At 62.3% G+C, this 224742-nt stretch carries 205 protein-coding genes, 1 tRNA gene and 6 pseudogenes (1 of these 212 only partly in view); 96 read left to right on the top strand and 116 right to left on the bottom strand.

Going from position 1 to position 224742, the window contains the following annotated elements; all coding sequences use genetic code 11:
• The 3 genes from FHW75_RS16570 to FHW75_RS16560 all read left to right on the top strand — a co-directional run.
• Positions 1 to 629 carry the 3' portion of a LysR family transcriptional regulator ArgP gene (locus tag FHW75_RS16570; protein WP_025753946.1) on the top strand. It extends 262 nt beyond the left edge of the window, so 629 of the gene's 891 nt are visible here — the last part of the coding sequence; its start codon lies beyond the left edge, outside the window; it ends in the stop codon at positions 627 to 629.
• Between the two features lie 49 nt (positions 630 to 678).
• Positions 679 to 1674, top strand: coding sequence for an NAD(P)-dependent oxidoreductase (locus tag FHW75_RS16565; protein WP_027609139.1), 996 nt, complete (start codon positions 679 to 681; stop codon positions 1672 to 1674).
• An 87-nt stretch (positions 1675 to 1761) separates the two neighbouring features.
• Positions 1762 to 2631: a hypothetical protein gene (locus FHW75_RS16560; RefSeq protein ID WP_025753944.1), complete on the top strand. Its 870-nt coding sequence runs from the start codon at positions 1762 to 1764 to the stop codon at positions 2629 to 2631.
• Between the two features lie 67 nt (positions 2632 to 2698).
• Here the strand turns inward: FHW75_RS16560 and FHW75_RS16555 are convergent, their stop codons facing one another.
• Both FHW75_RS16555 and FHW75_RS16550 read right to left on the bottom strand, forming a co-directional pair.
• Positions 2699 to 3748, bottom strand: a complete 1050-nt coding sequence (locus FHW75_RS16555; RefSeq protein ID WP_025753943.1) for an alkene reductase — start codon at positions 3746 to 3748, stop codon at positions 2699 to 2701.
• A gap of 17 nt (positions 3749 to 3765) precedes the next feature.
• Complete coding sequence (locus tag FHW75_RS16550) at positions 3766 to 4068, bottom strand: helix-turn-helix transcriptional regulator (RefSeq protein WP_019099623.1); 303 nt, start codon at positions 4066 to 4068, stop codon at positions 3766 to 3768.
• Positions 4069 to 4218: 150 nt separating this feature from the next.
• Between FHW75_RS16550 and FHW75_RS16545 the strand changes: the two genes are divergently transcribed.
• Positions 4219 to 4803, top strand: coding sequence for an ACP phosphodiesterase (locus FHW75_RS16545; protein WP_019099622.1), 585 nt, complete (start codon positions 4219 to 4221; stop codon positions 4801 to 4803).
• A 124-nt stretch (positions 4804 to 4927) separates the two neighbouring features.
• Here the strand turns inward: FHW75_RS16545 and FHW75_RS16540 are convergent, their stop codons facing one another.
• The gene (locus tag FHW75_RS16540; protein WP_019099621.1) at positions 4928 to 5716 is read right to left on the bottom strand and encodes a lysophospholipid acyltransferase family protein; all 789 of its coding nucleotides are present in this window, start codon (positions 5714 to 5716) and stop codon (positions 4928 to 4930) included.
• The gene (gene olsB, locus FHW75_RS16535) at positions 5716 to 6471 is read right to left on the bottom strand and encodes an L-ornithine N(alpha)-acyltransferase (RefSeq protein WP_016713610.1); all 756 of its coding nucleotides are present in this window, start codon (positions 6469 to 6471) and stop codon (positions 5716 to 5718) included. The genes FHW75_RS16540 and olsB overlap by 1 nt, the downstream gene beginning before the upstream one ends.
• Positions 6472 to 6630: 159 nt before the next feature.
• Here olsB and FHW75_RS16530 point away from each other — a divergent pair, with 159 nt between their 5' ends.
• From FHW75_RS16530 to FHW75_RS16505, 6 genes are all read left to right on the top strand, one after another.
• A complete protein-coding gene (locus FHW75_RS16530; RefSeq protein ID WP_025753940.1) occupies positions 6631 to 7518 on the top strand; it encodes an acyl-CoA dehydrogenase in 888 nt (295 codons plus the stop codon).
• Between the two features lie 75 nt (positions 7519 to 7593).
• Positions 7594 to 8673, top strand: a complete 1080-nt coding sequence (locus tag FHW75_RS16525; RefSeq protein ID WP_019099620.1) for a serine hydrolase — start codon at positions 7594 to 7596, stop codon at positions 8671 to 8673.
• The gene (locus FHW75_RS16520; RefSeq protein WP_019099619.1) at positions 8670 to 8966 is read left to right on the top strand and encodes a hypothetical protein; all 297 of its coding nucleotides are present in this window, start codon (positions 8670 to 8672) and stop codon (positions 8964 to 8966) included. Before FHW75_RS16525 ends, FHW75_RS16520 begins: the two co-directional genes overlap by 4 nt.
• 44 nt (positions 8967 to 9010) lie before the next feature.
• The gene (locus tag FHW75_RS16515) at positions 9011 to 9592 is read left to right on the top strand and encodes a YceI family protein (RefSeq protein WP_027609142.1); all 582 of its coding nucleotides are present in this window, start codon (positions 9011 to 9013) and stop codon (positions 9590 to 9592) included.
• 1 nt (position 9593) lies between these two features.
• A complete protein-coding gene (locus FHW75_RS16510; RefSeq protein ID WP_025753936.1) occupies positions 9594 to 10751 on the top strand; it encodes a phosphatidylserine/phosphatidylglycerophosphate/cardiolipin synthase family protein in 1158 nt (385 codons plus the stop codon).
• A gap of 44 nt (positions 10752 to 10795) precedes the next feature.
• Complete coding sequence (locus FHW75_RS16505) at positions 10796 to 11374, top strand: DJ-1/PfpI family protein (protein ID WP_016713616.1); 579 nt, start codon at positions 10796 to 10798, stop codon at positions 11372 to 11374.
• Between the two features lie 44 nt (positions 11375 to 11418).
• Here the strand turns inward: FHW75_RS16505 and FHW75_RS16500 are convergent, their stop codons facing one another.
• The gene (locus tag FHW75_RS16500) at positions 11419 to 11817 is read right to left on the bottom strand and encodes a nuclear transport factor 2 family protein (RefSeq protein WP_025753935.1); all 399 of its coding nucleotides are present in this window, start codon (positions 11815 to 11817) and stop codon (positions 11419 to 11421) included.
• A 115-nt stretch (positions 11818 to 11932) separates the two neighbouring features.
• On the opposite strand from FHW75_RS16500, the gene FHW75_RS16495 reads away from it, so the two are divergent.
• Positions 11933 to 12523 carry a GNAT family N-acetyltransferase gene (locus FHW75_RS16495; protein ID WP_019099616.1) on the top strand — a complete coding sequence of 197 codons (591 nt, stop codon included), beginning with the start codon at positions 11933 to 11935 and terminating at the stop codon, positions 12521 to 12523.
• Positions 12524 to 12677: 154 nt separating this feature from the next.
• Here the strand turns inward: FHW75_RS16495 and FHW75_RS16490 are convergent, their stop codons facing one another.
• Positions 12678 to 14201: a fumarate hydratase gene (locus FHW75_RS16490; protein ID WP_012274004.1), complete on the bottom strand. Its 1524-nt coding sequence runs from the start codon at positions 14199 to 14201 to the stop codon at positions 12678 to 12680.
• A gap of 248 nt (positions 14202 to 14449) precedes the next feature.
• Here FHW75_RS16490 and FHW75_RS16485 point away from each other — a divergent pair, with 248 nt between their 5' ends.
• On the top strand, positions 14450 to 15370 hold the full coding sequence (locus tag FHW75_RS16485) for an iron-sulfur-binding ferredoxin reductase (RefSeq protein WP_016713619.1): 921 nt from the start codon (positions 14450 to 14452) through the stop codon (positions 15368 to 15370).
• Between the two features lie 119 nt (positions 15371 to 15489).
• On the opposite strand, the gene pyk is transcribed toward FHW75_RS16485, so the two are convergent.
• Positions 15490 to 16944 (bottom strand): pyruvate kinase, encoded by a 1455-nt coding sequence (gene pyk / locus FHW75_RS16480; protein WP_016713620.1) that lies wholly within the window; start codon positions 16942 to 16944, stop codon positions 15490 to 15492.
• 179 nt (positions 16945 to 17123) lie between these two features.
• On the opposite strand from pyk, the gene FHW75_RS16475 reads away from it, so the two are divergent.
• The 3 genes from FHW75_RS16475 to sbcB all read left to right on the top strand — a co-directional run bounded on the left by FHW75_RS16475 (position 17124) and on the right by sbcB (position 19469).
• Positions 17124 to 17510, top strand: coding sequence for a hypothetical protein (locus FHW75_RS16475; RefSeq protein ID WP_019099615.1), 387 nt, complete (start codon positions 17124 to 17126; stop codon positions 17508 to 17510).
• 123 nt (positions 17511 to 17633) lie between these two features.
• Positions 17634 to 17993 carry a PilZ domain-containing protein gene (locus FHW75_RS16470; RefSeq protein ID WP_025753934.1) on the top strand — a complete coding sequence of 120 codons (360 nt, stop codon included), beginning with the start codon at positions 17634 to 17636 and terminating at the stop codon, positions 17991 to 17993.
• A 42-nt stretch (positions 17994 to 18035) separates the two neighbouring features.
• Positions 18036 to 19469 (top strand): exodeoxyribonuclease I, encoded by a 1434-nt coding sequence (gene sbcB, locus FHW75_RS16465; protein WP_019099613.1) that lies wholly within the window; start codon positions 18036 to 18038, stop codon positions 19467 to 19469.
• Between the two features lie 73 nt (positions 19470 to 19542).
• Here sbcB and mvaT read toward each other — a convergent pair whose 3' ends face one another.
• The gene (gene mvaT, locus FHW75_RS16460; RefSeq protein WP_019099612.1) at positions 19543 to 19920 is read right to left on the bottom strand and encodes a histone-like nucleoid-structuring protein MvaT; all 378 of its coding nucleotides are present in this window, start codon (positions 19918 to 19920) and stop codon (positions 19543 to 19545) included.
• A 285-nt stretch (positions 19921 to 20205) separates the two neighbouring features.
• On the opposite strand from mvaT, the gene purU reads away from it, so the two are divergent.
• Positions 20206 to 21057, top strand: coding sequence for a formyltetrahydrofolate deformylase (purU, locus tag FHW75_RS16455; protein ID WP_016713625.1), 852 nt, complete (start codon positions 20206 to 20208; stop codon positions 21055 to 21057).
• 205 nt (positions 21058 to 21262) lie between these two features.
• Here the strand turns inward: purU and FHW75_RS16450 are convergent, their stop codons facing one another.
• The 5 genes and pseudogenes from FHW75_RS16450 to FHW75_RS27205 all read right to left on the bottom strand — a co-directional run.
• The gene (locus FHW75_RS16450; RefSeq protein WP_019099611.1) at positions 21263 to 22255 is read right to left on the bottom strand and encodes a lysylphosphatidylglycerol synthase transmembrane domain-containing protein; all 993 of its coding nucleotides are present in this window, start codon (positions 22253 to 22255) and stop codon (positions 21263 to 21265) included.
• Positions 22252 to 23016 (bottom strand): DUF2334 domain-containing protein, encoded by a 765-nt coding sequence (locus FHW75_RS16445; RefSeq protein WP_025753931.1) that lies wholly within the window; start codon positions 23014 to 23016, stop codon positions 22252 to 22254. Before FHW75_RS16445 ends, FHW75_RS16450 begins: the two co-directional genes overlap by 4 nt.
• Positions 23009 to 24130: a glycosyltransferase family 1 protein gene (locus FHW75_RS16440; protein WP_019099609.1), complete on the bottom strand. Its 1122-nt coding sequence runs from the start codon at positions 24128 to 24130 to the stop codon at positions 23009 to 23011. The genes FHW75_RS16445 and FHW75_RS16440 overlap by 8 nt, the downstream gene beginning before the upstream one ends.
• A 237-nt stretch (positions 24131 to 24367) precedes the next feature.
• Positions 24368 to 24964, bottom strand: a pseudogene (locus FHW75_RS27210) (methyl-accepting chemotaxis protein); the annotation flags it as partial.
• Between the two features lie 261 nt (positions 24965 to 25225).
• Positions 25226 to 26185 (bottom strand): annotated as a pseudogene (locus FHW75_RS27205) (cache domain-containing protein); the annotation flags it as partial.
• A 224-nt stretch (positions 26186 to 26409) separates the two neighbouring features.
• Here FHW75_RS27205 and FHW75_RS16430 point away from each other — a divergent pair.
• Positions 26410 to 27885, top strand: coding sequence for a helicase HerA-like domain-containing protein (locus FHW75_RS16430; RefSeq protein WP_019099607.1), 1476 nt, complete (start codon positions 26410 to 26412; stop codon positions 27883 to 27885).
• A gap of 108 nt (positions 27886 to 27993) precedes the next feature.
• Here FHW75_RS16430 and FHW75_RS16425 read toward each other — a convergent pair whose 3' ends face one another.
• Positions 27994 to 29466 carry an inorganic phosphate transporter gene (locus tag FHW75_RS16425; protein ID WP_025753929.1) on the bottom strand — a complete coding sequence of 491 codons (1473 nt, stop codon included), beginning with the start codon at positions 29464 to 29466 and terminating at the stop codon, positions 27994 to 27996.
• 308 nt (positions 29467 to 29774) lie between these two features.
• Positions 29775 to 29975, bottom strand: coding sequence for a hypothetical protein (locus FHW75_RS16420; protein ID WP_025753928.1), 201 nt, complete (start codon positions 29973 to 29975; stop codon positions 29775 to 29777).
• Positions 29976 to 30450: 475 nt separating this feature from the next.
• Between FHW75_RS16420 and pcaR the strand changes: the two genes are divergently transcribed.
• From pcaR to pcaC, 7 genes are all read left to right on the top strand, one after another.
• Positions 30451 to 31326: a pca regulon transcriptional regulator PcaR gene (pcaR, locus tag FHW75_RS16415; protein ID WP_019099604.1), complete on the top strand. Its 876-nt coding sequence runs from the start codon at positions 30451 to 30453 to the stop codon at positions 31324 to 31326.
• A gap of 321 nt (positions 31327 to 31647) precedes the next feature.
• Positions 31648 to 32994 carry an MFS transporter gene (locus tag FHW75_RS16410; RefSeq protein ID WP_019099603.1) on the top strand — a complete coding sequence of 449 codons (1347 nt, stop codon included), beginning with the start codon at positions 31648 to 31650 and terminating at the stop codon, positions 32992 to 32994.
• A gap of 219 nt (positions 32995 to 33213) precedes the next feature.
• The gene (gene pcaF / locus FHW75_RS16405) at positions 33214 to 34416 is read left to right on the top strand and encodes a 3-oxoadipyl-CoA thiolase (RefSeq protein ID WP_016713635.1); all 1203 of its coding nucleotides are present in this window, start codon (positions 33214 to 33216) and stop codon (positions 34414 to 34416) included.
• A 201-nt stretch (positions 34417 to 34617) separates the two neighbouring features.
• The gene (locus FHW75_RS16400) at positions 34618 to 35907 is read left to right on the top strand and encodes an MFS family transporter (RefSeq protein WP_183674087.1); all 1290 of its coding nucleotides are present in this window, start codon (positions 34618 to 34620) and stop codon (positions 35905 to 35907) included.
• Positions 35908 to 35916: 9 nt separating this feature from the next.
• The gene (locus tag FHW75_RS16395) at positions 35917 to 37269 is read left to right on the top strand and encodes a 3-carboxy-cis,cis-muconate cycloisomerase (protein WP_183674085.1); all 1353 of its coding nucleotides are present in this window, start codon (positions 35917 to 35919) and stop codon (positions 37267 to 37269) included.
• Positions 37270 to 37280: 11 nt separating this feature from the next.
• Positions 37281 to 38072, top strand: a complete 792-nt coding sequence (gene pcaD / locus FHW75_RS16390) for a 3-oxoadipate enol-lactonase (protein WP_084297064.1) — start codon at positions 37281 to 37283, stop codon at positions 38070 to 38072.
• A gap of 10 nt (positions 38073 to 38082) precedes the next feature.
• Entirely contained in the window at positions 38083 to 38475 is a 393-nt protein-coding gene (gene pcaC, locus FHW75_RS16385; protein WP_003251949.1) for a 4-carboxymuconolactone decarboxylase, read from the top strand.
• Positions 38476 to 38478: 3 nt separating this feature from the next.
• Here the strand turns inward: pcaC and FHW75_RS16380 are convergent, their stop codons facing one another.
• The 6 genes from FHW75_RS16380 to ttgA form a co-directional block, all read right to left on the bottom strand.
• Positions 38479 to 38988, bottom strand: coding sequence for a DUF962 domain-containing protein (locus FHW75_RS16380; protein ID WP_183674083.1), 510 nt, complete (start codon positions 38986 to 38988; stop codon positions 38479 to 38481).
• A 74-nt stretch (positions 38989 to 39062) separates the two neighbouring features.
• Entirely contained in the window at positions 39063 to 39986 is a 924-nt protein-coding gene (locus FHW75_RS16375; protein ID WP_019099598.1) for a LysR family transcriptional regulator, read from the bottom strand.
• A gap of 200 nt (positions 39987 to 40186) precedes the next feature.
• A complete protein-coding gene (locus FHW75_RS16370) occupies positions 40187 to 41440 on the bottom strand; it encodes an OprD family porin (RefSeq protein ID WP_025753923.1) in 1254 nt (417 codons plus the stop codon).
• A gap of 250 nt (positions 41441 to 41690) precedes the next feature.
• A complete protein-coding gene (locus FHW75_RS16365) occupies positions 41691 to 43145 on the bottom strand; it encodes an AdeC/AdeK/OprM family multidrug efflux complex outer membrane factor (protein ID WP_016713642.1) in 1455 nt (484 codons plus the stop codon).
• Complete coding sequence (gene ttgB, locus FHW75_RS16360; RefSeq protein WP_025753922.1) at positions 43142 to 46294, bottom strand: multidrug efflux RND transporter permease subunit TtgB; 3153 nt, start codon at positions 46292 to 46294, stop codon at positions 43142 to 43144. Before ttgB ends, FHW75_RS16365 begins: the two co-directional genes overlap by 4 nt.
• A gap of 3 nt (positions 46295 to 46297) precedes the next feature.
• Positions 46298 to 47452 carry a toluene efflux RND transporter periplasmic adaptor subunit TtgA gene (gene ttgA / locus FHW75_RS16355; protein WP_019097259.1) on the bottom strand — a complete coding sequence of 385 codons (1155 nt, stop codon included), beginning with the start codon at positions 47450 to 47452 and terminating at the stop codon, positions 46298 to 46300.
• A gap of 257 nt (positions 47453 to 47709) precedes the next feature.
• On the opposite strand from ttgA, the gene ttgR reads away from it, so the two are divergent.
• On the top strand, positions 47710 to 48342 hold the full coding sequence (gene ttgR / locus FHW75_RS16350) for an efflux transport transcriptional regulator TtgR (protein ID WP_019097258.1): 633 nt from the start codon (positions 47710 to 47712) through the stop codon (positions 48340 to 48342).
• Positions 48343 to 48425: 83 nt separating this feature from the next.
• Here the strand turns inward: ttgR and FHW75_RS16345 are convergent, their stop codons facing one another.
• Positions 48426 to 49877, bottom strand: a complete 1452-nt coding sequence (locus FHW75_RS16345; RefSeq protein ID WP_016713646.1) for an MDR family MFS transporter — start codon at positions 49875 to 49877, stop codon at positions 48426 to 48428.
• Between the two features lie 361 nt (positions 49878 to 50238).
• On the opposite strand from FHW75_RS16345, the gene FHW75_RS16340 reads away from it, so the two are divergent.
• Positions 50239 to 51108, top strand: a complete 870-nt coding sequence (locus FHW75_RS16340) for an oxaloacetate decarboxylase (protein WP_016713647.1) — start codon at positions 50239 to 50241, stop codon at positions 51106 to 51108.
• A gap of 257 nt (positions 51109 to 51365) precedes the next feature.
• On the opposite strand, the gene FHW75_RS16335 is transcribed toward FHW75_RS16340, so the two are convergent.
• Positions 51366 to 52271 carry a LysR family transcriptional regulator gene (locus tag FHW75_RS16335; protein WP_019097257.1) on the bottom strand — a complete coding sequence of 302 codons (906 nt, stop codon included), beginning with the start codon at positions 52269 to 52271 and terminating at the stop codon, positions 51366 to 51368.
• 102 nt (positions 52272 to 52373) lie between these two features.
• Between FHW75_RS16335 and FHW75_RS16330 the strand changes: the two genes are divergently transcribed.
• Positions 52374 to 53249 carry an MBL fold metallo-hydrolase gene (locus tag FHW75_RS16330; RefSeq protein ID WP_016713649.1) on the top strand — a complete coding sequence of 292 codons (876 nt, stop codon included), beginning with the start codon at positions 52374 to 52376 and terminating at the stop codon, positions 53247 to 53249.
• 27 nt (positions 53250 to 53276) lie between these two features.
• Positions 53277 to 53891 carry an NAD(P)-dependent oxidoreductase gene (locus FHW75_RS16325; protein WP_016713650.1) on the top strand — a complete coding sequence of 205 codons (615 nt, stop codon included), beginning with the start codon at positions 53277 to 53279 and terminating at the stop codon, positions 53889 to 53891.
• 36 nt (positions 53892 to 53927) lie between these two features.
• Here FHW75_RS16325 and FHW75_RS16320 read toward each other — a convergent pair whose 3' ends face one another.
• Positions 53928 to 54803: a LysR substrate-binding domain-containing protein gene (locus FHW75_RS16320; protein WP_016713651.1), complete on the bottom strand. Its 876-nt coding sequence runs from the start codon at positions 54801 to 54803 to the stop codon at positions 53928 to 53930.
• A 114-nt stretch (positions 54804 to 54917) separates the two neighbouring features.
• On the opposite strand from FHW75_RS16320, the gene FHW75_RS16315 reads away from it, so the two are divergent.
• Positions 54918 to 56555, top strand: coding sequence for a 5-guanidino-2-oxopentanoate decarboxylase (locus FHW75_RS16315; protein ID WP_019097255.1), 1638 nt, complete (start codon positions 54918 to 54920; stop codon positions 56553 to 56555).
• 73 nt (positions 56556 to 56628) lie between these two features.
• On the opposite strand, the gene FHW75_RS16310 is transcribed toward FHW75_RS16315, so the two are convergent.
• On the bottom strand, positions 56629 to 57549 hold the full coding sequence (locus FHW75_RS16310) for an AraC family transcriptional regulator (protein ID WP_025753919.1): 921 nt from the start codon (positions 57547 to 57549) through the stop codon (positions 56629 to 56631).
• A 202-nt stretch (positions 57550 to 57751) separates the two neighbouring features.
• Between FHW75_RS16310 and FHW75_RS16305 the strand changes: the two genes are divergently transcribed.
• Entirely contained in the window at positions 57752 to 58045 is a 294-nt protein-coding gene (locus tag FHW75_RS16305) for a putative quinol monooxygenase (protein ID WP_019097253.1), read from the top strand.
• 16 nt (positions 58046 to 58061) lie between these two features.
• Positions 58062 to 58328: a hypothetical protein gene (locus FHW75_RS16300; protein WP_016713655.1), complete on the top strand. Its 267-nt coding sequence runs from the start codon at positions 58062 to 58064 to the stop codon at positions 58326 to 58328.
• Here FHW75_RS16300 and FHW75_RS16295 read toward each other — a convergent pair whose 3' ends face one another.
• The gene (locus FHW75_RS16295; RefSeq protein ID WP_016713656.1) at positions 58329 to 58934 is read right to left on the bottom strand and encodes a flavin reductase family protein; all 606 of its coding nucleotides are present in this window, start codon (positions 58932 to 58934) and stop codon (positions 58329 to 58331) included.
• A 117-nt stretch (positions 58935 to 59051) separates the two neighbouring features.
• Positions 59052 to 59378 (bottom strand): hypothetical protein, encoded by a 327-nt coding sequence (locus FHW75_RS16290; protein ID WP_019097252.1) that lies wholly within the window; start codon positions 59376 to 59378, stop codon positions 59052 to 59054.
• A 342-nt stretch (positions 59379 to 59720) separates the two neighbouring features.
• Between FHW75_RS16290 and FHW75_RS16285 the strand changes: the two genes are divergently transcribed.
• Positions 59721 to 60473 carry a membrane protein gene (locus FHW75_RS16285; protein WP_019097251.1) on the top strand — a complete coding sequence of 251 codons (753 nt, stop codon included), beginning with the start codon at positions 59721 to 59723 and terminating at the stop codon, positions 60471 to 60473.
• Positions 60474 to 60637: 164 nt separating this feature from the next.
• Here FHW75_RS16285 and FHW75_RS16280 read toward each other — a convergent pair whose 3' ends face one another.
• The 4 genes from FHW75_RS16280 to bglX all read right to left on the bottom strand — a co-directional run bounded on the left by FHW75_RS16280 (position 60638) and on the right by bglX (position 67679).
• Complete coding sequence (locus tag FHW75_RS16280; RefSeq protein ID WP_016713659.1) at positions 60638 to 61957, bottom strand: MFS transporter; 1320 nt, start codon at positions 61955 to 61957, stop codon at positions 60638 to 60640.
• 257 nt (positions 61958 to 62214) lie between these two features.
• The gene (locus tag FHW75_RS16275) at positions 62215 to 63549 is read right to left on the bottom strand and encodes a sigma-54 dependent transcriptional regulator (RefSeq protein WP_183674081.1); all 1335 of its coding nucleotides are present in this window, start codon (positions 63547 to 63549) and stop codon (positions 62215 to 62217) included.
• Positions 63543 to 65300 (bottom strand): ATP-binding protein, encoded by a 1758-nt coding sequence (locus tag FHW75_RS16270; RefSeq protein WP_019097249.1) that lies wholly within the window; start codon positions 65298 to 65300, stop codon positions 63543 to 63545. The genes FHW75_RS16275 and FHW75_RS16270 overlap by 7 nt, the downstream gene beginning before the upstream one ends.
• 87 nt (positions 65301 to 65387) lie before the next feature.
• Entirely contained in the window at positions 65388 to 67679 is a 2292-nt protein-coding gene (bglX, locus tag FHW75_RS16265) for a beta-glucosidase BglX (protein WP_027609151.1), read from the bottom strand.
• A 187-nt stretch (positions 67680 to 67866) separates the two neighbouring features.
• On the opposite strand from bglX, the gene FHW75_RS16260 reads away from it, so the two are divergent.
• Both FHW75_RS16260 and FHW75_RS16255 read left to right on the top strand, forming a co-directional pair.
• Entirely contained in the window at positions 67867 to 68484 is a 618-nt protein-coding gene (locus FHW75_RS16260; RefSeq protein ID WP_019097247.1) for a TPM domain-containing protein, read from the top strand.
• 56 nt (positions 68485 to 68540) lie between these two features.
• On the top strand, positions 68541 to 69755 hold the full coding sequence (locus FHW75_RS16255; protein ID WP_161990121.1) for an SAM-dependent methyltransferase: 1215 nt from the start codon (positions 68541 to 68543) through the stop codon (positions 69753 to 69755).
• Between the two features lie 46 nt (positions 69756 to 69801).
• Here FHW75_RS16255 and FHW75_RS16250 read toward each other — a convergent pair whose 3' ends face one another.
• The 4 genes and pseudogenes from FHW75_RS16250 to FHW75_RS16235 form a co-directional block, all read right to left on the bottom strand.
• A complete protein-coding gene (locus FHW75_RS16250) occupies positions 69802 to 70812 on the bottom strand; it encodes a DUF4917 family protein (RefSeq protein WP_027615400.1) in 1011 nt (336 codons plus the stop codon).
• 79 nt (positions 70813 to 70891) lie between these two features.
• Positions 70892 to 71179 carry a NadS family protein gene (nadS, locus tag FHW75_RS16245; RefSeq protein ID WP_025754594.1) on the bottom strand — a complete coding sequence of 96 codons (288 nt, stop codon included), beginning with the start codon at positions 71177 to 71179 and terminating at the stop codon, positions 70892 to 70894.
• A pseudogene (locus FHW75_RS16240) lies at positions 71176 to 71496 on the bottom strand (type II toxin-antitoxin system RelE/ParE family toxin). Before FHW75_RS16240 ends, nadS begins: the two are co-directional and overlap by 4 nt.
• Positions 71497 to 71682: 186 nt before the next feature.
• Positions 71683 to 73389, bottom strand: coding sequence for a SulP family inorganic anion transporter (locus tag FHW75_RS16235; protein WP_019097243.1), 1707 nt, complete (start codon positions 73387 to 73389; stop codon positions 71683 to 71685).
• Between FHW75_RS16235 and FHW75_RS16230 the strand changes: the two genes are divergently transcribed.
• Complete coding sequence (locus FHW75_RS16230) at positions 73388 to 73588, top strand: hypothetical protein (protein ID WP_080587352.1); 201 nt, start codon at positions 73388 to 73390, stop codon at positions 73586 to 73588. The genes FHW75_RS16235 and FHW75_RS16230 overlap by 2 nt on opposite strands.
• Here the strand turns inward: FHW75_RS16230 and FHW75_RS16225 are convergent.
• The 5 genes from FHW75_RS16225 to FHW75_RS16205 form a co-directional block, all read right to left on the bottom strand.
• Positions 73555 to 73628 (bottom strand) — tRNA-Gly (locus tag FHW75_RS16225). The genes FHW75_RS16230 and FHW75_RS16225 overlap by 34 nt on opposite strands.
• Before the next feature lie 110 nt (positions 73629 to 73738).
• The gene (locus tag FHW75_RS16220) at positions 73739 to 74635 is read right to left on the bottom strand and encodes an alpha/beta fold hydrolase (RefSeq protein ID WP_028614291.1); all 897 of its coding nucleotides are present in this window, start codon (positions 74633 to 74635) and stop codon (positions 73739 to 73741) included.
• 345 nt (positions 74636 to 74980) lie between these two features.
• Positions 74981 to 75673 (bottom strand): pseudouridine synthase, encoded by a 693-nt coding sequence (locus tag FHW75_RS16215; RefSeq protein ID WP_183674079.1) that lies wholly within the window; start codon positions 75671 to 75673, stop codon positions 74981 to 74983.
• A 9-nt stretch (positions 75674 to 75682) separates the two neighbouring features.
• The gene (locus FHW75_RS16210; protein ID WP_080587351.1) at positions 75683 to 75895 is read right to left on the bottom strand and encodes a cysteine-rich CWC family protein; all 213 of its coding nucleotides are present in this window, start codon (positions 75893 to 75895) and stop codon (positions 75683 to 75685) included.
• Entirely contained in the window at positions 75888 to 77369 is a 1482-nt protein-coding gene (locus tag FHW75_RS16205) for a sensor domain-containing diguanylate cyclase (protein WP_019097240.1), read from the bottom strand. Before FHW75_RS16205 ends, FHW75_RS16210 begins: the two co-directional genes overlap by 8 nt.
• Positions 77370 to 77581: 212 nt before the next feature.
• Here FHW75_RS16205 and FHW75_RS16200 point away from each other — a divergent pair, with 212 nt between their 5' ends.
• Complete coding sequence (locus tag FHW75_RS16200; protein ID WP_016713680.1) at positions 77582 to 78031, top strand: hypothetical protein; 450 nt, start codon at positions 77582 to 77584, stop codon at positions 78029 to 78031.
• A 44-nt stretch (positions 78032 to 78075) separates the two neighbouring features.
• Here the strand turns inward: FHW75_RS16200 and FHW75_RS16195 are convergent, their stop codons facing one another.
• On the bottom strand, positions 78076 to 79182 hold the full coding sequence (locus tag FHW75_RS16195; protein ID WP_019097238.1) for an enoyl-CoA hydratase/isomerase family protein: 1107 nt from the start codon (positions 79180 to 79182) through the stop codon (positions 78076 to 78078).
• Between the two features lie 126 nt (positions 79183 to 79308).
• Here FHW75_RS16195 and ung point away from each other — a divergent pair, with 126 nt between their 5' ends.
• Positions 79309 to 80001, top strand: a complete 693-nt coding sequence (ung, locus tag FHW75_RS16190) for a uracil-DNA glycosylase (RefSeq protein WP_016713682.1) — start codon at positions 79309 to 79311, stop codon at positions 79999 to 80001.
• 26 nt (positions 80002 to 80027) lie between these two features.
• On the opposite strand, the gene FHW75_RS16185 is transcribed toward ung, so the two are convergent.
• From FHW75_RS16185 to FHW75_RS16165, 5 genes are all read right to left on the bottom strand, one after another.
• The gene (locus tag FHW75_RS16185; protein WP_019097237.1) at positions 80028 to 81059 is read right to left on the bottom strand and encodes an AbrB family transcriptional regulator; all 1032 of its coding nucleotides are present in this window, start codon (positions 81057 to 81059) and stop codon (positions 80028 to 80030) included.
• Positions 81052 to 82566 carry a tripartite tricarboxylate transporter permease gene (locus FHW75_RS16180; RefSeq protein ID WP_016713684.1) on the bottom strand — a complete coding sequence of 505 codons (1515 nt, stop codon included), beginning with the start codon at positions 82564 to 82566 and terminating at the stop codon, positions 81052 to 81054. The genes FHW75_RS16185 and FHW75_RS16180 overlap by 8 nt, the downstream gene beginning before the upstream one ends.
• 3 nt (positions 82567 to 82569) lie before the next feature.
• On the bottom strand, positions 82570 to 83028 hold the full coding sequence (locus tag FHW75_RS16175; RefSeq protein ID WP_019097236.1) for a tripartite tricarboxylate transporter TctB family protein: 459 nt from the start codon (positions 83026 to 83028) through the stop codon (positions 82570 to 82572).
• Positions 83029 to 83135: 107 nt separating this feature from the next.
• Positions 83136 to 84116 (bottom strand): tripartite tricarboxylate transporter substrate binding protein, encoded by a 981-nt coding sequence (locus FHW75_RS16170; RefSeq protein ID WP_003252023.1) that lies wholly within the window; start codon positions 84114 to 84116, stop codon positions 83136 to 83138.
• Between the two features lie 32 nt (positions 84117 to 84148).
• The gene (locus FHW75_RS16165; RefSeq protein WP_016713687.1) at positions 84149 to 85438 is read right to left on the bottom strand and encodes an OprD family porin; all 1290 of its coding nucleotides are present in this window, start codon (positions 85436 to 85438) and stop codon (positions 84149 to 84151) included.
• Positions 85439 to 85639: 201 nt separating this feature from the next.
• Between FHW75_RS16165 and FHW75_RS16160 the strand changes: the two genes are divergently transcribed.
• On the top strand, positions 85640 to 86311 hold the full coding sequence (locus FHW75_RS16160; RefSeq protein WP_016713688.1) for a response regulator: 672 nt from the start codon (positions 85640 to 85642) through the stop codon (positions 86309 to 86311).
• Positions 86304 to 87683, top strand: coding sequence for a sensor histidine kinase (locus tag FHW75_RS16155; RefSeq protein WP_016713689.1), 1380 nt, complete (start codon positions 86304 to 86306; stop codon positions 87681 to 87683). The genes FHW75_RS16160 and FHW75_RS16155 overlap by 8 nt, the downstream gene beginning before the upstream one ends.
• A 62-nt stretch (positions 87684 to 87745) precedes the next feature.
• Here FHW75_RS16155 and FHW75_RS16150 read toward each other — a convergent pair whose 3' ends face one another.
• A complete protein-coding gene (locus FHW75_RS16150) occupies positions 87746 to 88552 on the bottom strand; it encodes an HDOD domain-containing protein (RefSeq protein WP_025754590.1) in 807 nt (268 codons plus the stop codon).
• Between the two features lie 55 nt (positions 88553 to 88607).
• Entirely contained in the window at positions 88608 to 89549 is a 942-nt protein-coding gene (locus FHW75_RS16145) for a folate-binding protein YgfZ (RefSeq protein ID WP_019097234.1), read from the bottom strand.
• 133 nt (positions 89550 to 89682) lie between these two features.
• Between FHW75_RS16145 and FHW75_RS16140 the strand changes: the two genes are divergently transcribed.
• Together FHW75_RS16140 and FHW75_RS16135 are read left to right on the top strand one after the other, a co-directional pair.
• Positions 89683 to 89937: a succinate dehydrogenase assembly factor 2 gene (locus FHW75_RS16140; protein WP_003252043.1), complete on the top strand. Its 255-nt coding sequence runs from the start codon at positions 89683 to 89685 to the stop codon at positions 89935 to 89937.
• Positions 89921 to 90379, top strand: coding sequence for a protein YgfX (locus FHW75_RS16135; RefSeq protein ID WP_183674077.1), 459 nt, complete (start codon positions 89921 to 89923; stop codon positions 90377 to 90379). The genes FHW75_RS16140 and FHW75_RS16135 overlap by 17 nt, the downstream gene beginning before the upstream one ends.
• 118 nt (positions 90380 to 90497) lie before the next feature.
• Here FHW75_RS16135 and nadB read toward each other — a convergent pair whose 3' ends face one another.
• Positions 90498 to 92102, bottom strand: coding sequence for an L-aspartate oxidase (gene nadB / locus FHW75_RS16130; protein ID WP_019097232.1), 1605 nt, complete (start codon positions 92100 to 92102; stop codon positions 90498 to 90500).
• Positions 92103 to 92536: 434 nt separating this feature from the next.
• On the opposite strand from nadB, the gene rpoE reads away from it, so the two are divergent.
• The 10 genes from rpoE (at position 92537) to pdxJ (ending at position 102506) form a co-directional block, all read left to right on the top strand.
• Complete coding sequence (gene rpoE, locus FHW75_RS16125; RefSeq protein WP_003252049.1) at positions 92537 to 93118, top strand: RNA polymerase sigma factor RpoE; 582 nt, start codon at positions 92537 to 92539, stop codon at positions 93116 to 93118.
• Between the two features lie 31 nt (positions 93119 to 93149).
• A complete protein-coding gene (locus FHW75_RS16120) occupies positions 93150 to 93740 on the top strand; it encodes a sigma-E factor negative regulatory protein (RefSeq protein WP_019097231.1) in 591 nt (196 codons plus the stop codon).
• A gap of 12 nt (positions 93741 to 93752) precedes the next feature.
• Positions 93753 to 94718 carry a MucB/RseB C-terminal domain-containing protein gene (locus tag FHW75_RS16115; protein ID WP_019097230.1) on the top strand — a complete coding sequence of 322 codons (966 nt, stop codon included), beginning with the start codon at positions 93753 to 93755 and terminating at the stop codon, positions 94716 to 94718.
• A 209-nt stretch (positions 94719 to 94927) separates the two neighbouring features.
• Positions 94928 to 96325, top strand: a complete 1398-nt coding sequence (locus tag FHW75_RS16110) for a DegQ family serine endoprotease (protein WP_371105074.1) — start codon at positions 94928 to 94930, stop codon at positions 96323 to 96325.
• Positions 96326 to 96506: 181 nt separating this feature from the next.
• Complete coding sequence (lepA, locus tag FHW75_RS16105; RefSeq protein ID WP_025754588.1) at positions 96507 to 98306, top strand: translation elongation factor 4; 1800 nt, start codon at positions 96507 to 96509, stop codon at positions 98304 to 98306.
• Positions 98307 to 98311: 5 nt separating this feature from the next.
• Positions 98312 to 99166 (top strand): signal peptidase I, encoded by an 855-nt coding sequence (gene lepB, locus FHW75_RS16100; RefSeq protein WP_016713698.1) that lies wholly within the window; start codon positions 98312 to 98314, stop codon positions 99164 to 99166.
• Between the two features lie 163 nt (positions 99167 to 99329).
• Entirely contained in the window at positions 99330 to 100019 is a 690-nt protein-coding gene (gene rnc / locus FHW75_RS16095) for a ribonuclease III (RefSeq protein WP_016713699.1), read from the top strand.
• A complete protein-coding gene (gene era / locus FHW75_RS16090) occupies positions 100012 to 100914 on the top strand; it encodes a GTPase Era (protein ID WP_016498176.1) in 903 nt (300 codons plus the stop codon). Before rnc ends, era begins: the two co-directional genes overlap by 8 nt.
• 124 nt (positions 100915 to 101038) lie before the next feature.
• Positions 101039 to 101722 carry a DNA repair protein RecO gene (gene recO / locus FHW75_RS16085; RefSeq protein ID WP_025754587.1) on the top strand — a complete coding sequence of 228 codons (684 nt, stop codon included), beginning with the start codon at positions 101039 to 101041 and terminating at the stop codon, positions 101720 to 101722.
• Between the two features lie 61 nt (positions 101723 to 101783).
• Positions 101784 to 102506, top strand: coding sequence for a pyridoxine 5'-phosphate synthase (pdxJ, locus tag FHW75_RS16080; protein ID WP_202607098.1), 723 nt, complete (start codon positions 101784 to 101786; stop codon positions 102504 to 102506).
• A gap of 66 nt (positions 102507 to 102572) precedes the next feature.
• Here pdxJ and FHW75_RS16075 read toward each other — a convergent pair whose 3' ends face one another.
• Together FHW75_RS16075 and FHW75_RS16070 are read right to left on the bottom strand one after the other, a co-directional pair.
• The gene (locus FHW75_RS16075) at positions 102573 to 103955 is read right to left on the bottom strand and encodes a heavy metal sensor histidine kinase (RefSeq protein WP_027615408.1); all 1383 of its coding nucleotides are present in this window, start codon (positions 103953 to 103955) and stop codon (positions 102573 to 102575) included.
• Entirely contained in the window at positions 103952 to 104626 is a 675-nt protein-coding gene (locus FHW75_RS16070) for a heavy metal response regulator transcription factor (RefSeq protein WP_003258489.1), read from the bottom strand. The genes FHW75_RS16075 and FHW75_RS16070 overlap by 4 nt, the downstream gene beginning before the upstream one ends.
• A gap of 239 nt (positions 104627 to 104865) precedes the next feature.
• Between FHW75_RS16070 and FHW75_RS16065 the strand changes: the two genes are divergently transcribed.
• Positions 104866 to 105069 (top strand): hypothetical protein, encoded by a 204-nt coding sequence (locus tag FHW75_RS16065; protein ID WP_009684756.1) that lies wholly within the window; start codon positions 104866 to 104868, stop codon positions 105067 to 105069.
• A 68-nt stretch (positions 105070 to 105137) separates the two neighbouring features.
• Here FHW75_RS16065 and cmoB read toward each other — a convergent pair whose 3' ends face one another.
• Together cmoB and cmoA are read right to left on the bottom strand one after the other, a co-directional pair.
• Positions 105138 to 106094, bottom strand: a complete 957-nt coding sequence (gene cmoB / locus FHW75_RS16060; RefSeq protein ID WP_019097225.1) for a tRNA 5-methoxyuridine(34)/uridine 5-oxyacetic acid(34) synthase CmoB — start codon at positions 106092 to 106094, stop codon at positions 105138 to 105140.
• Complete coding sequence (cmoA, locus tag FHW75_RS16055) at positions 106091 to 106834, bottom strand: carboxy-S-adenosyl-L-methionine synthase CmoA (protein ID WP_019097224.1); 744 nt, start codon at positions 106832 to 106834, stop codon at positions 106091 to 106093. The genes cmoB and cmoA overlap by 4 nt, the downstream gene beginning before the upstream one ends.
• A 210-nt stretch (positions 106835 to 107044) precedes the next feature.
• Between cmoA and FHW75_RS16050 the strand changes: the two genes are divergently transcribed.
• Positions 107045 to 108235 carry an alpha-xenorhabdolysin family binary toxin subunit A gene (locus FHW75_RS16050; protein WP_025754585.1) on the top strand — a complete coding sequence of 397 codons (1191 nt, stop codon included), beginning with the start codon at positions 107045 to 107047 and terminating at the stop codon, positions 108233 to 108235.
• Between the two features lies 1 nt (position 108236).
• Positions 108237 to 109172: an alpha-xenorhabdolysin family binary toxin subunit B gene (locus FHW75_RS16045; RefSeq protein WP_025754584.1), complete on the top strand. Its 936-nt coding sequence runs from the start codon at positions 108237 to 108239 to the stop codon at positions 109170 to 109172.
• Between the two features lie 6 nt (positions 109173 to 109178).
• Here the strand turns inward: FHW75_RS16045 and FHW75_RS16040 are convergent, their stop codons facing one another.
• From FHW75_RS16040 to FHW75_RS16020, 5 genes are all read right to left on the bottom strand, one after another.
• Positions 109179 to 109571 (bottom strand): protease inhibitor I42 family protein, encoded by a 393-nt coding sequence (locus FHW75_RS16040; protein WP_019097221.1) that lies wholly within the window; start codon positions 109569 to 109571, stop codon positions 109179 to 109181.
• A gap of 107 nt (positions 109572 to 109678) precedes the next feature.
• Positions 109679 to 112099, bottom strand: a complete 2421-nt coding sequence (gene lon / locus FHW75_RS16035) for an endopeptidase La (RefSeq protein ID WP_019097220.1) — start codon at positions 112097 to 112099, stop codon at positions 109679 to 109681.
• 227 nt (positions 112100 to 112326) lie between these two features.
• The gene (locus FHW75_RS16030; protein ID WP_016713711.1) at positions 112327 to 114738 is read right to left on the bottom strand and encodes a glucose/quinate/shikimate family membrane-bound PQQ-dependent dehydrogenase; all 2412 of its coding nucleotides are present in this window, start codon (positions 114736 to 114738) and stop codon (positions 112327 to 112329) included.
• Positions 114739 to 114767: 29 nt separating this feature from the next.
• Positions 114768 to 116102 (bottom strand): carbohydrate porin, encoded by a 1335-nt coding sequence (locus tag FHW75_RS16025; RefSeq protein ID WP_019097219.1) that lies wholly within the window; start codon positions 116100 to 116102, stop codon positions 114768 to 114770.
• A 217-nt stretch (positions 116103 to 116319) separates the two neighbouring features.
• On the bottom strand, positions 116320 to 118368 hold the full coding sequence (locus FHW75_RS16020) for a TonB-dependent receptor (RefSeq protein WP_019097218.1): 2049 nt from the start codon (positions 118366 to 118368) through the stop codon (positions 116320 to 116322).
• A 164-nt stretch (positions 118369 to 118532) separates the two neighbouring features.
• Here FHW75_RS16020 and FHW75_RS16015 point away from each other — a divergent pair, with 164 nt between their 5' ends.
• Both FHW75_RS16015 and FHW75_RS16010 read left to right on the top strand, forming a co-directional pair.
• Positions 118533 to 118754, top strand: coding sequence for a VF530 family DNA-binding protein (locus FHW75_RS16015; RefSeq protein ID WP_016713714.1), 222 nt, complete (start codon positions 118533 to 118535; stop codon positions 118752 to 118754).
• A gap of 1 nt (position 118755) precedes the next feature.
• Positions 118756 to 119391, top strand: coding sequence for a Pr6Pr family membrane protein (locus FHW75_RS16010; protein WP_025754582.1), 636 nt, complete (start codon positions 118756 to 118758; stop codon positions 119389 to 119391).
• A 58-nt stretch (positions 119392 to 119449) separates the two neighbouring features.
• Here the strand turns inward: FHW75_RS16010 and FHW75_RS16005 are convergent, their stop codons facing one another.
• The 3 genes from FHW75_RS16005 to FHW75_RS15995 form a co-directional block, all read right to left on the bottom strand.
• Positions 119450 to 120211, bottom strand: coding sequence for a siderophore-interacting protein (locus FHW75_RS16005; protein ID WP_027615413.1), 762 nt, complete (start codon positions 120209 to 120211; stop codon positions 119450 to 119452).
• Positions 120204 to 120749, bottom strand: coding sequence for a PadR family transcriptional regulator (locus FHW75_RS16000; protein ID WP_183674075.1), 546 nt, complete (start codon positions 120747 to 120749; stop codon positions 120204 to 120206). The genes FHW75_RS16005 and FHW75_RS16000 overlap by 8 nt, the downstream gene beginning before the upstream one ends.
• Positions 120750 to 120838: 89 nt before the next feature.
• Positions 120839 to 123985, bottom strand: coding sequence for a transglycosylase domain-containing protein (locus FHW75_RS15995; protein ID WP_019097215.1), 3147 nt, complete (start codon positions 123983 to 123985; stop codon positions 120839 to 120841).
• A gap of 392 nt (positions 123986 to 124377) precedes the next feature.
• Here FHW75_RS15995 and FHW75_RS15990 point away from each other — a divergent pair, with 392 nt between their 5' ends.
• On the top strand, positions 124378 to 125796 hold the full coding sequence (locus FHW75_RS15990; protein WP_016713719.1) for an amino acid permease: 1419 nt from the start codon (positions 124378 to 124380) through the stop codon (positions 125794 to 125796).
• Between the two features lie 40 nt (positions 125797 to 125836).
• Here the strand turns inward: FHW75_RS15990 and FHW75_RS15985 are convergent, their stop codons facing one another.
• Positions 125837 to 127456, bottom strand: a complete 1620-nt coding sequence (locus FHW75_RS15985) for an FMN-binding glutamate synthase family protein (protein ID WP_019097214.1) — start codon at positions 127454 to 127456, stop codon at positions 125837 to 125839.
• A 240-nt stretch (positions 127457 to 127696) separates the two neighbouring features.
• Between FHW75_RS15985 and FHW75_RS15980 the strand changes: the two genes are divergently transcribed.
• On the top strand, positions 127697 to 128110 hold the full coding sequence (locus FHW75_RS15980) for an NUDIX domain-containing protein (protein WP_019097213.1): 414 nt from the start codon (positions 127697 to 127699) through the stop codon (positions 128108 to 128110).
• On the opposite strand, the gene metR is transcribed toward FHW75_RS15980, so the two are convergent.
• Positions 128094 to 129011 carry a transcriptional regulator MetR gene (metR, locus tag FHW75_RS15975; protein ID WP_019097212.1) on the bottom strand — a complete coding sequence of 306 codons (918 nt, stop codon included), beginning with the start codon at positions 129009 to 129011 and terminating at the stop codon, positions 128094 to 128096. The two genes, FHW75_RS15980 and metR, sit on opposite strands and share 17 nt — an antisense overlap.
• Positions 129012 to 129207: 196 nt before the next feature.
• Here metR and FHW75_RS15970 point away from each other — a divergent pair, with 196 nt between their 5' ends.
• The gene (locus FHW75_RS15970) at positions 129208 to 130203 is read left to right on the top strand and encodes an alpha/beta fold hydrolase (RefSeq protein ID WP_025754579.1); all 996 of its coding nucleotides are present in this window, start codon (positions 129208 to 129210) and stop codon (positions 130201 to 130203) included.
• 18 nt (positions 130204 to 130221) lie between these two features.
• Here FHW75_RS15970 and FHW75_RS15965 read toward each other — a convergent pair whose 3' ends face one another.
• The 7 genes from FHW75_RS15965 to FHW75_RS15935 all read right to left on the bottom strand — a co-directional run bounded on the left by FHW75_RS15965 (position 130222) and on the right by FHW75_RS15935 (position 137100).
• The gene (locus FHW75_RS15965) at positions 130222 to 130557 is read right to left on the bottom strand and encodes a GlpM family protein (protein ID WP_025754578.1); all 336 of its coding nucleotides are present in this window, start codon (positions 130555 to 130557) and stop codon (positions 130222 to 130224) included.
• A gap of 25 nt (positions 130558 to 130582) precedes the next feature.
• Positions 130583 to 131911, bottom strand: coding sequence for a sigma-54 dependent transcriptional regulator (locus FHW75_RS15960; protein WP_019096547.1), 1329 nt, complete (start codon positions 131909 to 131911; stop codon positions 130583 to 130585).
• Positions 131908 to 133812: an ATP-binding protein gene (locus tag FHW75_RS15955; protein WP_025754577.1), complete on the bottom strand. Its 1905-nt coding sequence runs from the start codon at positions 133810 to 133812 to the stop codon at positions 131908 to 131910. Before FHW75_RS15955 ends, FHW75_RS15960 begins: the two co-directional genes overlap by 4 nt.
• Before the next feature lie 73 nt (positions 133813 to 133885).
• Entirely contained in the window at positions 133886 to 134620 is a 735-nt protein-coding gene (locus FHW75_RS15950; protein ID WP_003258023.1) for an amino acid ABC transporter ATP-binding protein, read from the bottom strand.
• On the bottom strand, positions 134617 to 135288 hold the full coding sequence (locus FHW75_RS15945; protein WP_019096549.1) for an amino acid ABC transporter permease: 672 nt from the start codon (positions 135286 to 135288) through the stop codon (positions 134617 to 134619). The genes FHW75_RS15950 and FHW75_RS15945 overlap by 4 nt, the downstream gene beginning before the upstream one ends.
• Positions 135289 to 136035 (bottom strand): amino acid ABC transporter permease, encoded by a 747-nt coding sequence (locus tag FHW75_RS15940; RefSeq protein ID WP_019096550.1) that lies wholly within the window; start codon positions 136033 to 136035, stop codon positions 135289 to 135291.
• 147 nt (positions 136036 to 136182) lie between these two features.
• Entirely contained in the window at positions 136183 to 137100 is a 918-nt protein-coding gene (locus FHW75_RS15935; RefSeq protein WP_016713730.1) for a glutamate/aspartate ABC transporter substrate-binding protein, read from the bottom strand.
• 328 nt (positions 137101 to 137428) lie between these two features.
• On the opposite strand from FHW75_RS15935, the gene FHW75_RS15930 reads away from it, so the two are divergent.
• Positions 137429 to 141829 (top strand): NEL-type E3 ubiquitin ligase domain-containing protein, encoded by a 4401-nt coding sequence (locus tag FHW75_RS15930; protein ID WP_183674073.1) that lies wholly within the window; start codon positions 137429 to 137431, stop codon positions 141827 to 141829.
• Positions 141830 to 141889: 60 nt separating this feature from the next.
• Here FHW75_RS15930 and glpD read toward each other — a convergent pair whose 3' ends face one another.
• The 4 genes from glpD to FHW75_RS15910 form a co-directional block, all read right to left on the bottom strand.
• Positions 141890 to 143428, bottom strand: a complete 1539-nt coding sequence (gene glpD / locus FHW75_RS15925; RefSeq protein ID WP_025754575.1) for a glycerol-3-phosphate dehydrogenase — start codon at positions 143426 to 143428, stop codon at positions 141890 to 141892.
• Positions 143429 to 143602: 174 nt separating this feature from the next.
• Positions 143603 to 144358 carry a DNA-binding transcriptional repressor GlpR gene (gene glpR, locus FHW75_RS15920; RefSeq protein ID WP_016713733.1) on the bottom strand — a complete coding sequence of 252 codons (756 nt, stop codon included), beginning with the start codon at positions 144356 to 144358 and terminating at the stop codon, positions 143603 to 143605.
• 102 nt (positions 144359 to 144460) lie between these two features.
• Positions 144461 to 145960, bottom strand: coding sequence for a glycerol kinase GlpK (gene glpK, locus FHW75_RS15915; RefSeq protein ID WP_016713734.1), 1500 nt, complete (start codon positions 145958 to 145960; stop codon positions 144461 to 144463).
• A 51-nt stretch (positions 145961 to 146011) separates the two neighbouring features.
• Positions 146012 to 146863, bottom strand: a complete 852-nt coding sequence (locus FHW75_RS15910) for an MIP/aquaporin family protein (RefSeq protein ID WP_027609168.1) — start codon at positions 146861 to 146863, stop codon at positions 146012 to 146014.
• A 303-nt stretch (positions 146864 to 147166) separates the two neighbouring features.
• Between FHW75_RS15910 and ybaK the strand changes: the two genes are divergently transcribed.
• Positions 147167 to 147637, top strand: a complete 471-nt coding sequence (gene ybaK, locus FHW75_RS15905) for a Cys-tRNA(Pro) deacylase (protein ID WP_016488787.1) — start codon at positions 147167 to 147169, stop codon at positions 147635 to 147637.
• Positions 147638 to 147674: 37 nt separating this feature from the next.
• Here the strand turns inward: ybaK and FHW75_RS15900 are convergent, their stop codons facing one another.
• Together FHW75_RS15900 and argF are read right to left on the bottom strand one after the other, a co-directional pair.
• A complete protein-coding gene (locus tag FHW75_RS15900; RefSeq protein ID WP_025754573.1) occupies positions 147675 to 148784 on the bottom strand; it encodes an ABC transporter ATP-binding protein in 1110 nt (369 codons plus the stop codon).
• Positions 148781 to 149701 carry an ornithine carbamoyltransferase gene (gene argF, locus FHW75_RS15895; RefSeq protein WP_016713738.1) on the bottom strand — a complete coding sequence of 307 codons (921 nt, stop codon included), beginning with the start codon at positions 149699 to 149701 and terminating at the stop codon, positions 148781 to 148783. Before argF ends, FHW75_RS15900 begins: the two co-directional genes overlap by 4 nt.
• A gap of 375 nt (positions 149702 to 150076) precedes the next feature.
• On the opposite strand from argF, the gene FHW75_RS15890 reads away from it, so the two are divergent.
• Positions 150077 to 152185, top strand: coding sequence for a molybdopterin oxidoreductase family protein (locus FHW75_RS15890; protein WP_027609169.1), 2109 nt, complete (start codon positions 150077 to 150079; stop codon positions 152183 to 152185).
• Positions 152186 to 152276: 91 nt separating this feature from the next.
• Positions 152277 to 152612 carry a Grx4 family monothiol glutaredoxin gene (gene grxD / locus FHW75_RS15885; protein ID WP_016713741.1) on the top strand — a complete coding sequence of 112 codons (336 nt, stop codon included), beginning with the start codon at positions 152277 to 152279 and terminating at the stop codon, positions 152610 to 152612.
• 56 nt (positions 152613 to 152668) lie between these two features.
• On the opposite strand, the gene bfr is transcribed toward grxD, so the two are convergent.
• A complete protein-coding gene (gene bfr / locus FHW75_RS15880; protein WP_019096555.1) occupies positions 152669 to 153142 on the bottom strand; it encodes a bacterioferritin in 474 nt (157 codons plus the stop codon).
• A 201-nt stretch (positions 153143 to 153343) separates the two neighbouring features.
• Positions 153344 to 153562, bottom strand: a complete 219-nt coding sequence (locus FHW75_RS15875) for a bacterioferritin-associated ferredoxin (protein ID WP_016713743.1) — start codon at positions 153560 to 153562, stop codon at positions 153344 to 153346.
• A 224-nt stretch (positions 153563 to 153786) separates the two neighbouring features.
• Between FHW75_RS15875 and FHW75_RS15870 the strand changes: the two genes are divergently transcribed.
• On the top strand, positions 153787 to 154389 hold the full coding sequence (locus FHW75_RS15870) for a peroxiredoxin (RefSeq protein ID WP_012273884.1): 603 nt from the start codon (positions 153787 to 153789) through the stop codon (positions 154387 to 154389).
• A 133-nt stretch (positions 154390 to 154522) separates the two neighbouring features.
• Here the strand turns inward: FHW75_RS15870 and rnt are convergent, their stop codons facing one another.
• Positions 154523 to 155134, bottom strand: coding sequence for a ribonuclease T (gene rnt, locus FHW75_RS15865; RefSeq protein ID WP_225917480.1), 612 nt, complete (start codon positions 155132 to 155134; stop codon positions 154523 to 154525).
• A 59-nt stretch (positions 155135 to 155193) separates the two neighbouring features.
• On the bottom strand, positions 155194 to 156240 hold the full coding sequence (pyrC, locus tag FHW75_RS15860; RefSeq protein ID WP_183674071.1) for a dihydroorotase: 1047 nt from the start codon (positions 156238 to 156240) through the stop codon (positions 155194 to 155196).
• A gap of 130 nt (positions 156241 to 156370) precedes the next feature.
• Here pyrC and FHW75_RS15855 point away from each other — a divergent pair, with 130 nt between their 5' ends.
• Both FHW75_RS15855 and FHW75_RS15850 read left to right on the top strand, forming a co-directional pair.
• On the top strand, positions 156371 to 157309 hold the full coding sequence (locus FHW75_RS15855; protein ID WP_025754570.1) for an OmpA family protein: 939 nt from the start codon (positions 156371 to 156373) through the stop codon (positions 157307 to 157309).
• Between the two features lie 208 nt (positions 157310 to 157517).
• The gene (locus tag FHW75_RS15850) at positions 157518 to 158735 is read left to right on the top strand and encodes an argininosuccinate synthase (protein ID WP_016713748.1); all 1218 of its coding nucleotides are present in this window, start codon (positions 157518 to 157520) and stop codon (positions 158733 to 158735) included.
• A 71-nt stretch (positions 158736 to 158806) separates the two neighbouring features.
• On the opposite strand, the gene FHW75_RS15845 is transcribed toward FHW75_RS15850, so the two are convergent.
• Positions 158807 to 159274, bottom strand: a complete 468-nt coding sequence (locus FHW75_RS15845) for a hypothetical protein (protein WP_025754568.1) — start codon at positions 159272 to 159274, stop codon at positions 158807 to 158809.
• A 369-nt stretch (positions 159275 to 159643) separates the two neighbouring features.
• On the opposite strand from FHW75_RS15845, the gene FHW75_RS15840 reads away from it, so the two are divergent.
• Positions 159644 to 160267, top strand: a complete 624-nt coding sequence (locus FHW75_RS15840) for a response regulator transcription factor (RefSeq protein ID WP_019096559.1) — start codon at positions 159644 to 159646, stop codon at positions 160265 to 160267.
• A 56-nt stretch (positions 160268 to 160323) separates the two neighbouring features.
• Here FHW75_RS15840 and FHW75_RS15835 read toward each other — a convergent pair whose 3' ends face one another.
• The 7 genes from FHW75_RS15835 to metG all read right to left on the bottom strand — a co-directional run bounded on the left by FHW75_RS15835 (position 160324) and on the right by metG (position 166012).
• The gene (locus tag FHW75_RS15835) at positions 160324 to 160500 is read right to left on the bottom strand and encodes a PA3496 family putative envelope integrity protein (RefSeq protein WP_019096560.1); all 177 of its coding nucleotides are present in this window, start codon (positions 160498 to 160500) and stop codon (positions 160324 to 160326) included.
• A gap of 104 nt (positions 160501 to 160604) precedes the next feature.
• Positions 160605 to 161243 (bottom strand): endonuclease III, encoded by a 639-nt coding sequence (gene nth, locus FHW75_RS15830; protein WP_009684568.1) that lies wholly within the window; start codon positions 161241 to 161243, stop codon positions 160605 to 160607.
• 4 nt (positions 161244 to 161247) lie between these two features.
• The gene (locus FHW75_RS15825) at positions 161248 to 161772 is read right to left on the bottom strand and encodes an Rnf-Nqr domain containing protein (protein ID WP_019096561.1); all 525 of its coding nucleotides are present in this window, start codon (positions 161770 to 161772) and stop codon (positions 161248 to 161250) included.
• Positions 161765 to 162367, bottom strand: a complete 603-nt coding sequence (locus FHW75_RS15820; protein WP_183674069.1) for an RnfABCDGE type electron transport complex subunit G — start codon at positions 162365 to 162367, stop codon at positions 161765 to 161767. The genes FHW75_RS15825 and FHW75_RS15820 overlap by 8 nt, the downstream gene beginning before the upstream one ends.
• A complete protein-coding gene (locus tag FHW75_RS15815) occupies positions 162364 to 163338 on the bottom strand; it encodes an RnfABCDGE type electron transport complex subunit D (RefSeq protein ID WP_019096562.1) in 975 nt (324 codons plus the stop codon). The genes FHW75_RS15820 and FHW75_RS15815 overlap by 4 nt, the downstream gene beginning before the upstream one ends.
• Positions 163335 to 163883 carry an Rnf-Nqr domain containing protein gene (locus tag FHW75_RS15810; protein ID WP_019096563.1) on the bottom strand — a complete coding sequence of 183 codons (549 nt, stop codon included), beginning with the start codon at positions 163881 to 163883 and terminating at the stop codon, positions 163335 to 163337. Before FHW75_RS15810 ends, FHW75_RS15815 begins: the two co-directional genes overlap by 4 nt.
• An 89-nt stretch (positions 163884 to 163972) precedes the next feature.
• Positions 163973 to 166012, bottom strand: a complete 2040-nt coding sequence (gene metG, locus FHW75_RS15805; RefSeq protein WP_019096564.1) for a methionine--tRNA ligase — start codon at positions 166010 to 166012, stop codon at positions 163973 to 163975.
• Positions 166013 to 166171: 159 nt separating this feature from the next.
• Here metG and apbC point away from each other — a divergent pair, with 159 nt between their 5' ends.
• Positions 166172 to 167266, top strand: a complete 1095-nt coding sequence (gene apbC / locus FHW75_RS15800; RefSeq protein ID WP_016713757.1) for an iron-sulfur cluster carrier protein ApbC — start codon at positions 166172 to 166174, stop codon at positions 167264 to 167266.
• Positions 167267 to 167387: 121 nt separating this feature from the next.
• On the opposite strand, the gene FHW75_RS15795 is transcribed toward apbC, so the two are convergent.
• Positions 167388 to 167597: a cold-shock protein gene (locus FHW75_RS15795; RefSeq protein ID WP_003254922.1), complete on the bottom strand. Its 210-nt coding sequence runs from the start codon at positions 167595 to 167597 to the stop codon at positions 167388 to 167390.
• 328 nt (positions 167598 to 167925) lie between these two features.
• Here FHW75_RS15795 and dcd point away from each other — a divergent pair, with 328 nt between their 5' ends.
• Together dcd and FHW75_RS15785 are read left to right on the top strand one after the other, a co-directional pair.
• A complete protein-coding gene (gene dcd, locus FHW75_RS15790; RefSeq protein WP_003258001.1) occupies positions 167926 to 168492 on the top strand; it encodes a dCTP deaminase in 567 nt (188 codons plus the stop codon).
• Positions 168493 to 168586: 94 nt separating this feature from the next.
• Positions 168587 to 168814 (top strand): hypothetical protein, encoded by a 228-nt coding sequence (locus tag FHW75_RS15785; protein WP_016713758.1) that lies wholly within the window; start codon positions 168587 to 168589, stop codon positions 168812 to 168814.
• A gap of 6 nt (positions 168815 to 168820) precedes the next feature.
• On the opposite strand, the gene pdeM is transcribed toward FHW75_RS15785, so the two are convergent.
• The 7 genes from pdeM to FHW75_RS15750 form a co-directional block, all read right to left on the bottom strand.
• On the bottom strand, positions 168821 to 169471 hold the full coding sequence (gene pdeM / locus FHW75_RS15780) for a ligase-associated DNA damage response endonuclease PdeM (RefSeq protein WP_019096565.1): 651 nt from the start codon (positions 169469 to 169471) through the stop codon (positions 168821 to 168823).
• Positions 169468 to 171915 carry a ligase-associated DNA damage response DEXH box helicase gene (locus FHW75_RS15775; protein WP_019096566.1) on the bottom strand — a complete coding sequence of 816 codons (2448 nt, stop codon included), beginning with the start codon at positions 171913 to 171915 and terminating at the stop codon, positions 169468 to 169470. The genes pdeM and FHW75_RS15775 overlap by 4 nt, the downstream gene beginning before the upstream one ends.
• A 67-nt stretch (positions 171916 to 171982) precedes the next feature.
• On the bottom strand, positions 171983 to 173098 hold the full coding sequence (locus tag FHW75_RS15770) for a succinylglutamate desuccinylase/aspartoacylase family protein (protein ID WP_019096567.1): 1116 nt from the start codon (positions 173096 to 173098) through the stop codon (positions 171983 to 171985).
• 99 nt (positions 173099 to 173197) lie between these two features.
• Entirely contained in the window at positions 173198 to 174856 is a 1659-nt protein-coding gene (locus FHW75_RS15765) for an ATP-dependent DNA ligase (protein ID WP_025754563.1), read from the bottom strand.
• Positions 174853 to 175869 carry a ligase-associated DNA damage response exonuclease gene (locus FHW75_RS15760; RefSeq protein ID WP_183674067.1) on the bottom strand — a complete coding sequence of 339 codons (1017 nt, stop codon included), beginning with the start codon at positions 175867 to 175869 and terminating at the stop codon, positions 174853 to 174855. Before FHW75_RS15760 ends, FHW75_RS15765 begins: the two co-directional genes overlap by 4 nt.
• Positions 175870 to 175976: 107 nt before the next feature.
• Positions 175977 to 178418, bottom strand: coding sequence for a penicillin acylase family protein (locus FHW75_RS15755; RefSeq protein WP_183674065.1), 2442 nt, complete (start codon positions 178416 to 178418; stop codon positions 175977 to 175979).
• 103 nt (positions 178419 to 178521) lie between these two features.
• Positions 178522 to 179862, bottom strand: coding sequence for a PLP-dependent aminotransferase family protein (locus FHW75_RS15750; protein WP_025754560.1), 1341 nt, complete (start codon positions 179860 to 179862; stop codon positions 178522 to 178524).
• A 171-nt stretch (positions 179863 to 180033) separates the two neighbouring features.
• Here FHW75_RS15750 and FHW75_RS15745 point away from each other — a divergent pair, with 171 nt between their 5' ends.
• The 4 genes from FHW75_RS15745 to FHW75_RS15730 are packed head-to-tail and all read left to right on the top strand — an operon-like array spanning position 180034 to position 183639.
• Positions 180034 to 180747 (top strand): serine O-acetyltransferase, encoded by a 714-nt coding sequence (locus FHW75_RS15745; RefSeq protein ID WP_025754559.1) that lies wholly within the window; start codon positions 180034 to 180036, stop codon positions 180745 to 180747.
• Complete coding sequence (locus FHW75_RS15740) at positions 180744 to 181532, top strand: alanyl-tRNA editing protein (protein WP_161990075.1); 789 nt, start codon at positions 180744 to 180746, stop codon at positions 181530 to 181532. The genes FHW75_RS15745 and FHW75_RS15740 overlap by 4 nt, the downstream gene beginning before the upstream one ends.
• The gene (locus FHW75_RS15735; RefSeq protein WP_183674063.1) at positions 181529 to 182740 is read left to right on the top strand and encodes an MFS transporter; all 1212 of its coding nucleotides are present in this window, start codon (positions 181529 to 181531) and stop codon (positions 182738 to 182740) included. The genes FHW75_RS15740 and FHW75_RS15735 overlap by 4 nt, the downstream gene beginning before the upstream one ends.
• Positions 182737 to 183639: a pyridoxal-phosphate dependent enzyme gene (locus FHW75_RS15730; RefSeq protein WP_025754558.1), complete on the top strand. Its 903-nt coding sequence runs from the start codon at positions 182737 to 182739 to the stop codon at positions 183637 to 183639. Before FHW75_RS15735 ends, FHW75_RS15730 begins: the two co-directional genes overlap by 4 nt.
• Positions 183640 to 183671: 32 nt before the next feature.
• Here the strand turns inward: FHW75_RS15730 and FHW75_RS15725 are convergent, their stop codons facing one another.
• From FHW75_RS15725 to FHW75_RS15710, 4 genes are read right to left on the bottom strand one after another with little or no spacing between them, the layout of a single operon-like run.
• Positions 183672 to 183869 carry an SEC-C metal-binding domain-containing protein gene (locus FHW75_RS15725; protein ID WP_009684590.1) on the bottom strand — a complete coding sequence of 66 codons (198 nt, stop codon included), beginning with the start codon at positions 183867 to 183869 and terminating at the stop codon, positions 183672 to 183674.
• 7 nt (positions 183870 to 183876) lie between these two features.
• Entirely contained in the window at positions 183877 to 184353 is a 477-nt protein-coding gene (locus FHW75_RS15720; protein ID WP_019096575.1) for an LEA type 2 family protein, read from the bottom strand.
• Between the two features lie 2 nt (positions 184354 to 184355).
• Positions 184356 to 184832 (bottom strand): YchJ family protein, encoded by a 477-nt coding sequence (locus FHW75_RS15715; protein WP_025754557.1) that lies wholly within the window; start codon positions 184830 to 184832, stop codon positions 184356 to 184358.
• A 2-nt stretch (positions 184833 to 184834) separates the two neighbouring features.
• Positions 184835 to 185329 (bottom strand): DUF6231 family protein, encoded by a 495-nt coding sequence (locus FHW75_RS15710; protein ID WP_016713780.1) that lies wholly within the window; start codon positions 185327 to 185329, stop codon positions 184835 to 184837.
• A 159-nt stretch (positions 185330 to 185488) separates the two neighbouring features.
• Here FHW75_RS15710 and FHW75_RS15705 point away from each other — a divergent pair, with 159 nt between their 5' ends.
• From FHW75_RS15705 to FHW75_RS15690, 4 genes are all read left to right on the top strand, one after another.
• On the top strand, positions 185489 to 186181 hold the full coding sequence (locus tag FHW75_RS15705) for an OmpA family protein (protein ID WP_016713781.1): 693 nt from the start codon (positions 185489 to 185491) through the stop codon (positions 186179 to 186181).
• Between the two features lie 89 nt (positions 186182 to 186270).
• A complete protein-coding gene (locus FHW75_RS15700) occupies positions 186271 to 186990 on the top strand; it encodes an OmpA family protein (protein WP_016713782.1) in 720 nt (239 codons plus the stop codon).
• Positions 186991 to 187088: 98 nt separating this feature from the next.
• Positions 187089 to 187364 (top strand): DUF1145 domain-containing protein, encoded by a 276-nt coding sequence (locus FHW75_RS15695; protein WP_016713783.1) that lies wholly within the window; start codon positions 187089 to 187091, stop codon positions 187362 to 187364.
• Positions 187357 to 188115, top strand: a complete 759-nt coding sequence (locus FHW75_RS15690) for a hypothetical protein (RefSeq protein ID WP_019096577.1) — start codon at positions 187357 to 187359, stop codon at positions 188113 to 188115. The genes FHW75_RS15695 and FHW75_RS15690 overlap by 8 nt, the downstream gene beginning before the upstream one ends.
• A gap of 49 nt (positions 188116 to 188164) precedes the next feature.
• On the opposite strand, the gene FHW75_RS15685 is transcribed toward FHW75_RS15690, so the two are convergent.
• On the bottom strand, positions 188165 to 188629 hold the full coding sequence (locus tag FHW75_RS15685) for a CopD family protein (RefSeq protein ID WP_016713785.1): 465 nt from the start codon (positions 188627 to 188629) through the stop codon (positions 188165 to 188167).
• Positions 188630 to 188727: 98 nt separating this feature from the next.
• Here FHW75_RS15685 and dinG point away from each other — a divergent pair, with 98 nt between their 5' ends.
• The 5 genes from dinG (at position 188728) to pdxH (ending at position 196186) form a co-directional block, all read left to right on the top strand.
• On the top strand, positions 188728 to 190872 hold the full coding sequence (gene dinG, locus FHW75_RS15680; RefSeq protein WP_019096578.1) for an ATP-dependent DNA helicase DinG: 2145 nt from the start codon (positions 188728 to 188730) through the stop codon (positions 190870 to 190872).
• 79 nt (positions 190873 to 190951) lie between these two features.
• On the top strand, positions 190952 to 193186 hold the full coding sequence (locus FHW75_RS15675) for a beta-galactosidase (RefSeq protein ID WP_019096579.1): 2235 nt from the start codon (positions 190952 to 190954) through the stop codon (positions 193184 to 193186).
• A gap of 108 nt (positions 193187 to 193294) precedes the next feature.
• Positions 193295 to 194440 carry an EstA family serine hydrolase gene (locus FHW75_RS15670; protein WP_019096580.1) on the top strand — a complete coding sequence of 382 codons (1146 nt, stop codon included), beginning with the start codon at positions 193295 to 193297 and terminating at the stop codon, positions 194438 to 194440.
• Positions 194441 to 194539: 99 nt separating this feature from the next.
• Positions 194540 to 195520, top strand: a complete 981-nt coding sequence (locus FHW75_RS15665) for an OmpA family protein (protein WP_016713789.1) — start codon at positions 194540 to 194542, stop codon at positions 195518 to 195520.
• Between the two features lie 18 nt (positions 195521 to 195538).
• Entirely contained in the window at positions 195539 to 196186 is a 648-nt protein-coding gene (gene pdxH / locus FHW75_RS15660; protein WP_019096581.1) for a pyridoxamine 5'-phosphate oxidase, read from the top strand.
• Between the two features lie 42 nt (positions 196187 to 196228).
• Here pdxH and FHW75_RS15655 read toward each other — a convergent pair whose 3' ends face one another.
• Complete coding sequence (locus FHW75_RS15655; protein WP_019096582.1) at positions 196229 to 196462, bottom strand: hypothetical protein; 234 nt, start codon at positions 196460 to 196462, stop codon at positions 196229 to 196231.
• 147 nt (positions 196463 to 196609) lie between these two features.
• Between FHW75_RS15655 and FHW75_RS15650 the strand changes: the two genes are divergently transcribed.
• On the top strand, positions 196610 to 197074 hold the full coding sequence (locus FHW75_RS15650) for a glycine zipper 2TM domain-containing protein (protein WP_019096583.1): 465 nt from the start codon (positions 196610 to 196612) through the stop codon (positions 197072 to 197074).
• A gap of 69 nt (positions 197075 to 197143) precedes the next feature.
• Here FHW75_RS15650 and nhaA read toward each other — a convergent pair whose 3' ends face one another.
• The 8 genes from nhaA to FHW75_RS15610 all read right to left on the bottom strand — a co-directional run bounded on the left by nhaA (position 197144) and on the right by FHW75_RS15610 (position 206058).
• Positions 197144 to 198319: a Na+/H+ antiporter NhaA gene (gene nhaA / locus FHW75_RS15645; protein WP_019096584.1), complete on the bottom strand. Its 1176-nt coding sequence runs from the start codon at positions 198317 to 198319 to the stop codon at positions 197144 to 197146.
• A gap of 250 nt (positions 198320 to 198569) precedes the next feature.
• Positions 198570 to 200177, bottom strand: coding sequence for an NAD(P)/FAD-dependent oxidoreductase (locus FHW75_RS15640; protein WP_019096585.1), 1608 nt, complete (start codon positions 200175 to 200177; stop codon positions 198570 to 198572).
• 103 nt (positions 200178 to 200280) lie between these two features.
• The gene (locus FHW75_RS15635; protein ID WP_016713794.1) at positions 200281 to 200955 is read right to left on the bottom strand and encodes a COG3650 family protein; all 675 of its coding nucleotides are present in this window, start codon (positions 200953 to 200955) and stop codon (positions 200281 to 200283) included.
• 159 nt (positions 200956 to 201114) lie between these two features.
• Positions 201115 to 201816, bottom strand: coding sequence for an ABC transporter ATP-binding protein (locus FHW75_RS15630; protein ID WP_003254879.1), 702 nt, complete (start codon positions 201814 to 201816; stop codon positions 201115 to 201117).
• Positions 201817 to 202584 (bottom strand): high-affinity branched-chain amino acid ABC transporter ATP-binding protein LivG, encoded by a 768-nt coding sequence (livG, locus tag FHW75_RS15625; protein WP_013973920.1) that lies wholly within the window; start codon positions 202582 to 202584, stop codon positions 201817 to 201819.
• Positions 202581 to 203837 (bottom strand): high-affinity branched-chain amino acid ABC transporter permease LivM, encoded by a 1257-nt coding sequence (locus tag FHW75_RS15620; RefSeq protein WP_183674061.1) that lies wholly within the window; start codon positions 203835 to 203837, stop codon positions 202581 to 202583. Before FHW75_RS15620 ends, livG begins: the two co-directional genes overlap by 4 nt.
• A complete protein-coding gene (gene livH / locus FHW75_RS15615) occupies positions 203834 to 204757 on the bottom strand; it encodes a high-affinity branched-chain amino acid ABC transporter permease LivH (protein WP_016713796.1) in 924 nt (307 codons plus the stop codon). Before livH ends, FHW75_RS15620 begins: the two co-directional genes overlap by 4 nt.
• A 185-nt stretch (positions 204758 to 204942) precedes the next feature.
• The gene (locus FHW75_RS15610; protein ID WP_025754556.1) at positions 204943 to 206058 is read right to left on the bottom strand and encodes a branched-chain amino acid ABC transporter substrate-binding protein; all 1116 of its coding nucleotides are present in this window, start codon (positions 206056 to 206058) and stop codon (positions 204943 to 204945) included.
• Positions 206059 to 206417: 359 nt separating this feature from the next.
• Here FHW75_RS15610 and FHW75_RS15605 point away from each other — a divergent pair, with 359 nt between their 5' ends.
• On the top strand, positions 206418 to 206729 hold the full coding sequence (locus FHW75_RS15605) for a DUF2288 domain-containing protein (protein WP_016713799.1): 312 nt from the start codon (positions 206418 to 206420) through the stop codon (positions 206727 to 206729).
• 169 nt (positions 206730 to 206898) lie between these two features.
• Complete coding sequence (locus FHW75_RS15600) at positions 206899 to 207786, top strand: NAD(P)-dependent oxidoreductase (RefSeq protein WP_161751424.1); 888 nt, start codon at positions 206899 to 206901, stop codon at positions 207784 to 207786.
• On the opposite strand, the gene FHW75_RS15595 is transcribed toward FHW75_RS15600, so the two are convergent.
• Both FHW75_RS15595 and rapA read right to left on the bottom strand, forming a co-directional pair.
• Positions 207686 to 209950 (bottom strand): bifunctional diguanylate cyclase/phosphodiesterase, encoded by a 2265-nt coding sequence (locus tag FHW75_RS15595; RefSeq protein ID WP_019096588.1) that lies wholly within the window; start codon positions 209948 to 209950, stop codon positions 207686 to 207688. The two genes, FHW75_RS15600 and FHW75_RS15595, sit on opposite strands and share 101 nt — an antisense overlap.
• 237 nt (positions 209951 to 210187) lie before the next feature.
• Positions 210188 to 213034 (bottom strand): RNA polymerase-associated protein RapA, encoded by a 2847-nt coding sequence (rapA, locus tag FHW75_RS15590; RefSeq protein WP_161751425.1) that lies wholly within the window; start codon positions 213032 to 213034, stop codon positions 210188 to 210190.
• Positions 213035 to 213196: 162 nt separating this feature from the next.
• Between rapA and FHW75_RS15585 the strand changes: the two genes are divergently transcribed.
• The 8 genes from FHW75_RS15585 (at position 213197) to FHW75_RS15555 (ending at position 218487) form a co-directional block, all read left to right on the top strand.
• Positions 213197 to 213892: a M949_RS01915 family surface polysaccharide biosynthesis protein gene (locus FHW75_RS15585; protein WP_025754553.1), complete on the top strand. Its 696-nt coding sequence runs from the start codon at positions 213197 to 213199 to the stop codon at positions 213890 to 213892.
• 62 nt (positions 213893 to 213954) lie between these two features.
• Positions 213955 to 214284, top strand: coding sequence for a hypothetical protein (locus FHW75_RS15580; RefSeq protein ID WP_016713804.1), 330 nt, complete (start codon positions 213955 to 213957; stop codon positions 214282 to 214284).
• A gap of 66 nt (positions 214285 to 214350) precedes the next feature.
• Entirely contained in the window at positions 214351 to 214512 is a 162-nt protein-coding gene (locus tag FHW75_RS15575) for a hypothetical protein (RefSeq protein ID WP_016713805.1), read from the top strand.
• Between the two features lie 135 nt (positions 214513 to 214647).
• Positions 214648 to 214764 (top strand): cytochrome c oxidase subunit CcoM, encoded by a 117-nt coding sequence (gene ccoM / locus FHW75_RS27010; protein ID WP_012273831.1) that lies wholly within the window; start codon positions 214648 to 214650, stop codon positions 214762 to 214764.
• Positions 214765 to 214946: 182 nt separating this feature from the next.
• Positions 214947 to 216935 carry an FUSC family protein gene (locus FHW75_RS15570; protein WP_161751427.1) on the top strand — a complete coding sequence of 663 codons (1989 nt, stop codon included), beginning with the start codon at positions 214947 to 214949 and terminating at the stop codon, positions 216933 to 216935.
• Positions 216922 to 217128, top strand: a complete 207-nt coding sequence (locus tag FHW75_RS15565; protein ID WP_019098629.1) for a DUF1656 domain-containing protein — start codon at positions 216922 to 216924, stop codon at positions 217126 to 217128. The genes FHW75_RS15570 and FHW75_RS15565 overlap by 14 nt, the downstream gene beginning before the upstream one ends.
• Positions 217129 to 217140: 12 nt before the next feature.
• On the top strand, positions 217141 to 218010 hold the full coding sequence (locus FHW75_RS15560) for an HlyD family secretion protein (protein ID WP_019098628.1): 870 nt from the start codon (positions 217141 to 217143) through the stop codon (positions 218008 to 218010).
• A gap of 150 nt (positions 218011 to 218160) precedes the next feature.
• Positions 218161 to 218487 carry a DUF2025 family protein gene (locus tag FHW75_RS15555; RefSeq protein ID WP_016713809.1) on the top strand — a complete coding sequence of 109 codons (327 nt, stop codon included), beginning with the start codon at positions 218161 to 218163 and terminating at the stop codon, positions 218485 to 218487.
• An 87-nt stretch (positions 218488 to 218574) separates the two neighbouring features.
• Here the strand turns inward: FHW75_RS15555 and FHW75_RS27200 are convergent.
• A pseudogene (locus tag FHW75_RS27200) lies at positions 218575 to 219819 on the bottom strand (putative bifunctional diguanylate cyclase/phosphodiesterase); the annotation flags it as partial.
• Between FHW75_RS27200 and FHW75_RS27195 the strand changes: the two are divergent.
• Positions 219805 to 219903 (top strand): annotated as a pseudogene (locus tag FHW75_RS27195) (hypothetical protein); the annotation flags it as partial. The pseudogenes FHW75_RS27200 and FHW75_RS27195 sit on opposite strands and share 15 nt — an antisense overlap.
• A 15-nt stretch (positions 219904 to 219918) precedes the next feature.
• Here the strand turns inward: FHW75_RS27195 and FHW75_RS27190 are convergent.
• Positions 219919 to 221160 (bottom strand): annotated as a pseudogene (locus tag FHW75_RS27190) (CHASE4 domain-containing protein); the annotation flags it as partial.
• A 51-nt stretch (positions 221161 to 221211) separates the two neighbouring features.
• The gene (locus tag FHW75_RS15545; RefSeq protein ID WP_026020440.1) at positions 221212 to 222285 is read right to left on the bottom strand and encodes a diguanylate cyclase; all 1074 of its coding nucleotides are present in this window, start codon (positions 222283 to 222285) and stop codon (positions 221212 to 221214) included.
• A gap of 128 nt (positions 222286 to 222413) precedes the next feature.
• Here FHW75_RS15545 and FHW75_RS15540 point away from each other — a divergent pair, with 128 nt between their 5' ends.
• Positions 222414 to 223505, top strand: a complete 1092-nt coding sequence (locus tag FHW75_RS15540) for an MBL fold metallo-hydrolase (RefSeq protein WP_161751429.1) — start codon at positions 222414 to 222416, stop codon at positions 223503 to 223505.
• A 3-nt stretch (positions 223506 to 223508) separates the two neighbouring features.
• On the opposite strand, the gene FHW75_RS15535 is transcribed toward FHW75_RS15540, so the two are convergent.
• On the bottom strand, positions 223509 to 224405 hold the full coding sequence (locus tag FHW75_RS15535) for a formate/nitrite transporter family protein (protein WP_019098624.1): 897 nt from the start codon (positions 224403 to 224405) through the stop codon (positions 223509 to 223511).
• Positions 224406 to 224742 lie beyond the last annotated feature (337 nt).

The following is a 224742-nucleotide window of genomic DNA, read 5'->3' as shown; positions in this document are numbered from 1 at the left end:
AGGGTATGCCGGAGCGCCTGCGCATCGCCCTCAACGCCGACAGCCTGGCCACTTGGTGGGCCGGCGCGGTGGGGGATTTCTGCGCACAGCAGAACGTTTTGACCGACTTGGTGGTAGAGGACCAGGAAGTGGGCCTCAAACGTATGCGTGCCGGCGAAGTGGCGGCCTGCCTGTGTGGTAGTGAGCGCCCGGTAGCGGGGGCACGCAGCCAGCCACTGGGCGCCATGCGCTACCGGGCACTGGCTAGCCCCGGGTTCATGGCGCGGCATTTTCCCCAGGGTTTTGTCGCCAGCCGCCTGGCCCGTACCCCGGCGATCGTGTATGGCCCGGACGACTTCCTGCAGCATCGCTACCTGGCATCGCTGGGCATCGAGGACGGTTTTCTGCATCACCTGTGCCCGTCCTCCGAAGGCTTCCTGCGCATGACCGAGGCCGGCCTGGGCTGGGGACTGGTGCCCGAATTGCAGGCCCGGGAGCAACTGGCCAGCGGGCAGTTGGTGGAAATCTGCCGCGATACCCCTATCGATGTGCCGCTGTACTGGCATCATTGGCGCAATGGCGGGCAATTGCTCGCGCAACTGACCGACCACCTGCGGTACACCGCACGGCAATGGCTGGTGCCCTTGTAGCCACGGCTGGCGTCAGTTGCATCTGAAATCTGGCAAGACGGAGTCTTACATGCGAATTCTGGTCACCGGCGCGAGCGGCTTCATCGGCGGGCGCTTTGCGCGCTTTGCCCTGGAGCAGGGCCTGGACGTGCGGGTCAGCGGCCGCCGCGCCGAAGGGGTCGAGCACCTGGTCAAGCGCGGCGCCCAGTTCATCCCTGGCGACCTGGGCGATGCCGAGCTGGCCCGTCGCTTGTGCCAGGGCGTCGAGGCCGTGGTGCACTGCGCTGGCGCGGTGGGCAGCTGGGGGCGCTACCAGGACTTCTACCAAGGCAACGTGGTGGTTACCGAGAACGTGGTCGAGGGCTGCCTGAAGGAGCATGTAAGGCGCCTGGTGCACCTGTCGTCGCCGTCGATCTATTTCAATGGCCGTTCGCGCCTGGATGTCCGTGAAGACCAGGTACCGCGCCGCTTCCACGACCATTACGGGCAAACCAAGCACCTGGCCGAGCAGAAAGTATTCGGCGCGCAGGAGTTTGGCCTGGAAGTGCTGGCGCTGCGCCCGCGCTTCGTGACGGGCGCCGGTGATGCCAGCATTTTCCCGAAGCTGATGCAAATGCAGCGCAAAGGCCGCGTGGCAATCATCGGCAATGGCCTGAACAAAGTTGACTTCACCAGTGTGCACAACCTTAACGAGGCGCTGCTCAGCGCCTTGTTCGCCGACGATAGGGCGCTGGGCCAGGCCTATAACATCAGCAACGGCCAGCCGCTGCCGCTGTGGGATGTGGTCAACTACGTGATGCGCCAGATGCAGCTGCCGCAGGTTACCCGCTACCGTTCCTACGGCCTGGCCTACAGCCTGGCCGCGCTGAACGAGGCGGCCTGCATGCTGTGGCCAGGTCGCCCGCAACCGACCTTGTCGCGCCTGGGGATGCAAGTGATGAGCCGCGATTTCACCCTGGATATCAGCCGCGCCCGGCAGTATCTGGACTACCAGCCCAAGGTCAGCCTGTGGACAGCGCTGGATGAATTCTGTGGCTGGTGGAAGCACCTGCCGCCGGAGCAATGAAGCCGCAGGGCTGACAATGGTCATCAATGCGCCTCGTTGGCGGTTTATACTCGTGCCTCTTTGCGACTAACGCGGTTGAATGTATCCATGCGTAACCATGCTCACGATGACTACGATGACGTGCCTACCTTGCGTGCGGGCACCGTTGATGATGACGAACTGATGCCGGCGCATGTCGTGCGCAGCCGCCAGAAGGCCGCGCGCGGGCCAAGCACGGCGCCGTTGTGGGCGTTGCTCGGTGCTTCGTTCATCGCCTTGGTAGGCCTGGGTTGGTGGAGCTTCCAGCAGATCTCCTTGATGGAGCAGCAACTGGTGGCGACCCAGGAAAGTTTTGCCCGCATCAGTGAAGAAGCGGCAGGGCGCCTGCAGGCGATCAGCGGCAAGGTGGATGCCAGCGAGTCTGGCGCTACCACCAGCAGCGAGGCATTGAAGCTTCAACTGCGCCAGTTGCAGAAAGGTGTGGCCGGGCAGACCGGTGACCTGGGCAAACGCCTGGAACAGGTGCTGGCCGATACCCGTGAACAGCAGAAGGCTGTGACCGAGCTGCAAAGCCAGTTGCAGGCGCAGTTGAAGCTGGTGAATGGCGAACTGGCCGCGCTGCGTTCGGGCCAGGTGGATGGGGGCAAGCTGGATGCCCAGTTCAAGGGGCTGAACGAGCAGGTTGCCGCGCTGAAAGCCGCGCAGGTGGATGGCGGCAAGCTGGATGTGCAGCTCAAGAGCCTGGGCAGCGATATAGCAGCGCTGAAGAAGCAGGGGAACCCGAGCGCTGCCATTCAAGGCCTGGAGCAGGACATGCTGGTGCTCAAGAGCCAGATCGACAACCGCCCGGCTGCGGCGGCGTCCGGTGGTGCTTCGGTGCAGGAGTTCGATGCCTTCCGAGCTCAGATGACCCGGAACCTGAATACCTTGCAGAGTCAGATTCAGAACCTGCAACAGCAGATCAACGCCCGGCAGTGACACCGCAGGGGAGGGCGTTGCCCTCCATTCGCGGCACAGGGCCGCAAAGCGGCCCCGGCAATCTCGATTACAACCGCGGGTAATCGATGTACCCCACCGGGCCCCTGCCATAGAAGGTCTCGGGTCGCGCCTCGTTCAGTGGCGCATCCGCCGCCAGCCGCGCCGGCAAATCAGGGTTGGCGATGAACGGCACGCCAAACGCCACAGCATCGGCCTTGCCGCTGGCCAGCGCCGCATTGGCACTGGCTTTGTCAAACCGCTCATTGACGATGTACGGGCCGCCAAACGCTTCCTTGATCAGTGGACCAATGCTGTCATCGGCTTCCCTTTCCCGCGAGCAGATAAAGGCAATGCCACGCTTGCCCAGTTCACGGGCCACGTAGGTAAAGGTTTCGGCGCGATCGGCATCGCCCATGTCGTGCGCATCGGCACGCGGTGCCAGGTGCACGCCCACGCGGTTCGCGCCCCACACTTCAATGGCTGCATCGGTCACTTCCAGTAGCAGGCGTGCACGGTTTTCCAGCGAGCCGCCATAGCGGTCAGTGCGCTGGTTGGTGCTGCTTTGCAGGAACTGGTCGAGCAGGTAACCGTTGGCGCCGTGGATTTCTACACCATCAAAGCCAGCCGCCTTGGCATTCTCGGCACCGCTGCGGTAAGCCTCGACGATGTCGATGATTTCTTCGGTTTCCAGCGCGCGTGGGGTGGGGTAATCACTCAACGGGCGCACCAGGCTTACATGCCCCTTGGGCTGGATCGCGCTGGGGGCCACCGGCAGCTCGCCGTTCAGGTAGCTGGGGTGGGAGATACGGCCAACGTGCCACAGTTGCAGGAAGATGCGTCCGCCTGCGGCATGCACAGCCTTGGTGACGTTGTTCCAGCCACGTACCTGCTCGTCGTTCCAGATACCGGGGGTATCCGGGTAGCCGACCCCCATGGCACTGACCGACGTCGCTTCGCTGAGGATCAGCCCGGCGCTGGCGCGCTGCACGTAGTATTCGGCCATCAGCGCATTGGGCACGCGGCCTTCGTCGGCACGGCAGCGGGTGAGTGGGGCCATGATGATGCGGTTGGGCAGTTGCAGGTCGCCCAGGGTGATCGGATCGAAAAGCGTGGTCATAGCGGTTACCTGCTTTGTCAAAGTGCTTGGCGCAGTTGTTCGAGGAACGCCTCGATGGTGGCTTCGTCGCGTTTGAAGAAGTGCCATTGGCCGATCTTCTGGCTGCGGATCAGCCCGGCGCGCTGCAAGGTGGCCAGGTGGGCAGAGACGGTCGACTGCGACAGGCCGCAGCGTTGGTCGATCTGCCCGGCACACACACCGTTTTCGGTGCTGTGGTGCTGGTCGGGGAACTGCGTTGCCGGGTCTTTCAGCCAGCTGAGGATTTCTCGCCTGACCGGGTGGGCCAGCGCTTTTATGATTTCGTCGAGATCGAGAGGCATGGGTTGAGGCTCGTTGTAGCGGTATATCGCGATGGAGCGAAATGTAAATCGTCCGTTCCCGATATACAAATATGAAGAGGTTCTGAGCTGAGCACGAATCGCTATATCGCGTTATGACGATATAGGCGCAAGGGGTGCTAGACTGCGCGCATGAACTACCTTGCGCACCTGCACCTGGGCGGCCCGGCGCCGCAACAACTGCTTGGCAGCCTATATGGCGACTTTGTCAAAGGCTCGCTGGAAGGGCGCTTCCCGCCTGCGCTGGAAGCGGCCATACGGTTGCACCGGCATATCGACAGCTACACCGATCAGCACCCGTTGGTGCTGGCTGCACTGGCGCGCTTTGCGCGCGAACGGCGGCGCTTTGCGGGCATTGTGCTGGACGTGTTTTTTGATCATTGCCTGGCGCGGCATTGGCAGGACTATGCCGAGCAGCCGCTGGCGCAGTTCACCGGGGATTTTTATCGGGTGTTGTTGGCGGAGCCCGAGCTGCCGGGGCGGCTGGCACGGATTGCGCCGTTCATGGCGGCGGATGACTGGCTGGGGGCGTATGGCGAGTTTGCCACGCTGGAGCAGGTGTTCAACGGCATTGCCCGGAGACTGTCCCGGCCGGAAGGGATGGCCGGTGTGATGGGGGAGCTGGAACGGCTGTATGAGCCGCTGATGGCGGACTTCCGGGAGTTTTACCCGCAGTTGCAGGCGTTTGCGGCGGCGGGGCGGATGTCTGACAGTTAGTTTTGTATTGGCTTCTTCGCGGGCTCGCCCGCTCCCACAGGTACGGCGCAGTTCTCAATATATGCGCGGGCCCTGTGGGAGCGGGCAAGCCCGCGAAGAGGCCAGCGCCGACAGTGCAAACGTATCAGGCAGCCCGCGCCTGCCGCCGTGGCACTGCTTCGACTTCTTCCACCCCGAACAACGCCAGGTGAATCACCTGTTGCGCCTGCAACGCCAGCACCGCCCGCTCTTTACCTACACTGCCAATTGGCGCCAGCAGGTGAATGCAAACCTCCCCCCGTGGCTGGGCGAACAGGCGCATCAGGTGTGACACCAAATCGTCATCGCCAATGAACGGCGCAATCGGGTCGATCTGGCCATCGCGCAAGTACTGGATAGCCACCGGCTGCACCGCCACACCCCGGTCGATGGCGCCTGCCAGCAGCCGGCCGTGGAAGGTGCGCAAGGTGCGACCGCAGGTGGTGGTGCCTTCGGGGAAGATCAGCAGCGGCCGGGCCAGGCCCAGTTGCCCGGCGATCTGCTCGCGCAGGCGCTGGCTGTCGCCACCGCCACGTCGAATGAACAGCGTTCCGGCTTTTTCCGCCAGCCAGCCGGCCACCGGCCAGTGACGCACTTCGGCTTTGGACAGGAACGAAAGCGGCAGCAGCATGCCCAGCAAGGGGATGTCGGTCCAGGAAACATGGTTACTCACCCATAGCATCGGCCGCTGCGGCAGTTCGCCCACCACCCGCACGTCGAAGGGCAGGGCGGCGACCAGGCGCTTCATGAACAGGCAGGTCCAGCGCTGGCGGCGTGCGATGGTGGCCTTGTAGCCCAAGCGTTCGCCAAGGGCGATCAGGCAGGCCATCAACATGCCCAGCAACAGCACCAGCAGCAGTCGAGCCAGGCGGGCCATTACCCGCAGCTTCGGCATCAGACGGCCGCCTTGAAGTGGCGCGCGTAGCGCGGGCACAGTTCGTCGCGCTTGAGCAGGATGAAGACATCAGCCACCTGGAAGTCTTCGTCCCAGCACGGCTCGCCGCAAATTTTTGCACCCAGGCGCATGTAGGCCTTGAGCAACGGTGGCATTTCGGCGATGACGTTACCCGGAAGGGCCAGGTTCGGCAGCGGGTTCTTCGGCTCGGCGCGCAGGTGCTCGGTGCACAGGTAACGATCACGCAGGCGCTGCATCACGGCATGGGCCTGCACGCCGCCGTCTTGCATGGGGATGCTGGCACAGCCCATCAGGTAGCTGTAGCGGCCCTCGTTGAGCACTTCGGCCAGTTCGCCCCACAACACGGCGATGGTGCCGCCGTTGCGGTAGTCGGGGGCGACGCAGGTACGGCCCAGTTCGAGGATGGGCCCTTGCAGCTGCAAAAGACCGTGCAGACGGAATTCTTCTTCACTGTAGAAGCGGCCCAGGCTGCTGGCGGCCTGGTGGTCGAGCAGACGGGTGGTGGCGACCAGCTCGCCGGTGCTCAGGTCGCGAACACCGATATGGCGGCAATGCACGTCGTAGTCGTCCATGTCCAGACCTTGCTCGGCACCCTTGAGCTTGGCCTTGAATTCTGCGCTGAACACTTTGTAGCGCAGGGCCTGGGCCTCTTGCAGCGCCGTGGCGCCAACCAGGCGTTCGGCTTGCAGACGGCGTTCAGTGCTGTTGTCGCCAGAGAGAGCGATCCGAGTCATTGCGAGTCTCCATAAGCCAGCCATGAAGGGTTGCGGCCGGTCGGCTTTGTTGTGCAAAGTCAGCCTAGGTAGGCGCGGTGTCACCCCTGTGAATCTTTGGTGATGCTTGCGTGACACCCCTAGAACCTTGACCAGAAAGCCCCAGCAAGGAGCCGTCACATGGCCTGGTTGCAACGACTGAACGACCCGCTTCGCCAAGCGCTGGCGGGCACCCTGGGCGAAACCTACGCCGTGCTGCTTGAGCGCCTCGGCCCGGTTGCCCCTTTTGAACTGGCGGTGTTGGGCGGGCGTGCGATGGCCACGCCGGGCCTGGCGTTCCTGGTGGGTTACCAGGCAGCCTTGCGCGTGCTGTGGCCCAGTGCCCCGCCAAGCCTCGGCGCCCTGTGCGCCACCGAGCGGCGCAGCGTGCGGCCAGCGGACATGCATACGCGGCTCGACCACTTGCGGCTCACGGGCAGCAAGGATTTCGTCACGGCCGGGCTGGATGCCGAGTGGCTACTGGTGGCGGCACGTAGCGAGGCGCCTGGCGCGGCGCCACAGTTGAACCTGGCGGTGGTCTATCCCGGGGAGCCGGGAGTAACGCTGGAGCCGCTACCAGTCCTGCCGTTGATGCCGGAAGTGGGCCATGGCCGGCTGGTGCTGGAGCAGGCCGCATGCGAGTTGCTGGCCGGTGACGGTTGGGATGCCTATGTGAAACCGTTCCGCTCGCTGGAAGACTTGTATGTGCTGGCGGCGTTGACGGCCTGGTTATATGGCGTCGGACAGGAGTGCGCCTGGCCGCAGGGTTTGCGGCTGCAATTGATTGGGTTGCTGGCCGGGTGTGCCGAGGGCAGCCGGCAGTGTGCCGACAGTGTGGGGTGCCATTTGCTGCTGGGTGGGTTGTTTGCGCAGTTCCAGGCGTTGCGGGGGGAGGTTGATGCGGCACTGGCAGCGGGGCCGGCGCATTGGGCGCAGATCTGGCAGCGGGACCAAGGGGTGATGGGGCTGGCGGCGGCGGCCCGGGAGAAGCGGCTGAACAAAGCTTGGGCTGCTGCGGGATTGTCATGAATGCCTGATAGTTTTTCATGAACTTCTGACTCCAGGGGCTGCGCAGCAGCCCCAAATTTGCGAGCCTTGAACCGGATGCTGAAAGGTCTGCTGCTGCTTTTTTGCATGGCTATGGCAACCGCCGAGGCCGAGGACTGGCCTGATCCGCAGTGGCAGACCGACCCTGACACCCTCAACTGGCAAGCCGTCGACACTTACGCCTTCCCCGCCCGCACCCCTGATCGCAGCGGCATCCGCACCGACGCCCTGCTGATCATCCGCGACGGCCGCATCCTCCACGAACGCTATGCCGCCCCCACCACTGCCGCCACCGCACACCTGACCTGGTCGGTCAGCAAAAGCGTGCTCGCCACGCTGATGGGCGTGGCCCAAGGAGAGAGACGCTTCCAGCTGCAAGATCCGGTTACACGCTTCTATCCCGCCATGCGCACCCACCCGGGCGTGCGCATGACCGACCTGCTGCACTGGGCCAGTGGCCTGGACTGGCAGGAAGACTACGAATATGCCCCGCTCAAGTCCTCGGTGGTGGCCATGCTGTATACCCGTGGCCACGAAGACATGGCGGCCTACACGGCAGCACGGGGTGCGACGGCCAGCCCCGGCCAGCGGTTCCTCTATTCCAGTGGCGACAGCAACCTGCTGGCCGCCGCACTGCGCGGCATGCTCGATGCCGGGCAGTACGCCGAATACCCCTGGCACGCATTATTCACCCCGCTGGGTATCGACAGCGCGGTGTGGGAACGTGACCAGGCGGGCACCTACGTGGGCTCTTCCTACCTCTACCTCAGTGCCCGTGACCTGGCCCGTATCGGCTTGCTGATGCAACGGGAGGGGCGGTGGCAAGGTCGGCAACTGCTACCCAAGGCCTGGGTGGCCTTCAACCGTACACCGTTTGCCCATGCCGAACCTGTCCCCGCAGAGGCCAACCCAGGCGGCCACTGGTGGCTCAACCAGCCGTTGGCCGGCGCTACGCGGCCCTGGCCAAATGCGCCCGCAGACACCTTCGCCGCCCTGGGCCATTGGGGCCAGGCGCTGTACATCTTGCCCACGCAAAAGCTGGTGATCGTGCGCTATGCCGATGACCGGGACGGCGCTTACCAGCATGACGAACTGCTCAAGCGAGTGCTGGCTGCACTGGCCGGGGAGGGGGCATGAAGCGCGTACTGCTACTGGTGTTGCCAGGGCTGGTGTTCTGGGCCTGGTACGAGCGTCAGGCCCTGGCAGACTTCCCCGGTATCCTCTCGGCCTACTCGGCCAAGGAATACTGCTCGTGCCGCTTCGTCATGGGCTTCGAGCAGGCGTATTGCCAAGGCTATGTAAAACAGTGGCTGCCGCTGAGCCTGCTTGAAGAAAACACCCCGCAGCGGCACATCACTGCCGAGGGCCTGGGGCGGCGCAACCAGGCTGCCTGGCTGGGCCCGCGCGAGGGCTGCCGCTTGCTGCCATGAAGGCGGGCGGGTAAGGTTGGCGGCCTGGTTTCACGAGATCTGTCATGTTCAAGCTGCCCCGTCTTTTGCCCGCCCTGCTGCTGGCTTTGTGCCTGCCCGCCCACGCCAATTGGCACCTCGATGGCGAATCGTCGCGCCTGTCGTTCATTACCGGCAAGAACGGTGACACGGCCGAGGTGCATCGCTTTCTGGTGCTGCATGGCAAGGTCGACCGCAAGGGCGCGGCCGGCCTGAGTATCGAGATGGATTCGGTCAGTAGCGGCATCCCGCTGCGTGACGAGCGTATGCGTGACGACCTGTTCGAGGTCGAGCGTTTTGCCGAAGCCAAGGTGCAGGCGCAACTGGACCTGCGGCCAATCAACGACCTGGCCAACGGTGCCCAGATCGAACTGCGCCTGCCGCTTACCGTTACCCTGCATGGCCAGTCGCACAGCTACAACGCCCTGCTGCTGGCCACGCGTCTGGATGAGCGACGCTTTCAGGTGGTAACCCTCGAACCCCTGGTGCTACGTGCCGAGGATTTCGGCCTGCTGCCTGGGCTGCAAACCCTGCGCAAGCTCGCCGGGCTCAAGTCCATCAACCCGTCGGTGCCGGTTAGCGCGGTGCTGATCTTCACCGCCCGCTGACATGCCGGGGCCGGTCTTCCCCTGGCGGGATGGCAACCAGTTCGAACTGCTGATCGACGGCCCCGAGTTCTTTCCGCGCATGCTCACGGCGATCGTGCGTGCTGAGTTCCAGGTCGATCTGGAGTTGTATCTGGTCGAGGCTGGCGCGTGTGCCGAAGCCGTGGTCGAGGCGTTGGAACAGGCCGCACGGCGCGGTGTACGGGTGCGCTGCCTGTTCGATGACTATGGCTCGCTGGCGTTCAACAGCACCTTGCGCCAGCGCCTGCTGGACGCCGGCGTGTACCTGCGTTGGTATAACCGCCTGCGCTGGAAGCGCGGCCTGCGCAACCTGTACCGCGACCACCGCAAACTGCTGCTGGTGGATGAACGCTGGGCAGTGGTGGGCGGCACGGGTGTTACCGACGAGTTCTGGACGCCGGGCGATGCGACCAGCGAATGGCATGAGGTGATGGTGCAGATCCAGGGGCCGGTGGTTACCGACTGGCAACTGCTGTTTGACCGCCAGTGGTCCGCCAACAACCGCCGCACTGCCTGGCGCCCCGCCGAAGGCTTTGGCCTGCCGCGCCTGCCCAAACTGCCTGCGCAAGGGCAAGGCATGGGGCGAGTGGCCTATGCCGACGCCCGCCAGCACCAGGACATTCTGCATTCGTTGGTGCGGGCGCTGAACAGTGGCAAGCAGCGGGTATGGCTGGCCACACCTTACTTTCTGCCGACCTGGAGCGTGCGCCGTTCGTTACGCCGTGCTGCCAGCAAAGGGCTTGATGTGCGCCTGTTGCTGACCGGCCCACGTACGGACCACCCGTCGGTACGCTACGCCGGGCACCGCTACTACCCACGGCTGCTGCGTGCCGGGGTGCGGATTTTCGAGTACCAACCGTGCTTCCTGCACCTGAAGATGGCCGTGGTCGATGACTGGGTCAGCGTCGGTTCGTGCAACTTCGACCACTGGAACCTGCGCTTCAACCTTGAAGCCAACATCGAGGCGCTGGACCCGCCACTGACGGCGGCGGTAGTGGCCAGCTTCGAGCGTGACTTTGCCTTGAGCGAGGAAGTCGACCTGGATCACTGGCATGCCCGGCCGCTGTGGCGCAGGGTGAAGCAGCGGATCTGGGGATGGATCGACCGGCTGGTGGTCAACCTGCTCGACCGCCGTGACTGACAGCGGCTATCGTGCAGTATCTGTTAACCGAAGGAGTGGGTGCGATGACGGCGAAGAAGATCCTGATGCTGGTGGGCGATTACGTCGAGGACTACGAGGCGATGGTGCCGTTCCAGGCCTTGAGCATGGTCGGCCACACGGTGCATGCGGTGTGCCCGGAAAAACTGGCGGGGCAGACGGTACGCACCGCCATTCATGATTTTGAGGGTGAGCAGACCTACAGCGAAAAGCCGGGGCACAACTTTGCCCTGAATTACGACTTCGTGCGGGTGCGGGCCGAGCGTTATGACGCGCTGTTGATCCCCGGGGGCCGTGCGCCAGAGTACCTGCGCCTGGATGAAAAAGTGCTGGAGCTGGTGCGGGCGTTCGACCAGGCCGGCAAGCCGATTGCGGCGGTGTGCCATGGCGCCCAATTGCTGGCGGCGGCGGGTGTGCTGGAAGGGCGTGAATGCAGCGCGTACCCGGCCTGTGCGCCGGAAGTGCGGTTGGCGGGTGGGACGTTCATTGATATAGCGGTGGACCAGGCCCATGTGGATGGCAATCTGGTGACCGCACCGGCATGGCCAGCGCACCCTGCGTGGCTGGCTGCCTTCCTCAAGGTGTTAGGCACTCGTATTGCCTGACCGGGCCTCTTCGCGGGCTTGCCCGCGAAGAGGCCGGTACAGGCTTAGGCAACCTGCTCAACCCAGTCATTGAGGTTGCAGTAGTTGGTCACCCGGGCAATCTTGCCGCAGTGGATGTAGAAGAAGGCCCCCGCCGACAGCACATAGGTCTGCCCGTTGGCCGCTGGCAGTCCTTCGTCATCGGCCAGGTATTCACCGTGTACCGTGAACTCTGCCGCCGCACGGCTGCCATCGGCGTTCTGCATCACCACGATGTCGGCCAGGCGCTCGCGGTAGCAGCGGTTCATCTTGTCCATGAACGCGGCAAACCGGGCCTTGCCCATCTCCCGCTCACCCTGGTTGATGTCGTGGATCACATCCTCGCTGAGCAGTGCCAGAAAGCCCTGCATGTCACCGGCGTTGAAGGCGGCATAGTAAGCATTTACCAGTTCGGTAGCGGTCATGGAACAGTACCTGTCGTGTAGGGAAAAGGCCGGTCGTCGCCCCGGATGATAGGGTTTCCCCTCAAGCCCGGCTTAGCCGAGCGCGTCATCCACATCGACAAAACGACCGCCAAGCATGGAAATACGCCTGTTGCACGGCGCCGCTATCGCGCCTTACATCGATGACCTTGCTCGCCTGCGCCTTAGCGTGTTTCGCGAGTTCCCCTACCTTTACGACGGCACTCCGGAATACGAGGCCGACCACCTCGCTACCTATGCCCGCTCCGGGCGCAGCCTGGCGGTGCTGGCACTGGACAACGGCAAGGTGGTTGGCGCCTCCACCGGCTTGCCATTGGTGGATGTAGCCCCCGAGTTCCAGCAGCCGTTCCTGGCCCAAGGGCGTGACCCGGCCAGCGTGTACTACTTCGGTGGGTCGCTGGTACTGCCGGAATACCGTGGTCAGGGCCTGGGGGTGCGCTTCTTCATCGAACGTGAATCTTACGCGCACAAGCTGGCCGAATTTGATTACTGCGCATTCTGTGCGGTCGAGCGGCCAGGGGTGCACCCCAGACGGCCAGCAGACTACAAACCATTGCACGGCTTCTGGCGTAACCGTGGTTTTCTGCACGACCCATCGTTGCGCACAAGCTTTGCCTGGCGAGACCTGGATGATACGGAAAGCACCGACAAACTGATGTCCTACTGGCTCAAGGAGCTGCCGATTTGAGCAGCGTGGCGGCCTGTACCTAGAATCCTGTGGAAACAACGACGGCCCCTTCGCGGGCTTGCCCGCTCCCACAGGTATCGCATAGCCCTGAGGCCTGCGCTGTCCCTGTGGGAGTGGGCAAGCCCGCGAAGGGGCCGCCGCAGTTACATCAGGCTTACTTCACTTCGACTGCCAGGCTCTGGGCAATCTTGCTCTGCCACAGGGCAGGGCCAGTGATGTGTACCGACTCACCGTTGCTGTCTACGGCAACGGTCACCGGCATGTCCTTGACCTCGAACTCGTAGATCGCTTCCATGCCCAGCTCGGCGAAGGCCAGGACCTTCGACTTGCGGATGGCCTGGGCCACCAGGTAGGCAGCGCCACCCACGGCCATCAGGTAGACGGCTTTGTTGTCCTTGATCGCTTCGATGGCGGTCGGGCCACGCTCGGACTTGCCGATCATGCCCAGCAGGCCGGTTTGCTCAAGGATCTGGCGGGTGAACTTGTCCATGCGGGTAGCGGTGGTCGGGCCGGCTGGGCCTACCACTTCGTCACCGACCGGGTCGACCGGGCCTACGTAGTAGATGAAGCGGCCTTTCAGGTCTACTGGCAGCTCTTCGCCACGGTTGAGCATCTCGACCATGCGCTTGTGCGCAGCATCGCGGCCGGTCAGCATCTTGCCGTTGAGCAGGATGGTCTCGCCCGGCTTCCAGCTGGCGACTTCTTCCGGGGTGATGTCGTCGAGGTTGACGCGACGGGCGCTCGGGCCGGCTTCCCAGACGATTTCCGGGTAAGCGTCCAGCGACGGTGCTTCCAGCTCGGCCGGGCCGGAGCCATCGAGCACGAAATGGGCGTGGCGGGTAGCGGCGCAGTTGGGGATCATGCACACCGGCAGCGAGGCGGCGTGAGTCGGGTAATCCATGATCTTGACGTCGAGCACGGTGGTCAGGCCACCCAGGCCCTGGGCGCCGATGCCCAGCTGGTTGACCTTCTCGAACAGCTCCAGACGGATTTCTTCCAGGCGGTTCTGCGGGCCACGGGCTTTCAGCTCATGGATGTCGATGGACTCCATCAACACTTCCTTGGCCATGACGGCGGCTTTCTCGGCGGTACCGCCGATGCCGATGCCGAGCATGCCAGGCGGGCACCAGCCAGCGCCCATGGTCGGGACGGTTTTCAGTACCCAGTCGACGATCGAGTCGGACGGGTTGAGCATGGCCATCTTCGACTTGTTCTCGGAACCACCGCCTTTGGCAGCCACGTCCACTTCCACTTTGTCGCCAGGGACGATCGAGTAGTGGATGACCGCTGGGGTGTTGTCCTTGGTGTTCTTGCGGGCACCGGCCGGGTCGGCCAGGATCGAAGCGCGCAGGACGTTTTCCGGCAGGTTGTAGGCGCGACGCACACCTTCGTTGATCATGTCGTCGACGCTCAGGGTAGCGCCGTCCCAGCGCACGTCCATGCCCACGCGCACGAACACGGTGACGATACCGGTGTCCTGGCAGATCGGGCGGTGGCCGGTGGCGCACATGCGCGAGTTGATCAGGATCTGGGCGATGGAATCGCGAGCAGCGGGCGACTCTTCACGCAGGTAGGCCTCGTGCATGGCCTGGATGAAATCGACGGGGTGGTAGTACGAAATGAATTGCAGGGCGTCGGCGACGCTCTGAATCAGGTCGTCTTGCTTGATCACGGTCATGCAGCGCGCTCCTCTTAAAGACGGGAACATTCATTAAGGCGCTCGACGGTGCCGACCAGCGTGTCGAAGCGCCTTGCAAGGCGCCGGCAGGTCAGGCCGACGGAAAAAGGCGCGGCAGTATAGCGCGCATCCGTGCCGGGCACACCTGCGGCCGGTCTGGACCATGGTCGGCAGTGGTTGGGCATCCTTTTTGCTGCCATTGCGCGCTTGGCTTACAGTGGACTGTGATTTGTGGAGAACGACCAACCATGCCCGAACTTTGCGTGGGCGAGCGCCGCTGGGCGGTGCCAACCGGCAGCAACCTGCTCGATGCCTTGAACGATGCCGGGCTCAACGTGCCTTACAGCTGCCGCGCCGGCAGTTGCCATGCCTGCCTGGTGCATTGCCTGGCCGGGCAACCGCTGGATGCCTTGCCCGAGGCCCTGGCGCTGGACAAGCATGCCCTGGGCTGGCGCCTGGCCTGCCAGTGCCGGGTGGTCGAAGACCTGCAAGTAGCGTTGTTCGACCCGCAGCGCGATGGCGTGCCGGCCCATGTCTGTGCGTTGGACTGGTTCGGTGATGTATTGCGCGTGCGGCTGCGGCCTGAGCGGGCGGTGCGTTACCAGGCGGGGCAGCATGTGGTGTTGTGGAATGGTTCGGTGGCGCGGCCGTATTCGCTGGCCAGTCTGCCGGGGGAAGAGGACTTTCTGGAGTTCCACATCGATTGCCAGCGCCCTGGCGCTTTCTGCGACAAGGCCCGTGGCTTGCGGCTGGGTGATGTGCTGCGCCTGGGGGAGTTCAGAGGCGGTGCGTTGCATTACGATCCGGACTGGCAGGATCGGCCTCTATGGCTGCTGGCTGCGGGCACCGGGCTTGCGCCGTTGTGGGGCATCCTGCGCGAGGCGGTGCGACAGGGGCATCGCGGCGAGATTCGGGTGCTGCATGTGGCGGGGGACAGCGCCGGGCATTATCTGGCTGGGCCGTTGAAGGAAATGGCAGGTGTGACTGTCGGGTTGGTATTGGCGGAGCAGATGGAGGAGGCGCTGGCGGGGTTACGGCCGACGTCACGGCAGACGGTGGTACTGGTGTGTGGGGCACCGGGGAGTGTCGAGCGGTTTGCCCGGCGGCTGTTCATTGCCGGGGTGCCGCGGGGGCAGGTGTTTGCCGATGTATTTGTCGAGCATGCTTGAGGCATGTGTTGATTGTACCGGCCTCATCGCGACCTTCGGTCGCTCCTACAGAGAATTGCGATCCCCTGTAGGAGCGACCGAAGGTCGCGATGAGGCCGTCAAGCGGACCCCGAGGGCTATCAGCCGACCAGCGGGTCACCAACGTGCAGGATCTTCATGCCGTTGGTGCCACCGATGGTGTGGTAGCTGTCACCCTTGGTCAGAATCACCCAGTCACCTTGCTCCACCAAGCCACGCTTGAGCAGTTCGTCGACTGCGGCCTGGCTCACCTTGTCGGCCGGCAGCGAAGCCGGGTCGAAGGCGATCGGGTACACGCCACGGAACATGTTGGCGCGTGCCTGGGTGGCGCGGTGCGGCGACAGGGCGAAGATCGGCACGTGCGAACGCAGGCGCGACATGATCAGCGGGGTGTAGCCGCTTTCGGTCAGGGCGATGATCGCCTTCACGCCCGGGAAGTGGTTGGCGGTGTACATGGCCGCCAGGGCGATGCTTTCGTCGCAACGCTCGAAGGTGGTGTGCAGGCGGTGGCTGGACTTCTGGCTCGTCGGGTGCTTTTCAGCGCCCAGGCAGATGCGGGCCATGGCCTGAACGGCTTCGATCGGGTACGAACCTGCAGCACTTTCAGCCGACAGCATCACCGCGTCGGTATTGTCCAGCACGGCGTTGGCCACGTCGGACACTTCGGCACGGGTCGGCATCGGGTTCTGGATCATCGACTCCATCATCTGGGTCGCCACGATCACCGCTTTGTTGTTGCGGCGGGCGTGCTGGATGATCTTCTTCTGGATGGCGATCAGCTCGGCATCGCCGATTTCCACGCCCAGGTCGCCACGGGCAACCATCACCGCGTCGGAGGCGGCGATCAGCTTGTCGAGGGTCTCGTCGTCGGCAACCGCTTCGGCGCGTTCGATCTTGGCCACCAGCCAGGCGCTGCCACCGGCTTCGTCACGCAGCTTGCGCGCGTATTCCATGTCGCTGGCGTCACGCGGGAAGGACACGGCCAGGTAGTCCAGGTCCATTTCCGCCGCCAGCTTGATGTCGGCCTTGTCTTTTTCGGTCAGGGCCGGTGCGGTCAGGCCGCCACCTTTGCGGTTGATGCCTTTGTGGTCCGACAGCGGGCCACCGATGATCACCACGCAGTGCAGGGCATCTGCAGTGGCGGTTTCGACGCGCATGACCACGCGGCCATCGTCCAGCAGCAGTTCGTCACCGACGCCGCAGTCTTTGACCAGGTCGGGGTAGTCGATACCGACGATGTCCTGGTTGCCTTCGGTCAGCGGGTGGGCGGTAGAGAAGGTGAACTTGTCACCGATCTTCAATTCGATGCGCTTGTTGGCGAACTTGGCGATGCGGATCTTCGGACCCTGCAGGTCGCCCAGCAATGCTACATGGCGGCCGTTCTTGGCGGCGATGTCACGGATCAGGCGCGCGCGGGCCTTGTGCTCGTCCGGAGTGCCGTGGGAGAAGTTCAGACGTGCCACGTCCAGGCCGGCGAGGATCAGCTGTTCGATCACTTCCGGCGAGTTGCTGGCGGGGCCAAGGGTGGCGACGATTTTGGTACGGCGGATGCTCATGCACAGACTCCTATAGTGAAGCGCAGCGAAAGGCTACTCCTGAATCTCGCTGTAGTCATTGTTCCGTTGCACTACCTGCGACCAAGGCAGGGTGGCATTTGAACGGGCAGGGTATGCTTGCAAAAGGCTGTGAAGATTTGTTGGCGTTGGCCGATAAACAGGCATTAAAGGAGATCCCCATGCGAGCCCTGATCGTTTTAGCCCTGGCCGCCAGCGTCGTCGGCTGTACCCGCTGGTCCATGGACCACCACCTGAACAATGCCTACCGTGCCTACGACCGTGGCGATTGCGCCCGGGTCATGCTGGAGCTGTCGCAGGTCGACCGCACCAGCCGTGCGCGGCCATTTATCCACCCCGAGGTGTCGCTGCTACGCGGCCAATGCCTGGAGCGCCAGGCGCTTTATGTGGATGCCGCGCAGACCTATCAGTACCTGATCCAGCAGTACCCGGGCAACGAGTATGCCTATCGCGCCCAGGCCCGCCTGCAGACGCTGGAGAAACTGGGCCATTTGCGCGGCGGTGAAACGGCGGTGGCCAAGCCGGCGACGACCGTACCTTGGCGCTAACACCAAGGTGTTGTTTATTTCACGAGATTTGCAGCGCGTGCTGCGCTAATCTGTAACTCAGCTGTTACAACAACCGCCAGTTCCTTGTATTCCTGGCATCAGGTACGGAATACACTTGCGATCATGTTCAACAAGCGCCACATCGAACGCCATCAGCTGCCTTGTGTCCTCAAGGTGTTCAACCGGTTTACCAACCAGGAAATCGGCCAGCTAGGCAATGCCTCCGAAGATGGCTTGATGGTCATCAGCCAGCTGCCCGTGCTGGTCGGGCCGGATTACGAGCTGCAACTGCGCATGCCGTTGGTCGGCGGGGGGCATCAGTTCGTCAATCTCACCGCCAGTTGCCTGTGGTGCCGCGAAGACCTGACGCCTGGGCACTATGATTCGGGCTTCATGCTGCTGCAGGCCCCGCGCGAATACGACGAGTTTGTGCATTCGTTGCGTGATTACTTCAGTTTCCACCCCGCCAACGCTTCTGTCTGAGGCTACGCTAGAATCGGGTCGACCTCGATACAGGACGACCCCGTGACCTCCAGCATTTTCTGGCACGACTACGAAACCACCGGCATCAACCCGCGCTGCGACCGCCCACTGCAGGTGGCCGGTGTGCGCACTGACTTTGACCTCAACGAGATTGACGAGCCGATCAGCCTTTACTGCCGGCCCTCTGACGATATCCTGCCGCATCCGGCCGCTTGCCTGGTGACCGGCATCACGCCACAGCTGTTGGCCGAGCAGGGGCTGTGCGAAGCCGAGTTCATGACCCGGGTGCATGCCCAGCTGGCTCAACCGGGCACCTGTGGTGCCGGCTACAACACCCTGCGCTTTGACGACGAAGTGACCCGCTACAGCCTGTACCGCAACTTTTTCGACCCTTATGCCCGTGAGTGGCAGGGCGGCAACAGCCGCTGGGACCTGATCGATATTGTGCGTACTGCCTATGCCCTGCGCCCGGAGGGTATTGAATGGCCGCAGCAGGACGGCCGCACCAGCCTGCGCCTGGAGCTGCTGAGCAAGGCCAATGGCATCGATCACGGGCATGCCCACGAAGCGCTTTCCGACGTACGGGCAACCATTGCCCTGGCTCGCCTGATTCGGCAGAAGCAGCCAAAATTGTATGACTGGCTGTTCCAGTTACGCAGTAAGCATAAAGTGATGGAGCAAATCCGTTTGTTACAGCCGCTGGTGCATATATCCGGGCGCTTTTCGGCGGCGCGTAATTACCTGGGTGTCGTTTTGCCACTGGCCTGGCACCCGCGTAATCGCAATGCACTGATTGTGTGCGACCTGCATCAGGAAACCCTACCGTTACGACGGGAAAGTGCTGAAGTTTTGCGCCAACGTTTGTACACCCGGCATGATGAATTGGCCGAGGGTGAATTACCGGTACCGCTCAAACTGGTACAGATCAATCGCTGCCCGGTACTGGCGCCGTTGTCGGTACTGCGCCCGGTCGATCAACAGCGATTGGGCCTGGACTTGACGTTGTTACAATTGCGCGGTGAAGAGTTGGCCAATCAACAGGCGCAATGGCAAGACAAGCTGGCGCACATCTATGGCAAGGATGAGTTTGCCCCGAGTGCGGACCCGGAACAGCAATTGTACGAGGGTTTTATTGGCGACCGTGACCGGCGCTTATGCGAGCAAGTTCGTGCGCTGGAACCGGCGCAGTTGAGCCATGGGCACTGGATGTTCGATGACCCGCGCTTGCCCGAACTGCTGTTCCGCTACCGGGCGCGTAATTTCCCCGACACCTTGAACAGCGAAGAACGCCAGCGCTGGCATGGCTTCTGCCAGCAGCGCCTGAGCGACCCGCGATGGGGGGCACCGAATACGCTGGGTGACTTTGAGCAGGCACGCCAGCAAGCCTGGGAGGGCGCTGACGAAGCGGGCCGGCGTGTGCTGGAGGCTTGGCAAGTGCATGCCCGGCAATTGCAGGCACAATTTGCAGTTGGCTGATCACCAGACAAACAAAAACGCCGGCGATGTGCCGGCGTTTTTGTTGCGATAAGCAAAAGGCGTAGATGGACAATCAGTCCAGCAGGGTCGCCCAGCTTTCAACCACATCGCCACCCCAAGTGGCTTTCCACTCTTTCAGGGTTTTGTGGTTGCCGCCTTTGGTTTCGATCACTTCACCGTTGTGCGGGTTTTTGTATTGCTTGACCTTGCGTGCACGCTTGGTGGCAACAGCCTTGATCGCACCACGAGGTGCCTTGCTCAGTTTCGACTCTGGGTCGAGCAGGGCAATCACGTCGCGCAGCGACTTGGAGTACTCGCCCATCAGTGCGCGCAGTTTGCCTTCGAACTCCAGTTCTTTCTTCAGCTTGTCATCCTGCGACAGGTTGGCCAGGCGGGCCTGAAGTTCCTTGATGGCTTCTTCGGTGGCGCGGTACTCGTTGATCAGGGACATGGAGTGTTCCTTAATGCGTGTTCAGAAATGTGTGGGGCAATAATAGACAGCCGATAGTCGCAAGTAAACATGCTATTGGGCAATTAACTGTTAATTAAGCTGTGACAACATTTCTCCACGTGAACAAAAATTTACATAAAGGCCCGCTATTTCTTCATGTCTGTCAGACGAGGCGCGGTGCTGCGTTTGCAGACCTGCATAGACCCACGCGGCTGCGATCAATACTGCGTTTTTTCTGTCGGGCCGCTAGAATAGGCGCCTTTGCGAAGTTCTGGAGTCTCATTCATGCGCACCTATCGTCTGGTGATCGCCTGCCCCGACCGCGTAGGCATCGTGGCGAAAGTCAGTAATTTCCTGGCCTTGTACAATGGCTGGATCAACGAGGCCAGCCACCACTCTGATGAGCACAGCGGCTGGTTCTTCATGCGCCATGAAATCCGCGCCGAATCGCTGCCGTTCGGTATCGAAGCCTTCCGCGAGGCGTTTGCGCCAATTGCCGAAGAGTTCTCCATGACCTGGCGCATTACCGACTCGGCGCAGAAAAAGCGCGTGGTGCTGATGGCCAGCCGCGAGTCGCACTGCCTGGCCGACCTGCTGCATCGCTGGCATACAGACGAACTGGACTGCGAGATCCCCTGCGTGATCTCCAACCACAACGACCTGCGCAGCATGGTCGAGTGGCACGGTATTCCGTTCTTCCATGTACCGGTCGACCCCAAGGACAAGGCCCCGGCCTTTGCCGAAGTGTCGCGCCTGGTCAATGAGCATGCTGCTGATGTGGTGGTGCTGGCCCGCTATATGCAAATCCTGCCGCCGCAACTGTGCCAGGACTATGCCGAGAAGGTGATCAACATTCACCACAGCTTCCTGCCGTCTTTCGTCGGTGCCAAGCCTTACCATCAGGCCGCTCTGCGTGGCGTGAAGCTGATCGGTGCGACCTGCCACTACGTTACCGAAGAGCTGGACGCCGGCCCGATCATCGAGCAGGACGTGGTACGCGTCAGCCATGCCGACAGCATCGAAGACATGGTCCGCTTTGGCCGCGATGTAGAAAAGATGGTGCTGGCCCGTGGCCTGCGTTATCACCTGGAAGACCGGGTGCTGGTGCATGGCAACAAGACCGTGGTGTTTGACTGACACTGGCCGGTTGGCGCTGAGACTCTGGGGCGCAAAGCGCCCCCGGGAATCCTGAAAGGAATACCCATGGCCAAGCAACGTAACACCCCCACTGCTTCACCCCCGCCCACCCTCGGCGAAGGCTGCCTGGCCCGCTACGACCCCGAAGCCCTGGATGACACTGACGGCACCGATTTCCCTGGCGCCGCCGAACTCTGGCAGCAGCTCAACCCGCCTGACGTCGCCAGCGCTCCAGCAACGGACGCGCAAGCAGGCACACGAACACCGGCCCACCCGCCAGCAGATAAAAGTAGTAAGTAACCGCCCGCCATATCAGGATCGCCGCCGCTGCGGTCGAACTGCCCACCAAGGGCGTCAGCAGGCTGGCTGAAGTCAACTCGGCGGCACCCGCCCCTCCAGGCAACAGGCTGAACTGGCCAGCACTGAGTGATAGCATCTGCACCAGAAAGCTGGGGATCCACGCCAGGTCCACACCCAGCCCTCTCAATACCAGGTACAGCACGCTGTAGCGCAGCCCCCAGTGGACGCAGGTCAGGGTGAATACCAGGCTCAGGGTGCGTTTGGGCAGACGCCAGGTCTGCGCCAGTGCATCGATGAAGTGAAGCAGTTTGCGTGCCCAGCGGCGCTGGCGCGGCGGGCTTACGCCCAAGTGCTGCAGCAGCCTGCCGTTCATGCGCATTACCGTGCGTCGGTAGCGCAACAGCCCGATCACCCCGACCAGTGCTGCGCATAGCAGCAGTGCGCTGCCCAGCAGCATGCTTTCCTGGCTGCGGCCCAGGCTGTGGAACAAGGCGTAGCCGGCTATCGCGAGCATTGCGCAGAAGAAGAACGCCAGATCGTTCAGCTGGTCCATGGCGAACACGGCGCCGCTGCGTGCCGGGCCGATGCGGTGACGCGCCAGCAGCGCCATCAGGGTCAATGGCCCGCCACTGCCACCGGGGGTCGTGCAGATGGCAAACTCCGTGGCCATGACCACGCCGAGGCTGCGTGCATGGCTTAACTGTTTTGCCTGCTCACCCAGCAACAAGCGCAAGCGCAGCGTGTTGATGACCCAGCACGACAGAATCATGCCAAGCAATATGACCAGCAGTTGCGGGTCGAACCGGCTTAGTCTGGGAAGCAGTTGGCTACCTCCCAACAGCGCTGGCACCAGTGCTGCGCCCAACAATGCCAGCATCAGCAAGGCCCAGCGGTTCATGCTGCCACCTGGCGCTCCAGCCAGGCCGATTTGGTCAGCGGTTCGCGGCCATCCTTCATCAGGTGTTCCAGTGTTCGCAGCCAATAGTCGCGGGACGAGCGATGGCGCATGTCTACCGGGTGCAGCCCCAGGCGTAATGTGGTCGCGCCTTTCCAGCGACGGCATTGCCAGTCGCACAGCACGCGGGACAACGTGCGACGCCATGCACTGCGGGCGCTCCAGACAAGGCCCGGCGCATCGATAGGGATGAAGTCAGGCAAACGGTACAGGTGCTGTGGTGTGCTGGTGTACTTCAGCGGCAGGCGACGCAACGCTTGCCGAGTGCCCTGGCTCATGAGCCAGGCCGGTGCGACAAACCCTGCCACAGGCCAACCTTGGCCCTCGAACAATGCCAGGCCCTCCTGCAGGCGGGTAAGTGCTTCGGCTTCATCAAGGCTGTAGAACTCGCCTTCATGGGTATAGATACGCCGCATGAAGTAGTCGATGGGGCTGCGCGGTGGTGGCCCTTCGTCCGCATGGGCGTAGCCGTGCAGCGCCAGTTCGTCCCCGTTGGCCAGGCGTTTGTCCAGCAGACGGCAGAACGAGGGCGCCAGGTGCAGCGGATTGCGCCGATGGAAGTCCGGGACCACCAGCCATGTCATGGGGACGTGGCCCAGCGCGTCGACGGCCTCTACGAAGGGCTGGTAGTCCGGCCAGGTTTCCGGGGCTACATCATGCAGTACCAGCATGAGGCTGCGGTGGCTGGAGGAGGGCTCAGGCATGGGCACGCACCTGTGGCTGATAGCCGAGCACGGCCTGGTAGTGCTGGAGCAGGCCCGCGACCACGTTATCCCACGAGTAATGCTGTTCTACATGCCGACGGGCCTGCGCACCCAGCGTGCCTACGCCAGCCTCGAACGCTTCGCGCACAGCGGTTGCCATGGCGCGGCCATCGTTGGCGCGGCACAGGATGCCGCACTGATCATTGATGATTTCACCAAAGGCACCCGCGCGCACGGCCACCACCGGCGTTGCGCTGGCCATGGCTTCGAGAATGACCAGGCCGAACGTTTCCTGGTCGCCAGCGTGCACCAGCAGGTCGGCGCTGGCCATCAGCCGGGCCACCTCTGCAGCCGGGCAGAAGTGGTCGATGACGCTGACGTTGTGTGGCACGTTGGCGGGCATGTTCGAACCTACCAACACCAGGTGGTAGGGGGCGCCGAGTTGCTGTATGCAGTCGAGCAGCACCGGCAGGTTCTTTTCCCGCGAGCCGCGGCCGGCGTAAATCAACAGGCGGCTGGTGTCGGCAATGCCCAACTGCGCGCGCAAGTGTGGGTCGCGCTGGTCGGGGTTGAACGTGGCCAGGTCCACGCCCAGGCGTTGCACATGCACGTTGCGTATGCCCAGGCGGCGCAGTTTGTCCGCCATGACCTGGCTGGGCGCCAGCACCCGGTCAAAATTGCCGTACAGCTTGCTCACGTAGGCCTCGACATTGGGCGTGAACCAGTTGCCCATGCGGTTGCTGACCAGCAACGGCAGGTCGGAATGGTAGAAGCCGATCACTGGCACATCCAGTTGGCGCCTTGCCTCCAGTGCCGCCCAGGCGGTCAGGTAGGGGTCGCCGACTTCGATCAGGTCGGGTTTGAGCGTGCGCAGCGTCTTGCACCAAGGTGCCAGGCGTACCGGAAAGCGGTAGCCCTTGCCAAACGGCAGGGGTGGGGCGGGTACCTGAAAGATGCCATCGGCATGCCGGGCGCTGGCGCCGGGAATCAACAGGCTATGGCGTACGCCTTGGATGGCGTCGAGGCGGCGGTGTTTGGCATCAAGATAAGTACGTACGCCACCGCTGGCCGGGGCGTAGAACATGGTGATGTCGGCGATGTGCACGATCAGCATCCCTCCGGGATCGTCTTCGGGTCTGTCATCCGGCGGTAACGGGCCGGCGATGACGCGCCTAAAGGTTGACCTCTCAGAAGGATAGTTTGTTCGATCGGGGTTGGGCGTGCAGGCCTCGAACGCGGTGTTGGCTTCTTCGCGGGCAAGCCCGCTCCGACAGGTCCACCACAATATTCGAGAGTTGTGGCGATTCTGGGGGAGCGGGCTTGCTCGCGAAGCAGGCGACGCGGTACGTGCTTAGATGCGGAAGCTGCCTACCAGGTGCTTAAGGCGGCCGGCTTGCTGCTCCAGGTCAGAACAGGCGCGCAGGGTGGCCTGCAGGTTCTCCACGCCTTCCTGGTTGAGCATGTTGATCTCGTTGATGTCCATGTTGATGGCCTCGACCACGGCGGTCTGCTCTTCGGTCGCAGTAGCTACGGACTGGTTCATGCCGTCGATCTCGCCAATGCGCACGGTCACGCTGTCCAGCCGCTCACCGGCCTGGTTGGCGATCTGCACGCTGTCCTGGCTGTGGCGCTGGCTCTGGTCCATGGTCTCGACCGACTCACGGGCACCGACCTGCAGCTCTTCGATCATGGTCTGCACTTGTTGCGCCGATTCCTGGGTGCGGTGCGCCAGGTTGCGCACTTCATCGGCGACCACGGCAAAGCCACGCCCGGCTTCACCGGCGCGGGCTGCCTCGATAGCGGCATTCAGCGCCAGCAGGTTGGTCTGCTGGGAAATGCTGGTGATCACTTCGAGTATCTGGCCGATATTCACGGTCTTGCTGTTCAGCGTTTCGATATGCTCGCTGGACGTGACGATCAGGTCGGACAGGCGGTTCATCGCGGCTATGTTGCGCTCGACCACCTGCTGGCCTTCCTCGGCTAGCAGGCGCGCGGAGCTTGCATGCTGTGAAGCCTGGGCAGCGTTGCCGGCAATTTCCTGGGCGGCGGCACCCAGTTCGTTGATGGCGGCTGCCACGCTGTTGGTACGGTTGGACTGCTCGTCAGAGTTGGTCATTGACGAATTCGACGCACTGATCACGCGCAGGGCCACTTCGTTGACCTGCTCGGTGGCTGAGGATACTTCGCGGATGCTGCTGTGAATGCGCTCTACGAACCGGTTGAAGGCGTTACCGAGGATGCCGAACTCGTCGTGGTTGTGAATGCGCAAGCGCTTGGTCAGGTCGCCTTCACCTTCGGCAATGTCTTCCATGGCGCGCGTCATGGTGTGCAGCGGCTGCATCAATACGCGGATCAGCAGGCCCAGCAGGCCGATGATGATCACCACCGCTACCACCGTGGCGATCACCGCCGAGGTGCGGAAGGTGCTGAGCATCGAGAAAGCCTTGTCCTTGTCCACCGACAGGCCGATGTACCAGTTGGCCGACGGCAGGCCGGTGATCGGGGTGAAGGTCAGCAGGCGGGCCTGGCCATCGCTCTGCACTTCAGTCAGTTCACCGGTCAGTTTCGGCGTGTGCTGCGGGAACAGGTCCGACAGCGACTTCATCACCAGGTCTTTGTCCGGGTGCACCAGGATCTTGCCCTGATCGTTGACCAGGAAGGCGTAGCCCATGCCGCCAAAGTTCAGCGAGTTGATGATCTGCACCAGGCCGTCCAGGGCCAGGTCGCCACCCACCACGCCGACACTGCTGGACACCTTGCTGAGGATGCCAATGACCATCTTGTTGGTGGTCATGTCGATGTACGGCTCGGTCAGGGTCGCGCCCGCCGCATTCATGCCGTCCTTGTACCAGGGGCGGGTGCGCGGGTCGTAGCCATCGGGCATCTTTGCGTCCGGGCGTACGCTGAAGCCGCCGTCGGTTTTGCCCAGGTAAACGGTAAGGAAGCTGGAAATCAGGGCATTCTGGCCCATCAGTGTTTCGGCGTTGGTCGGGTCCTGGGCAATGTTCTGCGCCAGGTTCTCTACCAGTTTGATACGGCCTTCGAACAGGTTGCGAATGTTGGTCGACGTGGAGGCGCCCATTTCAGCCAGATAGTTTTCCAGGTCCTCGCGGATCGCATTACGCTGGAGGTAATCGTTGTAGAGGGTGAAAAGGCTGAAGGCGAGCATCACGATCAGTGATGCGGCCAAAAGAATCTTGTGGCTGAAACGAAGGCTTTTGTTCATGGCGTAATCGGTTCCGCTAAGGTGTTATATCAGGCGTTCGCTCCGGGGAGCGCAAGGCAGTGCAACATCCCGAAATATCCCTTTTCGGTTGTTCCTCTCTATTAAGGCGAATATCACCCAAAGGTATCGGCCGAATTAAGGTAAAGCTTGAGCAGAGGATTAATGAGATGTCGGAATCTTCGACCATCGTTGTAGGTGCTGGCCCGGATGGCCAGCCAGTAGGGCAAGCGATGCGGCTGGCTAACCGTCACGGTCTGGTGGCAGGTGCAACGGGGACGGGCAAGACCGTCACCTTGCAGCACCTGGCGGAAGTGTTCAGCGACGCAGGGGTGGCGGTGTTCGCGGCCGACGTCAAAGGTGACCTCTGTGGCTTGGGGGCCGCCGGTGCACCACAGGGCAAGGTGGCCGAGCGCATCGCCGGCATGCCCTGGCTGGGGCATACGCCTCGGGCCTATCCCGTGAGCTTGTGGGATATAGCGGGGCAGTCCGGGCACCCCTTGCGCACCACCCTCAGTGAGATGGGGCCGCTGCTGCTGGGCAACCTGCTGGAGCTGACCGATAGCCAGCAAGCCGCGCTGTACGCTGCCTTCAAGGTTGCCGACCGGGAGGGCCTGTTGCTGCTGGACCTGAAAGACCTCAAGGCGCTGCTCGCGCACCTGAAGGACAACCCGCAACTGCTGGGTGAAGACAGCGCGCTGATGACCACTGCCTCTACCCAGGCGTTGTTGCGGCGGCTGGCGACTCTGGAGCAGCAGGGCGCCGAGGCACTGTTCGGTGAGCCGGCATTACAGCTTGAAGACCTGCTACGGCCGGGCCCGGATGGCCGTGGGCGTATCCACCTGCTCGATGCCAGCCGGTTGGTGCACGAAGCGCCCAAGGTTTACGCCACCTTCCTGCTGTGGCTGTTGGCGGAGTTGTTCGAGCAGTTGCCCGAACGCGGGGATGCCGACAAACCGGTGCTGGCATTGTTCTTCGATGAAGCGCACTTGCTGTTCAATGGCACGCCCAAGGCGTTGCAGGACCGGCTGGAGCAGGTGGTGCGGCTCATTCGATCCAAGGGTGTGGGGGTGTACTTCGTTACCCAGTCGCCCGGCGACCTGCCGGATGCGGTGTTGGCCCAGCTGGGCTTGCGTATTCAGCATGGCTTGCGGGCCTTTACCGCCAAGGAGCAGAAGTCGTTGCGAGCGGTGGCCGATGGCTTTCGCCCCAACCCGGCGTTCGACACCCTGGCAGTGTTGACCGAGCTGGGGATTGGCGAGGCGCTGGTGGGTACGCTGGAAGAGAAGGGCACGCCGGCCATGGTGCAGCGGGTGCTGGTTGCGCCGCCGCAGTCGCGTATCGGGCCATTGTCTGCGGCTGAACGCAGTGCGCTGATTGCCGCTTCGCCGCTGGCGGGGCGTTATGACAAACCGGTGGACCGCGAATCGGCGTATGAAATGCTGACCCAGCGCAAGGGCGAGGCCGTGGAACCGGCGCCGCAGCCGAAGGCGGATGAAGAGAGCTTTGCCGACAAGGCGGGGGACTTCTTGCAGAGTGCGGCGGGGCAGGCGATCAAATCGGCGGTGCGCCAGGCGGCCAATCAGCTGGGGCGGCAACTGGTGCGGGGGTTGATGGGGTCGTTGCTGGGGGGCAAGAAGAGGTGATCTGCCTGTGCCGGCCTCTTCGCGCCGAACCACTGTCAACAGGCCGGCACAGGAATAACGCTCATGAAAAAGGCGCCACGGGGGCGCCTTCATTCATTGCGGTATCACTCAGCCAATGGCTTTGGACGCCAGCCAGAACAGGCCGGCCGCCAGGCCCATCGAGGCCGGCAGGGTGAGGACCCAGGCCAACAGGATGGTCTTCACGGTGCCGCCTTGCAGGCCGCTTTTGTTGGCGACCATGGTGCCGGCCACGCCGGACGACAGCACATGGGTGGTCGATACCGGCAGGGCGAACACGTTGGCCATGCCGATGGCGCAGGCCGCGGTGATCTGTGCCGACATGCCCTGTGCATAGGTCATGCCCTGCTTGCCGATCTTCTCGCCGACGGTCAGTACCACGCGCTTCCAGCCAACCATGGTGCCCAGGCCCAGGGCCAGGGCGACGGCCACGATCACCCAGAACGGGGCGTATTCGGTCGTGGCAGTAAGGTCTTTGCGCAGTTTTTCCAGGTCGGCCTTTTCACGGGCCTCCAGGCCTGGCAGCTTGCCAACCTTCTTCGCCGTGTCATCCAGGCACAGCAGGTAGCGGCGCACTTCGACACGCTTGTCGGCACTCAGGCTGTGGTAGTCGGTCACGCCTTGCAGCGAGGCCTGCAGCGCGGCAATGGTCGGCTCGGTCTGCTGCGGGTTGCAGCTGAACTGCTCCGGCAGGTCGCTGGCCTTGGCTTTGCCCAGCGCCAGGAACTCGCCCAGGGTGGCGGCGTTGCGCTGATAGAACTGGCTCATGTGCAGGGTGGCGTCGCGGGTACGTTCGATCTGGTAGGTGGTGCTGTTCAGGTCGAGGACGAACTTGGCCGGGACGATACCGATGAGCACCAGCATGATCAGGCCGATGCCTTTCTGGCCGTCGTTCGAACCGTGCACGAAGCTGACGCCCATGGCGGAAACCACCAGCACCATGCGGTTCCAGAATGGCGGGTGCTTCTTGTCGTCGAGTTTGCGGCGCTGGTCGGGGGTTTTGTGCATCTTCGACAGCGGGCGCCACCACTTCAGGCCGATCAGCACCAGGGCGGCAACGGCGAAGCCGGCCATTGGCGAGACCACCAGCGACATGGCGATGTCGATCGCCTTCTGCCAGTTGACGCCGTCGCCCAGCGGAATGTCGTTGATCAGGGCGTTGGCCAGACCGACGCCGAGAATGGAGCCGATCAGCGTGTGCGAGCTGGAAGCGGGGATGCCAAAGTACCAGGTGCCGAGGTTCCAGGTGATGGCCGCAGCCAGCAGCGAGAAGACCATGGCCAGGCCGTGTCCGGTGTTCACGTTGATCAGCAGCTCTACCGGCAGCAGGTGCACGATGGCATAGGCCACCCCGACACCGCCGAGCAGAACGCCAAGGAAGTTGAACACGCCGGAGAAGAACACGGCGAGGTGCGGCGGCATGGCTTTGGTATAGATGACGGTAGCTACCGCGTTGGCGGTGTCATGAAAGCCATTGATGAACTCGAAGGCGAGTACGAAGGTCAAGGCGAGCAGCAGGCTCACCAACACCCAGGCATCCAGTCCGCTGAATAAATCGATCATGAAGGTTGTCTGGCGGTCATAGGGGGGCGGGATTATGCCAGAAAACCTTGGCAATCGATGCACCTGCTACAGACCGATGGCGATTTTCATGGCGAGCACGTGCTATGCACATCAGCGCTTGCAGGTAGGAAAATGTCCTTTAAATGACGCTAAAACTGGCGAAAAACCGAAAAAATATCGCGAAATGGATCTTCTTCCGAAATTCAAACGGATGTATGAAATTTGTGTAATTCCATTTCACCTTCGGCCTGACGGTAAAGATAGACCGCGCTCGGGGCCGGGCGACGACGCGCTGGCGTGGCCTGGGTTCAGGGATTGTCGCTGCGCAGTTCCTTCTCCATACGTTGCAGTTCCTGGTTGAAGGACTGGTCACGGATGCTGGCACGTTTGCGCCAAGGTTTGCGTTCTGGATCCGGTTGTGCGGCGTAAGTGGTGACTTCGCCACCGTAGACATCTTTGAAGCGCTCAGCCTGGCGCTCGAGTTCTGCGCGCAGTTCGTCTTTTGTCACATGTAGTACCTGAATAAGTGGGATGACTGTTGTTATGCGTTGTGCAGCGTGCACATGCCTTGCAGCCTGCAACGGCTTCAAACAGCGGAAGGTTGCACTGTCACGGACGCATCGGGCCTGCGTTATCGATTATAGCAACCGATAATTCACCGAACATCGTTATTTACCCAACACTGACATCATCTGACATAAGTAATGGGCAGTGTCGGGAAACAGTTTGGACCTTTCGTACAAGTTTGAAAGGCAAGGCGGATAAAAGTTCGCTGCAACGCCGGGATGAGGCCCGAATGAAAAACGGCCTCGCCAAAAGGCGAGGCCGTTGCCTGGGGACTTCTACGGTGGGTACCTGACCAGTCTCTCCAAAGAAGCCACAAGTGGCATGAGCAAGGTATAAGCAAACGTGTCGGCGGTCAATTGCGATTATCGGCCGTTTGTTCGATAATCGCACGAACCGGCGTTTTTTTTGAGGTGTGCGATGAGTGACGAAACCCTGGCCAACGAATCCGGCAATTCGGAAGTGGCACGGCCTGCTTCGGCTGCCATGGCGCCGCCGATCGTGGCTTCTCCGGCCAAGCGCATCCAGGCCTTTACCGGCGACCCGGACTTCATGACCTCCCTGGCACGTGGCCTGGCCGTGATCCAGGCGTTCCAGGAGCGCAAGCGCCACCTGACCATCGCCCAGATCAGCCACCGTACGGAAATCCCTCGTGCAGCGGTGCGCCGTTGTCTGCATACGTTGATAAAGCTGGGTTACGCCACCACCGACGGGCGTACCTATTCGCTGCTGCCCAAAGTGCTGACCCTGGGGCATGCCTACCTGTCGTCGACACCGCTGGCGATTTCTGCCCAGCCATACCTGGACCGTATCAGCGATCAGTTGCACGAGGCGGCCAACATGGCCACGCTCGAAGGTGACGACATCCTTTATATAGCCCGCTCGGCCACGGTGGAGCGGCTGATTTCGGTCGACCTGTCGGTGGGCGGGCGCCTGCCGGCCTACTGCACGTCGATGGGGCGCATTCTGCTGGCGGCCCTGGACGACACCAGCCTGCGCGAGTACCTGGAGCGTGCCGACCTTAAAGCGCGCACCAGCCGTACCCTGCATGACCCTGAATCGTTGTTCGCCTGCATCCAGCAGGTGCGCGCTCAGGGATGGTGCGTGGTGGACCAGGAACTGGAGCAGGGGCTGCGATCGATTGCGGTGCCGGTGTATGACGCTTCGGGGCAGGTGTTGGCGGCGTTGAACGTGAGTACCCACGTAGGGCGAGTGACGCGCAGTGAACTGGAGCAGCGTTTCTTGCCGATTTTGCTCGCTGCCAGCCGCGACCTTTGTCATCAGTTGTTTGGTTGAATTTGCCGGGGCCGCAAGGCGGCCCCCAAATAGAACAGGCAAAACCGTTTCCTGTGCGATAAACGCACAGTGTCGTTCCGGGTGAATTGCTTCACTTGCGCCCGCTGATTAATGTTTCTCGCAACGGTCGGCCCTGCCTACCGAACAAGAAAAACATAAGAGGCACATAACATGAATACTGTCCCCTCGCTGCCGCGGCCGCACCCGCGCGCAGTACCGTTGTATCCAGGCTGACGCAGGCCATATTCCCCACTCATCGCCCTCTGTGCCGGTTGCCCGTGTGCAGTGGTCTGGCTGTGCCCTACATTCTGGATAACAACAATGAACCAAGCGCAAAACAACGTCGGCAAAAGCCTCGACGTTCAGTCGTTCATCAATCAGCAGCCGCTGTCCCGCTATCAGTGGCGGGTCGTGCTGTTGTGCTTCCTGATCGTCTTCCTCGATGGCCTGGACACTGCCGCCATGGGCTTCATCGCCCCGGCCCTGTCGCAGGAGTGGGGGATCGACCGTGCCAGCCTCGGCCCGGTTATGAGTGCCGCATTGATCGGCATGGTGTTCGGCGCCTTGGGCTCCGGGCCGCTGGCTGACCGCTTCGGCCGTAAAGGTGTCCTGGTGGGCGCGGTGCTGGTGTTCGGCGGTTTCAGCCTGGCTTCGGCCTATGCCACCAACGTCGACCAGTTGCTGATACTGCGCTTTCTGACGGGCCTGGGCCTTGGTGCCGGTATGCCCAACGCGACCACGCTGCTGTCCGAATACACCCCTGAGCGCCTCAAGTCGTTGCTGGTCACCAGCATGTTCTGTGGTTTCAACCTGGGCATGGCGGGTGGTGGCTTCATTTCCGCCAAGATGATCCCGGCTTACGGCTGGCACAGCCTGCTGGTTATCGGTGGGGTGCTGCCGCTGCTGCTGGCGTTGGTGCTGATGGTCTGGCTGCCGGAGTCGGCGCGGTTCCTGGTGGTACGCAACCGAGGCACCGACAAGGTGCGCAAGACCCTGTCGCCCATCGCGCCACAGGTGGTGGCCGAGGCCGGCAGCTTCAACGTACCGGAACAAAAGGCCGTGGCCGCACGCAACGTGTTTGCGGTGATCTTCTCCGGCACTTATGGCTTGGGCACCCTGCTGCTGTGGCTGACCTACTTCATGGGCCTGGTCATCGTCTACCTGCTGACCAGCTGGCTGCCAACCCTGATGCGGGACAGCGGCGCGAGCATGGAGCAGGCCGCATTCATCGGTGCGCTGTTCCAGTTTGGCGGCGTGCTCAGTGCGGTCGGTGTGGGTTGGGCCATGGACCGTTTCAACCCGCACAAGGTCATCGGCATTTTCTACCTGCTGGCCGGGGTGTTCGCTTACGCCGTGGGGCAGAGCCTGGGCAACATTACCGTGTTGGCCACGCTGGTACTGATTGCGGGTATGTGCGTGAACGGCGCGCAGTCAGCAATGCCTTCGCTGGCTGCACGCTTCTACCCGACCCAGGGCCGGGCCACGGGTGTATCGTGGATGCTGGGCATTGGCCGCTTTGGCGCGATTCTCGGGGCCTGGAGTGGCGCAACGCTGCTGGGCCTGGGCTGGAACTTCGAGCAGGTGCTGACGGCATTGCTGGTGCCGGCGGCGCTGGCGACCGTGGGCGTGATCGTGAAAGGGCTGGTGAGCCACGCAGACGCGACCTGAGGCCGGTAAAGCGCAAGAAGGGGATCGGTAGGTTTGCAACAAATGGTTCGTTAATCGCACAAATAGTCGATTATCGGATTGTAAGCGACCTGCCAGTCTCCTTAATCTGAGCTCACTGAAGCACCCTGACCAGTAGCCTCCAGCAGACCACCCCCGAACCACTGAAGTCGAGCCGTCCGCCCTGCGTGACCTCGAAGCCCGTACCGCAGGAGAAGCTTAATGCGCGACGTATTTATCTGTGACGCTATCCGCACCCCGATCGGCCGCTTCGGCGGCGCCCTGGCCGGCGTGCGTGCCGACGACCTGGCTGCCGTGCCGCTGAAGGCGCTGATCGAGCGCAACCCGAGCGTACAGTGGGATCAAGTCGACGAAGTGTTCTTCGGCTGCGCCAACCAGGCCGGTGAAGACAACCGTAACGTGGCGCGCATGGCGCTGCTGCTGGCCGGCCTGCCCGATAGCATCCCGGGTGTTACCCTGAACCGCCTGTGCGCGTCAGGCATGGATGCCATCGGCACTGCCTTCCGCGCCATCGCCAGCGGCGAAATGGAGCTGGCGATTGCCGGTGGCGTCGAGTCGATGTCGCGTGCCCCGTTCGTCATGGGCAAGGCCGAAAGCGGCTATTCGCGCAACATGAAGCTGGAAGACACCACCATCGGCTGGCGTTTCATCAACCCGCTGATGAAGAGCCAGTACGGCGTGGACTCCATGCCGGAAACCGCCGACAACGTGGCCGACGATTATCAGGTTTCGCGTGCTGACCAGGACGCCTTTGCCCTGCGCAGCCAGCAGAAAGCGGCAGCCGCCCAGGCCGCCGGCTTCTTCGCCGAAGAAATCGTGCCGGTGCGCATTGCGCACAAGAAAGGCGAAACCATCGTCGAGCGTGACGAACACCTGCGCCCGGACACCACGCTGGAAGCCCTGACCAAGCTCAAGCCGGTCAACGGCCCGGACAAGACAGTGACCGCCGGCAATGCCTCGGGCGTGAACGATGGTGCTGCGGCGCTGATCCTGGCGTCGGCTGAAGCGGTGAAGAAGCACGGCCTGACGCCACGCGCCCGCGTTCTGGGCATGGCCAGTGGCGGTGTTGCCCCACGGGTAATGGGCATTGGCCCGGTGCCGGCGGTGCGCAAGCTGACCGAGCGCTTGGGTGTGGCAGTCAATGATTTCGATGTGATCGAGCTGAACGAAGCTTTTGCCAGCCAAGGCCTGGCGGTGCTGCGTGAGCTGGGTGTGGCCGATGATGCGCCGCAGGTGAACCCTAATGGCGGTGCGATCGCCCTGGGCCACCCGCTGGGTATGAGCGGTGCGCGCCTGGTGCTGACGGCACTGCACCAGCTGGAGAAGAGTGGTGGGCGCAAGGGCCTGGCAACCATGTGTGTAGGGGTTGGGCAGGGTCTGGCTTTGGCCATCGAGCGGGTGTGACCTGTACCGGCCTTTTCGCGGGCAAGCCCGCTCCCACAGGATAATTGTTGCCCACTGCACAACAAAAACCTGTGGCAGCGGGCTTGCCCGCGAAGAGGCCGGTCTTGTTAGACACAAGGCCAATTGCCAGCCAGAAAGCGGAACGAGTGTGTTACCAGGTATGTCTAGACTTACCTGGGACCCTCTTGGAGTAAAACCGTCATGACCTCAACCTATTACACCGGCGAAGAACGCAGCAAGCGCATCTTCGCTATTGTTGGTGCCTCATCAGGCAACCTGGTGGAATGGTTCGACTTCTACGTCTACGCGTTCTGCGCGATCTACTTTGCCCCGGCCTTCTTCCCTTCCGACGACCCTACCGTGCAATTGTTGAACACGGCAGGTGTGTTCGCCGCAGGCTTTTTGATGCGCCCCATCGGTGGCTGGATCTTCGGCCGCCTCGCTGACCGCCATGGTCGCAAGAATTCCCTGATGATCTCGGTGCTGATGATGTGCTTCGGCTCCCTGATGATCGCCTGCCTGCCCACCTATGCCAGCATCGGCACCTGGGCGCCAGCGCTGCTGTTGCTGGCCCGCCTGATCCAGGGCCTGTCGGTAGGCGGCGAATACGGCACCACTGCCACCTACATGAGTGAAGTGGCGTTGCGCGGTCAGCGCGGCTTTTTTGCTTCGTTCCAGTACGTCACCCTGATCGGCGGCCAGTTGCTGGCGGTGCTGGTGGTGGTGATCCTGCAACAGTTGCTCACAGAAGATGAGCTGCGTGCCTGGGGCTGGCGCATTCCATTCGTGGTTGGCGCCATTGCCGCGCTGATCTCGATGATGCTGCGCCGTTCGCTGCACGAAACCAGCAGCGCCGAGACCCGCCAGGACAAGGACGCCGGCACCATCAAGGGCCTGTTCCGCAATCACGCAGCGGCCTTTGTGACCGTGCTCGGCTATACCGCGGGTGGCTCGCTGATCTTCTACACCTTCACCACTTACATGCAGAAATACCTGGTGAACACGGCCGGCATGACGGCAAAAAACGCCAGCTACGTGATGACCGGTGCGTTGTTCCTGTTCATGGTGCTGCAGCCGTTCTTCGGCATGCTGTCCGATCGCATCGGCCGGCGTAACTCGATGCTGCTGTTCGGGGCGCTCGGTACCCTGTGCACCGTGCCGCTGCTGATGGCGCTGAAAACGGTGACCAGCCCGTTCATGGCCTTTGTACTGATCAGCCTGGCGTTGTGTATCGTCAGTTTCTACACCTCGATCAGCGGCCTGGTGAAGGCCGAGATGTTCCCGCCGCAGGTGCGTGCGCTGGGTGTGGGCCTGGCCTATGCAGTGGCGAACGCGGCATTCGGCGGCTCTGCCGAGTACGTGGCCCTGGGCCTGAAGACCCTGGGTATGGAAAACACTTTCTACTGGTACGTGACGGCCATGATGGCGATTGCCTTCCTGTTCAGCCTGCGCCTGCCGAAGCAGGCGGCGTACCTGCACCACGATGATTAAGGACGTGGCATGACCAACCAACTGTTCGACGCCTATTTCACCGCGCCGGCCATGCGCGAGATCTTCTCCGACCATGGCCGCTTGCAGGGCATGCTCGATTTCGAAGCTGCGCTGGCCCGTGCCGAAGCCGCTGCCGGGCTGGTGCCGCATAGCGCCGTGGCCGCCATCGAGGCAGCTTGCCAGGCCGATCGCTATGACGTTGGCGCGCTGGCCAATGCCATCGCCACTGCGGGTAATTCGGCAATCCCGCTGGTGAAGGCGTTGGGCAAGGTGATTACCAGCGGCGTGCCTGAGGCCGAGCGCTATGTGCACCTGGGCGCCACCAGCCAGGATGCGATGGACACCGGGCTGATCTTGCAACTGCGCAATGCCCTCGACCTGATCGAAGCCGACCTTGGCACGCTGGCCGATACCCTGTCGCAGCAAGCCTTGAAGCATGCTGATACCCCACTGGTTGGCCGCACTTGGTTGCAGCATGCCACCCCGGTGACCCTAGGCATGAAACTGGCTGGCGTGTTGGGCGCCTTGACCCGCCACCGCCAGCGCCTGCAGGAACTGCGCCCGCGCTTGCTGGTGCTGCAGTTCGGCGGTGCCTCGGGCAGCCTGGCAGCCTTGGGTAGCAAGGCGATGCCGGTTGCCGAGGCGCTGGCGGAACAGCTGAAGCTGACGCTGCCGGAGCAACCCTGGCACACCCAGCGCGACCGCCTGGTGGAGTTTGCCTCGGTGCTGGGCCTGGTGGCCGGCAGCCTGGGCAAGTTCGGCCGCGATGTCAGCTTGCTGATGCAGACCGAGGCGGGGGAGGTGTTCGAGCCTTCCGCGCCGGGCAAGGGGGGGTCTTCCACCATGCCGCACAAGCGCAACCCAGTGGGCGCTGCCGTGCTGATCGGCGCCGCCACCCGCGTCCCTGGTCTGGTATCTACCCTGTTCGCCGCCATGCCGCAGGAACACGAGCGCAGCCTGGGCCTGTGGCATGCCGAGTGGGAAACCCTGCCGGATATCTGCTGCCTGGTTTCCGGCGCTCTGCGCCAGGCCCAGGTCATCGCCGAGGGCATGGAAGTGGATGCAGCGCGCATGCGCCGTAACCTCGACCTTACCCAAGGCCTGGTGCTGGCCGAAGCGGTGAGCATCGTGCTGGCCCAGCGCCTGGGCCGCGACCGTGCCCACCACCTGCTGGAGCAATGCTGCCAGCGCGCCGTGGCCGAACAGCGTCATTTGCGTGCCGTGCTGGGGGACGAACCGCAGGTCAGTGCCGAACTGTCTGCCGAAGAACTTGATCGCCTGCTCGACCCTGCCCACTACCTGGGCCAGGCGCGCGTCTGGGTGGCGCGCGCCGTGACCGAACATCAACATTTTACTGCCTGAAGGAGACCGCTGTGGCGCACTTGCAACTGGCCGATGGCGTTTTGAACTACCAGATCGATGGCCCGGAAAACGCCCCGGTACTCGTCCTGTCCAACTCGCTGGGCACTGACCTGGGCATGTGGGACACCCAGATTCCACTGTGGAGCCAGCACTTCCGGGTGCTGCGCTACGACACCCGTGGCCACGGTGCCTCGATGGTCACTGAAGGCCCCTACAGCATCGAACAACTGGGGCGGGACGTGCTGGCCCTGCTCGATGGCCTGGACATCCAGAAAGCGCACTTCGTCGGTCTGTCGATGGGCGGCTTGATCGGCCAGTGGCTGGGCATCAACGCCGGTGATCGCCTGCGTAGCCTGACCCTGTGCAACACTGCCGCCAAGATCGCCAATGACGAGGTGTGGAACACCCGTATCGATACCGTGCTCAAAGGCGGCCAGCAGGCCATGGTCGACCTGCGCGATGCGTCCATCGCCCGTTGGTTCACTCCAGGCTTCGCCCAGGCCCAGGCAGACGAGGCCCAGCGCATCTGCCAGATGCTGGCGCAAACCAACCCGCAAGGCTATGCCGGCAATTGCGCAGCCGTGCGTGATGCCGATTACCGTGAGCAACTGGGCCGCATCCAGGTGCCGGCGCTGATCGTTGCCGGTACCGAGGACGTGGTGACCACCCCTGAACATGGCCGCTTCATGCAGGCCGGTATCAACGGTGCCGAGTACGTCGACTTCCCGGCTGCACACCTGTCGAACGTCGAAATCGGTGAGGCCTTCAGCCGCCGCGTGCTCGACTTCCTGCTCGCTCACTGAGGACAACGCCATGGACGAGAAACAACGTTACGACGCCGGCATGCAAGTGCGCCGCGCGGTGCTGGGCGATGCCCATGTGGACCGCAGCCTGGAAAAGCTCAACGACTTCAACGGCGAGTTCCAGGAGATGATCACCCGCCATGCCTGGGGTGATATCTGGACCCGCCCGGGCCTGCCGCGCCATACCCGCAGCCTGATCACCATCGCCATGCTGATCGGCATGAACCGCAACGACGAGCTGAAACTGCACCTGCGCGCGGCGGCCAACAACGGTGTGACCCGCGACGAGATCAAGGAAGTGCTGATGCAAAGCGCGATCTACTGCGGCATCCCGGCGGCCAACGCCACCTTCCACATGGCCGAGTCGGTGTGGGACGAGCTGGGCGTAGAATCGCGCCAGTAAGCGTTATTGCTGAAGCCTGACCGGCCCTGCAGAGGTTTCCACGGCCGACTTCAGGGCCGGGCACAGGCCCAGCATGAACGCGGCTTCTGCCACCACGAACAGCGGCCCGATGATCAGGCCGCTGACATCGTCGACAAAGGCCGGTTTACGGCGTTCGTAGTAATGGCCGACGAACTGGATGACCCAGCCCAGCACGAATGCCCCCAGCCCGGCGCTTAGCCACAGCACTGTGGTCTGCATTGCCAGCACCTGGCCTACCCACAGGCACAACCCCAACAGCAGCCCCATCACCAGCCCGAAGCGCAGGTCCAGGCGCAGGTAGAACCATACCGACGCCGCTGCTGCCAGCAGGGCAGGGGATAGCCACATGCCGGCCACCTCCCAGCCTGGGCGCGATAGCAAGATGGTGACGGCCAGCACGATCATGGGGATGCCGACGAAGTGGGTGGCGATGTTGCGTGGGTCGCGGTGGTAGCTGGCGTACTGGCTCAGGTGGTCGACGAGGTTCTTCATTGTTGTGCCTCCCTGTTCAGCGTTGTTTTGCCTGATAGTGAACAGGATAGCCCGCAGCCACCAGCATCATCAGCTCAGCGAATGGCAGCAGCCCGTACTGGCGTATCCAGCCCCACCAGCGTCTCGATCATCGCCCGCGCAGCCGGCGACAATCGATAACCACTGCGGCTGACCACCCCACAGCGCACGCTCAACACTTCCAAAGCAGGCGGTAAGTTGCGCCAGTGCAGGCGCACCAGTGTGCCGGCGGCCAGGTCTTCGGCCACGGCCTCTTCGCTGGCGGTACCGATGGCATCACTGGCCTGTACCACGCTGCGCAGCACCGCCAGATGCTCGGTTTGCAGGTGCGGAGTGAAGTCGTTGCGCCCGCTCAGGTTGGCCAGGCGCTTGCGCACACCGGGGGCGAGCAGGGCGCTGGCCAGTGGGTAGCTGAACAGGTCGTTGGTCGACAGGCTGTCCTTGGCCAGCAGCGGATGGCCCGGGCGGCAGAAGAACAGCCCTGGGCGTGGCGACAAGGGCTCGGTGTGGAAATTGGGGTCGGCTTCGAACGGGCGGATATCATCGACGAAAAACTCGATCTGTTCGCGGCGCAAGGCCTGACCGAGGCGTTCGCTGTTGTCCACGAGCAGGGAAGTGCGGATACCGGGATGGCGCTCGATGAAGTGGCGCAGGGCGTCGGGCACCAGGCGCACGGCCAGGGCCGGGCCGCTGCCGAAGTGCAACTCGCCGGCGTCGAGCTTGGTCATCTGCAGCACTTCGTTGCTCAGCTGCGCGGCGCCTTGAACCAACCGGCGGGCATGTTGCAGCACCACCAGACCTTCGGGGGTAGGCGGCAGGGCTTTGCTGGCGCGGTCTACCAGCGGGCAGCCGAAGGTGTGTTCCAGGCCTTGGATGGCACGGCTGAAGGCGGGCTGGGTGATGCCCATGGCCTCGGCGGCACGGACGAAACTGCGGTATTCGGTAAGGGCGATGAAGTAGCGCAGCTGGCGGAGGTCCATGTCACGGCTCTGGGGCGGGGATCAGGGGCCTATTCAAGCGGTTACAGCTTATGTCGTCAAAGAAGGTTTTAGGATTTGTTTATAGCTTAAAGTTATTTTATTGGGCATCTGGCCTCTTCGCGGGCACGCCCGCTCCCCAGGGTCACCACAGTTTTCAAAAGCTGTGGTGACCCTGGGGAGCGGGCGTGCCCGCGAAGAATTTAAAGGAGGTTCAGCGGGTAACTCACAATCAACCGGTTCTCATCGAACGCATTGGTGCTGAAGTCCCGGCGCATGGTGGAGTTGCGCCATTTCACCGACAGGTCCTTGAAGCTGCCCGACTGCACCACGTACGCCAGTTCGGTCTCGCGTGCCCACTCCTTGCCATCATCCACGCTGCCCACGGTGACGTTGTCACCCTTGATGTAGCGGTTCATCAACGTCAACCCAGGCACGCCAACGGTGGCGAAGTTGAAGTCATGGCGCACCTGCCAGGAGCGTTCTTTGGCATTGTCGAAGCTGGAGTTGTAGCTGTCGTTAGCCAAGGTGCCACCACTGGTGCCGTTGACCCGCATCCAGGCATCGTCGCCGCTGACCTTTTGCAGGCCGACGTAGAAGGTGTGGCCTTGGTAGCGTGCCGAGAGCATGGCAGAGGCGGTGCGGTTGTCCAGCTTGCCGGCGCGTTCGGCACCGTCTTCCTTGCCGATGAAGTAGCCCAGGTTGGCACCCAGGGTCCAGTCGCCCAGCGGTTGGCTGTGCGTCAGGTTGAGGTATTGCTGGCGGTAGATGTCCTTGAGCTGGGCATTCCACAGGCCAATCATGGTGCGCTTGTCGTTGAAGGTGTACTCACCGCCGCCGAAGTTGAAACGGTCGGAGGTGAACGCGCCTTTGCCGTTCATCGACATGTCTTCCATGCTGGCGTCGTTACGCGGGCTGTTGCCGCGGAACTGGCCGGCGTACAAGGTCAGGCCGGCGATTTCCTTCGAGGTCAGCTGGCCGCCGCGGAAGGTCTGTGGCAGCGAGCGGCCGTCGTCCGAGCGCAGGATGGGCAGTACCGGCATCCATTCACCGACTTTCAGCTCGGTTTCGGACAGTTTGGCTTTCAGTGCGACACCCAGTCGGCCGAAGTCATCGGCCGGGCGGCCGTCATCATGCACGGGCAGCAGGTGCGTGTTGGTGGTGCCTTTGCCGCCGTCGAGCTTGACCGAGTACATGCCAAGTACGTCCACGCCGAAACCGACGGTGCCTTGGGTGAAGCCGGAGCGGGCGTCGAGAATGAAGCTTTGTGTCCATTCTTCGGCCTTGGCCTGCGGGTGGGCGGGGTCGACGAAGTTGCGGTTGATGTAGAAGTTGCGCAGGTTGAGGGTGGCCTTGGCGTCCTCCATGAAACCGCCTTCGGCGGCGAACAGCGGGAAGGCGCAGGACATGGCCAACAGGCCGGGCAGCAGCTGGCGTGCGGGTTGCAAAGTGCTCATCTGTCGTGGATCTCTTGTTTTTATGGGTCGAGCCGGTGCACTGCTGGATCGAGCCTGCAGGTGCGGGTCTTTTGGATGAACTTGGGCAACGTTGCGTGAGGGGATGGTGCGGGGTAGTGCGGGGCTGAGGCAATTCGCCGCAAGCGGAATGGGGCGATAATCGAACGGAATGTTCCGGTTGGTTAATTAATTTCCTCCGGCAAATAAAAAGCCCACCGCAAGGGTGGGCCTGATGCTGTTACATCACCAGTCAGCTTTTCGGTACGTCCACCGATGCCTGCTGATTGGCCTGCCCGGTCTGCTCATACCAGCCACCACCGAGCGCCTTGTACAGGTTGACCTCGCTGGTCAACTGCGACAGGCGGTCGGTGATCAGCGATTGTTGGGCACTGAACAGGTTGCGCTGGGCATCGAGGAAGGTCAGGTTGCTGTCGATCCCGATGCGGTAGCGGCGTTCGGCCAGGCGGTAGTAGTCCTGGTTCGCCTGCACCAGGTCACGCTGGGCCTGCAGTTGCTCTTCGAAGGTTTTTCGTGCCGCCAGGCCATCGGAGACTTCCTGGAAGGCGGTCTGGATGGTTTTTTCGTACTTGGCGACGTTGATGTCCTTCTGGATCTTCGAGTAGTCCAGGCTGGCCTTCAGGCTGCCGGCGTTGAAGATCGGCAGGTTGATCTGCGGCTGGAACAGCCAGGTGCCCTGGCCGCCCGAGAACAGGTGGCCCATGTCGGGGCTCAGGCTGCCAGCGTTGGCCGTCAGGCTGATGCTCGGGAAGAACGCTGCGCGGGCGGCGCCAATGTTGGCGTTGGCGGCCTTGAGCAGGTGCTCGGCTTCCTGGATGTCCGGGCGACGCTGGAGGATGTCCGATGGCAGGCCGGCTGGCACTTCGGCCAGTTGGTCGGCATCGAGCTGCAGCGGCTTGGCCAGGTCGGCCGGAATACCGGTGCCCAGCAACACGGTCAGGCTGTTGACGTCCTGGGCGACCAGGCGCTGGTACTGCGAGTACTTGACGCGGGCGCCTTCCACGGCGGTGCGCGCCTGGCTGACATCCAGTGCCGAAGCCACGCCGACTTCGTTGCTGCGACGGGTGAGGTTGTAGCTTTCCTCGTAGGTCTTCAGCGTTTCTTCGGTCAGCTTGAACAGCGCCTGATCGGCCTGCCAGGTGTAATAGGCGTTGGCCACGCTGGCCACCAGGGCGATCTGCGTGGAGCGGCGCGCCTGCTCGCTGGACAGGTAGGTTTCCAACGCCTGCTCGGTGAGGCTGCGCACACGGCCGAACAGGTCCAGCTCATAGGCACTGACGCCCAAGGTGGCCGAGTACTGGCTGGTGATGCCCGATTCACCGGTCTGCGACATGTTTGCCGGCACGCGCTGGCGGCTGCCGCTGCCGGTGGCCGAAACCGCCGGGAACAGGTCGGCACGCTGGATGCGGTATTGCGCGCGGTAGGCGTCGATGTTCAACGCGGCGACGCGCAAGTCGCGGTTGTTGACCAGCGAGGTCTGGATCAGCTGCTGCAGTGCCGGGTCGTGGAAGAACTGGCGCCAGCCCTGTTCGGCGGCGGCAACGTCTGCCGACTGGGTCGGCGAGTACGCAGGGCCTTGCGGCCACTGCGCTGCCACCGGCGATTCCGGGGTCTGGTAGTCGGGAATCAGCGAGCAGCCGCCAAGAATGAAAGCGGTTACCGCCAGGGACAACAAAGACTTGGTCATTGCCCAGCCTCATAACGTGGAGTTTCAGGGGTGACGTCTTTTTCCGGCTCTTTGCTGCCGAACAGCGACGACACTGCGACGAAGAATAGCGGTACCCAGAAGATAGCCAGCACGGTCGCACTGATCATGCCACCGATCACGCCGGTACCAATGGCGTGCTGGCTGCCGGCACCGGCGCCACTGGCGATGGTCAACGGTACCACGCCGAGGATGAACGCCAGCGAGGTCATGATGATCGGGCGCAGACGCATGCGGCACGCTTCGATCGCCGCGTCGTACAGGCTGCGGCCTTGCTCGTGCAGTTCCTTGGCGAACTCGACGATCAGAATGGCGTTTTTCGCCGCCAGGCCGATGGTGGTCAACAGGCCGACCAGGAAGTACACGTCGTTGGACAAGCCGCGCAGGCTGGTGGCGATCAGGGCACCGATGATACCCAGCGGTACTACCAGCACTACGGCGATCGGGATCGACCAGCTTTCGTACAGGGCGGCCAGACACAGGAACACGAACAGTACCGAGAGGGCGAACAGCGCCGGCATTTGCGAGCCGGAGAGTTTTTCCTCGTAGGACATGCCGGTCCAGGAGAAGCCAATGCCGCTTGGCAGTTCGCCAGCAATGCGCTCGACCTCGGCCATGGCTTCACCGGTACTGTAGCCCGGCGCTGGCGCACCCAGGATTTCCATCGCCTCGACACCGTTGTAGCGCGACAGCTTCGGCGAACCGTAGGTCCACTCGCCCTTGGCGAAGGAGGAGAACGGCACCATCTCGCCAGCGCCATTGCGCACGTACCACTTCTGCAGGTCTTCCGGGCTCATCCGGGCGTTTGGTTCGCCCTGGATGTACACCTTCTTGACCCGGCCACGGTCGATGAAATCGTTGACGTAGCTGGCACCCAAGGCAATCGACAGGGTGTTGTTGATGTCGGCGATGGTCACGCCCAGGGCGCTGGCACGTTCGTCATCGATGGTCAGTTGGTACTGCGGCTCGTCGTTCAGGCCGTTAGGGCGCACGGCACTGAGGATCTTGCTTTGTGCAGCCTTGGCCAGGAACTGGTTGCGCGCTTCCATCAGCTTCTCGTGGCCGACACCGCCGCGGTCCTGCAGGAACACGTCGAAGCCGGTGGCGTTACCCAACTCCAGTACTGCTGGCGGGGCGAAGGCGAACACCATTGCATCGCGGAAGGTGAAGAAGTGCTGTTGGGCACGTTGGGCCAGGGCGAACACGCTGTTCTCCTTGGAGCGCTCGTCCCAAGGCTTGAGCATGATGAACGCCATGCCCGAGCTCTGGCCGCGACCGGCGAAGTTGAAGCCGTTGACGGTGAACACGGAGGATACGGTGTCGGCTTCTTCCTTCAGCAGGTACTCACGCATCTGGTCGACCACCACCTGGGTACGCTCGGCACTGGAACCGGCCGGGGTCTGTACCTGGGCGAACAATACGCCTTGGTCTTCCTCAGGCAGGAAGGCGGTAGGAATACGGGCGAACAGCCAGATCATGCCAACCACGATCAGTGCATAGGCCAGCAGGAACGGCACCTTGTTGCGCAGGATGGTACCAACGCTGCGTTCGTAGCCGGTTACGCTGCGGTCGAAGTTGCGGTTGAACCAGCCAAAGAAGCCACGCTTGGCCACATGGTGCTCGCCCTTCTTCAGCGGCTTGAGCATGGTGGCGCACAGGGCCGGGGTGAAGATAAGCGCCACCAGCACCGACAGGCCCATGGCCGAGACGATGGTGATGGAGAACTGCCGGTAGATCACCCCCGTGGAACCACCGAAGAACGCCATGGGCAGCAGTACCGCCGACAGCACCAGGGCAATACCCACCAGGGCACCCTGGATCTGCTCCATCGAGCGCTTGGTCGCTTCCTTGGGCGGCAGGCCTTCCTCGGACATTACCCGCTCGACGTTCTCCACCACGACGATGGCGTCGTCCACCAGCAAGCCGATGGCCAGGACCATGGCGAACATGGTCAGGGTGTTGATGCTGAAGCCCGCAGCGGCCAGGATGCCGAAGGTACCCAGCAACACCACCGGAACGGTCATGGTGGTGATGATGGTGGCGCGGAAGTTCTGCAGGAACAGGTACATCACCAGGAACACCAGGACCACGGCTTCGATCAGGGTGTGGATCACGCCGCTGATCGATTCGGTGACCACCGGGGTGGTGTCATACGGGAATACGGCTTTCACCCCCGGCGGGAAGAACGGTTCCAGGTCGGCGATGGTCTGGCGCAGCGCCTTGGCGGTGTCCAGGGCGTTGGCGCCGGTTGCCAGTTTTACCGCCAGGCCGGAAGCCGGCTTGCCGTTGAACTGGGCGCTGACCGCGTAGTTTTCGCCGCCCAGGCCTACCTGGGCGACATCACCCAGACGCACCTGCGAACCATCGCTGTTGACCTTGAGCAGGATCTTTTCGAACTGCTCGGCAGTCTGCAGACGGGTCTTGCCGATGATGGTGGCGTTCAGCTGGGTACCCGGCAACGCTGGCAGGCCGCCGAGCTGACCGGAAGACACCTGCACGTTCTGCGCGGCCACGGCGGTCTTGACGTCGACCGGGGTCAGCTGGAACTTGTTCAGCTTGGCCGGATCGAGCCAGATACGCATGGCGTACTGGGCACCGAACACCTGGAAGTCACCCACGCCCGCAGTACGCGAGATCGGGTCCTGCATGTTGGAGACGATGTAGTTGGCCAGGTCGTCCTTGGTCATGCTGCCGTCTTCGGACACCAGGCCGATCACCAGCAGGAAGTTTTTAACGGCCTTGGTAACGCGGATACCTTGCTGCTGCACTTCTTGCGGCAGCAGCGGGGTGGCCAGGTTCAGCTTGTTCTGGACTTGCACCTGCGCAGTGTCGGCGTTGGTGCCTTGTTCGAAGGTAGCGGTAATGGTCATGCTGCCGTCGGAGTTACTTTCCGACGACACATAACGCAGGTTGTCGATACCGTTGAGCTGCTGCTCGATCACCTGTACCACGGTGTCCTGCACGGTTTGCGCCGAGGCGCCCGGGTAGGTCACGGCGATGGCGATGGCCGGCGGCGCGATGCTGGGGTACTGGTTGATCGGCAACTTCAGGATCGACAAGGCGCCGACCAGCATGATCACCAAGGCGATCACCCAGGCGAAGATCGGGCGATCGATAAAGAACTTCGACATGGTTTACTCCGCTTTGGCGTCTGCTTTCGCCGCGTTGGCCTGATCAGGGCTGGCCGGCTTCTTGACGTTGGTGGCTTCGCTGACCTTCACTTCGACGCCCGGGCGCACGTACTGCAGCCCTTCGGTGATCAGGCGGTCACCCGGGTTGAGGCCTTCCTCGATCAGCCAGTCGCTGCCCAGGGTACGGTTGGCCTTGAGCTGGCGCAGCTCGACCTTGTTCTCCTGGTTGACCACCAGCGCGGTCGGCGCGCCTTTGAGGTCGCGGGTCACGCCCTGTTGCGGCGCCAGGATGGCGTTGGCGTTGACACCGGCCTTCAGCCGCGCATGCACGAACATGCCAGGCAGCAAGGTGTGGTCGGGGTTGGGGAAGATGGCGCGCAGGGTGACCGAGCCGGTGGTCTCGTCAACCGCGACTTCGGAGAACTCCAGACGACCTTCCTGCTTGAACAGGCTGCCGTCTTCCAGCACCAGCTGTACCGAGGCGGTGTTGTCGCCGGCCTTCTGCAACTGGCCGCTTTCCAGGTCACGGCGCAGCTTGAGCAGCTCGGCGGTGGACTGGGTGACGTCGACGTAGATCGGGTCGAGCTGCTGGATGGTGGCCATGGCGTTGCTCTGGCCATTGCTCACCAGCGCACCTTCGGTGACCGAAGAACGGCCGATACGGCCACTGATCGGTGCCAGCACCTTGGTGTAGCGCAGGTCGATCTGGGCGCTTTTCAGCGAAGCCTCGGCCTGCAATCGTTTGGCATTGGCGTCGTCGTATTCCTGTTTGGAAACGGCTTGCTCGTCGATCAGTTGCTTGTAGCGCTCGGCCAGCGAGCGGGTAGCCTGCAGGTTGGCCTGGGCATTGGCCAGGGTGGCTTCGTACACGGCAGGGTCGATCTGGTAGAGCTGCTGGCCTTCCTTGACCTCACTGCCTTCCTTGAACAGGCGCTTGAGGATAATGCCGTTGACCTGCGGGCGCACTTCGGCGACGCGGTAGGCACTGGTACGCCCCGGCAATTCCGAGGTCAGGGTGAAGGCTTGGGGCTGGATGGTCACGACGCCGACCTGAGGAGCCTGCGCCGCTGGCGCTGCTTCTTCTTTCTTACAGCCACTGAGCAGGGTTGCCAGGGCGACGGCGGAAACCAGAGCGGTAACGGCTGGCTTGAATTGCATGAGGATCCTCGGGTCGCTGGAGCAGGGAGACGCTCAAGAGTAGTGGAAGTGTCTTGATCTGGAAAAGTTGCTATCCGGTGGATAAATAGCTTGCTAAGGAATATACTTACATTCATGGTTGTTTGTAAATACCGCTGAGTTGTACTGAGGTACCGCCACAGCCCTTGATTAGCTCATCCGCGAGGCCCCCTGCAGAGGTGCCCCCGGAGCGTTCCCCGTACGCGCTGCGCGTTCGGTCCAGATGAGGTTGTACTGCCATGGTCCGTCGAACCAAAGAGGAAGCCCAGGAAACCCGCGCCCAGATCATCGAGGCGGCGGAAAAGGCCTTCTACAAGCGCGGGGTTGCGCGAACCACCCTGGCCGACATCGCCGAACTGGCGGGTGTGACGCGCGGGGCGATCTACTGGCACTTCAACAACAAGGCCGAACTGGTGCAGGCGCTGCTCGACAGCCTGCACGAGACCCATGACCATTTGGCGCGGGCCAGCGAAAGCGAGGACGAAGTCGACCCGCTTGGCTGCATGCGCAAGCTGTTGTTGCAGGTGTTCAACGAGCTGGTGCTCGATGCCCGAACCCGGCGTATCAATGAAATCCTGCATCACAAGTGCGAGTTCACCGATGACATGTGTGAAATTCGCCAGCAGCGCCAGGGCGCGGTGCTGGATTGCCACAAGGGCATCACCCTGGCGCTGGCCAATGCCGTGCGCCGGGGCCAATTGCCTGGCGAGCTGGATGTCGAGCGCGCGGCGGTGGCCATGTTTGCCTATGTCGATGGCCTGATCGGGCGCTGGCTGTTGCTGCCTGACAGTGTCGATCTGTTGGGTGATGTCGAACAATGGGTCGACACCGGGTTAGATATGCTGCGCTTGAGCCCGGCGCTGCGCAAATGACAGTTTGTTAAGGATTGTGAGGGAGTGTTTCCCCTTTGTATTAAGCGGGGATTAAAGGCGGGGCCGGCGGGTGGCCCCGTGCCTCAGCGCCCCCGCAGTTGCCGGTCGGGCAATGCCACTGCTGCTGCCAGCCCGAGCACCGCAATCAGGGCACTCCCCATCAGCAAATGACGGAATGTTTCAGTCAGGCGCGCCTGTGTCACCAAGTCCACTTCACCGGCCTTCAGGCTCCCCAGCAACGGGTTACCCAGCATTTCAAATCCGCCCTGATGCAGCAGCGCCAGCAACAGGCTGGACATGCAGGCCACGCCCATGGCCCCGCCCAGCGAACGGAAAAGGTTGGTGGTACTGGTGGCCACACCAATGTCTTTGCTTTCCACCGCGCTTTGCGTGCCCACCAGCGATGTCGGGAACTGCAGCCCGCAGGCGATGCCGGTCAGCAGCATGAACAGCGCGCTGAGCAAAGCCGATTGTGGCGGCGTCAGCGCCATGGCGAAAATGGCCACGGGCATCAACAATGCACCGGCCAGGATCTGCGGCTTGTAGCGCCCCGTGCGGCTGGTCATGCGACCGCCGGTGAAGGCGCCAAGGGGCAGGCCCATGGCCAGTGGCAACAGGTGCAGCGCGGCGCTGTCGGCGCCAGCACCCGTGATGCCCTGGTAGCGCAACGGCATGAGCATCGTCAGGGAAATCGACTGGAAGCTGGCGAAAAAGATCACCCCCCAGCACAGCACCGCCACCCGATTGCTGAACAGGCCCAAGGGCAATAGCGGCTCCGGGCAGCGCCGCTCATGTGCGATGAACAACGCAAGGCCCAGTACAGCGCAGGCGAACAGGGCCAGTACGGCAGGATCAATCCAGGCGTGGCCCTGACCGACCAAGGTGATGCCCAGCAACAAGCTGCCCAGGCCGAGGATCAGCAGCACGGCACCGAGGTAATCCACCTGGGCCTCGCGGCGTTGCGCCGGCATGCCACCGAGGGCACGGCGGATCGCCCACAAGGCAACCAGCCCCAGCGGCAGGTTGATCCAGAATACCCAGCGCCACGACAAGTACTCGGTCAGCCAGCCGCCCAGCACTGGCCCGGCGACGCTGGCCACGGCGTACATGCTGCTGAAATAACCTTGGTAGCGGCCGCGCTCACGCGGTGGCACGAAATCGCCGATGATCGCCTGGCTGACCGAGACCATGCCGCCCGCGCCAATGCCTTGCAGTACACGGGCCAGCACCAGCTGTTGCATGTCCTGGGCCATGGCGCACGCGATGGAGGCCAGGGTGAACAGGCTGATACCGGTCAGGATCATCCGCCGCCGCCCGTACAGATCGCCCAGTTTGCCGTAGATCGGCACGGCCACGGTCATCGCCACCATGTAGCCGGAGATGACCCAGGCCAGTAGGCCGACATCGTTGAACTGGGCCGAGATTGCCGGCAGCGAGACAGCGACGATGGTCTGGTCCAGTGCGCCGAGGAAAATGGCCAGCATGAGAGCGGTGAGCACGTTGCGCAGGGTGGTGGGGGGCAGGGCGGCGGTCACGGGAATACCTTGTCTGTCTGTTACGGCCTCTTTGGGCAAGTCGGATTGTAACCTGAGTTAGGTAGCTTCCTATGTACTATCTGCATCCCCTATGCCGAATCGGCATTGGCGCATTCATCCAGTGCTGCATGGCTGCGTGATATCGTTGGTATGCCACAGAGGCTGAAATTCGCGGCCCGCACCAGCTTGGTGCAACATTCTGCCGCAGGTTTTTCAGTGTGCTGTCTCCCACACCTTTTATTCCTCTGCCTGCATGTCGAGCATGACCGCCCAGATGGCGACGGTTGGAACAGGTCAGGTAGACCCGATTACAGGGGTCGGTAGTTACCGTTCAAATTTCAACTTAAATTGCGGAGTGATCATGCCCAAGGCTTCCCATCAAGATCTGCGTTTTGCCTTCCGCGAGCTGCTCGCTTCAGGTTCCTGTTACCACACTGCATCGGTGTTCGACCCGATGTCGGCGCGCATTGCCGCAGACCTCGGCTTCGAGGTCGGTATCCTCGGTGGTTCCGTTGCTTCGTTGCAGGTATTGGCCGCGCCGGACTTTGCCCTCATTACCCTCAGCGAGTTCGTCGAACAAGCCACCCGTATTGGCCGGGTAGCGCAGCTGCCGTTCCTGGCTGACGCCGACCATGGCTATGGCAACGCATTGAACGTGATGCGCACGGTGATCGAGCTGGAGCGCGCCGGCGTGGCTGCGCTGACCATCGAGGACACCCTGCTGCCCGCCCAGTTCGGGCGCAAGTCCACCGACCTGATTCCGGTCGAGGAGGGCGTTGGCAAGATTCGTGCGGCGCTGGAGGCGCGGGTCGACTCGTCGTTGTCGATCATTGCCCGCACCAACGCAGGCGTGCTCACCACCGAAGAAATCATCGTGCGCACCCAGAGTTACCAGAAAGCCGGTGCCGATGGTATCTGCATGGTGGGGGTAAAAGACTTCGAGCAGCTTGAGCAAATTGCCGAGCACCTGACCGTACCGCTGATGCTGGTCACCTATGGCAACCCGAACCTGCGCGATGACGAGCGCCTGGCGCGCCTGGGCGTGCGTATCGTGGTCGATGGTCACGCGGCCTACTTTGCTGCCATCAAGGCCACCTACGACTGCCTGCGCCTGCAACGTGGCCAGCAGAACAAGTCGGAAAACCTCAGCGCGACCGAACTCTCGCACACCTACACCCAGCCCGAGGACTACATCCGCTGGGCCAAGGAATACATGAGCGTGGAAGAGTGACCGGCGGCGCGCCGTCAACTCAACGGACGGCGCTCAAGGTTGCGGTGTGAGGCACGCAATGTGCCTGCTCGCAGCTGTTGGCGGCACTGGGCTGGCTGCGTAGCAGCTCGGCGCGCCAACAGGCTGAGCCGTACAGCCCTGCGACAGCAGTCAGGGCCATGACAAGGGCGACTCTTCTTGATTTGATGCCCATGGTACTCACCTCCTGTTACAGCGACAGGTGATACCTTTAATCGTAGGTCATTTCTCACGTTACATCACAGATCCCGGTCCCACTCGGGTTCGTCCTTGAACCGCTGCACCAGAAAATCCAGCATGCTGCGCAAGGTGGGCGGCATGTGCTTGCGTGACGTGTACACCGCATTCAGGTTCAGTTCGCGGGGCTTTGCCTCGGGCAGCAGGCGCACCAGTTCGCCCCGGCGCAGGGCATCGGCGGCCTGGTAGGTTGGCAGCATGGCGATACCCGCGCCAGCCAGCGCGGCCTTTTGCAATGTCATGGCTTCGTTGGCACTGATGTTCCCTGTTATCGGCACGGCGATCTGTTGGCCGCCCACCTCGAAATGCCACAGGCTATGGCCGAAATAGGCATGGGTCAGGCAGTTGTGCCGGCTCAGTTCTTCGACCCGCTGCGGCGTGCCATGCTCAAGCAGGTAGGCGGGGGACGCACACACCACCGAGCGGCATATGCTCAGGCGCCGGGCGATCAGGTTGGGGTCCAGGTCGTTGCTGGTGCGGATGGCCAGGTCGATACGCTCATCCACCAGGTTGACGGTACGGTCGAGCATCTGCAGTTCCACCTTCACGCCTGGGTAGCGCCGCACATAGGCAGCCACCGCATCCACCAGTTGCGCCTGGCCAAAGGACGTACTGACGCTGATGCGCAATGCGCCCTTGGGCGCGTCATCTGGCTGTTGCACGGCAGCCTGCAGGTCACCGGCCAACTCCAGCAACTGCCGACAGCGTGGCAGGGTTTCCTGGCCGGCGGCGGTGAGGCTGAGCTTGCGTGTGGTGCGCTGCATCAGGCGCGCGCCCACCCAGTCTTCCAGCTCTGCCAGATAGCGCGACACCACCGGCCGCGATAGCTGCAAATGATCCGCCGCTGCCGACTGGCTGCCCAGGTCGACGACGGTGACGAAAACGCGCATGGCGTTGAGACGGTCCATGATTTGCCCGGTTTCAGAAACAAACTATGTTCGAGCATCGCATTTTTTGTCATGGATCGGGCAACTAAGCTGTTGGCCAACGTTATCTGGAAGGCGTTGCCAATGTCCCTGTTCACTCCCTTGCGCGGCCTGCTGCTGGCCTGCGTTACCCTGGCCGGCCCGGCGCTGGCCGCCGAACCCTTGAAGCTGGAAGTCTACAACCCTGGGCATGAGGCCATCTTCCCGGTCAGTTCGGTGATTGTCAGTGGCGAGCACGATGCCGTGCTGGTCGATGCCCAGTTCGGTAAGGCCCAGGCCCAGCAACTGGTGCAGCGCCTGCGAGCTGGCGGCAAGCACCTGACTACCATCTATATCAGCCACGGTGACCCGGATTACTACTTCGGCCTGGACACCCTGACAAACGCTTTCCCCGACGCCAAGGTGCTGGCCTCGGCCGCCACTGTCGCGCATATCCGTCAGACCATGGACGCCAAGCTGGCGTACTGGGGCCCGCAGATGGGGGCGGACAAACCGGCACGGCTGGTGTTGCCACAGGTACTGGAAGGCAACCGATTGACGCTGGAAGGGCAGGCCCTTGAGGTGGTTGGCCTTGACGGTCCGCAACCAGACCGCAGCTTTGTGTGGATCCCGTCGATCAAGGCGGTGGTCGGCGGCGTGGTGGTGTCCGAGCACATTCATGTGTGGATGGCCGATACCCAGACGGCCCAGTCGCATGCCGACTGGCTCGGCACCCTGGCGCACATCGAAGCGCTGGCGCCGCGTACGGTCATCCCGGGTCACTACCTGAGGGACAGCAGCCGCTCGCTGGAGGCTGTGCGTTTCACGGCGAACTACATTCGTGACTTCGATGCCGAAACGGCCAAGGCAAAAGACGCGGGTGCCTTGATCGAGGCGATGAAGCAGCGTTACCCGGGCCTGGCCGATGAAAGCTCCCTGGAGCTGGGAGCCAAGGTCGCCAAGGGCGAGATGAAGTGGTAATTCCGTTCAATTGATGGAGAGTATCCCATGAGCAAGATCGCAATCATTGGTGCCACTGGTCGTGCTGGCAGCCAGTTGCTGGAAGAGGCCCTGCGCCGTGGCCACAGTGTATTGGCCATCGCCCGTGACCCTTCGAAACTGGAGGGCCGGGAAGGCGTGACTGTCAAGGCGTTGGATGCCAAGGACAGCGCGGCCCTGCAGGCCGCGGTCGCGGGCGTGGATGCCGTGCTGAGCGCCGCGCATTTCTCGACCATCGAGCCGCACGCGATCATCGAGCCGGTCAAGCGGGCCGGGGTCAGGCGCTTGCTGGTGGTAGGCGGTGCGGGCAGCCTGCTGTTGCCGTCGGGGCACCGGGTGATCGACAGCCCGGACTTCCCGGAAGCCTACAAGGCCGAGGCGACTGCAGGCGTGCGCTTTTTGGAGGCGTTGCAGCGGGAGCCGAACCTGGACTGGACCTTCCTGTCGCCATCGGCGGAGTTCGTTGAAGGTGAGCGCAGTGGGCGGTACACGCTGGGCAAGGATTATCTGCTGATTGGTGCAGACGGCAAAAGCTGGATCACCTTCGCCGACTTTGCGATTGCCTTGATCGATGAGCTGGAAAAGCCGGCGCATACGCGGCAGCGTTTTACCGTCGGGTATTGAGTCGCCCCCTTCGCGGGCACGCCCGCGAAGAGGCCTTCATAGGCTGGCCTGGCTCTCCAGCCAGTCCAGCAATTCCACCAACCCCGGCGGCAAGCTCCTGGCCTGGCTCACCAGGTAGTACGCCTTACCGGTCATCACCTTCAGCGCAAATGGCATGCATAGCCGCCCCCCGCGCAGGTCATCACCAATCAGCGACCAGTCGCCAATCGCCACTCCGGTCCCCTGCGAGGCCATGGCCATTGCCATGTCCAGCGTCTCGAAGTGCTGCTTGGGCCCATGAGCGGCCAACGTCACCCCGGCCGCCTGCAACCACAACCGCCAGTCATGCTCGTCCCGCGAGGGGTGCAGCAACATGTGCCGCGACAGGTCATCCACCTGCCGCAAGGGTATTGGCCCGTCGCATAGCGACGGCGCACACACCGGCGTCAGCTGTTCATCGAACAACTTGCGCACCTGTAACCCGTGGTTCGGCGTGTCGCCATAGACCACTGCCGCATCGAAGCCCTCCCGGCGAAAGTCCACCCCGTGCTGCACCGTAGTCGTCAGCTCCACCGGCACATCCGGGCGCAGTGCTTGCCACTCCATCAGGCGTGGCAGTAACCAACGCATCACGCAGGTGGGTGCCTTGAGCTGCAAGGTCGTGCTGCGTCCGCCCACCTCATTCACGCCTTGTTCGATCAGTGCGAACACCTGCTGCACCCGTGGCAGCCAATCCTGGCCTTCACGGGTCAGGCTCAGCCCACGGGCCTGGCGCTGGAACAGCGCATACCCCAGGTGCTCCTCCAGGGCCGCGATCTGGCGACTGACGGCGCCTTGCGTGATGTGCAACTGTTGCCCGGCACGGGTGAAGTTGCAGTGCTGGGCGGTCACCAGAAAGGTGTACAGGGCGGGTAAGGGCGGTAGGCGTTTCATTGCGATAAGCCATGATTACAGGACATGGCTAGTATGTGTTTTTTTGCATTGTGGTGGTAGTCGTGGGTTGGGTCCAATAAGCACATAACCCAAGCAGATTCATGGTGAACCCTTATGGCAACGTGCGGCGAAGTACTGGTCAAACTCCTTGAAGGCTATGGCGTGGACCATGTCTTCGGCATTCCCGGTGTGCATACCGTGGAGCTCTATCGCGGGCTGGCGGGTTCGTCCATTCGACACATCACTCCGCGCCACGAGCAGGGTGCCGGGTTCATGGCTGACGGCTATGCGCGCACCCGTGGTAAACCCGGAGTGTGCTTCATCATCACCGGCCCAGGCATGACCAACATCACCACGGCGATGGGCCAGGCCTATGCCGATTCGATCCCGATGCTGGTGATTTCCAGCGTGCAGTCCCGTGACCAGTTGGGCGGTGGCCGTGGCAAGCTGCACGAGCTGCCCAACCAGGCGGCGCTGGTGTCGGGGGTGGCTGCGTTTTCCCACACCTTGATGAGTGCAGCAGACCTGCCGCAGGTGTTGGCCCGGGCATTTGCCGTGTTCGACAGCGCCCGACCACGCCCGGTGCATATCGAAATCCCGCTAGACGTGCTGGTCGAACCGGCCGATTTCCTGCTGCCGGGCCGGCCCGTGCGCGGTAGCCGTGCGGGGGCTGCCCCGCAAGCTGTAACACAGATGGCCGAGCGCCTGGCCGGTGCAAAGCGGCCGTTGATTCTGGCCGGCGGTGGCGCGTTGGCAGCCGGTGCTGCCTTGGCACGCCTGGCCGAACACCTTCAGGCACCGGTGGCGTTGACCATCAATGCCAAGGGTTTGCTGCCGGCCAGCCACCCGCTGCAAATCGGTTCGACCCAGTCGTTGCCTGCCACGCGGGCGCTCGTCGCCGAGGCCGACGTGGTGCTGGCGATCGGCACCGAATTGGCCGAAACCGATTATGACGTGACCTTCAAGGGTGGCTTCGAGATCCCGGGAAGCCTGCTGCGCATCGATATCGACCCGGACCAGACCGTGCGCAATTACCTGCCGGAGCTGGCGCTGGTGGCTGATGCCGAATTGGCCGCCGAAGCGCTGCTCGTTGCTTTGCAGGCTCAGCCGCAACCCGTGCGTGAAAGCACCTGGGGTGTGGCCCGGGTGGCCAACCTGCGCAAGGCTCTGGCGGCAGGCTGGGATCAGCCGACATTGAGCCAGACGCGTTTGCTGAGCGCCATTCTTGAGCGCCTGCCCAATGCCATTCTGGTGGGCGACTCGACCCAGCCGGTGTACACCGGCAACCTGACCCTGGACATGGATCAGCCACGTCGCTGGTTCAATGCCTCGACCGGCTATGGCACCCTGGGTTATGCGCTACCTGCGGCCATGGGCGCCTGGCTCGGGAGTGCGGAGCAAATCTGCCAGCGTGCGCCTGCCGTGTGCCTGATTGGCGATGGTGGTATGCAATTCACCCTGCCGGAGCTGGCCAGCGCGGTGGAGGCGCAGGTGCCGCTGATCGTGCTGCTGTGGAATAACCAGGGGTATGAGGAAATCAAGAAGTACATGGTCAACCGGGCGATCGAGCCGGTTGGCGTGGATATTCATACGCCGGACTTCATCGGCGTGGCGCGGGCGTTGGGGGCTGCGGCGGAGAATGTGACGAATGTGGCGCAGTTGCAGGCGGCGCTGGGGCAGGCGGTGGAACGCAAGGGGCCTACCTTGATTCAGGTTGACCAGAATCAGTGGCAAGGGACAGTTTTGGGTTGAAGTGAAGCTGTTGCCTGTACCGGCCCTTTAGCGGGCGAGCCCGCGAAGAGGCCGGTACAGCCACCAAAAAGTCCTAGACAGCAGTGGCTCTCAATCTGGCGACATCCCGAATCGGCGGCGCTCCATACAGCCTGCTGTACTCCCGGCTGAACTGCGATGGGCTTTCATACCCCACCCGATAAGCCGCCACCGCCGCCTCCAGCCCGTCATTGAGCATCAACCTGCGCGCCTCCTGCAGGCGCAGCTGCTTCTGGTACTGCAACGGGCTCATTGACGTCACGGCCTTGAAGCGGTGGTGCAGGGTCGAGGTGCTGAGGTTGACCTCCCGGGCCAGGTCCTCGATACGCAGCGGCTGTTGATAGTTGTTGTTGAGCCAGGTAATGGCCTGGCAAACCCGGTGCGTCTGGCTGTTGGCCAAGGCAATTTCGTACAGCCGATAACCCTGTGGCCCGCGCAACAAACGGTAGAGAATTTCACGGCGGAACAACGGCGCCAACATCGCGATATCGCGCGGCGTGTCCAGCAGTCGGATCAACCTCAGCAGGGCATCAAGCAATGGCGCATCGGTTCTGTCCACATACAAACCGCGGCCGGAAGGCCGGTTAGGCACCAGCATCGGCCCGCTCTCGGCAATCAGCTGGCTGATCTCTGCCGGGTCCAGGTCTATGCGCAACCCAAGGCTGGGGTGTTCGGGGCTGGCGTCGAGCTTTACGCCGCTCAGTGGCAAGGTTACCGAAACCACCATGTAGTGCAGCGGGTCGTAGGCATATTGTTCGTCACCGAGGAACAGGCTTTTGCTACCCTGGGCCAGGATGCACAGCGCGGGTTGAGCGAGAGTCGGCACCGAGCGCACGTTCTCGGTGTAGCGCACCAGGAACAAGCCATCGATGGCCGAGGCCGGGCCGTGGGGATCGCCGGCATGGCGGCGGATCAGTTCCGCAAGCTCCTGGCGCTGCAATTCCAGGGGCGGGTCGATGGGTGTCGGTGTGGTCATGGTGGATTTCCTCTGCTGACCGACGCAGCATAGGTTTGGGCAAGGACGGGCGCTAGTCGAAAGCTGCACGTCGATTGCCTGATCCTGTCGCGCTGCAGGATTAGGCAATCGGCATGCAGTAATGGCCTAACGCGTCGCGCGAGGTAGCCCCTAACCTTGGCAGCCTGGCTTTTCCGTCCGCCTGCTTCAAGGAGATTGTGCAATGACCTCAACACAACCGGTCACCCACCTTGCTTTCATCCGTGCCAGCAGCGGGCGCTCAGCCGAGTTGGGTGCGCGACTGCGTGACCTGCTCGAACCCTCGCTGCGGGCGCCGGGTTGCCTGAGTTTCACGGTGCAGCGCTCCCAGGCGGATGCCGACCTTTGGTTACTCAGCGGTAGCTGGCAGGACCAGCAGGCGATGAGTGGCTACTTTGCTTCGCCAACGTTGGAGGTGTTTGGCGAGCTGGTACAGGCACAGGTGGTCAGCAGCTTGGACCTGCATACCTTCGATTGATCAGTGATGGGGTAAAATGACCGCCTTGTTCAATCAAGTGGATAGCAACATGGCACGTAGGGAATTCCCGCATTTCGAAGCAGTTTCGGCAATGGTCCCGGTCGAGGGGGGCGGCTACAACGCGGCTATCGCGGTCAAGGCCTTGGGCATGGGCGGCGCGCCGCGTTTTCACAAGGTACTGGACGGGCAGGTGTTCAAGGGGGCCGTGGCCGCCGACGAAGCGGCTACGGCCGAGCTGCAACGCCTGCAAGGCGTAAGCGAAGAGGGCGAGCTGATCTGGTGATCAGGCCGGCGGGCGGGCCATCTTGAACAGGTTGCCCAGCTCGAAGTAGTCCGCCGGGCCACCGCCACGCAGGATCGGTTCGGCGGCAGCGGTGTCGTAGATGCCGTTTTTCAGCAGGTGCTCGGCAATGTGCACCGCCACCACTTCACCCAGGATCAGCCAGCTGGGCACCAGCGCCTGGTCTGCCCGCTTGAGCTGCACGATCTGGCTGACCTTGCACTCGAAGGCCACGGGTGTTTCCCCCACGCGCGGTACGTTGACGATGCTCGACGGCGTGGCAGTGAGGCCGCTCAATTCAAATTCGTTTACTTCGGCCGCAACCGGTGCGCAGCTCTGGTTCATCTGCTCAGCCAGCGGGCGGGTGGCCAGGTTCCAGACAAATTCGCCGGTCTGTTCGATGTTGTTCAGGCTGTCTTTGCGCCCGACGCTGCAGAAACCGATGATCGGCGGGATGTAGTTGAACGCGTTGAAAAAGCTGTAGGGCGCCAGGTTCAGGCGGCCTTCACGGTCTTGCGAGGAGATCCAACCGATGGGGCGGGGGCCGACGATAGCGTTGAACGGGTCGTGGGGCAGGCCGTGGCCTTTGGCGGGTTCGTAGTAATACATCTGTGCTGGGCTTGCTGGCCCACCTCCTGGGTTACGAGGTGCCTAGTGTGCCAAGCCTGTGCCCGTCTGCAAATGATCAAGCCCGGCGAAAGCCGGGCTGGGTGCACGCATCAGGGATCAGCTGATGCGGTGGGCGTTGGTGCGGTCGAAGCCGTCTTCGGCGAAGCGTTGGCCGCCAGTGCGGTCGAAACCGTCTTCGGCGAAGCGTTGGCCACCGGTGCGGTCGAAGCCGTCTTCGGCGAAGCGTTGGCCACCGGTGCGGTCGAAGCCGTCTTCGGCGAAGCGTTGGCCACCGGTGCGGTCGAAACCATCTTCAGCGTAGGTAGCGGACTGGCTCTGTACCGCTGCAAATGTGTGGGCGTTGGTACGGTCGAAGCCATCTTCGGCGTAAGCGCCAGCTGCGAAAACCGAGAGGGCCAGAGTAAGGATCAGTTTGTTTTTCATGGTCGTTGCTCCAAGGGCTACAGGGGTTGTTTGTTTCTATGGGTTTAATCCTACGCCGATTAATTTGATTAAAAAGCGCAAAAAATAGCGATTAAAAATCTAATTATTCGATGTATATGGGAGCGCTTTTCGTGAATCAGGCTGTGGCATCACCCAGGAGCCGCATGCCCGCGCGTTGTCGTTCTTTCAGCTATTTCAGCTTGAAGGGTGGGAATTAATGGGACGTTAAGAACGAAATATCTTGTTTCAAAGATTTATCAACGCTTTTTTCATGCATCACCAACCGATTTTTTAGGTAACGATCAGCACCATCGCCGCACCTCAAACTGGAGCGGTACAACAATGAACAAACTCCCGCAAATCACCTTGGCCTTCTGGGTCATGAAGATCTGCGCTACCACCCTTGGCGAAACGGCGGGCGACTTGCTGTCGATGACGCTGAACGTTGGCTATGCCGTCAGCTCGCTGCTGCTGATCAGCGTGTTCCTGCTGACGTTGCTCGGCCAACTCTACTCGCGCCGTTACCACCCAATGCTGTATTGGCTGGTGATCCTCTCCACCAGTACCGCCGGCACCACCATGTCCGACTTCATGGACCGCACTCTGGGCCTGGGTTATGCCACGGGGTCGGCCTTGCTCATCGGCATCCTGCTGCTGACCTTCCTGGTGTGGCGCCTGAGCGGCAACCCACTGGATGTCACCCGTATCAAGAACCGCACGGGCGAGCTGTTCTACTGGGTGGCGATCCTGTTTTCCAACACGCTTGGCACCGCTCTGGGCGATTACCTGGCCGATGATTCGGGGCTCGGTTTTGCTGGCGGCGCGTTGCTGATCGGCAGTGCCATTGCCTTGGTAGTGGTGGCCCGCTACTGGACGCGTATTCCAGGCGTTGTGCTGTTCTGGGTGGCGTTCGTGCTTACCCGTCCGTTTGGCGCCACGCTGGGCGATGTCCTGACCAAACCCCATGAAAAGGGGGGCCTGGACTTTGGCACGGTCGGCTCTTCGGCTGTGCTGGGCGGGGTGTTGCTGGTGCTGGTGCTGATGGCCAGCTGGTACCAGCGCCGTGAGCCGCGTCAGGCGTTGGAGATGTCCTGAGCCAGGTTTCAGGAGCTGGTGAGACGATTAATTGAGCTATTCGGCTCACATGATGAGCCGAATAGGATTAATCATTGGCTCATCGAATCACATCATGCATTCACAATGCATGAAAAAAGGGCGCCCGAAACGGTGCGCCCTTCTTCATTGCGGCAGGTTCAAACTCACTCAGTAGTAATCCGCGAGTGCTGTTTGGTGTCTTTCATGGTTGCGTATACCAGCAGCGAACAGGCGATACAGGCAGTGACGTACCAGTAGAAGCCGCTTTCCATACCTGCGCTCTTGAACCACAGGGCCACGTATTCGGCGGTGCCGCCGAAGATGGACACGGTCAGGGCGTACGGCAGGCCCACGCCCAGAGCGCGGATTTCCGTCGGGAACAGCTCTGCCTTGACCACGGCATTGATCGAGGTGTAGCCGCTGACGATGATCAGCGCGGCCATGATCAGGAAGAACGCGCCCCACCAGGTCTGGATGGTGTGCAAGGTGCTGAGGATAGGGACGGTGAACAGGGTGCCGAGCACACCGAAGGCGATCAGGATCGGGCGACGGCCGATCTTGTCGGACAGCCCACCAATCAACGGCTGCAGGCACATGAACAGGAACAGCGTGGCGGCCGAGATGGTGGTCGAGTCGCTGATGCTCATGCCCACGGTGTTGACCAGGTACTTCTGCATGTAGGTGGTGTAGGTGTAGAAGGCCAAGGTGCCGCCCATGGTCAGGCCGACCACGGTCATCAGCTCTTTGGGGTGGCGCATAAGGGTGCGCATCAGGCTTTCCTTGGCCTTTTCCTTCTTGGTGAAGGAGGCGGTTTCTTCCATGCCGCGACGCAGGTACAGGGCCACCACGGCGCACAGCGCACCGATCACGAACGGCACGCGCCAGCCCCAGGCGTACAGCTGCTCGGTGGTCAGGGTCTGCTGCAGGATGATCAGTACCGCCAGGGCAATGAGCTGTCCAGAGATCAGGGTCACGTACTGGAAGCTGGAGAAGAAACCACGGCGGTCCTTGCTGGCCATTTCGCTGAGGTAGGTGGCCGAGGTGCCGTATTCACCACCCACCGACAGGCCCTGCATCAGGCGCGCGATCACCAGCAGGATCGGTGCGGCGACACCGATGGTTTCGTAGCCCGGGGTCAGGGCGATGACCAGCGAGCCTGCGCACATCAGCAGTACCGAGGCCATCAATGCAGCTTTGCGGCCCTTGCGGTCGGCGTACAGGCCCATCAGCCAGCCACCGATCGGGCGCATCAGGAAGCCCACGGCGAAAATCGCGGCGGTGTTGAGCAGTTGTGCGGTGGAGTCGCCGGCCGGGAAGAAGGCCTTGGCGAAGTACAGCGAGAATGCGGCGTAGACGTACCAGTCGTACCATTCGACCATGTTGCCGATGGACCCGCTGAAGATCGACTTCAGGCGGCTGGCGGTGGTTTTTTCCGCGGCGGGCGCAGTGGCCGCCCCGGCGGGCAGGGAGGTGGCGTTATCCATCAGAGATACCTTCTCGTTGTTTTTGTGTGGAGCGCGCCGTGGCGCAGCTTGCCAAGGCAATAGCAGAAGGTGTGCCAAATGGGGGCAGGGTGATTCATTTGAAGGCGTTGCGAGTTTCTTGAGCCCCGAAATAGACGGCTTTGAACGGCCCTTGTAGGAGCGGCCAGGTGTCGCGACGGGCTGCAAAGTAGCCCCAAAATCTCACAAGAATAAGCGGAAACCCGCCTATCTCCAGTCGTTCATAAGCGGAAATCCGCTCATTCTCGCTCGACAAAATCCTCGCGCACCAACCCGTGCCGCTGCATCTTTTCATTAAGCGTGCGCCGCGGCAGCTGCAAGGTCTCCATCACCGCCTTGATCTCGCCCCCATGCTGTCGCAACGCTGCGCGCAGGCATTGCGCCTCGAACGCCTCCATCTGCTCGCCCAGCGATTGCCCGGCAGGCGCTACCTCGATGTTCGGCGAACCTAGCCCCAACGCGTGCCGCTCCGCCGCATTGGCCAGCTCGCGAACATTACCTGGCCAGTCATGCGACAGCAGTTGTGCCAGCTGTGCCCCCGACAGCGGCGGTGCGCAGCGCCCAAGCTTTTCGCCTGCTGCACGGGCAAAGTGTTCGAACAGCAGCGGAATGTCCTCACGCCGCTCACGCAACGGCGCCAGGCGCAATTCGGCCACGTTCAGGCGGTAGGCCAGGTCTTCGCGAAAACGCCCGGCACGGGCCTCGTCGAGCAGGTCGGGCTTGGTCGCGGCAATGATTCGCAAGTCGATGCTGATGCTCTGGTTAGCCCCCAAACGCTCCAGTTTCTGCTCCTGGATCACCCTTAGCAGCTTGGCCTGTTGCGCCAGTGGCATGCTCTCGATTTCGTCGAGGAACACCGTGCCACCGTTGGCGTACTCCAGTTTGCCGATGCGCTTGCCTTGGGCGCCGGTGAAGGCACCGCTTTCATGGCCGAACAGTTCGGCTTCGAACAGCGCTTCGGGGATGGCCGCGCAGTTGAGGGCAACGAATGGTTTGCCGGCGCGCGGGCCAAAATCGTGCAGGCAGCGGGCGACCCGCTCTTTGCCGCTGCCGGTTTCACCACGAATCAGCACGTTGACTGGCAGGCCGGCCAGGTCCAGCACCTGCCGGCGCAGTTGCTGCAGGCCCTGGGACATCCCCAGCAGTGTGCCTTCCAGGCGTGACTTGAGGTCAGCCTGTTCGTGCAGCCGACGGTTTTCAAGGACCAGCTGGCGCTTTTCCAGTGCCCTGCGCAGGCTACCCAGCAGGTGCTGCGGGGTGAAGGGTTTTTCCAGGAAGTCATAGGCCCCGTTGCGCATGGCTTCTACTGCCATGGGCACATCACCGTGGCCGGTCAGCAGGATCACGGGCAGGTCGGGGTCGTCCGCCTGCAGGCGCTCGAGCAATTGCAGGCCGTCCATGCCTGGCATGCGCACATCGCTGATGATCACCCCCGGGAAGTGCCGTGTCAGGTGTGCCAGGCATTCTTCAGCCCGAGCGAACAGCTGCACAGTGAAGCCGGACAGGCTCAGCCATTGCTCGACGGCAGTACGGATGCTGGCTTCATCGTCGACGACGATCACTGAATTCAACATACAGGCTCCAGGTCACGGGGCAGGGTAAGGCTCAGGCGTGCGCCACCAGGTACGTTTTCGGCCCGCAGTTGGCCACCGGCCTCGTGGACGATGCCGTAGGAAATGGCCAGGCCCAGGCCCAGCCCTTCACCCACCGGTTTGGTGGTGAAGAACGGGTCGAACACCTTGGCCAGGTCGGCCTCGGCAATGCCGCCACCTGAATCCAGCACGCTCAGGCGCCACAGCTCGCCATCTGGCTCGATGCGCACCTCCAGGCGTTTGTAGCGCTTGTCGGCCATGGCGTCGAGGGCATTGCGCAGCAGGTTGATCAGCACTTGCTCCAGACGAATGGCATCGCCGCGTACCCAGGCCGGGCGTGCCAGGTACAAGGCCACCTCGACCTCTTCACTCCGGATGCGGGTTTCCAGCAGGTGCAAGGCCTGGTCGACCACGGTGGCCAGATCGAGGCGCTCGCGCAGGCCGACCGGGCTGTTGCGGGCAAAGGTTTTCAGGTGGCTGGTCAGTGCGGCCATGCGTGTGAGCATTTGCTCCAGCGGTTCGAGGGCCTGGCGCGCTTCGTCGTAACGGCCGTGGTCCAGCAGCAGCCGTAGGGTTTCCAGTTGCATGCGCTGGGTGGTCAGCGGCTGGTTGATTTCGTGGGCCATGGCGGCCGACATCTGCCCGAGGGCGGCCAGTTTGGCCGACTGCACCAGCCCCTCCTGGGCGGTGCGCAACTCACGGGTGCGTTCTTCGACCTGGCGTTTGAGCTCTTGCCGGCTGCGCTGGCGCAGGCGGGCCAGGCGCAGGCGCTGGCTGACGAACAGGGCGGCGAACACCAAGCTCAGCCACACGGCTGCGGCGCCCAAGGCGGCATTGCGGCCATCGGCGGCCACCTGTGGCTTGCGCAACAGGTGCAAGGTCCAGTGGTCACCTTCCAGCGGCAGGCTTTCCCACAGGTACTCGGCACTGCCCTGCGGGCCTTCCACGCGGCTAAGGGTGCTGTACTCGGCAAAACGGGTCAGCACCTGGTGCTGCAGGGGCACCAGCGGCTGTTTGTCGTACTGGCGTGTTTCAGCCAGCTCGGCACGGTCGGCACCACTCAGCGGCTGGAGCTCGCGGTAGCGCCAGCCATCCTGGTTGGCGATGAAGGTGATGCCACGGGCGTCGCTGACCAGCAGGATATCGCTGCCCTGGCGCCACTCGCGTTCCAGCTCGGGGAACTCCAGCTTGACCACCATGGCACCGAGAAAGCGGCCATGCTCGTCATTTACCGCGCTGGCGAGGAAGTAGCCCGGTACGCCACTGGTTACGCCCACGGCGTAGAAGCGGCCACTGCCTTGGCTGCGGGTTTGCTTGAAATAGGGGCGGAAACCGTAGTTGGAGCCGACGTAGCTACTGGGCAGCCGCCAGTTGCTGGCGGCAATGGCCAGGCCGGTGCGGTCGAGCAGCTCAAGGGTGGAGGAATTGGCCGCGCCATTGATGCGTTCCAGCTTGCGGTTCAGGGCGTCCTGCACCTGTTCATTGACCGGGCCGCGCAGGGCGGCGATCAGTTCCGGGTCCAACGCCAGTACGGCGGGCAGGGCGCGGTAGCGGTCGATCAGGGTGTGCAGGCCATTGGCGTACAGCCCCAGTTGCTGACTGGCACGCCGGGCGTCGTCTTCCATGGCCTGGCGCTTGGCCTGGTGCATGGCCCAGCCGGCACTGAGGGCGGTACCCAGCAGGATGAGCAAGGTGATCAGCCCCAGACGCAGGGCGCGAAAGGAAAAGGGCATTGGGGCGGATCCGGAATATTTGGGGATCGGGGCCGGCCCTTTCGCAGGTCTACCTGCGAAAGGGCCGGTACAGGCGGCCGGTTTCAGTTACAGCAGTTCAAAGCTCTGCTGTTGCACCGCCTGGGAGTCCAGCCCTACCTGGACATTGAACTCACCTGGCTCGGCAACCCGCTGCAGCTGGCCATTGTAGAACTTCAGGTCATCCTCGTTGATGCGGAAGGTCAAGGTCCGCGACTCACCCGGCTTGAGCATCAGCTTCTGGAAGTTTTTAAGTTCCTTGACGGGGCGGCTCATCGAAGCCGACACATCTTGCAGGTACAGTTGCACCACGGTCTCGCCGGCCACCTTGCCGGTATTCTTCACCGTCACCTTGGCCTCCAGGTTGTCACCGCGCTTGAGGTCCTTGTGCGACAGCTTCAGGCCGGACAGCTCGAAGCTGCTGTAGCTCAGGCCATAGCCGAACGGGTACAGCGGGCCGTTAGGCTCTTCGAAGTACTGCGAGGTGTAGTTACCCGGCTTACCCGGCGTGAACGGCCGGCCAATGCGCGTGTGGTTGTAGTACATCGGGATCTGCCCGACCGAACGCGGGAAGGTGATGGCCAGCTTGCCGGATGGGTTGTAGTCGCCAAACAGCACGTCGGCGATGGCATTGCCGCCCTCGGTACCGGCGAACCAGGTTTCGAGGATGGCGTCGGCCTGCTCGCGTTCCCAGCCGATCGACAGCGGCCGGCCGTTCATCAACACCAGCACCAGCGGCTTGCCGGTCGCCTTCAGGGCCTTGATCAGCTCACGCTGGCTGGCTGGAATTTCCAGGGTGGTGCGGCTGGACGACTCGTGGGACATGCCACGCGACTCGCCGACAACCGCTACGACCACGTCGGACTGCTTGGCAGCCTTCACGGCTTCGTCGATCAGCACCGCAGGCGGGCGTGGGTCGTCGACGATTTCCGGTGCGTCGAAGTTGAGGAAGTTCAGGTAATCGAATATCGCCTTGTCGCCGGTGACGTTGGAGCCTTTGGCGTAGACCAGCTTGGCTTTGCCTTCTACGGCGCGGCGCAAGCCTTCACGCACTGTCACCGAGTGCACGGGTTTGCCGTCGGCGGCCCAGCTGCCCATCATGTCGATCGGTGCATCGGCCAGCGGGCCGACCAGGGCGATGGTGCCGGCTTTTTTCAGCGGCAGGGTCTGGTTGTGGTTTTCCAGCAGTACCAGGCTGCGGCGGGCCACATCGCGCGCGGCTTCGCGGTGCAGGCGGTCGTTGCCGTAGTAGTCTTTCAGGTCGGTTTCGGCCTTGCCGATGCGCACGTAAGGGTCCTTGAACAGGCCCATGTCGTACTTGGCTCCGAGTACTTCGCGCACCGCCTGGTCCAGCTCGCCCTGGGTCACTTCTCCGGACTTCAGCAGGCCTGGCAGCTCTTCGCCGTACAGGGTGTCGTTCATGCTCATGTCGATGCCGGCCTTGATCGCCAGCTTGGCGGCTTCGCGACCGTCCCGGGCGACACCGTGGCGGATCAGTTCCTGGATGGCGCCATGGTCGCTGATGGTCACACCCTTGAAGCCCCACTCCTTGCGCAGCAGGTCGTTCATCAGCCAGGTGTTGGAGGTGGCCGGCACGCCGTTGATCGAGTTCAGTGCCACCATCACCCCGCCGGCACCGGCGTCGAGGGCGGCGCGGTAGGGCGGCAGGTAGTCGTTGTACATCTTCGGCAGGCTCATATCGACCGTGTTGTAGTCGCGCCCGCCTTCCACGGCGCCGTACAGGGCGAAGTGCTTGACGATGGCCATGATGCTGTCGGGGTTGGCCGGGCTGCTGCCCTGGAACGAGCGCACCATCACCTGGCCAATCTTCGAGGTCAGGTAGGTGTCTTCACCAAAGCCTTCACTGGTGCGGCCCCAACGTGGGTCGCGGGCAATATCGACCATGGGGGCGAAGGTCATGTCCAGGGCGTCGGCCGAGGCTTCGATGGCGGCGGTGCGGCCAACCTTGGCCACGGCGTCCATGTCCCAGGTGGCAGCCATGCCCAGGCCGATCGGGAAGATGGTGCGCTCGCCGTGGACGGTGTCGTAGGCGAAGAACATCGGGATCTTCAGGCGGCTGCGCATGGCCGCGTCCTGCATCGGGCGGTTTTCGGGCGCGGTGCGTGAGTTGAAGGTGCCACCGATGCGGCCGGCGGCGATTTCCTCACGAATCTTGTCGCGAGGCATTTCCGGGCCGATGCTGATCAGGCGCAACTGGCCGATTTTCTCGGCTTCGGTCATCTGGCTGATCAGATGGTCGATGAACGCCTGCTTGTCCTGCAGGGGCGGGGCGGTGGGGGCGGCGAGGGCCGCCTGACTGGCAAGGCCCATGGCCAGGCCCAGCAAAGACAATTTCATCATCAATTCCGTTGTGGGGCCTCTGCCGTATCCAGCGGTGATACGTGCGCGGCCGAAGTTTTCAGGCGGCTATTGTTGTACGATTGACACGCTCATTTTCCAGCGGCGGATTATGCCTGAATATGTCGCCTGGGGACGAAGCCCCGAATGCCGGGACAACAACTATAAGAACGCTAAAGAGACCGACGGCATGACCCCCTTCGACGAATACCATCAACGGCAGATTGCCGAAGCCATTGCCCGTGCTGAAAAGCGAACCGATGCCGAACTGGTGACGGTACTGGCCCGCCGTGCTGACGATTACGCGTATTGGCCGCTGTTGTGGGCCGCCGTGCTGGCGCTGGCTGTGCCGGGGCTGTTGCATTGGCTGCTGGGTTGGCCCAGCGTGCGTGGCTTGCTGGTGGCCAACGTGTTGCTGTTCGTCGGTTTGTGCCTGCTGCTGCGCAACCCGCTTCTGGCCGGCTGGCTGATTCCTCGGACTTTGCGTCGCTGGCGCGCCTCGCGGCTGGCTCGGCAGCAGTTCCGCGAGCAGAACTTGCAGCGCACGGCAGGCGCTACGGGCGTGCTGATCTTCGTCAGCGAGGCGGAACGGCATGTGGAGATCCTGGTCGACCGCGGTATCGAGCATTATCTGGATACCAACGCGCGGGCGGCCATTGTCGCCCGCTTTGCCGAGCAGGTGCGTCAGGGGCGGACCTTGCAGGGGTTTGTCGAGTGCATCGATGCCTGCGGCGAGCTGCTTAGCGAGCATGTGCCGCCTACCCGTGCGCGCAACGAGTTGCCCAACCGGTTGGTGATCCTGGACTGACTTGGAACCTGCAGGGTGTAGAATGCGTTTCCCGCTATTCGAGGCACCGTTTCTCCATGTCCGCCAGTTCTTCCGCCCTCTCTGCGTCAGATGCACGCGCCCGGTTTCTCGGCCTTCTGAATGCAGCCTTGCACGGCAACACCTTGGTCAAACTGGTGCTGGCGCGCCATGTCGGTGCCGACCAGACCTTGCAACGGATCATCGCCAAGCCGCTGCAGGTCAAGGGCCAGCCATGCCTGTCGCTGGTCTACCGCCACCAGACCCGCGACATCACCCGCAACTTGTCGCTGGAACAGGCGCAGGCGCTGGTAGCCGAGCTGCTGCCGGACAGCTTCCGCAATGCCCACCTGTTCGACGCAGATGGCGAAGTGCAACTGACCTTCAGCAAGAAGGGCAAGCCGATGTTGCAACGTCACGGCGCGCAGGCTCCACGCGAGGCCGCGGCGAGCAGTGGCCATGACCGCGAGAAGAAGCGCTACCTGGATTTGTCCAGGCCGTTCCTGCGTGACCTTGGCGTGACCGACGCACAAGGTGCATTGATCCCGTCCATGTCGCGCAAGTGGAAGCAGATCAACAAGTTCATCGAGGTCTTCGACCACGCCCTGGCCAGTGCGCCGGTACCTGCGAAACAGGTACTTCGGGTGGCCGACTTCGGCTCGGGCAAGGGCTACCTGACCTTTGCCATGCATGACTACCTGAGCAACAGCCTGGGCCGTGAGGCGCAGGTGACCGGTGTAGAGCTGCGCCAGGACATGGTCGACTTGTGCAACGCCGCCGCTTCGCGCCTGGAGCACCCGGGCCTGGAATTCCAGTGCGGGGATGTACGTAGCGTGGTTCCCGAGGCCATCGAAGTGATGATCGCCCTGCATGCGTGCGATATCGCCACCGACTACGCCATTCACACCGGTATCCGCTGCAACGCCGCGATCATCATGTGCTCGCCGTGCTGCCACAAGCAGATCCGCCCGCAACTGCACAGCCCGGGGTTGCTGCAACCCATGCTGCAATACGGCTTGCACCTGGGCCAGCAGGCCGAAATGCTCACCGACAGCCTGCGCGCGTTGTACCTGGAAGCCTGCGGTTACGAAACCAAGGTGTTCGAGTTCATCTCGCTGGAGCACACCAACAAGAACAAGATGATTCTTGCGGTGAAGCGGCGGCAGCCGGTGGCTAACGGCGAGTTGCTGGAGAAGATTGGCCAGCTCAAGGCGTTTTATGGGGTACAGGAGCATTGCCTGGAAACATTGCTGCGGGCGGATGGCTTGCTTTGAAAGCAACCACTGGCAAGCCTGCTGGCGTGCTCGTCCAGCGGGCGTGCTAGCGTCTAGCCGCTGGTCGATCAATCGCCAAATCTGGTAGCCCCAGCGGGTGCGTAGTGGCGTCATAGAAATGCACCTGCGTCCCCGACAAATCTCCAAACCGATCAACAAAATGCTGCTTCTGGTTGATCACCGAAGCTTCACTCACCGGCCGGATAGCAATCGAGAGCTGCTTCGGTCGGGCCTGGCGGATGGCTTCGAGCAGGTGCTGGTCACTGCTGTCCAGGTGCTGACCGAACAGGCATACCCCTTGGCTTTCCTGGGCAAGCTGCCCCAGGCACCAGCTGAGGTAATCCGAATGGCGGATGGCGCGCAGTTTTTCCTCGCTGCGGTCTTCATTGACGAACAGTGGCACTTCACCTGGGATGTTCACGGCAAAGCCATCAAGCAGTTCGGCGCTGTCGGCGCTGCGTTGGCGGGTGGTGCCGTCGGGTAGCTTCAGCAGGTGCAGGCCGCCGTGCAGGTGCATCACCCGCGTGCCTTCGCTGCGGGTGCGACGCACGTCGAAGAAGCCTTGTTCGTCGAACAGGTCGGCGAAGCCGTGTGGGGCGCTCTGTACAGCCCACGGTAGCAGCAGGTCGTAGTTGCTGGTGTAGACGCTGCGGTAGCCACGCAGCGCCTGGTTGAGGGTCGCGAGGGTGGCTGGCGGCATCAGCGGCCACGGCAGGTGCACCGTGCGCACGGCGTGAATCAACGCTTCCTTGATCGAGTAATAGCGGTTCAGCGGTGCGGTGGAGTTGATGGCCAGCGCCGCGTTGGCGCGCACGGTGGTGTTGAGGGCGCTGAGCACCGGCTCGAACAGTTCCGTGCCCAACGACTTGAACAGGGCCTGGTCACTGACCGCCAGGCCTTTCTTGCGGCCTGCGCGTTGTGCTTCCTCGAACAGCGAGAAATAGCCGAAAGGCTTCCACACTGCGCGGCTGGCGCCGTTGCCCAGCAGCAGGGCATCGCAGGGGTGGCGGGCGGCGAGTTCTGGCCAAGGGGTGAGGGTGGCGTCAAGTGCAGGCATGCTGGAGTCCGTTGGGTGGAGCGGGGAGCGGGGGGACTTTAGCATGTCGTGCAGGGTGTGCGACGCCTACAGGCCCTTGTCAGTGCGCAAGGGCCTTTAATACATGATCAGGATCATTACGTATTGCGCGTAGTAATGCCTTGGCAGGCCCGGTAGGTTCTCGTCGCCCTTGTTCCCAATTCCTCAATGTTGCTACCTGAACATCGATGATCTCGGCAAAGCGTGCTTGCGTGAGCCCCGTTGCCTTGCGGATGTTACGCACCAGGAGTGCATCGATCTCGAATTCTCGAGAAGGCGCCTGCTTCCCTTGGACGATGTCGTCCATTTGTTGCACGCTTTCCAGCAGTTCGTCAAAAAAGCGGTTCATGCGTGCCTCCAGTGTTCAATGATCGACCTCAGCGCCTTGCGTTGCTCGGGGGACAGGTCGGGTTGCTCGTTCTTGCGCTAGATGTAGAGCAGGGCTATCTGTGACTTGGAGATGAAGTGGTAGTAGATAACCCTGGCACCACCGCGTTTTCCGTGCCCGTTTGCGGCCACACGTAATTTGCGCAGGCCGCCTGTTCCCTCGATCAGGTCACCTGCCTCAGGTGAAATCATGAGCCGGACTTGGAGCAAGCGGTAGGCATCGTCATCAAGGAGTTCCTTGACTCGCTTGGTGAACACGGCTGTTTCGGTAAAAAGCATAACAGGTTGTACGCCATTGGCGTAGCTGCTGGTTGTCCAGCGCCACGGAGAAGGATTGCCCGGCCGTATTCAGGATCGGGTCAGCGAGGCTAGCGAATCCGCTCCTCACTGGGCGATCATCCTTTTTCGAGGGGCGGGTAGTCCTTTTCTCTGTAGGGGGCCGAATGGGTTGCGATAGCGTTCTGTTCAGCCCTCTCCGGTAATGAGCGTGCTACGGTTGCGGTTACGCCACACCCGATACGCCCGAATCCCCGCCCGCACCGAGCCGAACAGCAGTTTGTCTTCCATTTCCCGTGCCATCCCCGAGCGCACCAGCATGCGCAGGAAGGTGCCCCGGGCGCGGGCGATCGCAAAGAAGATGCCTTGCGCGGCCAGGGTATCGCGCACTTCACGCAGGGCGGCGATACCGCTGACGTCGATGCTGGTGACGGCTTCGGCATCGAACAGCACGGCCTTGGGTTGGTCCTGGCTCTGCACCGCTTCGAGCAGGCGCATCTTGAAGTAGTCGGCGTTGAAGAACAGGATCGCGTCGTCGAAGCGGTACACCACCAGGCCTGGCACGGTACGCGCTTCCTTGAATTTGCGGATGTCGACCTGGCCTTCGGTGCCCGGCAGCCAGCCGAGCACGGCGTCGGTGGGTTGGTAGATGCTGTAGAGCAGGCGCAGGATCGCCAGGGTCACAGCAAACACGATGCCGGGCAGCACGCCCAGGCCCAGCACACCGGCCGTGGTCAGCAGGCAGAGCCAGAACTCGAAGCGGCTCAGGCGGCGGATGAGCCCCAGCGACTTGATGTCGATCAGCCCCCAGCCGGCCATCAGCAGCACGGCGCCTAATGCTGCCTGCGGGATCCACGCCATCGGCGCGGTGAAGAACAACAGGATCAGGGCAATGACCAGCGCGGCGACGATGCCCACCAGCTGGCTCTTGCCACCCACCATGTCATTGACGGCGGTGCGCGAGTCGGCGCCGCTGATGGCAAAGCCCTGGGACACCCCGGCCGCCAGGTTGCTCACGCCCAGGGCGACGAATTCGTGGTTGGCGTTGATCGCGTAGCCGTGGCGGGCGGCAAAGCTGCGTGCGGTGAGCATGGCGCTGCAGAAGCTGACGGTGGCGATACCCAGGGCGTCGCGCAGCAGGCTCTTCATTTCCGCCAGGTTGCTGTGCGGCCAGGCCAACTGCGGGATGCCGGCCGGCACCGGGCCGAGGATGGCGACGCCGAAGCGGTCGAGGCCAAACAGGCCGACCAGCAACATGAACAGTGCCACCACGGTCAGTGCGGCGGGCAGGCGTGGGAAACGCCGTGGTAGCCAGATCAGCAGGCCCAGAGCGGCCAGGCCGATGAACAACGTGATCCAGTGGATCTCACCCAGGCGCTGGAAAAAGTTGATCAGGCTGAGGATAAAACCGTCGCCTTCGATCTTGAACCCCACCACCTTGGACAGCTGCCCGGCGATCAGGCTCAGGCCGATGCCGTTGAGGTAGCCGATGAGGATCGGCCGGGAGAAGAAGCTGGCGATGAACCCGGCCCGTGCCAGGCCGGCAGCGATCAGCATTACCCCCACCAGCACGGTGACGATCACCGACAGTTCGGCAATGCGCTGCGGGTCTCCCATGGCCAGCGGCGCCACGGCACCGGCGATCATCGCGCAGGTAGCGGCGTCAGGGCCAACCATCAGCTGGCGCGAGCTGCCGATCAGGGCATAGACCATCATTGGCAGCACGCAGGCGTACAGGCCGTACTGTGGCGGCAAACCGACAATTTGTGCGTAAGCGATGGCGATGGGTATCTGAATCGCCGCGACCGAGAGGCCTGCCTGCAAATCGGCATGGAACCATTCGCGGCGGTAGTGCAGCAGGTTGGCAAGGCCCGGTAGCCAGCGGGAGAGAAACATGCGTCGTCCTTTCGAAATGCTTCACGTAACCATCTACGCATTGAAGCGGATCGGCAGGCAATTGGCCATGGGCCAGATCAAACCGGGAGGGCAGAAACGAAAAAAGGAGCCGAGGCCCCTTCTGACAGCGATGACGTTGCTGGAACGCCATGCGGTGATGCAATGTGGAGCGGGTAGAGGGAATCGAACCCTCAACTAAAGCTTGGGAAGCTTTCGTTTTACCACTAAACTATACCCGCGTCTGCGCAGCACTTTTTACCAGAACCCTCCACGAATTAGAAGCCCAAGTTATAAAAAAGCTTGTCGGCACCCTATAGCCTGCGGGATCAGCCACAGGGCGCCGATGCGCTCAAATGGCCAATGCATGCTGCCCCTGCTGCCCTTGTTGAACAGGCTGGTAGCGGTGACGCGTTTCACGCACGGCCGGCTTGAGGAAACCGAGCAGGACGCTGCGGGTGTCTTCACAGGCCGTTTTGTTCTCCATGTCCAGGAAGTGGCCAGCGTCACGAATCACGCTGAAATGGCTCTTGCCCACATGCTTGCCGAACTGCCGGGCATCTTCGACCGTGGTGTACTCGTCGCGGTCGCCGTTGACGAACAGCACAGGGATGTCGATATTGCGCGCACCCTCCAGCGCCCGGTCCAGGTCGCGATGCAGCACCTCGTTGATGTGGAAGTGCATCTGCGCGTACTCGTGGCTGTCCAGGCTGCTGACGTGGCGGTAGTTGAAGCGCTTGAACAGTGATGGCAGATGCTTGCCGATGGTGTCGTTGACCAGGTTGCCGACCTGGTAGCGATCGCAGGCGGCCAGGTACTGGCAGCCACGGTCCAGGTAGTCGCGCATCGGTTCGTTGATCACCGGCGAGAAGGAACTCACGACGGCCTTCTTCACGCACCGCGGCTGGTGCGCCAGCGCCAGCAGCGTACTTGCGCCACCCCATGAGAACGACATCACATGGTCGGCCTGGAAGTGCTCGATCAGCTCAAGGAGAATATGCGCCTCGGTCTCCTTGCTGATAAACCGTTCCTGGCGGTTGTGTGGCTTGGACTTGCCGGCATACGGCTGGTCGAACAGCACTACGTTGAACTGCGGGTGCAGGTTACGTACCGTTTGGGCGAACGAGGCCGTGGTGGCCAGCGAACCATTGATCATGATGATCGTATTCTCGGCCGCTTCCGCGCGATAGAACTCCGTGTAAACCCGATACTGACCTTGGATATCAAGTACAGCGATTTCTGGCCTCATGTCATCGACTCCTGGCGCAAAAAGGGTATTCGCGTCACCTAGGGTGCACGTTCTTTATGACAGGTAGGCATTCGCCTGAAGAGTAACCGGGGGGCCCTGTGTCGATCCTTGGCACATGCGTCGACGGTATTGTTTTTGGCGGGCAATTTGCCGTGCCCCAAGGCATCAAGGCCCTGGGTGGCCGGCAAAAGGCGTCTTCGACTGCGGGCGTGACTTGTTAGTCACATGCAGACTGACGATTTGGATTCAAGCAGTGGGTCGGGGATCCTGCAAGTGCCGTTCGGGAGAATTTGTGACTTTTGTCGCTCAGCGGTCGTATGACCACCTTGGGCCAGAACGGGCAGCCTAGACAGTGGCGATTTCTTCCGCCGTCAGTTCACGAAACGCCCCCGGAGCCAAGTCAGGATCCAGGCGGATCGCGCCCATGCTTTCCCGGTGCAACCCCACCACCTTGTTGTCGAAGAACCCGAACATGCGCTTGACCTGGTGATAGCGCCCTTCGACGATCGCCAGCCGCGCCTGGCGCGGGCCGAGGATGTCCAGCTGGGCGGGCAGAGTAGTGAGGTCTTCAAAGGCGAAGTAGAAACCCTCACGGAACTTGGCCTCATAGTACTCGCCAATCTCGTCCTCGGTGTCCACCAGGTAGTGCTTGGGCAGTTTGGTGGCAGGTTGGGTCAGGCGCCGTGACCATTGGCCATCGTTGGTCAGGATCATCAACCCGGTGGTGTTGAAATCCAGGCGCCCGGCTATGTGCAGGTCGCCTCGCAATGCTTCGGGCAGCAGGTCGAGCACGGTAGGGTGCTGCGGGTCCTGGGTGGCGCTGACGCAGCCCGTGGGTTTGTGCAGCATCAGGTAGCGCGCCGGTCGGCCAGCCTGCAGCACCTGGTCGTCCAGTTCCACGCGGCTGAATTCGCGTACCTCGGTCAGCGGGTCGCTGACCACCTGTCCATCTACCCGCACACGACGCTGTACCAGCATCAGGCGGGTTTGTTGGCGGTTGAGGCTGGGCAGGTTGGCGAGGAAGCGGTCGAGGCGCATTGCAACAGGTCAGTGAGAAGTGGTTGATCGAAGTTGTTCTTCAACGGCCGCGCACCGTGGGCACAGGCAGGCTTTGTCGCGTAAATCGGCGGGCAGGGCCTGGAGCACGGCCGGGTCGATACTCACGCTGTAGCACCAGCAGGCCTGGGTGGCGCGGCGGGGGTCGGCCAGGCTGCACTGGTTGAGGGCACCGCAAGCGGGGCAGTGTTGGCTGTCATTCATCTTGGGTTTCACTGCAGACGCGGTTACGGCCGGCCTGCTTGGCACGATAGAGCGCTCGGTCGGCGCGGGTCAGCAGGGCGTGCAGGGTATCTCCCGGTTGCAGACTGCTCAGGCCGATGCTGGTGGTCAGGCGCAAGGGGTGTTCGTCGTAGCTGAACGTGAGCTGTTCGGTGCGGCGGCGGATCTTTTCCGCTACCTCGATGGCCTGCCGACCCTCGGCTTCACGCAGCAGCACGATGAACTCCTCGCCGCCCCAGCGGCAGAGTATATCCGATTGGCGCAGGCTGCCCTGCAGCACATTGGCGAACTGGCGCAGCACTTCGTCGCCTGCCAGGTGACCGTGGGTGTCATTCAGCGCCTTGAAGTGGTCCAGGTCGATCAGCAGCGCCACCAGCGGCCCACTGTCGCGCTGGGCTTCGTGCAACGCCTGGGCGGCGAGCAAGTCGAAGCTGCGCCGGTTGGGCAGGCCGGTAAGGCTGTCGAGCGTGGCCAGCGCCTCGGTGCTGGCCTGATGACGGCGCACCATGGCATGCACCAGCGCCAGCACCACCAAGGTGATCATCGCGCAGATGGCCAGGTTCAAGTACAGGGAATGGCGAATGCGGTCGAGGGCGCCGGTTTCGCGCTTGTCCACCAACAGGTACCAGTCCAGCTCGGGCAGGTGACGCACGTTGAGGAAGTGGCTGTGGTTGTCGCTGTCGTGGTACTCGTGGCTGCCTTCGCCGGGTACTGGCTGTTCGGCCAGCACATCGTTCAGTTCGGCGTTGTCGCTCAGTGGTTGGCCGACCCGCAAACCGTGCGGACCACCTTCGGATCCGGTCAGCAACACTTTGCCTTCGGCATCGACAAACACGACCGACCGCTGGTAGCGGCGCTGGTACTGGTCGATCAGCTTGACCACCGAGGACACACTCAGCCCCACCCCGGCAGCGCCAATGAAGCGGTGCTGGTAGTCGTGCACCTGGTAGTTGATGAACACGGTCAGGCTGTCCTGGTTGGCCATATCGAGGTCGACGTTGATCTCGTAGGGGGCCTTGAGGTCGCGCAGGCGGAAATACCAGGCATCGCGCCATGTGCCGGCTTGCACCTGCTTGAGCACGCCCTTGGCTTGATAGTAGGTGAGGGTGCGGTCGGAGACGAAGAACGAGGTGAAGGTGCCCTGCTTACCCATGACCTCGCCCAGGTAGCGTGTCATGCGCTGGGTGTCCTTTTCGCCCGACAGTACCCAGTCACGCAAAAAAGTATCCTGGGCCATCATCGAGGCGATCAGCACCGGGCGAATCAGGTCTTTCTGGATTTCCGAGTAGACCGTGTCGGAGGTCAGCGGCAATTCGGTATTGATAATGCCGTCGCGGATGGCGCTGCGGGAGGAGAAGTAGCTGAGCAGCGAGGTAGCAAGGAAGCCGCAGGCCAGCAGCAGCAGCAGGGTAACGATCAGCGAGCGCTGCGAGAACAGAGCGGAACGTGAGGGCATGATCTTCCCATGATGTGTGCCGAGCCGCCCATTCTAGTGAGATGACCGATAAATGACTGCAAGTTTTTAGGGGCTATCGCACCTGTATCAAATTGTTGCAGAAATGGCACTGCACCTTGGCGTCGCTGTCTTATTCAGTGTCGATGAACGCATCACGCATCGATGCTCGCCAGCGCCGCTGTTCGGGCACTCCAGCGGTCCAGGAGGCCGCCATGTCCTATCGAATCCTGTTGATCGCCCTGCTGGGGCTGATGACTTCCGCCTGCGCCCCGTACTACGAGAGCGGGGGCTATTACCGTTCGGACTACTATTCCACCGACCGTTACGTCTCGCCGGGCTATTACCGCTATGACCGTTATTACGTCACGCCGCAACCGCGCTATTACTACCAGCCTGCACCACGCTATTACTACCGGCCAGCCCCCGCGCCGCAATACCGGCCGTATCCGCAGCCGGGGATGAACCGTTGGCATGGCAACCCCCGCTACGACTATGGCAATCGCCAACGGCAAGACTACAGGCAAGACCGGGATCGCCATGACTATCGTGATGGCAGCCAGCGCTACCAGCGTGGCGATTCGCATTCCAACAGGCAGGGGAATGGTGGCGGGCGTTGGGATGGCCAGCGTGGCCAGGGGCAAGGAGGCAACTGGCGGCGGTAAGGTGAAGTGAAGCGGGGGCGCTTTGCGCCCCATCACCGGCAAGCCTAACCCAGATCTGCCAATGGGTGCCGACCCTCCCACACCTTGGCAAAATGCGCCTCGACCACCGCCGCCGGAACCTGCGCCACATCGGGCCAGTGCCAGCGCGGCTGGTCGTCCTTGTCCAGCAGGCGGGCGCGTACGCCTTCGCTGAACTCGGGGTGACGGCAACAGTTCAGGCTCATGCTGTATTCCATCTGGAACACCTGTGCCAGCGACAGATACCGTGCCCTGCGGATTTGCTCCCAGACCAGGTGCGCCGTCAGTGGGCAACCCTGATGCAGCCGTTGGCCGGCATCGGCCAGCAGCGGGTCGTCATGATGCTTGAGCCCTTCCAGCGCACGCCAGGCCGCCGCCGCATCGGCCACGTCGAGCAACGCATCGATAACCTGCCGCCTTGGCAACCACTGGGCTTCGGGCAACTCGGCACAGGCGCGGTGCTGTTCGGCCTTGAGCAGGCTGTTCAGCTGCAGGGCGGTCTGCTCTTGCCAGTTCAACTGCAGCAGTTCTTCGATCAATGCCTCTTGCTGGTGCTCGCCCAGAAAGCGGTCGGCCAGGCTCAGGTCAAGGGCATCGCGGGCGTTGATCGGTGCCCCCGTCAGCCCCAGGAACAACCCCAGCTTGCCCGGCAGCCGTGCCAGAAACCAGCTCGCGCCCACATCCGGGTACAGGCCAATGCTGATTTCCGGCATGGCCAGCCGGCTGCTGGGTGTGACGATACGCACGTTGGCACCCTGCAACAGCCCCATGCCGCCTCCTAGCACATGCCCATGCCCCCAGCACAGCAGCGGCTTGGGGTAGGTGTGCAGGGCAAAGTCCAGGCGGTATTCGGCGGCGAAGAAGGTGGCAGCCAGGGGCGGCACGCTGCCGGGGTGGTCGCGGCAGGCTTGTACCAGTGCACGTACATCGCCACCGGCGCAGAAGGCTTTTGCGCCGGTGCCGCGCAGCAGCACGCAGACAATGCCCGGGTCGTGGGCCCAGGCATGCAGTTGTTCGCCCAATACTTCGATCATGGGCAGGTTCAGGGCATTGAGTGCCTTGGGTGCATCCAGGGTGGCAATGCCGATGCGGGCGCCATCGGCGCCGATGAGAACCTCGCAATGAATGGCCATGGACTACCTCGCTCAAGTCATCGCACAAGTATGGCCTGCCTGGCCGAACATGCCGGTTGTCGGTCGGATCGTTTGACAAGCGGGAAGGGCTTACCTAGTGTCGCGCCATTGTTTACGGATGGCCCCATGACTGACGACGATCGCATCAAACTCGAACCCAGCTGGAAGGCCGCACTGCGCGCCGAATTCGACCAGCCCTACATGCATCAGCTGCGAGAGTTCCTGCGCAGCGAATATGCCGCCGGCAAGGAGATCTACCCGCCAGGGCCGCTGATCTTCAATGCACTCAACTCGACACCGCTGGACCAGGTGAAGGTGGTCATCCTTGGGCAGGACCCTTACCACGGGCCGGGCCAGGCGCATGGTCTGTGTTTCTCGGTGCAACCGGGTGTGGCCACGCCGCCGTCGCTGGTCAACATCTACAAGGAACTGCAGCGCGATCTGAACATCCCGATCGCCAGCCATGGCTACCTGCAAAGCTGGGCCGAGCAGGGTGTATTGCTGCTCAACACGACCATGACCGTGGAGCGAGCCAATGCGGCATCGCACGCCAAGAAGGGGTGGGAGTTCTTTACCGACCGGGTTATCCAGGTAGTCAGTGAGCAGTGCCCGAACGTGGTGTTCCTGCTGTGGGGTTCGCATGCGCAGAGCAAACAGAAGCTGATCGATGGGACCAAGCACCTGGTGCTGAAATCGGTGCATCCGTCGCCACTGTCGGCTTACCGTGGTTTCTTGGGTTGCGGGCATTTCAGCCGGACCAACAGCTTCCTTGAGCAGCGTGGCATGGCGCCGATCAACTGGGCGTTGCCGCCGCTTTGAGGATTACCGGGGCCGTGCAACGGCCCCTAGTGCTGGTTCCTTACCCAATACCTGAACAACGGCTCTGCCAAAAACAGCACGAACAGCAGGCGCATCACCTGCAGCGCCGTCACCAGCGGTACCGACAGTTGCAGGGTTTCTGCCGTCAGGCTCATTTCGGCAATTCCGCCCGGCATCATTCCCAGCGTCAGCGAACGCAAATCCAGCGCGGTCATCACGCTGAGTACCCACGCGGCACTGCCGGCAATCGCCATGCAGAGCGCCGTGGCTAACAGCGTGCGCCCCAGGAACGACGGTGCGCGGCGGAAGAAGGCGCGGTTGAAGTGGCAAGCCAGGCCGCTGCCTATCAGCCACTGGCCGATCTGGCTGGCACCATTGGGCAGTGCGATTTGCAGGTTGCCGGCCAGGCTGACCGTGGCCGCTACCAGCAATGGCCCGAACAGCCATGGATTGGGCTGGCGCAACCGTTGCCAGAGCAGCGCAACGGCACCGCCCAACGGCGCTATCAAGGCCAGCCAGCTCCAGCTGACGCTTCCCGTGTGGTTCAGCGGCACCCCGTCACCCAGCAAGAACTTGAACAGCGCCGGTACGCACAGCACCACCGCCAGCACCCGCAGGCTCTGCGCCGCAGCCACCTGGCTCAGTACCGCGCCGTTACGTGCGCCGAGGTTGACCATCTCCCCCGAGCCTCCTGGCATGCTGGCGAAAAAAGCCGTGGCGCGGTCTTCACCGGTCTTTCGCAACAGCCACACGCTGATCACGCTGGACAGGGTCGTGAACAGGGCGCCGAAGAAAATCAGCGCAAAATGGCTGCCCACCTGCTCGATCACCGCCGGGGTAAAGTGCAGGCCAATGCCGATGCCGATGATGCACTGCCCGCACTTGCGGCCGTTGGGTATCTCTGACAGTTGCCAGGGCGTCAGGCAGCGCACCAGGATGATGGCCAGCAGCGAGCCGACCATCCACGGCAAAGGCCAGCCGACCTTGCTGGCGATGTAACCGCCAGCAAGGCCGACCAGCCCGGTTGCGACAAACAACGGCAACCCGCGATCAGGCATCGGCCAGGGCCCGGCGCTGCTGGCTGCGTTTGCGCCAGATGCGAAGCAGCGGCAAGGCGAGCATCAGCACCACCAGCGCCCACACGCCCATGCTGATCGGGCTCGACCAGAGGATGCCCAGCTCACCGTTGGAAATCGACAGTGCGCGGCGCAGGTTCTGCTCCATCAGCCCGCCGAGAATGAAACCGAGCAGGATTGGCGACAGCGGGAAGTCCAGCTTGCGCAGGATGTAGCCCATGATGCCGATGCCGACCATCAGGAACAGGTCGAAGGTGGTGGCATGCACGGCGTACACGCCGATGGCGGTGATGATGGCGATCACCGGCACCAGCGCCCAGTTCGGCACGGCGAGGATGCGGGTGAAAATGCGGATCATCGGAATATTGAGGATCACCAGCATGATGTTGGCGATGAACAGCGAGGCGATCAGGCCCCAGACGATGTCTGGCTGCTGTTCGAACAGCAGTGGGCCGGGGGTGATGTTGTACAGGGTCAGGGCACCGATCATCACGGCGGTGGTGCCAGAGCCCGGCACACCCAGGGTCAGCATCGGCACCAGGGCGCCACAGCACGAAGCACCGATGGCGGTTTCCGGTGCGGCCAGGCCACGGGCATCGCCCTTGCCGAACTTGCCGCTTTCACCCGCCAGGCGCTTCTCGGTCATGTAGGCCACGGCACTGGCCAAGGTTGCGCCGGCGCCAGGCAGAACACCCATGATGAAACCAAGCAGACCGCAACGAATGTTCACCACGAACACCGAAGCCGCTTCCTTGAAGTTGAACAGCATGCGGCCGGTAGCCTTGACCGCCTGGTGGCCATGGTGGGTCTTTTCCAGCAGCAGGAGGATTTCGCTGATGGAGAACAGGCCCAGTACCAGCACCACGAACTGGATGCCGTCGGCCAGGTGCACGCTGTCACCGGTGAAGCGGTAGACGCCGCTGTTGGCGTCGATGCCGACCGCCGACAGGAACAGGCCGATCAGGGCGGCAATGAAGGTTTTCAGGGGCTTGTCACCGGCCATGCCACCCAGGGCGACGATGGCGAACACCATCAGCACGAAGTACTCCGCCGGGCCGAAAGCAATGGCCCATTTCGCCAGCAACGGCGCGAACAGCACCATGCCGCAGGTGGCGATGAAGGCACCGATGAACGAACTCCAGGCCGACAGCGACAGGGCCACGCCGGCCAAGCCCTGCCGGGCCATCGGGTAACCGTCGAGGGTGGTCATCACGGTCGAGGCCTCGCCCGGGATGTTCAGCAGGATCGAGCTGATACGCCCACCGTACTCGCAACCCAGGTACACCGCCGCCAGCAGGATCAGCGCCGACTCCGGTGGCAAGCCCAGGGCGAAGGCGATGGGAATCAGCAGGGCCACGCCGTTGATCGGGCCCAGGCCTGGCAGCAGGCCGACCACGGTACCGATCAGGGTGCCGGAGAGGGCGGTGACCAGGTTGTAGGGGGACAGGGCGACGCCGAAGCCCTGGCCCAGGTAGCTCAAGGTATCCATGTGTCAGTTCTCCAGTACGCTCAGCAGGCCAAGGGGCAGGGGCACGTCCATTACGCGGTCGAACAGCCAGTAGAGAAAGACGCTCATGCCGACCACCACCATGGCACTGTGCAGCCAGCGACCGCCGTACAGCCGGGCCATGGGCACACCGACCAGCATGGCGCTGAGAATGAAGCCCAAAGGCTCGAAGGTGGCGGCGAAAACAACCAGCAGGCCGACGCAGGCGGCAATCTTGGTCAGGGTTTCGCGGTCCAGTTCCGGTTCGTCGTCCTTGCGCACGATGGGCGTAGGGCGAAACACCAGGTACAGCAGGCCAAGGCTCATCAGGCCGAGCATCAGCAGCGGGTAGGCGCGTGGGCCGACCGGCTCATAGGAAAACGCCGCCTGGTAGGGCAATGCCATCACGGCCAGGGCGGCGCACACCGCCAGCAGGGCCAGGGCGAAGATGCGTTGCAGGATCATTGCAGAGTCCTCGTTTGGGGGAGCGGGCGTGCCCGCGAACACCGGCAAGGCCGGTGTCAGGCACCGCGGTGCCTGCTCCCCCAGGGATTGTGGTGAATCCGACAGGCTTACTGAATCAGCCCGAATTCCTTGGCCAATGCCTTGTAGTCAGCCACTTGCTTCTTCACATAGCCGTCCAGCTCTTCGCCGGTCATGGCGAACGGGAACAGCTCGCGCTGGTCACGCAGCTTGGCGAAGTCTTCCGAGGCCAGCATTTTGTCGAACGAAGCTTTCCACCAGGCGTAGTCCTCGTCGCTCACCTTTGGCCCCAGGTAGAAACCGCGTACCACCGGCCAGACAATGTCGTAGCCCTGTTCCTTGGCAGTGGGGATGTCTTTCATCTCGGGCTCGTCCAGGCGGTTTTCCGAGAACACCGCAAGGATGCGCATGTTGCCGCTCTGGATATGCGGCATGGAGTCGGAGATGTCGGTCGAGCCAACCTGGATATGGCCACCCAGCAACGCCGTGGCAATTTCGCCACCGCCTTCCAGGGCCACGTAGCGCAGGTCACGCGGGTTGATGCCGGCAGCCTTGGCGATCAGGGCGGTCTGCATCCAGTCCTGGCTGCCCACGGTCCCGCCAGAGCCGATCACCACTTTGCTCGGGTCTTTCTTCAGCGCGGCGACCAGGTCATCGAGGGTTTTATAAGGGGAGTCGCTTTTCACCGCGATGGCGCCATAGCTGGTACCGACAGCGGCCAGCCACTTCACCGCGTTCTCGTCAAAGCGGCCGAACTTGCCTTGTGCCAGGTTCAGCAGCGAACCACTGGACCACGCCACCAAGGTGCCGGCATCGGCCGGGCGTTGGGCGACCACGGCGTTGTAGGCCACCGCGCCGACACCGCCGGGCATGTAGGTGACGCGCATCGGCTTGCTGAGGATTTTTTCCTGCACCAGGGCGCTTTGCACCAGTTTGCAGGTCAGGTCGAAGCCGCCGCCGGGTGAGGCGGGGGCGATGCATTCGGGGCGTTTCGGTTCGGCAGCGAGGGCATTGCCGGCCAACAGCAGGCAGCCGGTAGCGAGGACGAGGCGGCGCAGTGAAAAGGTCATCGTCTATCTCCGTGAGCGTTGTTGTTATTGGGTTACCACAGGGCGACGCTGTAGCTCACCAGCAGCCGCACTTCGTCCGCGTCACGGGCGAAGTTGGAGCGGAAGGTGGCGTTGCGCAGGCGCACGGCGACGTTCTTCAACGGGCCGCTTTGTACCACGTACTTGAGCTCGGTGTTGCGTTCCCACTCCTTGCCCTCGCCGCCAGCGGCGCGGCTGACGTTGTCGCCGCTGATGTAGCGGGTCATGAAGGTCAGGCCGGGCACGCCGAGTGCGGCGAAGTTGTAGTCGTAGCGCGCTTGCCAGGAGCGCTCGTCGGCGCCGGCGAAGTCGTTGATCTGGACGAAGTTGACCAGGTAAGGGTCGGCACCATCGACATACGGGAAGGCGCTGTCCCCTGACAGCTGCTGCCAGGCGGCGCTGACCTTGTGCCCGCCCAGGGCGTAGCTGAGCATGCCGTTGACGGTGGTGTTGTCGATGTTGCCCGCCTTGGCCGCACCGGCGTCGTCGCTCACGGCCAGGCGCAGGTCGGCGCCGAAGGTGCCCGGGCCCCACGGCTGGGTGGCGACCATGCCGATGAAGTGCTGGCGGTAGATGTCGTCGAGCTGGGCGAAGTGATAGCTGCCGGTGATGCGGTCGGTGAACTGGTAGTCCAGCCCGCCCAGGGCCAGGTTGTCGGCGCTGAAGCTGCCACCGAAGCGGCCGTTCTTGTTGTTCAGCGCCAGGTCTTCCCAGTTGGTGTCGTTGCGGTCCTTGGCCTTGTCCAGGCGACCGCCAGTGAAGGTCAGGCCCTTGATTTCCTTCGAGGTGAGCAGGCCGCCTTCGAACGTTTGCGGCAGGATGCGCCCGTCGTTGGGCTGCAGGGTTGGCAGCTCGGGGATCAGGGTGCCGATCTTCAGTTCGGTCTGGGAAATCTTCACCTTACCGGTCAGGCCGAGTTTGGAATACTCATCGGCGGCCTTGCCATCATCGTGGGTCGGCAACAGGCCGGTGTCGGTGCGGTCGGGGCTGGAATCGAGCTTGATGCCGAGCATGCCCAGTGCATCCAGGCCAAAGCCTACGGTGCCATCGGTGTAGCCGGACTCGAAGTTGAGGATGAAGCCCTGGGCCCACTCGTCGCGCTTGGATTGCTGCGCGCTGGTGCCGTCGCGGAAGTCGCGGTTGAAGTACATGTTGCGGGTTTCGAAGGTGGCTGTGCTGTCTTCGAAGAAGGCGGCCTGGCTCATCGGGGCGACACCGGCAAGCGCAAGGGCGCTGGCGATGGCGGAGGGGCGTGCGGCAAAGGAACGGGTAGGCGCGAACGCCTGCGGCTGCGATGACAGCATCGTCGATGACTCCGTTTATTGTTCTTATTCGTTGCACCTTGCTGGTGCTTTTTTCGGCGCGAAGGGCGACCGTGGTGCGATGCTAGGTAACGAACCTTTCGCTAACCTTTCAGCGTGAAAGGTTTGTTACGAGGGGCTTCACAGGCTTGGCGACAGCGGTACACTCCGCGCCAACCGCCCCACCCGAGCAGGGAGAATCCGATGCGTGTGCTGCTGGTCGAAGACCATCTGCAACTGGCCGAAAGCGTGGCCCAGGCCTTGAAAAGCCACGGCCTGACCGTGGATGTGCTGCATGACGGCGTGGCTGCCGACCTGGCCCTGGCCAGCGAGGAATACGCTGTCGCCGTGCTGGATGTCGGCTTGCCGCGCATGGATGGCTTTGAGGTGCTGGCGCGCCTGCGCGGCCGTGGCAAGACGGTGCCGGTGCTGATGCTGACCGCGCGCAGCGACGTCAAGGACCGGGTTCATGGCCTGAACCTGGGGGCAGACGACTACCTGGCCAAACCGTTCGAGCTGACCGAGCTGGAAGCACGGGTCAAGGCCTTGCTGCGCCGCAGTGTGCTCGGTGGCGAGCGCCAGCAACGTTGCGGGCCGCTGGTCTACGACCTGGATACCCGGCGCTTTGCCCTTGGCGACGACAACCTGACCCTGACGTCGCGCGAGCAAAGCGTGCTGGAAGCGCTGATCGCACGCCCGGGTCGGGTGATGAGCAAAGAGCAACTGGCTGCCCAGGTGTTCGGCCTGGATGAAGAAGCCAGCCCGGATGCCATCGAAATCTATATCCACCGGCTGCGCAAAAAGCTCGACGGCCACCCGGTGGCCATTGTCACTTTCCGTGGGCTGGGCTACCTGCTAGAGCACCGCGATGCGTGACAACGGCAGCTTGCGCGGGCGCCTGCTGGGCAACCTGGCCCTGCTGCTGGTGGTGCTGATGCTGGCCAGCGGCCTGAGCGCCTACTGGAATGGCCGTGAGGCCGCCGATACCGCCTACGACCGCACCCTGCTGGCCTCGGCGCGCACCATCGCCGCTGGCCTGTCGCAGCGTGACGGCTCGCTGAGCGCGGATGTGCCCTACGTGGCTTTGGACACGTTCGCTTACGACAGCGCCGGGCGCATCTACTACCAGGTGCTGGACATCAAACAGCGGCTGATCTCCGGCTACGAGAACCTGCCACCGCCGCCGCCCGGCACGCCGCGCACTGACGATTACCCGGCGCTTGCGCGGTTCTACAACGCCACCTACCTGGGCCAGGATGTGCGGGTGGTCAGCCTGCTGAAGGCAGTGACCGAGCCGAACATGAACGGCATGGCGGAAATCCGCGTGGCCGAGACGGAAGAGGCGCGGGTGCGCATGGCCCGTGGGCTGATGGCCGACACCCTGTTGCGCCTGGGTATGCTGGCGCTGGGGGCGTTGGTGATGGTGTGGTTTGCCGTGAGTGCGGCGTTGCGGCCATTGGAGCGCCTGCGCACGGCGGTGGAAGAGCGCCAGCCAGATGACTTGCGGGCTTTGCCGGTGGTGCAGGTGCAGCGTGAGCTCGGCCCGCTGGTGCGAGCCTTGAACCACTTTACCGAGCGCCTGCGCGGCCAGTTCGAGCGCCAGGCGCAGTTCATTGCCGATGCCGCCCATGAATTGCGTACGCCGCTGGCTGCCTTGAAGGCGCGGGTGGAGCTGGGCCTTCGCTCCTCCGAGCCGCAAGCGTGGCGGCAGACGCTGGAATCTGCGGCACAAGGCACTGACCGCCTGACCCACCTGGCTAACCAGCTGTTGTCGTTGGCACGGGTGGAGAACGGAGCACGGGCAATTGCCGAGGGCGGCGCGCAGCGCCTGGACCTGAGCCAGCTGGCCCGTGAGTTGGGTATGGCCATGGCCCCGTTGGCACACAAACGCGGCGTTGCGCTGGCCCTGGAGGCCGAGGCGCCAGTGTGGCTGAAGGGTGAGCCGACGCTGCTCAACGAGCTGTTGAGCAACCTGGTGGACAATGCCCTGGCGCACACGCCAGAGGGTGGCAATGTGATCTTGCGGGTGGTGGCGCCGGCGGTGCTGGAGGTGGAAGACGACGGGCCGGGTATTCCCGAGGCTGAGCGTGAGCGGGTGTTCGAGCGGTTCTACCGGCGCAGTGCGCAAGGGAGCGGGCTTGGGCTGGCGATTGTCGGTGAGATCTGCCGGGCGCACCTGGCGCAGGTAAGCCTGCATGATGGCGAGAACGGCGGGCTGCGGGTGCGGGTGAGTTTTATCGCCGATTGATGTGTTGCTGTTCTGGCCCTATCGCCGGCAAGCCAGATAGGGCCAGAACAGGCTGGCACTGCTCAGCGGAACATGCTCCGCGCTTCAAGCAGCTCTTCCACCTCCAGCTCAGTACCAAACGGCAACCCCAGGTGGCGATAAGCCGGCAGCGCCGCCAATGGCCGATGGCGCCCGCGCTGGCTGATGCAGCGGGCGATCTGCACGATATCGATGTAATCGACCTTGTCAGTCTGCCGGTCCAGGTCCTGAACCTGGCTGGGCAGGTTGACCAGTTGCTCCGGAAACTCCCAGGCCTTGAGGATCTTGTCCCCCAGCACCGGCTGGATCTGCTCTATCACGTAATGCAGGCAAACCGGGTCGGACAGCAGTTCGTTGTGCTCTTCGGCGTAAATGAGTACCGGCAGTGCGCCAATCTGGTTGACCAGCCCACCCAAGGTAGCCTGATCGGGCTTGAGGTGCGTGTAGCGCCTGCAGATTTCGTAGCTGATACCCGCAACTTCCAGGCTGTTGGCCCAGATGTCGCGCAGTTTTTGTTCAACGGCCGGCGCGCGTGCATGGAAAATCTGCTCGATCACCAGACCAATGGCCAGGTTGCAGCTGTAATTGATGCCCAGCCGCGTGATGGCAGTGTGCAGGTCGGTGACCTCGACCGCTGCACGCAGCAGCGGGCTGTTGACTACCTTTATCAGGCGCGCAGAAAGGGCCGCATCGCGACCGATCACCTTGCTCAGGGCCGCTACGCTGATCTCGCTGTCTTCCGCTGCTTCGCGGATGCTCAAGGCAACCTCTGGCAGGGTCGGCAGGACCAGGTCATCCTTTTCGATGGCATCGAGCAACTGTGCTTGAACCATCTCGGCCAGCTTGTTCATGGGCGTGTCTACCGCAGTGGTGGTGCGGCCCCGCCACAAGGGCGGGGCAGGCTGGTCAGCGCTGGATTTCCCGGTCGCGGTCCAGTTCGTAAGGCAGGGTCAGTACCTGCAGGCGCGGGCCTTCCAGGCTCCCCAGGTGCAGGTTGTCATCTTCAACTGCCTCGGCGCTGAGCACCGCAAGCAGTTCACAGCCTGCGCCGTTGCCAGCAGCAATGACCACTTCACCGACCGACGAACCATGGGTGGGCGAGAAAATTTCGGCGCCCGGCGCCGGGATGGCCTGCTGGTCCAGTGCCAGACGGTACTGGCGGCGCTTGAGCTTGCCCAGGTACTGCATGCGGGCGACGATTTCCTGGCCGGTGTAGCAGCCTTTCTTGAAGCTGACACCATCGACGGCTTGCAGGTTGATCATCTGCGGGATGAACAGCTCACGGGTCGGCCCCATGACCTGGCCGATACCGGCGCGAACCTGCCCAAGCAGCCAGTCGTTGAGACTGCCCTCGGGCAGGGCGCCGACGAGGGCCTGGCGCACGCTGTCGGCGTTGTCTGCCGGCACCCACAGTTCTACGCGGCCTGCAGAAACGGCAATGGCAATCAGGCCCTCATGGCGTACGGTGCTGCCGGCAACTGCGGGCACGTCGAGCCCCAGCGCCTGCAGCGCAGCGTCGCCACCTTGCAGGCCAAAGCGTGCCCAGGCGGCGCTTTCATCGGTCAGCGTGGCCTTGGAGAACACGGCGTACTTTTTCAGGTCGGCCAGTTGCGCATCGAGCAGTTCACTGGCCATGGCCAGCAGGTAGCCGTTGCCTTCAGGCAGGATGCGGAAGCTGGACTGCATGCGCCCCTTGACCATGCAGCGGGCGCCGAGGCTGGCGTGTTCCTGGCTGAGGTAGTTGATGTTGCAAGTCAGCTGGCCTTGCAGGAACTTGCCTGCATCGGAGCCGCGGACGGCGAGGATGCCCTCGTGGGACAGGGGGCAGAAGAAAGCGGAATCGGCCATGGGTCATCGCGGTGGCTAAAGACTGGCGGCCATCATAGAACGCCGGTAACAAAATAGGTAGGTGACTAGACCAACGCCCGGTGTCGCTTCGCGTGCCTGGCTGTATACTGGCGGGCCATTCGAGGAGGGCCCCATGGTCGAACAAACTGAACTCAACCGGCTTTTCTGGCACAGCCGCCGTGGCATGCTGGAACTGGACGTGCTGCTGGTGCCTTTCACCCAGGAAGTCTACCCCACCCTCAACGAGACCGACCGCGAACTGTACGTGCGTCTGTTGAGCTGCGAGGATCAGGACATGTTCGGCTGGTTCATGGAGCGCACCGAGTCTGAAGACCCGGAGCTGCAGCGCATGGTTCGCATCATCCTGGACCGTGTCCAGCCCAAGTGAGTGCTTCGAGTGCCGCTGGCAAGGCTCACGCCTGCTGCTAGCGGCCTATCTGGTGTGCCAGGTACTGGCGTGGCTTGCCGTGTGGGCGAGCCCGCTGCCTGGGTGGCTGGCCCTCTCTGTTGTCGCTGCCTGTATTGCCCACGCTGGCTGGGCCATTCCCCGACGTATCCTGTTGACGCATGAGCATGCCGTTGTTGGCTTGCGCCGTGATGTGCGTGGCTGGCAGGTGCTCAGCCGTGCCCGTGGCTGGCAGCCGGTGCGTTTGTGCCGGGACAGCGTGGCGTTGCCGGGGCTGGTGGTGTTGCGCTTTGAGCGGGTGGGGCGGTGGCTGGGGGAGAGCCAGTGCATAGCGCGGGATGCGTTGGGGGCGGATGAGCATCGGCGCTTGCGGGTAAGGTTGAAGTTCAGCAGGCGCAGGTGGGCAGAAGTGGCCCGCACATAGTTACAGACCGGGTTGGCTTCTTCGCGGGCTTGCCCGCTCCCACAGGTACTGCGCAAGGCTGCAAGGCAGTGGAGCTCCTGTGGGAGCGGGCGAGCCCGCGAAGGCCGCGACGCCGATCTCAGAGCGGACTAAGAATGGTGTCCTTGGCCTCGTCCAGCATCCCAGGGTAGTCCAGGGTGTAATGCAGCCCACGGCTTTCCTTGCGTTGCATGGCCGACAGGATCATCAACTCGGCAACCTGCGCCAGGTTGCGCAGTTCGATCAAGTCGCGGCTGACCTTGTAGTTGCTGTAGAACTCGTCAATTTCATCCAGCAGCAGGCGAATGCGATGCTGCGCGCGTTGCAGGCGTTTGCTGGTGCGCACGATGCCGACGTAGTCCCACATGAAACGCCGCAGTTCGTCCCAGTTGTGCGCAATGATCACGTCCTCGTCCGAGTCGGTGACCTGGCTGGCGTCCCAACCCGGCAGGGCCTTGGGCATGGCCACTGCCTCCAGGTTCGCCTCGATGTCGGCAGCGGCCGCCCGGCCATAGACGAAGCATTCCAGCAATGAGTTGCTGGCCATGCGGTTGGCGCCGTGCAGGCCGGTGAAGCTGGTTTCGCCGATCGCGTACAAGCCCGGTACGTCGGTGTGACCACGGTCGTCGACCATCACCCCGCCGCAGGTGTAGTGCGCGGCAGGCACCACCGGGATCGGTTGGCGGGTGATGTCGATGCCAAATGCCAGGCAGCGCTCGTACACGGTGGGGAAATGGCTCTTGATGAAGTCTGCCGGCTTGTGGGTGATGTCCAGGTAGACGCAGTCCACGCCCAGGCGCTTCATCTCATGGTCGATGGCGCGGGCCACGATGTCGCGCGGGGCCAGTTCTTCGCGTGGGTCGAAGCGTGGCATGAAGCGTTCGCCGTTGGGCAGGCGCAGCAGCGCGCCTTCGCCGCGCAGGGCTTCGGTGACCAGGAAGCTCTTGGCCTGCGGGTGGTACAGGCAGGTCGGGTGGAACTGGTTGAACTCAAGGTTGGCCACCCGGCAACCCGCCCGCCAGGCCATGGCGATACCGTCACCGCAAGCGCCATCGGGGTTGCTGGTATAGAGGTAGACCTTGGCCGCGCCACCGGTGGCCAGCACGGTGAAACGTGCGCCGAAGGTGTCTACCTCGCCGGTATTGCGGTTTAACACATAGGCGCCCAGGCAGCGTTCGCCAGGCAGGCCCAAGCGGCGTTCGGTGATCAGGTCGACCGCTACACGTTGTTCCAGCAGCTGTATGTTCGGGCGCAGGCGAGCCTGCTGCAGCAGCGTAGTGAAAATGGCCGCGCCGGTCGCATCGGCGGCGTGGATGATGCGCCGGTGGCTATGGCCGCCCTCACGGGTGAGATGAAACTCGAAACCGCCGTCATCAACGCTGTAGTGCTCGTCGCGGGTAAAGGGCACGCCTTGCTCGATCAGCCATTGAATGGCTTCCCGGCTGTGCTCGACGGTAAAGCGCACCGCCTCTTCGTTGCACAGGCCGCCGCCGGCATTGAGGGTGTCCTCGACATGCGACTGCACGGTATCGGTGTTGTCGAGCACCGCAGCGACCCCGCCCTGGGCCCAGAAGGTCGAGCCGTTGGCCAGGTCGCCCTTGCTGAGCACCGCAACGCGCAGGTGGCTGGGAAGGTTAAGTGCCAGGCTGAGACCGGCGGCACCGCTGCCGATCACCAGGACATCATGTTGGAATTGTTGGCTCATGTCGGGACACTAGTAATCTTTGGAAGGGGCACGGCACAATAGTCACGCGCAGATGGCATTGTGAAACTATCGTTAAACTTGGCCGGGATGCCTTTATAGCAGCCCGGGGTGGCCAATTTCCATGCCACTTGCCAGGTTGCGGCAACCTTTGTGGGAACTTTCCGGCATGGCCGGAAATCCTATGAAGGCTGCCCGCACGCCACAATTTGCCGCGGCGACGCAGGGTGGCAGGCCTGTCCGGGCTGTCTCTGCGTATTCGAAACCTGATTATTGACGTAGCCGGCCGTGACCGCGCCGCGTCTTTCGTGCAAGCCGACCAAGGGCTGCAGGAAACTTGCTTGGAGGGGAGAACTTTTGCGTAAAGCCCGAGTCTATGGTTGCAAGCCTGATCGATGGCTGTTGCAACGCTCCTTCGAGTTCACCGAGGAGTGTTCATGCTAACCCAGGAAGAGGATCAGCAGCTTGTCGAGCGCGTTCAGCGCGGCGACAGGCGAGCGTTCGATCTGTTGGTGCTGAAGTATCAGCACAAGATTCTCGGGTTGATCGTGCGGTTCGTTCACGATACCCACGAAGCCCAGGATGTGGCGCAGGAAGCCTTTATCAAGGCCTACCGTGCGCTTGGCAATTTTCGCGGTGACAGTGCGTTTTATACCTGGCTGTACCGTATCGCCATCAACACGGCGAAGAATTACCTGGTGTCCCGTGGAAGACGGCCGCCAGACAGTGATGTGAGCTCCGAGGATGCGGAGTTTTACGACGGCGATCATGGCCTCAAGGATCTCGAGTCCCCAGAGCGCTCGTTGTTGCGGGATGAAATCGAAGGCACCGTCCATCGCACCATCCAGCAACTGCCCGAAGACCTGCGCACGGCACTGACCCTGCGCGAGTTCGACGGGCTGAGTTACGAAGACATTGCCAGTGTCATGCAATGTCCGGTGGGTACCGTGCGCTCTCGAATCTTTCGCGCTCGGGAGGCCATAGACAAAGCCCTGCAGCCGTTGTTGCAGGAAACCTGAGACAGCGGCGACAGCCAAGAGAGGAACCACCATGAGTCGTGAAGCTTTGCAGGAATCGCTGTCCGCGGTGATGGATAACGAAGCGGACGAACTGGAATTGCGTCGGGTGTTGAACGCCGTCGACGATGCCGAAGCCCGTGCCACCTGGTCGCGTTACCAGGTGGCCCGTGCAGCCATGCACAAGGAGCTGCTGCTGCCTAACCTGGATATCGCCTCGGCGGTGTCTGCTGCGCTGGCTGACGAAGCGGTGCCGGCCAAGGTCAAGAAAGGCCCGTGGCGCAGCATTGGCCGCCTGGCTGTAGCGGCTTCGGTCACCGTTGCGGTGCTCGCTGGTGTACGCATGTACAACCAGGACGAAATCACCGGTGCGGAGCTTGCAGCCCAGCAGCCTGCCCAGCAAGGCCTGAGCGTGCCACAAGCCCAAGGCCCGGCCGTTTTGGCAGGCTATAGTGAGAGCAGCGAGCAACCGACCGGGCCAATGGCCAACGGCGTGCTGCAGAACCAGGCCGGCTGGGATCAGCGTCTGCCAGGCTACCTGCGCCAGCATGCCCAGGAATCTGCGCTCAAGGGCACTGAAACCGCATTGCCTTATGCCCGCGCTGCCAGCCTGGAGAACCGTTAAGTAAGGAGGATCATGCGCGCGCTACCTCTGTTGTCGCTGCTGATTGGCAGCTGCATGATGGTGCCAGCATTGGCGGCCAATTCCTCGCCCCAGGCGAGTGAGTGGCTGAACAAGCTGGCACAGGCCGAGCAAAAGCAGAGCTACCAAGGCTCTTTCGTCTACGAGCGCAACGGCAGCTTCTCTTCCCACGATATCTGGCACCGGGTCGAGGACGGCAAGGTCAGCGAGCGGCTGCTGCAGCTCGATGGCGCCGCCCAGGAAATCGTGCGTGTGGATGGGAAGGTGGAGTGTGTCAGTGGGGCCTTGGTGAGCAGTGTCACGGCACCGCCAGACACCGCACCGCGTGTGCTTGATCCGCTGAAACTGATGGGCTGGTACGATTTGAGCGTGGCTGGCAAGTCACGGGTCGCAGGGCGCGACGCCGTGATCGTGACGCTCACACCCCGCGACCAGCACCGCTACGCCTTCGAACTGCACCTGGACCGTAATACCGGCCTGCCACTGCGCTCGTTGATGCTCAACGACAAAGGGCAGTTGCTGGAGCGCTTCCAGATGACCCGCCTCGATACCGACGAGCCGCCTGGCGACGATGACTTGCGCCCCAGCGCTACCTGCAAGCCTGTGCAGCATGGCGGGCCCGTCAGCAATGACAGCGTTGCTGGCTGGCGCTCGGATTGGCTGCCGCCCGGGTTCGAACTGGTTAACAGCTCGGTGCGCCGCGACCCCAAACACAAAAGTTCGGTCAGCAGCCTGATGTATGACGATGGCCTCGCACGTTTTTCCGTGTTCCTCGAACCTGTGAACGATGACGGTGGCACCGATATGCGCACCCAGCTCGGCCCGACTTCGGCCGTTTCGCGTCGCCTGAATACGCCAAAGGGCAAGGTGATGGTGACCGTGGTGGGCGAAATTCCGCTCGGTACGGCAGAACGCGTCGCTTTGTCGATGCGCCCTCAGGATGCCCAGGCGCGCCAGTGATGGCGCGCGTTTGAGGGCCGTGCCAAGGCAGGCGGACATACGGCTGAAATGAAATTAAAGCATTGTCATTTGCAATCCACCGGCAAATTTTCTATAGGTCAGGCTTTCAGGAGCCTGGCCTTTCCTGCTTTGTGCAGGGGCCTTTCTAAACTACCGCTCGTTGTGACGGGAGCCGTATGTCAATACCACGCTTGAAATCCTACCTAACGATGTTCGCCGCCGTGCTGATGCTTGGCCAGGTGCTCACCGCCCAGGCCGAGGAAGCCCTGCCGGACTTCACCACCCTCGTCGAGCAGGCCTCGCCGGCCGTGGTCAACATCAGTACCAAGCAGAAGCTGCCCGACCGCGTCGCCGCCGGGCAGATGCCGGACCTGGAAGGCCTGCCGCCGATGTTCCGCGAGTTCTTCGAGCGCAACATGCCGCAGCAGCCGCGTTCGCCGCGGGGTGACCGCCAGCGCGAGGCGCAGTCGCTGGGCTCGGGCTTCATCATTTCCAGCGATGGCTACGTGCTGACCAACAACCATGTGGTGGCCGATGCCGACGAGATCATCGTCCGCCTGTCGGACCGCAGCGAGCTGCAGGCCAAGCTGGTCGGCACCGACCCGCGCACCGACGTGGCTCTGCTCAAGGTCGAAGGCAAGAACCTGCCGACGGTCAAGTTGGGTGACTCCGAGAAACTCAAGGTGGGCGAATGGGTATTGGCCATCGGTTCGCCGTTCGGCTTTGACCATTCGGTGACCAAAGGCATCGTCAGCGCCAAGGGCCGTACCTTGCCAAACGACACCTATGTACCGTTCATCCAGACTGACGTGGCCATCAACCCGGGTAACTCCGGCGGCCCGCTGTTCAACATGAAGGGCGAGGTGGTGGGTATCAACTCGCAGATCTTCACCCGCTCCGGTGGCTTCATGGGCCTGTCATTCGCCATCCCGATCGATGTGGCGATCGATGTGTCCAACCAGCTGAAGAAAGACGGTAAGGTCAGCCGCGGCTGGCTGGGCGTGGTCATTCAGGAGGTCAACAAGGACCTGGCGGAATCCTTCGGTCTGGAAAAACCGGCCGGTGCCCTGGTGGCCCAGGTGCTGGAAAACGGCCCGGCAGCCAAGGGCGGCCTGCAGGTGGGCGACGTGATCCTGAGCATGAACGGCCAGCCAATCGTCATGTCGGCCGACCTGCCACACCTGGTGGGCGGCCTCAAGGATGGCGAGAAGGCCAAGCTGGAAATCATCCGCAACGGCAAGCGCCAGACCCTGGACATCAGCGTCGGCGCGCTGCCGGACGATGATGCCGACATCGGCACCGGTGCCGATGGCAGTGCCGAGCGCAGCAGTAACCGTCTGGGTGTGTCGGTCGCCGACCTGACCGCCGAGCAGAAGAAATCCCTGGAGCTCAAAGGCGGTGTGGTCATCAAGGAAGTGCAGGATGGCCCGGCAGCGCTGATCGGTCTGCGTCCGGGTGATGTCATCAGCCACCTGAACAACCAGGCCATCGGTTCGGCCAAAGAGTTCACCGAAATCGCCAAGGAGCTGCCGAAGAACCGTTCGGTGTCGATGCGCGTGCTGCGTCAGGGCCGCGCCAGCTTCATCACCTTCAAGCTCGCTGAATAAGCGGCCTGGAATGGGAAAAAGGGCAGCTACGGCTGCCCTTTTTCATGATTATTCACAATTGGACGGTGGATTGCTGTGTACAGTCGGACAGAGGAATCTCCCATATCCCGGCAGCTTGAGGTACAATTCCCGGCTATTTTTCGGCGGGCGTCCGGCTCGCAGCCTTTTCGAGTGTTGACCCGTGAGTGATTTGAGTCATATCCGCAATTTCTCCATCATCGCCCACATCGACCATGGCAAGTCGACGCTGGCCGACCGTTTCATCCAGATGTGCGGTGGCCTGTCGGCACGCGAAATGGAAGCCCAGGTGCTTGATTCCATGGACCTGGAGCGTGAACGCGGTATTACCATCAAGGCCCACAGCGTCACGCTGCACTACAAGGCGCAGGATGGCAAGACCTACCAGTTGAACTTCATTGACACCCCCGGCCACGTCGACTTCACCTACGAAGTCTCGCGCTCGCTGGCGGCCTGTGAAGGTGCTCTGCTGGTCGTCGACGCCGGCCAGGGCGTGGAGGCCCAGTCCGTGGCCAACTGCTACACCGCCATCGAGCAGGGCCTGGAGGTCATGCCGGTGCTGAACAAGATGGACCTGCCCCAGGCCGACCCGGACCGCGTCAAGGACGAGATCGAGAAGATCATCGGCATCGACGCTACCGACGCGGTGGCCTGCAGTGCCAAAAGCGGCATGGGCGTGGACGAGGTGCTCGAGCGCCTGGTGCACTCCATTCCTGCACCCGAGGGCGAGATCGATGCGCCGCTGCAAGCGCTGATCATCGACTCCTGGTTCGACAACTACCTGGGCGTGGTCTCGCTGGTGCGCGTGCGCCAGGGCCGCGTCAAGAAGGGTGACAAGATCCTGGTCAAGTCCACCGGCAAGGTGCACCTGGTCGACAGCGTGGGTGTATTCACCCCGAAACACACCCAGACCGCAGACCTGAAAGCCGGCGAAGTAGGCTTCATCATCGCCAGCATCAAGGACATTCACGGTGCCCCTGTGGGTGACACCCTGACCCTGTCCTCGACCCCTGAGGTCGAAGTGCTGCCAGGCTTCAAGAAGATCCAGCCGCAGGTTTACGCCGGCCTGTTCCCGGTCAGCTCCGACGACTTCGAAGACTTCCGCGATGCCCTGCAGAAGCTGACCCTGAACGACTCGTCGCTGCAGTACATGCCGGAAAGCTCTGACGCCCTGGGCTTCGGCTTCCGTTGCGGCTTCCTTGGCATGCTGCACATGGAGATCATCCAGGAGCGCCTGGAGCGCGAATACGACCTGGACCTGATCACCACCGCACCTAGCGTGATCTACGAGCTGGAGCTGAAAACCGGCGAAACCATCGTTGTCGACAACCCGTCGAAGCTGCCAGACGTATCGGCTGTGGCCGACTTCCGTGAGCCGATCGTCACCGCGACCATTCTGGTACCGCAAGAGCACCTGGGTAACGTCATCACCCTGTGCATCGAGAAGCGTGGCGTGCAGCGCGACATGCAGTTCCTCGGCAGCCAGGTTCAGGTGCGTTACGACATGCCGATGAACGAAGTGGTACTGGACTTCTTCGACCGCCTCAAGTCCACCAGCCGCGGCTATGCTTCGCTGGACTATCATTTCGACCGCTACCAGTCGGCCAACCTGGTCAAGCTGGATGTACTGATCAACGGCGACAAGGTCGATGCTTTGGCATTGATCGTGCACCGCGACAACGCGGCCTACAAAGGCCGTGCGTTGACCGAAAAGATGAAGGAACTGATCCCTCGGCAGATGTTCGACGTGGCGATCCAGGCAGCTATCGGCGGCCAGATCATCGCCCGGACAACCGTCAAGGCGCTCAGAAAGAACGTACTGGCTAAGTGCTACGGTGGTGACGTCAGCCGTAAGAAGAAACTGCTGGAGAAGCAGAAGGCCGGTAAGAAACGCATGAAACAGGTGGGCAACGTGGAGATTCCACAAGAAGCCTTCCTCGCCGTGCTCAGGTTGGATAGCTAGGTCCTATGTCGCTAAATTTCCCGCTGTTGCTAGTCATCGCCGTCTTCGTCTGCGGTCTGCTGGGCTTGATCGACCTGCTGTTCCTGGCCCCGCGCCGGCGCGCAGCAATCGCCAACTACCAGGGCAGCGTCAGCCAGCCCGAGATGGCCGTGGTCGAGCGCCTGAACAAGGAACCGTTGCTGGTCGAGTACGGCAAGTCGTTCTTTCCGGTGCTGTTCATCGTGCTGGTGCTGCGCTCGTTCCTGGTCGAACCGTTCCAGATCCCTTCGGGGTCGATGAAACCGACCCTGGAAGTGGGTGATTTCATCCTGGTGAACAAGTTCTCGTACGGCATTCGTTTGCCGGTGATCGACAAGAAGGTCATCGAGGTCGGTGACCCGCAACGCGGTGATGTAATGGTGTTCCGCTACCCGAGCGACCCGAACGTCAACTACATCAAGCGTGTGGTTGGCTTGCCGGGTGATGTGGTTCGCTACACCAACGACAAGCGGCTGTTCGTCAACGGCCAGCCGATTGCCGAACAACTGGTGGGCACCGAGCCAGGTACCTTGGGCAGCGCCGAGCTGTACAAGGAAAAACTCGGCGAGGCCGAACACCTGATCCGCAAGGAAATGAGCCGTTACCGCATGCCGCCGGACCAGCAATGGACCGTGCCGGCAGGCCATTACTTCATGATGGGCGACAACCGCGACAATTCCAACGACAGCCGTTTCTGGGATGACCCGAACATTCCCAAGGAGCTGCACGGCATGGTTCCGGACCGGAACATCGTCGGCAAGGCCTTTGCGGTGTGGATGAGCTGGCCAGAACCCAAGCTCAGCCACCTGCCCAACCTGTCGCGGGTTGGCCTGATCCATTGATACCCATCGGCGCTGTCCAGCAGACAGCGCCGAATGCATTTCTGACATAGGCTGTGTTCTCAGGGATCGGGAGATTCGTCGCACATCACGTGGCGAACCACAGCCAAACAGTCTTTCAGGATGTTGATTTGAACAACGCGTTGAACAACGAACGGGTGGCCGCATGAGTGCTTCCCTTGCCCGTCTGGAGCGAAAGCTCGGTTATACCTTCAAGAACCAGGACCAGATGCTCCTGGCGCTGACCCATCGCAGCTATGCCGGGCGCAACAACGAGCGCCTGGAGTTTCTCGGTGACGCCATTCTCAACTTCGTCGCCGGCGAAGCGCTTTTCGAGCGTTTCCCGCAGGCCCGTGAAGGCCAGCTGTCACGCCTGCGTGCGCGGCTGGTCAAGGGCGAAACCCTGGCCCGGCTGGCCCGTGGTTTCGACCTGGGCGAATATTTGCGCCTGGGTTCGGGTGAGCTCAAGAGCGGCGGTTTCCGTCGCGAGTCGATCCTGGCCGACGCCCTGGAGGCACTGATCGGTGCCATCTACCTGGACGCCGATATGGAAACCGCACGGGAGCGCGTTCTGGCCTGGCTTGCCGATGAGTTCGAGGGCTTGACCCTGGTCGATACCAACAAGGACCCGAAAACCCGCCTGCAAGAGTTTCTGCAGTCGCGCAGCTGTGAGCTGCCGCGCTACGAAGTGGTGGATATCCAGGGTGAACCGCACTGCCGCACGTTCTTCGTCGAATGCGAAGTGGTGCTGCTGAACAACAAGAGCCGTGGTCAGGGCGTTAGCCGGCGTATTGCCGAGCAAGTAGCTGCCGCGTCTGCACTGATCGCCCTGGGCGTGGAGAATGGCAATGACTGATAACAACCCGACCCGCTGCGGCTACGTCGCCATTGTCGGCCGCCCCAACGTCGGCAAGTCGACCCTGCTCAACCACATCCTCGGCCAGAAGCTGGCGATTACTTCGCGCAAGCCGCAGACCACCCGCCACAACATGCTCGGCATCAAGACCGAGGGTGACGTGCAGGCGATCTACGTCGATACCCCGGGTATGCACAAGGCCAACGACAAGGCCCTGAACCGCTACATGAACCGCAACGCCTCGGCGGCCCTGAAGGACGTCGACGTGGTGATTTTCGTGGTCGACCGCACCAAGTGGACCGACGAGGACCAACTGGTGCTGGAGCGCGTGCAGTACGTGACTGGCCCGCTGATCATCGCGGTCAACAAGACCGACCGCATGGAAGAGAAGGCCGAGTTGATTCCGCACCTGCAGTGGCTGCAGGAGCAACTGCCTAACGCCGAGGTGATGCCGATCTCCGCGCAGCAGGGTCACAACCTCGAAGCGCTGGAAGCACAGATCGCCAAGCACTTGCCTGAAAACGATCACTTCTTCCCGGAAGACCAGATCACTGACCGCAGCAGCCGTTTCCTGGCCGCCGAACTGGTGCGCGAGAAGATCATGCGCCAGCTGGGTGCGGAACTGCCGTATCAGATCACCGTGGAGATCGAGGAATTCAAGCAACAGGGCCATGTGCTGCACATTCATGCGCTGATTCTGGTCGAGCGTGATGGTCAAAAGAAAATCATCATTGGCGACAAGGGCGAGCGCATCAAGCGCATCGGCTCCGAGGCGCGCAAGGACATGGAAGTGCTGTTCGACTCCAAGGTCATGCTCAACCTGTGGGTCAAGGTGAAAGGCGGCTGGTCCGACGACGAGCGCGCCCTGCGTTCGCTGGGTTACGGCGACCTGTAAGGCTACCTGACGGCTCAGGTATCTCTGTGGGAGCGGGTTCACCCGCGAATGCTATGGTGGGTTCACTGGCGCATTCGCGGGTGAACCCGCTCCCACAGTTGCATGTGGCTTTTAGAGATCACTTATGGAACAACCCGTCGGCCAGCCAGCCTATGTGCTGCACAGCCGTGCCTACAAGGAAACCAGCGCGCTGGTAGACTTCTTCACCCCGCAGGGCCGCATGCGCGCTGTACTGCGCCGTGCGCGCGGCAAGGGCGGCAGCCTGGTGCGGCCGTTCGTGCCGGTGGAGGTGGAGCTGCGCGGGCGTGGCGAGCTGAAGAATGTCGGTCGCATGGACAGCGCCGGGATTGCGGCTTGGCTACACGGTGATGCCCTGTTCAGCGGCTTGTACCTCAACGAGCTGCTCATGCGCCTGCTGCCGGCTGAAGCGCCGTTCCCGGCCCTGTTCGAGCATTACACATTGACCCTGCAAGCCTTGGCCGCCGGGCGCCCGCTGGAGCCGCTGCTGCGTTCGTTCGAATGGCGGCTGCTGGACGAACTCGGTTATGCGTTTTCCTTGAACCATGACGTCAACGACCACTCCATCGTGGCCGACGGCCTTTACCGTTTGCGCGTGGATGCCGGTCTGGAGCGGGTCGAGCTGGTGCAACCCGGCCTGTTCCGCGGCACCGAGCTCATTGCCTTGGCCGAAGCCGATTGGAACGCCCCAGGCGCTTTGCTCGCCGCCAAGCGCCTGATGCGCCAGGCATTGGCCGTTCACCTGGGCGCAAAACCGCTGGTCAGCCGGGAACTGTTTCGCAAGCGCTGATCACGACGTATGCTGTGGGGCTCAATCTTCAGGAGAGCCTTTCGTGACTCACAGCAACCGCATGCTTCTTGGCGTAAACATCGACCACGTGGCGACCCTGCGCCAGGCCCGGGGCACGCGTTACCCTGATCCGGTCAAGGCTGCTCTGGACGCCGAAGAGGCGGGTGCCGATGGCATTACCGTGCACCTGCGCGAAGACCGCCGGCACATCCAGGAGCGTGACGTGGTGCTGCTCAAGGATGTGCTGCAGACGCGCATGAACTTCGAGATGGGCGTCACCGAAGAGATGATGGCCTTTGCCGAGAAGATCCGCCCTGCGCACATTTGCCTGGTCCCCGAAACCCGTCAGGAGTTGACCACCGAAGGTGGCCTGGATGTGGCGGGACAAGAGGCGCGAATCAAGGCCGCCGTGGAGCGCCTGTCGCGCACCGGTGCCGAGGTGTCGTTGTTCATCGATGCTGACGAGCGGCAGATCGAGGCGTCACGTCGCGTAGGCGCGCCGGCCGTCGAGCTGCACACCGGGCGTTACGCCGATGCCGAAACCCCGGCTGAAGTGGCTGAGGAACTCAAGCGTATTGTCGATGGCGTGGCCTTTGGCGTGGGGCAGGGGCTGATCGTCAATGCCGGTCACGGGCTGCATTACCACAACGTTGAGGCGGTGGCGGCGATCAAGGGTATCAATGAGCTGAACATTGGCCATGCGCTGGTGGCGCATGCGCTGTTCGTTGGCTTCAAGGCCGCAGTGGCCGAGATGAAGGCGCTGATCGTGGCGGCTTCGCGCTGATTTGATGGTCGCTTGTACCGGCCTCTTCGCGGGCTTGCCCGCGAAGAGGCCGGTACAAGCAGCCGATTACTCGGCAGGAAACACCAGGGTAAAGCGGGTAGGCCCAAGGGGGCTGCTGTTCACTTCGACCCGCCCACCATGCAACTGCATGATCGACTTCACGATCGCCAACCCCAACCCGGTCCCGCCCTCCAGACGCGAGCGCCCCGAGCCCACCCGGTAAAACCGCTCGAACAAGCGCGACTGGTGCTCGGCAGCAATGCCGGGGCCCTGGTTCTCCACAGATAGCCGTACTTCGTTGCCATACCGTTCGATACGCAGTTCGATGGGCTCACCCTCAGGGCCATGCCGTATCGCATTGCTTAGCAGGTTCGACAACGCCCGCTGGAACATCAACCGGTCACCCAGCGCCGTGCCCCACCCCTGAACACGCAATTCAACGGCTTTCACCTCGGCGCTGAAAGCAAACAGCTCGGCCACCCTTGCAGCCTCGCCGGCCAATGCCATCGGTTTGAGCGCGATCTGCACCTGAGGCTGGCTGACCTGGGCGAGAAACAGCATGTCGTTGATGATGCGGTTGAGCCGCGTCAGTTCCTCGATGCTGTCTTCCAGCACTTCCCGGTAGTTGGCGTTGTCCCGCTCACGGGCCAGGGTCACCTGCGCCTTGCCCATCAGGTTGCTCAATGGGGTGCGCAGTTCATGGGCCAGATCATCGGAAAACTGCGACAACTGGCTGATACCTTGGTCGAGGCGATCGAGCATGACGTTGATGCTGCTGGCCAGTTCTGCCAGCTCCTGCGGCAAGCCGGTGGCGGGCAAACGATGCTGCAGGTCCTGGGCCGATACCTGCCCGGCAATGCGCCGGAAGTGCCGCAGGGGTTTCAGGCCGCGTTGCATCAGCCACCAGGCGCCCGCGCCAATCAAGACCAGCAGCAGCGGCAAAGCGAGCAAAGTGGAATGCAGGTAAGCCTGCAGCAGGGCGTTGTCGTCGCCGCGGTTGAGCGACATCATCACCTTCACCGGCGTGTTGTCGCGCAGGCGCATCAGCCGAGTCACGGTGAGGATCTGATTGCCGCTGCTGTCGCGCCAGGCGTGAAAGCGCAGGCGGGCACCGGTGTGCAAATCGCCCACCTGCGACTCCAGAGCCGGGCCGAGGCTGAGCAGGTGGGGGTGGCGGCCCTCCAGGGCCATTACGCTGAGGCTGAGGTTGTCATGCCCCATCACCAGGTCGAGCAGGGGGTGGGCGCGGCTGCCCAGGTCTTCGCTGCGCAGGTCGACGCGCAGGTTGTGCTCGACCTGCAGCATCTTGCGCGCCAGGTCTTTGCGTGCGCGGTTGTCCAGTTCGTGATCCAGCGCGAACACCGCCAGGCAGGCAAGCAGCAGCACGAGTGCGGCGCCCATCAGTGTGACGCTCAGGCCCAGGCGCAGCGACAGGCTGGGGTTTTTCAAAAGCGCGCCTCGAGTACATAGCCTACGCCACGCAGGGTGTGGATGAGCTTGTTGTCGAACGGGTCGTCTATCTTCGCCCGCAGGCGCCGGATCGAGACCTCGACCACGTTGGTGTCGCAGTCGAAATTCATGTCCCAGACCAACGAGATGATCTGTGTGCGCGATAACACTTCGCCGGTCTGACGCATCAGCAGGTGTAGCAGCGCGAACTCCTTGGCGGTCAGGTCGATGCGTTGCCCGGCGCGGTAGGCGCGGTGGCGGCCGGGGTCCAGCTCCAGGTCGGCGACGCGCAGGGTGCTCGGCTGCAGTTGCTGGTCGTTGCGGCGCAGCAGGCTGCGGATGCGGGCCAGCAACTCGGGGAACTCGAAGGGCTTGAGCAAGTAGTCATCGGCGCCCAGGTCCAGGCCTTTGACCCGGTCGGCGAGACGACCGTGAGCGGTGAGCATCATGATGCGCGTGGCCGACTCGGCACGCAGCCGCTGCAGCACGGTCCAGCCATCGAGCTCTGGCAGGTTGACGTCGAGGATGACCAGGTCGTACGGCTGCTGGCGGGCCAAGTGCAGGCCGTCGGTGCCGGTATGGGCGCAGTCGACCACGTAGCCGTTTTCGCGCAGGCCCTGTTGCAGGTAATCGGCGGTACGCAGTTCGTCCTCGATGATCAGTAGGCGCATGAAGGGGCTCGGTGTGATGAAAGTGGGCGATTCTCGACCCTGTAGTGGCATCAGGGTCAAGGGGCGGGATGTTACGGCATGAGAAGGGAATCGCGGCGCAGATAACGGATTTGTAATGCTGCGGTTATCTGGCTGTCTGTTCTGCGCAGATTGCAGGACTGTAATCCCCGCCTCACCTTGCTGTTAGTTTCCCCTCACTAGGATGGCCGTGTCTGATCGGTTAGCACGAGGCAACCACGATGAACCTGACCAAATACCTGCTGTTGGCCACCCTTGCCCTGGGCAGCGCCAGCGTCTATGCCGAGGGCGGTGCGGAACGCTCCAGGCAGTTCTGGCAAGCTTTCCGCGAAGACCAGCAGCGCTTGCACGGCGACAAGCAACAAGCCGTTGCCGAACGCGAGCGCAAGGCGCAAGAGAAGGCCCGCGAGGTGGCCAAGGACTGAGGTAACAGCACCTGCGCGCGACAGCTCCTCGGCGCAGGTGTATTCAGGCGCCCGATCGGGCGCCTTTTTTATTTGCGCGCCAGCAGGGTGGCGCGGCGTGGGGCCGGCAGGCCTTCGATGGTCTTGCTGTGGTCGTTCGGGTCGAGGAAGTCGCCCAGCGACTGATAGCGCATCCACTCGGTGCTGCGCTGCTCCTCAACGCTGGTCACGCAAACATCGACGCAACGCACATCGCTGAAACCGGCACGGCGCAACCAGCGCTCCAGGGCGGGAACCGATGGCAAGTACCAGACGTTGCGCATCTGCGCATAACGGTCTTCAGGTACCAGTACCTGGTTTTCGTCGCCTTCGATCACCAGGGTCTCCAGCACTAGCTCGCCACCTTTGACCAGGCAGTCTTTCAGTGCCAGCAAGTGTTCGATGGGGGAGCGGCGGTGGTAGAACACGCCCATGGAAAACACCGTGTCGAAACCTTCCAGGTTGGCGGGAAGGTCCTCCAGGGCGAACGGCAGATGCCACGCCGGCAGCTCCGGCAGGTATTGCTGCACGGCCTGGAACTGGCAGAAGAACAGCCAGTTGGGGTCGACGCCGATCACCATGTCGGCCCCGGCACCGAGCATGCGCCACTGGTAGTAGCCGTTGCCACAGCCCACGTCGAGCACACGCTTGCCTTTGAGGTCCAGGTGCGGCGCAACGCGAGACCATTTCCAGTCCGAATGCCACTCGGTATCCACATGCACGCCAAACAGGTCGAACGGGCCTTTGCGCCAAGGCGACAGGCCCATCAGTGCCTGGCGCATTTGCGCACGGGTGGCGTCGTCGCAGTCGCAGTCCAGACGCAGCCCGTTGACCAGGTCGATATCGCTGGGTTGCAGGGCGGGCAGGGCATCGAGCGCACCACGCCAGCGGTCGAGGTCACCGTGGCCTTTCTCCAGCTTGGCTTCCAGTTGCGCTTGCAGGCCTTGCGACCAGGAAGCCAGGGGCGTGCCCGCCAGGCGGCGGACGAGGGGGGACAGATCGATCATGGCAGGGCTATCAGCGAGGCGAAGTTAAGGCATTGGAACCAAGGCACCACTTTCGAGAAACCGGCGGCGCGCAGGCGCTCCTGGTGGGCTTCGAGGGTATCGGGGCGCATCACGTTTTCAATGGCGCTGCGCTTCTGGGCGATTTCCAGTTCGCTGTAGCCATTGGCCCGCTTGAAGTCCAGGTGCAGTTCATTGAGCAGGTCCTGCTCTTGCTCATCGGCGAACCGCAGCTTTTCCGAGAGGATCAGCGCGCCACCGGGTAGCAGTGCCTGGCGGATACGGCCGAGCAGTTCCAGACGCTGGTCGGGGGCGATGAACTGCAGGGTGAAGTTCATCGCCACTACCGAGGCGGGCTCGAAGGGCAGGGTAAGGATATCGGCCTCCAGCACGTGCACCGGCAGCAGCTCCTGGAACATCGAGTCCTGGGCGGTGAGGTACTGGCGGCAACGCTCGACCATGGCGGCGGAATTGTCCACCGCGATCACCCGGCAGCCGTCGCTGCGCACATGGCGGCGCAGCGACTGGGTGACTGCCCCCAGCGATGCACCCAGGTCGTACAGCGCGGTATTTGGCTGGGCGAAACGTGCGGCCAGCACACCGAGGTTCTCGACGATGGTCGGGTACCCGGGCACCGAGCGCTTGATCATGTCCGGGAACACACGCACCACGTCCTCGTTGAAGACGAAATCAGGCACCTGCTCCAGGGGCTGGGAGAAGAGGCGGTCGGGTTGTTTGCTCACGGCAGGCTCGATACAGGGTGAAACGGGGGCGCATTTTATCCAAAGGCCGCGCATCTTGCCATGGCAATGCTTCAGGGTCGGAGCGTTCAGACCGGGAGCAGTGAACTTTCCCACAGTGCTAAGTTATCAAGATGAATGAATTCAGTCGGGTGAAGAAGGACACTTCGAATGCAGGTTGACTGGATTTGAAAAAGGATATTGGGTTAAGTGATGAGTGCCAATACTGGGCGGGAAGAAGTTACCGTAGATGAACTGGACCCGGTGTCCAAGGTCAAGATGTTGCCGGAACGCTATTTTACGTTCATCGAGAACCGACTTGAGGGTGGCCAACACGTTGGCAGTTTATTGACGGCTGATAATCTGAAAGTCATCAAGCGATACGCCAATACTGTAAATCAGTTGCCACACACGCGAGCCGAAATCGAACGCGAAGTCGATTATGCGGCACTCGGCCTTGACGCCTCGATGGTTCATGAGCTGTATACGGCGCTGCACAGACATGTGTACGAGTGGGACATACTGGAACGCAGCATCAAGCAACTGGGCCCTGAAATTGAGCTGTTCGCTGAAAGCCTGGTACAGCGTGGCGCCAGCCTGCTTGCGCATCTTGAAAACAGTGATGTCTTTGTGGCAATCAAGCAGCGACAGACCGAGCAGGGCGATGATGTTTATACGTTGGAACTGAGTGAAGAGGATCAAGCGCAGATCGCCAGTGTGCTGACACTTGGCATCAACGAACTGGTCAGGGAAATTGAAGGCACTCGCCGGCGAATCGATGACGTCGACGCACGTGCCAACTGGTTTAACAGTGAGATCAAACGCGAGCTCAAGCCGCGAATGGTACGGTTGTTGAAACACTTCGACGAGAAAGTTTCCCATGAAGACATTCTGATGAAACGGCGGCAGCTGGATCAGTGGGACGAACAGATTGACCAGTTGAAGTCCGAGTACGATGCCAATGTGGGCTACGCGTTCACAGGTATCTTGCTGGGGCCGATTGGCCTGGTCATCACCGGCGGTGTGTTCGGTGACAAGGCAGAAAAGATCCGGGCCAGAAAAAACGCGTTGATCGAAGAGCGTAAAGAACTGGCGGATGCACTGGGCAGGATGGCCCCCGCGCTGAGCGACTTCGAGCGTATCTCGACATTGGTCAGGGACCTGCAGTTCAGGTGCAAGGACCTGTCGGCAGCGACCCGCCGCCTGGCAGACGTATGGCTGTTTCTGGCCTCGTACGCCAATAACTCCGTGAACGAAGCCAAAGAGCTGAGCACCCTCACTCAACTTGAATCGTTTGTTCACGATTTCGCTGAGGTTATCAAACCGTGGAGCAAGATAGGCAATATCTGCCACACATTGTCTGAGTTATTTAATGAATTGATTGAAGAATATGAGGACGTTTGACATGGACGTGACCAACGTGAATGCGACCCTGCCGGATTTCGTCCAGATGCAAACCGTGCAAGATCAGGTATTCCACCTGATACAAAGCTGGGACATGAACGTGTTACCCGGGGCGCGTGAGCAATTGGGTGAACTGCGTACATTGTTGCTGAGTGTCGAGCGCGCCTTCAAGGAGAGCCTCATAGGCGCTATCGTTTTGCTGGAGGACCGCGATTTCATTCCGAGCAAACTGGGGGGCGATACCCATTACCGGCTTGCCAGTGTGCTAAGCCGTTTAAGCCAGCTTCATTCACTGTTGTCCAGGCAGAATCTGCGGTTGGAACTTTTCACACTGTCTGCGTTGGTAGAGCCGTTAGCGGAACTGGACAAACGAATCGTCAGCCTCCAGAGCCAGGCGTTAGCCTTCGATCAACGATTGGCCCAATTGCGCCAGCAGCGGGCAGATATTGGCCAGGCTATCGAATTGTTCGAAAGGCCGTCCGTTGCCAGTGCACTGAAGGGCTTGATCCCGAGTGATGATGACATTGACCAGGTCATCGGGTTGATCACGGACCCGAAGGTCGATGCCAGCCTGTTGAAGGCTATGACTGGCAAGTTGACCAAGCATGCTGATGCACTGGAGGGTGCCAAGACGTTCAGCGACTTGAGCAAGGTACGCACCAGGCTTGATGCAAAAATAGAGGAAGCGCTGGGCGACCAGCGGCAGCTGCAGCGAGCCTTGCAGAGTGCGCAGGGTGAGCGGGAGGCGATCACGGCGTTGTCTGGCCTTGAACCACTCAAGAACGCGTGGCTGCACGAACTGCGCAAGGTTGAACTGGAGTGGCAGGCTCAGGCCGTGAAGCTCAACGCGACGATGGGCCTGGATGCTGCCACGGCCGCGCTGAAAGACCTCTGTGACTACCTCAAGGTCGTGCAGATGGCGTATGACCGCAGTTGATCGTGCTCAGCGGACGATAATCTTGCAGTCGAAGGTTTGCACCGGGGCGACGTCTGCGGCCCACGGCTGCTGGTAGACCAGCACCAATTGGGCGTCTCCTGTGCTGCTGGCCTGGAAGCGCCAGGTGGAAACACCGGCGCTGCCGACCACGTCTTCTTCTTCGGGGGCGCTGTATACCTCCGGGCCGAGGCTACGCAGTACGCTTGAGGCTGGGTTTTCGACACGCCAGCGATAGCCGGTGGACGGGTTGCTGGGCAAGCTCAGGGTGAGTGCCTGGCCTACCTGCAGCCGGGTTGGGCATTCACTCTCGGCATCCAGTTCGACGGGCTGTGCGGGGTGCTGGGCGCAGGCAGAAAGCAGGGCGAAGCTCAGGGGAACGAGCAGACGAGGGGCGGTCATGTTGGCTCCGGGGGCTGGCGATGGCCCGAGGATAACCGATGCTGCTGGGTTTTGTGTTGTCAGTGCCGGCCTCTTCGCGGCTGAAGCCGTGAAGAGGCCGGTGCAGGTTAGAACAGGACCTTGGCCACATCGGCAAAGCGCTTGGCGAAGTGAACCGTCAGGCCTTCGCGCAAATAGTCCGGCAGTTCTTCGAAGTCCCCTCGGTTAGGCTCTGGCAAGATCAGCTCGAAGATTTTCTGCCGCCGCGCCGCAATCACCTTCTCGCGCACACCACCAATCGGTAGTACCTGGCCGGTGAGGGTCAGCTCGCCGGTCATGGCCACGCCTTTTTTCGGCGCCTGGTCGCGGGCCAGCGACAGCAGGGCACTTGCCATGGTGATGCCCGCGCTCGGGCCGTCTTTGGGCGTGGCCCCTTCAGGTACATGCAGGTGGATGAACGCTTCGTTGAAGAAGCCTGGGTCACCGCCAAACTGCCTGAGGTTGGAGCTGACATAGCTGTAGGCAATTTCGGCCGACTCCTTCATCACGTCACCCAGCTTGCCCGTCAGCTTGAAGCCACGGTTGAGGGTGTGAATGCGGGTAGCCTCGATCGGCAGCGTGGCGCCACCCATGCTGGTCCAGGCCAGGCCCGTGATCACGCCTTTGCCAGCCAGTACCTGCTCGCTGCGGAACACCGGCGTGCCCAGCGCGGTCTCCAGGTCCTTGGTGCCGATCTTCAGTCTGGCTTCAGGGTCTTCCATCAATTTGACCACGGACTTGCGCACCAGCTTGCCCAGTTGCTTCTCCAGCTGGCGCACGCCGGCTTCGCGGGCGTAGCCTTCGATCACCATGCGCAGGGCGCTGTCGCTGATGCTGAGGCTGGTCCTGGCCACGCCGGCCTTTTCCAGTTGCTTGGGCCACAGGTGGCGTTTGGCGATGGCCAGCTTTTCCTCGGTGATATAGCCGGACAGGCGGATCACTTCCATGCGGTCGAGCAATGGGCCGGGGATCGAGTCGAGGGTGTTGGCAGTGCACACGAACAGCACCTTGGACAGGTCCAGGCGCAGGTCGAGGTAGTGGTCGAGGAAGTCGACGTTCTGCTCCGGGTCGAGGGTTTCCAGCAGCGCTGAAGCCGGGTCGCCCTGGTAGCTCTGGCCCATCTTGTCGATTTCGTCGAGCATGATCACCGGGTTCATCACTTCGACGTCTTTCAGGGCTTGCACCAGCTTGCCGGGCTGGGCGCCGATGTAGGTCCGGCGATGGCCCTTGATCTCGGCCTCGTCACGCATGCCGCCGACGCTGAAGCGGTAGAACGGCCGGCCAAGCGATTCGGCGATGGACTTGCCGATGCTGGTCTTGCCCACCCCGGGCGGGCCGACCAGCAGCACGATCGAGCCGCTGATTTCGCCTTTCCAGGCCCCTACGGCGAGGAATTCGAGGATGCGCTCCTTGATGTCGTCGAGGCCGGCATGGTACTGGTCGAGGACCTTGCGCGCATGCTTGAGGTCGAGCTTGTCCTTGCCGTAAACACCCCACGGCAGGGCGGTGGCCCATTCGAGGTAATTGCGGGTGACGGCGTACTCGGGCGAGCCAGTTTCGAGAATGGCCAGCTTGCCCATCTCTTCATCGATGCGCTTGCTTGCCTGGGGGGGCAAGGTCTTGCCTTCCAGGCGCTGCTCGAACTGTTCGAGGTCGGCACTGCGGTCGTCCTTGGTCAGGCCCAGCTCTTGCTGAATGACCTTGAGCTGTTCCTTCAGGAAGAACTCGCGCTGATGTTCGCCGATCTGCCGGTTGACCTCGGCCGAGATCTCGTTCTGCAGGCGCGCGACTTCCACCTCTTTGCGCAGCATTGGCAGCACCTTTTCCATGCGTTTGAGCATGGGCGCGCAGTCGAGCACTTCCTGCAACTGGTTGCCGGTGGCCGAGGTGAGCGCGGCGGCGAAGTCGGTGAGCGGCGACGGGTCGTTGGGGCTGAAGCGATTGAGGTAGTTCTTCAACTCTTCGCTGTACAACGGGTTGAGCGGCAGCAGCTCTTTGATCGCGTTGATCAACGCCATGCCGTAGGCCTTGACCTCGTCGGTGGGCTCGGCAGGCTGGCGCGGGTATTCGACTTCAACCAGGTAGGGCGGGCGGTGGTGCTTGAGCCAGGTGCGGATGCGTACCCGGGTCAGGCCCTGGGCAACGAACTGCAGCTTGCCGTTTTCACGGCTGGCATGGTGCACCTTGACCAGCGTGCCGTACTGCGGCAGCGCGGCGGTGTCGAAGTGGCGGTGGTCTTCTGGCGGGGTGTCCATGAAGAACAGTGCCAGGCAGTGGTCCGGCGACTTGGCCACCAGGTCGAGGGTTTCGGCCCAAGGTTCTTCGTTGACGATGACCGGCAGTACCTGGGCCGGGAAGAACGGGCGGTTGTGGATCGGGATCACGTAGACCTTGTCCGGCAGCTGCTGGCCGGGCAGGGCGAGGGCATGGCCGGTTTCGGCCTGCGTGGTGGTGTGTTCGACTTCGCTGTGTTCGTCGGGGTGTTCCGGGAAATCCTGCTGGTCGCTCATGGGGCACCTGCGTGAATGACTATGGTGCTTAGATGGGGCAGGGTGGGATGGGTTTCAATGGTAGACGAAGGCAGCAGGCAGGGCTTTCATCTTTGGTTGGCTGTACCGGCCTCTTCGCGGGCAAGCCTGCCCCCACAGATACGGTGCCTGCCTTGAGGGCAGCACAGAACCTGTGGGAGCGGGCTTGCCCGCGAATGCGATAGTGATGTCACCACCGCAACTGGAGGTTACTCCGCGAGTTTGTAAGCAATGATGTAGTCGCCCATTTTGGTACCCAGCGAGCCATGGCCGCCAGCGGTCACCAGCACGTACTGCTTGCCATCCTTGCCGGTGTAGCTCATCGGCGTGGCTTGGCCACCTGCCGGCAGGCGGGCTTTCCACAGTTCCTTGCCGTTGTTCACGTCATAGGCGCGCAGGTACTGGTCCAGGGTGCCGCTGAGGAAGCCGACGCCACCAGCGGTCACGATCGAGCCGCCCATGCTCGGCACGCCAACCGGCAGGCCGATCGGGACCGGGGTGCTGTCGCGGGTGGTACCGTTCTTGTGCTTCCACACCACCTTGTTGGTGAACAGGTCGATGGCGGCAACGTAACCCCAGGCTGGAGCCTGGCACGGTACACCCAGTGGTGACATGAACGGGTGCATGGTCACGGCGTACGGTGCGCCGGTATTCGGCTGCACGCCGCTGGTCTCGCTTTCGCGTTTGCTGCCTTCGGCAACCTGCTCACGCGGGACCATCTTCGATACGAAGGCCATGTAGTTGGGCGAGGTGAACAGCAGCTGGCGCACCGGGTCAACCGACACGCTGCCCCAGTTGAATACGCCGACGTTGCCTGGGTAGACCAGCGAGCCCTGCTCGGACGGCGGGGTGTACTGGCCTTCGTAGCGCAGCTCGCGGAACTGGATGCGGCACAGCATCTGGTCGAACGGCGTGGCGCCCCACATGGCCTGTTCGGTCAGCTCAGGGCCAAGCAGGTTGAGGTCGGAGCGGGCCTGGGTCGGCGAGGTGTGGTCGCCCTTCACCGCGCCTTGCGGGGTAGGGATTTCGCGAATCGGTACGATCGGCGTGCCGTCGCGGCGGTCGAGCACATACAGGCTGCCTTGCTTGGTCGGCACGATGATCGCCGGTTTCACGCCATCGTCGGTCTTCAGGTGCACCAGGGTCGGCTGGCTGCCGACGTCCATGTCCCACAAGTCATGGTGGGTGAACTGGTAGTTCCAGCGGGCCTTGCCGGTGGCCAGGTCAAGCGCGACCACGCCGGCGCTGTACTTCTCTGCGCCTGGTGTGCGGTCGGCGCCCCACTGGTCCGGGGTCTGGTTGCCCAGCGGCAGGTAGATCATGCCAAGGTCTTCATCGACGCTGGCGATCGACCACATGTTGGCCGAGTTGCGGCTGTACAGCTTGCCCGGGGCCAATGGCTTGGTGTCGTCCGGGTTGTTGCTGTCCCAGTTCCATACCAGGTGGCCATCGTGCACGTCATAGGCACGGATCACGCCGGACGGCTCGTTGGTCGACTCGTTGTCGGTCACGTGGCCGCCGATGATCACCAGGTCACGGGTGACTGCAGCAGGCGAGGTGGAGTAGTAGCCGCCGGCGGTGAACGGGCCGATGCCGGTGGTGAGGTCGATCACGCCCTGGTTGGCGAAGCCTTCGCACACCTTGCCGTTGTCGGCGTTGATGGCGATCAGGCGGGCATCTGCGGTAGGCAGGTAGAGGCGGCGCGGGCAGGCCTGGGCCACGGCTTGGCCTGCGTCAGTGATTTTCGGTGCCGGGCTGCCGTCGCGGCTGACGTAGCGGTTTTCGTCATAGTACGAAACGCCACGGCAGGTCATGTGGGCAAAGCCCTTGAAGGTGCCGACCGGGCTTTTGACCTGAGGGTCGTAGCGCCAGATTTCCGCACCCGTGTCCGGGTCCAGGGCCAGCAGGCGGCTGTGCGCGGTGCAGGCATAGAGCATGCCGTTGACCTTCAACGGGGTGTTCTGGTTGGTCAGCTCCACCGGGTCGTTTTCGGTCGGCAAGTCACCGGTACGAATACGCCAGGCTTCTTCCAGGCGGTAGGCGTTTTGTGGGGTGATCTGGCGCAGCGGCGAGTAGCGGTCGCCATGTTCGGTACGGCCGTAGGCCTGCCATTCGCCGTCGGGCATGGCCGGGGCAGCACTGGCCATTTCACTGCTTTCGCGGCCCAGCTCGCCGAACACTTCACCGGGGTGGGTGAACTGGCTGGCGACCGCGCAAGCGCCGGATGCGACCACGGCAACGCTCAGCAGCGCGGTGTTGGCTTTGCTGGCCGGGCCGATCAGCGGGCGACGTGCCCATGGCAGCAGCAGCACCACGCCGATGGCGAACCAGATGGCCAGGCGTGGCACCAGTTGCCACCAGTCCAGGCCCACTTCGAGCAGGGCCCAGACGGTGCTGGCCAGCAGTACCAGGCCATACAGGCCCAGGGCGATACGGCGCTGAGCCAGCAGCAGGATGCCCGACAGGGCAAAACCGATACCGGCGATCAGGTAGTAAAGCGATCCACCCAGCTGGCTCAGCTTGATGCCGCCGGCCAGCAGGGCCAGGCCCATCAGCAACAGCAGCGCGCCCATCAGGCGCGGTAGCCAGCGGCTTCCATTGTTGGCACTTTCAGTGCTCATCGTAGGTTCTCCGTCAGGTCAAAAAGGGGTTAGAAACTGCTCTGGATCTTCAGGCCGCCGACCAGGGCGCCATCAACCTGCGATACCCCGCCCGGGTGGCGGATGTACTGCAGGTTGGGGCGAACCGTGAGCCAGTCGGCCAAATGAATGCCGTAGTACAGCTCGGCGCTGTATTCGGTGTCCTGCACGGGCAGGAAGCCGGGGTTGTCGTAGTCGTCGACGCCGGCGGCCTGGTTGGCCAGGCGGGCGTTCTTGCGGTAGGCAGGGTTGACGTGCACGCGGGCCAGGGCGAAACCGATGTCGTCCTTGGCGCGGGCGTCGAAAGGCCCTTTGTATACCAGTCCTGCCTGCACATAGTTGTCGATGGCATTGGTCTTCTTGTCGTGCACCGTGGCGTTGGCGAACAAGCTCAGGCCACGTGACTGGTCTGACGCCAGCGAGGTCACCTGTTGCTGGGCGCCGAGCCACATCCCGTGCTTGCTCGAGCTGCTGCGGTAGGCGGCGCCGCTGAGGGCTGCCGGCTGACCGTTGCTGTCCTTGAGAACATCTTGTGCCTTGGCATTACTGTAGTAGTAGCCGGCGCGATATTCCCCTTTCAGGCCTTGGATACGTGGGGCCCATACCAGTTCGACTGGCATTACCGCGCCTTGGGTGCCGCTGCCGCTGAGCTTGAAGCCGTTGCCGGATTCAAGGTTGGAAGGGTTCTGCTCGAAGATGCCGACCTGCGCGTAAAGCTCGGGGGTAAGGTTGTAGCGCACGCGCAGGGCCCACTGGCTGACCGGCCAGTTGTACCAGATGCCGCCCACCCAGTTGCCCACCTGCGAGCCGCAGAAGGCCAAGTTCTGGAAGTCACAGGGGAAGCTGTTGAAGTCCTCGCCTTCGCCGAAGCGGCCGAATTTCACGTCCAGCGCGCCGTCGAAGTACTTCTGCTTGATCCACATCTGGGTCAGGCGCCAGGTTTCGCCACGGCCCCAGACTTCCTGGGCCGAGGTGAAGCCGCCGACGCGTGGGTCGTTGATGCGGTCGTTGCTGATGTTGTCGCCGTGGCGTTCGGTGATGGTCAGCTGGAACTCGGTGTCATGCCAGCCCAGGATCTTTTCCAGGTCGAGGTGGCTGCCAAAGGTGAACTGGTCGCTGTAGCGCGCCGTGCGGTCGTGGTCGTAGCCGCCGTGCAGGTTGCTGCCCATCTCGCCGGTGTAGCCGAGGGTGAAGTCGTAGCCTTTTTCCAGCAATTCGCTGCGGGTGCCGCCCCAGTCGCCGAGCATCCAGGGGGAGTCGTTGGCGAACATTTCGCTGGCGCTGGCGTGGGTCGCCAAGGCACTGAGGGCAAGGCCGATGTAACAGGGTTTGGGCAGTTGAAACATGAGATAGCGCTATCTTTTGATTATTGAAAAAACGGCAAGCGCATCAAAGGGCGGGCCCTTCAATGGATATGGCGACAAGAGGGTTTCGATGAAGCGTTTCAGCTTGGGGCGAGGAGGATATAGGGGAAGCTGTAAGAAAAAAAGACAAAATGTCGCAGGGCATTATTGTTTGTCTGGTAACAATGGCCTGTAGGGGGCGCAAAGCGCCCCCGCGATTTCAGAAGGTAGTACGCAGGCCGACTTCCACACTGCGCCCGGGGGCCGGGGCAATATCGCGCAGAATAGAGCTGGCATAACGCACAGTCTGGTCGGTCAGGTTTTCACCGCGCACAAACGCCAGCCACTGGCTCTGGCCAACCTCGAAGCGGTATCCAACGCTTGCCCCCAGTGTGGTGTAGCCCTCGGTGCTGGTTTCGTTGGCCGGCTTGCGGTGTTGCGATGCCGCGTGTTGCACATCGACCCGTGCCTGCCAGCGGTCCAGTTCCCAGACCAGCCCGCTGTTCAGGCGCAGCGGGGCGATGCGTGGCAGCGGCTCGCCACTGTCGAGGTTCTTGGCTCGGGTGTAGTCGCCGGAGAGTTCCAGCGCGAAGCTGCCGTAACGGTTCTCGGCCAGTTGCCAGCGGTCCTGGGCTTCGATGCCATAGAAGCGCGCACGCACACCCTGGTACTGGTACTCCGGGAAGCCATCGTGGTCATGATCGTGGTCGTGGTCATCCTCGTCGTGGTCGTGGTCATGCCCACCTTCGCGGGTGTTGCCGGTGCCGATCAATCCGATGTAGTTGCGGAAGTGGCTGTAGAACACCCCGAAACTGCCCTTGTGCGTGCCATTGTCGAAGCGTAGTGCCAAGTCGGCAGAAATGGCCTTTTCCTTGTTCAGGCTGGCATCGCCGACTTCAAAGGCGCCAGTGGCCACATGTGCGCCATTGGCATACAGCTCGTAGAACGTCGGAGCGCGTTCGGTGTAGCCGAGGTTGGCGGCCAGCGACCAGATCGGGTCAAGCTGGTACACCGCACCTGACGACAGGCTAAAGGCGTTGAAGCTGCTCGCGCTGTCGGCATCGACGAAGTTTTCGTTGCCTTTGGCGTCGGGGTCTACCCGGGTATGCTCCATGCGTGCACCCAGGCTCAGGTTCAGGCGCTCGGTGGCCTGCCACTGTTCGAGCATGAACAGCGCCAGGCTGTCGGTATCGGTGTGCGGTACAAAGGCTTCTTCGCCCAGGGCAGAGAACTCGTTGCGGCTGACCTGGGCGCCAATCACCCCTTCCACCGGCCCGAGCGGTTGGTGGCGGGCTTCGATGCGCGCTTCGTAGCCTTTGTTCTTGAAGGTGGTGTGCACCTCGCCTTCTTCAATCTCCCTGTGTTTGTAGTCGGTGTAGCCGGCATCGACCTTGACCGAGCTGAACAGGCCGTCGAGGTCGCGTAGTTCGGAGGCGAAGGCGTAGTGGTCCTGCTTCATGTCCAGGCGCACGCCAGATTCGGCCACCGAGCCGTAGTTGCTGTCATAGCCGCTGTAGGACAGGCCAGCATAGCCGTGATCCCAATGGTACGCGCCACCGACCGCACCGCCATCCTGGCGACCGTCGCTGTTTTCCAGGCGGTGCTTGCTGCCGGGCTCGTCAGCGTCACGTACCTTGGAGCTGCGGGCGTAGCCGGGGATGCGCAGGTCGTTGAACTGGCGACTGTTGGCATCCAGGTGCAGGGCAAAGGCACCGTTACCGGCCTCCAGCTTGCCGGCGCTGCTGCGGGTGGTGTCGGCGCCGCCGTAGCGCAGCTCACCGGCACCGTGAATGCCCTCGATGGGCGCATCCGGGATGCGGTTGTCGAAGGTGTTGACCACACCGCCGATGGCGTTACCGCCGTACAGCAGGGCGGCAGGGCCACGGACGATCTCGACGCGGTCGACGGTGACCGGGTCCAGCGGTACGGCATGGTCGTAGGACAGCGACGAGGCATCCAGCGCGCCGACGCCATTGCGCAGGATACGAATGCGGTCGCCGTCCAGGCCACGAATCACCGGGCGGCTGGCACCCGGTCCGAACCAGGTGGAGGCGACACCAGGCTGTTTGTTCAGGGTTTCACCGAGGCTGCCGTGCTGTTGCTGCAACAGGTTGTCGCCTTCAAGCACGGTGCTGGGAGCGGCCAGCTGGCGATTGCCCAGCGGGTTGGCGGTGATGACCTGGGGTTCGAGTTCCACGGCCTGGCTGGGCGATGCCGCCAGCCAGAGCGCGACGGCAAGTGGGGAGAGGCGAAGCGGTGTGTACAGCATGGGGATGGGGCGTTCCTTGGCAGAGGCTTTTGTAATGTTACAACATAACATATCTATTTCAGCACAGAGGTTTTGCCCATTGCCAGCGGTTTTTCTGTCGAGTCGACTGATCCCACCCACCACTACACTCGTGTAAGGTGCGCATCTTTCCTACGGAGCACAGCATGAGCACGGCCCAACACAACGCGCTACACGGCAAGACCCTTGAGCAGATCCTTACCGAGCTGGTGGCGCACTACCAATGGCAGGGCCTGGCCGAACGCATCGATGTGCGCTGCTTCAAGAGCAACCCGACCATCAAGTCGAGCCTGACCTTCTTGCGCAAGACACCGTGGGCGCGGGAAAAGGTCGAGCAGCTGTATGTGAAAATGCAGCGACAGGCCTGACATGCCACAGCGTCCTTGGCTGACCGGTATGGCTGTACTGGGCTGGTTCGGTCTGACTGTGCAGGTGTACCTGGTGCTGGTGGCGCGTTGGCAGGAACAGGCCAGCCTGATTGGCGGCCTGATCAACGTGTTCGGGTACTTCACCGTGCTGAGCAATACCTTGGTGGCGACGGTGCTCAGTTATGCGGCGTTTGGGCGGGAAGGGCGTGCCAAGTGTTTTTTCCTGTCTCCTTCGGTGAGTTCCGCGATCGCTGCCAGTATCGTGCTGGTGGCACTGGCCTACAGCGTGCTGCTGCGCCACTTGTGGCAACCGCAGGGTTGGCAGTGGCTGGCGGATGAACTGCTGCACGACGTGATGCCCGTGCTGTATGCCTTGTATTGGTGGTGCGAGGTGCGCAAGGGCACGTTGCGGCTATGGCACCTGGCGGTCTGGGCGATATACCCGGTGGTGTACTTTGCCTATGCGCTGTGGCGGGGGAGCGAGATTGGCGTGTATGCCTACCCGTTCATCGATGTGGCGAGCCTTGGGTATGGGCAGGTGATGCTCAATGCCTTGGGGGTGCTGGCGGGGTTCTGGGGGATTGGTCTTGTTTTGCTGGGGCTGGATCTGTGGCGCGGGAAGCATAAGTTTGCTTAGCCTGTCCCGGCCTCTTCGCGGGCTTGCCCGCGAAGAGGCCGGGCCTGGAAACGACAGTTTATTCGTCGTCCGCAGTCCCGTCGGCACGCCAGTAGGCCGCAGCCTTCAGCGCATCTTCCGGCACGCCTTTCTCCAGCAGCAGCGCCTTGGCCTGGCGGGTCAGGCCTTTTTCCAGCGCCACCCAGCCATACAACCGGCCTTGCGGCAAGGTCAGGTTCTTCACCAGTGCCAGCAAATCTTCCTGCTGGCGGCGCACCCAGATCACTTCAACTTGAGCCTTGCTCGGCAGTGGCTGGCGCTCCTGCTCATCTTCGATCTGGATCACCGCCAGCACCTGGCGGCCCGCTGGCAACTCTTCCAGCCGACGGCCAATTGCCGGAATGGCCGTTTCGTCACCAATCAGCAAATAGCTGTCGAACATGTCCGGCACCACCATCGACGCCCGTGGCCCGGCGATATCCAGCGTGTGCCCCGGCGCGGCCTGCGCAGCCCAGGTGGAGGCAGGGCCGTCACCGTGCAATACAAAGTCGATATCCAGCTCATTGGCCACCAGGTCGATACGCCGTGGTGTGTACTCGCGCATGGTGGGCCGTGCACCACCGTCACGCCCCAGATTACGGGCCTCGATAGCCTGATGTTGTTCTGGCGTTTCGGCGAACAGCAGCTTGATATGGTCGTCGCTGCCCACGCTGGTGAAGCCTTGCAGCTCGGTACCTCCCAGGGTGATGCGGCGCATGCGTGGGGTAAGGTCGGTGACCCGCAGTACCTGCAGGCGGCGTTGGCGGATCTCATGGTTGACGCGGTGGATGGTGTCACTCATGGGGAGTCTCCCAGACAGGTTCGGCCGGCCCGGAGGCAATGGCCTTGGCGGTATGGTTGAGCAGGTCGCGAACCCGTTCGATTTCTTCCGGTGTCCAGCGGCCGCTGTGCATGTGCAGTGCGTGGCGCAGGTTGCCGACCGCTTCGTGAATTTCTGGCGGGCGGTCATGGCCGCGCAGGGCGCGTTTGCTGACTTCGATGCGCATACGCATGCCGTCCAGAGCGACAGCTTGCTCGGCCAGCGCATGGCGGCCGGCATCAGTGATGGCATAGAGGCGTTTGCTGCCCTGTATCTGGCCGCTGATCAGCTCGGCTTCTTCAAGGAAGTTCAGCGTGGGGTAGATCACCCCGGGGCTTGGGCTGTAGCTGCCGTCGAACAGCTTTTCGATCTGTCGGATCAGGTCGTAACCGTGGCCGGGCTGTTCGGCCAGCAAGTCGAGCATCAATAGCTTGAGGTCACCGGGGGCGAAGACGCGTGGGCCGCGCTCGCCACGGCCGGGGCGCCGTTCGAAGGGATCATGAGGGGTGTGTTCGCGCATGGGGACAGGGCTCCGTCGTTTGCGATATATCGTAAGATATTACTCAAGATATATCTAAACACAAGCCCGTTAATGCAGATGATTATCATCTATTTATTCGATACGTCCCCTACTGCTGGTGTGTGCACGGCAACCTGTGGCGGCTTGCACTCGTTTGGATTGCCCGGCTGCAGGTACGGCATGAGGATCGGGGCCATGCCCTTGAGCACCTGCACGGGCAGCGCCGAGGTGAATTTGAACGCCTCTGCCGAGCGCCCCGGGACGAAGGCGGTGAGGGTGCCGAAGTGGTTGTCGCCCAGGAAGAACACGAAGGTGGCGGTACGGTTCAGCGAGCGCGAGCCAATCAACCGACCGCCGGCGCCGAAGCTTTCGATGCGGTTGTCACCGGTACCGGTCTTGCCACCCATCACCAATGGTGTGCCGTCCTGCAGCTTGAAGCTGCCGGAAATACGCCGCGCAGTACCTGCGTCTACCACTTGCGACATGGCGCCTTTCAGGGCACGCGCGACTTCGACCGGCAGAATCCGCACGCCCCGGTCAGGGTCGGTGATCAGCTTGGTTTCGTAAGGTGTGTTGGCTGCAAAGTGCAGGGTATCGATACGCAAGGTTGGCAGGCGAACGCCGTCGTTCTGGATGATACCGACCAGTTCGGAAAGGGCAGCAGGGCGGTCGCCCGAGCTGCCGATGGCAGTGGCCAGCGAAGGCACCAGATGGTCGAATGGATAGCCCACACGCTTCCAGCGCTGGTGGATGTCGAGGAAGGCTTCGATCTCGACCATGGTGCGGATGCGGCTATCGCGGGCGCCTTGGTGGCGACTCTTGAACAACCAGCCGTATACCTCCTGGCGCTCGAAGCGGCTGGCGTTGACCATCTCGGTCAGGGTCGAGCTGGGGTTCTTCAGCAAGTACCCGAGCAGCCACAGGTCGAGCGGGTGGACCTTGGCGATGTAGCCTTGATCAGGCAGGTCGTACTTGCCTGGGCCGTAGGCATCGTACATTTCCGACAGGCGACCGTCGGTCAGCTTGCCCAAGGCAATCTTGTCGCCCTTGAGATGGGCACGGACGAAAGCATTGAAGGTTTCCTGGCCGGCTTCGGGGAACAGGTAGCGGTGCACCGCTGCCAGCCGCTGCGGCGTCACGCGCATGCTGTCGAGGAAGGTGTCCAGGCGCTGCTGCGAGGTCTTGCGTTGGTATTTCTTCCAGAAGCGCATCAGGTAATTGGTGCCTTCCTTGTCGGCGAAGCGGGCCAGGTATTCCTGGCGGCGCGGGTCGGCGTCGTCCTTTAGCAGCGGCACGCGGTTGTACGGCTGCTGGTAGGTCACGTAGCGCACCAGGTCGCGCATCAGGCGGATGAACGGCAGGTTGATCGATTCGCGCAGGGCATCCTTGAGCGTCGGGTTGCGGTTGTTGTCTTCCTTGCGGAAGTTGTTGAACACATGCATGCCGCCGCCGGTGAAGAAGGCTTCACCGGTGTTGGCGGAATACTTGCGCTCCAGCGCCGCATCGAGCATGGCATCCAGGCTCTGGTTCTTGCTGTTTTGTGCAAGCCACTCCAGCGACCACTGGGTAATGCGGTCGAGTTCGGCGACTTCGACCTTTTTCAACTCGGCGGCGGGTTTGCCCGCGTACTTGTCGTGCAGCTGCGCGATGATTTCCAGGTAGGTGGTCAGTACCCGCAGCTTGGCGGTCGAGCCCAGCTCCAGCTTGCTGCCTTCGTTGATGTCGAAAGGCTGGTTGGTGCTATCGGTCTGCACACGCACCCGTGAGCCGTCGCCGGTGCGCTCGAACAGGGTAAAGCTGTAGCTCACCTGGTCGGTGGTCTTGCTGGTCAGCAGGCGCTCGCCGATCAGGCCGATCTGCGCCGCGAATTCGGGGTCGGCAAGGTTCTTCAGGTACTGGCTCACTTGCAACTGCAAATCCGCCTGCAAGGTGCTGGTGGCCGACAGGTCGAGGCGGTCGAGGTCGTACAAAGGGCGGTTGAGCATGGCGGCCAGGCGGTTGCGTGCCAGGCTGATGCCCTTGTTGGTCACAATCGGCACGATGGTCGGCTGCGCAACCCAGTCGCGGTACACCGCCTTGCTGGCCAGCGCGGCGTCGGCCAAGGGCTGCTCGATCACCTTGTTGGCGGCCAGCACGCGGATGTGCGAATCGGTCAGTTCTGCCAGCTCGACGCGGCCCTTGGACAGGTAATGCGAGGGGCGGCGCTGGGCAATCATCAGTGACAGTACCTGGCGCAGGGCCAGGCCGCGTGCGGCCATGCTCTCGGGGTCGCTGGCCGTGGAAGTCAGGGCCTGGTTGACCTGGTCGAAGTCGGCGCCGTACCACACCCGCAGGCCTTCGGCCATGCCATGCACTTCGCCATGCCCCGGTACAGCCGAGAGAGGCACGCTGTTGAGGTAGTCACGCACGATACGCTGACGAGCCTCAGTCGTGTCAGGGCCACCTTGGTAGGCGCGTACGCTGGCAGAAATCATCTGGCGGATTTTCTCGGCCCCCGAGACAGTCAGGCCGTCTGGGGAGTGACGGTATTTTTCCAGCTGCGTGGCCAAGGTACTGCCGCCAGCGGACTGGCCGGGCAAGGCCAGGTACTTGGCCACCTGGCTGTAGGCTGCCTTGGCAAAGCGTGGCCAGTCCACGGCCGGGTTGTTGCGCGGGTCCTGGGTGTCGAGCAGGTCGCGGTTCTCGATGAACAGCAGGCTGTTGACCATCACCGGCGGGATCGCTGCAAAATCAGGGTACAGGTGCTGCGGGTAGTTGTACTGGTACAGGGTGTCGCCACGGCAGTCGGTGATCGACAGGCCGGCCTGGATTTTCTCGATGTAAGGCACGAACAGCCCGTGTTCGACGTAGTTCATCAACGCTGGCGAGAACTTCACCTGCTCGCTGATCAGGTAGTCGCGCTTGAGCAGGCGTGGCAAGAACTCGCCCATCGCGCTGTAGCCCAGGCGTTTGTCGAACGGCCCTTCACCCGGGTACACGATGGCATCGCTGGGGCCTGGCTGCAGCGAATAGGTCAGCGTGCCGGCCAGTTTGCTGAATTCTCGCGATTGCAGCTCGGACGTGCGGAATTCGTCATACGCCGCAAAGCCGATGGCAACCAGCGCCACCAGCAGAATAAGGATGATCAGCCGCCACCATAGCCGACGCTGACGGGGTGACTTGGGTTGTGGCGTCTCGGCCGGAGGTATCTCGGGTGCTTCCGTTCTGGTTGGTTCCGATTGCCACAGTGCGCCCATAGTCTTCTATCCGGCCAGGTATTTTCGTCTTGCTTGTCTGAAGCTTAGACGTTGAGCGGGTGAGGTGAAAAATTTGTAGGAAGGGAAGAAAGGCGAGGTAGGGCTATGCGGCTTTGGTGTGGGTTTCTTCGTACCGGGATGTTGCTATGGTGCTCGGGCGATCGTGATAAGTGTGACGCGATCCCGGGGTTCTCGCCAAATTTCTGCACATATACAGTGAAAACCCCTACAACGCTCTTCCTATACTGCTCGCCCCCTTCGACCTGCCGGGCGCTCTATTCCGGCATACGGGCCGGCCCACAAGGCCAGTCTGGCAAGCCAACGCCACGCCTATCGGCATGGCCGGTGCTGCACGAAGGTCAAATCCAATAACAAAATGAGGTTGTATTGCTATGCCAGTCGGCAACCACCCTGCCCACGGCCCTGCCACTGAAGGCGGCCCGCTCAAGCGTGAACTGGGCGAACGGCACATCCGTCTGATGGCGCTGGGCGCCTGTATCGGTGTCGGTCTTTTCCTGGGTTCGGCCAAGGCCATCGAAATGGCCGGCCCTGCGATCATGCTGTCCTACATCATCGGCGGCCTGGCCATCCTTGTGATCATGCGCGCCCTTGGTGAAATGGCCGTGCACAACCCTGTCGCCGGCTCCTTCAGCCGCTATGCCCAGGACTACCTCGGCCCTCTGGCGGGCTTCCTCACCGGTTGGAACTACTGGTTCCTGTGGCTGGTGACCTGCGTTGCCGAAATTACCGCAGTGGCCATCTACATGGGCATCTGGTTCCCCGACGTACCGCGCTGGATCTGGGCCCTGGCGGCGCTGGGCAGCATGGGCGCGGTCAACCTGGTAGCGGTGAAGGCTTTCGGTGAATTCGAGTTCTGGTTCGCCCTGATCAAGATCGTCACCATCATCGCCATGGTCCTGGGCGGTATCGGCATCATCGCCTTTGGTTTTGGCAATGACGGTGTGGCTATGGGCATTTCCAACCTGTGGAGCAACGGTGGCTTCATGCCCAATGGCGTGACCGGCGTGCTGATGTCGCTGCAGATGGTGATGTTCGCTTACCTGGGCGTGGAAATGATCGGCCTGACCGCCGGTGAAGCACGCAACCCGCAAAAGACCATCCCGCAGGCCATCGGCTCGGTGTTCTGGCGCATCCTGCTGTTCTACGTGGGCGCGTTGTTCGTGATCCTGTCGATCTACCCGTGGAACGAAATCGGCAGCCAGGGCAGCCCGTTCGTGATGACCTTCGAGCGCCTCGGTATCAAGACTGCGGCCGGCATCATCAACTTCGTGGTCATCACAGCGGCACTGTCGTCGTGCAACGGCGGCATCTTCAGCACCGGGCGCATGCTCTACAGCCTGGCGCAGAACGGCCAGGCCCCGGCGGCCTTCGCCCGTACTTCGAAGAATGGGGTACCGCGCAATGCGCTGCTGCTGTCGATCGGCGCGCTGTTGCTGGGTGTACTGGCCAACTATCTGGTGCCGGAAAAGGTCTTTGTCTGGGTCACCTCGATCGCTACCTTCGGCGCGATCTGGACCTGGGTGATGATTCTGCTCGCACAGCTCAAGTTCCGCGCAGGCCTTACCACCGCCGAGCGCAAGGCACTGAAGTACCGTATGTGGCTGTGGCCGCTGAGCTCCTACCTGGCGCTGGCGTTCCTGGTGCTGGTGGTTGGCTTGATGGCGTACTTCGAGGATACCCGTGTGGCCCTGTACATCGGCCCGGCGTTCCTGGTGCTGTTGACGGTGTTGTATTACGCGTTCCGCCTGGCGCCGAAAGAAGCTCAAGGTGTAGCAAATACCGCGTCCTGATCTGAAATAGCCGGGGCTGCGCAGCAGCCCCGGGGCTCTCTCAGGCAGCTACTTCACTGTGCGGTTCAAAACTGTCCGCCCGGGCCAGTTGCCACATGCGCGAATAGAACTGCCCGTTCACCTCGCCCGTCAGCAGCTCTCCTGGCTTCAAGAACACATGCATCTGCGAGAACAGCTTGATCTCGGTGGCCGAGATGCGCCGCACCAGGTGCTTGGCCTCCAGCTGCGCAGGGTGCTCCAGGCCTGCCGCCGCGAGCATTTCAGCCAGGGCACGCAGGGTGTTGTGGTGGAAGTTCAATACCCGCTGGGCCTTGTCCGGCACCACCAGCGCACGCTGGCGTAGTGGGTCTTGTGTCGCCACGCCGGTCGGGCACTTGTTGGTGTGGCAGCTCTGCGACTGAATACAACCGATGGCGAACATGAAGCCGCGTGCCGAGTTTGCCCAGTCAGCGCCAATCGCCAGTACGCTGGCGATGTCGAAGGCGCTGACAATCTTGCCGCTGGCCCCGAGCTTGATCTTGTCGCGCAAGTTAAGGCCCACCAGGGTGTTGTGCACGAACAGCAACCCTTCGCGTAGCGGCACGCCGATATGGTCGGTGAATTCCACCGGCGCCGCGCCGGTGCCGCCTTCCTTGCCATCGACAACAATGAAGTCGGGCAGGATGCCGGTTTCCAGCATGGCTTTGGCAATGCCCATGAACTCCCAAGGGTGGCCAAGGCAGAATTTGAAACCGACGGGTTTGCCACCGGACAATTCACGCAGCTGTGCGATGAACTGCATCATCTCGATTGGCGTAGAGAAAGCGCTGTGGCGCGACGGCGAGATGCAGTCCTCACCCATCAGCACGCCACGGGTCTCGGCGATTTCCTGGGTGACCTTGTGTTTGGGCAGAATGCCGCCATGGCCGGGTTTGGCGCCCTGGCTCATCTTGATCTCGATCATGCGAACCTGCGGGCTGCGCGCCTGGGCGGCGAAGCGTTCGGGGTCGAAGCGCCCGTCTGGCGTGCGGCAACCGAAGTAGCCACTGCCCAGTTCCCAGACCAGGTCGCCACCGTGCTCGCGGTGGTAAGGACTGATGCTGCCCTCTCCGGTGTCATGGTGGAAATTACCCAGCTTGGCACCCTGGTTGAGGGCGCGGATGGCGTTGGCGCTGAGCGAGCCGAAGCTCATTGCCGAAATGTTGAAAATCGACGCCGAGTACGGCTGGCTGCACTGCGGCCCGCCGACAATGACGCGGAAGCTGGACGGGTCGGCCAGCGGCGCCGGGCGCATGGAGTGGCCGATGAACTCGAAGCCGGACTCGTACACATCGATCAGGGTGCCGAATGGCTTGTCCGAGGCTTCGTTCTTCGCCCGGGCATACACCAGCGAACGCTGGGCACGGGAGAACGGCAAGGCGTCGCTGTCCGATTCCAGCAGGTACTGGCGGATTTCCGGGCGAATGGCTTCGACCAGGTAGCGGATGTTGCCCAGGATCGGGTAGTTGCGGCGCACCGCATGGCGTTGCTGCAGCAGGTCGAATATGCCGATCAGGCTGAGGATGCCAGTGGTCAGGGTGAACGGCCACAGCCATTCGTGGTGGGTGAAAGGCAGGCTCGCCAGGGTGAACAGCACACAGGCGGCGAAGAAGGCGTAGCGACTGAGAAGTGACAGGCTCATACGGGGTCCTTGCGATGGCGCGGTCAGGCTCAGGGCCTGGGGGCAAACCCCGACCATAGCCAAGTTGCGGGGCGCTGCAAAATAAAATCGGGGTAGCGAAAACCATTCTCGAATCGAGGGTATGACCACAGCCGGAACACATGCCCTGTGGCAGCAGCTGTCTTCTTGTGTGCGCTGGCCTTGTCAGGCCAATGATCCCCATGGGATCCTCCCCGGCCATTATTTCCAGCGAGCCCTCCCATGGCCAACATCATCCGCATCGCCGCTGCCTTGCTGATCGACCCCCAGGGCCGTACCTTGCTGGTGCGCAAGCGTGGCACCGAGGCCTTCATGCAGCCAGGTGGCAAGATCGATGCCGGTGAATCACCGGTGCAGGCGCTGGTGCGTGAACTGCATGAAGAGCTGGGGCTGAACATCAACGCGGACCAGGCCGTGCACCTGGGCCGGTTCAGTGCCCCGGCCGCGAACGAACCAGGCTTCGAGGTGCAAGCCGAACTGTTCCGTGTCGACAGCGCCGCGCCGGTAACGCCGGCTGCGGAGATCGAAGAGGTGGTGTGGCTGGCTGCCGATCAGGCACCAGCCCTGCCGCTGGCGCCTTTGACCCGCGACCTGATACTGCCGCTGTACCGCCAGGCAGTCAGCGCACCGCGCTGACGCCGTCGAGCGTGGCGAACGAGGTATCTTTGGCGGTCAACAGGAAGTCGCGCATGTACGGCGCATCGAGCATGTCGGTGCGCACGGCAGCATATAGGGTGGCGAACAGGCCTTTTTCACCCAGGCGCTTGCCCTTTACATAGCCGCGCGAGCTGTATTCGTGCAGTGCCCAGTGCGGCATGCCGCAGACCCCACGGCCGCTGGCCACCAGTTGCATCATCATCACCGTCAGCTCCGACGTGCGCACGGCAGCCGGCTCGATGTCGGCCGGCTCCAGGAAGCGGGTGAAGATGTCCAGGCGGTCGCGCTCCACCGGGTAGGTGATCAGCGTCTGGTCGAGCAAGTCTTGCGGCACGATGTAGGGCTTGCTGGCCAGCGCGTGCTGGTTGGCCACGGCCAGCATCGCTTCGTACGTGAACAGCGGCACATACGTGATACCTGCCAGGTCCACCGGGTCGGAAGTCACCACCAGGTCCAGGTCGCCGCGTGCCAGTGCCGGCAGCGGGGCGAAGGCAAAGCCGGAGGCCAGGTCCAGCTCCACTTCCGGCCAAGCATCGCGGAACTGGTCGATGGTCGGCATCAGCCACTGGAAGCAGCTGTGGCATTCGATGGCCATGTGCAGGCGCCCGGCGGTGCCACCGGCCAGGCGCGCAATGTCGCGCTCGGCGCCGCGCAGCAGTGGCAGGGTGGCATCGGCCAGTTGCAGCAGGCGCAGCCCGGCACTGGTGAAGCGGATCGGCTTGGTCTTGCGCACGAACAGGGGCAGGCCCAGGCGCTCTTCCAGCTCCTTGAACTGATGCGACAGCGCCGACTGGGTCAGGTGCAGGCGCTCGGCGGCTTCCACCAAGCTGTCGGCTTCGCGCAGGGCATGAAGGGTTTTCAGGTGACGGATCTCCAGCACAGCTGACTCCGGTGTGTGGGATTGAAGAAGCAGGGAATGAGTTGAGTTTCTCTCATGTTGCCGTGCCTGTCGACTGGGCGTTCAGCCGCACCGCCTGGCGGGAGTCATGAAAATGTCACCGAACTGTGGCAGCGCGCCCGAACAGAATTCATCAGACTCGCGCTTTACTGGGGATCTGCATTCTGGTGTTTCTTTCATGCGGGCTTTTTGGCTTTTTCTTATCTTCCTTTTCAGCGTACCTGCCAGCTTCGCCGAACAGCGTTGTGACGCTCACGTACCGGTGCAGCGCGCCGAGCTAGGTGCGGTCAGCCTGGTGTACCAGAGCGTGGGCGCGCCGCGTGATCCGGCCTTGCTACTGGTCATGGGGCTGGGCGGGCAACTGATCCACTGGCCGGACGATGTGGTCGAGGCATTGTGTCGCCAAGGTTTCAGGGTTATCCGCTACGACAACCGCGATGTCGGGCTGTCACGCTGGAACCAGGTGCCGCCGTCGGCAAACCTGACGGTGGAGCTGCTGCGTTACAAGCTGGGCTTGCCAGTGGCGGCGCCTTATACGCTGACCGACATGGCAGACGATGGCTTACGCCTGATGGACGCCTTGGGGGTGCGCCAGTTTCATGTACTGGGCGTGAGCATGGGCGGCATGATCGCCCAGCACCTGGCAGCCATGGCTCCCGAGCGCGTGCGCAGCCTGACGTTGGTCATGTCCAGTTCCGGGGCGGCGGGGTTGCCGGCGCCGGCCCCGGCGCTGGTACAGTTGCTGGCCCGGCGTAGTGCGCCAAACCGCGAGGTGGCCATCGAGCAGCAGGCCGACCTGCTGGCGGCGTTGGGCAGCCCAGAGGTGCGGGACGACCGCGCCGTGTTGCTGCACCAGGCAGCGGTGGCTTACGACCGGGCGTTCAATCCGGACGGGGCCAAGCGCCAGATCATGGCGATCCTGGCCGAGCCAAGCCGCGTCGAGCTATTGAACCAGTTGAGGGTGCCGACCCTGGTGGTGCACGGCACGGCTGACCCGTTGCTGCCGGTGATGCATGGTGTGCACCTGGCGGCGCATATTCAAGGCAGCCAGCTGCGCTTGATACCAGGGCTGGCACACCGCTTCCAGGAGCCGTTCAAAGCGCCGCTGCTGGGGGCTGTGTTGCCTTATCTGCAAGCGCATCGGCAGGATGTCACGCATATCGCAGGGCTCTGAAACCCGCGCGGATATCAATCAGTGCATCCGCACCCACAAGGTCACCAGCACGGTCGCGGCCATCAGCCAGGCCACCGTGGCCAGTGCCAGCGATGCCTCCAGGCGCAGGCGGTCAACCAGTACATACAGGGTCGCCAGGTACACGAAATACGGAATGATCGACCACATGCCGAACAGGATGGTGGTCTTCAGGTCGGCAATGCTGCGCCCCTTGCCAACAATGTAATGGGCAATCAGGGCAAAAGTGGGGAACAGCGGCACCAGCCCGGCGATGTAATAGTTACGCGTCTTTGACAGCACCGCCAGCAGCAGTACCACACCAGCGCCCAAGGCCGCTTTGAATACCAGATCCACGTTGTTATTCCAGTTTGGGTTGAGGTCAGCCGAGGCCGTATTTCTTCACTTTGTCGAACAACGTGGTCTTGGCCATGCCCAGCTCCTGGCTGGCTTGGCTCAGGTTGCCCCCGGTGCGTTGCAGGGCGTCGCTGAGCAGGTTGCGTTCAAACGCTTCCACCGCCTCGGCAAAGCCCAAACCTTGGCTGGCGCCACCGCTGGGGCCTTTCTTGAACGCCGGCAGGCCAAGGGCATAGCGTTCGGCCACGTTGCGCAACTCGCGCACATTGCCCGGCCAATCGTGGGCCATCAGGCGCGACAAGGTCTGACTGTCCAGCGTCGGGGTTTCCCGGTCGAAGCGCAGGGCCGACTGCTGGAGGAAGTGTTCGAACAGTTGCAGGATGTCTTCGCGGCGCTCGCGCAGTGGCGGCAGTTCCAGGGTGACCACGTTCAGCCGGTAATACAGGTCGCTGCGGAACTGGCCGCTCTGGCCCATGCTGTCGAGGTCGGCCTTGGTCGCGGCAATTACCCGGCAATCCACCGGGATGCTCTGGTTAGAGCCCAATCGTTCCAGGGTACGTTCCTGCAGCACGCGCAGCAGCTTGATCTGCAGGTTGATCGGCATGCTCTCGACTTCATCGAGGAACAGCGTGCCGCCGTTGGCGTGCTCGATCTTGCCGATGCGGCGTTTGCCGGCGCCGGTGAAGGCGTTGGCCTCATGGCCAAAAATCTCGCTTTCGAACAGGTTTTCCGGCAGGCCGCCACAGTTCAGCGCCACGAACGGTTGGCTCTGGCGGCGGCTGAAGTCGTGCAGGCAGCGTGCGACCAGCTCTTTCCCGGTACCGGTTTCGCCTTCGATCAGCACGTTGGCTGAGGTATCGGCGACGTTGGCGATCAGTTCGCGCAAGTGCTCCATGGCGGGGGAACGGCCAATGATGCGGCCCTCAAGGCTGCTCTGTCCGGCCAGTTGGCGCCGTAGGGCCACCACTTCTCGCGACAGCCCGCGTTGCTCCAGTGCGCGGCGCACCACATCGACCAGGCGCTCGGGGGAGAACGGTTTTTCCATGAAGTCGTAGGCGCCGTTACGCATGGCGCCGACGGCCATGTCGATATCGCCATGGCCGGTGATCAGCACCACCGGCAGGCTGCGATCACGGGCCTTCAGGCGGTTGAGCAGTTCCAGGCCGTCAATGCCCGGCAGGCGGATGTCACTGACGACAATGCCGGCGAAATCGTCGCCGATGCGTTCCAGCGCCTGTTCGGCGCTGCCCACGCCTTCGCAGGCGATATCTTCCAGCGCCAGCGCCTGCTGGCAGCCGAGCAGCACATGCGGGTCGTCTTCGACGATCAGTACGGTAAGAGGCGCTTGGTTCATGGGTGCTCTGCCGATTCGCTAGGGGGAGAAACCAGGGGCAAGGCCAGGACGAAGGCCGTGCCGCCAGTGGCGGGGTGCTCGACGTTGAGGCTGCCCTTGGCGGCGGCGGCAAGGCTCGCCGACAAGGTCAGGCCCAGGCCCAGGCCATGTTCGCCCGGTTTGGTGGTGAAGAAAGGTTCGAACAGGTGCTTGCGCGCCTCGGCATCGATGCCGTGGCCATTGTCGCGCACCTGCAAGCGGTACTTGTCGCCCTGCAGTTCGCCTTCCAGCCATAGCTCGGGCAGCGGTTGCGCGGCCATGGCATCAAGCGCGTTGCCGATCAGGTTGACCAGAATCTGTTCGAGGCGCGTCTGGTCGATAGCCAGCTGCTGGTCGTCGAACTGGTGGTGCAACTGCAAATGGCAGGCGCTGATGCGGTTGGCCAATACTTGCAAGGTCGCCTCCACCGCCTTGGCCAGCGAGGCCTGGCCGCTGTCATCGCCGCGCCGGGCGAAGGAGCGCAGGCTGGCGGTGATGCGGCCCATGCGGTCAATCAGGTCGTTCATGGTGCGCAGGTTGGTGCTGGCGGTTTCCAGTGCCCCACGTTCGAGGAAACGCACCGTGTTGCCAGACAAGGTGCGCAACGCGGCCAGCGGCTGGTTCAGCTCATGGGCGATACTGGTGGACATTTGCCCGATGGCCGCCAGCTTACCGGCCTGCACCAACTCATCCTGGGCGTGGCGCAAGGTTTGCTCGGCATGCCGGCGCTCGCGAATTTGCCCCTTCAGGCGTTCGTTGCTGGCACGCAGGTCGGCGGTGCGCTCGGCAATCCGCCGCTCCAGCTGGCTATTCGCTTCCTCAAGGGCTTCACGGGCTGCCAGGCGGGTGGCGATGACCTTGCGTCGCTCGTTCCAGGCGATGCCGAGGATCGCCAGCAAGGCGAACGCCACGCCCACCAGGATGCCCTGCACCATGGACTCGCGGCGCAGGTCCTGCAGCGGGGTCAGCAGGGTGAAATGCCAGGGTGTATCCACCAGGCGACGGGTCTGCGCCAGGTAGGCAACCTCGTGGGGTTTGCCTTTTGCGGTTTCGCTGTTGGCCGGGAAGGTCAGTTTTTCCACGCCATCGGCCAGGGTTTCCCGGGCCAGTGGCTGCAACTCGTTCAGCGGCCACCAGTAGTATTGCAGGCTGCGCGCCAGGCGCTCCTTGATTTGCGGGGTCAGCGGGCGCACCGATTTCAGGCGTCGGGCCGGGTCGCTGGAAAGGATGATGATGCCGTTCTCGTCACTGACGAACGCCTCCAGACGGGCACGTTGCCAGCGCTCCTCGAGCGTGTCCAGGCGCACCTTGATCACGGCCACGCCGATGATCTTGCCGTGCTCCTCCAGGCCATGAGCCAGGTAGTAGCCAGCCTCGCCGGTGGTGCTGCCGATGCCATAGAAACGCCCAGGCTCACCGCGCACGGCTGTCTGGAAGTAGGCGCGGAACGACAGGTCTTCACCCAGGAACGAGTCGGCGTCGCGCCAGTTGCTGGTGGCCTGTACCCGGCCATTGGTATCGAGAACGAAGATGGCCCGGCTGCGGCTGCGCCGGTTCAGGCCCTCAAGGTATTCGTTTACCGTTTGCCGTGAGCCGCCGTCCGGGTCGGTGAGCAGGTGCGAGACGCTGTCTTCCAGCTCCAGCAGGCTCGGCAGATAGGTGTACTTGCTGATTTCGCTTTCGACCGTGCGCGCGTGCAGCTCCAGCTGGCGCTCACCGTTTTCGCTGAGGGTGCGAATGCCGTTGCTTTCGCTGATCAGGTAGCCAGCCATTCCCAGGCCGACCATCAGCAGGATGATCAGGGGCGGCAACAGCAATTGGCGGAGCAGGCGGGAATTCACGGCAGGCTTGGCAGGGAGAAGAAGCGAAGGGTCGCATTTCATCACAGTGGCCTTGTCACGACCAGCGCCAACTGCCCGAAAGGGCAGCGGCGCCGACCGGTTCTGTGAAGCAAAATCAGTGTTGCAGGATCTTGCTGAGGAAGTGCTGGGTACGCTCGTGGCGGGCCGACGGGTTGCCGAAGAAGTCTTCCTTCTGGCAGTCCTCGATGATGTTGCCCTTGTCCATGAAGATGACGCGGTTGGCCACTTTGCGGGCGAAGCCCATTTCGTGGGTCACGCACATCATGGTCATGCCTTCGTGGGCCAGCTCGACCATGACGTCCAGTACTTCATTGACCATTTCCGGGTCCAGCGCCGAGGTCGGTTCGTCGAACAGCATGACGATCGGGTCCATCGACAGGGCGCGGGCGATGGCCACACGCTGCTGCTGGCCACCGGAAAGCTGGCCGGGGTGCTTCTTGGCGTGGGCACCGAGGCCGACGCGGTCGAGCAGGGCCAGGCCCTTCTTGGTCGCTTCCGCTTCGCTGCGACCGAGCACCTTGCGCTGGGCAATGGTCAGGTTCTCGGTAATGGACAGGTGCGGGAACAGCTCGAAGTGCTGGAACACCATGCCAACCCGGGAGCGCAGCTTGGGCAGGTTGGTCTTCGGGTCGGCAATCGAGGTGCCATCGACCACGATGTCACCTTTCTGGAAGGGTTCCAGGGCGTTCACGCACTTGATCAGGGTGGACTTGCCCGAACCCGACGGGCCACACACCACCACTACTTCACCCTTCTTGACCTCGGTGCTGCAGTCGGTCAGTACCTGGAAGTCCCCGTACCACTTGTTGACGTTCTTGATGGAAATCATACGGTGATCCTTTTTTGCAGGCGCTTGACCAGCCACGAAGCGGAGAAGCTGATGAGGAAGTACACGACACCGGCGAAGATCAGGAACTCATGGGAGCGCCCTATGATGTCGCCGTTGGAACGTGCCGAGTTGAGGAAGTCCACCAGGCCCACGGTGTACACCAGCGAGGTGTCCTGGAACAGGATGATGCTCTGCTGCAGCAGCAGCGGGGTCATCTTGCGGAAGGCCTGGGGCAGGATGATCAGGCGCATGGTCTGGCCGTAGGTCATGCCCAGGGCCTGGGCTGCGCCCATCTGGCCCTTGGAAATCGACTGCACGCCGGCGCGGACGATTTCGCAGAAGTACGCGGCCTCGAACATCATGAACGCCACCACGCACGAGGTGAAGGCACCCACCGGGGTGTCCTCGCCGGTGATCCAGCGCAGCACGAACGGCACCGCCAGATAGAACCAGGTGATCACCAGCAGCAGCGGGATGGAACGGAAGTAGTTGACGTAGGCGCCGGCCACGTTCGACAGCAGCTTGTTCGACGACAGGCGCATCAGCGCCAGCAGGGTGCCCAGCACGATGCCGCCGACCACGCCCATGACCATCAGTTGCAGGGTCATGACCATGCCTTCCCACAGGGCAGGCAGGGCCGGGATGATTTCGCTGAAATCCATGTCCATTTATTTGCCCCCTACGGAAATCAGGCCTGGCACCGAGACTTTCTTCTCGACCATGCGCATCAGCAGCATGAGGCCCATGTTCAGGGTGAAGTAGATCAGCGTGGCCAGGGTAAAGGCCTCGAACAGGTTGGCCGAGAACTCGGCGGTTTGCTTGGTTTGTGCCAGCAGCTCCATCAGGCCGATCAGTGACGCCACCGAGGAGTTCTTGAACACGTTCAAGAATTCTGACGTGAGCGGCGGAATGATGATCCGGTAGGCTTGCGGCAGCAGCACGTTGGTGTAGATCTGCGGCAGGCTGAAGCCCATGGCACGGGCAGCGGCTTCCTGGCCGCGGGGCAGCGCCTGGATACCGGTACGTACCTGTTCACACACGCGGGCGGCGGTGAACAGGCCCAGGCAGATCACCACGCTGATCAGTGCCGAGGTCGTCGGGTTGAGGTCTTGCTTGAACCATTCCTGCAGGCCTTCGGGCAGCAGGTCCGGTACCAGGAAGTACCAGATGAACAGCTGCACCAGCAGCGGCACGTTGCGGAACAGCTCCACATAGGCGGTCGCGATACCGGATACCACGCGGTTCGGCACGGTACGCATCACACCGAGCACCGAGCCCAGCAGCAAGGCGATGATCCAGGCGGAAATGGCGATGGCGATGGTCCAGCCCAGACCGGTGACGTACCAGTCCAGATAAGTCTCGCTGCCCACGCCGGTGGACTTGAAGAACACGCCCCAGTCCCAGTTGTAATTCATCGGGATTTCCCCTCAGACGGTTGTTTCACGGGCACCTTCGAGCATCCGGGGGCGCTGGGCGCCCTCGGATGAAAGGGTAGACACTAATGTTGCGGCCTGTGGGTTCAATCGTGCGCGGATGCGCATCAGGCCACTAAACGCTGAGGATCAGGACTTCTTCTCGTCCGCTGCCTTGTCGGTCGGCTCGGCGATCAGTTTCTTCAGCTCTTCGCTCATCGGGAACTGCAGGTTCAGGCCCTTTGGCGGGATCGGCTGCTGGAACCACTTGTCGTAGCTCTTGTTGACTTCGCCCGACTTGAAGTAACCGACGATGGCGTCATCGACCGCTTTCTTGAAGGCTGCGTCATCCTTGCGCACCATGCAGCCGTAGATTTCGTACGACTGCGGGGTACCGGTGATGACCCAGTCCGACGGTTTGCGGGCCTTGGCCATTTCGCCGGCGAGCAGGGCGTCGTCCATCATGAAAGCCACGGCGCGGCCGCTTTCGAGCATGTTGAAGGCTTCACCGTGGTCCTTGGCGGAAATCACGTTCATCTTCATCTGCTTGTCGGCGTTCATCGCCTTGAGGATGCGTTCGGACGTGGTGCCCGCGGTGGTTACCACGTTCTTGCCGGCCAGGTCCGGGAAGTCTTTGTATGCCGGCTGACCGTCCTTGACCTTGGTCAGCAGGCGGGTACCGACTTCGAAGATGCCGACCGAGAAGCCGACTTGCTGCTGGCGCTCGACGTTGTTGGTGGTGGAACCGCACTCCAGGTCGACGGTGCCGTTCTGCACCAGCGGGATGCGGGTCTGGGAGGTGACCAGGTTGTAACGGACCTTGATGTCCGTACCCAGTTGCTTCTTCAGGGCGTCGACGACAGCCAACTGGATGTCATGCGAGTAGCCCACGGGCTCGGGCTTGCCGGCCAGGTAGGAAAACGGGATGGAGGAGTCGCGGTGGCCCAGGGTGATGGTGCCCGATTCCTTGATCTTCTTCAGGGTGCCGGTCAGTTCTTCGGCCATGGCCGGCGAAGCGATCACAGCGGCCGCGATGGCGGCGCCCAGCAATTGACGAACGATGCGCATCAAATTTTCCTCGACGTGTTTGTTTTTTTTATGGAGCCGTTGGCGGACTCTTTCGTTCAACGAATACCGCAAGAAGCGAGAGCATTCGGCTACCAAGTGTAGAGCATGAGTCGTGCCAAGCTCTGACATCGATCATAACGCCCCGGAAAAAGGCGCAATCGAGTTTTTTCTTACCGATTGTGAGGCGTTTTTCGATCGGCTTTCCGAATGAGTGATCGGTAGTGTGTTCGGTTATCCGAACGGGTGATTTTTTATGGGGCTTGAGAACTAATTACCACTTTGTCGGCTGTCGCTGAGGGACTCTCGCTTTCTTTTTCGAGGCGAGCCAATGAGCGCAGCAAATAGCAAATTGTTTCCACCCGCGTCCGTAGACGCCTTGATCGTCCGGCAGCTGCCGGATTGGGTCAAGACTACAGCCAGCGAGTCCCTCCAGCAGTTTCACCAGGCCTTGAAGCAGGAGCAGAAAGCAGCCGAGCAACTCCGGCAAGTGTTCGCCGGCATTCCGGGGCTTGATGAATTTGCACAACCCTTGCTTGAGGCGCAATTGCGCAAGGAGTTCAACATCAGGGTGGATACCCGCACGGCTTTGCTGTGTACGGTGGTGAAGAGGGAATTCCCAAGCATTTTTCCTCTTCCGCCCATTGTGGCTACGGTTCGCACATCGTCCATTCCGTTGTTATCGGCGGCACTGCACAATTTTGCCTTGGAGGAGCTGGAAGCTCGGCCGAGGGTGCGTCGAAAGCTCGAGCGCGCGTCGGGTACGCCTTTGCAGGTTTCATTTGTTCAGTTCGCCAAGCTTTGTCGGGCGCTGGATATCGGTGCGCGCTACCAGGCGCTGTTGCATCAACATTTGTTCCCTGTTGACGCTAAAGGGGAGGTTGCAGGTCAGCGTCGAAAGCATGTCGAAGCGTTGTTTGAAGAATCGATGCGCGCCGCAATGGAGGCAGCGGTGCGTTATGCAGCCATCAAGGGGCACATCGATGAAAGCAGCTATCTGCGGATGTTGAGGGTTTTCACCCCCAAGCCAATCGTGCCGGCAGATACATCAGTGCTCAAGCATCGGCAACTGTATGTGCTGGGCAAGGCCGCGCAAGGGGTGGTGGCCATTGAAGCCTGGGATGAGAAGCGCTTCACGTTACTCGAAATTGTCGTCTGGATACCCGGTGACCCTGTCCAGGCGGTAAGGCGATTTGCATCATGGGCGTCTTTGTACAAGGCGCTCGGGCTGAACTTACGAAGCCCGGGCTACCGCCAGTTCTTCAGCAGGTTTATCGCGGAGCAGGAACGCGTTGCGTTCATGATGACCCTCGACCGCTTGCAGGCGGCCACCAAAGCAGGCCGGGCGTTGGAGCTTGATGGCCGTCACGTCCAGATCAGCGAGCCCCTGTTTATCTACCTGCGTGCCCGGTGCATCCAGAAAATCATCGATGACGCACAAGCGTTGGCCGTACCGACCGGGGTCGAGGACGCAGCGGCTCGCACAGAACGTTTAAGCAGCTACGAAAATGTCGGGCTGACCTTGTTAGGGCTGGCAGGGCTGTTCGTACCCGTGTTGGGGGAGGTGATGCTTGGAATCACAGCGTTGCAGATTGCTGACGAGGTCTATGAAGGTTATGAAGATTGGCAGATAGGTGATCGTGAAGCGGCGCTGGGGCACCTGTTTTCAGTGGCAGAAACATTGGCAGTAGGTGCAGTTGTGGGCGGCGTTTCCGCTGCCGGGAGCAAGGTGCTTGAACGTATAGCCTTTGTCGATGATCTGACACCCATTGTGGCCAGTGGTCGGGTCAAGCTGTGCTCCAACGATCTGTCGTCTTACAAAACGGTGCATCAGGGCCAATCTTTCGTGGGGAAAATTCACCCGGATGAATCTGGCTGGCATTTGCATAAGCAGGAAGGCACGTACCCGCTGGCCCGTTCAGATGACGGAACGCAATTGTTGATACGTCACCCCTCTCGTGAAAACCGTTATCGCCCTAGGCTTGAGCCCACGGAGGGAGGAACCTGGCGGCACGGGCTAGAGCGTCCAGAGACCTGGGCAGAAGACCTGCTGCTGCTGCGACGGCTGGCTGATGAGTATGCCGGTGTCACTCAGCAACAGGCTACCGCGGTGCTCGATAGCACAGGGTTCGATGAAGCGCGATTGAGGCAACTGAACCTGGAGAATGCACCTGTGCCCGCACGCTTGGCGGATGCCATGGAGCGCTATCGACTTCACGAATTACATCCCGACATGACACCGAGCAACGTTGAGCTGATGGTTGCCAAGGGCCAGGAAGCCGACGACGCACCAGAAACGCTGCTACGGCGGGATTTTCCGGGGCTCACGGCGCGGGGGGCGCAGGAGATATGCAGCCAGGTCAGCAGCCAGGTACTTGAGCAACTCGAGAGTTCGGGCAAAGTACCTTTGGTTATGGCAGAGCGAGTCCGCTGGTTTTTGCGCGACAGCCGCCTGGACCGCGCCTGTGCCGGTCTGCGCCAGTGGCAGGCTGTCTGCGAGGATACGGAGAAGCTGGCGCTCGGCCTGGTGCATGAATTGGCGCCTTGGCCGGCGTCTCATCGTGTAGAGCTGCGCTCAGGATCCATTCAAGGCCCGCTCGTTGGCCGGGCGGGTGCCGAATCTGCGCAGAAGGTGATCTACCTTGTTCGGGACGAAGGTGCTTACACCGTTCATATGCCGGATGCCCCTCAACCCGATACCCCCACCGACCTCACGCTTATGCGCGCATTGTTACTCAGCATGAGCGACGATCAGAAGCTTCGTGTGGGCGGTTCAGCATCAAGTGAGTCGCAATTGAGCGACACATTGGCGACCCATGCGCGAGAGCATCGGGCATTGGCGTCACGGTTGATTGGGCAGGTTGAAATGGTGAGCGGCGTGAGGCCGCCGATCCGCTTCGGTGATGGGCGCATAGGCTACCCACTTAGCGGTCGTGGAGAGAGCTCAGGGCAAGCAGCGAGGCGTGGAATCAGGCAGATATTTCCAACACTTGATGACAATGAGGTACAGCAGTACCTGCTTGATTGCATTGCAGCGGGTAGAGACCCATGGTCGGATTATGAGTTGTTGCATCGCCAATGGTTGGAATTGCGGCGGGCATTACAGTTTTGGCGCGCCGAAGCCTCGGTCAGGGATTACTTGCGTCGGACCCGGGTGATGAACGCGGTGCGCCGTTGCTGGCGGCGCAAGATCGGACGCACAGCGAATGGCACGTACACGTTGGAAATCCGCGGCGAGCGGGTGACAGACTTGCCTGAACTACCGGGTGAGGTCAGCTTTGATCACGTGACCCGGTTGGTGCTGCGGGACATGAATCTGGCTACTGTCGACAGCGATTTTCTGAGGCGTTTCCCAAATCTTGAATACCTGGACCTGCGAGAAAACCGTCTTCCATCCATTCCTGCTGGCGTCTCTGCGCTGCCCCGGTTACGCGAATTGCGGCTGGACCATAATCAGATCGTAATGACAGTGGGGGACGCTTCCAGGCTGAACTTGCTAGTCAATCTGGAGCGACTCGAGCTCAATCATAATCCGCTGGGGCAGGCACCACAGGTAAGGGCTTTGCCCCATTTGCAGCAGCTAGGACTTCGTTCTACAGGGCTAACTACATTCCCGGCCGACATTCAACAATTGCCGTGGCGGGGTAGGGCGGACTTCCGAAATAACCAGCTCCGCCGAATCAACGAAGACCTTGAAGGCCTGCGGGTACGCTTGCAGCAAGTAGCCGTTCACGATAACCCGCTGGACGAAGCGAGCGACCGCCTGTTGCAGCCACAGCCTGAACCTTCGAACAGTGCAGACCACGTTAGCCAGCCTGGCCCGAGCTATCGTCAACATGTACTCGCTCAGGCAGAACTTTCCAGCTGGCTTGCCGGCTCCACCGGTGTGCAGCGACTCACACGTGAAACGTCATGGGACAACTTGCGTGCCGAGCCCGGCTCGGCCGACTTTTTTCGTTTCCTGACCGACTTTTCCCATTCTCCGGATTACCTGAAATATCCGGCATTTTATCGTGCACGTGTATGGGCGATCATCGAGGCATGTGAGCAGAACACGGAACTGCGCGAGTTGCTCTTCGAGCAGGCAGGTGGCATTGCAACGTGTGAGGATCGTCTGCTGTGGGTGTTCAGCCAGATGGAAGTCAGGGCCTTGATCCACTCCCAGACCGCAGGTTCTGCAGAAATGATGAGCGAGCGCTCATTGTTGAGATTGGGCCGTTCGATATACCGGCTGCAGGAAGTCGACCGGGTAGCAGCGCGAAAACTGCAACGGCTAAGGGACCTGTTCAAGGGGCAGCCGGCCCGTCTCGATAGAATCGACGATGTTGAAACCTACCTTGCTTACCGGATCCGGTTGGCATCGCCACTGCAATTGGTGGGTCAACCCGTGCGCATGCATTATGAAGCCGAGTCCTTGGTGACGGCGGCAGACATCAACGCGGCCCGGCTCGAGATACTGGAAGGCGAGACTCAAGCACGCCTGGTCGACTCACTCGTGGTCCAGGACTATTGGCAAGAATACTTACGTGCCACTTACAGCCGTCGTTTCAAAGAGCTGGTCGATGCAAAACAGTCCGACTTGGCGCTTGCTGACGAGCGGCTTGCGCGCGAAGAAATGACTGAGGGGGACTATTTGGTTGTCTGTAAGGAGCTCAAGTCGAATCTGGAAGACGCAGAGCGTGAGCTGATCAGGTGTTTAACCGAAGAGGCTTTCGAGCGCTGGCCACTCTGAACTGCCCCGGCCACGATCGCCCCACTGCTCAGGCGCTGGCGTGTGCAGTGGGGCATTGTCTCATGCGGCCCGTTCGTTTTCGTTACCAGGCGCAGCCTGCTTCAGGAACTCCTGCAACGCTAGTTGCTCGGCGCTGGAGGTGAACAGCCCCAGCTTGGTTCGCCGCCACAGAATATCGTCGGCAGTCACTGCCCATTCCTCGGCACGAAGGTAATTGACTTCACAGGCGAACAGACCGCCGCCCAATGATTGCCCCAGGCCTTCAGGCCCCGAGAGGCCTTCCAGCAAGCGCCAGACACGACTGCCGTACGTGGTAGCCCAGCGTTGCGCGATAGCCACTGGCAGCCAAGGGTGGCGTGTTAACACTTCTTCTACTAGCGATTGCACCGATGTCATGTGCTCACCGCCTGGCAAGGGAGCAGTTGCGGTCCAACTGCCGCGCATCTGCGCGAAGAAGGGTTTGAGTTCGCCCATGGCCGACTCTGCCAATTTGCGGTAGGTGGTGAGCTTGCCGCCAAAGACCGACAGCAAGGGTGCCTGCCCTTCGCCGGCAGACAACGCCAGGGTGTAGTCGCGGGTCACGGCCGAAGGGTTGTCCGATTCGTCATTGCACAGCGGGCGAACACCCGAGTAGGTGTGCAGGATGTCGGTACGGCTGAGCTGATGATTGAAGTGCTGGTTGACTACCTTGAGCAGGTAGTCGGTTTCGCCTTCGGTGATTTTCACCTGCGCCGGGTCGCCGCTGTATTCGCGGTCGGTGGTGCCGATCAGGGTGAAACGCTCCAGGTACGGGATGCAGAAGACGATGCGCTGGTCTTCGTTCTGCAGGATGTAAGCATGTTCGCCTTCGTACAGGCGCGGTACGATGAGGTGGCTGCCCTGGATCAGGCGGATACCGTAGGGGGCGTCAAGCTTGAGGTCGTCCTTGATGAAGCTGGCGACCCATGGGCCGGCGGCGTTCACCAGGGCGCGGGCGCGAATGGTCTGCAGGTGGCCGTCGGCATGCTGCAGCTCGACCTGCCACACGCCATCGACACGCTCGGCACGCAGGCAGCGGGTGCGGGTGACGATATCCGCACCGTTTTCTTTAGCCGCCATGGCATTGAGCACCACCAGGCGTGCGTCGTCCACCGCGCAGTCCGCGTATTCGAACCCACGGGTGATTGCCGGCTTGAGCGGGTACCCCGGGCCGAAGCGCAGGCTGCGCGAGGCACCCAGACGCTTGCGCTTGCCCAGGTGGTCATACAGGAACAGGCCTGCACGAATCATCCACGCCGGGCGCAGGTGCGGACGGTGTGGCAACACAAAACGCATCGGTTTGACGATGTGCGGTGCCTTGGCCAGTAGCACTTCGCGTTCAGCCAGCGCTTCACGCACCAGGCGAAACTCGTAGTGCTCCAGGTAGCGCAGGCCGCCGTGGATCAATTTGCTGCTGGCTGACGAGGTGTGTTGGGCCAGGTCGTCCTTCTCGCAAAGAAATACCTTCAGGCCACGCCCAGCGGCGTCGGCAGCGATGCCCACGCCATTGATGCCGCCGCCGATCACGGCGAGGTCATAGCAGTCGGCGAGTGGGGGCTGGGACGAAACGGGCTGGGACACGGGCAAGGCCTCCTGAGGCTGTTCACATCGAATATGAACATCGATGTTCGTTTTCGAAAATACTAGCGCAAGAGAAAGCCGGTCGCCAGTCAGTCTTTATAGAAAAAACTGATCAGATGACAATAAAGTGAACATTTACGAAAATGGCGGGCCGCTTGGCAGCCCGCAGGCGGCTCAAACCACCTCGAGGCGGATCTTGTACTGGTTGAGCAACTGGGTGAGGGTGGTCGTTGGCGCCTGGTCGGTTACCAGGCAATCGACCAGGCTGATCGAACCCAGACGCACCATGGCGTTGCGCCCGAACTTGCTGGAGTCGGCGGCAAGGATCACTTGCCTGGCATTGGCGATGATGGCCTGGGATACCCGCACTTCCTGATAGTCGAAGTCGAGCAGGCTGCCGTCTTCATCGATGCCGCTGATGCCGACCAGGGCGAAGTCGACCTTGAACTGGTTGATGAAGTCGACACTGGCCTGGCCGACCACCCCGCCATCGCGGCGTACCGTGCCACCGGCCACCAGCACTTCGAAGTCATCCTTGGCGGCGAGGATTGCAGCCACATGCAGGTTGTTGGTAATGACCTTCAGGTGGTTGTGATTGAGCAGTGCCCGGGCGATGGATTCGGTGGTGGTGCCAATGTTGATGAACACCGAAGCATGGTCGGGAATCTGCCGGGCTACGGCTTCGGCGATGCGTTGCTTTTCGTCGCGCATCTGGTCGGCACGCATGGCGTAAGCGGTGTTTTCCACGCTCGAGTCGTAGGCCGCGCCACCGTGGTAGCGACGTAGCAAATTGAGTTCGGCCAGCTGGTTGATATCACGGCGGATGGTTTGCGGTGTCACGACGAACAGCTGCGCCATTTCTTCGATACTGACGTAACCGCGCTCACGCACCAGTTCGAGGATTTGTTGTTGGCGGGGGGGCAGATTCATGGGGCGGTCCTTTGGGGCTGCCGGACAAATTCTGCAATGATGCCGTAGGACGCGGATGACGGCCAGTAGACGATTGGGGCCGCGTGGCGGCCCCGATAGGCATTACGCCTCGTGATCTTCCCAGTCACGGGTGCGCTCGACCGCCTTTTTCCAGCCGGCATACAGCTTCTCTTTCTGCGCTTCATCCAGTTGTGGGCTGAATTCGCGCTCGATGATGGCTTTATCGCGCAGCTCGTCCAGGCCACTCCAGAAGCCACAGGCCAGGCCAGCCAGATAGGCGGCGCCCAGCGCTGTGGTTTCGCGCATCTTCGGCCGCTCTACGCAGGTGCCGAGTATGTCGGCCTGGAACTGCATGAGGAAGTTGTTGGCCACCGCACCGCCGTCCACGCGCAGCTCGGACAGGCGCTGGCCGCAATCTTGTTGCATGGCGTCGAGTACATCGCGGGTCTGGTAAGCGATCGACTCCAGTGCGGCGCGGATAATGTGGTCCACCTTCACGCCACGGGTCAGGCCGAACAGCGCGCCACGGGCATACGGGTCCCAGTACGGGGCACCCAGGCCGGTGAAGGCGGGCACCAGATAGACGCCGTTGCTGTCCTTGACCTTGCTGGCGAAGTACTCGGTATCCAAAGCATCGTTGACGATTTTCAGTTCGTCACGCAGCCATTGCACGGTGGAGCCACCGTTGAACACCGCACCCTCCAGCGCATAGGCCACCTCGCCACGCGGGCCGCAGGCGATGGTGGTGAGCAGGCCATGCGACGACGTTACCGCCTTGTCGCCGGTGTTCATCAGCAGGAAGCAGCCGGTGCCGTAGGTGTTCTTGGCCTGGCCTGGCTCCACGCACATCTGGCCAAAGAGTGCCGACTGCTGGTCGCCGGCGATACCGGCGATGGCGATGCCACTCTTGGTGTGGCCGTACACTTCCGAGGACGGGCGCACCTCTGGCAGCATCTGGCGCGGGATGCCGAGGATCTCCAGCAGCTTGTCATCCCACTGCAGGCTGTGGATGTTGAACATCAGTGTGCGCGAGGCATTGGTGTAGTCGGTGACGTGTACCTTGCCGCCGGAGAACTTCCAGATCAGCCAGGTATCGATGGTGCCGAACAGCAGCTCGCCACGCTCGGCGCGTTCGCGGGCGCCCTCGACGTTGTCGAGGATCCACTTCAGCTTGGTGCCAGAGAAGTAGGGGTCGGTGACCAGGCCGGTTGTTTCGCGAATGTAGGCTTCATGCCCGTCACGCTTGAGCTGGGCACAAATTTCGGTACTGCGGCGGCACTGCCAGACGATGGCATTGTACACCGGGCGACCGGTTTCCTTGTCCCATACCACGGTGGTTTCGCGCTGGTTGGTAATGCCCAGTGCGGCGACCTGAGCGTGGCTGATACCGGCCTGGGCCAAGGCTTCGACCATGGTCGCGCTTTGCGTGGCGAAGATCTCCATCGGGTCGTGCTCGACCCAGCCCGCCTGCGGGTAGTGCTGGGCGAACTCGCGCTGGGAGGTACCCACCACATTGGCGTCGCGGTCGAAAATGATCGCCCGCGAACTGGTGGTGCCCTGGTCCAGGGCGATGATGTAGTTCTTATCCTGGGTGTCTGTCATGGTCGTAGGCCTTGCAAAAATAGGGGGTCAGGGCTGGGCGTGATGCCGGCATCAACTGGCTTGAGTATCGCCCTGGCGGATGTCATTTGTCTCAGGGTTCGCGGCAGGTACCGTTGGCAAGTTGCGGGCGATAAGGCCGCGATAGGTCGCGGCACCCACGCAGGCGCCAAGGATCGGTGCGAACACCGGAACCAGGAAATAAGGAATATCCCGCCCGCCAGTGAAGGCGATTTCGCCCCAGCCGGCCAGGAAAGTCATGAGTTTTGGCCCGAAGTCGCGGGCCGGGTTCATCGCGAAGCCGGTCAAGGGGCCCATGGCACTGCCGATCACGGCAATCAGCAGGCCGATCAGCAGCGGTGCCATGGCTCCGCGTGGCAGGCCGTTGTTGTCGTCGGTCAGGGCCATGATCACGGCCATCAGGATGGCGGTGATCACCACTTCCACCAGAAATGCCTGGCCGGTGGACAGCGACGGGTGTGGGTAGGTGGAGAATACCGAGGCCAGCTCCAGGCTGGCTTCGCTACCGCGCAACATGGTGTGGGCCTGTTCGAAATCGAAGAACAGGTTGCTGTACAGGGTATACACCAGCGCTGCCCCACAGAACGCGCCGCACACCTGGGCCAGCATGTAGAAGGGCAGCTTGCGTTTGTCGAAACCGGCAAACAGGGTGAGGGCGATGCTCACGGCCGGGTTCAGGTGCGCGCCGGAAATGCCGGCGGTGAGGTAGATCGCCATGCTCACGCCGACGCCCCAGATGATACTGATTTCCCATAGGCCGAAGCTGGCGCCGGCGACCTTGAGGGCGGCAACGCAGCCGGTACCGAAAAAGATCAACAGGGCGGTGCCGAGGAACTCGGCCAGGCATTGGCTGGACAGCGTGGGTTGGCGTAGAGCAGTCGTCATGTATGACCTCGTTTTTTTTGTTGTGAGGCGCGTGGCGCTCGACAGCAAAGCCCGGTGTCTATCCCCATTGACCCCGGGCAGATGTAGGAAGTGCACCTTATAAGTGCACCATTTATTCAGAAACGAAAAAATATAGACAAGAAACGCTGATGTCAAAGGTCGAAAGTGAACGACCAGTCACGATATGGCCGCTAAAATCGGCCTCGGATCCCCGTGCTAGGGGTGCCCAATTGCGGTGCGCTGGCTGGGATGTGGGAATTGTCCTAAAGTAGCCGCCGAGCCGTCCAAGACCGGAGCCCCTGCATGACCCCCGCCCTAGACCTGTTGAAGAAGCACCGTGCCGAGCACCGCGTGCACAGTTACGAGCATGACCCCAAGTCGGCATCCTACGGCCTGGAGGCAGCAGAAAAGCTGGGGCTCGACCCGCAGCAGGTGTTCAAGACGTTGCTGGCGAGCAGCGAGAAGGGGGAGTTGCTGGTGGCGGTGGTGCCCGTGGTGGGTACTTTGGACCTGAAGGCCCTGGCCCATGCTGCCGGGGTGAAGAAGTGCGAAATGGCCGACCCTGCGGCGGCGCAACGTGCCACGGGTTATCTGGTCGGCGGGATCAGCCCGTTGGGGCAGAAGAAACGTCTGCGGACGTTCATTGATGATTCAGCGCAAAACTTTGCAACCATCCATGTCAGTGCTGGCCGGCGTGGGCTGGAAGTGGAGTTGGCCGCAGCGGTGCTGGCCGAGCATACCCAGGGCAAGTTTGCCGGGATCGGCAGAGGCTGAGTATCTGGGGCCGCAAAGCGGCCCCAAGGGTCTAAAGTCAGGTCGCCGAACTGTATCGACGCACGCCATTCTCCTGCCGAAGCAATTGCGCCGCCACACTGCCCGGCACCGGGAACAGCACCAGGTGATCGGCCTTCACCGCGATCCCCACATCCCCACCCACCTGATGGTCGGCATGGCTGGGGAAAATCGCCTCCAGCTGGCTGCCAGTCGGCAGTTGCAGGCGATACAAGGTCGATGCCCCCAGGAAACTTTTGCCCACGATAGCCGCCCTCAACGGGCTGTCCGGCGCATACACGATATCGTCCGGGCGCAGCAGCACATCCACCGAGCTGCCTGGCGCCATGATGTAGGCACGGTTGCCGCGCAGTTCACCCAGCTCGGTATTGACGGCCTCGTGGCTGCTCATCTGCCCCCGGATGAAGTACCCCTGGCCGATGAAGCTGGCCACGAACGGTGTTTGTGGCTCGTGGTAAAGGTTGTAGGGCGTGTCCCACTGCTCCAGGCGGCCTTCTTTGAACACGCCCACCTGATCGCTGACGGCAAACGCTTCTTCCTGGTCATGGGTCACCAGGATGGCGCTGGTGCCGCGGCTTTTGAGAATGTCGCGAACCTCGTGGCTCAGGCGCCGACGCAGCTCCACGTCAAGGTTGGAGAACGGTTCGTCGAGCAGCAGCAACTGCGGCTCTGGCGCCAGTGCACGGGCCAAAGCGACCCGTTGCTGCTGGCCACCAGACAGCTCATGCGGGTAACGCCCGCCCAGGCCGCCCAGCTTGACCAGTTCGAGCATCTCTTCGATGACGGCGGCCTGGCGCGGGTGCTTGGCGATGCCAAACGCAATGTTCTGCGCCACGGTCAGGTGCGGGAACAGCGCGTAGTCCTGGAACACCATGCCGATCCGGCGCTTTTCCGGGGCCAGGGTGAAGCCAGCGCGGGAGATGACTTCGCCGGCCAGCTGGATTTCACCGTCATGCACCGGCTCGAAGCCGGCAATGGCGCGCAGGGTGGTGGTTTTGCCACAACCGGATGAACCCAGCAGGCAACCGATGTCGCCTGCATTCAGGTGCAGGTTGAGGTTCTGGACGATGCGCTGGTCGCCATAGCCGCAGGCGAGGTTGCGCAGGTTGAGCAATAGGGGTTGACTCATGCGTGGTGGTAAGCCGGTTCTACAAGGAATTCGAGAAGCGCCTTCTGTGCATGCAGGCGGTTTTCAGCTTCGTCCCAGGCGACCGAACGAGGGTCGTCGAGCAGGTCCTGGCTGATTTCCTCGCCACGGTGGGCGGGCAGGCAGTGCATGAAGAGGACATCGGGTGCCGCCAGGTCGAGCAGTTCGCGGGTGACCTGGTAAGGCGCGAAGTGCGCCAGGCGCCGTGCAGTTTCCTCCTCCTGGCCCATGGAAGTCCAGACATCGGTGACCACAAGGTGTGCGCCACGTACGGCTTCCTTGGCGTCACGGATGATCTGCACGCGGTCACCGCCCAGTGCCATGAAGCGTTCATCCGGCTCGTAGCCTTCGGGGCAGGCGATGCGCAGCTGGAAATCGAACTGCCGGGCGGCCTCGATATAGGAGTTGCACATGTTGAAGCCGTCGCCGATCCAGGTCACGGTCTTGCCCTGGATCGAACCGCGGTGTTCCAGGAACGTCTGCATGTCGGCCAGCAGCTGGCACGGGTGCGACTCGTCGGACAGGCCATTGATGACCGGTACGCGCGATTTGGCGGCGAATTCGGTCAGGGTGCTGTGGGCGTGGGTACGGATCATCACCACGTCGACCATGCTCGACAGCACGATGGCGCTGTCGCCGATCGGCTCGCCACGGCCCAGCTGGGTATCGCGCGGCGACAGGAAGATGGCCTGGCCACCGAGCTGGATCATGCCGGCTTCGAACGACACCCGGGTGCGGGTCGAGGACTTCTCGAAGATCATGCCCAATACGCGGTTCTTCAGGGGCTCGAACAGCACGCCTCGCTTGCGCAGGTCCTTCAGCTCGATGCCGCGGCGGATCACCCCGAGCAATTCGTCGGTGGTGAAGTCCAGCAGGGAGAGAAAGTGCCTAGCGCTCATGATTGACTACCTTATCTGCAACGGTATGCAGGTCGACCGTATGGTTTTTTTTGACAACGGGAGTGACCTGCGGCGTAAGCCGCACGGGGCGGACGAAATAGGGAAAGGCGCAATACTATAAGTAAATGTCGCCTCAAGCCAAGGGGGGAAACAGCGGCCTATTCGAAAGGATGTTGCAAAGGGTGTCTTTACCCGCTGGCCGGTGCTGTTTTTTATTTACTACACAGGGTTGTACACGGCTTGCTGGCGATTTGGCAAATGGCTGTCGCGAATCGTGCGCCTGATGTCGGTGGATTCACACGGCGAAGGGCGCTGGCCCGGGGGGCGGGGCCGGGTGCATAGTCACTGTTCGACAACAACAAGGCAGAGGCGGCCATGACCAAGACCCTGCACCACCGTGCCTGTCACCTGTGCGAAGCGATCTGCGGGCTGAACATCGAAGTCAGCCACGAAGACGATGGGCGGGCGCTGATCAGCTCGATCAAAGGCGACCCAGAGGACCCGTTCAGCCGTGGCCATGTCTGCCCCAAGGCCGTGGCCCTGCAAGACATCCAGAACGACCCCGACCGCCTGCGCCAGCCGCACAAGCGGGTGGGGGAGCGCTGGGAGGCCATTGGCTGGGACGAGGCCTTTACCCTGGCCGCCGACAAGCTCTGGGCGATCCAGCAGGCGCACGGGCGCAATGCCGTGGCGGTGTACCAGGGTAACCCGAGCGTGCACAACTATGGCCTGATGACCCACAGCAACTACTTCCTTGGCCTGCTCAAGACGCGCAACCGTTTCTCGGCCACTTCGGTGGACCAGTTGCCACAACATCTGGTCAGCCACCTCATGTATGGCCATGGACTGCTGCTGCCGATCCCGGATATCGACCAGACCGACTTCATGCTGATTCTCGGCGGCAATCCGCTGGCCTCCAACGGCAGCATCATGACCGTGCCAGATGTGGAAAAGCGCCTGAAGGCCTTGCGTGGGCGGGGAGGGCGTCTGGTGGTGGTAGACCCGCGGCGCAGCGAGACGGCGGCCATGGCCGATACCCATCTGTTCATTCGCCCGGGTGGCGATGCGGCCTTTTTGTGTGGCTTGCTCAACACCCTGTTCGAGGAGGGCCTGGCGCAGGGCTCGCACTTGCCGGTCAACGGCCTGCAACAAGTGCGCGAAGCGCTTGCGCCGCTCAGCGCCGAGGCCATGAGCGTGCATTGTGGTATTGCCGCAGCGGATATCCGCCAGCTAGCACGGGATTTCGCCGCTGCAGGCAAGGCCGTGTGTTATGGGCGCATGGGTGTCTCTACCCAAGCCTTCGGTACCCTTTGCCATTGGCTGGTGCAACTGATCAACCTGGTGACCGGCAACCTCGATCGTGAAGGTGGCGCGTTGTGCACGGAGCCTGCCGTCGATCTGGTGGCGACCACCTCGGGTGGCCATTTCAACGCCTGGCAAAGCCGGGTATCGGGTTTGCCCGAGTACGGTGGCGAGCTGCCCGTGGCGGCCCTGGCCGAAGAGATGTTGGCACCAGGCGAAGGGCAGGTTCGCGCGCTGGTGACAGTGGCCGGCAACCCTGTGCTATCCACACCTAACGGTCGCCAGCTGGATGCAGCGCTTGAGGGGCTGGAGTTCATGCTCAGCATCGACCTCTACATCAACGAAACCACCCGGCATGCCGACCTGATCTTGCCGTCCACCAGCGCGCTGGAAAACGACCACTACGACAGCACCTTCAACCTGCTGGCCGTGCGCAACGTCACCCGTTTCAATCGGGCGATCCTGGCCAAGCCGGAAGGCGCGCTGCACGACTGGGAAATCTTCGTCGGCCTGGCGCAGGCGTTTGCCACGCGTGCCGAGCTGGCGTTGAAACCGACCTGGGCCCCGGCGCAGATGATCGACATGGCCCTGCGCAAAGGGCGTTATGGTGAGGCGACGCCATGGAAGCTCTCGCTGGCAACACTGGCCAATCACCCGCACGGGCTCGATCTCGGGCCTTTGCGCAGCAACCTCGCCGGGCGCCTGGCAACTGCCAGCAAGGCTGTCGAAGCAGCCCCCCAAGTGTTGCTGGACGACGTGCAGCGCCTGGCGCAACAGGCGCCTCCGATAGCCGGCGAACTGTTGCTGATTGGCCGCCGACATATACGTAGCAACAACTCCTGGATGCACAATTTCCATCGCCTGGTGAAAGGCAAGCCGCGTCATCAGTTACTGATGCATCCGCAAGACTTGCAGCAGCGGCACCTGCAGGACGGCCAGCGGGTCCGTATCCGCTCGCGCACGGGGGCCCTTGAAGTCGAGGTGCAGGCCTGCGATGACATGATGCCGGGTGTGGTCAGCCTGCCCCATGGCTTCGGCCATGGCCGCCAGGGCGTGCACATGCAGATCGCCCAGGCACAACCCGGCGTGAGTGCCAATGACCTGACCGACGAGCGCTTTCGGGACGCGGTTTCCGGTAACGCTGCACTCAATGGCGTGCCCGTGCAGGTAGAGGCTGCATGAGCAATGGTAAGGCCGAGCACGCCGCTCGGCTTTCCGTTACAATGCGTCACCGTGCCGACGACCGCGTCGGAAAGTTCAGCTGAGGTGCTAGATGGATATCATCGATACGATCAAAGAGCAGATTGCCAACAACACCATTCTGCTTTACATGAAAGGCTCGCCGAATGCCCCGCAGTGCGGGTTCTCGGCCAAGGCATCGCAGGCTGTGATGGGTTGTGGCGAGAAGTTCGCCTACGTCGACATCCTGCAGAACCCGGAAATCCGCGCCAACCTGCCAAAGTACGCCAACTGGCCCACCTTCCCACAGCTGTGGGTAGCCGGTGAGCTGGTCGGCGGCAGCGACATCATGCTGGAAATGTTCGAAAAGGGTGAGCTGCAAACCCTGATCAAGGAAGCGGCTGCCAAGGCCAAGGCTTCCGAAGCCTGATTTTCAGGCAAGCATAAAAAAACCCGCTGATCGCGGGTTTTTTATGCGGTGAAGAATTACTCTTCGCCCATCTGCGACTGCAGGTAATTCTCGATAGTGATCTTGTCGATCAGCCCCAGTTGGGTTTCCAGCCAATCGATGTGCTCTTCCTCGGATTCGAGGATGTCTTCGAGCATGTCACGCGAGCCGAAGTCGCCAGCGGTTTCGCAATGGGCGATGGCTGCCTTGAGGTCGACCAGGCCTTTCTTTTCGAGCTTCAGGTCGCACTCGAGCATTTCCTTGGTGTGCTCGCCGATCATCAGCTTGCCCAGGTCCTGAACGTTCGGGATGCCTTCGAGGAACAGAATACGCTTGATCAGTTTGTCAGCGTGCTTCATCTCGTCGATGGATTCCTTGTACTCGTGCTTGCCGAGTTTGTTCAGGCCCCAATCTTCGTACATGCGTGCGTGCAGGAAGTACTGGTTGATCGCGACCAGCTCGTTTCCGAGGATCTTGTTGAGATGCTGGATGACGCTTACGTCGCCTTTCATTTCGGGTTCCTGCCCTGTAGAAGTGTGCCAATACAGCGAAGTTTGATCCCGATACCGAGGAGTGTCAAACCTAAGTTATTGAATAATAAGTGAAAATTAATAGGAATAAGAATGTTTGTGAACCGCGTTGCGGCGCTAACTTATTGAATTACAGGCATAAAAAAACCGGACATAAGGTCCGGTTCTTTGAAATCTGGGCATTCAGGCTGCGGTAAATTCCACAGGGTAGGGCAGGGCTGCCTGGCTGACCTGAAGCTCGGTCAGGGTCTCGCGGACCACCTGTTTGGCCAGGCAGGCACATTTGCCACACTGGCTCGCGACATTGGTCGCGGCTCGCACTTCCTTGTAACTGCAGCATCCTTCATAGATCGCATCGCGGATCTGTCCGTCGGTAACGCCGAGACAAAGACACACATACATAAGGGCTGACCATCGCGGGTTGAGTCGATGGGGTGGAGCTTAATGTTAATGAGAATGCTTGTCAAAGGACTTTCTGGAAGGGCCGTGCTTGAGCGACCGGCGGTTGCCCGCCTGATGGATTCGGCCTGTCACCAGAAGCCGTGTATGATGGTTGGCCTTTGTTGGATGTCGGGCAAGCCCGTCTGGCCCGGCAAACGGTTTTTCACCCTCATCAGGAGATTACAATGAGCGTACTCGTTGGTAAGAAAGCCCCCGATTTCACCGTTCCGGCCGTGCTGGGCAATGGCGAGATCGTCGACAGCTTCAACCTGGCTTCGGCCATCAAGGGCAAGTACGGCCTGGTGTTCTTCTACCCGCTGGACTTCACCTTCGTCTGCCCGTCCGAGCTGATCGCTCTGGACAACCGCATCCCGGACTTCCAGGCCCGCAACGTTGAAGTGATCGGCGTGTCGATCGACTCGCACTTCACCCACAACGCCTGGCGTAACACCCCGGTCAACAACGGCGGCATCGGCCAGGTGAAGTACACCCTGGCTGCCGACATGACCCACGAAATCTGCAAAGCCTACGACGTCGAGTCCGAAGGCGGCGTGGCTTTCCGTGGCGCCTTCCTGATCGACACCAACGGTGTTGTCCGTTCGCAGATCATCAACGACCTGCCACTGGGCCGTAACATGGACGAGCTGCTGCGCCTGGTTGACGCCCTGCAGTTCCACGAAGAGCACGGCGAAGTTTGCCCTGCCAACTGGAAAAAAGGCGACAAAGGCATGAACGCTTCGCCAGAAGGCGTTGCTGCCTACCTGAGCGAGAACGCCGGCAAGCTGTAATTGCCGCTCGCATAAAAAAAACCGGCCTTCATGGCCGGTTTTTTTATGTCTGGACTTCAGCAGGAGTACGCATACCCCCGTAGGAGCGGCCTTGTGCCGCGAAAGGGCCGCAAAGCGGCCCCAGGATTCCAGATCAATCGTTGAAATCGCGCCAGCCGCCCATCTCTTTCCAGCGGTTGACGATGCCGCAGAACAGCTCAGCCGTCTTCTCGGTGTCATAACGCGCCGAATGCGCCTCACGCCCGTCAAAGTCGATGTCGGCGCTCTGGCAAGCCCGTGCCAGCACGGTCTGCCCATAGGCCAAGCCCGCCAAGGTCGCAGTGTCAAAGCTGGAGAACGGGTGGAACGGGTTGCGCTTCAGGTCGTTGCGCGCTACCGCTGCATTGAGGAAGCCCAGGTCGAAGCTGCTGTTATGGCCGACCAGGATCGCCCGCTTGCAGCCATTGGCCTTGAGCGCCTTGCGCACGCCACGGAAGATGTCGGTCAGCGCGCTTTCCTCGCTGACGGCCATGCGCAGCGGGTGGTCCAGCTTGATACCGGTGAACTCCAACGCCGCAGCTTCGATATTGGCACCCTCGAACGGCTCGACCCGGTGGAAGTAGGTGTGCTCGGGGAACAGGAAGCCTTTCTCGTCCATGCCGATGGTGACGGCGGCAATTTCCAGCAGGGCATCGGTGGCGCTGTTGAAACCACCGGTTTCCACATCCACCACGACCGGGAGGTAGCCACGGAAGCGCTCGGCCATCGGGTGGCGAGAGCCGCTGCTGCCCTGGGAGTCCAGGTCGTCTTCGTAGAGGTCTTCGCTCACGCGTTGTCCTCCAGCAGGCGCCAGCGCAGTTTTTCGCCAGCGCGCAGCGGGACTACCGTCTGCTCGCCAAACGGCAGGCTGTCCGGGGCGGTCCATTCTTCGCGGACCAGGGTAATGGTGTCGGTGTTTGCCGGCAGGCCATAGAAAGCCGGGCCGTGCAGGCTGGCAAAGCCTTCAAGCTTGTCCAGTGCGTTACGTTGTTCGAACGCTTCGGCGTACATCTCGATGGCCGCATAGGCAGTGTAGCAACCGGCGCAACCGCAGGCGGCTTCCTTCGCGTGACGGGCGTGAGGTGCCGAATCTGTGCCGAGGAAGAACTTCGGGTTGCCGCTGGTGGCCGCATCCAGCAGCGCCACCTGGTGGGTGTTGCGCTTGAGTATCGGCAGGCAGTAGAAGTGCGGGCGAATGCCGCCAACCAGCATGTGGTTGCGGTTGTACAGCAGGTGCTGAGCGGTGATGGTCGCGCCAACGTTGGCCGGGGCCTCGGTGACGAACTGCGCGGCATCGCCGGTGGTGATGTGTTCGAACACCACTTTCAACGTAGGGAAGCGCTCGACCAGACGGCGCATGTGCTCGTCGATGAAGCGCTTCTCGCGGTCGAACACGTCGATTTCGCTACGGGTCACTTCGCCATGCACCAGCAGGGGCATGCCAACTTCCGCCAGTGCTTCGATGGCCGGGAAGATGTTGTCGATGCTGGTCACGCCCGAGTCGGAGTTGGTGGTGGCGCCGGCCGGGTACAGTTTGGCAGCGTACACGATCCCGCTGGCCTTGGCCGCGCGGACGTCCTCGGGGCTGGTACGGTCGGTGAGGTACAGCACCATCAGCGGCTCGAAGCGGCTACCGGCCGGGCGCGCGGCAAGGATGCGCTCACGGTAGGCGCCAGCCTCGGCGGCATTGCGCACCGGAGGAACCAGGTTTGGCATGATGATGGCACGGGCGAAAGTACGCGCCACGTCGCCAACGGTGTGGGGCAGGACGGCACCATCGCGCAGATGGATGTGCCAGTCGTCGGGGCGCAGGAGGGTCAGGCGATCGGACATTGGGGATTCCAGGCGGGTCGAACTCAAGCCCCAATGCTACCGGAAAACCCTGGGTCGAGCACGGCTATCAAGTTTTCCAGCCAGCGTCCGATAGCCTGCAGGTAAGCCGTCAGAATTTGTGGAGCCGCCCGTGCGCCAGCGTTACCTAGCCCTGTTGACCCTGTTCGCCTGCCTGCCGGCCGGTGCACTGACTTTCCAGACGCGCATGGAGAACATCGCCTGGAAGGTCGAGGGTGACCAGTTCGAGTGCCGCCTGATCCAGCCGATCGAAGGTTTCGGCAGCGGGGAGTTCGTGCGCCGGGCGGGTGAGCAGCCGGTGTTCCAGTTGCGCTCGGACAGCAACGTACTGGGTGCAGGCACCGCCAGCCTGCTGGCAGCGGCGGCCCCATGGCAACCCGGGCGCGGTGACATCAACCTGGGCAGTGTGCGCATGGCCCGCACCGGTGTGTTGTTCAGCTCGTCCCAAGGCCAGGCCAGCCGCCTGATCAATGGCCTGCTCGACGGGCGCAGCACGGTGGTGCGCAACTATGCCGGTGAGGCGGGCAGGCCGATGGAGGTGCGGGTGTTGCCGGTCAGCTTTGCCAAGGCTTACAGCGACTATCAGGCCTGCGCGGGCAAGCTGCTTGCGATGAACTATGACCAGGTGCGTCAGACCCAGGTGGGCTTCCCGGGGGGCGGCATTGAACTGGATGAAGCCGCCAAGGCGCGTCTGGACCTGATCCTTGACTACATGAAAGCCGACCCGACGGTTAACCACATCGAGCTCGACGGCCATTCGGACAATAGCGGCAACCGCCTGACCAACCGCGACCTGTCGCGCCGTCGGGCATTGTCGGTGGCTGATTACTTCAAGGCCCATGGCTTGAAGGAAGAGCAGATCATCGTGCGCTTCCATGGTGAGCAGTACCCGGTGGCGAAAAACAATAGCCCTGCCAACCGGGCGCGCAACCGGCGAGTGAATATCGAACTGGGTCGGGTTGCGGTGGTTGAGAAGCCGGTGGAGAAGCGGGTTGAGAAACCCGCCGAAACAGCCCCTGAGCCAACGGCCCCTGCGTCAGCGGCCAAGTAAACCGCGCGTTTCCTGGGCATAAGAGTGTGCTCGATCTCCAGAGTTTGCGCGGCCTCTGTGGGAGCGGGTTCGGTGTCATGCTCAGTAGCGCCGTCGCCCTTCCGACAGTTCCTGTCGCTTTGTCGTCAGAAGCTGTCGCGCCACTGTAATTTTATCTGCAAGGCCGTTAGAATCGATCCCTTTCCGTACAACCCCGTGGAGTGATGGCATGGCGGACGTAAAAAAGGTCGTACTGGCGTATTCCGGCGGCCTTGATACTTCGGTGATTCTCAAGTGGCTGCAGGATACCTACAACTGCGAAGTGGTGACCTTCACCGCTGACCTGGGTCAGGGCGAAGAGGTCGAGCCGGCCCGTGCCAAGGCTCAGGCAATGGGCGTTAAAGAGATCTACATCGACGACCTGCGCGAAGAGTTCGTGCGTGATTTCGTGTTCCCGATGTTCCGCGCCAACACCGTCTACGAAGGCGAGTACCTGCTGGGTACTTCCATCGCCCGTCCGCTGATCGCCAAGCGCCTGATCGAAATCGCCAACGAAACCGGTGCTGACGCCATTTCCCACGGCGCCACCGGCAAAGGCAACGACCAGGTTCGTTTCGAGCTGGGTGCCTATGCCCTCAAGCCTGGTGTCAAGGTCATCGCCCCGTGGCGTGAGTGGGACCTGCTGTCCCGCGAGAAGCTGATGGACTACGCCGAAAAGCACGGCATCCCGATCGAGCGCCACGGCAAGAAGAAGTCGCCGTACTCGATGGACGCCAACCTGCTGCACATCTCCTACGAAGGCGGTGTCCTGGAAGATACCTGGACCGAGCACGAAGAAGACATGTGGCGCTGGAGCGTCTCGCCTGAGAACGCCCCGGACCAGGCGACCTACATCGAGCTGACCTACCGCAACGGCGACATCGTTGCCATTGACGGCGTCGAGAAAACCCCGGCCACCGTCCTGGCCGACCTGAACCGTATCGGTGGTGCCAACGGCATCGGCCGCCTCGACATCGTGGAAAACCGTTACGTCGGCATGAAGTCGCGTGGCTGCTACGAGACCCCAGGCGGCACCATCATGCTCAAGGCCCACCGTGCCATCGAGTCGATCACCCTGGACCGCGAAGTCGCTCACCTGAAAGATGAGCTGATGCCGAAGTACGCCAGCCTGATCTACACCGGCTACTGGTGGAGCCCGGAGCGTCTGATGCTGCAGCAGATGATCGACGCTTCCCAGGTCAACGTGAACGGTGTCGTGCGCCTGAAGCTGTACAAGGGCAACGTTACCGTGGTTGGCCGCAAGTCGGACGATTCGCTGTTCGATGCCAACATCGCGACCTTCGAGGAAGATGGCGGCGCCTACAACCAGGCCGATGCTGCAGGCTTCATCAAGTTGAACGCACTGCGCATGCGCATTGCCGCCAACAAGGGCCGTTCGATGCTCTGACTGCGCGCTTGTGCAATGAAAACCCCGGCTTAAGCCGGGGTTTTTTTTGGGGGTGCAGAAAGTCAGGGTATTCAACTGTGTTGGCTCAAAATATCGGCCTCGAGTGCACTGATCGACAGCTGCGCACATTGACGTTTGTCCAGGTTGCAAAAGCGCCATATTCGGGGCGGCACGGGCGGTTGGGCAAGTACATGCAGGAGTTGTTGTTCCATCATTCGATAGGCGTCGGGGCCGGAAAACATGAACGTGACAGGCTCGCCTTGCGCCGCCTCAGGGGCATCACTGATGACACTGTTCACAGCTGGCGTTTTGTCGTGTGCCATCTTGTTCGGTGGCGGGCTGTAGAATGACTTGTAATTAAAGTTGAGCGTGAGAAAAAAAAGTGCCGTCAGAAAGAACGGAAAGCCTACCAGGAACCAGGTGTAGAGCTTCTGGCTGGACTCGCTGAGAAAAGGCAGTGTGGCAAGGGCGGAGGCTTCGATAATCCCCGCGAAGATGGCAATGATCGTCAGCGGGGCAACAGGTTGTGCTTGGGTCATGTGGGCCATCTCCAGCGGTTTTGCCCATCATTACCTTACTGCGGTACTCAACTAAAGACTGGATTGTTTTCCAGGTGAGGAATAATCGACATAAAGCCACTCGGCTTAGTTTTTTCAGCGCGTTTGAGTTGGACGTTTCGCCAGCAGATGTTCAGTTTTCAACTGGTGCGTTTTTGCAGGCGGGTGATACCGTTGTTTTGGTACTAAGGAACGCGTTTGTTACAACCTTGGTCATGAAGTGTAGGAAATTTCTGTAAGTGTTGTAAGTTTTGTCTGTCCATGAGTTTCGTCAGTAAATCGCCGCGCCAGCAAGCGTCCTGTCGGTTATCGTGGCGTGCCAAAGCAAAACAATGAATGAATGGATATCGCATGAATAAAGTGCTTATCGTGGATGATCATCCGGTCATACGCCTGGCCGTACGCATGCTGATGGAGCGGCATGGGTATGACGTCGTGGCAGAGACCGATAATGGGGTGGCTGCGCTGCAGCTTACTCGGCAACACCTGCCGGATATCGTGGTGCTGGATATCGGGATCCCGAAACTGGATGGCCTGGAGGTGATCGCCCGCATGACGACGTTCAGCCCGGCTAGCAAGGTGCTGGTGCTGACATCGCAGGCCCCTGGCAACTTCTCGATGCGTTGCATGCAGGCGGGCGCTGCGGGTTACGTGTGCAAGCAGCAGGAACTTACCGAGTTGTTGAGCGCCATCAAGGCGGTGTTGTCGGGTTACAGCTACTTTCCCAATCAGGCCTTGCACGCGTCACGTGGCAGGGGGGCGGGAAGCGAGGTGGACATGGTCAACCGCCTCTCCGCGCGTGAAATGACGGTGCTGCAACAACTGGCGCGAGGGCGTTCGAACAAGGAGATTGCCGACAGCATGTACCTCAGCAACAAGACGGTCAGTACCTACAAGTCGCGGCTGCTGCTCAAGCTCAATGCACGGTCGCTGGTCGACCTGATCGAGTTGGCGCAGCGGCAAGGACTGAACTGACCGCCAAGCCTTGAAGCCTCCAGTCAGGAGGCTTCGCCAAGGCTACAGGTCCGGCTTTACAAGTCGTAGTCGAAATCGGCCAACTGCTTTTGCAGGCGCCGTTCTTCCAGCATGTTATCGATGGTGCGGCGTTTGCTCAGGTTGGTCTTTGCAGGTTCCACATGGGGCTCCGCGTCATCGTCTGCGGCAACAAAATCATCTTCGATCGACAGGTCGTCTTTATCGGTACTCATGAGTCGCTCCAAGCCAAGGGGCCATTGGCCGTCCTTATAACCAGAAAGCAGGCGCCGGTAAAAAAGATTTTTTCAATCGTAGTGAGGGGTTTCCAGCTATCGCCTCAATCGTCGGAGGTTTTGTGCTTGTACTCGCACAAATCTTCGATCCTGCAACTGCCGCACCTTGGCTTGCGCGCCTGGCACACGTAGCGCCCGTGCAGGATCAGCCAGTGGTGGGCATCGAGCAGGTAATCTTTTGGCACGAACTTGACCAGTTTCTTTTCCACTTCCAGCACCGTTTTGCCAGGGGCAATACCCGTGCGGTTGCTCACCCGGAAAATGTGGGTGTCCACCGCCATGGTCGGCTGGCGGAACGCTGTGTTGAGCACCACGTTGGCGGTCTTGCGGCCCACGCCGGGCAGCGCCTCCAAGGCTTCGCGGGTTTGTGGCACCTGGCTGCCGTGACGTTCGATCAGCAGCCGGCAGGCCTCTATGACATTCTTGGCCTTGCTGTTGTATAGCCCGATGGTCTTGATGTACTCGCTAAGGCCTTCAACGCCCAAGGCATAGATGGCCTCGGGCGTATTGGCGACGGGGAACAGGCGGGCAGTGGCCTTGTTGACGCCGACGTCTGTGGATTGCGCGGACAGTGTCACGGCGACCAGCAGCTCGAACGGGGTGGTGTAGGCCAGTTCTGTCTTCGGGTCTGGATTGTCTTCGTGCAGCCTGCGAAAAATCTCCAGGCGTTTGGCGGCATTCATGAATTCAGAGCTTTCCTTGACGACGTGGGTGGGCAGGGCCCGGACGCAAGCGATTGTACAAGGCCAGCAGCAGTCCGAGCAGTAGCAGGGCGCCCGGGGCCAGGCTGGCCACGTGCAGGTCGGCAACGTTGGCCAGCCATTGGCGGCTGGCGCCGAGCACCAGGCAGAGGGCAAATACCGCACTGAAATACCTGGCGAGCATGCGCCAGCGGCCTTGATCGGGCAGCAGATGATCGCTGGCCAGGCACTGCAGGCAAAGCAGGGCGGGATAATGGCCCAGGGCAAGTGCCAAAGGCAGCGACCCTGCGCGCAGGGCCATTTGCAGGCAACTGGCCAAGGCTGCCAGCATCAGCAAGCTGGCTAGCACATAGGCCCAGCTGGCCAGGCGCTGGCGCAGCGGCGTCAGCAAAAGCTGATGCAGGCTGCCCATCACTACTGCGCACAGGCCAATGGCGATGCCCTCATGCAGTGTTCGGGTAGCGCCCAGCAGGGGCGTCAGGCTTACGGCCAGCAGGCAGAACCTATTCATGTGCTGCACCCTCCAGCAGTACGCTGCGCTGCTCATCGAAATAGCTCAGCGCCTCTTGCAGCGCGGTGATCACCGCCCGTGAGGTCACGGTCGCGCCGGCCAGTTGGTCAAAGTCACCCTGGTCTCGCTTCAGCGCCCAATGGTCGCCCTGATGGCGGTTGTCGAATTGCCCCAGCCAGTGCAACTGCGGGTCGCCCAGGCGTGCGCCCAGACCGGGGCTTTCCTGTTGCTCCATGACCTGGCTGCCGATCAGGCGGCCGTCTGTGGCGATGGCCACGCTCAGTACGATTGGCCCGGCATAACCTTGAGTTTGAGTGACCAGCACGATCGCGCTTGGTTTGCCCGCCATCGTGGCACGGTAAGCCGCGAGGATGCGGCTGTTGGGCCGCTGCGCCTCGGGCTTCGCGAGCGGGCTGTCCAACGGTTGGTTGTCATACCTGCCCTCGGGCAGCACGGCCAGCCGTTGACGGCTTTGCAGTTGCTTCTCGGCACCGGTGATGGCTGGGCCGGTCAAGTGCCGCCATGCCAGCGTGGCAGACACTGCCAATACCCCAATCAGCACCAGCAAGCTCACATCATGCGTCAGGCGTTTCATCGGGCGGCCTGTTGGGGCTGTGCCGTAAGGCGTTCAAGCGTTGGAGCCATGAGGTTCATCAGCAGGACGGCGAACGCGGTGCCATCCGGGTAGCTGCCCCAGGTGCGAATCAGGTAGATGAGTAGGCCGGCACCCAGGCCGAAGTACAGCCTGGCCCGTTCGTTCCTGGGCCCCGACACCGGCTCGGTGGCGATGAAAAAGGCCGCCAGCATGGTCGAGCCGGAGAACAGGTGCAGCAAGGGCGAGCCGTTGGAGTCCGACCCAGAGCCGTTCCAGCCCAGCAGGCTGAACACGAACAGCCCTGTCAGCAGGCCCAGTGGTGCATGCCAGCTGATCACGTTGCGCTGCAATAGGAACAGGCCGCCGAGCAGGAATGCCAGGTTGACCCATTCGCTGCCGCGCCCGCCGATGTTGCCGAAGCCTGGATGGCTGGCAAACAGCTCCTCGATGGTCAGGCTGCGGTTGTGGCGCAGGCCGTCGAGCAACGTTGGCCGGGCCCAGGCGTCGATCTGTTCGCCTCCGGTGAATACCTGCTGCAAACTGTCGAGCAGGCCTGGGGGTTGCCCCGGCCAATGGTTCATCTGCAACGGGAAGCTCAGCAGCACGAAGGCATAACCGACCATGGCCGGGTTGAACGGGTTGCGTCCGACGCCGCCAAAAGCCTGTTTACCGAAACCGATGGCAACGCTTGCCGCGACCACCGGCAACCACCACGGGGCCAGGGTGGGCAGGGCGGCCGCCAGCAGCACGGCGGTTACCAGTGCGCTGCCGTCGCCTAGCGCTGTGCTCAGCGTTTGGCCGCGCAACGCCAGCAGCACAGCTTCGCACAGCAATGCGGCGGTGGCACTTAGCAACAGGTTCAGCAGCATGCCCCAGCCATGCAACCACAACAACGCCAGCAGTCCAGGCAAACAGGCCAGCAGGACCAGGCCCATACTGGTGCGCAGTCGCGGATCGGGCTGGCTGATCATTGTCCGAACATGCCGTTAAAGCCGGAAAATGCCATGGCCATCACCCCGGCGCCGATCAACTCGAGTGGCAGGCCGCGCAGTGCGCCGGGGATATCGGCATGGGCAATGCGCTGGCGCAAATCGGCGAACAATACCAGAGCCAGCCAGAAGCCGCCGCCCGCCAGTAAACCTTGCAGCAGCGTCGAGGGCCAGGTGCTGTCATCGCCTGCCTGCTGCAGGGCGAGCCCCAGCACTGTGGCATTGCTCGACAGCAGCGCTGGCAACCCGACTACGGGCCAGGCCGGGCGCCACTTGGTCATTAGCCAAGGCAAGCCCCAGGCGAGCAGTGCCAGCCAGGGCAATAACAGGAACAGGGCAAGGTCGGGGATGTGCAGCGGGGCAAGTACCCCCCGCATCAGCAATTGCGCGCCGATCGTGCCCAATGCAATGCACACGGCGCAGGCCAGGCCATGCACATGCAGGTTCAGCCGGGGGATTGGCTGCTGCGACAGGCACAGGTGATTGATCAGCGCGGCGCCGATCAGGACCAGAAGGTAATCGCTCATGAGATGACGATAGCCGGGAATGCGGGTGATTGTCCGGTAATCAAGGCGCAGAAGAAACTGCCCCGGCACGAGGGCCGGGGCAGGGGGTGTTACTTGATGCGCTGGCCTGGCTTGGCGCCGCTGTCCGGGCTCAGCAGGTAGATTTCTTCACCACCAGGGCCGGCAGCCATGACCATGCCCTCGGATACGCCAAAACGCATCTTCCGGGGCTTGAGGTTGGCGACCATCATGGTCAGGCGGCCTTCCAGTTTGGACGGGTCGGGGTAGGCCGACTTGATACCGGAGAACACGTTGCGGCGCTCGTCACCGATGTCCAGGGTGAGTTGCAGCAGTTTGTCGGCACCCGGCACGGCTTCGGCTTTGACGATCAGCGCCACGCGCAGGTCGACGGCAGCGAAGGTGTCGAACTCGATTTCTGCCGACAGCGGGTCCTTGGTCAGTTCGCCGTTGCCGGCCGGGGCCTTGGCTTCGGCGGCCAGCAGGTCTTCCTTGCTGGCGGCGACCATGGCTTCGACCTTGGCCGGTTCGATGCGGCTCATCAGGGCCTTGAACGGGTTCAGTTTATGGTTTTCCAGGCGCGACAGGTGGTCGTTCCAGGCCAGCGGGGCAACGTTGAGGAAAGCCTCGGCGTCTGCTGCCAGCACCGGCAGTACCGGCTTGAGGAAAATCACCAGCTGGCGGAACAGGTTGATGCCCTGGGCACAAATGGCCTGCACTTCATCCTGTTTGCCTTCCTGCTTGGCCAGCGACCACGGTGCCTTGTCGGCGATCCAGGCGTTGGCGCGGTCGGCCAGTGCCATGATTTCACGCATGGCGCGGCCAAAGTCACGGGCTTCATAGGCTTCAGCGATGGACGGAGCGGCAGCCAGGAAGGCGTCGGTCAGCTCAGGCGCGGCATCACCGCTTACCATCACGCCTTCGTTGCCTTTGTGGATGAAGCCGGCGCAGCGGCTGGCAATGTTCACGACCTTGCCCACCAGGTCGGAGTTGACCTTCTGCACGAAGTCTTCCAGGTTCAGGTCCAGGTCGTCGACGCCACGCCCCAGCTTGGCTGCGTAGTAGTAACGCAGGTATTCCGGCTGCAGGTGATCGAGGTAGGTACGGGCCTTGATGAAGGTGCCGCGTGATTTGGACATCTTCGCGCCGTTGACGGTCAGGTAGCCATGCACGTTGACGGCAGTCGGCTTGCGGAAGCCGGCACCTTCGAGCATGGCTGGCCAGAACAGGGCGTGGAAGTTGACGATGTCCTTGCCGATGAAGTGGTACAGCTCGGCCTTGGAGCCTTCGTTCCAGAACGCATCGAAGTCCAGTTCCGGGCGGCGTGCGCAGAGGTTCTTGAAGCTGGCCATGTAGCCGATTGGCGCGTCCAGCCACACGTAGAAGTATTTACCCGGTTCACCCGGGATTTCGAAGCCGAAGTACGGTGCATCGCGGGAGATATCCCACTCCTGCAAGCCGGAATCCAGCCATTCGGCCAGTTTGTTGGCTACCGCGTCCTGCAGGGTGCCGCTGCGGGTCCACTGCTGCAGCATGGCCTGGAAGTCTGGCAGCTTGAAGAAGAAGTGCTGGGAGTCACGCAGCACCGGGGTAGCGCCGGAGATCGCCGACTTGGGGTTCTTCAGCTCGGTAGGCGCGTAGGTGGCACCGCATTTTTCGCAGTTGTCGCCGTACTGGTCTTCCGCCGCGCACTTGGGGCAGGTGCCCTTGATGAAGCGGTCGGCCAGGAACATGCCCTTTTCCGGGTCGAAGTACTGGGTTACCGAACGGGTAGCGATGTGCCCGGCTTCACGCAGGCGCGTGTAGATCAGGCCCGACAGCTCGCGGTTCTCTTCGCTGTGGGTAGAGTGGAAGTTGTCGAAATCCACCAGGAAGTCGGCGAAGTCGCTGCTGTGCTCGGCCTGGACGTTGGCGATCAGTTGCTCCGGGGTGATGCCTTCCTTTTCGGCGCGCAGCATGATGGCCGAGCCGTGGGCGTCGTCGGCGCAGACATAGATGCACTGGTTGCCACGCATTTTCTGGAAGCGGACCCACATGTCTGTCTGGATGTACTCGAGCATATGGCCTAGATGGATGGAACCATTGGCATAGGGCAGGGCGCTGGTGACGAGAATCTGACGTGGCTCGGACATGGTGGCTCGGCTACTTATCTGGCGACGGGGTAAAAATTAAGGGTGATCGGCCACTATAAAGGGCTGGCGAAGATATTTCACCCCGCATGCGCATCTACTGACGATTGACGGGTTAGGATAGGCGCCTGTTTTACATTCAGTTTGCCAATGGGAGTCTCCATGAGTGCCGTCACCCGTGCCGCCGTCGAAGGCGTGCTTCGCCAGTACACCGACCCCTACCTGAACCAGGATCCGGTCAGCGCCGGTTGCGTGCGCGCCATCGACATCCAGGGCGGGCAGGTCAGCGTGCAATTGCAGCTGGGCTATGCCGCCGGTTTGTTCAAGAACGGTTGGGCCCAGGTGTTGCAGACGGCCATCGGCAACCTTGAGGGCGTCAGCAGCGCCCAGGTATCGATCGACTGCGTGGTCGCCGCTCACAAGGCCCAGGCCCAGGTGCCGGCCATGGCCAACGTCAAGAACATCATTGCCGTGGCCTCGGGCAAGGGCGGTGTGGGCAAGTCGACCACTGCGGCCAACCTGGCGCTGGCGCTCGCCCGCGAAGGCGCACGGGTGGGTATTCTCGATGCCGATATCTACGGCCCTAGCCAAGGCGTGATGTTCGGTATTGCCGAAGGCACCCGCCCGCAGATTCGCGAGCAGAAGTGGTTCGTGCCGATCAAGGCCCATGGCGTGGAGGTCATGTCGATGGCCTTCCTCACCGACGACAACACACCGATGGTCTGGCGCGGCCCGATGGTTTCCGGTGCGCTGCTGCAACTGGTCACCCAGACCGCCTGGGATGACCTGGACTACCTGGTGATCGACATGCCGCCGGGTACTGGCGACATTCAGCTGACCTTGGCGCAGAAAGTGCCGGTGGCGGGCTCGGTGATCGTCACCACGCCGCAGGACCTGGCGTTGCTGGATGCCAAGAAGGGTGTGGAGATGTTCCGCAAGGTCAATATCCCGGTGCTGGGTGTGGTCGAGAACATGGCCGTGCATATCTGTTCGAATTGCGGCCATGCCGAGCATCTGTTCGGCGAAGGCGGTGGTGAGAAGCTGGCCAGCCAGTATGGCGTTGACCTGCTGGCGTCGTTGCCATTGTCGATGTTGATCCGCGAGCAGGCCGACAGCGGCAAGCCGACGGCGATAGCCGAGCCGGAAAGCCAGATTGCCATGGTCTATCAGGAACTGGCCCGCCAGGTAGGCGCGCGGATTGTGCTGCAAGAGGCGGCGGCGCCGGCGATGCCGAGCATTACCATCAGCGAAGACTGACCGCAGACCAAGTCACCTGCTTCGCGGGATTGCCCGCGAACAGGCGACTCGGTCTTTCAGGGAGGCATAAAAAAACCCGCCAGAAGGCGGGTTTTTTTGAAAGCCAGGAAGCTAGATCGACTTAGGCGATCTGAACTTCTTCAGCCTGCATGCCTTTCTGGCCGCGGGTAGCGACGAAAGTAACAGCCTGGCCTTCTTTCAGGGTTTTGAAGCCGTCAGCTTGGATGGCTTTGAAGTGCACGAACAGGTCGTCGCCCGACTGAGGGGTGATGAAGCCGTAGCCTTTCTCATCGTTGAACCACTTAACAACACCGGATTGACGGTTGGACATTTTTCTGTCTCCTTGGACAATTTGATAACGGTCAGGAAAAACCCTGCCCGGGACTGAGCGCAAAGAGAGCAGAAAATTCAGCGATGGGCCGATCAGGATCGTGCATCAAACTAGAGATTCTCGGTGTCACGTGCAGCACAGTGGCGCCACCTTACCCCACTTTCCGCAACCTGCCAATGGTCAGAAGGCGCTTTACGCAAATTCGGATCGACGGCGGCTCCAGCCCCCGCCCGGCGCGGGATGAGGCATAGAACTTTAACCTGGGCGCCGGGACCGGTAAGATGCGCGTCACGATTTTCACCACGCAACTCTTCAGGACACCCCCGCCATGAGCATCAAATCGGACAAGTGGATTCGCCGCATGGCGCAGGAACACGGCATGATCGAACCGTTCGTCGAGCGCCAGGTGCGCGGCGAACAAGACAGCCGGGTGATCTCCTTTGGCGTCTCCAGCTATGGCTACGACGTACGCTGCGCTGACGAATTCAAGGTGTTCACCAACATCAACTCGGCTACCGTCGACCCGAAAAACTTCGATGCCGGCAGCTTCGTCGACATCAAGAGCGACGTGTGCATCATCCCGCCAAACTCTTTCGCCTTGGCGCGCACCGTCGAATACTTCCGCATTCCGCGTGACGTGCTGACCATCTGCCTGGGCAAGAGCACCTACGCTCGTTGCGGTATCATCGTCAACGTCACCCCGCTGGAACCCGAGTGGGAAGGCCACGTGACGCTGGAGTTCTCCAACACCACCACGCTGCCGGCGAAGATCTACGCCAACGAAGGCGTGGCGCAGATGCTGTTCTTGCAGTCTGACGAAGAGTGCGAAGTGTCCTACAAGGACCGTGGCGGCAAATACCAGGGCCAGCGCGGCGTCACCCTGCCGCGCACCTGAGCCGACAAGCGCGGGGAATTACCCGCGCCTTTGGCACTCCAACGATGTAATGCCGGTGCGCATGATGCGCATCGGCTTTCGTCAGGAGCAGCCAATGAAACTCCATCCCGCAATCAGTGCCAAGCTGGCAGGCCTGCAGCCCAACCACGTGGGGTTGTTGCCCTGGTCATTGCTGGCGCATCCGCTGCCCATGCAGGCGGGGGGCGTGCCTCATCAGCCTGACCCCGATACCCCGCAGCCACCAGAGCCTGGCGAGAGGCCACCCATGGAGCCGGGCGAGCCGACCTTACCGGATGAGCCGCCGCCAGCACCTGTCGCCTGAACGCCGTTACAGCGGCCAGACCCGTCCTGCGCCAGCCAGGTATACCCGGCTGGTGCTGGATGGCGCGATCTTCCAGCCGCCGGTGAACTCACCGAAAGCCGGCAGCAGACTGACGTGAGCGTCGATCAGGAAGCATGGCAGTCGCAGGCGCTGGCGAGCCGTGCCGCGCAGCACAAAAACCGGGTGCACATGGCCGGCCAGCACTGGGTAAGCCGGGTGAGGCGTTGGTTCGTGTTGTAGCGCGAAAGGTTCCAGTACCCAAGGCTCATCCTTGACTTCAATGCGAAGCGATGCAGGTGGATCGCCGGCGTTGCGATCATGATTGCCGCGTATCAGCACAATATTCATCTGCGCGTGGCGCTGCCGCCACGCATGCAGCCTGGCCAGCGTTGCAGGCGCCCGGGCAGTGCGTGCATGGAGGAAATCCCCGAGAACGATCAACTGGTCGCAGTCATGGGCTGCCAGCAAGGCATCCAGCCGGGCGAGCGTCGCGTCTGTGGTACCACGCGGTACAGGTTGGTGCAGGGCACGATAGCTGGCAGCCTTGCCGATGTGTACGTCGGCCACCAGCAATGCTCGGCGCCTGGGCCAATAGATGGCCTTGTCGGCAAGCAGCCAGAGCACTTGGCCTGCGTGTTCGATGGGCTGGACATTCATGCCTTACCTGCCGCTTGTTCCAGTTCTGCAACCATTCGCGCAATCCGGTCTGCAAGCTTCTCGGTGCTCAGCGTCTCGCGCATGCCCTCTACCAGTAAAGCGAACGCCAGCGGTCCCGGTCGCTTCAATACCTGCAGGTCCAGCTTCAGGCTGGCCATTTTCAGCAATTGCCGACGCAGCCGCTCGATCTCCAGCTCCTCGCCCAGCACTTCGTCCCGTGCCTGGCCGAGTAGCAGGTTACCGGCGTCATGCTTGCGAAACACCTCATAGAACAGCCCGCTGGATGCCTGGATCTGTCGAGTGCTCTTCTGTGCCGCCGGGTAGCCGCCAAACACCAGCCCGGCAATCTGGGCAATTTCGCGAAAACGCCGCAGTGCCATTTCCCCTGCATTCAGGCTGGCCAGCACATCTTCCAGCAAGTGCTCGGTACCCAGCGCCTTTGGCAGGTGCGTTGTCCAGTCCACCGGCGCAGGGCTGAGCAGTTCGAACCCGTAGTCGTTGACGGCAATCGATACCGACAGCGGTTGTACGCGGCTGACCCGCCAGGCAATCAGGTTGGCCAGGCCCAGGTTGGCCAGGCGCCCGGCAAAGGGGTACAAGAACACGTGCCAGCCCTGGCGCGACTTGAAGGTCTCGGCCAGCAGCGTGCCGGTGGTTGGCAACGCCGACCACTGTGCCTGCAACGCCAGCAGCGGCCGCACGGTTCGCATCTCCGGGCCGTCAAAGCGGCCATGGGCCGCAGAATCGAGTTGCTCGACCAACGCGTCGGCCAGTTCGCTCGATAGCGGCATGCGCCCACCGTTCCAGCGTGCCACCGCAGCCTTGCGCGCGGTGCTGCGGCGCACATAGGCGGTCATGTTTTCCACGCGTACCAGTTCCAGCACCCGCCCGGCAAACACTAGCGTGTCGCCGGGACGCAGGCGGGCGATGAACGCTTCTTCGACACTGCCCAGCGTCTTGCCCCCGCCGCCCTTGCTCCAGTATTTCAGTTGCAGGTTGGCGTCGCTGACGATGGTGCCGATGCTCATGCGGTGGCGCCGTGCCAGGCGTTCGCTGGCAACCCGGTAAACGCCGTCGGGCCTGGGCTCGACGCGCTGGTAATCCGGGTAGGCGGAAAGTGAACTGCCACCGTGGCAGACGAAGTCCAGCGCCCACTGCCACTGGCTGTCGCGCAACGCGCGGAAGGCCCAGGTGCTGCGAACTTCGGCCAGTAGCTGCTTGGGTCGAAAACCACTGCCCAAGGCCATGCTGACCAGGTGCTGCACCAGCACGTCCATGCACAGTTGCGGCGAGTAGCGGGCTTCGATGTGCCCGGCTATCAGTGCCTGTCGGGCTGCAGCTGCCTCCACCAGTTCCAGGCTGTGGGTAGGCACCAGGGTGATCCGCGAGCGCCGCCCCGGTGCGTGCCCGGAGCGCCCGGCGCGTTGCATCAGGCGGGCGATGCCTTTGGCCGAGCCGATTTGCAACACCCGTTCCACGGGTAGAAAGTCCACGCCAAGGTCAAGGCTGGACGTGCAGATCACCGCTTTCAGGCTGCCCTGTTTGAGGCTACGTTCCACCCAGTCGCGGGTATCGCGGGCCAGCGAGGCATGGTGCAGGGCAATCAGTCCGGCCCAGTCAGGGCGGGCTTCAAGCAGGGCCTGGTACCAGAGCTCGGCCTGGGCACGCGTGTTGGTGAACACCAGGCAACTGGCACTGGCCTCGATTTCCTGGCTGACCTGGTCGAGCATCTTCAGGCCCATGTGCCCGGCCCAAGGGAAGCGTTCGATCGCTGTTGGCAGCAGGGTATCGACTTGCAGCGCCTTGTCCTGTCGGCCCTGTACCAGCAGGCCGCCTTGCGGCAGCAGAACGTCCAGCGCATGTTGCAGGTTGCCCAGGGTGGCGGAGAGGCCCCAGGTCGGCAGGCCTGGATGCCAGTGGCGCAGGTGGGCCAGGGCCAGCTGCAGTTGTACCCCACGCTTGTTACCCAGCAGTTCGTGCCATTCATCCACCACTACGAGCCGCAGGGTGGCGAAATCTTCGCGGGCCTGTGCGCGCGTCAGCAGCAGCGTCAGGCTCTCGGGTGTGGTGACCAGCACACTTGGCAGGCGCCGAGCTTGTCGGGCTCGTTCTGCGCTGCCTGTGTCACCGCTGCGTACCCCAACGCTCCACGGCAGCGCCAGTTCATCCACGGGCACCTGCAGGGCGCGTGCGGTGTCGGCGGCCAAGGCACGCATGGGCGTCACCCACACCACCTGCAATGGCACCGATTGGCTGCCTTGGGGCTGGGTCTTGAACGCACGAAGCGCGGCGAGCCACACGGCGTAGGTCTTGCCGGCCCCGGTACTGGCGTGCAGCAGGCCGGACTCGCCGCGCGCCACAGCTGCCCAAACGCGGCGCTGGAAAGCGAATGGCTTCCAGCCACGCCTGGCAAACCAGGCATTGGCGAGGTCGGTGGCGGGCATGAGGCAAGTGGTCCTTTGAAGGCTGTGCTTCTACAGACCGCCCGCCACGTGCAATGGTTTTACCGAATCAGTTGCCCAGCAGGTAGCCACTGCGACATACCTGCTCGCCAGCAACATGAGCGATGACCATGCCAGAAGTGGCCATGCGCCTTACGCTGCGGGCATACAGCAGGCCCGGTTGGCTGTTGCGCACTGCCGTTACCCGGTCACTGAGCGGGTCGATGACTTCGGCAATCAAGTGCCCAGCTTCCAGGTGCTGTCCGGGTATGGCGTGATACACCAGCAACCCGCCCAGCGGCGTCACTACCGGTTCCACTGCAGCCAGCGGCGTGGCCGGGCTGGGCAAGGGCGGCAGGGCAGGGCTGGCGCCTTCGATAACGCCTGCGTGGGTAAGGAAGTCGAGTATCGCCTGGCAGTCTTTGCTGGCCAGGTCATGGCTGACATCGGCCTGGCCGCGCAGTTCGACAGTTACCGAGCAGCAGCCCAGCGGGATCGGGAAGCGCTTGCCGAAGCGTTGCTGCAACTGCCACCAGACCAGGCTGAAACATTCGTCGAACGACTGCCCGCCCGAGTCGGTGGCCAGCAGGCTGGCCTGGGCGCCCAGGTAGCGGGCCAGCGGCTCGATGTGTGGCCAGGCATCGGGTGTGGTGTACAGGTGTTCAACGGCTTCGAAGTCGCAGTGCAGGTCCAGCACCATGTCGGCATCGCAGGCCAGGCGCTGCAGGATCAGGCGCTGGGCTTGCAGCGGTGTGCGGGCCGGGTGCGCGTCCAGCCCACGCCGCAGGTATTCGCGGATCAGCTCGACGTTGTGCGCCGGGTTCTGGGTCAGGTGCTCTTCGATCTGATCGCCGATGCTGTCCGACAGGTCGACGAAGTTGCGGTTGAAGTTCTCGCCACTTTGCAGTTCGAAGCGCCCCAGCGGCGCATCCAGCAGCACTTGCTCCAGGCCGACCGGGTTGGCCACCGGCACCAGTATGATCTCGCGCTGCAGGCGGCCTTGTTCTTCCAGCGCTATCAGGCGGCGCTTGAGGTGCCATGCCACCAGCATGCCGGGCAGTTCGTCGGCATGCAGGGAGGCCTGGATATAGACTTTGCCGCCACTGCGAGGGCCGAAGTGGAAGCTGTGCAACTGGCGGGTGATGCCCGGAACGGGAGAGAGCAGGTCGTGGGTTGAATGGTGCATGGTGGTCCTGGATGCGTGGCGAATACGGTCTGCGACACAGGTCGGCACACTGATAGAAGCATAGTTTTCAGCGTTGCGCCTCAATGGGGGCGCGACCTTTCAGGCCAGCAGTGCCTGCAAGGAGGCCAGGTCATCCGCCTCTTCCACCGGCTTGTCCAGCCGCCAGCGCAGCATGCGCGGAAAGCGCACGGCAATACCGCTCTTGTGGCGCCTGGACAAGGCAATGCCTTCGAAGCCCAGTTCGAACACCAGCGTAGGCGTTACGCTGCGTACCGGGCCGAAGGTTTCCACCGTGGTCTTGCGGATAATGGCATCGACCTTGCGCATTTCTTCGTCACTGAGCCCCGAATAGGCCTTGGCAAAGGGTACCAGTGCTCGCCCCGGAGTGCCGGCCGGTGCGTCCCACACGGCGAAGGTGTAGTCGCTGTACAGGCTTGCACGCCGACCGTGGCCGCGTTGGGCATAGATCAGTACGGCATCGACGCTGAACGGGTCGATCTTCCACTTCCACCAGGTACCCATATCCTTGGTGCGCCCCACACCGTAAAGGGCCTCGCGCTGCTTGAGCATCAGGCCCTCGACACCCAGGCTGCGCGACTGTTCGCGCTGGTGGGCAAGGTCGGCCCAGTCCGGGCCTGTCAGCAGCGGCGACAGCAGCACGGGGGCAAGCGGGTGCGCATCGACCAAGCGTTCCAGTTGGCTGCGGCGCTCGTGCTGCGGCCGGTTGCGCCAGTCTTCGCCTTGCCACTCCAGCAGGTCGTAGGCCTGCAACACCACCGGTGCGTCGGTCAGCAATTTCTTGCCCAGCGTTTTGCGCCCCAGGCGCTGCTGTAGCAGGGAAAAAGGCTGCACGGCCAGTTCAGCCCCTGTATCACCTGGTTTCCAGACCAGAATCTCGCCGTCGAGCACCACGCCATCGGGTAGCGTCTGCGCCAGGCTGTGCAGTTCGGGGAAGCGCTCGGTCACCAGCTCTTCGCCGCGCGACCACACCCACAGCTGGCCCTCGCGCTTGACCACCTGGGCGCGAATGCCGTCCCACTTCCACTCGATTTGCCAGTTGCTTGGCGGCCCGAGCAAAGTATCGAACTGGTCGGTAGAGGCTTGTAGCGGGTGGGCCAGGAAGAATGGGTAGGGCTGGCCGCCACGCTGGCGATGCTCATCGGCGGACTCCGGGGCGATCAGCTTCTGGTAGCTGGCTGCGGTAGGGCGATGGCCAATATCGGTGTAACCGACCAGGCGTTGGGCCACGCGCTTGGCGTCCAGCCCGGCCAGTTGCGCCAAGGCGCGGGTGACAAGCAACTTCGATACGCCCACGCGAAAACTGCCGGTGATCAGCTTCAGGCACAGCATCAGGCTGGGGCGATCCAGCTGCGCCCAGAGCGGCTGCAGGCGCTGCTGAACCTGCTCAGGCGGTAGTCCGCGCAGGGGCAGCAAATGCTGCTCCACCCAGATGGCAAGGCCTTCATCGCTGCCATCGGCGTGTATGGGTAGCAATAGCGAAATGGTTTCGGCCAGGTCACCCACTGCCTGATAGCTTTCTTCGAAGAGCCAGTCTGGCAACCCGGCCTGAGCCGTTGCCTGTGCGCGCAACACGCGAGTGGGCACCAGCTGGCGCGGGCGCCCGCCGGCCAGAAAGTACACGGCCCAGGCGGCATCCTCGGCGGGGGCATTGGCGAAATAGTCGCGCAGTGCCTCAAGCTTGGCGTTGCTGGATGTGGTCGCATCCAGGCGCAGGTACAACGTGGCGAAGGCTTTCATGGTGTGGGTTCGGCAGTGACGACGTCGTCTTCGTCGCCGTATTCGGTGACGAAGGCGCGGGCATCGAGGCCTTGTTCGTTGAGGCAGCGCACCAGCACGTTGACCGAGCCGTGGGTGACCATCACCCGTTCGGCGCCGGTCTGGCCAATTGCCCACAGCAGCCCGGGCCAGTCGGCATGGTCCGAGAGGACGAAGCCCCGATCCACACCGCGCCGCCGGCGGGTGCCGCGCAGTAGCATCCAGCCACTGGCGAAGGCATCGCTGTACTCGCCGAAGCGGCGCATCCAGCTACTGCCGCTGGCTGACGGGGGCGCCAGGATCAGCGCTTGGCGCAGCAGTGGGTCGTTGCGCGGTATGTCGCCGGCATAGAGGGTTTTCGGCAGGTGGATACCGGCGTCCCGGTACACCCGGTTGAGCGGCTCGACGGCGCCGTGCACGAGGATCGGGCCGATGCTGGCGTCCAGCCCATGCAAAATCCGCTGGGCCTTGCCGAAGGCATAGCAGAACAGCACGCTGGCCTTGCCCTGTGTGCTGTTGGCCCGCCACCAGGTATTGATGTCGGCGAACACCTCAGCCTGGCTGGGCCAGCGATAAATGGGCAGGCCGAACGTCGATTCGGTGATGAAGGTGTGGCACTGCACGGGTTCGAAGGGCGTACAGGTGCCATCGGGCTCCACCTTGTAGTCACCGGACGCGACCCAGACTTCACCCTGGTACTCCAGGCGCACTTGTGCCGAACCCAGCACGTGCCCGGCCGGGTGCAGGCTCAGGGTCACCCCATGGTGAAGCAGGCGCTCACCGTAGGGCAGGGTCTGCAAATCGATGCCTTGGCCCAACCGGCTACGCAGAATGCCAGCACCGGGGCTGGCGGTCAGATAATGGCCATTGCCGGTCCGTGCATGGTCACCGTGGCCATGGGTGATCACGGCGCGGTCCACGGGCCGCCAAGGGTCGATGTAGAAATCACCGGGTGGGCAGTAGAGGCCTTCGGGGCGGGCGATGACAAGGTCCATGGCGCGGGCGCTGGTTTGGAGTTACCAGTTAGGAGCCATGCAGGAGAAAGGAAGTTCGACTGGAAATGGCTGGGGCTGCAATGCAGCCCCAAAACAGGCGATGCCCGTTATTTGCCAGGCACCAGCGTGAGTCGTTGGTTGCCATACGCCCGCCCGAAGTTCTGCTGCTGCAGCGGCAGGCTCATGAACTGGCCTTTGAACCAGGCATCCAGCCCGTCGCTGTAGTGCGCGCTTGCCGGGTTACCGGACTGGCCGCTGCTGGTCAGCACCTGCAACGGTTCGGCCTGGCCGAAGTCTACGATCATCCGCGCCGAGGCCGGCAGGCGGGTGTCGAAGTCGCTGCCCCAGGCGTATGGCGTCAGGGCGAGGGTGGTGAAGTCGCCACCTGCAGCCAGCGGTGAGCGGCTGATGGCTTCGCCCAGGCCATGGTAGGCCGGTGCTGGCCAGCGGTACTGGTGCAGCTTGCCCCATTGCCAGGCGCGGCGGTCGGCGCCCAGTTGCGCGATCCCGGCGTCCATTGCTCCCGCCAGGCTGCGGGCGAGAATGGCAGGCTTGTCTTCTTTTTGTGGGGTGTTGCGGTCATCCCAGAACGGGCTGTCGTCGCGGCCCAGCAGGTGATCGGCCTGGGCCGAGAACGACAAGCGGGCATTGCTGACGAACGCCTGCCAGGCAGGGCCGGATTCCGGGCCCAGGTCGTCGAGGAAGGTCTGCCGCGTTACCTCCTGCAAGAACAGCTCGTACAGCGCGGCATCCGCTGACACCGGGCTCAGTCGGCCATCGAAGGCCTTGAGCCGGGCCAGTGTGTCGCGGGCCTTGTCGCGTTGTGCGGCAGGCAGGGCGTCGATCGCCTGCTTCAGTGGCTGGGCCATGCCGGGGGCGTCGAACATCTGCTTGAGCTTGTCGGCCAGCAGGGTTACCTGGTCGTTCTGCAGGGCCATCAGGCTGCGGCTGTCGTGGCGGCCATTGCCGGCCAACTGGGCCAGGCGTTCGGCGCGTTCGGGGTAGTACCAGGTGCTGGACAGCTGCATGCCGTAGCCACGCGGCAGGCTGCGCTGGTTGGCGTGGCCGATCCAGCCAGCAGGCGGGTCCTGGTCATACGGGTGCAGCATCGGGTCGGCATAGCCGTCCCAGTCGTAGCGCCCGTCCCAGCCCGGCGAGGGCAGCAGGCCCTGGCCTTCGCGGCGGTTGGGGTAGTGGCCACTGACTTGCCAGCCGATGTGCTCCGGCTCGGCGAAGACAAAGTTGAGGGCCGCGGCGGTCACTTCGCGGGTACTGTCGAAGGCGCGTTCCACGTTCCTGGCCCGGGTCAGGTCGAACAGTGCATCCAGGCTGCGGTCGCCCTTGAACTGCGGCAAGTTCAGCGCCAGGCCCAGGCTGGCGTTGTCTGGCTGGGCCAGCAGGGTGCCGTGGCGGGTGTCATACATCACCTCGCGCAGCGGGCGCTGGCCTCGGACGAAGAACGTTTCGCTACGGGCGCGGGCCGGCAGCCATTTGCCGTCGGCCAGGTAGCTCAGCTGGCTGCCTTGACGACGCAGTTGTTCCAGGAACAGGTCCTGGTTGTCGGCCATCACGGCGCTGCTGCTCCAGGCCAGTTTGCCGTTGTAACCGGCCAGCACGATCGGCAAACCCGGCAACGACAGGCCGGCAACCTGGTACTTGCCGGTGTGAATCTGTACCGGGCTCAGGGCCCAGGTAGCGCGGCTGTCGCTGGCCAGCAGACTCTTGCCACTGCGGCTGCGCTGCGGGGCCAGGGCCAGGTTGGCCGAGCCCGGGCTGCCGAGCAGGTCGAGGTCGGCCAGTTTCTGGCTGGCGGCCGCCAGCGCTGGCAGGCCCGGCAGCTGGCTGGCCAGGTTCAGGCCCTTGAGCTTGTCCACCTCGCCTTCGGCCAATGGCTCGTCCGGGGCGCCAGGCAGCAGCCAGGCCAGTTTGTCGCTGCCGGCTTTCTGCGCCAGGGTCAGGGCACTCAATTCTTCCTGCAGGTTCACCGATTGGCTGAACGCATACAGGTTGAAGATCAGTGCCGAGTCTTCGGGCTTCCAGTATTCCGGGCGATAGCCACTGCTGGCCAGGCCGGCCGGCAGCTTGTCGCGGTAGCGGAACAGGTAGGCGTTGACCCCGCGTGCGTACACTTCGAAAAAGCGCTTGAGCCGTGGCGATGCGTCGGCGTACTGCTGGGCGGCGCTTTGCTTGAGGTTGGCCGCGCGCATCAGGCGGTCGATGTCCAGCGCTTCGCTGCCGGCCAGTTCGGCCAGACGGCCTTGGGCCAGCAGGCGCATGGCGACCATCTGCTCGATGCGGTCACCGGCATGCACATAGCCCAGGCTGAACAGCGCATCATGGAAGCTGCTGCTTTCGATCAGTGGCGCACCCATGGCATTGCGGCGTACTGAAACATTCTGCGCCAGGCCCTTGAGCGGCTGCACGCCACTGGTCGGTGGCACGCTGTCCTGGTAGCCGCCCGTCTGGCAGCCGGCCAGCCCGAGCATGCCGAGCAGCGTGGCAGCGGTTGCGAACCGCGGGCGGAAGGGAGGAAAGGCGGGGGCGGCCATGACAAGGGCTCCTGCAAGGCGTGGCGGGTTTCGAAAGGCGCTAAGGTAGTAAGCGCGCAGGCGCCATGCAAGGTCCCAGGTCGGTTTATTTGCCAGCGCTGCCTCAAACGTTGAAGTGGTCTGCCAACGTCTCGGAAAAGTGCGTGCAATTGATGCGCGCATAGCGCCGGTAGTCACGGGTGACGGCGAACGCCGAGCCGGGCATCAGCAGGATCTTGTTTTGTTCCAGTTTGCGCACCAGGGGTTGCAGGTCTGGCAGGTCCGGGTGGTAGACCCAGAGGAACATCCCCCCTTGCGGTGCGATTTCAAACTGCCAGCCTCGCTCGATCAGAAGCCGCTGGGTCTGGACCTGCTGCCTGATCAGGCGCTGCTGCACATCATTCATGTGCCGGGCATAGGTGCCATCCGACAATATGGTGTTGACGAAGCGTTCGCAAAACGCCGGGACGGCAACACAGGTCAGCAGTTTCAGGCGTGTCAGCGGTTCGATCAGGTCGTGTGAGCAGGCGATGAAACCCACGCGTAGCGATGCGGACAGGCATTTGGAGAAACTGCCGATGTAGATAACCCGGTCAAGGTTGTCCAGCTCGGCAAAGGTCTGGCGTACGGCCGGGCTGAAGTCGCCATACACATCGTCCTCGACCACGAAGAACTCGTGCTCTACCGCCAGGCGCAGGACACTGAAGGCGTTGTGCGGGCTGATGTTGCTGCCGGTCGGGTTGTGGAAGGTGCTGTTACAGAAAAATGCCTTGACCTTGTGCCCGGCCAGGTAGGTTTTCATCTCTTCCACGTCTGGCCCGTCCTGGGTTCGCCGTATGCCGACAACGTGCCCGCCCGCCAGCTGGATCAGCTTGATCAGGTTGCCGTTACCCGGCTCGTCGACGAAAACGTGGTCGCCTGGCTTGATCAGCAGCCGCGCAACCAGGTCAAGGCCTTGTGTGGCGCCCAGCGTGGTCAGCAACTGGTTGGGGCGGACATCGACACGGGTCAGCCGTTTCATGTGTACGCACAGCTGTTTGCGCATGGGCAGGTAGCCCTGGATGTCGCCGTATTCGGCCAGCGAGCTTTGCTCCAGCCGCGCCGTGCGGCGAATGGCCTTGGCCAGCAGCTCGGTGTCACGCCAGGCGGGGGGGAGCCAGCCGCTGCCCAGCTTGGTGTAGTGCTGGCCGCCTTGCAGCAGCTTGAAAAGCGGGTCGCCCGCCATGCATTCGGGCTCGTGGATCACACTGGTTTGCCGTGACCGGGTCGCGACGAAGTAGCCCCTGCCCGGCGAAGCGGTCAACACACCTTCGCTGACCAGCTGGGCGTAGGCCGAAACAACGTCGTGGTAGCTGAAGTCGACTGCAGCTGTCAGTTTGCGGATGGAGGGCATGCGCTGCCCGGGCAGCCACTCCCCTGCATCCAGGCGTTGTCTTAACTGGTGATGAAGGCTGCGGGTGTTCATGGCAGGTCTCAAACCGTTAGAAAAAAAAGCCTAACAGTTAACGGAAATGCTTGTCGACTGTTCGTTTTCAACTGGCCAGTACATGCCACTATTCCCTGGTCGGAAGTGTTGGTTGCCCGCAAAGGCAGCACCTTAAGCGTCTGTTCAACCAGACAACTGGATATTGAGCCCATGCACTCTATGGATATGCAATCAGCCGTCATTGCCAGGCTACCTGTGCCTGATGAACCGGAAACTTTCAAGGTTGTAAGGAACCTTGTTACATCGGCGCTATTGGAGTGTTGTTCAGTTGATGAATTCGAAGCGTTTAAAGAAACTTCGGTTATTCAGTGTGTCACCGAACAAGCCCATGCCGATTTGCAGGCCTTTGCCCTGAAAGATCCGGCAGCTGGCCGCGACCTGGTATTCATTGCAAGAACGTACACCTCTTATTCTGCCGTTCTGCATTATCGGCTCGCCCATTGGATCTACAACAATACCGCTGCTGCCTATGGTGCCGGTGGTCAATGCCTGGCGGCCATGATCTCCAGGCGCGGCAAAATGCTCTCCGGCGCGGAAATTCACTTCCGCAGCCGTATTGGCGCACGCTTCATCATCGATCACGGCATGGGCACCGTCATAGGCGAAACCTCGACCATTGGTGACGATTGCTACGTGCTGGGCGGCGTCACCCTGGGCGCCCGCGGTATCAGCGGCAACCCTTCAAGCCCCAGGCACCCGACGTTGGGCAACCGGGTACAAATCGGCGCGTTCGCCAGTGTGCTGGGCGCTATCCACGTCGGTGACGGCGCATTTATCGGGCCGGGCTGCATTATTACCAAAGATGTTCCCGCGGCTGCCAGGGTACAGGTTAAAACATCATTGCAGGTGGTACTGGAACCATGAACACTCTGAACTATGAAGTGTTACGCAATACCGAAAAGCTGTATTACAAAGACCAGTATCTGGCCGGCGTTGATACGCAAGTAACACGCGTGCACAGTGATGGCATTGAATTGCAGAGTACCGTGGCTTACCCGGAGGGCGGCGGCCAGGAAGCAGACTTCGGCACCATTGAATTACCGGTGGGAACTGTGCGCTTTGTCTGGGTGAAAAAACTGTATGGCAGCCCGATTCGCCTAGAAGGTTTCAAAGGTGGAAAACTGGGCGGCATCATTATTCACAGCCTGCACCCTGATGATCTGCACCTGCTGGATGACGTCACGCCAGGCATGCCGGCTCGCATCACCATCGATATTGAACGGCGCGAGCGGCTGACGCTGTCTCACAGTGCCAGTCACTTTCTGTATGCCGCTGCGATCGGGCAGCGTGAAGAGCTGCAGCAATGGACCATCGGCTGCCACATCAAAGAGGATTCGGCACGTTTCGACTTCCTGGTCGAGGACGCTTTCACGGCCGAAGAGGTGGTTGAAATAGAACGGCGGGCCAACGAACTGATCGGCTTCGATGCACCCATCGAGCACTACGCGGTCGAGGGCCTGGAAGACGCACGTTTGTGGACCTACAACGGCATCGAAATTCCGTGCGGTGGCACACACCTCGATTCACCGGGGCGTATAGGGCGCCTGAGCGTCAGGCGCAAACGCCTGGGCAAAGGTAAGGAACGGCTGATCTGCGCGTTTCCCGATGCCGAAATCGACCTGTCCACCTACCACGGGCACGCACTATGAACAGCACGTTACCGCGGCGCACGTACCTGTATTTCACCGCACAGTCGATCAACCTGACCACAGCGGTCATGTCCGTGACCATGGCCGCCATTGTCGGCGCGGCGCTGGCGCCTGATGCCGCGTGGTCCACGGTGCCGTACGGGTTTCAGTTTCTGAGCCTGATGCTGGCAACCTACCCGGTCTCCAGGCTGATGAGCCGCATCGGCCGCAAGAAGGCCTTCATGCTGGGCGCAATTCCGTTGGCATTGTCGGGTGTCAGCGGCTTTCTGGCGGTGGAGCACCAGCATTTTGCAACGCTGGTACTTAGCCATTCTGCGTTGGGTGTGTATATCGCCTTCGCCAACTTCAACCGCTTCGCGGCCACCGACAATCTGTCTCAGGCCCTGAAACCCAAAGCCCTTTCGCTGGTTGTGGCGGGGGGCGTCATCGCCGCGGTGGCCGGGCCGACGCTTACCGAGTGGCTGCGTGATGTGGGCGGCTATCCACTGTTTTCGCTGTGTTATGCCGCGTTTGTCGGCCTGGCGCTGCTGTCACTGCTGATTGCCCTTTGCCTGCCAGACGATGGCGGTGTGACCAGCACGGTCAACAGCGCCGCCCAGTCGGCCCGCCCACGCACCGAGCCGTTAAGCCCGAGTGTGGTGGTGGCAATGGGCGTTGCTGCACTGAGCTACGGGATCATGAACCTGCTGATGATCCAGGCCTCGATGCACATGAAACACATGCACGAGGACTTCTCGGACGTACGCCTGGCGATCCAGTGGCATGTGATTGCCATGTTTGCCCCGTCGTTCTTCACCGGTGCGATCATCCAGCGGTTGGGTATCAGGACCACCATTTGCGCGGGCCTGGCCCTGCTGATCGGCTGCTCGGCCCTGAATATCTGGTCGCACAGCTACGCCATGATGACCTTGGCACTGATTGCCCTCGGGCTGGGTTGGAACCTGACGTATGTAGGCGGCGGCGCCTTGCTGGCCCAGTCGCTGCAGAACAGCCCGGCAGCGATGCAGATGCAGGGCAAGAACGACCTGGCCATTGCCATCTTCGCTACCCTCGGCGCGTTCAGCCCTTCGCTGTTGCTGAGCACGGTCGGCTGGGATGGCACCAACGCCATCTGCATGGCCCTGTGCATCGGGCTGCTGGTTGCCACTGCCGGCCTGCTGCAGAACAAGACCTGCCTGCATACTTCAATGGAAGGTAGCCGCAAATGAGCGAGCTCATCAGTGTCAGCGATCGCATCTATACCAAGCTGGAAATGAACAACCCTGGGGGAAGCCACAAATACCGAGCGGCCCGGCGCATCGTCGAGCATGCCGTACGCAATGGCGACATCATTCCCGGTGTGACAACCGTCATCGAGAAAACCGGTGGCAGTTTCGGCTTCGGCTTGCTGGCGGCCTGTCACAAGTACCAGGTCGCCGTGGAGCTGGCGGTCGGGCTGAGCTTCAGCCAGACCAAGCGGGATTTGCTCGAGTGTTTCGGTGCGCGGCTGATCGGCAAGGAAATGTTGATGGCCGGTGCCACCCCCAAGGATGTGGTCATGCACCACCTGGATAACCAGGCCGCGTTGGGCAAGTCATACTTCTATACCGACCAGTTCAACAACCCGATGGGTATCGACGCCCATCGTTACCAGACGGCCAGCGAGCTGGCCGTGCAACTGACCAACGCCGGGGCAGGGCGGGATGTCCTGTTTGTTGGCTGTGCGGGTACGGGGGCAAGCTTCACGGGCATTACGCTGGGGCTGAAGGATCACGGTTTCGAGGTGTCGACGGTGTTGGTCGACCCCAGCGGGTGCGACTCAAGGGCGGGTGTGTTTGCCGACCACCGCTTCGAAGGCATGGCAGTGGGGGTTTGCCCGCCTTTCATGGACTGGTCGCTGGTGGACGAGCGGGCCCAGGTGCAACACGCAGAGATGCTGGCTGCGCAGCGCTGGTTCTACATGCAAAGTGGCATTTTCGTGGGCAATACCGCTGCCGCCTGCCTGGCCGTTGCTCAGCGCATGGCCCAGCACCCGCGGTATGCCGGGACCACTGTGGTGACCATCGCCTATGACGCCGGCCTGTGGTACCAGGACCTGCTGGGGGCGACACGGCGCAAGGCCGCCTAGGCCAAGGCCCTCAGCAGGGAGGCAACGTCAGATCAGGCGCCGTGGCACTTCTTGAACTTCTTCTCGCTACCGCATGGGCACGGGTCGTTACGGCCAACGTCCTTCAGGGCGTTGCGTACCGGCTCTTGGTGGCCGTGGTTGCAGTGCGGGCCGTGAACATGGCCATGGTCATGGTGGTGATCATGGTCGTGGTTGCAGTCAGGGCCATGAACGTGGGGTTGCTGGGACATTGCAGGGTTACTCCGGGATGTGATCGCCGGGGATTATCTCACCACTGCGCGATAAGTGCAGGTCCCGATGGATAAGCAGCCCGGTCGCCAGTTCGCCCTGCAGGGTGTAGTGCAGCGGTTGCTTGCTTCTGAGCAGCTTGGCCAGCGGCTTGAGGTGCTGCCAGAGGTTGGTACGCGCGGTGATCTTGAAGGTACGCCGGGCATGCCCGCCCACGCTGCGCCATACGCTGGTTTCATCCTGCACCAGCAGCAGATCGTTCAGGCGCACGGCATACGAGAGGTTGCGGATGAACAGGCGGCTGTCATTGGGGTTGTCGACTTGCAGGTGCAGCACGAATTCCTGCTCCAGCAACCTGGCCTTGACCGTTTCGACTTCGACCAGGCGCACCTCGGGTTCGCGCCAGTCTTCACCGCCCCAACTGCTGCAGCCCGCCAGCCATGCCATCAGTGTACCGAGCAGGAGCAGGCGGGCGCGGGCGTTCATGTTCAGCTCCCGACGTAACTGGCACAGCATTTCTTGAACTTCTGCCCGCTGGCGCAGGGGCAGGGGTCGTTGCGCCCGGCCTTCAACCCGACCGTAGGGTCGATGAAGTACCAGCGCCCGGCATGCTGGACGAACGCCGAGCGTTCACGGTGCTGGTGGTCGCCCTCCTGGTCGTGCCAGCGTGCGGTAAAGGTGACAAAGCCGTGTTCCGGTTGGCCGCCGAGTACTTCAGCGCTTTCTACCTCCAGGCCCAGCCAGGTGCTCTGGGCGCTCCAGGCGGCCATGGCGGCGCGGTCCAGGTCGGCTTGTTGGGCGGGCAAAGTGGTGGCCACCAGGTAGTCGACCAGGCCCAGCACGTAGGCACTGTAGCGTGAGCGCATCAGCGCCTGGGCATCGGGTGCCGGGGTGCCGGCATGGTAATGCCCACAGCAGGCATCAAGCAGGTTGCCACTGCCACAGGGGCAGACCGAGACACTCATCATCACCACCAGTACTTGCCGAAGTTTTCAGGGTTGGCCCAGAACCTGGCGTTGAGCCAGTCCGGGACCTGCTTGTAGTCATGTAGATCATAGGTGAACAGGCTCAATACCTGCTGGTCACGGCAGAATTTCTCGCTGGCCGACAGGGCCAGGGCGAAAAAGTCGGTGTCTTGCCAGCCGCAGGCGGCCAGATCGGCCAGCACGGCAACCCGGCTGGCATTGAGGTTGCGGATGCCGCCGAGCAGCTCCAGGCCCGTGCGTTTGGGCAGGTGCTCCAGGCAGTCCACCAGCACCGCCAGGTCAAAACGCTGGGCCGCAAGCTCGGCCGGAAGCGGGCCAGGGGCTGCTGTGGCGATGGTCACCTGCGGGTGTGCTTCGGCGAAGGCGTCGAGCGCCGGGAAACGTGTGCCCACCAGCAGCAGGCGTTGCGGGGTGAAGCGCTCCAGCAGGGCTGCCAAAGCCTGCTGCGGCGTACGTTGGGAGAAACCTTCGGTCATTGCCAATCCTCGTTCAAGTCGTCCAAGACTAGCGGGCCGCAGCCTGCGGGCAAAGAGGCATGTGACCGCGTCGTGGCTGATTGCTGGCAGGGTTGGAATGCGCGGTCTTTACTCCCAGAGATCGGCCTTATGCCGATTCCCCCTAGGAGAAGCAATGAAATGAGCATAGTACGCACAGCGATACCCCTGGTACTGCTCACCAGTGTGTTGACTGGTTGTGCAGGTTTGCAAAAAACCGACTGGCCGAAATGTGCCGCCGTCGGGGGTGTAGGCGGCGCCGCATTGGGCGCTATTGAAAGTTCCAGCTGGGCTGGCTGGGGCGCGTTGCTGGGCGGTGGCCTGGCGGCGGGTTACTGCTGGGCCCATGGAGATGGCGACGAGGATGGCGACGGCGTGCCGGACAGCCGTGACAAGTGCCCTGGCACCCCGCGTGGGGTGCAGGTCGATGCCAACGGGTGCCCGCCTGAGCCGGCAGCCGTGGTCGAGGAAGTGGTGGTGCAGAAAGAAGAGGTCATCGTCATTCGCGATGTGCACTTCGAATTCGACTCTGCGAAGCTGACCGCCCGCGATAAAGAGCGCCTCAACACCATTGCCACGCGCCTCAAGCAGGAAGCACCATCCGCCCGCCTGAGTGTCAGCGGCCACACCGACAGTGTCGGTTCCGACAGCTACAACCAGAAACTGTCCGAACGTCGTGCCCACTCGGTGACCGATTACCTGGTCGAGAGCGGCGTACCGCGCAGCAGCTTCGTTTCGGTGGTCGGTGCCGGTGAAACCCAACCGGTGGCTGACAATGCCACGGCCGAAGGGCGTGCGATGAACCGTCGTACCGAGATCAAGATCCAGCGGTAACACGGCATGCGCCCGTGCCTTGAGCAGTGGCACGGGCGCGTCTTGATGCCGGCCAGCCGTTTGTGGCCAAAGACACAGGAGCATTCAGCATGAGTGTGACGTCGAAGGCGGCACTGCCGCTGTTGGTGGCTGCCAGCCTGCTCGCAGGCTGCGCTACCCATAGCGATGGCAGCGCGCCCCTCAACCAAAGGACCTGGCCCATCTGCAGCCTGTTGGGCGGCTTGGTCGGTGGCGGCCTGGGCGCTATCGAAAGTTCTGCCTGGGCCGCAGGTGGCGGCGCCCTGGGCGCCATTACCGGGGGGCTGATCTGCTATGCCCAGGACGGTGACGAAGATGGCGACGGTATTTTCGACCGCCGCGATCGTTGCCCCGACACCCCAGCCAACACGGCGGTCGACCACATGGGTTGCCCGTTGAAGGTGTATCCGGCAGCCCCCCCTGCTACCGCACCCGAACCTGCACCTGAGGTGATCATCCTGGATGACAACGGCGCGGTGATGTTCGCCTTCGATTCCGCCGACCTGACCCCGGCGGCCCAGCAACGGCTGCAAGGCCTGGTGGCTAAGCTCAATTCCCCGACGGTAGCCAAGGTCGCCGTGGTCGGGCACACCGACAGCGTGGGCTCCGACACCTACAATCAGGCGCTTTCCGAGCGCCGTGCCAGCAGTGTTGCCGAATACCTTATCAGCCAGGGCCTGGAGCCCGGCAAGGTCACCAGCCAGGGGCGTGGGGAAAGCGAGCCGGTCACCGACAACGAAACCGAGGAGGGCCGCGCGCGCAACCGACGGGTGGAGCTGCACCTCAACTGAGCGGCGCTGGCGCCTGCCTTGGCATTGCAGTTAATGTGGGGTGCACGGCCCGCTCGATCGGGCCGTCTCGACATAACAACAATCGATAGGGGCGGGGTATGAAGTTCATCCTGGGCCTGGGCAAGGTCCTGACGGTCGCTTTCTGGGGTGTGGTGTTGTTCAATCAGTTGTTGCCACAACCTTTGCCCTTCAATCTGCTGATCAATGCCGCTGGTATTTTCCTGTTCGGCCTGCACCTGCTCGAAGTGCTGTTCTTCAATGGCAGCCTGCGTGGGCGCAGCCATCGCTGGTTCGACCGATTGCAGATCCTGTTGACGGGCATCTTCCATGTCATGTCCATTCCCCGTGCGCAGGAGGCGCCGCGAAATGCGTAATCTGATGTTGCTGGCCATGTTGGCCACTCCCCTGGCTCAGGCCGAAAGCCTGGAAGTCGCCGCCAATTCCATGCTGCGCCTGCCCGACAAGTCGGCCAGCGTGCACCTCACGCACTTGCGTGTCGCTGATTCGGCAACCCTGCTGCTGCCTGCCTCGCTTGCGGAATTGAAGGTCGACCAGCTGGAGCTGGGGCGTGATGCGCGTATCGCCATTGCACCTTCCGATAGCCCGTTGCTGATCGAGGCGCGCAGCGCCAGGTTGGGCGAAGGCAGTGAATTCAGTGCTCCAGGGGCTGCCGGGAGCTACCAGCGGGCAGCCCGCTCGGGCCGCAGTCTGGACCTGAAACTGGCTGAACTGGATGCCGAACGGGTGGCGATCGATGCCCGTGGCGGCGCCGGTGCGCCGGGGTACGTGGGGCTTGATGGTGCCAATGGCCAGGCAGGTGGTTGCACATGGGGCCAGGCCAGTCGCGGTGCCAATGGCGATAATGGCGGCAACGGGCACGACGGCGCCCCGGGTGGGCGCATTCGTCTGAGCCTGCCGCAAGGGTTCCCGCAGGAGCACATTGTGGCGCGTCTGGATGGCGGCGCCCCGGGGAAGGCCGGGGCGGCAGGCAAGGCGGGTAAAGGCGGGGCGAGTAAAGGTTGCCTGGTGTACAGCACCGACGCTGGGGCCAATGGCCGGCCGGGACAGCCGGGCCAACCTGGGTTGGCGGGGGCCGCGGGTGAGCTGATCCTGCAGCGCCTCTGAGCCACACCGCTCCTACAAGGGGCCGCGCAGGTCGTTAGATAATCAGCTGTCAGAGCATCAGTCGCGAACTGGCAACTGCAACGACCGCCAGGCCCAGCAGGAGGTTGATCCCCACCATGCGCCGAATCCGCCCCAGCACTGCCGCACCCGTCGGCCAGTCCTCGGCTTGCACCGCCGTCTTCAGCTCGGGCAACAGCAATGCCTGAATGCGCATGAACAAGGCAAACATGGCGATCCCTCCACCGATCATCACCTGCACATACTTCGGCGCAGTCTCGAAGCCGCTGAAGCGCATGTGCAACATGCCGATACCACTTATCGCCAAAATCGCTACAGCCACCCAGACCCAGCCGAAGAAGCGTCGGAAAACTTCCACCCACAGGCGCAGGCGCGCAGGCCCTTCAAGGGCTGCAACCGTTGCCGGGCGCAGCACCAGCCAGGCGAAGAACATGCCGCCGACCCATATCAGGGCAGCCAGGACATGCAGTGTGTAGGGCAGGGCAAAGGCAAGCATCCGGATCTCCATGCGGCATAATGGGCAATAGCGGGGTATGATAGCCGCCCCGTGTGAAACACTGAAAATATATCCAGCCCTTCGGGCGCCTGCAGACCATGATCAGCAACGAACTCAAAGCCACCATCCAGGGCGCCTATTCGCGTTTTCTCGAAGCCAAGAGCCTCAAGCCGCGCTATGGCCAGCGCCTGATGATCGCCGAAGTGGCCAAGGTGCTTGGCGACATCGCCTGCGACGATGAAGGCCGCCGTGCCGGGGAGCCTGCCGTGGTGGCAGTCGAGGCGGGCACCGGTACCGGCAAGACCGTGGCCTACAGCCTGGCAGCCATCCCGGCCGCCAAGGCCGCCGGCAAGCGCTTGGTGATCGCTACCGCGACCGTGGCCCTGCAGGAGCAGATCGTTTTCAAGGACCTGCCCGACCTGATGCGCAACAGCGGGCTCAACTTCAGCTTCGCCCTGGCCAAGGGCCGTGGCCGTTACCTGTGCCTGTCCAAGCTCGACATCCTGCTGCAGGAAGGCCATGCCCAGTCGGCCACCGCCCAGCTGTTCGAGGAAGAAGGCTTCCGCATCGAAGTCGACGAGCGCAGCCAGAAGCTGTTCAACAGCATGATCGAGAAGCTCGCTGGCAACCGCTGGGACGGTGACCGTGACAGCTGGCCCGAGGCCCTGGAAGACCAGGACTGGGCACGGCTGACCACCGACCACAGCCAGTGCACGGGCCGCCACTGCCCGAACTTCCAGCAGTGCGTGTTCTACAAGGCCCGCGAAGGCATGGGCAAGGTCGACGTGATCGTCACCAACCACGACATGGTGCTGGCCGACCTGGCCCTGGGCGGTGGCGCGGTGTTGCCCGACCCGCGCGATACCCTGTACGTGTTCGACGAAGGCCATCACCTGCCAGACAAGGCCATCGGCCATTTCGCCCATTATTCGCGCCTGCGTTCCACCGCCGACTGGCTGGAACAGACCGCCAAGAACCTGACCAAACTGTTGGCTCAGCACCCGTTGCCCGGTGACCTTGGCAAGTACATCGAGCAGGTGCCGGAGCTGGCGCGGGAAGTGCGTACCCAACAGCAGTTCATGTTCACCCTGTGCGAGCAGGTGGCAGACTTCCGCCCCAGCGAGGATACCGAAGGCCGCGAACGCCCGCGTTACCGCTTCGAGGGCGGTGTGGTGCCAGAGCAGATCCGCGAAGTGGGCATCGAACTGAAAAAGGGCTTTGCCCGCCTCAACGACCTGTTCACCCGCCTGGCCGACCTGCTCAAGGAGGGCATGGACGGCGAGGTCAATATCGGCATCGCCAGCCATCAGGCCGAGGAGTGGTACCCGCTGTTTGGCAGCCTGGTCACCCGTGCCCAAGGCAACTGGGAACTGTGGACGGCCTTTACCGCCGAGGACCCGGAAGACAGCCCGCCCATGGCTCGCTGGCTGACGCTGGCCGAGAGTGGCGCTCTGTTCGACATCGAAGTCAACGCCAGCCCCATCCTCGCTGCCGAAATGCTTCGCCGCAGCCTGTGGAGTGTTGCCCACGGCGCACTGGTCACGTCGGCGACGTTGACCGCGCTGGGCAAGTTCGACCGTTTCCGCATGCGCTCGGGGTTGCCGCGCGATGCCGTCACCTGCGTGGTGCCCAGCCCGTTCGTACATGGCGATGCCGGTCTGCTGCGGGTCCCCGACCTGCAGGCCGACCCCCGCGATGCGGCGGCGCATACGGCGGCGATCATTCGTGAGCTGCCAAACATCGTCGAGGATGCCCGTGGCGCGCTGGTGCTGTTCTCGTCACGCAAGCAAATGCAGGATGTGTTCGACGGCCTGGACCGTGACTGGCGCAAGCTGGTGCTGATCCAGGGCAACCTGTCCAAGCAGGAAACCCTGAACAAGCACAAGGCGCGGGTCGATGATGGCCAGCACAGCGTGTTGTTCGGCCTGGCCAGCTTTGCTGAAGGTGTCGACCTGCCAGGTGCGTACTGCGAGCATGTGGTCATCGCCAAAATACCTTTCTCCGTGCCCGACGACCCGGTGGAAGCCGCTTTGTCGGAGTGGATCGAGGCTCGCGGGGGCAACCCGTTCATGGAAATTGCCGTGCCCGACGCCTCGTTGAAGTTGATCCAGGCCTGTGGCCGCCTGCTGCGTACCGAGCAGGATCGCGGCGTCATCACCTTGCTCGACCGGCGCCTGGTCACCCAGCGCTACGGCAAGGCTATTCTCAATGCGCTGCCGCCGTTCCGGCGGGAGATTTCCTGACCGCCGGAGCACTTGCTCCGGCGCGTTGTCCATTACTCAGTCTTGGGCCATGACGGCCCTGAAGGAGAGCCCCAGCCTTATGGTCCGCCGTACCCTGCCCGCCGTTTTCGCCCTGTTGTTCAGCTCGCCCTTGCTGGCCGGGCAGCAGACGCTGTTCAGCTTCGTGCGCCCGGCCTCGGTGGTCAACGTGGCGACCGAAGATGCAGGCATGCCGCAGTACAACGCGGAGCAAACGGCCGAGGGCGAGGTGCTGCGACGTGTGGTGTTCAACCCGGCCCCGCGACCGACTTTGCGCCTGAGCCCGCAAGGCGGGGTGTGGGACTGGTCTGCCGGGCAGTTCCTCACCTTGCGTCTGCAAAGTGCCATGGACTGGGCGCTGACGGTTGATGTTACGGTGCAAGGCAGCGATGGCCGCACCTTGACCAGCCGCATCGACCTGCCAGCCGGCCCTGCGCAAACCGTGATGGTGCCACTGACAGCCAGCTCGCCGTTGAGCCAGGGCATGCGCGCCGGCCCTCCCATGCCCTGGAACCATGGCGGCCAGCGCCTGCTACTGACCAGCAGCGCTGGTGCGGTTGACCTCAAGCAGGTGACCGCGGTCAGCCTGAGCATCCCCAACCCCAAGGTGGCGCAGAACCTGCTGATCGAACGGGTGGGCATCCAGGATGACGACCAGGCCTACCAGGCGGCTTACCGCGAGCTGATCGATGCCTACGGCCAGTCCACCCGCGCCAACTGGCCAGAGAAGGTCGCCAATGACGATCAACTCAAGGCGGCCGATAAGCGCGAGCAGCAACAGCTCAAGGGCTGGCTGGCTGAGCGTGACAAGCAGCAACTGGACAGCTACGGCGGGCTTGTTGCCGGGCCGGCGTTCGAGGCCAAAGGGTTCTTCCGTACCGAAAAGCGTGATGGCCGCTGGTACCTGGTAACGCCCGAGGGGCATCCGTTCTACTCCCTGGGGGTGAATGCGGTAGCTGCAGACGGCGGGCGTACTTACGTCGCCGGCCGTGAAGGCATGTTCAAGGCATTGCCGGGTGAGGGCGAGGCATTGGCGGCATTCTATGGCGAAGGCAACAACGACGATGGCAATGCCTCGTCGCAAGGGCGCAGTTTCAAGCAAGGGCGCTGGTTCGACTTCTATGCTGCCAACCTGCAGCGTACCTACGGTAAACCCTGCTCGCCGGCCTTGGAAGGGCAGCCAGCCAGCTGCCCGCCGCTGGTACTGGATGCTGCCCGCTGGCAGGCGCATGCGCTCGACCGGTTGCAGGCCTGGGGGTTCAACACGATCGGCAACTGGAGCGAGCCTGCCCTGGGCCAGGCCAAGCGGATGCCCTACACCTTGCCGCTGTCGATCGTGGGAGACTACGCCAGTATCAGCACCGGCATGGACTGGTGGGGCAGTATGCCCGACCCGTTCGACCCACGTTTTGCCATGGCTACAGAGCGCGCCGTGGCCATTGCCGCCCGCGATCACCGCGACGACCCTTGGCTGATCGGCTATTTTGCCGACAACGAGTTGGCCTGGGCTGCCCCCGGTGACGACCCCAAAGCCCGCTATGGCCTGGCCTATGGCACCTTGCGCCTGACCACCGACGTACCGGCCAAGCGCGCCTTCCTCAAGCAGTTGCGCGACAAGTACCGTAACCAGGAGGGGCTGTCCAGGGCCTGGGGCATCGAACTGACCGCCTGGGAGCTGATGGAAGACCCTGGCTTCGAGGCACCGTTGCCCAACCCGGAACACCCGGAAATCGAGCGCGACTACCAGCACTTCCAGCAGGTGTTCGCCGAGACTTACTTCAAGACCATTGCCGACTCATTGAAATGGCATGCCCCCAATCACCTGCTGCTGGGGGGCCGCTATGCGGTCAGCACGCCGGAGGCGGTCAAGGCCTGTGCCGAGTTCTGCGATGTGCTCAGCTTCAACTTCTATACCCTCAAGCCGCAGGACGGCTATGACTTCGCGCGCCTGGCCGAGCTGGACAAGCCGGTGCTGGTGTCCGAGTTCCAGTTCGGTTCGCGCGATCGCGGGCCGTTCTGGCCTGGGCCGCTGGAGGTGGCGCGGGAAGAAGACCGTGGCCCGGCTTATGGCAACTTCCTCAAGGCGGCCCTGGCGCAGCCGATGATCGTGGGTGCTCACTGGTTCCAGTACCTCGATCAGCCAGCTAGCGGCCGCCTGCTCGACGGCGAGAATGGGCACCTGGGGCTGGTCGCGATTACGGATATGCCCTACCCAGGGTTTGTCGATGCTGTGCGCAAGAGCAACCTGCAGGCCGTGAGCCAACTGCGTACCCAGCTGGAAAAGCCGGCGCCTTGAGTGAGGTTACCGTTCGTCGCGACCATTTGGCCCAAGCCAGTTTGCAAAACACTTAACTACTGAAACAATGCACACCTTTTTTGAACATGGTCGTACGGGGTACAGCGGGTGCAGATCCAGGGTCACTATGAGCTGAAGTTCGAAGCCGTGCGCGAAGCCTTTGCCGCGCTGTTCGATGATCCCCAGGAGCGTGGCGCCGCGCTGTGCATCCAGGTTGGTGGCGAAACCGTCATCGATCTGTGGGCCGGCAGCGCCGACAAGGATGGGCAGCAGGCTTGGCATAGCGACACCATCGCCAACCTGTTCTCCTGTACCAAGACCTTCACTGCCGTCACTGCCCTGCAACTGGTGGGGGAGGGTAAGCTGGCCCTCGATGCGCCAGTGGCCAAATACTGGCCAGAGTTTGCCCAAGCGGGTAAACAGTCGATCACCCTGCGCCAACTGCTTAGCCACCGTGCCGGCCTGCCGGCCATCCGTGAACTGCTGCCAGCCGAAGCCCTGTATGACTGGCAGACCATGGTGGATGCCCTGGCGGCCGAGAAACCTTGGTGGGCTCCAGGTACGGAACACGGCTATGCAGCCATCACCTACGGCTGGCTGATCGGTGAACTGATCCGTCGAGCCGATGGCCGTGGCCCTGGCGACTCGATCGTGGCCCGTACCGCCCGCCCGCTTGGGCTGGACTTCCATGTTGGCCTGGCAGATGAAGAGTTCCACCGCGTCGCGCATATCGCCCGTGGCAAGGGCAACCCCGGGGATGCCGCCGCGCAGCGCCTGTTGCAGGTGACCATGCGTGAGCCCGAGGCGTTGTCGACCCGTGCCTTCACCAACCCGCCAGCCATCCTGACCAGCACCAACAAGCCGGAATGGCGGCGCATGCAGCAGCCAGCGGCCAATGGCCATGGCAATGCACGCAGCCTGGCGGGTTTCTATGCCGGGCTGCTGGACGGCAGCCTGCTCGAGTCCGAACTGCTCGATGAACTGACCCGTGAACACAGCCTGGGCCAGGACCGTACCTTGCTCACCCAGACCCGTTTCGGCCTCGGCTGTATGCTTGACCAGCCCGATGTGGCCAATGCCACATTCGGCCTCGGCGCACGTGCCTTTGGCCACCCCGGTGCCGGTGGCTCGGTCGGTTTTGCCGACCCGGAGCATGATGTGGCGTTCGGCTTCGTGGTCAATACCCTCGGCCCTTATGTGCTGATGGACCCACGAGCCCAGAAGCTGGTGCGTGTCCTTGCCAGTTGCCTTTGATCGGGTAATGCGGGTATTGCCCCAGCCCTTTGACTATCCTCAATGCCAACGCCTTATGTGTATAGGCAAAATTTCTTTTAATTTCATGGTGTATCGCTGATGTCTTCACATAAAACCTTAGCACTCGCCCTGTGCCTGACCGCTGTTACCGGCTGTGCCAGCCACTCTCCGGAAGGCTCCAAGGCAGGTGGCTCCAGCTGGTGGCCTTTCGGTTCGGACAAGGTTGCCGAGCAGGAAGTGAAGGCAGCCGTCACTGAAAACGTGGCCAAAGCCGATGCCAAGTCTGAAAGCGCCAGCCGCTGGTGGTGGCCGTTCGGTGGTGATGACAAGCAAGCCAAAGGGCCTGTGGTGCCGAAGATCGACCAGAAGGCCACCCAGGCCTGGCTGGACGAGTACGAGCCCAAGCTGCGCGAAGCCATCAAGGACAGCAAGCTGGAGCTGGAGCGTCGCGACAATGTGCTGGCGGTAACCCTGCCGGTAGACAGCTCGTACAACCCTGACCGCCCGAACATGCTGCTGCCCATGACGCTCGGCCCGATCACCCGAGTGGCCAAGGCCGTCGAAGGTGACCCGAAAACTGCCGTGCTGGTGCTCGGCCACGCCGACAGCAGCGGTGTTGCAGCTGCCAACCAGAAGCTCAGCCTGGAGCGCGCCGCGTCGGTATCGGCCATTTTCCGCCTCAGCGGCCTGCAGCGTGACCGCCTGACCCTCAAGGGCATGGGCTCGGTGATGCCGCGTGCCGCCAACGACAGCGCCGAAGGCCGTTCCCTGAACCGCCGTGTTGAAATGTTGCTGACCCCTCAGAACACCATGGTCGCACTGCTGGCCAAATATCAGCAGGCCGGCCCGGCACCTGCGCCGGCTTCGATGGTTGCGGTTCAGGATGCCAAGGCACCAGCTGCCAAGGCCGCCGACAGCAAGCCAGCAGCGAAGAAGCCAGTGGCGAAAAAACCAGCAGCGAAGGCCAAGGCTCCAGCCAAGACCACCGCCAAGAAAAAAGCCGCGCCGGCCAAGCCTGCCGCCAAGAAAGCTACCACTGACAAGAAAGTAGCTGCCAACAGCCCTGCGAAGACCAACTGATCGTCAAGGAACGCAGCAATGACCCAATCCCTGGCCGATATGCGCCGCGACTACACCCGTGATGGCTTGGCCGAAGCCCAGGCTCCGGGTGAGCCGTTCGCCCTGTTTCACCAGTGGTTTGCCGATGCGGTGAAAACCGAGCAGGTACCGGTGGAAGCCAACGCCATGACCCTGGCCACTGTCGATGGCGAAGGCCGCCCGCATTGCCGTGTGCTGCTGCTGAAGGGGCTCGACACGCGTGGTTTTACCTTCTTCACCAACTACGAAAGCGCCAAGGGCCAGCAGCTGCAGGCCAACCCCTTCGCAGCCATGACCTTCTTCTGGCCGGCGCTGGAGCGCCAGGTGCGTATTGAGGGGCTGGTGGAAAAGGTCTCGGCCAAGGAGTCGGACGACTACTACCAGGTGCGCCCGCTGGGCAGCCGCCTGGGGGCCTGGGCTTCGCCGCAGAGCCGGGTGATTGCTGGGCGTGAAGAACTGGAGGGGCTGGTGAAGGCGACTGAGGCGCGCTTCTCGGACACCCAGCCACATTGCCCTGAGCATTGGGGTGGGTACCGTTTGCTGCCTGAGCGCATCGAGTTCTGGCAGGGCCGGGCGAGCCGCTTGCATGACCGGCTGAACTATCGGCTGGTTGATGGGCAATGGCAGCGCGAGCGTCTGGCACCCTGAAAACGTTGGGGCCGCAAAGCGGCCCCAATACTCGACCAGAGGCTACCCCACATACCCCGCAGCCTCCCGCTCCAACCACCCTGCCAACTGCTTGCGCCCCACCTTTTCCACCCGTGCTTGCTCCAGCCGCTGCAGCATATACGCGCGCTTCCCCGCATCCGTCCCCGCCAATGACAACGCCAGGTCACGGTCCATCCAGCGGCGCATGCGCACATACAACCACCCGTGAAAATACAGCCCTGCAACGGTGGTGACCACGACGATGAAGTAATCCATGGCTATCCTTGGTCTCACTTGAAAGGCCTTCGACACAGCCTGGCAGGCTGTACCCCGGCTGAATGAAAACAATTTTATTACGTTTGTACCGTGACAGCCGTCAATGTGCAGCGTCTAATGAGCACCTGACTTATGGAGACTTTACCCATGCGTAAATCCGCTTTGCTGGTGGCGACTTTTACCACCTTGTCGCTGCTGCTGGGGGGCTGTGCCTCGAGCCTGACCGGTGATAGCTACTCCCGTGACGAAGCCCGCCGCGTGCAAACCGTGCGCATGGGCACCATCGAATCCCTGCGCCCGGTCAAGATCGAGGGTACCAAGACCCCGATCGGTGGCGGCGCTGGCGCCATCGTGGGTGGCGTTGCCGGTAGTGCCGTAGGCGGTGGCCGTGGCAGCATCGTGGCAGCTGTTATCGGTGCTGTTGCCGGCGGCCTGGCCGGGTCCGCTGCCGAGGAAGGGCTGACGCGCACCCAAGGCGTCGAGATCACCGTACGTGAGGACGATGGCAGCATGCGCGCCTACGTTCAGGCCGTGCAGGAGAACGAAATCTTCCGCGTGGGCGACCGTGTACGCATCATGACCGTTGACGGTACCAGCCGCGTTTCGCACTGATCGCCGTACGGTAAAACAAAACCCCGACATGGCACCTGCCAGTCGGGGTTTTTTCATGCGTCAGCCAACTCAGCCTGCGTGGGTTTTGCGGCTGGCCATGGCGGTGACGGCATAGCCGATCACTGCGGCGAAGAACGAGCCGGTAAGAATACCCATGCGGTCCATGCCGGCGTATTCGCTGCTACCCGGCACAAAGGCGAGCGAGCCAACGAACAGGCTCATGGTAAAGCCAATGCCGCAGAGTATCGCAACCCCCAGCAATTGCCCCCAGCCGGCCCCTGCAGGCAGCGCGGCCAGTCTTAGCTTGACGGCCACCCATGTCAGGCCGAAAACCCCCACGGTCTTGCCCAGCAGCAGGCCGACCGCGATGCCCATCGGCACGGGGTGAGTGAAGCTTTCTAGGGTCATGCCTGCCAGCGAGACACCGGCGTTGGCGAAGGCGAACAGCGGCAGGATGGCGTAGGCTACCCACGGGTGCAGGGCATGTTCGAGGGCCAGCAGCGGCGAAGTTTCGGCGTTACGTGTGCGCAATGGAATGCACAAGGCCAGGGCGACACCCGCCAGCGTGGCATGCACGCCACTTTTGAGCACACAGACCCACAGGATCAGGCCAACGACCATGTACGGCCCAAGTTTGACCACGCCAAGCCGGTTCATCGCCACCAGCACCACCAGGCAGGCCGCAGCCAGCAGCAGCGACACGCTCGACAGGGTGCCGGAATAGAACAGGGCGATGACGATGATTGCACCCAGGTCGTCGATGATCGCCAGGGTCATCAGGAACAGCTTCAGCGACACCGGCACGCGCTTGCCCAGCAAGGCCAGTACGCCGAGGGCAAAGGCGATGTCGGTAGCGGTGGGGATCGCCCATCCGGCAACGGCGGCAGGGTCTTCGCGGTTGATGAACCAGTAGATTAGCGCGGGTACCACCATGCCGCCGATAGCGGCCGTGGCAGGAAGCACGATCTGCGAAGGTTTGGACAGATGGCCGTTGACCACCTCGCGTTTGACCTCAAGGCCGATCAGCAGGAAGAACAGCGCCATCAGGCCATCGTTGATCCACAGCAGCAACGGCTTGGCGATGTTCAGCGCGCCGACCTGAACGGCGACGGGAACGTCGAGCAGGCCGCTGTACAGGTAGGATAGCGGTGAGTTGTTGATGATCAGTGCCAGTACGGCGGCGGCGATCAGCAGCAGGCCGCTGGCGGCTTCAAGCTGGAAGAAACGGGTGAACAGGCTACGCACGGGCTATAGGCTCTCCATGAGCAGTTTACGAATGGAACGGGCGTACACCCTAGCCTGTGGCTATATACTTTAAAACAAAAACCATATTCGTTTTTGTTATATGGTGCTGCTGACAGGCCTGGGGGAAGCCTAGATGGAAGTGAGGAAGGAGGGGGGAGGGGAAGCCTGATGTTGAGGGTGGATTATTCTGATGCCTGCCAGCGCCTTTTCGCGGGTAACCCGCGAAAGGGCGCTGGCAGGCAAACCAGCATCAGAGGCCGAGCATATCCCGCGCCACCGCCTCGGCAATGCGAATGCCATCGACACCCGCCGACAGAATCCCGCCCGCATACCCGGCCCCTTCACCCGCCGGGAACAGCCCCTTCAGGTTCAGGCTCTGGTAATCCTCACCCCGGGTAATCCGCAGTGGCGACGAAGTGCGCGTCTCGATCCCGGTCAATACGGCATCGTGCAGGTTGTAGCCTTTGATCTGCCGATCGAACGCCGGCAACGCTTCACGAATTGCTTCGATGGCAAAGTCCGGCAGGCTTGGCGCCAGGTCGCCCAGGGTCACGCCCGGCTTGTAGGACGGCTCGACACTGCCCAGCGCGGTCGAGGGCCGGCCAGCTACAAAGTCGCCTACCAATTGCGCAGGCGCCTGGTAGTTGCTGCCCCCCATCACATAGGCATGGGCTTCCAGGCGCTCTTGCAGCTCGATACCGGCCAGCGGGCCACCCGGATAATCTCGCTCCGGGTCGATGCCGACGACGATGCCGGAGTTGGCGTTGCGCTCGTTACGCGAGTACTGGCTCATGCCGTTGGTCACCACCCGGCCCGGTTCGCTGGTAGCCGCAACCACGGTGCCGCCCGGGCACATGCAGAAGCTGTACACCGAACGGCCGTTCTTGGCGTGGTACACCAGCTTGTAGTCGGCAGCGCCCAGTTTCGGGTGGCCGGCGTACTTGCCCAGGCGCGCCTTGTCGATCAGCGTTTGCGGGTGCTCGATACGGAAACCGACCGAGAATGGCTTGGCTTCCATGTACACGCCTTTGGCGTGCAGCATGCGGAAGGTGTCGCGGGCGCTGTGGCCCAACGCCAGGACCACATGGCGCGAATGCAGCTGCTCGCCGCTCTCCAGGACCACGCCGGTCAGCTGGCCGTCTTCGACCAACAGGTCGGTCACCTTCTGCTGGAAGCGTACTTCGGCACCCAGGGCGATCATGTCCTGACGCATCTGCTCGACCATGCCGGTGAGGCGGAAGGTACCGATGTGCGGTTTGTTGATGTACAGGATCTCGTCGGGCGCACCGGCCTTGACGAACTCCTCCAGCACTTTGCGGCCGTGGTGCTGCGGGTCCTTGATCTGGCTGTACAGCTTGCCGTCAGAGAAGGTGCCGGCGCCGCCTTCGCCGAACTGCACATTGGACTCGGGGTTGAGTACGCTTTTGCGCCACAGGCCCCAGGTATCCTTGGTGCGCTGGCGTACTTCCTTGCCACGTTCAAGGATGATCGGCTTGAAGCCCATCTGTGCCAGCAGCAGGCCGGCGAAGATGCCGCAGGGGCCGAAACCGACCACGATCGGGCGTTCCTGCAGGCCTGCCGGGGCCTGGCCGACGAACTTGTAGGTGATGTCCGGCGCTGGGCCGATGTTGCGATCGTCGGCGAACTTGCTGAGCAGTTCGGCTTCGTTGCTGGCTTCCAGGTCGATGGTGTAGATGAACAGCAGTTCGCTGTTCTTCTTGCGCGCATCGTAGCTGCGCTTGAACAGGTTGAAGCTGAGCAGTTGCTCGTCGCGGATGCCCAGGCGCTGGACGATGGCTTCACGCAGGGCTTCGTCGGGATGGTCCAGGGGCAGCTTCAGTTCGGTGATTCGTAGCATGGCAGGGTCCAGTATCCCGGCCATGGGCGGCCGGCGGCTTTACACAAACCGCCAAGTATAAGCTGTTAGCCGCCCCGAACGGCAGGATAAAAGCGCCCGGCGATCAGTTGTCGCGTGCGCCGCCGTAGTAACCGCAGCCCTGCAGGGTCTTGCCGTCGATGCGCAGCTCGGCACGCAGGTGGTGGATGGCACCGGTGGCGTTGTCTACACAGCGCTGCGGTGCGACCCACAGTTCCACATGCTGGTTGTTGGCTTCGCTGGTCAGGGTCAGGCCGCCGCCGGGTACTTCTTCTTCGAGGAAGGGCAGGGGTAGGGGCTCCTGGCCGACACGGTTGAGCACCATGCCCTTGCCACTGGCCTTGATGTCCCACTCCGGTTCGTGGCCATTGGCGCGCAGGGTCAGCTGCTTGAAGTTGGGGTCGTCACAAGCGCGGGTGGAAGGTTCCAGGCGGTACAGGCGGCGCACTTCCAGCTGACCATCATTGTTGGCCTGCTTGCTCCCGGTAAGGCGCCCACGCACGTCGGCGAACAGCTTGTCGTTGGCGTCCTTGGCGAGGTTGGCGGCCTCTTGCAGGATGCCCGTCGCACCGACGTCGTTGATCACGAAGGTGCGGTTTTCGCTGCATGGCTTGAACAGCAACTGGCCACCGGCGGCACGCAGTTCGCCCTGCATGCGCGTGGTGCCGATGTTCGGGTCGGTTGGCGGGCTCGCCATCAGTTGGCAGCCGGCGAACAGGGGCAGCAGGGCGGTGAGCAGCAGGGTGGGGGTGAGGCGCATGGGGCGGGCTCCGGGGAATCTTTGCCGTGAAAGCTGGCCACGTTACTCAGGCTGGCGCGGGATCACAAGTTAATGGTTGCCCGTACCGGCCCTATCGCCGGCACAGGCATTACATTTCTGGCAGGCAAAAAAAAGGGCCAGTAGTTGGCCCTTTATCTATCAACCGCCGAGGTATGCGTCGCGCACCTTCGGGTCAGTCAACAAGGCTTCACCCGTGCCCTGCATCACCACCCGGCCGTTCTCCAGCACATACGCCCGGTCAGCAATCTTCAGCGCCTGGTTGGCGTTCTGCTCCACCAGGAACACCGTCACACCATCACGGCGCAGCTGTTCGATGATGTCGAAGATCTGCTGGATGATGATCGGTGCCAGGCCCAGCGAAGGCTCGTCGAGCAGCAGCAGCTTGGGCTTGCTCATCAGTGCCCGGCCAATGGCGAGCATCTGCTGCTCGCCACCGGACATGGTGCCGCCACGCTGGATGTAGCGTTCCTTCAGGCGCGGGAACAGCTGCAGCACCTTGTCCAGTTGCTCCTGGTAGTCGCCTTTGTCGGTGAAGAAACCACCCATCGCCAGGTTTTCCTCTACGGTCAGGCGGGCGAACACGCGGCGGCCTTCCGGCACGACGGCGATGCTCTTGCGCATGATGTGGGAGGACGGCTGGCCGACCAGTTCTTCACCCAGGTACTTGATGCTGCCACTGTGCGCCTGCGGCGAGCCGCACAGGGTCATCAGCAAGGTCGACTTGCCAGCGCCGTTGGCGCCGATCAGGGTAACGATCTCGCCCTGGTTGATCTCCACGTTGACGCTGTGCAGCGCCTGAATCTTGCCGTAGAAGGTGGAAACGTTTTCGAACTTCAGCATTTACGCTTCCCCCAGGTAGGCTTTGATCACATCAGGGTTGTCGCGGATCTCTTCCGGCGTGCCGTGGGCCAGGGGGGTGCCCTGGTTGATCACCACGATATGGTCGGAGATGCTCATCACCAGCTTCATGTCGTGCTCGATCAGCAGCACGGTGACGTTGTGCGACTCACGCAGGTAGGCGATCAGTGCCTTGAGGTCTTCGGTTTCTTTCGGGTTCAGGCCCGCAGCCGGTTCGTCGAGCATGATGATGCGCGGCTGGGTCATCATGCAGCGGGCGATTTCCAGGCGGCGCTGCTGGCCGTAGGCGAGGGTGCCGGCGGTACGGTTGGCGAACTCGGTCAGGTTGACCTTCTCCAGCCAGTACTGCGCGCGCTCCATGGCCTCTTTCTCGCTGCGGCGGAAGCTCGGGGTCTTGAACAGGCCGGCGAAGAAGTTGGTATTGAGGTGACGGTGCTGGGCGATCAGCAGGTTTTCCAGCGCGGTCATTTCCTTGAACAGGCGCACGTTCTGGAAGGTCCGCACCACGCCCTTGCGGGCAATCTGGTGGCCGGCCAGGCCCTGGATCGGCTGGCCATCGAGCAGGATCGTGCCACCGCTGGGCTTGTAGAAGCCGGTCAGGCAGTTGAACACGGTGGTCTTGCCGGCGCCGTTCGGGCCGATCAACGCCACCACCTGTTTTTCCTTGACGGTCAGGCCCACGCCGTTCACCGCCAACAAGCCGCCGAAGCGCATGCTCAGGCCGCTGACTTGCAGAATTTCGCGGCTCATCGACGCAGCTCCATGTGTGGACGTTGCATAGGCAGCAGGCCTTGCGGACGCCAGATCATCATCAACACCATCAGCGCACCGAACATCAGCATCCGGTATTCGCTGAACTCACGCATCAGCTCGGGCAGCAGGATCATCACGATGGCCGCGAGGATCACGCCCAGTTGTGAACCCATGCCGCCGAGCACGACGATGGCGAGGATGATCGCCGACTCGATGAAGGTGAACGACTCCGGCGTCACCAGGCCTTGGCGCGCAGCGAAGAAGCTGCCGGCGAAACCGGCGAAGCAGGCACCCAGGGTGAATGCCGAGAGCTTGATCACGGTCGGGTTCAGACCCAGCGCACGGCAGGCAATCTCGTCTTCACGCAGGGCTTCCCAGGCGCGGCCGATCGGCATGCGCAGCAGGCGGTTGATGACGAACAGCGCCAGCAGGGCCAGCAACAGCGCGACCAGGTACAGGAAGATCACCTTGTTGATCGAGTTGTATTCCAGCCCGAAGAACTCGTGGAAGGTCTGCATGCCCTCGGCGGCGCGGCGTTCGAAGGTGAGGCCGAAGAACTCCGGCTTGGGGATGTTGCTGATACCGTTGGGGCCGCCAGTCCAGTCGGTGAGGTTACGCAGGAACAGGCGGATGATCTCGCCGAAGCCGAGGGTCACGATCGCCAGGTAGTCCCCACGCAGGCGCAGCACCGGGAAGCCAAGCAGGAAGCCGAAGGTGGCGGCCATCAGGCCGGCGATCGGCAGGCACACCCAGAAGCTCCAGCCCAGGTAGTGCGAGAGCATGGCGTAGCTGTAGGCGCCGACGGCGTAGAAGCCCACGTAACCCAGGTCGAGCAGGCCCGCCAGGCCGACCACGATGTTCAGGCCCAGGCCCAGCAACACGTAGATCAGGATCAGCGTGGCAATGTCGACTGCACCGCGCGAGCCGAAGAACGGCCATACCAGTGCCACGACGATCAGGCCAATGATCACGTAGCGCTGGGTCTTGGGCAGGGTCAGGTAGTTGCTGACGGCCGGCGGGATCAGCTTGCGATCCGAACGGCTGCCCATTACCGCACTCCACTGCTTGTCGAACAGCACGCGCAGGAACATCAGCACCGAACACACGGCGATGATGCTGATGGTGAACGACCCTTGGCTGTGCACGGCCAGGCTGATGCCGTCGATGCTCAGTTTCAGGCCCAGCACCGGGAAGGCCACGGCCCATACCAGCAAGGCGCTGAAGAACGCCTGTTTGAGATTTTTGTTCATACTTTTTCAACCTCCGGGCGGCCCAGGATGCCGGTCGGCCGGAATAGCAGGACAAGAACCAACAAGCCGAATGCCACCACGTCCTTGTACTGGTCGCCGAAGATGTCGGCGCCGAACGCTTCGGCCACACCCAGCACCAGCCCGCCGAGCATGGCGCCCGGGATGCTGCCGATGCCACCCAGTACCGCCGCGGTGAAGGCTTTCAGGCCCACCAGGAAACCGGCGTTGGGGTTGATCACCCCGTACTGCATGCTCAGCAGCACGGCCGCCACGGCGGCCAGGGCGGCACCGATGACGAAGGTGAGGGCGATGATGTTGTTGGTGTTGATGCCCAGCAGGTTGGCCATCTTGATGTCCTCGGCGCAGGCACGGCAGGCGCGGCCCAGGCGGGAACGGGAGATGAACAGGGTGAGGCAGGTCATGGCCACCAGGGTGACCACGAACACCAGGACCTGCATGTAGCTGATCAGTACTTCTTCAGCACCACCTGGCCCGAAGGAGAAGCTGCCGGGGATCAGGTTGGGGATGGACTTGTCCTTGGAGTCTTGCGACAGCAAGACGGTGTTCTGCAGGAAGATCGACATGCCGATGGCGGAAATCAGCGGGATCAGACGGTTGCTGTTGCGCAGGGGGCGGTAGGCAACGCGCTCGATACTGTAGCCATAGGCACTGGTGACGAAGATCGTCGCGACGAAGGCGACGGTCATCAGGATAGGCAGCGAATGGATACCCATCATGGCCAGGCCCGCCAGGGCGATGAAGGCCACATAGGAACCGATCATGTACACCTCGCCGTGGGCGAAGTTGATCATGCCAATGATGCCGTACACCATCGTGTAGCCGATGGCGATCAAGGCATAGGTGCTGCCGATGGTCAATCCATTAACCAGTTGTTGGAAGAAATGGTAGATCTCAGGCATTACAGCGCTCCTAAAAACCTGATTTGCATTTCGCTGGCGGGGGTAGGCCAGGAAACCGCGGGTGACGGTTTTAAGATTTTCAGGTGAGCCTGCCCCCGGATCGCGGGGATCGGGCCCATGAACCTCGTAAAACAAAGCCCACTGCTCGCACAGTGGGCTTCTTCGGTCAGCTATTAGTCACGCAGTTACTGAGGGGAGACTTCGGTCTTCGGCTTGCCGAAGTGCCATTCGTAGACCACGAATTTGAAGTCTTTCAGGTCGCCCTTGTCGTCGTACGACAGGGTGCCGGTCGGGGTCTTGAAGGAGCCGGCGTGGATGGCGGCTGCCACCTTGTCGGTGTCTTCGGACTTGGCGGCCTTGATGCCCTGGGCGATCAGCTCGACAGCCGAGTAGGCAGGGAACACGAACGGGCCGCTTGGGTCCTTGCCGTCAGCCTTGATGGCGTCGACGATCTTCTTGTTCTCCGGGTCGGCATCGAACGACTTCGGCAGGGTGACCAGCAGGCCTTCGGAGGCGTTCTGGGCGATTTGCGAGATCGAATCGTTACCCACGCCCTCTGGGCCCATGAACTTGGCTTTCAGGCCCTTTTCCTGCGCCTGGCGCAGGATCAGGCCCAGCTCTGGGTGGTAGCCGCCGTAGTAGACGAAGTCGACGTTGTTCTGCTTGAGCTTCTGGATGATCGAGGAGAAGTCCTTGTCGCCGGCGTTCAGGCCTTCGAATACGGCAACCTTGGTGCCTTTGCTCTCGAGGGTTTGCTTGACCGCGGTGGCGATACCTTCACCGTACTGCTGCTTGTCGTGCAGCACTGCAACCACTTTCGGCTTGACGTGGTCGGCGATGTAGTTGCCGGCAGCCGGGCCCTGGGCGCTGTCCAGGCCGATGGTGCGGAAGATCAGCTTGTAGCCACGGGCGGTGATTTCCGGCGAGGTGGCGGCCGGTGTGATCATGATCACGCCTTCGTCTTCGTAGATGTCGGACGCTGGCTGGGTGGAGCTGGAGCACAGGTGGCCGATGACGAACTTGACGCCGTCGTTGACCACTTTGTTGGCGACTGCCACGGCCTGTTTAGGGTCGCAGGCGTCGTCGTATTCCTTGGCTTCGAGCATCTTGCCATCGACGCCGCCCGCGGCGTTGATATCCTCGATGGCTTGCTTGGCGCCGATGAACTGCATGTCGCCGTACTGGGTCACAGGGCCGGTTTTAGGGCCAGCAATCCCGATCTTGATGGTATCGGCGGCAAACGAATGGCTGGCTACCCCGGCCAGTACCATTGCGGCGAACAGCTTGGAAATCTTGATCATAGTGCTCCACTCATTCTGTTGTAATTCTTATAGTCCTGGCGGCCAGGGCTACAGACCGGGCGGGATTTGCGGCGTGGCCATGCCAACGCGCAAGCCCACCTTCCCCCGGAACATGTCCCGGAACTGTACCGGTACAGTGTAGAGCGCTGTTCGAGCGCTTGAAAAGCGGTCGAAAAGTGCCTGTTTCCTGGGTTGTCGCTTGATCGACAGAAAGATACAGAAAGGCGCCATCAAACTGCCTGTATCTGTGACCCCACCCCACAACTTCGGGGTCAATCGACCAAATTACATATTTGAAACCGGGTTTTTCTGCAAAAATGCCGGCCTTTTTTATTGGCCGATTTTTGCGGATACCACCCATGACTGATCAAACAAGCACCCTCTATGCCAAATTGCTTGGCGAGACGGCAATCATCGAGTGGAAAGCGCTGGAGCGTTTCTGGGCCAAGGGTGACCTGATTTGGGTCGACCCCAGCCTGGACCTGATCACCGTTGCCGAGGCGATGGCCGAGAATCGCAGCGAGATCTTCGCCAAGTGGCGTAGTGATGGCACTGTTGGGCCGGTGTCGGCCGAACAAGCGCTGGACCTGCAAAGCCGCGATCCAGAGATCTGGGCGGTAGTGGTTTCGCCGTTCATCGTGATTCAGGTGAAGGGCCCCGAAGTGGCGTGATCGTTTTTGGTGCGCAAAAATGCGCAGCAGCCCCTTATTGGTGCTTGAAAGCATTCAAGGCGGGTAGAGGGAAGTAACAATTCGGCGTGGCGGTAACAGTTTACGGGATGCGTAATGTGTCTACCCCGCTGCCAACCTGTAAAACAATTCGAACAGTCGGGAGTCATTGATGAGCACTGCACTACCTTCGCTTGGATTTGCCGGCATCGGTCTGATGGGCCTGCCCATGTGCCGACGCCTGCTGGCGGCGGGGTATCCGCTGACCGTGTGGAACCGCAGCCCGGACAAGTGCGCTGCACTTGTCGCCGCCGGTGCGCGCCTAGCCCACAGCCCCGCCGAACTGAGCCAGGGCAGCGACATGGTGCTGCTGTGCCTGGCCGATACGGCTGTGGTGCGCGAGGTAGTGTTCGGCGAACACGGCATTGCCCAGGGCGGAAGCAGTGGCCAGTTGCTGATCGATTTCTCCAGCCTGGAGCCCACCGCCACCCGTGAAATGGCTGCCGAACTGGCCGCACTGTGTGGCATGGCCTGGCTGGATGCCCCGGTGTCCGGCGGCACGCCCGGTGCCGAAGCCGGTACCCTGGCGATCATGGTCGGTGGCGAGGCGGTTGACCTTGAGCGTGCCCGGCCGGTGCTGCAGGTACTTGGCCAGCGGGTGACGCATATGGGGGCGGTGGGCGCAGGCCAGGTGACCAAGGCCTGTAACCAGATGATCGTGGCATGCAACGCCTTGGTCATTGCCGAAGTCGTGGCGTTGGCCGAGCAGTCCGGGGTGGATGCGACGTTGATCGCCGAAGCGTTGGCCGGTGGCTTTGCCGACTCCAAGCCCCTGCAGATCCTGGCGCCGCAAATGGCCGAAAGCCGCTTCGAACCGATCAAGTGGCATGTGCGCACGCTACTCAAGGACCTTGATAGCGCGGTCAAATTCTCCCGCGAGCAGGGTTCGGCGACGCCGCTCAGTGGCCTCGCCGCGCAATTGATGCGCCTGCACGGTAGCCAGGGTTACCTGCAAAAAGATCCGGCGACCCTGGTAGAACTTTACCGTAACAAGGGTTGAGCACGCCGTCCTGACGCTGCAACCGCTCCAGCAGTGGTCGCAGCTCGGCCAGTGGTACCGGGCGACCCAGCAGGTAACCCTGCAGATAGTCGCAGCCGTGGGTTTTGAGGAACGCCTGTTGTTCCGTAGTCTCTACGCCCTCACTGACCACCTGCAAGTGCAGCGTGTGTGCCATGACGATGATCGCCTGGACGATTTCCCGATCCTTTTGGCTACCCGGTACATCCTGCAGGAACGTGCGGTCGATCTTCAGTACATCCAGCGGCAGGCGTTTGAGGTAGGCCAGAGACGAGTAACCGGTGCCGAAGTCGTCGATCGACAGCGCCACACCCAGGGCGCGAACGCGCTTGAGCAGGTTCACCGTGCGCTGGAGATCCCCCATGAGGGCGTTTTCGGTCACTTCCAGCTCAAGTTGCCGGGCGCAGAGCCCGGCGTGAAACAGTGCTTTCTCCACTTCGTTGGGTAGCTCGTCATGGCTGAGGGTCACCGCCGAGCAGTTGACCGTGACCTTGAAGTCGCCGTAGCCATAGCGCTGCAGGTGGGCCAGATCGTTGCAGGCGTGGCGCAGTACCCACAGGTCGAGGTCGATGATCAGGCCGTTGGCTTCGGCAATGCCGATAAAGCGTTCGGGGCCGAGCAGGCCATGTTGCGGGTGCTGCCAGCGCACCAAGGCTTCCAGCTTGGCCAGCTGCCCGCTGCGCATATCGAAGATGGGCTGGTAATGGACGCAGAGCCCGCGTTCTTCGAGCAGTGCCATGCGCAGTTCTTCTTCCAGTTGCAATGCCATCGTGGCCTGGGTCTTCAAGTTGTCGTTGAAGAAGTTCAGGCTGTTGCGCCCGTTGTCCTTTGACTGATACAGGGCCAGGTCGGCATGTTTGAGCAGCTCTTCGACGCTGGTGCCGTCGTCAGGGAAGATGCTGATGCCGATGCTGGTGGTCATGACCATGCGCCGTCCACCCAGGTCGATGGGCTCTTTCATTCGTTGCATGATGCGCTGGGCCAGATGTCGGGCTTCGTCGCGGTTATTCAGGCTGGTCACGATGCAGAACTCGTCGCCCCCGAAGCGCGCGACCAGGTCCTGGCTGCGGGTGGCGGCCTTGATGTGGTTGGCGATCACCTTGAGCAGCTCGTCACCGGCGTCATGGCCGAGGCTGTCGTTGATGCGCTTGAAATGGTCGATGTCGAGGAACATCACCGCCAGACGGCTTTCACTGGCCTGGTGTTCGGCCAGCCGCTCGGCGAACACCTGGTTGAAGCCACGGCGGTTGACCAGATTGGTGAGCGCGTCGTAATGCGCCGCTTGTTGCAGCGAGGCGCGGGCCTGGTCCAGCTGGCTGAGTAGCACGCTGACCCGGCGCAAGTCATGCTCTTTACTCTGCAACTTTTTGTCGGCCAATGCGGCACTGATACTGGCACCGCTGATGAGCAGTGTGATGAAGCCGATGCCCAGCCCAAGTTGCAGGCTGTTGTCGCCAGAAGGCAGGCGCAGGGCGGTATCGGCCGGGATGACCAGCGTCATGGCCGACATCGCGGTGAAATGGGTAGCGACGATACCGGCAGCCATCAGCAGGCTGGCGCCGTACTTCATGGCCTGATAAAGAGTGCCACTGCCATTACGGAAGTAGCGGGCCAGGCACAACGCGGCCAGGCTGGTGAGCAGGGCAATGGCGCCAGAGGCCAGCAGCAGGCCGGTCTGGTAATACTGCACGGCGCCGGTTTCCAAGGCGGCCATGCCGACAAAGTGCATGAGGATGATGCCCAGGCCAATCAACACTGCGCTTTGCACAAAATGATGCATGCGCATTTGTGTGCGTTCCAGGCTGTACATGGCCAGCCAGGCTACGCCCAGGGCGATGAGCAGCGAAAGAATGGTCAGGGAAACGTCGTAGTGCACTTCCACCGGTGCCTGGAAGGCCAGCATGCTGATGAAGTGCATGGCCCAGATGCCACCGGCCAGGCAGCAAGCGCCGAGCATGTTCCATTGGCGGTGGGCAGTGGGTTCGGGGCTGTGGGATTGTCGCTCGGCCATGTCGAGCGTGGCGAAGCAGGCTGCGCAGGCAACGAAGTAGGCGAGCAGAACCAGAAACGGTTCATGACGGCAATCAATGACGATACGCCCGGTTGCCGGCAAGTCGGCGAACAGTTGCAGCCCTAGCCACTCCATGGAATGCCTCTTGATCGAGTTTTCACTCGTCTGCGCTACAACCCTGTGCAGACTGTCCAGAGGCAGTATAGGAAGGAGTATTTAAGCCTTCCTGACTAATGGCACATTGATTCCTACGATTTGGTAATCAGTGTGATTGCGGCCAGGAATAAAGAGTTTGGACCGGAATAGAGGCTCGTGAGATCAGGGCTGCTGTGCCGGCTATGGGGCCGCAAAGCGGCCCCATAGCTCCGGTATTTAGCCCGCCACCAGCACGCGAATGGCTTCCAGGCGCAGGGCGGCCTTTTCCAGCATTGCCAGGCCATCTTCACGCTGCTTGCGCAGGGTGTTGATTTCGCTGTCACGCACACTCGGGTTGACCGCTTGCAGTGCCACCAGGCGGGCCAGCTCCTCGTCGGCCTCTGCCGCCAGGCGGCGCTGGGCTTCGGCCACGCGCTCGATGTGGGTCGGCAAGATTTTCTCCTCACCACCACTGATACGCTTGGCCAGCACATCGCGCTGGGCCTGGACGAACTTGTTGGCGCTGGCGCGCGGCACGCTTTCGAGCTGGTCGTTGAGGGTTTCGAAGGCTACGCGCGATGCCAGGTCGTTGCCGTTGGCGTCGAGCAGGCAGCGCAGTGCCGCCGGCGGCAGGTAGCGGCCCAGTTGCAGGCTGCGCGGTGCTACTACTTCGCTGACGAACAGCAGTTCGAGTAGCACGGTGCCCGGTTTGAGCGCCTTGTTCTTGATCAGCGCCACTGCGGTGTTGCCCATCGAGCCGGACAGCACCAGGTCCATGCCGCCCTGCACCATCGGGTGCTCCCAGGTGAGGAACTGCATGTCCTCGCGCGACAGCGCCTGGCCACGGTCGTAGGTAATGGTCACGCCTTCGTCGTCGCCCAGCGGGAAGCTGGCGTCGAGCATCTTCTCGCTTGGCTTGAGGATCAGGGCATTCTCGGAATGGTCTTCGCTGTCGATGCCAAAGGCGTCGAACAGGGTTTCCATGTAGATCGGCAGGGCGAACTGGTCGTCCTGTTCAAGAATGGCCTCGACCAGCGCCTGGCCCTCGCCAGCGCCGCCAGAGTTGAGCTCCAGCAGGCGGTCGCGGCCAGTATGCAGTTCGGCCTCCAGGCGTTCGCGCTCGCTGCGGGCGTCGGCCACCAGTGTATCCCAGGCCTTGCTCTCGCCACCTTCGAGCAGTGGCAACAGGCGCGGGCCAAACTGGTGTTGCAGGGCGTTGCCGGTCGGGCAGGTGTTGAGGAAGGCGTTGAGGCCTTCGTGGTACCACTGGAACAGGCGCTCTTGCGGGCTGTCCTGCAGGTACGGGATGTGCAGCTGGATGGTGTGCTTCTGGCCGATCCGGTCCAGGCGGCCGATGCGCTGTTCGAGCAGGTCGGGGTGCGCGGGCAGGTCGAACATCACCAGATGGTGGGCGAACTGGAAGTTACGGCCTTCGCTGCCAATCTCGGAGCAGATCAGCACCTGCGCGCCGAATTCTTCGTCGGCGAAGTAGGCGGCGGCACGGTCGCGTTCGAGAATGCTCATGCCTTCATGGAACACCGACGCCGGGATGCCGGAGCGCACGCGCAGGGCGTCTTCCAGGTCCATTGCGGTTTCGGCGTGGGCGCAGATCACCAGCACTTTGGTGCGCTTGAGCATCTTCAGGGTATCGATCAGCCAGTCGACGCGTGGATCGAAACGCCACCAGCGTTCGTCGTCGGCTGCCTCACCCTGGGCCTGGAAGGCCACTTCCGGGTACAGCTCAGCGTGTTCGCCAGCCGGCAGGTCGCGGTACTGCTCGGGCGTGGCCAGCGGGTAGGGGTGCAACTGGCGCTCAGGGAAGCCCTGAATTGCGGCACGTGTGTTGCGGAACAGCACGCGGCCGGTGCCGTGGCGGTCAAGCAGTTCGCGAATCAGGCGCGCACTGGCCTGGGTGTCGCCATCGTTGACCGCGGCCAGCAGGGCTTCGCCTTCGGCACCCAGGAAGCCCTGGATGGTGGCGTGCGCCTTGGGCGACAAGCGGCCCTCGTCGAGCAGTTCCTGTACGGCTTCGGCGACCGGGCGATAGTGCTCGCTCTCGGCACGGAAGGCGGCCAGGTCGTGGAAACGGTTGGGGTCGAGCAGGCGCAAGCGGGCAAAGTGGCTGTCCTGGCCAAGCTGCTCTGGGGTGGCGGTGAGCAGCAGCACACCCGGGATCACCTGGGCCAGTTGCTCGACCAGGCCATATTCGGCGCTGACCTGATCTTCGTGCCAGACCAGGTGGTGAGCTTCGTCGACCACCATCAGGTCCCAGCCGGCAGCAAACAGCGCATCCTGGGCCTTTTCGTCGTCGACCAGCCACTCCAGGGCAACCAGCGCCAGCTGGGCGTCCTCGAACGGGTTGCTGGCGTCGCTCTCGATGAAGCGTTCAGCGTCGAACAGGGCTACCTGCAGGTTGAAGCGGCGGCGCATTTCCACCAGCCACTGGTGCTGGAGGTTTTCCGGCACCAGGATCAGTACGCGGCTGGCACGGCCCGACAGCAACTGGCGGTGAATCACCAGGCCAGCCTCGATGGTTTTGCCCAGGCCCACTTCGTCGGCCAGCAATACGCGCGGGGCGCTGCGGTCGGCGACTTCGCGGGCGATGTGCAACTGGTGGGCGATCGGTTGCGCGCGGCAGCCACCCAGGCCCCACAGTGCCGACTGCATCTGCTTGCTGGTGTGCTGCAGGGTGTTGTAACGCAGGCTGAACCACGACAGTGGGTCGATCTGCCCGGCGAACAGGCGGTCGCTGGCCAGGCGGAACTGGATGAAGTTCGACAGCTGGGTTTCTGGCAGGGTACGCGGCTGGTTCTGCGCGTCCAGGCCGTGGTACACCATGAGCCCGTCGATGTCCTCGACTTCGCGCACGGTCAGCTTCCAGCCCTCGAAGTGGGTGATCTGGTCGCCGGGCGAGAAACGCACGCGGGTCAGCGGCGCATTGCGCAGGGAATACTGGCGGGTGTCGCCAGTGGCCGGATAAAGCACGGTCAACAGGCGGCCATCCTGCGCCAGGATGGTACCCAGGCCGAGCTCGGCTTCGCTGTCGCTGATCCAGCGTTGCCCCGGTTGATACTGCTGCGCCATACTGCCTGAACTCCCGCGATGAAAAAGCCGATTATGTTAACGGATCGGCCGGTCAGACCAAAGTGCGAACGCACCGAAAGGTGCCGAACGACAACAGGAAGTAAGTCAGTCTAGCTGTTTCATCGCCTCGCACTGTGCAGCCGACGAGGGCACCGCTTCTATATGTCTGCCAAGCACCGCTGGATGAGCGCTTCCATGGCCGTGGGCAGCCTGCTGCTGCTCAGTGCCTGCGAGCAGAAGAATTTCGAGACCTTGCCCCCCATTCCGATGGAACAGCTTGAAGTGCTGGGCGTCCAGACACCGATCAAGAGCGTGCACTACCGCGACCGCGACGGTGAAGGCCTGCTGGTACTGAGCCGCAGCGATGGCCAGGCCAGTGACCCGGAAAGCGAACAGGAAGTGGATAAGGTGGTACTCAAGGCCACCTTGTACGGGCGCACAGCCGAAAGTGATGCATTCAAGGCGCGTTGGCAGATCGAGCAGGAAACCACCTGCCCAGGGCTGGACCTGGACGTGGACTTCTACACCGACGTCAGTGATGCCAGCGACTTGAACAAGGACGGTGTCGCCGAGATGACGGTAGCCAGTCATGCCTTCTGTGGCGGCGGTATCGACCCGCACGACATCGCCATCGAGATGCGCGAAGGGCAGGCCAGCTACACCATTACCGGCCAGTCGCTGATCACCCCGGCGGGCGAAGAACCGATCGGTGGCGAGCGCGAGGACAGTGCCTCGCTGAAAACCGCGCCGCAGGTATTGCGCGACCATATGGACGCGGTCTGGCAGCAGGTTTACAAGCGGCCCTGGAGCGAAGCCAGCCCGCCAGATGACGACGAGCCTGACGACGAAACCGAGTAAATGTTGTCCATGACATCAAGGTAAACCCGCACCTGCCGATACAGGGGCACAGGAGAACGTCCATGCTGCCGCCGATCATTCCGCTCAGTGCCGCCCCGGTGACCTCGCAACAGGACCCGGTCAAACCCACCCCCGACATCAAACCGGTGGTGCCGACGCAGCCTGCGTCCGGCGAAAGTGCCATCGACCTCAAGCACCAGCGTGACCCGCAAGAGCAAGCACTGTTGCTGCGCGATGAACAACGTCGCCAGCAGCAACGCAGGCAGAAGGGCGATCAGGAGCGCTACAGTGCCATGCCTGGTGATGAGGTCAACGCCGACAACACCGTGCCGGTGGCCCCGTTGATGGGCGAACACGTACGCCAGGGGCTGCTGGTGGATATCGAAGTCTGACAGGGGCTGGTCAGCACCTGCGGCTGGCCTCATCATGCAAGTCTCTGTAGATCGTCGAGCCCACCCATGAGCCAAGACAACCTCATCGATTTCGATGCCGAACGCGCCAAGCGCGTCCACGACCTCAAGGAAAAGCGCCTGAACGACATGCGCAACGCGTTCGAGCAGGCCCTGCCGTTGAACAGCAGCAAGAAAAAGAAACCCAAGAGCAAGCCGAAGAAGCGCTGAAATTTGACGCAGGTCAACCCTGCACCCCCCTCGCGTGCCCGGCCTCGGGCACCATTGATCCCGATCAATTTTCCCCCACGCCACATTGGTTACCTTGCACCCATCGGACAACGGCAAACGAATGGGGAGGCCAGCATGTTCTTCGACAACGTGGTTATCGCCGGTGTGGTAACGGTCGGGTTGATGTTTGCCTTCTTTGCCGGTCTGGGCATTTTCATCTGGAAGGACTCGAAAAAGCGCAAGCCGCGTTGACCTTCCGGGTACACGAGCACGCAAGGCATTTAGGGCGACTTCGGTCGCCCATTTTTTTGCCTGGAATTTGTGCTTGGTTGCACGCCGATAAAGATGATTAGCTAGCTAATTATTCATTTCCACTTTATCCTGCTCCCCATTGTCTATCTTTTCTACAAGACCATCCCCGCAAGGTCCGCTTCGTGCCCATTACCTTCCAGGCCCTGTTCGCCCCCAGCAGCCTCGCCCTCAAGTTCGCCATCAAGACTCTGCTCGGTGGCGGCCTGGCATTGTGGCTGGCGATGCGTTGGGGGCTGGAGCAACCGTCATGGGCACTGATGACCGCTTTCATCGTCGCCCAGCCGCTGTCCGGCATGGTGGTGCAGAAGGGCCTGGCGCGGCTGGCGGGTACCTTGGTCGGCACCGTCATGTCGGTGCTGTTCATTGGCCTGTTTGCACAGACCCCAGGTTTGTTTCTGCTCACCCTGGCCTTTTGGCTGGCCCTGTGCACCGCCGCCTCCACCCAGCTGCGTAGCGCCTGGGCCTATGCCTTCGTGCTGGCCGGCTACACCGCTGCGATCATCGCCTTGCCGGCCATCGACCACCCGCTGCAGGTTTTTGACCAGGCGGTGGCGCGCTGCACCGAGATCTGCCTGGGCATTTTCTGCGCCACTGCCAGCAGTGCCTTGCTCTGGCCCATGCGCGTGGAACAGCAACTGGGCGGGCAGGCCCGACAGGCCTGGCAGAACGGTCTGCAAGCTGCCAGTGCCATGCTGGGTGGCGAGGACGAGGCGCGCAAAGGCTTGCTGGAGAGCTTGGGGCGCATCGTGGCCATCGACAGCCAGCGCGAACATGCCTGGTTCGAAGGCAACCGTGGCCGGCAGCGTGCCCGCGCCATTCGTGGGCTCAGCCAGAAATTGATGGTGCTGTTGCGCATCTCCCGTTCGGTGCGCCGTCAGTGGCGGCAACTGGATGAGCGGGAGGCTGAGCACCTGGCGCCCTGGTTGCACGAAGTGCGCACACTGTTGGGCAAACCCGACAAGGCCGGCTTGTTGCTGTTGCGCCAATGTATCTGGGATGCCGCCCACGACGAGCAGATCAGTTCGGCGGAGCACTTCTGCCTGGCGCGCATGGCCCTGCTGCTGGATTACGCCATGGCTGCCGGCCAGGCGCTGGAGGATGTGGAGGCGGGCAGGGCGCCCAAGGATGTGTCCCAAGGCCTGGCTGCGCACCGCGACTGGTCACTGGCCTTGCTGTTTGGTTCGCGTAGTGCGCTGGCCTTTCTGGTTATGAGCGGGTTCTGGCTGGCCACGGCCTGGCCTTCGGCGCCGGGTGGCCTGGTGCTGACCTGCGTAGTCTGTAGCCTGTTCGCCAGCCGTGAGAACGGCGCGCAAATTGGCTTGAGTTTTTTGCGCGGGATTTTCCTGGCCATACCTGCTGCGTTTCTGGTCGGGCAAATTGTGCTGCCGCAGTGGAGCAGCTTCGCCATGCTGTGCCTTGCCATGGGTGTGCCGCTGTTTCTTGGGGCGCTGGGCATGGCCCACCCCCGTACCGGGGCCACGGCCACCTCCTATTGCCTGCACTTCATTGTGCTGGTATCGCCGCTCAACGCCATGCAGTTTGGCGTGGCGACCATGCTGAACAGTGCCTTGGCCATGCTGGTGGGTGTATCTGCAGCAGTCATGGCCTTTCGTTTATTGGTGTTCCGTCACCCGGCCTGGCTGGGCCGGCGACTGCGCGCAGCCACCCAGAGCGACCTGGTGCGCCTGACCCGGCGCGACCTGCGTGGGGCCGACAGCTGGTTTGGCGGGCGGATGGCGGACCGCCTGATGCAACTGGCGCGGCATGCCAGTGAATTACCGGAAGACGAGCGCAAGCGCTGGGACGACGGCCTGCATGGGCTGGACATTGGTGATGAACTGGTACACCTGCGCATGTGTCTGGCGGTCGCCCAGGCCCCCTTGGGGCGTGCCGAGCGCGAGTACCTGCAACAGGTGGAGGCGGTACTGGCAAAAGGGCCTGCCGCCGGGCGCGGGCAGCGCCTGGACCCCGCCAGTGAGCAATTTATCGCGGCCCTGCGCCAGCTGCCTGCCAGCGACCCATTGCGGCTGGCTGAAGGTGCGGTGCTGCAATTGCAAAAAAGCTGGGGCAAGTGGTGCCGCTGGCAGGAGGAAACCCATGGGGTTGCGTGAATGGGAAGTGGGCGGCGTGCTGCTCAGCCCGTTTCTGATTTATGTGTTGCTGGCGCTGCTGTTCACCGGCCTGTTACGCCTGGTGGTGCAGGCCACGCCGCTGGGGCGCTGGATCTGGCATGAGGCGCTGTTCGATGCGGCGCTGTTCGTTTGTGTGTTGTTCCTGGTGGTACGCCTACTGGGGCCTTTATGAAGGAGTGTTTCGATGCGTGCGGCCGTACGTACCTTGGTGACGCTGTGTGTGGTGGCCTTGGCCGTGTTGGCCGGCTACCGGTTGTGGCAGTACTACATGCTTACCCCCTGGACCCGCGACGCCCGTGTGCGTGCCGATGTGGTGGTGATTGCGCCTGACGTGTCCGGCTGGGTACGCGGGCTCAAGGTCCATGACAACCAGCAGGTCAAGGCGGGCGACCTGTTGATGACTATCGACCGCGAGCGCTTCCAGGCCGCGTTCGACCAGGCCAGCGCCGTGACCGAGACCCGCGCCCAGCAATTGCGCCTGCGCGAACGCGAAGCCGCCCGGCGCACGGCCTTGGGGCCCGAGGCGATCAGTGCCGAGTTGCGTGAAAACGCCCAGATCAATGCGGCCATCGCGCGTGGCGAGTTGCACGAAGCCGAGGCGCAGTTGCAGGTGGCCAGGATCAACCTTGCGCGCAGTGAAGTGCGGGCGCCGCGCAGCGGGCATATCACCAACCTGCGTCTGGCCGAAGGCAACTATGTGAACACCGGGGAAGCGGTCATGGCCCTGGTGGATGATTCAACCTTCTATATCCAGGCGTACTTCGAGGAAACCAAGCTGCCCCGTATTCGTGTGGGGGATACCGTGAAAGTCTGGCTGATGGGGGCGGGTGAGCCGATGCAAGGGCATGTGGAGAGCATCAGCCGCGGTATTACCGACCGCAACAGCAACCCGGACAGTCAATTGCTGCCGGAAGTGGAACCTACCTTCAACTGGGTGCGTCTGGCCCAGCGCATACCGGTAAGGATTCGCCTGGACCAGGTGCCGGAAGGGGTGACCCTGAGTGCGGGGATGACGGCCAGTGTGCAGGTGCACGAGGACCGGGATCGGCAGTAGCTCCAACCCTACACCCTGAGCGGTGAGCGCTGAAAACCATGGCGCGTTCATGCGCACCTGCGTTAGGCTGCGGCTTGCGAGTTGCCCGGTAGAGGCGACCCATCCCCCGCCAGGCGTGCGTATCTTCCGATATCATTGCGAGGTTACGTCATGGCCATCACTTCCCAGGACATCTGCAACGCTGCCGACCAGCTCAAGGGCTTTGTCGGTTTTCATGGCAAGCGCGGTGTCCATATTGTGCGTTTTTCCGAGGATTCGTTCGGCATGGACGTGGCCGACGACAGCATTACCCCGTGCAACGAGTTTGTCTGGCGGCCTGAGCAAGGGCAGCGCATGGCGTTGTGCCGTGAGCGGCTGGCGCTGTTGCTGGAGCAGCATGTGGATGACCGCTTGAATATTGGTGAGCCGCTGCGTGCTTACCTGCGCCGCCAGGACCTGCCAGAGATCGTGGCCGAGCGCAGCCTGCAACAACCCTGATGCCCCCTGCAGGAGCTGACTTGCCCACGAAGAATTCCCCGCGGTGCATGGCACCGGCGTTGCCGGTGTTCGCGGGTAAACCCGCGCCTACAGAGGTTGTTTGCTGCTTTGGGATGTTTGGTGCAACAACGCCTCCAGCCCGGCACTGTCCAGCGGTCGGCTCATGAAATAGCCCTGTACTTCGTGGCAGCGGTCCTTCTCCAGTGCTTTGAGCTGCTGTTCGCTTTCGACGCCTTCGGCAGTCACCGTCAACCCCATCGCTTCGCCCAGGTTGATGATGGCCTGAACCACCGCACGGTCGCTGCCGCCGTTGTTGTTCAGGCCACTGATGAAGCGCTTGTCTATCTTGATGCTGTCGAACGGGTAGGTACGCAGGTAGCCCAGCGATGAGTAACCCGTGCCGAAATCATCCATGTTCAGGCGCACGCCCAGCTCCTTGAGCGAGAGCATGGTGCCCAGCGCGCCTTCGATGTCGTTGAGCATCACGTTCTCGGTAATTTCCAGCTCCAGGAGCTGGGCCGGGAAGGCGGTTTCCAGCAGGATTTCACGCACATCGGCTACCACGTCGCTGCGCAGGAACTGCGCGGGCGACAGATTCACCGAAACCAGAATGTCGGCTGGCCAGTCATGGGCTGTGCGGCAAGCCTCGCGCAGCACCCAGCGGCCCAGCGCGACGATGATGTCGCTTTGCTCGGCCAGCGGGATGAAAATGTCCGGCCCTAGCAACCCTTCCTGCGGGTGCTGCCAGCGCAGCAAGGCTTCGACCGCTACGATGCGTCGGTCGCTGAGGCGGTAGCGCGGCTGATAATGCAGTTCGAACTCCTGGTTGCGCAGGGCCCTGCGCAGGTCGTTTTCCAACTGGCGGCGGTACTGGATCTGCTGGTTCATCTCGGCAGCGAAGTAACGCCAGGTATTCTTGCCATCGGCTTTGGCCTGGTACAGGGCAATGTCGGCGCAGCGGATCAATTCGCCCGCATCGAAACCCTGGGTGCGGGTTTGGGCGACGCCAATACTGGCACCGACGTGCAGGGGTTGGTTGTCGAAGGTGATGGGTTGTTGCAGCAGGCTGATCAGGCGCGCGCAGAAACGGTCGATTTCGTTGCGGTTGTCCATGCCGCTTAGCACCAGGATGAACTCGTCGCCACCCAGACGCGCTACCAGGTCACCGTCGCGGGTGGTATCGCGCAGACGCGTCGCCACCTCTTGCAGCACGGCATCCCCGGCAGCATGGCCGAGCGAGTCGTTGATCGGTTTGAAGTTGTCGAGGTCCAGCAGCAGCAGGCTCAAGGGTGGCGAGTCGGTGCCACGCAGCAGGGCTTGCTCCAGGTGCCTGGCGAGCTTGTTGCGGTTGGCCAGGCCGGTCAGTGGGTCGTGCAACGACAGGTGCTGAATGCGCGCGTGGGCGTCGACTTCGTCGGTGATGTCGCTGGCGGTGCCGCGAAAACCGCTGGGCTTGTCGTCATACCAGATGGCTCGGGCCGAAATCCTGCAGTAGCGGTTTTGGCCATTCTGGTCGCGGTAGGTGCAGCGCAAATTGGCCAACTGTTGTGGATCGGCGCTGGTCAGGGCGTCCAGCCAAGGCGAGAGCGGGGTGGTATCGCAGGCCAGCAACAGGTTGAGCGGTTGGCCCAGCCAGTCGTCCACGGGGTAGCCGGTGACGTTGGCAAAGCGTTGCGACAGGTAGGTCAGGCGTTGTTGCCGGTCGGTTTCCCAGATCCAGTCGGATGCCGATTCGGCCACCGCGCGAAAACGCTGCTCGCTGGCTTCCAGCGCCTGGTTGCTCTGTTGCAGGTGAGTGAGTGTAAGGCCGATTGCCCGCGAGCTGCGCAAGGTGAGGCGGAACAGGTACAGCATGATCAAGCCAAGCATCAGCAGCGCGCCTACCAGTGGCGGCAAAACGGCCCACAGCAGCTGGCGCCCCGGCAGCGGGCTGTTCCAGGCCAGGTGGTAGCCGGTATCGCCCAGCTCGATGCGCAAGTGGCCGTGCTCACCCCTGTTGTCCTTGTCTACATGCATGCCGGTAAGGCCGGCGCCGGTGCCCAGCCGTGTCAGCTTGTCTTCGGTGAGCTGGTCGATGAACAGCATCACCGGGGCGTGGCGTACCTCAGTGTCGGTGACATCGCGATCCGGTCGAACAGCGGCGGCAGTCAGCACGGCCGGCCAGCCGTTGAACAGCACGTACCGGGTGATCTGTTCCCGTGGTACGGCCGCGGCGCGGGCCTGGTCGATGATCGGCTGCAGGGGCGCGTCTATATAAGTGTTAGCGCCTGCCTGGCTGGGCTGTCCCTTGAACAGCGCGTAGGTGGTGCGGCTGTCCTCTACAACGAACACCCCTTCGTAGCCGTTGGCGCTGTACAGCGACTCGCCCACGTTCTTTTCTTCATAAGCCCATTTCCAGTCTACCTGGCCCGCCAGGTGTTCGAAGGCAGCATCCCATACGGCATAGCTGGACAAGAACTGGCGCGAGGCGATCAGTCGCTGCTCAAGGGCCTGGTTCGCATGGAAGGCGCTACGCTGACGCTCCTGGTGATCAAGGGTGGCGGCGATGTTTAACAGTGCGCCCAGCGTAACCAGGCAGGCCAGGCCGAAAACTGCACTGAAACCGGCAATCAGGTGGCGCACCTGAAAGCGCGGTGTAGGGCTGGCTGGGCGGTGTTTGGCAGTCCTGGCCATGCGTGAGCGGCTCCTTCAAGCAGCCTCCCGCCAGGCAGTCAGGAAGGAGGTTCAATCAGGATAGGCCAGCTTGAGCGTAGAAGCGTCGCCGCGGGCAAAATTGACCTGGTCGCGGCCGGCGTGCTTGGCGGTGTAAAGCGCCTTGTCAGCCTGGTCGAGCCAGTGCTCGGGTGACTCCACGGTGGCTTCGAAGGGTGACAGGCCGATGCTCAGGCTGATGCGCAGGTGCGGCAACTGTGGGTTGCGGTAGTTAGCGACCCGTTCGCGCAGGCGCTCCATGGCCTGACAAGCCTGGGCCTCACTGGTGTTCGGCAGCATCACACAAAACTCGTCGCCGCCATAACGCCCTGCCTGGTCGCCTTCGCGCAGGTTACGGCGCAGCTCGGCGCTCAGCTGGCGCAGCACACAGTCGCCGACCACGTGGCCGAAGGTATCGTTGATGGTCTTGAAATGGTCGATGTCGATCAGGGCGATGACCGCGTGCCCCTGCTGTTGTTTACAGGCCTGGAACTTCAGCAGTAGCAGGTCTTTCCACGCGCCATGGTTGAGCAGCCCGGTCAGGCTGTCGGTGAGGCTCAGGGCGCTCAGCCGGCGCTTGTGGTCAGCCAGTTTGATCGCCAGCTGGTAGCACACCCAGCCCAGTGCCAGCGGGTACAGCGTCAGCATTGGCAGGCAGGCGTACACCTGCAGGGGGGTGGCGGTCAGCTGCAGGCCGGGGCCAAGCAGCAGGACGGAGACAAGCATGCCTGCCACCTGGGCCAGCAGCCCACGAAAGACCATGCGCTTGCCGCCGGCTGCGACGTTGTTCATGGTCATCATGGAAAGTACCGTCACGCTGGGGAGCGGGTTGAAATGCATGGCGGCAGTCCAGAACCCGCCCATCAGCGAGTCCAGCAGCAGGTTGCGCTGTTCTGCCTGGTAGGGCATCGCCGAGCGGCTTGCCCACAAGTAGGCCATGTGCGGCCACAGCAACCCGTTGAGCAGCACCAGCAGCCATGCCCAAGTGGGTGGAGACAGCGGCGCAATGGCCGCCATGACGCTGAACAGACCGATACCCAGGCCAATGACGCGCGGCAGGTAGATGCGCTTGACGAATGAAAGGCCTTTGCCGCTGCGGTTGTCCATCGTGGTCATCGCTTCTGCCGGGGTACCGTTTATCGCATAACTCGCATGAATATTGTTGAACAGAGTTTCAACGGCGAAAAATGACCTTACAAGCCAATTCACGGTTGATCTGATCACTGTGGGGTAACATGAAGGCTTTCCTGTTGCTTGGAGTGTTGCTGATGGTCCCTTTGGCCAACGCTGCCGGCGAGCCGGCGCCACATCGGGATGGGCGTTTTCACAACCAGGCATCGTTGCCGCAGGATGGGGTGCTGAAAAAGCTGCGCATCGGGCTCAAGTACCTGTTCCTGCGCAAGCCCCCGCAAACCCGGCCGGCTACCCCGATCAGCCTCCAGCCCATGACCCGCGAGCAGGTGCTCGACGCCCCTGATCACAGCATTTGGCGCCTGGGCCATTCCACAGTATTGCTCAAGCTGCGCGGGCGCTTCTTTATCACCGACCCGGTGTTCGCCGAGCGCGCCTCGCCGGTGCAGTGGGCGGGGCCGCTGCGCTTCCATGCGCCACCGCTGGCGCTGGACCAGTTGCCGCCACTGGCCGCGGTTGTACTGTCGCACGATCATTTCGACCACCTCGACGAGCAGGCGATTCGCCATTTGGCGCCACGCACCGGGGTATTCCTTACCCCACTGGGCGTGGGCGACCTACTTATGAGCTGGGGCGTGGCTCCGGCGAAGGTGCGCCAACTGGACTGGTGGCAAGAAAGCGAGGTGGAGGGCGTGCGCTTTGTCGCCACCCCGGCACAGCACTTTTCCGGGCGCGGGCTGCTGGACAGCAATCGGACGCTGTGGGCGTCGTGGGTGATCATCGATGGCGATGTGCGGGTGTTCTTCAGTGGCGATACCGGGTACTTCGACGGTTTCAAGCAGATAGGCGAGCGTTTCGGGCCGTTCGATCTGACCTTGATCGAAACCGGCGCCTACAACGTCGCCTGGCCCAACGTACACATGCAGCCGGAGCAGAGCCTGCAGGCCCACCTGGATTTGCGCGGGCGCTGGATGCTGCCGATTCACAACGGTACGTTCGACCTGTCTACCCACGGCTGGCAGGAGCCTTTCGAACGCATACTGACGCTGGCCAACCAGGCCCAGGTGCGCTTGAGCACGCCGCAGATGGGCGAGCGGGTCAGCCTTGACTCACCGCATGCCGGGCAGAACTGGTGGCAGCCACGGCCTGTGCGTCAGCGGGGCCACGCCAAAGAGCGCACGATGGCGGCACGCTGAGATTCAGCTGTGGTCATCCTTGCTGCGCCGGCGCGGGGCTTGGTCGTCTTTCAGCAGTTGCGAGGGTGGCTTGCCACTGTCGCTGCGTACCTGGGCATGGCTGATCAGGGCAAAAATGAAGCTGCCACCAATAATGTTGCCTGTCAGGGTCGGCAAGGCGAATTCCAGCCAAAAGCTGCGCCAGGTTTCATCGCCGGCCCACACCAGATAGGACACCTCGACGGAGCCCACTACTATATGGGTGAAATCGCCGAGGGCCATCAGGTAGGTGATCATCAGGATGATCCAGACCTTGGCGTGCTCCATGGACGGGATCATCCAGACCATGGTGGCGATCATCCAGCCCGACACGATGCCTTTGGCGAACATCTGGCTCAGGTCGTTCTTCATGACCTTGCGGCCAACCTCCAGAAACGCCACGTCCGTCTTGCTGTCGAATATCGGCAGCTCCAGCATGACCCAAGCCACTAGCAGGGTGCCCGCCAGGTTGCCGAGCAACACCACGCCCCACAGGCGCAGCAGGCGAACGAAGTTGGCCAGGGTGGGGGTCGTCATGACGGGCAGCACGGCGGTGAGGGTGTTTTCGGTAAACAGTTGCTGGCGTGCCAGGATCACCGCGAGGAAGCCGGCGCTGTAGCCGATGCTTGCGACCACCTGGGCACTCTCTCCTTCCGGCAGGCGTGCGTAGAACAGCCCCATGGCCATCAGCGACAGCCCCATGGACAGGCCGGCGGCCAGTGCCGACCACCACAACGCCGCGAGGGTACGTTCCAGTTCCTGATCGCCCTGGTAGCGGATCATCTCGTGCAGCACTGCCGCCCGCGGCGGCTGGTTGTGGCTGACCTCCTGTTCTTCATCTGCAGACAGGCCCGGGGTTTTCTCGCTTTGCGCATCGCTCATGGCCGCTACGCTCCGTGGTGGTGTTTCTCTACAGATCCATGGCGCTTTCATTAGTTGCCAGGTGGGGTTAAAACACGCGCGGAAAGTTTTTTCAGATCAAGGTGTTGACTCTGATTTCAAAGCGCGTATTATTCGCCTCCTCGCAGCGATGAACGCTTCGGGGCAAGCGGTAAGTGTTTGAAGTTGTTAGCTTTCAAAAGAAAGCGGTAGTAAAAACTTCAAAATAAACGCTTGACAGTGAATGAGGAAAGCGTAGAATGCGCGCCTCGGTTGAGACGAAAAGCTCTTAACCAAACGCTCTTTAACAAATCGAATCAAGCAATTCGTGTGGGTGCTT

The organism is Pseudomonas sp. OG7 (genome assembly GCF_014192825.1).
GTDB classification, from domain to species: domain Bacteria; phylum Pseudomonadota; class Gammaproteobacteria; order Pseudomonadales; family Pseudomonadaceae; genus Aquipseudomonas; species Aquipseudomonas monteilii.
Note: the sequence above shows the minus strand (reverse complement) of the source record. Positions and strands in the feature narration are given on the sequence as shown.

Bases quoted from the DNA above. Each gene is read 5' to 3' on its own strand.
- FHW75_RS16165 (WP_016713687.1), bottom strand. From the start codon at position 85,438: ATGCTGTCATCGCAGCCGCAGGCGTTCGCGCCTACCCGTTCCTTTGCC.
- FHW75_RS15910 (WP_027609168.1), bottom strand. From the start codon at position 146,863: ATGACGACTGCTCTACGCCAACCCACGCTGTCCAGCCAATGCCTGGCC.
- FHW75_RS16485 (WP_016713619.1), top strand. From the start codon at position 14,450: ATGCCCGAACTTTGCGTGGGCGAGCGCCGCTGGGCGGTGCCAACCGGC.
- rpoE (WP_003252049.1), top strand. From the start codon at position 92,537: ATGCTAACCCAGGAAGAGGATCAGCAGCTTGTCGAGCGCGTTCAGCGC.
- FHW75_RS16145 (WP_019097234.1), bottom strand. From the start codon at position 89,549: ATGGCCGATTCCGCTTTCTTCTGCCCCCTGTCCCACGAGGGCATCCTC.
- nadB (WP_019097232.1), bottom strand. From the start codon at position 92,102: ATGAGCCAACAATTCCAACATGATGTCCTGGTGATCGGCAGCGGTGCC.
- FHW75_RS15600 (WP_161751424.1), top strand. From the start codon at position 206,899: ATGAGCACTGCACTACCTTCGCTTGGATTTGCCGGCATCGGTCTGATG.
- FHW75_RS15945 (WP_019096549.1), bottom strand. From the start codon at position 135,288: ATGGACATGGATTTCAGCGAAATCATCCCGGCCCTGCCTGCCCTGTGG.
- FHW75_RS15770 (WP_019096567.1), bottom strand. From the start codon at position 173,098: ATGCACCATTCAACCCACGACCTGCTCTCTCCCGTTCCGGGCATCACC.
- FHW75_RS15720 (WP_019096575.1), bottom strand. From the start codon at position 184,353: ATGAACGCCCGCGCCCGCCTGCTCCTGCTCGGTACACTGATGGCATGG.
- FHW75_RS15955 (WP_025754577.1), bottom strand. From the start codon at position 133,812: ATGAAATGCGACCCTTCGCTTCTTCTCCCTGCCAAGCCTGCCGTGAAT.
- FHW75_RS16395 (WP_183674085.1), top strand. From the start codon at position 35,917: ATGACCAACCAACTGTTCGACGCCTATTTCACCGCGCCGGCCATGCGC.
- cmoB (WP_019097225.1), bottom strand. From the start codon at position 106,094: ATGATCGATCTGTCCCCCCTCGTCCGCCGCCTGGCGGGCACGCCCCTG.
- bfr (WP_019096555.1), bottom strand. From the start codon at position 153,142: ATGAAAGGCGACGTAAGCGTCATCCAGCATCTCAACAAGATCCTCGGA.
- FHW75_RS16050 (WP_025754585.1), top strand. From the start codon at position 107,045: ATGAGTGCCAATACTGGGCGGGAAGAAGTTACCGTAGATGAACTGGAC.
- FHW75_RS16295 (WP_016713656.1), bottom strand. From the start codon at position 58,934: ATGTATTACTACGAACCCGCCAAAGGCCACGGCCTGCCCCACGACCCG.
- FHW75_RS16425 (WP_025753929.1), bottom strand. From the start codon at position 29,466: ATGATCGATTTATTCAGCGGACTGGATGCCTGGGTGTTGGTGAGCCTG.
- FHW75_RS15970 (WP_025754579.1), top strand. From the start codon at position 129,208: ATGCGGGCTTTTTGGCTTTTTCTTATCTTCCTTTTCAGCGTACCTGCC.
- FHW75_RS15745 (WP_025754559.1), top strand. From the start codon at position 180,034: ATGCACTCTATGGATATGCAATCAGCCGTCATTGCCAGGCTACCTGTG.
- FHW75_RS16320 (WP_016713651.1), bottom strand. From the start codon at position 54,803: ATGAAACGCCTACCGCCCTTACCCGCCCTGTACACCTTTCTGGTGACC.
- FHW75_RS16330 (WP_016713649.1), top strand. From the start codon at position 52,374: ATGTCCCTGTTCACTCCCTTGCGCGGCCTGCTGCTGGCCTGCGTTACC.
- FHW75_RS16175 (WP_019097236.1), bottom strand. From the start codon at position 83,028: ATGATCCTGCAACGCATCTTCGCCCTGGCCCTGCTGGCGGTGTGCGCC.
- ttgA (WP_019097259.1), bottom strand. From the start codon at position 47,452: ATGCAATTCAAGCCAGCCGTTACCGCTCTGGTTTCCGCCGTCGCCCTG.
- FHW75_RS15715 (WP_025754557.1), bottom strand. From the start codon at position 184,832: ATGAGTGTCTCGGTCTGCCCCTGTGGCAGTGGCAACCTGCTTGATGCC.
- FHW75_RS16400 (WP_183674087.1), top strand. From the start codon at position 34,618: ATGACCTCAACCTATTACACCGGCGAAGAACGCAGCAAGCGCATCTTC.
- FHW75_RS15640 (WP_019096585.1), bottom strand. From the start codon at position 200,177: ATGCTACGAATCACCGAACTGAAGCTGCCCCTGGACCATCCCGACGAA.
- FHW75_RS16150 (WP_025754590.1), bottom strand. From the start codon at position 88,552: ATGAACAAGCTGGCCGAGATGGTTCAAGCACAGTTGCTCGATGCCATC.
- FHW75_RS16045 (WP_025754584.1), top strand. From the start codon at position 108,237: ATGGACGTGACCAACGTGAATGCGACCCTGCCGGATTTCGTCCAGATG.
- pyrC (WP_183674071.1), bottom strand. From the start codon at position 156,240: ATGTCCGATCGCCTGACCCTCCTGCGCCCCGACGACTGGCACATCCAT.
- FHW75_RS16040 (WP_019097221.1), bottom strand. From the start codon at position 109,571: ATGACCGCCCCTCGTCTGCTCGTTCCCCTGAGCTTCGCCCTGCTTTCT.
- FHW75_RS16475 (WP_019099615.1), top strand. From the start codon at position 17,124: ATGCGAGCCCTGATCGTTTTAGCCCTGGCCGCCAGCGTCGTCGGCTGT.
- FHW75_RS15950 (WP_003258023.1), bottom strand. From the start codon at position 134,620: ATGATTTCCATCAAGAACGTCAACAAGTGGTACGGGGACTTCCAGGTA.
- FHW75_RS15585 (WP_025754553.1), top strand. From the start codon at position 213,197: ATGTCTGCCAAGCACCGCTGGATGAGCGCTTCCATGGCCGTGGGCAGC.
- FHW75_RS15940 (WP_019096550.1), bottom strand. From the start codon at position 136,035: ATGAATTACAACTGGGACTGGGGCGTGTTCTTCAAGTCCACCGGCGTG.
- FHW75_RS16195 (WP_019097238.1), bottom strand. From the start codon at position 79,182: ATGGCCATTCATTGCGAGGTTCTCATCGGCGCCGATGGCGCCCGCATC.
- FHW75_RS16235 (WP_019097243.1), bottom strand. From the start codon at position 73,389: ATGTTTCTCTCCCGCTGGCTACCGGGCCTTGCCAACCTGCTGCACTAC.
- pcaC (WP_003251949.1), top strand. From the start codon at position 38,083: ATGGACGAGAAACAACGTTACGACGCCGGCATGCAAGTGCGCCGCGCG.
- FHW75_RS16500 (WP_025753935.1), bottom strand. From the start codon at position 11,817: ATGACCGCTACCGAACTGGTAAATGCTTACTATGCCGCCTTCAACGCC.
- FHW75_RS16115 (WP_019097230.1), top strand. From the start codon at position 93,753: ATGCGCGCGCTACCTCTGTTGTCGCTGCTGATTGGCAGCTGCATGATG.
- FHW75_RS16120 (WP_019097231.1), top strand. From the start codon at position 93,150: ATGAGTCGTGAAGCTTTGCAGGAATCGCTGTCCGCGGTGATGGATAAC.
- FHW75_RS15705 (WP_016713781.1), top strand. From the start codon at position 185,489: ATGAGCATAGTACGCACAGCGATACCCCTGGTACTGCTCACCAGTGTG.
- FHW75_RS15820 (WP_183674069.1), bottom strand. From the start codon at position 162,367: ATGAAACGCCTGACGCATGATGTGAGCTTGCTGGTGCTGATTGGGGTA.
- FHW75_RS15995 (WP_019097215.1), bottom strand. From the start codon at position 123,985: ATGGGCGCACTGTGGCAATCGGAACCAACCAGAACGGAAGCACCCGAG.
- FHW75_RS16340 (WP_016713647.1), top strand. From the start codon at position 50,239: ATGCCCAAGGCTTCCCATCAAGATCTGCGTTTTGCCTTCCGCGAGCTG.
- nadS (WP_025754594.1), bottom strand. From the start codon at position 71,179: ATGAACCGCTTTTTTGACGAACTGCTGGAAAGCGTGCAACAAATGGAC.
- lon (WP_019097220.1), bottom strand. From the start codon at position 112,099: ATGAGCGACCAGCAGGATTTCCCGGAACACCCCGACGAACACAGCGAA.
- FHW75_RS16520 (WP_019099619.1), top strand. From the start codon at position 8,670: ATGAAGCGCGTACTGCTACTGGTGTTGCCAGGGCTGGTGTTCTGGGCC.
- FHW75_RS15785 (WP_016713758.1), top strand. From the start codon at position 168,587: ATGAAACTCCATCCCGCAATCAGTGCCAAGCTGGCAGGCCTGCAGCCC.
- FHW75_RS16335 (WP_019097257.1), bottom strand. From the start codon at position 52,271: ATGGACCGTCTCAACGCCATGCGCGTTTTCGTCACCGTCGTCGACCTG.
- dcd (WP_003258001.1), top strand. From the start codon at position 167,926: ATGAGCATCAAATCGGACAAGTGGATTCGCCGCATGGCGCAGGAACAC.
- pdxJ (WP_202607098.1), top strand. From the start codon at position 101,784: ATGCTTCTTGGCGTAAACATCGACCACGTGGCGACCCTGCGCCAGGCC.
- mvaT (WP_019099612.1), bottom strand. From the start codon at position 19,920: ATGTCCCTGATCAACGAGTACCGCGCCACCGAAGAAGCCATCAAGGAA.
- FHW75_RS15870 (WP_012273884.1), top strand. From the start codon at position 153,787: ATGAGCGTACTCGTTGGTAAGAAAGCCCCCGATTTCACCGTTCCGGCC.
- FHW75_RS15665 (WP_016713789.1), top strand. From the start codon at position 194,540: ATGTCTTCACATAAAACCTTAGCACTCGCCCTGTGCCTGACCGCTGTT.
- rnt (WP_225917480.1), bottom strand. From the start codon at position 155,134: ATGGCCGAGCGCTTCCGTGGCTACCTCCCGGTCGTGGTGGATGTGGAA.
- FHW75_RS15535 (WP_019098624.1), bottom strand. From the start codon at position 224,405: ATGAGCGATGCGCAAAGCGAGAAAACCCCGGGCCTGTCTGCAGATGAA.
- glpK (WP_016713734.1), bottom strand. From the start codon at position 145,960: ATGACAGACACCCAGGATAAGAACTACATCATCGCCCTGGACCAGGGC.
- FHW75_RS15610 (WP_025754556.1), bottom strand. From the start codon at position 206,058: ATGATCAAGATTTCCAAGCTGTTCGCCGCAATGGTACTGGCCGGGGTA.
- FHW75_RS15655 (WP_019096582.1), bottom strand. From the start codon at position 196,462: ATGGATTACTTCATCGTCGTGGTCACCACCGTTGCAGGGCTGTATTTT.
- bglX (WP_027609151.1), bottom strand. From the start codon at position 67,679: ATGATGAAATTGTCTTTGCTGGGCCTGGCCATGGGCCTTGCCAGTCAG.
- FHW75_RS15840 (WP_019096559.1), top strand. From the start codon at position 159,644: ATGAATAAAGTGCTTATCGTGGATGATCATCCGGTCATACGCCTGGCC.
- FHW75_RS15555 (WP_016713809.1), top strand. From the start codon at position 218,161: ATGGCCATCACTTCCCAGGACATCTGCAACGCTGCCGACCAGCTCAAG.
- era (WP_016498176.1), top strand. From the start codon at position 100,012: ATGACTGATAACAACCCGACCCGCTGCGGCTACGTCGCCATTGTCGGC.
- FHW75_RS15565 (WP_019098629.1), top strand. From the start codon at position 216,922: ATGGGGTTGCGTGAATGGGAAGTGGGCGGCGTGCTGCTCAGCCCGTTT.
- FHW75_RS15545 (WP_026020440.1), bottom strand. From the start codon at position 222,285: ATGGACAACCGCAGCGGCAAAGGCCTTTCATTCGTCAAGCGCATCTAC.
- FHW75_RS15890 (WP_027609169.1), top strand. From the start codon at position 150,077: ATGACCAAGACCCTGCACCACCGTGCCTGTCACCTGTGCGAAGCGATC.
- FHW75_RS15960 (WP_019096547.1), bottom strand. From the start codon at position 131,911: ATGAACCAAGCGCCTCTTACCGTACTGATCGTCGAAGACGACCCGCAT.
- FHW75_RS16280 (WP_016713659.1), bottom strand. From the start codon at position 61,957: ATGGATAACGCCACCTCCCTGCCCGCCGGGGCGGCCACTGCGCCCGCC.
- FHW75_RS16440 (WP_019099609.1), bottom strand. From the start codon at position 24,130: ATGCTGATCGTGCACATCGCCGACATCACCATGTTCTACGCCCCGGCC.
- FHW75_RS16530 (WP_025753940.1), top strand. From the start codon at position 6,631: ATGGCCTGGTTGCAACGACTGAACGACCCGCTTCGCCAAGCGCTGGCG.
- FHW75_RS15710 (WP_016713780.1), bottom strand. From the start codon at position 185,329: ATGACCGAAGGTTTCTCCCAACGTACGCCGCAGCAGGCTTTGGCAGCC.
- FHW75_RS16070 (WP_003258489.1), bottom strand. From the start codon at position 104,626: ATGCGCCTACTGATCATCGAGGACGAACTGCGTACCGCCGATTACCTG.
- FHW75_RS16450 (WP_019099611.1), bottom strand. From the start codon at position 22,255: ATGAACCGCTGGGCCTTGCTGATGCTGGCATTGTTGGGCGCAGCACTG.
- FHW75_RS16215 (WP_183674079.1), bottom strand. From the start codon at position 75,673: ATGCGCCTCGACCGCTTCCTCGCCAACCTGCCCAGCCTCAACCGCCAA.
- FHW75_RS16370 (WP_025753923.1), bottom strand. From the start codon at position 41,440: ATGAGCACTTTGCAACCCGCACGCCAGCTGCTGCCCGGCCTGTTGGCC.
- FHW75_RS16285 (WP_019097251.1), top strand. From the start codon at position 59,721: ATGAACAAACTCCCGCAAATCACCTTGGCCTTCTGGGTCATGAAGATC.
- livH (WP_016713796.1), bottom strand. From the start codon at position 204,757: ATGCCTGAGATCTACCATTTCTTCCAACAACTGGTTAATGGATTGACC.
- FHW75_RS16270 (WP_019097249.1), bottom strand. From the start codon at position 65,300: ATGCCCTTTTCCTTTCGCGCCCTGCGTCTGGGGCTGATCACCTTGCTC.
- FHW75_RS15775 (WP_019096566.1), bottom strand. From the start codon at position 171,915: ATGCCCGCCACCGACCTCGCCAATGCCTGGTTTGCCAGGCGTGGCTGG.
- FHW75_RS15900 (WP_025754573.1), bottom strand. From the start codon at position 148,784: ATGAGTCAACCCCTATTGCTCAACCTGCGCAACCTCGCCTGCGGCTAT.
- olsB (WP_016713610.1), bottom strand. From the start codon at position 6,471: ATGACTCGGATCGCTCTCTCTGGCGACAACAGCACTGAACGCCGTCTG.
- livG (WP_013973920.1), bottom strand. From the start codon at position 202,584: ATGAGCCGCGAAATTCTGCAAGTCAGCGGCCTGAGCATGCGCTTCGGC.
- FHW75_RS15575 (WP_016713805.1), top strand. From the start codon at position 214,351: ATGAGCCAAGACAACCTCATCGATTTCGATGCCGAACGCGCCAAGCGC.
- FHW75_RS16015 (WP_016713714.1), top strand. From the start codon at position 118,533: ATGAGCACGGCCCAACACAACGCGCTACACGGCAAGACCCTTGAGCAG.
- FHW75_RS16525 (WP_019099620.1), top strand. From the start codon at position 7,594: ATGCTGAAAGGTCTGCTGCTGCTTTTTTGCATGGCTATGGCAACCGCC.
- pcaF (WP_016713635.1), top strand. From the start codon at position 33,214: ATGCGCGACGTATTTATCTGTGACGCTATCCGCACCCCGATCGGCCGC.
- FHW75_RS16005 (WP_027615413.1), bottom strand. From the start codon at position 120,211: ATGAGTGACACCATCCACCGCGTCAACCATGAGATCCGCCAACGCCGC.
- FHW75_RS16430 (WP_019099607.1), top strand. From the start codon at position 26,410: ATGTCGGAATCTTCGACCATCGTTGTAGGTGCTGGCCCGGATGGCCAG.
- FHW75_RS15875 (WP_016713743.1), bottom strand. From the start codon at position 153,562: ATGTATGTGTGTCTTTGTCTCGGCGTTACCGACGGACAGATCCGCGAT.
- ttgB (WP_025753922.1), bottom strand. From the start codon at position 46,294: ATGTCGAAGTTCTTTATCGATCGCCCGATCTTCGCCTGGGTGATCGCC.
- ung (WP_016713682.1), top strand. From the start codon at position 79,309: ATGACTGACGACGATCGCATCAAACTCGAACCCAGCTGGAAGGCCGCA.
- dinG (WP_019096578.1), top strand. From the start codon at position 188,728: ATGATCAGCAACGAACTCAAAGCCACCATCCAGGGCGCCTATTCGCGT.
- FHW75_RS15635 (WP_016713794.1), bottom strand. From the start codon at position 200,955: ATGCGCCTCACCCCCACCCTGCTGCTCACCGCCCTGCTGCCCCTGTTC.
- FHW75_RS15675 (WP_019096579.1), top strand. From the start codon at position 190,952: ATGGTCCGCCGTACCCTGCCCGCCGTTTTCGCCCTGTTGTTCAGCTCG.
- FHW75_RS16545 (WP_019099622.1), top strand. From the start codon at position 4,219: ATGAACTACCTTGCGCACCTGCACCTGGGCGGCCCGGCGCCGCAACAA.
- FHW75_RS15580 (WP_016713804.1), top strand. From the start codon at position 213,955: ATGCTGCCGCCGATCATTCCGCTCAGTGCCGCCCCGGTGACCTCGCAA.
- FHW75_RS16410 (WP_019099603.1), top strand. From the start codon at position 31,648: ATGAACCAAGCGCAAAACAACGTCGGCAAAAGCCTCGACGTTCAGTCG.
- FHW75_RS16470 (WP_025753934.1), top strand. From the start codon at position 17,634: ATGTTCAACAAGCGCCACATCGAACGCCATCAGCTGCCTTGTGTCCTC.
- argF (WP_016713738.1), bottom strand. From the start codon at position 149,701: ATGAGCGCTAGGCACTTTCTCTCCCTGCTGGACTTCACCACCGACGAA.
- FHW75_RS15850 (WP_016713748.1), top strand. From the start codon at position 157,518: ATGGCGGACGTAAAAAAGGTCGTACTGGCGTATTCCGGCGGCCTTGAT.
- FHW75_RS15835 (WP_019096560.1), bottom strand. From the start codon at position 160,500: ATGAGTACCGATAAAGACGACCTGTCGATCGAAGATGATTTTGTTGCC.
- FHW75_RS16110 (WP_371105074.1), top strand. From the start codon at position 94,928: ATGTTCGCCGCCGTGCTGATGCTTGGCCAGGTGCTCACCGCCCAGGCC.
- FHW75_RS16140 (WP_003252043.1), top strand. From the start codon at position 89,683: ATGGTCGAACAAACTGAACTCAACCGGCTTTTCTGGCACAGCCGCCGT.
- FHW75_RS15795 (WP_003254922.1), bottom strand. From the start codon at position 167,597: ATGTCCAACCGTCAATCCGGTGTTGTTAAGTGGTTCAACGATGAGAAA.
- FHW75_RS16200 (WP_016713680.1), top strand. From the start codon at position 77,582: ATGTCCTATCGAATCCTGTTGATCGCCCTGCTGGGGCTGATGACTTCC.
- FHW75_RS15630 (WP_003254879.1), bottom strand. From the start codon at position 201,816: ATGCTGAAGTTCGAAAACGTTTCCACCTTCTACGGCAAGATTCAGGCG.
- FHW75_RS15725 (WP_009684590.1), bottom strand. From the start codon at position 183,869: ATGTCCCAGCAACCCCACGTTCATGGCCCTGACTGCAACCACGACCAT.
- rapA (WP_161751425.1), bottom strand. From the start codon at position 213,034: ATGGCGCAGCAGTATCAACCGGGGCAACGCTGGATCAGCGACAGCGAA.
- FHW75_RS16255 (WP_161990121.1), top strand. From the start codon at position 68,541: ATGTCCGCCAGTTCTTCCGCCCTCTCTGCGTCAGATGCACGCGCCCGG.
- ccoM (WP_012273831.1), top strand. From the start codon at position 214,648: ATGTTCTTCGACAACGTGGTTATCGCCGGTGTGGTAACGGTCGGGTTG.
- FHW75_RS16030 (WP_016713711.1), bottom strand. From the start codon at position 114,738: ATGAGCACTGAAAGTGCCAACAATGGAAGCCGCTGGCTACCGCGCCTG.
- FHW75_RS16550 (WP_019099623.1), bottom strand. From the start codon at position 4,068: ATGCCTCTCGATCTCGACGAAATCATAAAAGCGCTGGCCCACCCGGTC.
- FHW75_RS15930 (WP_183674073.1), top strand. From the start codon at position 137,429: ATGAGCGCAGCAAATAGCAAATTGTTTCCACCCGCGTCCGTAGACGCC.
- purU (WP_016713625.1), top strand. From the start codon at position 20,206: ATGCGCACCTATCGTCTGGTGATCGCCTGCCCCGACCGCGTAGGCATC.
- FHW75_RS16185 (WP_019097237.1), bottom strand. From the start codon at position 81,059: ATGCCTGATCGCGGGTTGCCGTTGTTTGTCGCAACCGGGCTGGTCGGC.
- FHW75_RS15695 (WP_016713783.1), top strand. From the start codon at position 187,089: ATGAAGTTCATCCTGGGCCTGGGCAAGGTCCTGACGGTCGCTTTCTGG.
- FHW75_RS16380 (WP_183674083.1), bottom strand. From the start codon at position 38,988: ATGAAGAACCTCGTCGACCACCTGAGCCAGTACGCCAGCTACCACCGC.
- FHW75_RS16365 (WP_016713642.1), bottom strand. From the start codon at position 43,145: ATGACCAAGTCTTTGTTGTCCCTGGCGGTAACCGCTTTCATTCTTGGC.
- ybaK (WP_016488787.1), top strand. From the start codon at position 147,167: ATGACCCCCGCCCTAGACCTGTTGAAGAAGCACCGTGCCGAGCACCGC.
- pdxH (WP_019096581.1), top strand. From the start codon at position 195,539: ATGACCCAATCCCTGGCCGATATGCGCCGCGACTACACCCGTGATGGC.
- FHW75_RS16375 (WP_019099598.1), bottom strand. From the start codon at position 39,986: ATGGACCTCCGCCAGCTGCGCTACTTCATCGCCCTTACCGAATACCGC.
- FHW75_RS15740 (WP_161990075.1), top strand. From the start codon at position 180,744: ATGAACACTCTGAACTATGAAGTGTTACGCAATACCGAAAAGCTGTAT.
- recO (WP_025754587.1), top strand. From the start codon at position 101,039: ATGGAACAACCCGTCGGCCAGCCAGCCTATGTGCTGCACAGCCGTGCC.
- grxD (WP_016713741.1), top strand. From the start codon at position 152,277: ATGGATATCATCGATACGATCAAAGAGCAGATTGCCAACAACACCATT.
- pdeM (WP_019096565.1), bottom strand. From the start codon at position 169,471: ATGAATGTCCAGCCCATCGAACACGCAGGCCAAGTGCTCTGGCTGCTT.
- FHW75_RS16315 (WP_019097255.1), top strand. From the start codon at position 54,918: ATGGCAACGTGCGGCGAAGTACTGGTCAAACTCCTTGAAGGCTATGGC.
- FHW75_RS15980 (WP_019097213.1), top strand. From the start codon at position 127,697: ATGGCCAACATCATCCGCATCGCCGCTGCCTTGCTGATCGACCCCCAG.
- nth (WP_009684568.1), bottom strand. From the start codon at position 161,243: ATGAATGCCGCCAAACGCCTGGAGATTTTTCGCAGGCTGCACGAAGAC.
- FHW75_RS16275 (WP_183674081.1), bottom strand. From the start codon at position 63,549: ATGTTGAATTCAGTGATCGTCGTCGACGATGAAGCCAGCATCCGTACT.
- FHW75_RS16515 (WP_027609142.1), top strand. From the start codon at position 9,011: ATGTTCAAGCTGCCCCGTCTTTTGCCCGCCCTGCTGCTGGCTTTGTGC.
- FHW75_RS16555 (WP_025753943.1), bottom strand. From the start codon at position 3,748: ATGACCACGCTTTTCGATCCGATCACCCTGGGCGACCTGCAACTGCCC.
- FHW75_RS16155 (WP_016713689.1), top strand. From the start codon at position 86,304: ATGCGTGACAACGGCAGCTTGCGCGGGCGCCTGCTGGGCAACCTGGCC.
- ttgR (WP_019097258.1), top strand. From the start codon at position 47,710: ATGGTCCGTCGAACCAAAGAGGAAGCCCAGGAAACCCGCGCCCAGATC.
- FHW75_RS16250 (WP_027615400.1), bottom strand. From the start codon at position 70,812: ATGCCTGCACTTGACGCCACCCTCACCCCTTGGCCAGAACTCGCCGCC.
- FHW75_RS16290 (WP_019097252.1), bottom strand. From the start codon at position 59,378: ATGAAAAACAAACTGATCCTTACTCTGGCCCTCTCGGTTTTCGCAGCT.
- FHW75_RS15685 (WP_016713785.1), bottom strand. From the start codon at position 188,629: ATGCTTGCCTTTGCCCTGCCCTACACACTGCATGTCCTGGCTGCCCTG.
- FHW75_RS15810 (WP_019096563.1), bottom strand. From the start codon at position 163,883: ATGAGCGATTACCTTCTGGTCCTGATCGGCGCCGCGCTGATCAATCAC.
- FHW75_RS15985 (WP_019097214.1), bottom strand. From the start codon at position 127,456: ATGAGCCTGTCACTTCTCAGTCGCTACGCCTTCTTCGCCGCCTGTGTG.
- FHW75_RS16540 (WP_019099621.1), bottom strand. From the start codon at position 5,716: ATGCCGAAGCTGCGGGTAATGGCCCGCCTGGCTCGACTGCTGCTGGTG.
- FHW75_RS15700 (WP_016713782.1), top strand. From the start codon at position 186,271: ATGAGTGTGACGTCGAAGGCGGCACTGCCGCTGTTGGTGGCTGCCAGC.
- FHW75_RS16505 (WP_016713616.1), top strand. From the start codon at position 10,796: ATGACGGCGAAGAAGATCCTGATGCTGGTGGGCGATTACGTCGAGGAC.
- FHW75_RS16065 (WP_009684756.1), top strand. From the start codon at position 104,866: ATGAACCTGACCAAATACCTGCTGTTGGCCACCCTTGCCCTGGGCAGC.
- FHW75_RS16305 (WP_019097253.1), top strand. From the start codon at position 57,752: ATGACCTCAACACAACCGGTCACCCACCTTGCTTTCATCCGTGCCAGC.
- FHW75_RS16510 (WP_025753936.1), top strand. From the start codon at position 9,594: ATGCCGGGGCCGGTCTTCCCCTGGCGGGATGGCAACCAGTTCGAACTG.
- FHW75_RS15990 (WP_016713719.1), top strand. From the start codon at position 124,378: ATGCCAGTCGGCAACCACCCTGCCCACGGCCCTGCCACTGAAGGCGGC.
- FHW75_RS15690 (WP_019096577.1), top strand. From the start codon at position 187,357: ATGCGTAATCTGATGTTGCTGGCCATGTTGGCCACTCCCCTGGCTCAG.
- FHW75_RS16025 (WP_019097219.1), bottom strand. From the start codon at position 116,102: ATGTTTCAACTGCCCAAACCCTGTTACATCGGCCTTGCCCTCAGTGCC.
- lepB (WP_016713698.1), top strand. From the start codon at position 98,312: ATGTCGCTAAATTTCCCGCTGTTGCTAGTCATCGCCGTCTTCGTCTGC.
- FHW75_RS16445 (WP_025753931.1), bottom strand. From the start codon at position 23,016: ATGCCTGAGCCCTCCTCCAGCCACCGCAGCCTCATGCTGGTACTGCAT.
- FHW75_RS16230 (WP_080587352.1), top strand. From the start codon at position 73,388: ATGCGTCGTCCTTTCGAAATGCTTCACGTAACCATCTACGCATTGAAG.
- FHW75_RS16490 (WP_012274004.1), bottom strand. From the start codon at position 14,201: ATGACCGTGATCAAGCAAGACGACCTGATTCAGAGCGTCGCCGACGCC.
- FHW75_RS16260 (WP_019097247.1), top strand. From the start codon at position 67,867: ATGACCCCCTTCGACGAATACCATCAACGGCAGATTGCCGAAGCCATT.
- FHW75_RS15650 (WP_019096583.1), top strand. From the start codon at position 196,610: ATGCGTAAATCCGCTTTGCTGGTGGCGACTTTTACCACCTTGTCGCTG.
- FHW75_RS16210 (WP_080587351.1), bottom strand. From the start codon at position 75,895: ATGAATGACAGCCAACACTGCCCCGCTTGCGGTGCCCTCAACCAGTGC.
- FHW75_RS15765 (WP_025754563.1), bottom strand. From the start codon at position 174,856: ATGAAAGCCTTCGCCACGTTGTACCTGCGCCTGGATGCGACCACATCC.
- FHW75_RS15825 (WP_019096561.1), bottom strand. From the start codon at position 161,772: ATGAATAGGTTCTGCCTGCTGGCCGTAAGCCTGACGCCCCTGCTGGGC.
- FHW75_RS16170 (WP_003252023.1), bottom strand. From the start codon at position 84,116: ATGACCTTTTCACTGCGCCGCCTCGTCCTCGCTACCGGCTGCCTGCTG.
- FHW75_RS16560 (WP_025753944.1), top strand. From the start codon at position 1,762: ATGCGTAACCATGCTCACGATGACTACGATGACGTGCCTACCTTGCGT.
- pcaR (WP_019099604.1), top strand. From the start codon at position 30,451: ATGAGTGACGAAACCCTGGCCAACGAATCCGGCAATTCGGAAGTGGCA.
- apbC (WP_016713757.1), top strand. From the start codon at position 166,172: ATGAGTGCCGTCACCCGTGCCGCCGTCGAAGGCGTGCTTCGCCAGTAC.
- FHW75_RS15620 (WP_183674061.1), bottom strand. From the start codon at position 203,837: ATGAACAAAAATCTCAAACAGGCGTTCTTCAGCGCCTTGCTGGTATGG.
- FHW75_RS16000 (WP_183674075.1), bottom strand. From the start codon at position 120,749: ATGCGCGAACACACCCCTCATGATCCCTTCGAACGGCGCCCCGGCCGT.
- pyk (WP_016713620.1), bottom strand. From the start codon at position 16,944: ATGAGCATCCGCCGTACCAAAATCGTCGCCACCCTTGGCCCCGCCAGC.
- FHW75_RS16205 (WP_019097240.1), bottom strand. From the start codon at position 77,369: ATGCCCTCACGTTCCGCTCTGTTCTCGCAGCGCTCGCTGATCGTTACC.
- FHW75_RS16020 (WP_019097218.1), bottom strand. From the start codon at position 118,368: ATGCTGTACACACCGCTTCGCCTCTCCCCACTTGCCGTCGCGCTCTGG.
- FHW75_RS16325 (WP_016713650.1), top strand. From the start codon at position 53,277: ATGAGCAAGATCGCAATCATTGGTGCCACTGGTCGTGCTGGCAGCCAG.
- glpR (WP_016713733.1), bottom strand. From the start codon at position 144,358: ATGAATCTGCCCCCCCGCCAACAACAAATCCTCGAACTGGTGCGTGAG.
- FHW75_RS15935 (WP_016713730.1), bottom strand. From the start codon at position 137,100: ATGCGCATCGTTCGTCAATTGCTGGGCGCCGCCATCGCGGCCGCTGTG.
- FHW75_RS16180 (WP_016713684.1), bottom strand. From the start codon at position 82,566: ATGGATACCTTGAGCTACCTGGGCCAGGGCTTCGGCGTCGCCCTGTCC.
- FHW75_RS15730 (WP_025754558.1), top strand. From the start codon at position 182,737: ATGAGCGAGCTCATCAGTGTCAGCGATCGCATCTATACCAAGCTGGAA.
- FHW75_RS15605 (WP_016713799.1), top strand. From the start codon at position 206,418: ATGACTGATCAAACAAGCACCCTCTATGCCAAATTGCTTGGCGAGACG.
- FHW75_RS16495 (WP_019099616.1), top strand. From the start codon at position 11,933: ATGGAAATACGCCTGTTGCACGGCGCCGCTATCGCGCCTTACATCGAT.
- FHW75_RS16220 (WP_028614291.1), bottom strand. From the start codon at position 74,635: ATGAGGCCAGAAATCGCTGTACTTGATATCCAAGGTCAGTATCGGGTT.
- FHW75_RS15760 (WP_183674067.1), bottom strand. From the start codon at position 175,869: ATGGACCTTGTCATCGCCCGCCCCGAAGGCCTCTACTGCCCACCCGGT.
- FHW75_RS16160 (WP_016713688.1), top strand. From the start codon at position 85,640: ATGCGTGTGCTGCTGGTCGAAGACCATCTGCAACTGGCCGAAAGCGTG.
- FHW75_RS15560 (WP_019098628.1), top strand. From the start codon at position 217,141: ATGCGTGCGGCCGTACGTACCTTGGTGACGCTGTGTGTGGTGGCCTTG.
- FHW75_RS16565 (WP_027609139.1), top strand. From the start codon at position 679: ATGCGAATTCTGGTCACCGGCGCGAGCGGCTTCATCGGCGGGCGCTTT.
- FHW75_RS16300 (WP_016713655.1), top strand. From the start codon at position 58,062: ATGACCGCCTTGTTCAATCAAGTGGATAGCAACATGGCACGTAGGGAA.
- FHW75_RS15735 (WP_183674063.1), top strand. From the start codon at position 181,529: ATGAACAGCACGTTACCGCGGCGCACGTACCTGTATTTCACCGCACAG.
- metG (WP_019096564.1), bottom strand. From the start codon at position 166,012: ATGTCCGAGCCACGTCAGATTCTCGTCACCAGCGCCCTGCCCTATGCC.
- FHW75_RS15845 (WP_025754568.1), bottom strand. From the start codon at position 159,274: ATGACCCAAGCACAACCTGTTGCCCCGCTGACGATCATTGCCATCTTC.
- FHW75_RS15540 (WP_161751429.1), top strand. From the start codon at position 222,414: ATGAAGGCTTTCCTGTTGCTTGGAGTGTTGCTGATGGTCCCTTTGGCC.
- FHW75_RS15815 (WP_019096562.1), bottom strand. From the start codon at position 163,338: ATGATCAGCCAGCCCGATCCGCGACTGCGCACCAGTATGGGCCTGGTC.
- FHW75_RS16010 (WP_025754582.1), top strand. From the start codon at position 118,756: ATGCCACAGCGTCCTTGGCTGACCGGTATGGCTGTACTGGGCTGGTTC.
- FHW75_RS16310 (WP_025753919.1), bottom strand. From the start codon at position 57,549: ATGACCACACCGACACCCATCGACCCGCCCCTGGAATTGCAGCGCCAG.
- FHW75_RS15755 (WP_183674065.1), bottom strand. From the start codon at position 178,418: ATGGCCGCCCCCGCCTTTCCTCCCTTCCGCCCGCGGTTCGCAACCGCT.
- FHW75_RS15595 (WP_019096588.1), bottom strand. From the start codon at position 209,950: ATGGAGTGGCTAGGGCTGCAACTGTTCGCCGACTTGCCGGCAACCGGG.
- rnc (WP_016713699.1), top strand. From the start codon at position 99,330: ATGAGTGCTTCCCTTGCCCGTCTGGAGCGAAAGCTCGGTTATACCTTC.
- FHW75_RS15750 (WP_025754560.1), bottom strand. From the start codon at position 179,862: ATGAACACCCGCAGCCTTCATCACCAGTTAAGACAACGCCTGGATGCA.